We start from the raw sequence: 230,686 nt of genomic DNA, 5'->3' as shown, positions 1-230,686 counted from the left end.
CCCTTGAACGCCACGTCCATCAAGACACCGCATCCGCTGGTCGAAGCGATGATCGCCGCCGCGCAAACGCTGGGCGTGCCCGCCGTAGACGACTTCAACACGGGCGAACAGGAAGGCGTGGGCTACTACCAGCTGACCACGCGGCGCGGCAAGCGTTGCTCGACCGCCGTGGCCTATCTGCGGCCCGCACAGGACCGCCCCAATCTGCGCGTGGAAACCGATGCGCACGCGATGGCCATCCTGTTCGAGGGCGGCCGCGCCTGCGGCGTGCGCTATCGCCAGGGCGGACAGGTGCGGACCCTGCGCGCGCGCCGCGAAGTGGTGTTGTGCGCCGGCGCGCTGCAATCGCCGCAGCTGCTGCAATTGTCGGGCGTAGGGCCGGCCGCGCTGCTGCGCCAGTTCGGCATCCGCGTCGTGCGCGACCTGCCGGGCGTGGGCGAGAACCTGCAAGACCATCTTCAGATTCGCCTCATCTACGAAACCACCCGCCCCATCACCACCAACGACCAGCTGCGCACGCTGCACGGGCGCATGGGGATGGGTTTGCAGTGGCTGCTGCTTCGCAGCGGCCCGCTGGCCGTCGGCATCAACCAGGGCGGAATGTTCTGCCGGGTGGACCCCGCCAGTCGCACGCCTGACACGCAATACCACTTCGCCACGCTGTCCGCCGACATGGCCGGCGGCAAGGTGCACCCGTTTTCCGGCTGCACCTATTCGGTCTGCCAATTGCGGCCCTCGTCGCGCGGTCAGGTGCGGCTGCGCAGCGCCGACCCGTTCGAGCCGCCCTCGATGCAGCCGAACTACCTGTCCACCGAACTGGACCGGCGCATGGCGGTCGCGGCCGTCAAGCACGCGCGCCAACTGGCCGCCACCGAACCGCTGGCCGGCCTGATGAAGCGCGAGTTCCGGCCCGGCCCCGACGTGCACAGCGACGACGAGATCCTGCATTTCTGTCGCGAGTACGGCGCCACCATTTTCCATCCGTCGGGCACGGCCAAGATGGGGCCGCGCAGCGATCCGCTGGCGGTGGTGGACGAACGCCTGCGGGTACATGGCGTACAGGGCCTGCGCGTAGTGGACTGTTCCGTGATGCCCACGCTGGTCTCGGGCAACACCAACGCGCCCGTGGTGATGATGGCCGAACGCGCGGCCGATTTCATGCTGGAAGATTTCAAGCTGGCGCGGCGGCGGGCGGATCTGGTCGCCGCCTGACCCCGCAAACGACAAGGATGTGACCGACGTAGCTCAAGCCCGAACCGGCGCGCGGCGCCAGCAGAAGCGCCCCGCCTCCCACCAAAGGAGATTGCAATGTCCAAGCAAAACGAAGCCGCGGTACGCAAGGTCGTCACCGCATCGCTGATCGGCGCCACCATCGAGTGGTACGACTTCTTCCTGTACGGTGTCGTGGCGGGCATCGTGTTCAACAAGCTGTATTTCCCCACGGGCGACCCGCTCGTCTCCACCATGCTGGCCTACACCACCTTCGCGGTGGGCTTCGTGACCCGGCCGTTGGGCGGACTGATATTCGGCCACTTCGGCGACCGCATCGGCCGCAAGAGCATGCTGGTGATGACGCTGATGATCATGGGGGTGTCCACCTTCCTGATCGGCCTGGTGCCCACCTACGACAGCATCGGCCTCTGGGCGCCCGTCCTGTTGCTGCTGCTGCGCGTGTTCCAGGGCATCGGACTGGGCGGCGAATGGGGCGGCGCGGTGCTCATGGCGTACGAATACGCGCCACCCGGCAAGAAAGGCTTTTACGCATCCCTGCCGCAGATCGGCCTGGCGATCGGCCTGTGCCTGGCCTCGGGCACCGTGGCGTTGCTGTCCACCTTGCTGACCGATGAGCAGTTCATGGCCTGGGGCTGGCGCGTTGCCTTTCTGGCATCGGCCGCCATGGTGCTGGTGGGCATGTACATCCGCCTGAACATCAAGGAAACGCCGGAGTTCACGGCGGTCAAGGCCAACAACGCGGAAAGCCGCATCCCCTTTTTCGACATGCTGCGCCGCTATCCGGGCAACGTCTTCAAGGGCATGGGCGCGCGCTACATCGACGGCGTGTTCTTCAACGTGTTCGGCGTGTTCTCGATTTCCTACCTGACGCAAACCGTGCAGATCACGCGCACGGAAGCGCTGATCGGCGTGATGGCCGCCGCGCTGGTCATGTGCTTTTTCATCCCGTTCTTCGGACGCATGTCAGACCGCATCGGGCGCACCCGCGTGTACTTCTGGGGTTCGCTGATCACCGCGCTGGCGTCGTTCCCCGGCTTCTGGCTGATGCTCAACAGCCAGGGCAGCGTGATGCTGATCTGGCTGGCCATCATCATCCCGTTCGGCATCTTCTACGCCGCCGTGTATGGCCCTGAAGCCGCGCTGTTCTGCGAGCTGTTCGACGCCAAGGTCCGCTACACGGGGATCTCGTTCGTCTACCAGTTCTCGGGCATCTTCGCTTCGGGCATCACGCCCATCATCGCCACCGCGCTGCTCAAGACGGGCGGCGGACAGCCCTGGCTGATCTGCCTGTACGTGCTGTTCGCGGGCCTGGTGTCGGCGTGGTGCGCGTGGCTCATCGGACGCGGCAAGCCGGTGACCGAAGCCACCGGCCACGCCACACCGCCCTTGCCTGGCGCGGGGCTGCGCAAGGCGTGAGGGTGAGGCGGTGGTTTACCGGACAGAGGGGTTGGCGCCAGTCGCCGCCCCGTCCGTCATCGCCTGCGGCGGCTGCACGCCCGGCCAGCCGCCGCCCAGCGCCTTGAACAACGTCGCCAACGCAATCTGCCGCTGCGTGCTGACGTCGATATAGGTCAGCTGGTCCGTAAAGGCGCTGCGCTGCGCATCCAGATAGCGCAGGTGGCTGTCCACGCCGCCGCGATACCGCGCTTCCGACAACAGCATGGCTTGCCGGCTGGATTCCGCCAGCGCGCGGCGCGACGCCTCTTCGCGCTGCAAGGTCTCGGTGGCGGCCAAGGCGTCGGCCACTTCCCGGAACGCGCCCTGGATGGTCGCTTCGTACTTGGCCACGGCGATATCCTTGCGCACCGTCGCCAGATCCAGATTGGCCACGTTGCGCCCGCCCGAAAAGATCGGCAACGTGATCTGCGGCATGAACGACCATGCACGCTGGCCGCCGCCAAACAGATCGGACAGGTCCGCGCTGGACGAGCCGTACAGCCCGGTCAACGTGATGCTGGGAAAGAACGCCGCGCGCGCCGCGCCGATGCTGGCGTTGCGCGAACGCAGCTCATGTTCGGCGGCCAGGATGTCGGGCCGGCGTTCCAGCAGTTCCGACGGCGCACCCGCCGCGAGGTCCTGCAACAGCACGGGCGAGGCGGCCAGTTGCGCCGGCAGATACGGACGCAGATCGTCCACGCCCACGAGCAGCCCCAGCGCGTTGCCGGCCTGACGCACCTCGCGCGCCATGCGCTCGCGTTCGGCGCGTGCCTGCTCGGTCAGGCCCAGCGCCTCTTGATAGTCCAAGGCCGTCGCCGTGCCCGCCTGACGGCGCTTGACGATCAGGTTCAGCGAGGCCTCGCGGCTGGCCAGCGTCTGCTCGGTCACCTGCAAGCGGCGCATCGCACTGTCACGCGTCAGGTACGCCTGGATCACTTCCGCCACCAGGCTGATGCGGGTGGCGTGCGCGGTTTCCTCGGTGGCCAGATACGTTTGCAGCGCCGCGTCGGACAGGCTGCGCACGCGGCCGAACAGGTCCACCTCGAACGACGTCAGCCCGATGCCCGCCTGATAGCTGCTTTGCACGGCCGACTGGCCCGTGGTGTTCAGATCGCCGGGCACGCGCTGCCGGGTGCCCGAGCCTTGCGCATTGATGCCCGGCAAGCGGTCCGCGCGTTCGATGCGGTATTGCGCCCGGGCCGCTTCGATGTTCAGCACCGCCTGGCGCAGATCGCGGTTGTTGTCCAGCGACAGCGCCACCAGTTTGCGCAGCGCTTCGTCGGTGACGAAGCTTTGCCAGTCCAGCGTGGCGGCAGCCGATTGCGCCGCGTTGCCGCCTGCGCTGGCCGTGGCATCCGGGAACTGCGCCGGAATCGGCGCGTGCGGCCGTTGATAGACGGGCGCCATCGAGCAGCCTGCCAGCGCCGCCGTCAACAGCAGCGCGCCCAGGCTGCGGGGAAAAGCCATATGCATCATCACGATCACTCCTGGGTATTGCGCGCGGTGGCGGGCAAGGCGTCCGAGGCCGCTTCGCCGCGCTTCTTGGGCAGCAGCGACAACACCCAAACAAAGAAGATGGGCACGAAAATCACGCCCAGCAAGGTGGCGCTCAACATGCCGCCGATCACGCCCACGCCCAAGGCGCGCTGGCTGGCAGCGCCCGCGCCGCTGGCCAGCGCCAGGGGCACCACGCCCAGGATGAACGCCAGCGACGTCATCACGATGGGGCGAAAGCGCAGCTTGGCGGCCTGGATGGCGGCATCCGCCAGCGTATGGCCCTGCTCGCGCAGGCTCTTGGCGAATTCCACGATCAGGATCGCGTTCTTGGCGGCCAGGCCGATGATGGTGATGAGCCCCACCTTGAAGTACACGTCGTTGGACATGCCCAGCACCGTCACCGCCAACACCGAGCCCAGCGCGCCAATCGGCACGATCAGCATCACCGAGGCGGGAATGGCCCAGCTTTCATACAGCGCGACCATCAGCAGGAACACCACCAGGAACGCCAGCGCGAACAGCATCGGCGCCTGCGCCCCCGCGAATTTCTCCTGATAGGACAGGCCGGTCCATTCATAGCCGATGCCATTGGGCAGCTCGGACACGATCTTCTCGATGACGGCCATGGCCTCGCCCGTGCTGTGCCCGGGCATCGCGTCACCCGCGATCTTGAAGGCCGGGTAGCCGTTGTAGCGCGAGATCTGCACGGGGCCGTTTTCCCAATCGGTCTTGACGAAGGCGGACAGCGGCACCATGCCTCCGGACTTGTTCGGCACGTTCAGCATCAGGATGCTTTCGGGCGTCATGCGGTCGCGCACATCGGCCTGCACCACCACGCGTTGCAGGCGGCCGGCGTTGGCGAAGTCGTTGACCGTGGCCGAACCATACGCCGCCGAAATCGCCGTGCTGATCGTGTCAAAGCCCACGCCCAGCGCTTCGGCCTTCTGACGGTCGATGTCCAGGCGCAGCTGCGGTGCATCGGCCAAGCCTGCCATCATGGCGTAGGCGATCACCGGCGAACTGTTGGCCTTGGCCAGCAGTTGGTTGCGCGCCTCGGTCAGCGCCTCGCGGCCCAGGCCGCCCCGATCCTGCAAGCGCAGCGCGAAGCCGCCCGAATTGCCCAGGCCGTCGATCGGCGGCGGGTTCACCGCCATGATCGAACCGTCTTCGATCACCGCGAAGCGTTCGTTCACGCCCGCCGCGACATCGGCGGCGGCCTCGCCCTTGCCGCGCTCGGACCAGTCCTTGAGCGTGGGGAATGCGATGCCCGCGTTCTGGCCGGTGCCCGAAAAGCTGAAGCCCATCACGGTAAAGGCGTCGCCCATCGCGTCCAGCGACATCAGATGCTGCTCGACGTCCGCCACCACCTTGTCGGTGCGCGAGTGGGTGGCGCCCGGCGGCAACTGCACGTCCACGATGACATAACCCTGGTCTTCGGCCGGCACGAACGATGCCGGCACGCGCACATACAGCACGGCCAGCACCGCCACGATGGCCACGTAGATCACCATGTAGCGCCCGGTGCGCTTGACCAGCCGCGTGTTCAAGGCTTCGAAGCGGCCCGTCAGGCGGTTGAAGGCGCGGTTGAATCCACCGAAGAAGCCTTTCTTTTCATCGTGATGGCCCTTGGGGATGGGCTTGAGGAACGTGGCGCACAGGGCCGGCGTGAAGGTCAGCGCCAGGAAGCCCGAGAACAGGATCGACACCGCCAGCGACAGCGAGAACTGCTGATAGATCACGCCCACCGAACCGCTCATGAACGCCAGCGGCAGGAACACGGCGGACAGCACCAGCGTGATGCCGATGATGGCGCCCGACACCTGTTCCATCGCCTTGATCGTGGCCTCGCGCGGCGACAGGCCCTCTTCGGCCATGATGCGTTCGACGTTCTCGACCACCACGATGGCGTCGTCCACCAGGATGCCGATGGCCAGCACCATGCCGAACATCGTCATCATGTTGACCGAGAAGCCCAGCACCGACATGACGGCGAAGGTGCCCAGCAGGCAGACCGGCACGACGATCGTGGGAATCAGCGTGTAGCGGAAATTCTGCAAGAACAGGAACATCACCAGGAAGACCAGCACCATCGCTTCCAGCAGCGTGTGCACGACCTTGGTGATGGCCACGCTGACGAACTGCGACGTATCGAACGGCACCGAGAACGCTACGTCCTCGGGGAACGAGGCGGACAATTCCTGCAAGCGCGCCTTGACGGCCTTCACCGTTTCGATGGCGTTGGCGCCCGGCGCCAGCTGCACGGCCGCGCCCACGGATTTCTTGCCGTTCAGCCGGGTTTCGAAGTCGTAGCTCTGGCGTCCGATTTCCACGCGAGCCACGTCCGACAGATGCACGGACGAGCCATCGGCGTTCGCGCGCAGCACGATGTTGCCGAATTCCTCGGGCGAATCCAGCATGCCCTTGACGGCCAGCGTGGCCGTCAGCTCCTGTTCGGGCGAGCCCGGGCGGCTGCCGAAACTGCCGGCCGGCACCTGCACGTTCTGCGCCGCGATGGCCGCATTCACATCCGCTACCGACAAGCCCACGCCCAGCAGTTTCTGCGGATCGATCCACACGCGCATGGCGGCTTCGGCGCCGAAGAACTGCACCTTGCCCACGCCCTTGACGCGACGGATCTCGTTGTTGATGTGGCGCGCGGCGTAGTCGGACAGGCCCACCACGTCCTTGTGCGCGTCCTCGCCCTTGTACGTCAGCGCGTAAATCATCAGGAAGTTCGAGCTGGCCTGCTCCACCTGCAAGCCCTGCTGCGTGACCGCCGACGGCAGCCGCGCTTCGGCCTTCTTGATGCGGTTCTGCACGTCGACCTGCGCCAGGTCCGGGTCCATGCCCGGCTCGAACGTGACGGTGATTTCAGCGCTGCCGCTCGAACTGCTGGACGACTCGTAATACAGCATGTTCTTGGCGCCGTTCAGCTCTTCCTCGATCACGCTGGTGACCGAATCCACCAGTACCGAGGCCGATGCGCCGGGATAGGTGGCGGCGATGGTCACCTGCGGCGGCGCCACCACGGGAAACTGCGACACGGGCAGATTGGGAATCGCCAGCAGGCCCGCCAGCGAAATGAAGATGGCCACCACCCACGCGAAATTGGGGCGGCCAATGAAAAACTTGGACATGTTCTACCTTTGGTGAAACGCGCGGCGCATGGGCGGCGGTTTAGTTCGCGGCCGGGGCGTCGGCCGGGCCGGACGCCGCAACACGCGCAGCGTCAGCGGCAGGCGCCACGCTGACTTTCTGGCCGGGCACGGCGGCGGACACACCGCCCACGATGACGCGGTCGCCCGGCGTCAAGCCATCGACGATGTGCCAGTCGGACCCGCGCATCGTGCCGGTCTGCACGGCGCGCGATTGCACGACGTCGTCCTGGCCCACCAGCATCACCTGCGGCTTGCCGTCGGTGCTGCGCGTCACGGCGCGCTGCGGCACCAGGATGGCGTCCGGATCCACGCCCTGCTGCGTCTCTACGCGCACGTACATGCCGGGCAACAGCAGGACATCGGGGTTGGCGAATTCACCGCGCACCGACACCTGGCCGGTGCTGCGATCCACCGCGATATCCGAGAACAGCAGCTTGCCGCTGCGCTTTTCGCCGATGCCCTCGACGCTGATCGAGATGCTGGCGCCATCGCCCTGCCCCAGGCTGCCGTTTTGCACGGCCGCGCGCATGCGCAGCATGTCGGCCACGGGTTGGTTGAAGTCCACGTAGATAGGATCGAGCTGCTGGATCTTGGCCATGACGGTGGCTTCGTTCTGGCCGACCAGCGCGCCCTCGGTCACCTGCGCCCGACCGATGCGGCCCGAGATGGGCGCCTTGACCGTGGCGTAGTCCAGGTTCAGTTGCGCGGTCTCGACGTCGGCCTGCGCCGAACGGCGCGCGGCCTGGGCGCTCTTGAGCGTCGTGGTGGCCGTGTCGAAGTCCTGTTGGCTGACGGCTTCGATCTTCACCAGCGGCGTGTAGCGCTTGAGAATGGCTTGCGCATCGGACACGGCGGCGTCGGCCTTGGCCAGCTCGCCCTGCGCGCGCGACAAGGCGGCCTTGAACGGCGCGGGGTCAATGCGGAACAGCACGTCGCCCGCCTTGACGTCAGCGCCCTCTTCGAAATTGCGCGACAGGACGATGCCCGCCACACGGGCGCGCACTTCGGCAACGCGCACCGGCTCGACGCGCCCGGGCAAGGTGCTGGACAGCGGGTAGCGTTGCGGCTGCACCTCGACCACCTGCACCGGACGCGGCGCATCGGCCGCGGCCTGGCTTGGGGCCTTGTCGCCGCAGCCGGCAATGGCCAACGCCAAAGCCGAGACCAGGCCAATCAAGGGCAAGCGCCGCGTCATCTGATTCTTCATGTTCTTTACCTTGCGCCCCGCGGCACCGTTTTTTTTCCAAGGTGCGGATGCTACAGCAATGATTGATTTGAATCAATCTTGATTCATTTGATTATTAAACGATCATCAAAGCCAAATAAAAAGGTTTTGCTTGTCAAAATCGCAAAAGTTTGCACAAGCTGAATCTCGCATGCTCCAATACCCCGCTGAAGGGGGATCCAACACATGAATGAGGGGCAGGCAATGAATGACGAGGTGGGGCACGAACGCTTTTTGGTGGCGTTGGCATTGGCGATGGTGGACCAGCCGCGAGCCACCTTGCAGGAATTGGCCAAGGCCGTCGGCGTCAGCAAGGCGACGCTATACCGCTTCTGTCAGACGCGGGACCAACTGGTCCTGCGCCTGACCCAGCATTGCGCGCACATCATGAAAAAGGCGTTGGACGATTCGCACCTGGACACCGCCGCGCCGCACGAGGCGTTGCGCAACCTGATCAACCAGAACCTGGCGCACAAGGAACTGACGGCCTTCCTTGTGTACAACTGGAAGCCCGACAACGAACAGCAGCCCGACATCATGAGCAGTTGGTCGGGCTATCAGGAATCGTTGGATGCGTTCTTTCTGCGCGGGCAGCGCGAAGGCGCTTTCCGCGTGGATTTCTCAGCGGCGGCGCTGACGGAAATGTTCTTTGGCGTGCTGACCAGCATGGTGGACGCCGAACGACGCGGGCGCGTCGCGCGGCTGGGTCTTGCGTCCGTGGTCGAGCAGATGATGCTGCACGGCATCGCCAGCGAACCGGTGCGCGCCCCGGCTTGAGGCGCGCGGCCGCGTTCAGGCGACGGTGACGGGACGGCCGAAGAACGGATAGTTCGGGTCGTTGTAGCCGTGGCTGGAGGCGTGGCCCGGCGTGACCCAGCCGTCGACGATGGCTTCGTCTTCGGGCGTGATGGTTACGTCCAGCGCGGCGTAATAGTCTTCCATTTGCGCCAGCGTGCGCGGGCCGGCGATCACGCCGGTGATGATCGGGTTGGCCAGCACCCAGGCGGTGGCGAAATGGCCCGGCAGCACGCCTCGCGCGGCGCTGTGCTGCACCAGTTGCTGGGCGATCTGCAAGGACTCTTCGCGGAATTCCGTAGCCAGCATGCGGCGGTCGCCGCGTCCGGCGCGCGTGTCGGCCGCAGGCGCCTGCCCCGGCAGGTACTTGCCCGTCAGCACGCCGCGCGCGATGGGGCTGTACGGCACCACGCCCAGGCCGTAATGCTTGCAGGCCGGCAGGATTTCCACTTCGGGCCCGCGGTTGAGCATGTTGTAGTACGGCTGGCAGACCACCGGCTGGGGCACGCCCATTTTTTCGCACAGGCGCATGACTTCGGCGATGCGCCATCCCCGGAAGTTCGACAGCCCGAAGCTGCGCAGCTTGCCCGCGCGGATCAGGTCGCCCAGCGCCCACAGCGCTTCTTCCAGATTTTCTTCGTGATAGTCGCGATGCAGGTACAGGATGTCCATGAAATCCGTGCCCATGCGCGCCAGGCTTTGCTCGACGCCGCGCATCAGCCACTGGCGCGAGTAATGCGACTGGTTCGGCCCCTTGCCCACCACATTGCCGATCTTGCTGGCCAGCACCCAGTCATGGCGCTGGCCTTGCAGAAGCTTGCCTACGACTTCTTCCGAACGGCCTTCGTTGTAGACGTCGGCCGTATCGATGAAATTGACCCCATGGTCGCGCGCCGACGCCACGATGCGCGCGGCTTCGTCGTCGGGCGTCTGTTCGCCGAACATCATGGTGCCCAGGCATAGGGGCGAAACGCGCAGGTTGCTGGTTCCCAGACGGCGGTATTTCATGGGGCGATTCCTTTCTGATCGATGACGTTGGAGCGGCGCGAACCCGGCACCTGCGATTCGCGCGGCGTCCATCCTACACCTGCGTACCCTTGTCCGCATCCACGGCGGCCAGGATCTTGCCGAACAGCGCGTCGGCATGCGCCGAGTTGAGCCAGCGCACGATCACGACCATCTTGCGTTCCGGTTCCACCCACGTGAACGAACTGCCCGCGCCCACGCCGAAGAAGCTGGACGCCGGCACGCTGGGAAACACGCGGCCTTCGTGGTTCAGCCAGATCAGATAGCCGTAGTACGGCGCGATGGCGCAGGGCGTGCGCATGGCTTCGATCCATTCGCGCGACAGGATCTGCTTGCCGTTGGCCTGGCCGTTGTTGAGCAGCATCTGGCCGATCAGCGCCTGGTCGCGCGCGCTGATGGACATGCCGCCGCCCCAGTGCGAGCCGCCCGGCACGGACGGCATGCGCTGGCCGTCGATCTCGACCCAGGCGGTGTCGTAACCCACCCACTGCCAATCTTCGCTGGCGCCGATGGGGCGCGTGACGGCTTCGCGGAAGACCTCGGGCAAGGGTTTGCGGAACAGGTGCAGCAGCGCATACGACAGCTGGTTGATGCGCACGTCGTTGTATTCCCAATACGTGCCGGGACGTTGCAACGGACGGGCATCGCCCTTCTTGCCATCGGGCGGCACGCCGAAGGTCACGGCGCGGTAGCGGTCCGCCTGGTCCGACACGCCAAAGCGTTCGCCTTCCCATTCGCTGGTTTGTTGCAGCAGGTGGCGCCAGGTGATGTCGGCGTTCTGGCCTTCGTCGAAACCGATGCCCGGCACGCGCTTGCCGACGGGCTCGTCCACGTCGGGCAATAGGCCACGGTCATGCGCCACGCCTGCCAGGATCGCCAGATACAGCTTGGCGACGCTGAACGTCAGGTCGGCGCGCTCGGGCTCGCCCCAGGACGCCACCGTCTTGCCGTCCACCACCACCACGCCCGACACCGGGCCGCGGTCATGGATGGGACCCAGCAGCCGGTTCCACGGCGGCGGATCGTTCAGGTGCACGCCAAAGTTGCCCTTGACGCTGCGGTCCCAGGTGGATTCGTGTTCATTGGCGAACTGGATCGCCTGCTGCATAAGCGTGTTCATAACTTCCCTCGTTGTTGTCTCTTGCTTTGCGATTCATGCGCTGCGCGCCGATGCAGGGGCAGCGCTTGCGTGATGCGGGCGGCCCCTGCGTAGCGCTTGCTTGTTGCTTGCGCGCGCAGTGCATGGACCGCACCGTGCATCAGGCGGCCACGCCTTCCGGCGTGCGCGCCAGGAATTCCATCGCGGCTTGCACGCCGCCAGATTGGTGCGGCACGCCTGCAGCGGCCAGGCCCATCTCGACGCCGGCCAAGGTGCCGCACAACGTCAGGTCGTTGAAATGGCCCAGATGGCCGATGCGGAAAATGCGGTCGGTAAGCTTGCCCAGGCCTTGCCCCAGCGACATATCGAAGCGTTCAAGAATCACCTTGCGCAGCGCGTCGGCGCTATGGCCTTCCGGCATCATCACAGCAGTCAGCGCGGGGCTGTGGGCGGTCGGGTCCAGGCTCAACAATTCCAACCCCCAGCCGGCCACCGCCAGGCGGGTGGCGCGGGCGTGGCGCTCGTGGCGCGCGAACACGCGCGGCAGGCCCTCGGCCTGCAACATCGCCAGCGCTTCGTGCAGGCCATAGAGCAGATTGGTGGACGGCGTGTACGGAAAATATCCCTTGGCATTGGCGGTCAGCATTTCGCGCCAGTCCCAGTACGAACGCGGCAGCCGCGCGGCATCGGCGGCGGCCAGCGCGCGCGCGCTGACGGCGTTGAACGCCAGGCCGGGCGGCAGCATCAAGCCCTTTTGCGAACCGGCCACGGTCACGTCCACGCCCCATTCGTCATGGCGGTAATCAATGGAACCCAGCGAGGAAATCGTGTCCACCATCAGCAGCGCGGGATGCCCGGCGCGGTCAATCGCGGCGCGCACGGCGGCAATGTTGCTGGTGACGCCGGTGGAGGTTTCGTTATGCACCACGCACACGGCCTTGATGCCGTGCTGCGTATCTGCGGCCAGCCTTGCGCCGATCACCTCGGGATCTACGGGATGGCGCCAGTCGCTTTCGATGTAATCGATTTCCAGGCCCAGGCGGCCCGCCAGCTTCTTCCACAGGCTGGCGAAGTGGCCGGTTTCCACCATCAGCACGCGGTCGCCCGGCGACAAGGTGTTGACCAGCGCGGCTTCCCATGCGCCCGTACCGGAGGACGGAAAGATCACCACGGGCGATTGCGTCTGGAAGACTGCCTTGGCGCCTTCCAGCACCGCGCGGCCCAACTCGCCGAACTCGGGTCCACGATGGTCGATGGTGGGTTGATCGATGGCGCGCAAGACGCGGTCGGGCACGTTCGTCGGCCCCGGAATCTGCAAGAAGTGCCGGCCGGACAAATGGGAATTCAGGGAAAGCATGCGTAGCCCCAAAATGGAATTTTTTGTATACCAACGAGAGATGCGCGGCGATTCAAACGGCTTTTGACAGCGTCTCGGCCGAGCAGGTGGACTTGCGGCATGCGCCACTCTATCCCATTGTTTTTGCATCGATAACCTAGGGTATACACCCATGATTGAAGTCGTTGCGCGGGGTTTATAGTCTAAAAAAACACGGGGAAATGTTGGTATACCAATGAGCAGCAATCCTAGCCTGATGCCGGATTTGGCCGGGTCGGCGCGTGCCGACGCCGCCCTGCCCGACGCCCAGCCCGAGGCCGCCCGGCCAACGGCGGCGCGCGTCGGCGGCAACGGCCGCACGCTGCCCGCCGCTGTCGCCAGCGCGCTGCGCGAACGCATCATCCAGGGTGAATTCCCGCCCGGCTCCCGCCTGAACGAACGCACGCTGTGCGACCTGCTGGGCGTGTCCCGCACGCCGATGCGCGAGGCCTTCCGCGTGCTGGCCGCCGAAGGGCTGGTACAGATCGAACCGAACCGTGGCGCGCAGGTGGTGGCGCTGTCCGAGGCGAACATCCGCGAAGCCTTTGAAGTGATCGGCGGACTGGAAGCCATGTCGTGCCGGCTGGCGTGCGAACGCGCCACCGATCAGGAGATCGCCGAGATCCGCGCGCTGACCTACGAAATGATGGCCAGCCACGCGCGCCACGATCTGCCCACCTACTTTCGCACCAACCGCGACATACACGAACGCATCAGCCTGGCGTCGCACAACAGCCTGCTCAAGCAGCTGTACGACGCGCAGAACGCGCGCATCCAGAACCTGCGGTTCGTGTCGAACGAAAACCGCCAGAAATGGGATCTGGCCATGCGCGAACACATCGAGATGGCCGAAGCCCTGGACGCGCGCGACGCGGACCGGCTGGCCGGCATCATGCGGCAGCACTTGCAGCGCAAGTGCGAGGCCGCGTTAAAGAGCATCGCGCCCGACGCGGCCCGTCCGGCCGCGCAATCGTCCGACTCTGGTTGAGCCTGTCTCCCAGCGCAAAGACGATAACGATAAGACCAGGGTGGCGCGGCCCGGAGCGAGATGATGGATACGCAGTACATGTAGTGCCTTCCACAGGAGCCTTCACCATGGCTGATTGCCGCTTCACACCCGTCCGCTTCACACCCGTTTCACGCGCCCGTCGCAGCACCCCCGTCACCCCCTTGCGCGCTGCCCTTGCCGCCGCGCTGTTCGCGTGCGCCGGCCTGGCCGCCCAGCCCGCGCTGGCCGGCAAGAAGGACGACACCTTGCGCATGGCGTATGACCAGGCGCCCGAAAGCGTGGATCCGTACTTCAACAACGTGCGGATCGGCGTCATCATCGCCGCCAACGTCTGGGACACGCTGCTGTACCGCGACCCGGTCACCAACGAGTACAAGGGGCAACTGGCCAAGAGCTGGAAGCAGGTCGATGACAAGACGTTGGAATTCGAACTGCGCCAAGGCGTGAAATTCCATAACGGTGAAGAATTCGACGCCGATTCGGTCGTATACACGCTGAACTACGTGGCCGACCCCAAGAACAAGGCCGTCACGCAGCAGAACGTGTCGTGGATCGACAAAGTCGAAAAGATCGACAAGTACAAGGTGCGCCTGACCACCAAGGAGCCCTTCCCCGGCGCCAAGGAATACCTGTCCACCACCGTCGCCATCCATCCGGCCAAGTACTACCAGGAAGTCGGCCCCAAGGGCATGAACGCCAAGCCCGTGGGCTCGGGTCCGTACAAGGTGGTGGATTATCAGCCGGGCAAGTCGATCACGCTGGAACGCAACACCGACTACTTCAAGGACTCGCCCAAGGCGCAGCCGAAGATCGGCAAGGTCGTCATCCGCTTCATCCCGGATCGTCAGACTCAGATGGCCGAAGTGATATCGGGCGGCGAAGACCTCATCATGAGCGTGCCCAAGGACCAGGCCGAACAGCTTGGCCAGATGCCAAACCTGCAAATGGTCACCGGCAACACCATGCGCATCGTGTTCATGCAGATGAACATCCAGGACGGCACCCCCGCCCCGCAGCTGAAAGACGAGCGCGTGCGCAAGGCCATCATCCACGCCATCGACCGCGAATCCATGTTGAAGAACATCGTGGGCGAAGGCGGCGGGCTGATCAACACGATCTGCACGCCCTCGCAGGTAGGTTGCACGCAGGACGGCGCGCCCACCTACAAGTACGATCCGGCGCTGGCCAAGAAGCTGCTGGCTGACGCGGGCTACGCCAACGGTTTCGACATCGACATCGTGGCCTACCGCGAACGCAACCAGACCGAAGCCATCATCAACTACCTGCAAGCCGTGGGCATCCGAGCCAAGCTGAACTTCCTGCAATACGCCGCGATGCGCGACATGATCCGCGCCAACAAGGCGTCGCTGACGCATCAGACTTGGGGCTCGAACCTGGTCAACGACGTGTCGGCCTCTACGCCGGTGTACTTCGCCTTCGGCAACGACGACGTGACGCGCGACCCCAAGGTGCGCGATCTGCTCAACAAGGGCGACCACACCATCGACAGCGAGGCGCGCAAGGCCGCCTACAAGGAAGCGCTGGACCTGATCGCGCAAAAGGCCTATGCCGTGCCGCTGTGGACGCTGCCCGCCTACTACGTGGCCACCAAGGACGTGAACTTCAAGCCCTATTCGGACGAGCTGGTCCGCTTCTGGGACATGAGCTGGAAGTAAGTCGCCGGGGCAAGCCGGGCGGGCGCGGCGCCTGCCCGGTGCAGTGAAACGTTAGAGGAAGTCCTATGCTTTATTTCACGATCAGGCGGCTGGGCCTGGCGGCGCTGGTGGCGCTGACCGTATCGGTGCTGGCCTTCCTGCTGCTGCATCTGTCGGGCGACCCGGCGCTGGCGCTGGCTGGCGAAGGCGCGCGCCAGGCCGACATCGACATGATCCGCAAGACCTACGGGCTGGACCGGCCGCTGGTGGTGCAGTACGCCGATTGGCTGTGGCACATCATGCAGGGCGACTTCGGCACCTCGGTGTACTTCAAGACCGAAGCCGGGCCCTTGATCCTGTCCAAGCTCAAGACCACCCTGCTGCTGGGCATGGGCGCGCTGGGTTTCGCGCTGCTGGTGTCGATTCCGCTGGGCGTTTTGGCCGCCATTTACAAGGGCAGCGTGATCGACCGGGTGTGCCTGGCCATCGCCGTGCTGGGCCAGGCGCTGCCGAACTTCTTCTTCGCGCTGATCCTGATCATGCTGTTCTCGATTTCGCTGCGCATCCTGCCCGTGTCGGGCAGCGGCACCTGGCAGCATTTCGTGATGCCCGCCATCGCGCTGGGCTATTACGTGGCGCCGGCCTTCATGCGGCTGATCCGCGCCGGCATGATCGAAGTGCTGGGCGCCGACTACATCCGCACCGCGCGCGCCAAGGGCCTGCCGGCCCGCAAGATCATCTTCAAGCATGCGCTGCGCAACGCGATCGTGCCCGTGGTGGCGCTGGCCGCCGTGCAGCTGGGCTACCTGCTGGGCGGCTCGGTCGTCATCGAAACCATCTTCGCGCTGGACGGGCTGGGCTATCTGGCCTACCAGAGCATCACGTACAAGGACTACCCCGTCATGCAGCTGATCGTGCTGCTGCTGTCCGTGCTGTATGTGCTGCTGACGCTTGCTGCCGATATCGCCAACGCGTGGCTCGATCCGCGCATCCGGGTGTCCTGACATGACCACGCCTATCCTGACTCCTACGGTTCCCGGCGCGCCCGCCCCGGTCGAACTGACCGCCTCCACCTTGCGCTGGCGCAGGCTGCGCCGCAACAAGGCGCTGCTGGCCGGTGGCGGCATCCTGCTGATCATCGTGCTGATCGCGCTGCTGGCGCCGTGGATCTCTCCGCACGATCCCTACTTCCAGGACCTGGCCTACCGCACCGCGCCGCCCGTCTGGTACGCCAAGGGCACCTGGCTGCATCCGCTGGGCACCGACCAGCTGGGCCGCGATTACCTGTCGCGCCTGTTCTACGGCGCGCGCATCTCGCTGCTGATCGGCATCAGCGTGGCCTTGATTTCCGGGCTGATCGGCACCGCCATGGGCATGGCGGCCGGCTACTTCGGCGGCAAGGTCGACATGGCCGTGTCGTTCCTGATCACCACGCGGCTGTCGATGCCGGTGATCCTGGTGGCGCTGGCCACGGTGGCCATCGTCGGCGGGTCGCTGTGGGTGGTGATCCTGGTGCTGGGCCTGTTGAAGTGGGACCGCTACGCCGTCGTCATGCGCAGCGCCACGCAGCAGGTGCGGTCATTGGAATACGTGGCGGCGGCGCAGGCGGCCGGCGCGTCCACTTGGCGCATCGTCTGGGGCGAAGTGCTGCCTAACGTGGTGCCGCAGCTGATCGTCATCGCCACGCTGGAAGCCGCCAGCGCCATCTTGCTGGAGGCTTCGCTGTCGTTCCTGGGCCTGGGCGTGCAACCGCCCCTGCCGTCCTGGGGCCTGATGATCTCCGAGGCCAAGGCCTATATGTTCTTTTCATTCTGGCTGATCGCCATTCCGGGTTCGGTGCTGGCCCTGTTGATCTTCGCGATCAACCTGGCCGGCGACGGGCTGCATCAACTGCTGACGCCTGAAGAGAGGGCCTGACCATGGCCGACAAGGAAATTGTGCTGGACGTGCAAGGGCTGACGGTCGACATCGCCACGCCGCGCGGGCCGCTGCACGCGGTGCGCGACGTGTCGTTCCAGGTCAAGCGCGGCGAAACGCTGTGCCTGGTGGGCGAATCGGGCTGCGGCAAATCGATGACCTCACTGGCCATCATGGGGCTGCTGCCCAAGGCCGCCCGCCGCACGACGCGCCGGCTGGCGGTGCTGGGCGAAGACCTGTCCGCCGCGCGCGGCCGCCGCATCAATGCACTGCGCGGCAGCAAGATGGCGATGATCTTCCAGGAACCGATGACGGCGCTGAACCCCGCCTACGCCATCGGCGAGCAACTGACCGAACACTACATCCACCACCGCCACGCCAGCGCGCAGCAGGCGCGCGACCGCGCGGTGGAACTGCTGGAAAAGGTGGGCATCGCCTCGGCCGGCCAACGCCTGACGCAGTATCCCCATCAGTTGTCGGGCGGCCTGCGCCAGCGGGTGATGATCGCGATGGCGCTGATGTGCGGCCCTGAACTGCTGATCGCCGACGAACCCAGCACCGCGCTCGACGTCACCATCCAGGCGCAGATCCTGCGCCTGCTGGCCGACCTGCAAGCCGAGCTGGGTATCGCCATGGTGCTGATCACCCATGACCTGGGCGTCGTGGCTCGCATCGCGCAGCAGGTCGCGGTGATGTATGCCGGGCAGATCGTCGAGGAAGGTCCGGTCAAGGACATCTTCGCCACGCCGCGCCATCCCTATACACAGGGCTTGCTGGGCTGTATCCCCGTGCCCGGCCGTACCCCGCCCGGCGAATCGCTGGGCACGATCCCCGGCGTGGTGCCGTCGCTGGTGGGCGAGCTGCGCGGCTGCGCCTTCGCCGACCGCTGCCGCTACGCGCAACCGCAGTGCCGCGACACGGTGCCCGTGCATGGCCATCCGCCGCACCAGCAATGGCGCTGCATCCTCCAGGAAGAAGGAGTTCCGGCATGAGCGCGCTTCTGCAAGCCGATGCCGTCAGCCGGCAGTTTTCAATCCGCACGGGCATGTTCCGTCCGCGCAGCACGCTGCATGCGGTCAATGGCGTGGACCTGTCCGTGGAACGCGGCGCGGTGCTGGGCATCGTCGGCGAATCGGGCTGCGGCAAATCCACGCTGGCCCGCATGCTGCTGGGGCTGACGCCGCCCAGCGAAGGCGCCATCAGGTTGGACGGCCAGGACATCCGCCAGATGGACCGGCGCGCGCTGGCCCGCCGCGTGCAGCCGATCTTCCAGGATCCGTATTCGTCGTTGAACCCGCGCCGCTCGATTGCGTCCATCGTGTCGCTGCCGCTGGAGGTGCACGGCATCGCCAACCCGAAGATGCACAAGGCCATCGAGATGCTGGAGCGCGTGGGCCTGCCGCCCCGGCTGGCGCACAACACGCCCGGGCAATTGTCCGGCGGGCAACGCCAGCGCGTGGCCATCGCGCGCGCACTCGTCATGAACCCGGAAATCGTCATCTGCGACGAACCGACCTCGGCGCTGGACGTGTCCGTGCAGGCGCAGATCATGAACCTGCTGATGGAGCTGCGGCGCGAATTCAACCTGACGTATGTGTTCATCAGCCACAACCTGGCGGTGGTCGAACACATCGCTACGCACGTCGCGGTGATGTACCTGGGTCGCGTGGTGGAATCCGCGCCCACCGCCCAGCTGTTCCATGACCCGCGCCACCCGTACACGCAGGCCTTGCTGGCGTCGGTGCTGACGCCCGAACCCGGCCTGGGCATTCCCGACATGGGCCTGGGCCTGTCGTTTCCCGATCCGCTGAACCCGCCGCCCGGCTGCCCGTTTCATCCCCGTTGCCAACACGCGATGGCGCAATGCAAGACCGAACGGCCCGCGCTGACGCTGCGCGACGGGGCCGTGGTGGCCTGCCATCTGTATCCCGTCGCGTCACCCGCTTCTTCCTCAATTCCTTCGTCGCTTCCTTCATCGACCCCCTCTTCCATCGGAGCCCGGCCATGACCCGTGAGCAAGCCCTCGCCCAAGCGGAACAATGTTTTGATTCGGGCGCCTTCCGTGCGCTGCTGGCGCGCCGGCTGGCGCTGCCGACCGAAAGCCAGAACCCCGATCGCGCCGCCGTGCTGGCGGACTACCTGGAATCCGAGATGCGGCCGGCGTTCGAAGCGCTGGGCTTCACCTGCCGCACCCTGACACACCCCAAGGCCCTGGCGCCGTTCCTGTACGCCGAGCGCATCGAAGACCCGGCGCTGCCGACAGTGCTGGGCTACGGCCATGGCGACGTCATCCGAGGGCTGGAAAAGGAATGGAAAGACGGCCTGTCGCCCTGGGCGCTGACCGAAGCCGAAGGCCGTTGGTACGGGCGCGGCATCGCCGACAACAAGGGGCAGCACACGATCAACATGGAAGCGCTGCGGCTGGTGATCGAAACGCGCGGCAAGCTGGGATTCAATGCCAAGTACCTGATCGAGATGGGCGAAGAAACCGGTTCGATGGGGCTGCGTGAACTGTGCGCCGAACATCGCGACCTGATGTCGGCCGACCTGCTGATCGCCTCGGACGGCCCGCGCCTGGCGCCCAAGCGGCCCACCATCTTTCTAGGCGCTCGCGGCAGCTTGAACTTCGATCTGAGCATCGAGGCGCGCGCGGGCGGCCACCATTCGGGCAACTGGGGCGGGTTGATCTCCAACCCCGGCATCCAGCTGGCGCATGCGATTTCCAGCATCGTTTCGCCCACCGGCCAGATCCGCATACGGGAATGGGTGCCGGCTGAACTGCCCGCCGCCGTGCGCCGCGCGCTGGCCGACTGCCAGGTCGATGGCGGCGCGGACGGCCCTGAGATCGAACCGGAATGGGGCGAACCGGGCCTGTCGCCGGTCGAGCGCGTGTTTGGCTGGTGCTCGTTCGAAGTGCTGGCCTACACGACCGGCAATCCCGACACGCCGGTCAACGCCATTCCGCCGCGCGCCTGGGCGCGCTGCCAGTTGCGCTTCGTGGTGGGCGTGGACCCGGACGACCTGATCCCCGCGCTGCGCCGCCATCTGGACGAACACGGTTTTTCGATGGTCAAGATTGCGCTGACGCGCGAGTCGATGTTCCGCGCCACGCGCATCGACCCCGACGATGCGTGGGTGCAATGGGCGGTGGATTCGCTGGAGCGCACGTCGGGCCAGAAGACCGCGCTGCTGCCCAACCTGGGCGGTTCCCTGCCCAACGACATCTTCACGGACGTGCTGGGCCTGCGCACGATCTGGGTGCCGCACTCTTACCCCGGCTGCTCGCAGCACGCGCCCAACGAACACCTGCCGCCCGAGCTGCTGCGCCAGGCGCTGGGGCTGATGACGGGTCTGTACTGGGATCTGGGCGCGGGCGACACGCCGCCGATTTCGCGCTGAGGGTTGGAAGAGGCACAGACCCAGTCCCGGGCTGAGGCCGGGGCTGAGTCCCGGGCTGAGTCCCGTGCGGACGGGCCCTACTTCCCCGTGCGCAGAAAATCGATGAAGCGCCGCACCTTGGCGCTGACGTGGCGCGTATCGGGATACACCGCGTACACGGGTTGGCGCGGCAGCGCGTAAGACGGTAGTACGCGCTGCAACGCGCCGCGCGCCAAGGGTTCTTCAAGCAGCCAGTCGGGCAGCGCCGCCACGCCGCAGCCCGCCTCGGCAAACGCCAGCAAGGCCGAGGCCGTATCGGCCTGCGCCACGGGCGCCACGCGTAACGCGTGCTCGCGCCCCTTGCTGTCCGTCAGACGCCAATGATCGCTGCGGCCAGGCCGGTTCGCCAGCCACGGCAAGGCCGCCGACGCATCCAGCGAACGCGGCGTGCCATGTTCAGCCAGCAGCGCCGGGCTGGCCACCAGCAGCAATTTAAATTCACCGATGCGCGTGGCGCGATGGCTGGAATCGGCCAATGCGCCCACGCGGATCGCCACGTCCAGGCGCTCGCCGATCAGGTCCGCCTGCGCGGAGCTGGCTTGATAGGCCACCCGCAACGCGGGATGCAGACGCGCAAACGCCGCCAGCGCGGGCACGACGATGCGGTTGCCGTAGTCAACCGAGGCCGTCACCCGCAGGCTGCCGGACAAGGCCGTCTGGCCGGACCGCGCCTGATCGACCGCCGCATCGGCATCGTGCAGCAGGCGCGCGCAACTGGCATGAAAGCCCTCGCCCGCCGGCGTCAGCGCCAGCCGACGCGTGCTGCGCGTCAGCAACGCCACGCCCAGTTCCTGTTCCAACTGCTTGACGTTGAAGCTGACGACGGCCTTGGTCGTGCCCAAGCTGTCGGCCGCCGCCGTGAACGAGCCTGCGTCCACCACGGCAACGAACATCTGCAAGCGATTCAGGTTGATCATGGCGTGTTTGATTGTCAAAAAAACCCGAACAGTATATCCACCGTCCGACGGTATTTCCGCCGCGCCGACTTTCCTAGAATGACGCTCCTCTGTTGATCACACGACGCTGTACATGACCGATTTTTCTACCCTCAGCCTGCGCATGGCGCTTGACGCGCACACCCGGATCGAACAATGGATCGGCCAGCCCGATGCGCCCGAACCGCTGTTGGCTGCGCTGCTGGACGATTTTGCGCCCGCTTTCACCATGATCTCGGTCGACGGGCAGCGCTTGCCATCCGGGGCCTTGCCGGCCTTGTTCGCCGGTCTGCGCGGATCGCGCCCGGGCCTGAAAATCCAGATCGATGAGCTGGCCGTGCGCCACGCGGACGCCGCCTCGGCGCTGCTGACTTACTGCGAACGTCACGCCTGGCAAGGCGGCGCCACGCAGCGCCGCGCCAGTGCGTTGTTTACGGCCGGCGCGGACGGCCAGCCGCGTTGGGCGCATCTGCACGAGACCTGGGCCTGAGCGAACGGTGGTTTCGACGGCGCGAAAAAAAAGCCCCGGCTAAGGGGCTTGTCGTTCTGGCTGCCGGATGCCGTCCAATAGCAGTCCGGTAATGAATTCCGCCAACGCCTGCTGCTGCTGTGCATCCGGCAGCTGACGTGTGAAGCGTTCGATGATGCCCATCAGCGACTGCGCGAACCAGTCGGCGGAGATATCCGGACGGAACAGGCCTGCCGACTGCTCGGCGCGAACGTTGTCGGCGATCATCGCCACCAGTTCATCCTTGAGCGCTTCCGCCTCGGCCACCTGAAAAAATCCGATGCGCGTCAGGTTGGGATCTTCCTGCAGGATCGCCAGCAGGCCCAACACGCCGCCCTGTATGCGAATCGCCAGTTGAGCGCCGTGCAGGTCGGCGGGCAGCCGCGCTTCGGTGATGGCGCGGCGCAAGCGCTGCGCGAACATGCCGACCAGCTCGTCGTAAGCCGCTTGCTTGCTGGAAAAGTATTGGTAGAAGACAGGTTGGGTGACGCTGGCCCGGGCGACGATGTCGCTGATCCGGGTATGCTGGAATCCGCGTTCGGCGAATTCTGCCGCCGCGACTTGCAGTAGCTGTAAGCGGGTGCGTTCACCCTTGGTAAGACGCTTGTCTTGCGATAAAGATGGGGGTCGTGCCGTAATCATCGCGTGAAATTACACCCGTTTTTCCCTTTCCGCCAGTTCTGCCGGACCGAATTCACGACCTGATGACACACTCGTTACACGCCTGGCACACCAGTCACCCCTTGCATCGAATCCTGCGCGTCGCTTTGCTTGCGGCGCTGGTCGCCAGCGTCACCGGCTGCATTCCCTACCCCGTCTATAAGACGACGCAACCCGCCGCGCACGCGACGGTTCTGGACGCTCAATCCCAGCCGCTTGCCGATGCGCGAGTGGTGCTCATTTCCAGCGCGTTTCCCTATGGCAGAGAGCGATTCCGCGAGGAAGCCCCGACCGCGCCGGACGGCGTGGCGCGTTTCGATTCAAAGTCCGAATGGCAGGCTGAATCGATGATGCTGCACGGCGCCCAGATCTATTTCTGGAACTGGTGCGTCGAGAAGCCCGGTTATGAAACTTACGAAACACTGAACCGTGACGCCTCCGAATTTGACGCCAAGCTTGTGGTGAAACTGCCACGCGGCGACTCCCGCCCCTGCGACGCGCCTTGAAGTCACTTGAAATGGCCGTAGCGTTTGCAACATATTTTGCCGGGCGCGCAGCAGTAAAGTAATGGTGTCGCCGTGGATTCCTGCAACGCATCAGTGCAGCGGTTACGCGGCGGGACAGGAGCAAGATCATGAAACGGTTTACAGGCCGGGCGATTGTTGTGGCGTTGGCGCTTGCCGTCGCCAGCGCGCCGGCGATGGCTGGCGGACACGGCGGCGGCTGGGGTGGCGGTGGCTATCACGGCGGCTATTACGGCGGCAATAACTATCACCACCATGGTGGTGGCGGCAGCAGTTCGGCCGGATGGTGGGTCGGCGGTGCATTCGCGCTGGCGGCAGTCGGCCTGCTGTTGGCGGCGGACTCCGGCCCGGGCTATGTGCAAACCGGCGTCTACGCGTCGCCGGGCGTTGCCTACACCAGCCCGCCGATCTATGCCGCGCCGGTCTACGCCGCGCCCGTCTATACCGCGCCGCCGCTGTATGCGGAGCCCGTGGTTCCGTACACGCAGGCGGCGCCCGAGCCGCAGTACAAGCCGGTGGAGTACGCATCCGCGCCCAAGGTCAGCGCCGCACAGGCCGACGCCACGGCGCAATGCCAGCGTTGGGCCATGAACCAGAGCGGCTATGACCCGGCGACCATCACGCAATGGACCACGCAAGTCATGGTGGATACCTACAACCATTCGCTGGATTCGTGCATGAGCAGCCGAGGCTACCGCGCAAACTGACCCCGCTTTCCGGGTATTCCCGCTTGTCCTCCCGCGCCGGCCTGCACACACTGCATGCCGGCGCGTTGCATTGAAGCGCCGTCCACGCATGCGGCGAACACGCCGCGCAACCAGGGGAAGCCATGTTCAACTTCAAGCGGCTTGCGGGCCTTTGCGCATTCAGCGCGGCCTGCGCCGTCTCGATTTCCGCCCTCGCCCAGACCGAGGCCAAGTCGCAGGCGCTGACTATCGTGGTGCCTTACGGCGCGGGCGGCATCGTCGACAACACCGCGCGCGCGTTCGCGCAGAAGCTCGCCACGGAATTGGCGCGTCCCGTCGTCGTGGAAAACCGGGGTGGCGCGGGCGGGATGATCGGCATGAACGCTGTCGCGCGCGCACACGACGAGAACACGTTGGGCTTTACCGCCGTCAGCCCGGTGACGCTGTCGCCGCATGTCATGAAGACGCTGTACGACCCCTTGAAAGACCTGGCGCCGGTGGCGGCGGTCATGTATTCGCCGGTGTACCTGGTGGGCGGGCCGAAGTTCAGCGGCAAGGATTTCAAGGACATGGTGGACCAGGCGCGCGCCGATCCGGACGGGCTTTCGCTGGCGACGGCGGGCGTCGGGTCGCTGGGACATCTGATGCTGGAGCAGATCAACGGCCAGGCGAAAGTGCGCATTGCTCACGTACCCTACAAGGGCATGGCGCAGATGGTGCCCGATGCCTTGGGCGGACAGTTCACGCTGATGCTGGTCAACGCGTCCGCGCCCGTGAACACGCTGATCGACGAAGGCAAGCTGCGGCTGCTGGCCGTGGGTTCACCCAGCCGCCTGCCGGGCCGGCCCGATACCCCGACCTTTGCCGAGCTGGGCTACCCGATGGCGAACATGACGTCCACCTTCGGCTTTTTCGCGCCCGCCACGACCAGCGCGGAGTTTCGAAATCGCATGAACGCGGTGATCAACAAGGTGGCGGCCATGCCCGAGATCAGCAAGCCGCTGACCGACGCCCTGAACATCATGTCGCCGGGCAGCGTCGAGCAGTTCGCGGCGCAAGTGCAACGCGAATACCACGACAACGGCAAGATCGTGAAGGCCGCGAATATACGCAGCGAATAGGCGTCGTGGCGTGCGGTCAGGGGCGCACGGTTAGTGGCGTGCGGCTAGTGGCGCACGGCTAGTGGCGCACGGCTAGTGGCGCACGGCTAGTGGCGCACGGCTAGTGGCGCACGGCTAGTGGCGCACGGCCAGTGGCGTGCGGTCAACACCAGTCGCTCAAGGCCGCCATCCGCGCCAGGAACAGAACCCGCCGGCGGCCAGCAACAAGGTCGCCGGCAAGATCCACACGAAGCCGGAGGTCGTGTAGACGACCTGATCCACGGGATCGTAATAGCGGCCCAGTTCGTTGAAGTCCCACTTCCAATAGAACGCGTACCAGGCGTAGAAGAACAAGGCGGACAAGGCCAGACACGATGCGCCGACGATACGCAGGCACCAGCGCCTTAGCGGCGATGGCCCCGACGCGTGTTTGGCATCCACCCCGCTCGCCATCCGCCCACGCGGCGCGGCCAGCCGAAACAGCAGGCCCATCAGGGCCAGCAGCGCCAGCAGCAGCACGACGACGTTAATCAACATCTTGCGTCTCGATCCGCGCAAGGCAGGCCAGCGCTTCTTCCCATTGTTTTTCGCTGAACACACGCACGCCGGCACGGGTGAGCAATTCAGCCGTGACGCCCACGCCCGGTTGTCGTTGTCCGGCGAAATGCCCGTCGTACACATAGCCGCTGCCGCACGATGGACTGCCTTCCTTCAACACCGCGACGCGGATGCCGTGCCGCTGCGCCAAAGCCAGCGCCGCGTGGCCACCCTGCACCAATGGCTGCGTGACATCCAGCCCCGTGACGGCGATGACGCGGCCGTGGCCGGCCAGCACATCGGCGGCCCGACGGCCCGCTTCGATCTCGGCCGGCGGGCGCGGGACGGACATGCCGCCCGCGACTTCCGGACAGACCGGTATGACCCGGCCTTCGTCGCGCCAGCGCGCCAGCACCGGGTCAACCTGGGCCGCCCCGCGCCCGTCGTAGCGCACGGGGTTGCCCAACAGGCAAGAACTGATCAACACGTATTGCATGGCAACGCGCGAGGATAAGAACGACGGCCTGAAGGATCAGGACGCCGATTCGTCCGTCTTGCGCGACCGGCGAGCACGGCTGGCCGTCTTCGCGGGCGTTGCGTCGGCGGTCGAGCTGGCGTCGTCGTCGGCAGGCGATGCGGACTTGGCGGCAGACTTGGCGGTCGTCTTGGAGGCGGTCTTGGTTGCCGTCTTCGCCGCGGTCTTGGTGGCCGTCTTTGCAGCCGTCTTCGTTGCGGTCTTGGTCGCCGTCTTGGCCGGGGTCTTGGTTGCCGTCTTGGTTGCCGTCTTAGCGGCAGCCTTGGCCGGCTCCGGCGTGGCTGCGGCGCGTGCGGCGGACTCCGCAGCCGCGCGAGCCGATGCCCCTTCGAACGGGTCGCTCACTTTGGCGGGCGTCTTGCTGGCCGACTCGCGGCGCGACTCGGCGGGCGCTTCCACAAACGTCCATTCGGCAATGTCCACGGCCGGCAGCGGCTGACGCGCCTGGGGCAACGGCGTCGGCATGGGCGGCAGGCGCGACGGCTGCACGGGCTTGGACGCCTGGGCGCGGGCCAGCGCATCGGCGCGCATCGCCTCGACCTTGGCGGCTTCGACGGCGGCGACACGCGCCGCTTCCTCGGCCGCGGCGGTAGCGGCAGCAGCGGCTGCGGCGTCCTGCGCTGCGTTGGAAGGAGCGTCATCGCGCGCGTCGTTGGCGCTTTGCTGACGGGCGTCGTTGCGACCTTCGTTGCGACCTTCGTTACGCGCTTCGTTGCCGCCTTCGTTGCGAGCTTCGTTGCGCCCCTCGTTGCGCGCTCCGTGCCGGGAATTATTCCGCGAGCTGTTCCGCGAGCCGCTACGTGACTCATTGCGCGACTCATTGCGCGATCCGCCGCGCGTTTCGTCCCGAGCCGTGACAGGCGCGTGTTCGTCTGCCGACGATCCGGCCTCGGCCATGGCCGGTGCTTGCACCGACGAATCCGTGGCCGCCGATGCCTGGTCTGACGCGCCTTGCGCCGGCGCGGCGTCCACCACCTCGTTCACGCCCTGCTCGACCGGCAGGCTGTTGCCCCGGCCCGAGCGGCGACCGCCACGCGATTTGCGCGACGAGCGAGATTGCGTTTCTTCCTGAACCGTATCGGCCTGTGCATCCTCGGATTCCGCCGCGACCGCTTGACGCGGTTGCGCGGCGCGCGCGCCGTGGCCGCTGCCCGCGCGGTTCACGGCCGGTGCGGCGTCGTTGCTGTCCCGATACACATAGGTGCCGGATTTCTCTTCGCGGCCCACATCCAGAAACCCGCGCGATTGCGCTTCGTCCAGCAGGTTGCCGAACGCGCGAAAGCCGTAGTAGGACTCGTTGAAGTCGGGCTTGCGGCGCTTAAGCGCGTCTTTCAGCGCCGACGCCCAGATCTTGCCGCTGTCGCCGCGTTCGGCCATCAGCGCCTCGAACGTCTCGACAACCATGTCCACGGCCTGCGTCTTGCGGGCTTCCAGCTCTTCCTTGCGGCGGCTTTCCTCGTCCGGCGTGCGGCGCTGACCCGAGCCTGCATTGGCGCCGCCACGATTGTCGCGACGGGCGTCGGCCGTGCGCTGGATTTCACGGGCCAAATCGTCGTAGAAAATGAATTCGTCGCAGTTGGCGATCAACAGGTCGGACGTGGATTGCTTGACGCCCACGCCGATCACTTTCTTGTTGTTCTCGCGCAGCTTGGACACCAGCGGCGAAAAGTCGGAATCACCGCTGATGATCACGAAGGTATTGACGTGCGACTTGGTGTAGCAGAAGTCCAGCGCGTCCACGACCAGCCGGATGTCGGCCGAGTTCTTGCCCGATTGGCGCACGTGCGGAATTTCGATCAGTTCGAAGTTGGCCTCGTGCATCGGGGCCTTGAATTCCTTGTAGCGTTCCCAATCGCAATAGGCTTTCTTGACGACGATGCTGCCCTTGAGCAGCAGGCGCTCCAGCACGGGCCGGATGTCGAACTTCTGGTATTTGGTGTCACGCACACCCAGCGCCACGTTCTCGAAGTCGCAGAAAAGCGCCATGCTGACGTTTTCGTTGGGGGTAGTCATTTTCTTCTCCAAAGCCGCGGCGGCCACGTCCTTCGGGCCGCCAGATAGCGCTCATGATATACATATCCGGCTTCGCCTCCTTCGGACGGGCGCGATTTCTGTATCGCCCGGTGTCGGCCAGGGTCCATCGCCGCGTCATCCCAGACCCGGCCCGACCCAGTTTCAAGGGCATTGCTGCCCCGGCTCCAGCCCGACCCGGCCCCGTTTCCGACGCCCCCGGTCCAGACCTGACGCCCAGCCGTAAGCCGGCGCTTACCGGCCCTTTCCCCCCGCTTTCCGACGGATTGACTCGCCCGCCTGCTGGCTAGAATTCCCGACAATCCGGCATTCCGGCTCGGCGTGCCATACCCTTCGGGCAAGATCCATGAATCCGTCTACCCTCATCGGCGCCGCCGTCGGCCTGCTTACCCTAGTCATCGTCGTGGCGCTGTCCGCCACCGACGCCAGCATGTACCTGAACCTGCCCGGCCTGGCCATCGTGCTGGGCGGCACCTGCGCGGCGCTGTTCATCGCCTATCCGCTGCCGGAAGTACTACGCATCTTCAAGCTGGTGCGCACGGTGTTCCGCAATGACCAGCACGACCAGCAGCGCGACATCGAAGAACTGGTGTCGATGGCGCAGCTGTGGATGAACACGGACGTGCACAAGGTCGAGCAGGAACTCAAGAAGGTTTCGAACCCGTTCCTGCGCACGGGTGTGCAGCTGATCATCGACAACACCCCGGAAGACCAGATCATTGAAGTGCTGCAATGGCGCGTGGCGCGCTTGCGTGCCCGCGAACAGGCCGAAGCGCAGATGTTCCGCGTGATGGCCACGTTCGCGCCCGCCTTCGGCATGCTGGGCACGCTGGTCGCACTGATCAACCTGATGGCCGTGCTGGGCGACGGCAGCATGACGATGATCGGCCAGCACCTGGCCGTGGGCCTGATGACGACCTTCTACGGCATCCTGCTGGCCAACCTGATCTGCAAGCCGATCGCGCTCAAGCTCGAACGCCGCACCGCGCGCCGCGTCGAGTCCATGAACATGGTGCTGCAAGGCATTTCGATGATGTGCGAGAAGCGCGGCCCGGCCGTGGTGCGCGAAACGCTCAATTCCTTCGTGCTGCACGTCGAAGACGAAATCTATGACGGCGGCCAGGGCGCAGCCGGCTCCAAGGTCCCGGCCAAGCCCAAGACCGAAGGCCAGCTCAAGCCGGCCGCGCAGCCCGTGTCCATCACCCGTCCGGCACCCGCGCGTCAATGAGCCTGATTTCACCCTCCCTGGCGCAGCGGATCGAACAGGCCCGCCAGGCCCAACTGCGCGCGCAGAAAGCCGCGGACAACAGCGGCTGGCGGCCCAGCAAAAGCGACCGCAAGGACCGCTACGCCCGCTGGCACGTTGACGAAACGCCGGAGCAGGACGCCGAGAACTGGCTGTTGAGCTACCTGGATCTGATCACGCTGCTGCTGGCGATGCTGGTGGTGATGCTGGCCGTGTCGCGCCTGCACGGCCAGGCGACGCAAGCGTCCGACAAACCTATCGAGCTGGTCGGCACGCTGGCTGCCGCTGGTCTGCCCAAATACGACGGCGAATACTCCGAGTTCGACGCGGTGTCCATTCCCGCCAGCTGGGCCGAACCGCCCCCGCCTCCTGCCGTCGCCGAGGCCGCTGCCGTTGAAGACGGCGTGACGGTGGCCGAGGCCGCACCGCCTTTGAAGGCCCCGTCCAAGGAGTCCCTGGGCTTGGGCGATCTGGCCAAGTCGGTGGACGTGATCATCAATGAACAGTCGGTCAGCTTCCGCATCAGCAACGAGCTGCTGTTCCCGTCGGGCCAGGCCACGTTGAGCCCGTCCGGCCTGGACGTCATCAAGCGCCTGGCCGGCATCCTGAATAAAAACGCGTACCAGGTGTCGGTGGAAGGCCATAGCGACCCGGTGCCGATCCAGACGCGCCAGTTCGCCTCGAACTGGGAGCTGTCCAGCAGCCGCGCCACCAGCGTGCTGCGCGAGCTGGTGCACGACGGCGTCGCGCCCGAGCGCCTGCGCGCCGTGGGCTACGCCGAAACACGGCCCATCGAAACGAACGACACGCCGGCCGGCCGCGCCGCCAATCGCCGCGTCGAACTGATCATGGATATTGCGCCCAAGCAGGCGGCTGCCAAGGCGGCCCCGGCCACGTCTCCGGCTGCGTCGGCGAAAGCGCCGGCCAGCGCTTCGACGGTGGCTCCGGCCGCCGAGCCGCAGGCCCCGGCAGCGGCGGCTCCCAAGGCTAGTCAGCCCAAGCCGGCCGAGTCCGCCGCCAGCGCGCCGGCCTCGCACCCGACATCGACACCCGCGCGCTCCTGAGCGCGGTGTGGTCAGCACAAGAAACCGGCGCTTGCCGGTTTTTTTTATTCGCGCGCGGCACGATCGGAAGGCTGACAAAAGCATCCCTTCCGGGCTGGCGTGTCGCGGGCCGGCGGCGTTAAGCTCGCCTCAGCGGCCTTTGGCCAGACACAGGAAATGACATGTCCTATATGTTGCTCATCGTTGAACCCGTGGGCCAGCGCGCGCAGCGCACTCCCGATGAAGGCCGCGAAGCCTATGCGCAGATGGTGCGCTACGCGGAAGACCTGAAAAGCCGTGGCCTGCTCGTCAGCGCCGAATCCCTGAAGTCCGAATCCGAAAGCGTCCGGCTACAGGTGCGCAACGGCGAGCGTTCGTTGATGGATGGCCCCTACGCGGAAGCCAAGGAAATGATCGGCGGGTTTTTCCTGCTGACCTGCAACACCCGCGAAGAAGCATTGGCGCTGGCCGCCGAGTGCCCGGCAGCGCAATGGGCGACGGTCGAAGTGCGGGAGCTTGGGCCATGCTTCATGTAACGTCCCGGCACGCTCCCGGGCCGCCATCCAAAGGTTGCCAATTTGACTGCAATTTCCTAGAGTGCATGCACTTTCTGCCTCTGGACATCTGCATCATGCCTATGCTCACTGTCCGAAATATTTCAGAGGAAGTGCACCGCGCCCTGCGTCTGCGCGCCGTGCAACATGGCCGCAGCACCGAGGCCGAGGTGCGCGCCATTCTCGAAGAAGCCGTCAAGCCGGATGGTCGCGTCAAGCTGGGTTCCCTGCTTGCGCAGATCGGCCGCCAAGCCAAGATCACCGGCAAGGAAGCCGCCCTGTTCCACCAACGGGACACGTCTGCCGCCGCGCCACCGAGGTTTGAATGATTCTGCTGGACACAAACGTCATCTCCGAGCCGCTGCGCCAGACGCCGGCCGGCGCCGTCATTGAATGGATCGACAAGCAAGCGCTGGATACCTTGTTCCTGTCGGCCGTCACGGTGGCCGAATTGCGCTTCGGCGTCGCGTGCCTGCCGGCCGGCAAACGCCGCGACGCCTTGCAACAAAACCTGGAACAACAAGTTCTGGCGCTGTTTGCCGGGCGGGTGCTGGCCTTTGACGGTCCGGCAAGCCGCCACTACGGCGCGCTGATGTCGCGCGCGAGCCTCGGGCCGGGCAATCACCGCCACGGACGGGTACGTCGCGGCGACGGCCGCCGCGCACGGCATGAGCGTGGCAACCCGGGACGTGCAGCCCTTCGAAGCCCTGGGCGTGCCCGTCATCAACCCGTGGGGGCAATAGCGGGGATTTATTCAGTGTTTACCCTAGGATCGCAGTGATGTTGTCGATCTGAGCCGTGCGCGTTCGTCGTCCTGTACAAGCCGCTTGAAATCCCCGGAAATCCAGGCGGCGATGTCCCACCCCAAGGAGAGATTCCATGCGATTCATGATCCTCGTGCGCGCGACCCCCGACAGCGAAGCCGGCCTGATGCCCGACGACAGCCTGCTGGCCTCGATGTTGACCTACCACGAAGCGCTGGCCAAAGCCGGCGCGCTGCTCGACGCCAACGGCCTGCACCCCACGTCCAAGGGCTGGCGCGTGCAGTATGCGGACGGCCAGCGCAAGGTCATCGACGGCCCCTTCGCCGAAACCAAAGAGCTGATCGCCGGCTACACCCTGATTCAAGCGCGCTCGCGCGAGGAAGCCATGCAATGGGCGCTGCGCTTTCCGCAGCCCTTTCCCGGCCGGCCCTGCGAGATCGAAGTGCGCCAGCTGTTCGAACTGGACGAATTCGCGCCCAGCAAGGAAGTCGAGCGCTTTCGCGACCTGACCGGCGCCAGCCACTGATCCCCCGCACACCCTGGAGACCCCTCATGCACAAGCAGATCTTCGTCAATATCGCCATCGGCGACATGCAGAAATCGCAAGCCTTCTTCAAGCAGCTGGGCTTTACGTTCAACCCGCAATTCACCAACGACCAGGGCGCCTGCATGGTCATCAGCGATGACATCTACGCCATGCTGCTGACGCGCGAGTTCTTCCAGGGCTTCACCAGCAAGCCGCTGGTGGACGCCACCCAGGCGACCGAAGTGCTGATTTGCCTGTCCTGCGAAAGCCGCGCCGAGGTCGATGACCTGGTCGCGCGCGCCGTCGCCGCGGGCGGCACCGCGCCGCGTGAGCCGCAGGACCACGGTTTCATGTACGCGCATGGCTTCGAAGACCTGGACGGCCATATCTGGGAACTGGTGCACATGGCGCCCATGCAGGCCCAGCAGGCATGACGCAGGCGGCCACGCACCGCGCCATCGAGGCGGTCTGGCGGATCGAGGCCGCCAGCGTCATCGCCGGCGTCGCGCGGCTGGTGCGCGACGTCGGGCTGGCCGAGGAACTGGCGCAGGATGCGCTGGTGGCCGCCCTGGAACGCTGGCCCGACACCGGCGTGCCGGACAACCCCGGAGCCTGGCTGATGACCACCGCAAAGAACCGTGCCCGCGACCGCTTGCGCCTGAACGCGCTGCACACCCGCAAGCACGAACAGATCGGCCACGAACTGGAGGCGTTGCAGGCGGACGTCGAGCCCGATTTCGTCGATGCCCTGGACGCCGCTCGCCAGGACGACATCGGCGACGACCTGCTGCGCCTGGTGTTCACCGCCTGCCATCCCGTGCTGAGTACCGAGGCGCGCGTCGCATTGACCTTGCGGCTGCTGGGCGGGCTGTCCACGGTCGAGATCGCGCGCGCCTTCCTGGCGTCGGAATCGACCATTGCCCAACGCATCGTGCGCGCCAAGCGCAGCCTGACGGCGGCCAAGGTGCCGTTCGAGGTGCCGCGCGGGCAGGACCGCGCGGCACGGCTGGCGTCCGTGCTGGAAGTCATCTACCTGATCTTCAATGAAGGCTATTCGGCCACCTTGGGCGACGACTGGATGCGGCCAGCGCTTTGCGACGAAGCGCTGCGCCTGGGCCGCATCCTGGCCGAACTGACGCCCGACGATGCGGAAGTCCACGGCCTGGCGGCGCTGATGGAACTGCAAGCCTCTCGCCTGCATGCCCGCACGGATGCGGACGGCCGGCCAGTCCTGCTGATGGACCAGGACCGCGCGCGCTGGGACCCGCTGCTGATCCGGCGCGGGCTGGCCGCGCTGACGCGCGCCGCCGCGTTGGGCGGCGCGCCCGGTCCCTACGTCTTGCAGGCCGAACTGGCCGCCTGCCACGCGCGCGCGCCCACGCCGGACGCCACCGACTGGCCGCGCATCGTGGCTCTTTACGACGCGCTGCTGCAACGGATGCCGTCGCCCGTGGTCGCGTTGAACCGCGCGGTGGCCGTAGGCATGGCGTTCGGGCCGCAGGCGGCGCTGGATCTGGTTGACGCGCTGGCCGTCGAACCCGCCCTGGCCAACTACCACTGGCTGCCCAGCGTGCGGGGCGACCTGCTGGCCAAGCTGGGCCGCAACGGTGAGGCGCGGGAGCAATTCGAACGCGCGGCCGGCATGACGCGCAACGCTCGCGAACGCGATCTGCTGCTGGCGCGCGCCCAGGCGATGCAGGCGTAAGGGGGGGGGTGTGGGCGGCCGCGACCTTGGGACTAGCCGTGGCCTCGGGACCAGCCGTGGCCTCGGAACTCTCCGTGGCCTTGATGCTTGCCTTACCCGGCGCAAACGCAGACCGCCCCCGAATTCCCGCCGTGCTTAAATCCATCACATGGCATCCTCGCACGCCGCCTCATCCACCCAAGACACTTACGCCCTGACCGGTGTGCCGGAGGCGTTCGACCATCCCAATGACCGCGCGCAATTTCGCCGCGCGGCGCATCAACCCGGCATCGAGCTGTACCGCGCCCACATCGTCCGCCACGCCTTCGAACCGCACACGCACGAAGCCTATGGGCTGGGCGCCATCGAATCCGGCGTCGAGCGTTTCCGCTATCGCGGCGCGGATCATCTGGCGCCTTCGGGCTCCGTCGTGCTGATGAACCCGGATGAACTGCACACCGGCCGCGCCGAAACGGAAGGCGGCTGGCGCTACCGCATGGTCTACATCGACCCCGACGTGGTGGCGCGCGTGTCGGGCGAAGCCGGCTGGTGGTTCGACACCGCCGTGGGCCACGACACCGCCAGCGCGCAACGCGTCACGGCGCTGCTCGATACCTTGTGGCAGGCGCAAGAACCGCTGGCGTTCGACAGCGCGCTCTACACGCTGCTCGCTGAATTCCGTCGCCACGCCCAGGTGCCGCGCCAGGCAGCGCCCGAAGGCGCGCCCCGCTTCACGCCGGTCATCGACTACCTGCGGGCGAACCTGTCGCGCCGCCTCACGCTGGACGAACTGGCGGCGGTGGCGCAACTGAGCCCGTTCCATTTCCTGCGCCGCTTCCAGTCGCACTATCACGCCACGCCACAGCAGATGCTGATGGCGCTGCGGCTGTTCGAAGCCAAGCGCCTGCTGGCGGACGGCGTTGCGCCGGCGCAGGTGGCATTGGCGGCTGGCCTGACCGATCAGGCCCATCTGACGCGAGCGTTTTCGCGCCGTTATGGCGTCACCCCTGCCCGCTATCAGAAGCAAGTGCGCGGATAGCCGCTGCCCACACCGCAATCTGGTACAAGATTGCCCTGCCCGCGCTCGCTAGACTGCCCGCATCGATACGCAGGAGAGCAGGACATGTGGGCAGGAACCCTTTACGCGCTGGCCGCCGGCCTGATGTGGGGGCTGGTGTTCGTGGGGCCCTTGCTGCTGCCCGAATACCCGGCCGCGCTGCAATCGGTGGCGCGCTACCTGGCGTTTGGCCTGATCGCCCTGCCCCTGGCCTGGCTGGACCGCAATCGGCTGCGACAACTGCGCCGCGCCGACTGGATCGAGGCGCTGAAACTGGCCGCCATCGGCAACCTGCTGTACTACCTGTGCCTGGCCAGCGCCATCCAACGGGCGGGCGGTCCCGTGCCGACGATGATCATCGGCACGCTGCCGGTGGTGATCGCCGTCTGCGCCAATCTGCGCAACGCGCGCCGCGACGGCAAGCTGCCGTGGAAACGCCTGGCGCCGTCGCTTGCCTTGATCGCGCTGGGTATCGGCTGCGTCAACCAGGTAGAGCTGCAAGCACTGCGCCAGGACGCCGATGCGGATCTGTCGCGCTACGCGGTGGGCGCGCTGCTGGCGCTAGGTGCTGTCGCCTGCTGGACCTGGTATCCGCTGCGAAACGCCGACTGGCTGCGCGCCCATCCCGACCGCAGCCCCAGCACCTGGGCCACCGCGCAAGGCGTGGCGACCCTGCCGCTGGCGTTGGCCGGCTACGCGCTGCTATGGGCGGGCATGGCCGCTACCGGCAGCCGCTTCGACATGCCGCTGGGCCCCAATCCTGAACGATTCCTGGGCCTGATGATCGCCATCGGCCTGTTCGCGTCGTGGCTGGGCACGCTGTGCTGGAACGAAGCCAGCCAGCGCCTGCCCACCGCGCTGGCCGGCCAGCTCATCGTCTTTGAAACGCTGGCCGCACTGGCCTACGCCTTCATCCTGCGCGGCACGATGCCGCAGCCCTTGACCTTGGTGGGCATCGCCTGCCTGATGGTGGGCGTACTGCGCGCGGTGCGGGTCAAGCCGGTGCCGGTACTGGCTGCCGCGCGCGATGAGGATCAACCCAGCGCCAGCGCTGACCGCCGCGCGCGATGAGATGCAGCCCAGTGCCCGTCCTGACCGTTGCGCGCGATGAGAAGCAACCCGGAGCCCGCCCTGACTGCTGCGCGCGATGAACCTAGAACCCCTGCCGGCGCTGGCTACTGAGTGATCGCGCGCACCCGCCGCAACGCCGCGGCAATCACCAAACCGCCCAGTCCCGCCGCCAGCACGATGTAGGACGCCGCCCCCCAACCAAAGCGGTCGATCACGCCGCCCACCGTGACCGGTCCGATCACCTGCCCCAGGTTGCTGCCCTGCATGACCAGCCCGACCGATGCCGCGCTTAACGCAGGACGAGGCGCAACCAGCGGCGCGGTGCCGAGCAAGGTGGCGGGAATCAGGCCGCCCACCGCCGAGAACAATACGCACAACAGGAAGGTCGGCATGGCCGGCAGCACGGATCGGAAGATCAACAACGCCACCAGCCCCATCGTGACGCTGGCGCAGGCGATAAGCGTGGATCGCCGCCAGCCGCGCGCCAGCAGCACGCCCGCGCTCAGGTTGCCGATGATGTTGGCGGCGCTGGCGATGCCGCTGTACAGGCCCGCCTGGGCCAGCGTCAGGCCAAGTTGGTCCATCAGCAGCACCGGCAGGAAGGTGAACAGCGCGAAGAACATCAGGCTGTAGAGCGTGAATGACAGGGCCAGCAGCACCGGGCCTCTCGCGCCCAGCGTGTCGACCGTATCCTGCCGCATGCCACGCCAGGACAGGGGCGCCGGGTTGGTCGCTTGCCCGGCCGGCAGCAGCGCCGCCACGCTCACCAGCGACACGACCACCGCCGCGCCCGCGCACCACCAGACTGCCTGCCAACGGTCAAACGCCTGCGACGCCAGCATCGCGATGGCCATGCCGGTCGGCATGTAGCAGCTCCAGAGCGCAAAGGCGAAATCGCGCCCGGACGCGGACACCAGGCGCTGCAAGGCGGCGGGGCCGGCCACGGTAATCATCAGGAATCCAAGACCTTCGATCACGCGGGAAGCCAGCAACCATGCGTAGCCGGGCGCCATGGCGCCCAGCGCCGTGCCCAGCGCCGTCGCCAACAAGCCCAGCAGCAACATGCGGCGCGCGCCGAACCTCGCAATCACGCCGCCGGCGGCGATGCCTCCCAAGACGCCCAGGATGGAGAACACGGCGGTCAACGTGCCGATCGACGCCAGATCCAGCCCCATGTCCTGGCGCAACAAAGGAGCGGCGATGATGACCTTGCCCACCTGCAACGACGCCACCACGCCCGCGCCCACAATGGCCAGCACCCCGGCCCATCGGGTTTCACCCTGGTTCATGCCTGCCTCTTTGCTCATGCGAAGGCGCCAGCATGCCCGTCGCCGGCGATCTTGAGAAGGGATAATCTTTAGATGAAAATGATCGACAAAATAGATCAGTCGAATTGACCGATGCCGCCGAACGCCCCACTGAACCGCCCGACCGAATCCGCCCGATGATAGACGCCCTGACCCTGGACCAATTGCGCGTCTTTGCCGCCGTGGCGGACGCCGGCAGCTTCCGCGCGGCTGCCCGGCGCCTGTCCCGCGTGCAATCGGCGGTCAGCCACGCCATCGCCAATATGGAACTGCAATTGGGCGTGACGCTGTTTGACCGCGCCGGGCATCGCCCCGTCATGACGCCGCAAGGTCAGGCGCTGCTGGCCAATGCCCGCGACATCCTGCTGCGCGTGGACGCCATGCGAGCGCGCGCCCAAGGCATGGGCACGGGGGTGGAACTGGAACTCTCGCTGGTGGTGGACACCCTGTTTCCCATCGCCACGGTGGGCGCGGCATTGAAAACCATGCACGATCGATATCCCACGGTGGCGACGCGCGTGGCGGTCCTTCCACTGGGCGGCCCGATCGATGCGCTGCTGTCGGGCAGCCATACGCTGGGCATCATTGCCGGCGAACACTTCCGCCATCCTCGCATCGCGGTGCAGGCCTTGTCGTCAGTGCAGATGGTGGCCGTCGTCGGCGCCAGCCACCCGTTGGCGCGGCACGCGGCAAGCGCCGGCGCGCTGGGCGCACCCGAAATGGCCGACCATTTGCAGATCGTGCAGTCCGATCCGTCGGGTCTGAGCGAAGGACGGGATTTTTCGGTGCTGTCGCCGCAGACCTGCCGCGTCAGCGGTCAGGACACCAAGCACGCGTTGATCGTGGCGGGCCTGGGTTGGGGCCGGCTGCCGCTATGGCAGGTCGAACACGACCTGGCCGACGGCCGGCTGGTCCGCCTGCCCACGCGCAGCCTGGGACGCGGCAGCCAGGTAGCCACCGAGACGTACCTGGCGCACCGCATCGACATGCCGCTGGGCCCCGCCGCGCGCGCGTTCGCGGAGGCGGTGGGCGCCAGCGTCGAAGGGGCATCGCCCGGCTGATGGTGCGCGTGCGGCGTGCTGCGTGTTGCGTGTTGCGTGCAATAAAAGGATCAAGCCTTTGCTGGTCCCGGCCAGAGCAGGTCCGGCAGCTGGCTCAAGTCATCGATGACCGCGAACGCCCCTTCGTCCAGCAAACGCTGGCGCTGGTCAGGACCATTGTGGGACGCGCCCACGTAGCCCACCGCCCGCATGCGCGCGGCGCAAGCGGCGCGTACACCCGGCACGCTGTCCTCGACCACCACGCAATCGAGCACCGCCGCGCGCATCTGGCGGGCTGCGAACAGGAACACGTCCGGCGCGGGCTTGCCATGGGCCACCTGCGCCGTGCTGAACACGTTGGGTGCGAACGCGTCCCACAGGTCTACCAGCTTCAGCGCCGCTTCCAGCTTGGGCGGCGTACTGCTGGAAGCCACGCAAATGTCCACGCCGCGCGCGCGTAGCGCGGCCACTGTTTCATGCACATGCGGCAAGGCCCGCAATTCCTGGCGGAACGTATGCGCCAGACGTTCGGCATATTGCCGCGCAAAGTCATCGGGCAAGGCGCAGGCGTTTTCGGTTTGCAGCGTCTGCCACATGTCGGCGTCGGGTATGCCCGCGAAACGGTGCGCGGCCTGCTCGGGCGTGATCTCGATGCCATGTTCGGCCAAGGCATGCGATTGCGCGCGCGCGGCAATGATTTCGCTATCGATCAGGACGCCATCGCAATCGAATATCACGAGGCGGGGGGTGGATGGCTGCATATCGGCTCCAACAAGGTCGGCATCCATCATAGACCCCGGTCATGACGGCTTGCCCGCCGCAGGCGGCTGCGCATAGCTCACCCCCATGCCGGCCCGCACATCGTTCTGGATGCCATACGGCGCAATCGGATAGCGCAGGCCGTTGGCGGCCAGCGCCTTCATGCCTTCGATGGCGATGGGCAGATAGCGCGGCGGCAGCGCCATCAGCATTTCTTCATCGGGCACGCCGCCGTAGCGACGTTCGGCGAAACAGGGCAAGGACAGGCTCGGTTCGCCGGTCGCCAGCGCGCGGCCCCAGGAGTCCGCACAGGCCGTCTCGCCCACCACGCTCCAGTCAAAACGGCGGTAGTTTTTCCATTGCAAGCCGTTGATCAGAATGATCATTTGCCCCGGCGTGGCGTAGATCAGGCAGATGTCTGGCGGATCCAGGCGCGCCGACGCCAAAGGCGACACCACCAGACCCCGATACCTGCCCGCCGGCACACAGGACAGCGCCTCCTGGCGCGCCCGCGCATCGGCTTCGGTGGCGTGCCACACGCCCACGTAGTCCTTGCCGCTTTTCCATTGCTCGTCCTGCGGACCCAGGCCGATCACCGCGCGGCACTGCGCACCGACCAGATCATCGCCGGTGATGCCTACCGTCCACCCCAGGCGCGCCGCCATGCCGACGATCTGGTCGGTGGTGTGCGTGGCCTGCGGCCGCCGCAGGCCTTTGATGGCCGCCATGTCCGCTTCGTCTTCAAACAGCTTCATGCCGATAACGGTGGTCTTCAAGCGCAGCAGCTTGTTCAGCTCGTCGACCAATTGCGGCCAGTTCAGGGCCGCGTCTGGCCTTGTCTCTTCCATCGTTGTCTCTTCCATATCTGTCCTTCGGACTGTTGTGTATGTGTTGAGTATGCGCGGCGCATCGGATGTCTGAAACCCGCTAGCCAGCCGGCGCAACCCCGTCATCTTGCAAGGAACGCAGCATCGAAAACAAGGCCAGGACGGGCGCGCTGTCCGCCGCCTCCTCGGAGGCGGCCAGGGCGAACGAGCGGAACAGCGGCGTTGCCAGACGCAGCACGCGCAGGCCGCGTCGATTGTCGGGCAAGGTCAGCGCAGGCACCAGCGACACGCCCAGCCCTTCGCGCACCAGGGTGAACGCGCTGCTCCATTCCTGCACCGTGGCGCGCACGTCGGCGATGGCGATGCCGGCGTCCTGCGCCACGCTTTGCGCGTGCACGCTGCACCCGCCCGTGGCCAGCACAAAAGGTTGCGCGGCCAGTTCGGCCAGATCGATGGCATTGCCCGCGCGAGCCAGCGGATGCGCGGCGGGCAGCACCGCCATCCACTCGTCCTGCCCCAGCGGGCACACGTGCCGGTCGGGTGCGGGGTTCAGCACGACGCCCGCGTCCACGGCGCCCGCCGCCAGCAAGGCTTCGACTTCATCATCCGAGGCTTCCAGCGACACCACCTCGAACGCCGGGTGCAATTGCCGAAAGCGCCGCAGGACGGGCGGCAAGATGGTCGAGAACACCATGGGAAAACTGGCCAGCCGCAACGTGCTGCGCGCCACGCCGCGCGCGTCTTGAGCGATGGACTGGATCCGCCCCAAGGCGTCCAGCATGGTCCGCGCCTCGTCCGCCACGCGCAGGCCCAGGGCGGTGGGCAACGTCTGCCGGCGTTCGCGGGTGAACAGCGGCGCGCCCAGCATGTCTTCGAGATTGGCGATGGCCTGGCTGGCGCCGGACTGGGTCATGCCCACCTCGGCCGCCGCGTGCGTGATGTTGCCGGCGTCCGCCACGGCCAACATCAGCCGCCAGTGCATCAGATTCATCATGGCATCAGCCCTGCTTATTCCAGATTTTTGAAGAATTAATTTTACGCATGGCAGCCGTGGCCCCAAGCTTTTCTTTTCTGGCATGGATCAACCGTAGGACCCACCGATGAAGCTGTATTACGCCCCCGACACCTGCTCCCTGTCGCCGCACATCGTGCTGCGCGAACTGGGCCTGCCCTTCACGCTGGTGCGCGTGAACAATCAAACCAAGCGCTGCGAGGATGGCGGCGACTTCCTGGCGATCAACCCCAAGGGTTACGTCGCCGCGCTGCAACGGGACGATGGGCAGGTGCTGACCGAAGGGCCGGCCATCGTGCAGTATCTGGCCGACTTGAAACCCCAGGCCGGGCTGGCCCCGCCCAGCGGCACCTGGGACCGCAACCGCTTGCAGGAATGGCTGAACTTCATCAGCACCGAAATCCATGGCGGCTTCGGGCCGCTGTTCAATCGGGCCTTGCCTGCCGATGCGCGCACCTGGTGGCAGGCGCGGCTGGAAAAGCGGCTGGACTATCTGGCGGGTTCCCTGCAATCGCATCCGTTCCTGCTTGGCGAGCGCTTCGGCGTGGCCGACGCTTATCTATATACAGTGTTGCGCTGGTCGGGATTTTTTGACATAGACCTGGCTCGGTGGCCCTCGCTGGCGGACTACATGATGCGTATCGGCAGGCGACCCGCCGTCATGGCCGCGCTGGCCGCCGAAGGGCTGACGGTCGCGGCCTGACGGCGGCTATCGAAACGCGTCCACGCCACGCATCAGCGTCGTCGCCACGGTGGGTTGCCGCAGTTGCTCCAACCACCACTTCAGCGCCCGGCCTTCGTGGCCGCCGCGCCATGCCAGATACAGCACGTTAGGCTCGCGCGGCGTCTCGGTCGCCATTTCCAGCAATTCGCCGCGCGCCAGCAGCGAAGCCACGCGATGGCGCGGCACCCAGCCCACGCCCAGCCCGTCGCGCTGCGCCAGGATCTTGGCGCGCATGGTGGGCACGGCCAGCACGGCCTGCCCGCTTACCCGGCCGTAGCCCCGCGCCGCCGCCCCGCGCGAGGTGTCCGCCACCACGACCGCGCGATGCTGCTGGATCTGGTCCTGCGCCAACGGGGCTTTCTGTCTGGCCAGCGGATGGCGCGGCGCCACCGCGAACAGCCACTCCATCACCCCCAATTCAGCCCATTGCAGATTCGGCATCGCTTGCGGCTCGTTGGTCGCCCCGACGATCAGGTCGGCGCGCCCTTCGCGCAGCGCTTCCCAGGTTCCGCCCAGCACTTCGTGCGTCATGCGCAGGCTGACCCCGGAGGCCAGCCGGTCAAACGCCTGGATCAAGGGCGACATCAGTTCGAATTCCAGGATCTCGTCGCTGACGATGTGCAGCCGGTCTTCCCAGCCGCTGGCTACCTGCTTGACCCGCTGGGTCAGCCGCGACACGTCCAGCATCAGCCGGGCGGCTTCCTCGGCCAGCAATTGCCCGGCCGGGGTCAGTTGCAGCCGGTAGCGGCGGCGGTCGAACAGCAGCGCGTCGAATCGTTCTTCCAGTTGGCGCGCTGCATGCGACACCGAGGACGGGGCCTTGCCCAGCTTTGCCGCCGCGCGCGACAGGCTGCCGCTATCCCTGATGGCTTCCAATAGCGCCAGTTCATTGGCGGTCAACATGTGCAATTCCTTCGAACGTGTTCATCCGAAAGATCGTACGACAAAGCGGCTGCCCAGGCGCAACATGGCTACACCTTATCGAACGACTCCCAAGGAGATCACCATGAACCGTTTTGAACACAAGACCGTATTGGTCACCGGCGGCACCAGCGGCATCGGCCTGGCAGCAGCCCAGGCGTTCGCGGCCGAAGGCGCCCGCGTCATCGTCACCGGCCGCGACGAGGCCGCGCTGGAGGCGGCCCGGAGCGCGCTGGGCGGCAATGCGCTGGCGATCCGCAACGCGGCCGGCGCGCCGGGTGCGGCCGCCGAGCTGGCAGAGGCATTGAAGGCAGACGGTGTGCGCCTTGACGCGGTGTTCGTCAATGCCGGCATCGCCAAGTTCGCCACGCTTGAAGAGGCCACCGAAGATCTGTGGGACCAGACTTTCAACACGAATATCAAGGGCGTGTTCTTTCAGTTGCAGGCCCTCAGCCCCTTGTTGAATGCTGGCGCATCCATCGTGCTGAACGGGTCCATCAACGCACACATCGGCATGCCGGCCTCGTCCATCTACGCCGCCAGCAAGGCCGCGCTGATCTCGCTGGCCAAGACCTTGTCGGCGGAATTGCTGCCACGCGGCATCCGCGTCAACGTCGTCAGCCCCGGCCCGATTGCCACGCCCATCTACGGCAAGCTGGGCCTGGCCGCCGCCGACCTGGAAAAGACCGCCGCTGGCATCCAGGTGCAGATCCCGCTGGGCCGCTTCGGCACGCCGCAGGAGCTGGCCTCGACCGTGCTGCACCTGGCCGCGCCGGAGTCGGCGTTTATCGTGGGCACCGAGATCATCGTGGATGGCGGGATGAGCCAGCTTTGAACGACGGAGCGCGGCCGCTATCTGCCCTTGCCGGCCGCAGCGCCGATCGACCGCAGCGCGCGCTGGCAGATGCGGATGGTGGCCGGGTCGGGCGTGCCCGCCAGCCAGCGCGCGCAGACCTCGCGGACCCAGTCAGGGTGGTCTTTGCTGGCGTCATTGAGCCAGTTCGCCACGGAATCCTGCACATAGATTTCCGGGTCGGCGCGCAGCGGTTCCAGCAGCGGCAAGGCAATTGAAGGGTCGGCCTTGAGGGCGGCGATGTGCGTGCACCAGACCCCGCGCGGACGCAGGCATTCGCTGGCATAGCGGCGCACGCGCGGCGACGCGGCGCGGGTCCAGGGCAGCAATGCCTTCATCGATGCATCCAGGTCGGCGCTAAGGGCGGGCCGCAACGCCAGCCAGGCCCATTCGCGCACACCAAAGTGCGCGTCGTCGGCCAAGGGGCGTATCCGCGCCAGCCGCGCGCGGGGAGCCAGATCGGGCAAGCCGCCGATCATGAAACACGCCCAGCCGCGCACGGTATCCGACGCGTGCGTGGCCAGCCGCGATTCACAATCGGCCCCGAGAGCTTCACTTAACACCTGCGCCGCCACCGCCATGCGCTTGGAGATACCGGTGGCCGCGTGTGCGCGCATTTGCGCAATCGCCTCCGCGCCAGCCTCGGGCGCCACCGCCTGCATCAAGGCGGCGAAGTCTACCGCCAGGCATTCCGTCAGCGTGGTGGCGGGCGCGCCGGCATTCAGTTGCGCGAGGCGCTCGGGCTTGATGTCTTTCACGCCACGGCCCGTAGGCGAAGTCGGCGCGGCGCTGGGTGCCGCCCGCTTGGATTTGGCTGCGCTCATTTGGTCTCCTTGTCCACTGCCGCGCTGCCGGCGTCGGTGCCGTGCCACGCGCGCGTCAGCAGCGTGCTCAGTTGCGCCTTGTCTTGCGGGCTCAGGCCGCTAAACAAGGAGGCGATCCAGGACGTGTGTTCCTTGAACAGCGTTGCGGCTGTCGACCTGCCCTTGGCGGTCAACGTTACCGTGACCTTGCGCCGGTCTTCTTCGCCGGCTTGTCGAATCACGTAGCCGTCACGCTCCAACCCGTCCAGCAAGCCCGTGACCGTGGCGCGCGTCACGCCCGCGCGCTCGGCCAACTGATGGGGCGACAAGCCATTGTGCTTTTCATGCAGCAGGAACAACAGCACGAACTTGCCTTCCGACAACTGGCGCGGCGCAAGCCGGGCCGCGCAGTCGCGGTCGATGGCCGAGGCCAGCGACAGCAGTTGAAAGCACAAGCCGATGTCATCGGCCGAACGCAAGCCACGGCGCTCGGCTTCGTCGAGCAGCGCCCGGTGTTTGGGTTCCAGCATCGGATGCGTGGCGGGAGATGGCACGGGTGGGTTTCCTGAAGTACGTGAGCACGAAAGCGCATATCGTAAGGCGCCTAACTATTTCTTGGCAAATGACGCCGCCCCGCCTCCGATGCCCTATCATCCCCATCTTTCCCCTTCAAAGCCTCGCCCAGCATGACTGACACCACGCCGCCCTTCGACGTCCAGGCCTACATCGCGCAAAGCATGGAGGGCATGCAAGCCGCCACCAGCGCGCATTGCGCCACCTGGCATCTGGACGAAGCCGAGCGCTGGTCCGTGGACATGGACAACGAGAGCATCGTGTTCCAACTGCCCGGCGGCATCACGGCGACAGCGCCCGTGCAGATCGTGGGCACGTCCAACACGGCCGACGGCAGTTTTCTTTGGGGCTGGGACCACCCCTCCGTGCCGCAAGCGCTGTCGGAACATGCGCAACTGGCGCTGGCGTTCGGGCGTGCGCACGGGCTGCCCGCCTACACGCACCGCATGGTCCAGTGCGACGACGCGCAGGCCTGGGAGTTTGCCGCCGTGGCGATGCGGCTGGGGCAAGCCTGCGGTACGTATCGCGCGCAGGCGTCGGACACCGCGTACGTCTGGATGACGTTCGGCGAGATCCGACTGTCGGCGCAATCACGCACGCACGACGACGCGTGAACCGCCCATGACAGACCACCCGCTCCGTTCTCGCTTGCCTGGGCCGGCCGCGCCGGTGCTGGCCGCGCCTTTGCTGGGCGCACCGTTGCTGGCCGCTCTGCTACTGGCTGCACTGGCCAGCCCGGCCGACGCGGCCCCGCGCACGGTCTATGCCGGCACGTTGCAAGGCGCGGGCGACGTGGTGATGGAACTGGATAGCCAACCGGTCAATGGCGTGCTGACCGGCCGGTATTTTTATCCGAAGCATGGCGTGGACATTCCGCTGAACGGCACGCTTGACGCGCTGCGCGAACCAAAGACCTACCAGCAAAGCGTCGATAGCGGTCAGGACCCGGCGTCCGCCACCGCGCCGGCCGCCGCCATCTGGCAAGGCACGCTGGATGCCTCGGGCTATCACGGACGATGGGTCAACGCCGACAGCGGCAAGGCGCGCCCCTTCGCGCTTCGACGGATCGCCGACTACGACCCCGACGCGCTCGCGCCCGGCAGCGTACAGGCCGTCACGGACGCCATCAGCGGCGGCGTGGGCAGCGGCATCGACGACGCCGCGCTCATCTCGGACAAGACCGCCCCCTACGACTACCTGAAGCTGGCCGGCTACGCTGCGCCCGTCGGCGCGGACAGCGGTTCGGGCAGCGTGGCCTATCGGATGTGGCGCGATCCGCGCACCGGCTTTGGCTATCCGCGCCTGAGCCGCCACCCGGACCCGCAGGTGCTGGCGCGCGTCAACCGCTTGCTTGAGCAGCGCCATTGGCGCAAGAACCTCGCGGCGTTGGCATGCAAGGCCACGATCTACACCGATGGCAATCCGGCCGCTGGCTCGCTGGGCGGTTATGACGACGAAGCCATCGCCGTCGCCTGGCTGTCCCCGGCCCTGATGACAGTGACGGAATCCGGCAGCCTGTACTGTGGCGGCGCGCATCCCGACAATCATTTCGAGCCCTACACCTTCGACTTGCTGCGCGGCGACTACCTGGACTGGAACCGCATCTTTCCGGCGTATGTCGCCGGAGAAGATGGCTGGCCCAAGCCCGCACCCGCCCTGCTCGCCCTGATCGATCAGGCGCGCGCGCCACTCGCCCCCTCGCAGGCGAACACTGCCCAAGGTACGGACGTGGCGCAGCGCGACCCGGATGACACGGCGCTTGAATACTGCGGCGATGTCTGGCCGAGCTACCTGGCCTTGGGCACGCAGGCGCCGGGCGCCCTCAGCCTGTCGGTGTCCGGCATAGGCCACGCCATGGGCGTATGCCTGGGCACGCACGCCACCGTGCCCTTCAAGGACCTGACGCCGTATCTGACGCCTAACGGCAAGGCGTACCTGATTCCTCAATAGCGCGGCGTCGGCGCAACGTGTTGGACGGGCCGGCCGGGCGAAACCGGCGCACCGCACTTCGACCTGCCGCTGGGCAGCAAGGCGACGTATCGCCGTTGTGTGCCTCCGCCTGTCCGACAAGGCTTACGCGTCGACGCAGCCTGCCCCTGCCCGCCGAACGCGCCGCACGCATCGCTGCGCGCACCACCTGCCGCGTTACCGATACAGCACCGTCGGCAGCCATAGCCCGATGCCCGGGAACATATACAACAGGAAAATCGCCACCACCTGAATCCCCATGAACGGCATCATGCCCAGGAAGATCTGGTTCAGTGTCACGTGGGGCGGCGACACCCCTTTCAGATAGAAGGCCGACATGGCCACGGGTGGCGACAGGAACGCGGTTTGCAGGTTCAACGCGACCAGCAGGCCGAAGAACAGCGGGTCGATGCCGAACGCGTTCAGCAGCGGCACGAAGATGGGCATGAAGATCACGATGATCTCGGTCCACTCCAGCGGCCAGCCCAACAGAAAAATGATGGCCTGCGCCAGCAGCAGGAACTGGATCGGCGTCAGGCCCAGCGACAGGACCCATTCTTCGATGATGCGCTGGCCGCCCAGCAGCGCGAACGCGGCCGAGAAGATGGACGAGCCGACGAACAGCCAGCACACCATCGCGGTGGTCTTGGCCGTCAGGAAGACCGATTCGCGCAACACGGGCAGGTTCAGCCGACGGTACGCCAAGGCCAGCAACGCGCCGCCCATCGCGCCCATGGCGGCGGCTTCGCTGGGCGTGGCAAGACCGAAGGCGATCGAGCCCAGCACCGCCGCGATCATCACGGCCAAAGGGAAGAACGAGCCCATCAGCATCTTGAAGATTTCCAGCCGGGCCCACGTCAGCGCGGCGTAGAACACGACCAGCATCGCGGCGCAGATCGCGGCGAAAATCCAGAACCCGGCTGGCGCTGGCCGATCCGGCGTGGCGTCGGACGCCGACGCGGACGTCGCGGCGGCTTGCCCGTTGGACGCCGAACCAGGTGTAGCGGCGGCTTGCTGCCCGGCCCCCACAGCAGACGCACCCGCGACTTGCCCCCCAGTTCCCGCACCAGTCATCGCCCCCGCCTGCTCGCCCGACGCTATCTCGGCTCGCGGCGTGCCGGGCGGCTCGGCTAGCCCGCCCGCTGATGCATCGGTCATGGGCGGCTCGGCCAGCCCGCCCGCCGACGCGTCGGACATGGGCGGTTCGGCCAGCTCGTTGCCGGGGGGCTCGGCCAGCCCATCCGCGCCCGGCTCGCTCAGTCCGGAATCGAATCCCCCCGAGCCCAACTGCAATTCGGCGGGAATGTCGTATTCCACCGCCGGCCGCGTCACGCCGTGATGCACCACCGCCACCAGCAACAGCGTCAACACCAGCGGCGCCAGCACCGTGACCAGGTTGCGCAGCATGAAGCCCATCGGCACATCATGGTTGCGCCGGCCCTTGAACATGGCGGCCACCATGCCGGACAGCGCGCGCGTGTAGCCGGCGGCGGCCAAGGTCCTGGATTCGGGCGGCAGCGGCACGCCGCGTTCGCTGACGGGCAGCGGCGGCGCCATGTCGGGCCGCAACTTGGCCACGACGATCACATAGATCATGTACAGCACGGCCAGCATGATGCCGGGAAACAGCGCGCCCGCGTACAGCTGCACCACCGACACGCCGGTCGTCGCGCCGTACACGATCAGCATTACCGAGGGCGGCAGCAGGATGCCCAGGCAGCCGCCCGCCGTGATCGACCCGGCCGTCAGGCGCACGCTGTAGCCCGCCTTGAGCATGGCGGGCATGGCCAGCAAGCCCATCAGCGTCACCACCGCGCCGACGATGCCGGTGGCGGTGGCGAAGATCGCGCAGGTCGCCAGCGTGGCCACCGCCAGCGCGCCGGGCAATCGCGCCAGCGCCAGGTGCATGGACCTGAACAGCTTTTCGATGAGGTTGGCGCGTTCGACCAGATAACCCATGAACACGAACAGCGGAATCGAAATCAGCGAATCGTTGGTCATGGTGGCGTACGTCCGCTGCACCATCAGGTCCAGCGTCTGGCCCACCGAACGGCCGGCGTCCGCGCTTTGCATGTAATACGCCAGGAAGGTGAACAGCACGCCCATGCCCATCAGCGTGAACGCCGTCGGAAAGCCCAGCATGATCGCCACTACGATCAGCGCCAGCATCAGCAGCCCGATGTGCCCCGTGGTCAGCTCGCCCCACGGGGTCAGGAAAGCGATCATCAGCAGCACGATGGCGATACAGGACAAGCCGAACCACAAGGCCTTATGGATTTTCATCGCTGCGCCTCTCCGGGGGTGGTGACGTAGCGGTCCAATCGGGCGATGTCTTCGTCCTTCACATGCACCATCTGCTTGAGCTTGTCGACGTCCACTTCCTCGACGTCTTCTTCGCGCGCTGGCCACGCGCCGCGACGCAGGCACAGTATGCAGCGCAGCACCTCGGCCACGCCTTGCAGCAGCAACACCGCGCCCGCCACCGGGATGAACGCCTTGAAGGGATAGATGGGCGGCCCGTTGGCCATCAGCGACGAATGCTCGCCGATGGCGATGGAGTAGCTGGCGTAATACCAGCCCGCCCACACCAGCGCGATGGCGCCGGGAAAAAAGAACACCAGGTACAGGATCAGGTCCAGCCCGCCCTGCACGCGTGGCGGCAGAAAGCCGTACAGGATGTCGCCGCGCACGTGGCCGTTCTTGGCCAGCGTGTAGGCGCCCGCCATCATGAACAGGATGCCGTAATACATCATCTGCATGTCGAACGCCCACGCGCTGGGCTGGTTCAGCAGATACCGCGCCGCCACCTCCCAGCACACGTGCAGGGTCAGCACGACGATCAGCCAGGCGAAGGTCTTGCCGACAAAGGTGGAGACGCGGTCAATCAGGCGGATGAGACGAAGCATCGGCGGGCCTGCGCGGGGTCAGGCCGACTTGTTGCCGCGCGAGAAATAATGGTTGTAGGCCATCCGGTAATTGACCGAGGTGTCCCCGTGCCAACGCCCCACCCGCTCGGCAAACGCCCGCTGCGATTCCAGCACCTTCTTGAACAGCGGATTCTCGGCCGAGCGCTTGGCGATCATCTCGTCCCAGATTTTCAGCTGCTGCTGCAAGATGGCGTCGGGCGTCTTGTAGAACTTGACGTTGTGTTCCTTCTGCAGCTTGATGTAGTCCTGCGAATAACGGTTGGCCGCCTTCCACGACATATCCGCGCTGCTGGCTTGCGCGGCATAACTGAGCACGTGTTTCAGGTGCGGCGGCAGCGCATCGTACTTGGCCTTGTTGAACAGGATTTCAAACTGCTCGGCGCTTTGGTGAAAGCTTTGCAGCATGCAGATCTTGGACACGTCCTGAAAGCCCAGGGCCAGATCGGACGAGGCATTGTTGAATTCGGCGCCATCGAGCAGACCGCGATCCAGCGCCGGCACGATCTCACCGCCCGGCAAGGCGTTCACCGCCGCGCCCATCGCCGTGTACATGTCGATCGCCAGGCCCACCGTGCGGAACTTCACGCCTTTGACGTCTTCGATCTTCGTCACCGGGCGCTTGAACCAGCCAAAGGGCTGCGTCGGCATCGGGCCATACATCAGCGACACCACGTTCACGCCCATCGCCTTCTGGATTTCGGTCAGCAGTTCCTTGCCGCCGCCATATTCGTGCCAGGCCAGCAGCATGTTGGCGTCCATGCCGAACGACGGTCCCGAGCCCCATAGCGCCACGGCGGTGTTCTTGCCATACCAATAGGCCACCACGCCGTGGCCGCCGTCCAGCGTGCCGGCCGAGACGGCATCAAGCAGGTCGAACGCCTTGACCACCGCGCCCGCGGGCAACACTTCGATCTTCAACTGGCCGCCAGCCATGTCGTTGACCTTTTGCGCGTAGTCGCGCGCGAACTCGTGAAAGATGTCGTTGGCAGGCCAGGTGCTTTGGAACCTGAACGAGATGGGCGCGTTCTGCGCCCGTGCGACGGCGGGAAAACCCAGCGCGGCGGCCCCGGCGACGGCAGCGCCGGAAATGAACTTGCGGCGAGGCTTGGTGGTTTGTTGCATGGCTTCTTGTCTCCTTGGTGGACTACATGGGACCAGCTTGTAGTGACTGCACCTGCAAGGGACGCGGGGAAACGCCTGCTGCGAGCTTCCCGGTGTCGGGGCTACGACTGCGTTGCAACTTTGTGCTGATTAAACCTTCCTGACTAACAGCTGACAATCAACCCGTTGTCAGGAATTACCCTAGCCGAAAGGTGTAGGGCGGCACGCGCAAGGCGATAGCGCCGCCGCCCAAAATGCAAGACGGCGGCATGCCCCGGGTGCATGCCGCCGTCTTCCTCGCAAAATCAGCCCGGTCGGCGCACGGCGCGGACCTTGCCTGAATTGCCGCCGCCGCAGAAAAAGCGGTCGGCGCCGTCGGATTCCAGGCCCGAGACGCCCACGCCATCCGGCATCTCCAGCCGTTCCAGCACCTCGCCGGTGGCGGGTTCCAGACGCCGCAGTTCGCGCGCATCGTCCTCCCAGGTGCCGTGCCAGAGCTGGCCTTGCACCCAGGTCACGCCGGTCACGAAGCGGTTCGAATCGATCGTGCGCAGCACCTTGCCCGTCTCCGGGTCGACCTGATGGATCTTGCGTTGCTGGTATTGGCCGACCCATAGCGACCCGTCGGCCCAGGCCATGCCGGAGTCGTCGCCGCCGCCAGGCGCGGGGATGGTCGCCAGGATCTTGCCGCTGACCGGGTCCAGCTTCTGTATTTTTCCTTCCGCAATCTGATAGAGATGCTTGCCGTCGAACGCCGTGCCGGCGTTGGCGACCACATCCAGCGTGCGCCGCGTTTCGCCGCTTTCGGGGTCCAGCGCGATGAGCTTCTCGCCCAGCGCCACCCATACATGGCGTCCGTCATAGCTCACGCCATGCACGGCGTCGGCGCCCGGGAACGGGCCGTATTCGCGCAGGATCTGGGCTTGAGTTGGTTTCATGGCTATTTCCTTTGTGTCCCTGATAGGTAGGAAAACCCATGCTACTGGCCGGGCATGAGCGTGGGGAGTAACAAGCTTGTCGTGAATGCCGGCACGGCGGGCGTCATCCAGCGGCGCGCGCGGCCATGCCCCAAAGCGTGTGCCTTGCCCGATGCCGCCAAGGCGTCCAGCGCGCGCTGCACCGTGCGTTGGCTGGCCCCCAGCGCCAGCGCCAGGGCCGAACTGGACCACGCCTGACCATCGACCAGACAGGCCAGCACCGCCGCGTGATCGCGGTCGGCCACGTCAAGCGGGCGCGCCAAGACGACCATGGCAACGTCGGCATGGGGCCGCAGCGCAAAGCCGTCGGAGGTGGCTGTGACCGCCGCCAGCGGCTGCAACGCGGCGCGCAGCCGTCCGATTTCCACGCGCAGCCGCACCCGGTGCGAATCGTCCTGGAAGCCCGTGCGAAAAGCCCGGGCGATAAGGAATTCGCGCGTGACATCCTTGGGCCAGGCCTCGGCCAGCAGCCGCGCCAGGCTGAACAGCAGCGGACGGCTGGCGAGCGATACCGTTTGCGCGCCCTGGCGCACGACGTTGCGGCAGGCATCGACGATCAGCGCGGGGGACGTCAGCAGCGCCTCGACCTCGGCCAGCGTCAGATCGCGCGCGCCATCCGGCGTGACCTGCCGGGCGGCCACCGCATGCAGCGCTTGCATCGCATGATCGACCTCCGCCATCAAGGCGGGTATGCCGGACTGACGCGCGGCGTGTTCCGCACGGGCCAGCGTCTCGGCCGCCTCTTGCGCCCGCGCGCGCCGCAGCGCAATGCCGCCCGCGATCAGTTCATGCACGGCACGCGACGCGGCGGGCAGGTCCAGGGCGTCCACGTCGGCCAAGGCCAGGCTGGCTTCGTCCAGGCGGCCCAACAGCAACAAGCGCCGCGCCTGCAAATAGGCGGCATGGGCCGCGTTGATGGGGTCGCCTTGCGCGGCCAGGGTGGCGCGCGCGGCGGCCAGCGATTTTTCGGGCCAGGCCAGATCGCGCGACGCCAACGCCACTTCCGCCTCGGCCACCACGCAGCGGGCGCGCGCGACGGGATGCGCCGCGCCGAACGCGCGCGCCGCCTCGCGCAGCAGCGCGTTCGCCCGGGCAAAATCCCCCAGCTGCGCCATGGCGATGCCACGCAAAGCCAGCGCGGGCGCGTCGTCACGTAGCCCCACCTGGTTCAGCGCCGCCAGCGGGTCGCCGCTGGCCAAGGCACGCGCCGCGCCGGCGATCAGCACATCCATGGATAAATCGCGCACCTGAAAGCCCCTTGTAGCGGTCGTTGGAAAAGCGGTCGTGATGGGTGGCCATTGGCTGTGCACAAGCCGACGCGTTGACCATGCGGCGCTTCTTTTCGGCGTCCGTGAGCGGCATCCGCCTGTCGTCCCGGCAACCGTGTCTGTCGGCCCGGGGCCCCTTCCCGTCGGCCGCGCACCAATCTACCACCGCAGGCGCCAGGATTTGATGTGACCCTATTTACCAGTCCGTCGCCCTTGCCCCAGCCCTTAACCCGACCGCCAGCGTGTAAACTCCCCCCTTTTTGACTCTGGTGGTATGTTGCAAGCCCCACAGCGCACAGGTTTAAGCGGCCCGACGCTCATTCGCTTGCTGACTCGCCTGACGGATGTAGACGTTCCGGAATCCAGGCAATCGCTATCCGACCATTTGAGCCAGTGGCTCGGTTGGACGGATGCGATCGCACTGTCCGCGGCCCTGAACACGAGCCCGCCCGTGATCGCCCCCGGCGCGCGCATGTTCAGCAGCGCAGAAGAGCGTGAATGCGTGCGAGTGCGCACGACGCTGGCCGACGCCATCGCCAGCGATACGGCGGCGACGAGCGCCAAGCGCCTCGTGCCCGGACAGCCGCCGGCCAAGAAGCCTGCGGCCGTCGAGCAGGCCGAGGCCGATTACGCGAATTTTCGTCAGCGCTACCTGTCGTTGCAGCACACGATGGAGACCAGCGTAGGCAATTTGCGCAGCCGACTGCGCGGCATGGTCGCGGCCAAAAATGGCGAGATGACGCGACTGGCCGTGGTGGACGCCATCATGGACCGCGCGTTGCTGCCCAAGGAACGAGCGCTGCTCGGCGCGATCCCCAAGCTGCTCCAGGTGCATTTCGACCGTTTGAGGCTTGCTGAGGCCGCCGCGTTGGCGGCTGCTGAGGCGCCGGCGGAAGTGGCGGCGCAGGGCGATGGCGCGGCGACCGATGGCGACGCGAATGCAGGCACGGCGCCTGTAAGCGAAGCGCCCGTAAACCCGACGCCGACGCCCACAAGCACAGCGCCCATAAGCTCGGCGTCCGCTAACGCGGCGTCCGTTAGCCCGGCGCCCGCTAACACGGCGTCCGCAACAACCCCGCCTGCCGTTACCCCCGGCGCCTGGCTGGACGTGTTCCGCAAAGATATGCGCAGCGTCCTGCTCGCCGAATTGGATGTTCGACTACAACCGGTCGAAGGGCTGCTTGCCGCCCTTCGCGCCAGCTAACCAGGACACCATGTCCAAGACTCTGATCAATTTCGTTGTATTTGTGGCCGGCCTGGCCGTTGTGGGCTGGATTGGCGCGGGCTACGCGGGGTCGAACCCGCTGGCGCTGGCCGTGACGCTGCTGATCGGCGTCTGCTATCTGGCGGGCGCCTGGGAGCTGCTGCGTTATCAGCAGGCCACCAGCCGCCTGGCGCAAAGCACCGCAGCGCTGACGGAACCGCCCGCCAGCCTGGGTTCGTGGCTGGATCAGTTGCCCGCCAACCTGCGCAACGCCGTGCGGCTGCGGGTGGAAGGCGAACGCGTCGGTCTACCCGGCCCTGCCCTGGCGCCCTATCTGGTGGGCCTCTTGGTGTTGCTGGGGATGCTGGGCACTTTCCTGGGCATGGTGGTGACGCTGCGCGGCACCGGCATGGCGCTGGAAAGCGCGACTGACCTGGGCGCCATCCGCGCCTCGCTCGCCGCGCCGGTCAAGGGCCTGGGTTTTGCGTTCGGCACGTCGATCGCGGGCGTGGCCACCTCGGCCATGCTGGGTCTGCTGGCCGCATTGTGCCGCCGCGAACGCGTGCACGCCGCGCAGTTGCTGGATTCCAAGATCGCCACGACCCTGCGCGTGTATTCGCAAAGCTATCAGCGCGAAGAATCGTTCAAGCTGCTGCAACGCCAGGCAGAAGTCATGCAGCGCCAGGCGGAAGCCATGCCCACGCTGGTCGACCGCCTGCAAGCCATGATGCAGAACATGGAACAGCAGACGCGTTCCATCAACGAACGCCAGATGGCCAGCCAGGACGCGTTCCAGGGCAAGGCCGAAGCGGCCTACGCCCGCCTGGCCTCGGTGATGGAACAGTCCATGAAGGAAGGCGTGGCCGAAAGCGCGCGCTCGGCCGGCGTGGCCTTGCAGCCCGTGGTGCAGGCCACGATGGAGAGCCTGTCACGCGAAACCGCCTCTTTGCAGGACACCGTGGCCCAGGCCGTGCAGCAGCAACTGAGCAGCCTGACGTCGGGCTTCCAGGCGTCCACCGCCAATGTGGCCGACATCTGGAACCAGGCGCTGGCCGGCCAGCAACGCGCAAGCGAAACGCTGGCGCAAGACCTGCGCGCCTCGCTCGACCGCTTTGCCGAAACCTTTGAACAGCGCTCGGCCGCCCTGCTGGACGGCGTATCGACGCGGCTGGAAGCGTCGTCGGGCAATATGTCCGAAGCCTGGAGCTCGGCCTTGTCGCGCCAGGAGCGCGCCAGCGAAAAACTGGCGGGCGACAACCTGCAAGCGCTGACCGCCGCCGCCGCCAGCTTCGAACAGCATTCCGCCTCGCTGCTGCGCACCCTGAACGAGTCGCACGCGCTGCTGCAATCGGACCTGGCCTCGCGCGACCAGCAACGTCTGGCCGCCTGGACCGAAACGCTGGGCGCGATGGGCGCCACGCTACGCGAAGAGTGGCAACAGGCAGGCAGCGAAGCCGCCACGCGCCAGCAAGCCATCAGCGACACGCTGGCCCAGACCGTGCGCGACATCAACGCCCAGGCGGTCGCGCAGGCCGACGTGCTGCAAGCCGTGTCGGCCCGCATGGAAGCCGCCGCGAACCAGGTGTCGGACCGCTGGAACACGGCGCTGGACCGCCAGGGCGAAGTGGCCGAAAAGCTGGCCGCCAACAATCAGCAGGCCCTGACCACCGCCGCCGCCGCGTTCGAACAGCATTCCACCGCGCTGCTGCGCACGCTGGACCAGTCGCACGCCGATCTGCAAGCCGCCCTGGCCGCCAAGGATTCCGAACGCCTGGCCGCCTGGACCGGCACGCTGACCGCCATGGCCGCCACGCTGGGCGAAGAATGGAAGGCCGCAGGCGCGCACACCGTGGCCCGCCAACAGGAAATCAGCGACGCGCTGACCTTGACCGCGCTGGAAGTCACCGGCCAGACCGAAGCGCAGGCGCGCCTCTTGGAAAGCGTATCGACCCGCCTGGAAACCGCCGCCGGCAGCGTGACGCAGGCGTGGACCGATGCGCAGGCTCGCCAGCAACAGGTCAACGAGAAACTGGCCGCCGACAACCAGCAGGCCCTGACCACGGCCGCCGCCGCGTTCGAGCAGCAGGCGGCGCAGCTCTTGCGCACGCTGGACCAGTCGCACGCGGACTTGCAGGACGCGCTGGCCTCCAAGGACGAAGCGCGCCTGAGCGCCTGGACCGCCAAGCTGGCCGCCCTGGCCGACGCGCTCGGCCAGGAATGGGAATTGGCGGGCGCGCAAGCCGCCTCCCGCCAGCAGGAATTGACGCAAGCGCTGGAACGCTCCACGCACACGATCACCGCGCAGGCCGAGGCGCAAGCCGGCTTGCTCCAGACCGCCTCCACGCGCATGGAGACGGCGGCCAACCACGTCACGCAGGCCTGGACCGACGCGCAGGCGCGCCAGGAACAGGTCAGCCAGCAACTGGCCGACGGCAACCAGCAGGCGCTGGAGACAGCCGCCGCCGCCTTCGCGCAGCATTCCGAGTCGCTGCTGCAAACGCTGGATCAGTCGCACGCCAAGCTGCAAGCGTCGCTGGCCGCGCAGGATGACGAGCGCCTGGCCGCCTGGACCGGCAAGCTTGCCGCCGTGGCCGACACGCTGGCGCAGACCGCCAACGACATCACCGCGCAAACGCAGGCGCATGCCAGCGAGACCATCGCGGAAATCGGCCGCTTGGTGCAGGCCGCGTCGGAAGCGCCCAAGGCCGCCGCCGAAGTCATCGGCGAATTGCGCCAGAAGCTGTCCGACAGCATGGTGCGCGACAACGACATGCAGGAAGAGCGCAACCGCCTGCTGGGCACGCTGGACACCCTGCTCAACGCCGTCAACCACACCGCCGCCGAACAGCGCACGGCCGTGGACGCGCTGGTCGCCTCGTCGGCCGAGCTGCTGGAACGCGTGGGCGCGCAATTCACCGACCGCGTCGAAGCGGAAACCGGCAAGCTGACCGACGTGGCCGCGCACCTGACCACCAGCGCGGTCGAAGTGGCCAGCCTGGGCGAATCCTTCGGCACCGCCGTGCAGCTGTTTGGCGAGTCCAACGACAAGCTGGTCGCGCATCTGCAACGCATCGAAGCGGCGCTGGACAAGTCCATCGCGCGTGGCGACGAGCAGCTGTCCTACTACGTGGCGCAAGCACGCGAAGTGGTTGACCTGAGCCTGATGTCGCAAAAGCAGATCATCGAGAACCTGCAGCAACTGGCCGCGCAGCGCGCCGCCCCTGCCGAGCAGATCGCATGAGCGAGGACATCGACGGCGGCGTCGAACCGTCCGCTCCCGCCTGGGCCGTCTTCGGCGACCTGATGTCGGTGCTGCTGGGCGCGTTCGTGCTGATCCTGGTCAGCGTGATCGGCGTGCAGTTGCAGTTGTCGACGCGGCTGGAAGAAGAGGTCAAGCAGCGCCAGGAAGAAACCCAGCGGCGCGAGACGCTGGAACAGGCGCTGGCCGGGCCGCTGGCCGCTGGCCGCGTGACCCTGATCAACGGCCGCATCGGCATCAGCGGCAGCGTGCTGTTCGCGTTGAACTCCGATCAGTTGCAGCCCGAGGGCCGCGAGATCCTGAAGACGCTGATCGAACCGCTGGCCGCGTATTTGAAGACGCACGACGAGATCCTGATGGTCAGCGGCTACACCGACGACCAGCAGGTGCGCGAAGGCAACCGCCGCTTTGCGGACAACTGGGACTTGTCGGCGCAGCGCGCGCTGACCGTGACGCGCGCCCTGATCGACGAAGGCGTGCCGTCCGCCACCGTGTTCGCCGCGGCCTTCGGGTCCGAGCAGCCGGTGGCGTCCAACGCCGACGAAGAGGGCCGCGCGAAGAACCGGCGCGTTGAAATCACGCCCATCCCCAAGCCGTCCAACGATCCGGGCAAGCCGCGTGAACAGTGACGATATCGGGCGGGACGCGGCGGAGGCGGCGGACGTGTCGAACGCGCAGGACGTGTCGGGCGTGTCGGGCGAGCAGAATGCGTCCAACGTGCCCAACACGCCAATCGCCCCGCACGTGCAAGCCACGCTGGACGCCTGGCGCGACAGCGGGGCCGACCGCGTCGACCCGGTGCGCTTCTGTTTTCTCGTATCGCTAGCGCGCCGCAGCGCCGCCCTGCAAGGCCCTGCCCGCCAGCAACTGGACGACAAACTGAATACCCACGTGCGCGCCTACGCGCAATTGCTAGACGCGGCCGCACCACCGACGCCAGAAGACACAGCAACCAAAGCCCCGGCCCAGGATTCCCCCGGCGCGCTGGCCGAACTGCTGGACTACCTGGCGCATCCGGATGCATCGGACGGCGACGCCGCCTGGACCCGCGACGCGCTCGGCCTGCGCGCGGCCTACCCCGAAGTGCAGATGCTGGAATATTTCCGTGGCGTCTGGTCGCGCGTCAGCGCCGACCGTCAGGTGCGCCAGTCGCAGCAGCAGGTGCACAAGAACGCCGGCCCGCTCAATTCCAACCAACTGGTGCACCGCGCGCTCTCGCTGATGCGCGAGCTGTCGCCGGGCTATCTGCAACAGTTCCTGTCGTACACCGACGCGCTGATGTGGATGGAGCAGATCCACGCGGCCACCGCTCCCGCGCCCAAGGAAACCGCCCGCGCCGGCGCCGCCCGCAAGACGTCGCGCGCCAAGGCCCGGCAGGCGTAGCGCACCGCACGGCCGGGCGAGGCGACGGGTCAACCGCCCGGCCTGCCTATAATTGAGCACCTCGATCGTTCCCGTGCACCACGCCATTGCCCTGTTACGCATCGTCTGACTCCCTCTTGCTGACCCCGCTGGCCACCGCGCCGGCGCCATTTCCGCTTTGACGGCCTTGCCGTCGTGCCTCATGTCCACCTTGCCCATCCGCGTGCTGTCGGTCATTCCACCGATGACCCAGCTCAATACGCCCTACCCGTCCACCGCCTATCTGACCGGCTTCCTGCGCTCGCGCGGCGTGACCGCCCACCAGGAAGACCTGGCGCTTGCGCTGGTGCTGCGCCTGCTGTCGGCGGACGGACTGCGCGCCGTGGCCCAGCGCATCGATGCGCTGCCGCTTGAAAAACACACGCCGCCGATCCAGGCGTTCGTGGCGATGCAGGCGCGCTATCTGGCCACCATCGGGCCGACCATCGCGTTCCTGCAAGGCCGCGATTCCACGCTGGCGCATCGCATCGTGGGCCGCCACTTCCTGCCGGAAGGGCCGCGTTTCAGCACGCTGGATGTGTATATGGACGAAGACGGCGGCGATCCGCTGGGCTGGGCGTTCGGCGCATTGGGGCTGCAAGACCGCGCCAAGCATCTGGCCACGCTGTATCTGAACGATCTGGCCGACGTACTGCGCGACGCCGTGGATTCGCGCTTTGAATTCGTGCGCTACGCTGAATCGCTGGCCGGCAGCCAACCCACGTTCGACCCGCTGGCGAATGCCCTGGCCGGCGAGCCCACGCTGGTCGACGACACGCTGCGCGAACTGACCATCGACGCGCTGGCGCGCCACACCCCCACGATGGTGCTGCTGTCGGTGCCGTTTCCCGGCGCGGTGTACGCGGCGTTCCGCATTGCGCAGACCATCAAGGCGCAAGACCCCAACATCATCACCGTGCTGGGCGGCGGCTTCGTCAATACCGAGCTGCGCGAGCTGAAAGACCCGCGCGTGTTCGACTACTTCGATTTCGTCAGCCTGGACGCCGGCGAACGCCCGCTGCTGGCGCTGCTGGAACACGTACAAGGCAAGCGTTCGCGCCAGCGCCTGGTGCGTACGTTCCTGCGCGACAAGGACAGCGGCGCGGTGCAGTACGTGAACCTGGTGGAACCGGACGTGGCGTTCGCCGAAGTCGGCACACCCACCTGGGACGGCCTGCCGCTGGACCGCTACCTGTCGCTGCTGGACATGCTGAACCCCATGCACCGCCTCTGGAGCGACGGGCGCTGGAACAAGCTGACCGTGGCGCACGGCTGCTACTGGAAGAAATGCAGTTTCTGCGACGTCAGCCTGGACTACATCGGCCGCTATGAAGGCGCGTCGGCCACGGTGCTGGCCGACCGCATTGAAGCCATCGTGCGCGAAACCGGGCAGACCGGTTTCCATTTCGTCGACGAGGCCGCGCCGCCCAAGTCGCTCAAGGCGCTGGCCACCGAACTCATCGAGCGCAACGCGGGCATCTCGTGGTGGGGCAACATCCGCTTCGAGAAGACCTTCAGCCCGGAACTGTGCGAACTGCTGGCCGACAGCGGCTGCATCGCCGTGTCGGGCGGCCTGGAAGTCGCGTCGGACCGGCTGCTGAACCTGATGAAAAAAGGCGTGTCGGTGGATCAGGTGGCCCGCGTCACGCGCGCTTTTTCTGATGCCGGCATCCTGGTGCACGCCTACCTGATGTACGGCTTTCCCACGCAGACGGTGCAGGACACCGTGGACGCGCTGGAATACGTGCGCCAGCTGTTCGCCAACGATTGCATCCAGAGCGGCTTCTTTCACCGCTTTGCCTGTACGGTGCATTCGCCGGTCGGCAAGAACCCCGAGGAATATGGCGTCACGCTGCAACCGCTGCCGCCCGTCACCTTCGCCAAGAACGACATCGGTTTTCACGACCCCACCGGCGTCGATCACGACGCGCTGGGCCGCGCGCTGAAAAAAGCCATCTACAACTACATGCACGGCATCGGCCTGGACGAAGACGTGCGCACCTGGTTCCCGTTCAAGGTGCCCAAGACCACCGTGTCGAAGAACCGCATCGCGCGCGCCCTCAGCCAGCAGGGCTAGGGGCGATTTGCACGAAGGCCCCACTGCGCAGTACCATACGATCCATATACAAACCATATATGGATCATTCCTTCATGGGCCTCGTCAAAATCTCCGAGCAGATGCATGAGAATCTGCGCGTCGCCAGCGGCGCTCTCAGCCGCTCGATCAATTCCCAAGCCGAACACTGGATGCGCATCGGCATGCTGTCCGAGCTCTACCCCGAGCTGTGCCACGCCGACATCTGCCAACTGCTGATCCGCATCGAACAGGCAGAAGGCTTCACGATTGCAGCGCTGTCACGGCGCTTGCCGGACGCTGCCCAGGAGGTGGCGTAAATGGCGCGCAAGGTTTCCATCAAGTCCGCCGCCGACATCGAAATGGCCCGCAAGGCCGGTGCGATGGCGGCGGAAGTGCTGCACATGATCGGCGAACACGTGCGCCCCGGCGTCACCACCGACGAGCTTGACCGCATCTGCAACGAATACATCGTCAACGTGTTGAAGGCCATTCCGGCCAACGTCGGCTATCACGGCTTTCCGAAGACGATCTGCGCGTCGGTCAACCACGTGATCTGCCACGGCATCCCGTCGGCCAAGGTGCTCAAGAACGGCGACATCCTGAACATCGACGTGGCCGTCATCCACAACGGCTGGTTCGGCGACACCAGCCGCATGTACTACGTGGGCCAGCCCAGCCCGCTGGCGCGCCGCCTGGTCAACACCACCTACGAAGCCACGCGCGCCGGCATCATGGCCGTCAAACCCGGCGCCACGCTGGGCGATATCGGCCACGCCATCCAGACAGTCGCGCATCGCGAACACTTCAGCATCGTGCGCGAATACTGCGGACACGGCATCGGCCAGATCTATCACGATGAACCGCAGGTGCTGCATTACGGCCGCCCCGGCGAAGGGCTGGTGCTGCAACCGGGCATGATGTTCACCATCGAACCCATGATCAACGCGGGCAAGCCGACCACCAAGCAGCTGCCGGACGGCTGGACCGTGGTCACCAAGGACCGCTCGCTGTCGGCGCAATGGGAACACATGGTGGTCGTCACCGACACCGGCTACGAAGTGCTGACGCCCTGGCCGGACGGCTACGGCGACTACCCGCCCATCCCCTGATCGCCCCCGGTCCATCGCAAGGACCGGAGTGCAGGCCGCCAAGGGCACGATCATGATCGTGCCCTTGCCGTTTCCGGCCTGCCGATATTCCTTGCGATGCCAACCCTGCCCGCCGCCTTCCGTCGCCTGGCCGCCTCCAATCTGGCCGCCCAATTCTCCGAACAGATGGCCCTGGCCGCCGCGCCGCTGGTCGCCGTGCTGGCGCTGGGCGCATCCGCCGCCCAGACCGGCGCGTTGCAAGCCGCGCAGACCTTGCCGTTTCTGCTGCTGTCGCTGCCGGCTGGCGTGCTGGCCGACCGCATGTCGCGCAAGGCGCTGATGACGGGCGCCGAATGCGTGCGCGCCGCGAGCCTGCTGGCGGTGCTGGCGCTGTTCTGGATGGGCGCGCTGAACCTGTCCTGGCTGGCGGCGCTGGGATTCCTGGGCGCGGTCGGCACCGTGGCCTACAACGTATCGGCCCCTGCGCTGGTGCCGCGCCTGGTGCCCGCCAGCGACCTGGCCAGCGCCAACCGCTGGCTGGAACTGGCGCGCAGTTGCGCGTTTTCGGCGGGGCCGGCGGCGGGCGGCGCACTGGTCGGCTGGCTGGGCGCGCCCACCGCCTATGTGCTGGCGACCAGCCTGTCGCTGCTGGCGGCGGTATTGCTGTCGGGCTTGCCCACGGACGCGCCGCTGCGCGCGGCGACACGCCCTCGCCTGTTGGCGCAGTTGCGCGAAGGGGCGGCCTTCGTGGCGGCGCATGAGCTGCTGCGGCCGGTGCTGATCACCGCCGTGTTTTTCAACACCGCCTGGTTCGTGCTGCAAGCCGTGTACGTGGCCTACGCCATCGAAAGGCTGGGCCTGAGCGCCACGGGCGTCGGAATCACGCTGGGCGTGTATGGCGGCGGCATGCTGGCCGGCGCGTTGGCGGCGCCGTGGCTGGCGCGCAGATTGAGCTTCGGCGCGATGATCGCGGCCGGTCCGCTGGCCGCGCTCGTCGCCAGCGTGATCCTGCTGTCCACCTTGGCCTGGCCGTCCGGCGCGTGGGCCGCCGTGGGCTTCTTCCTGTTCGGCGCAGGCCCCATCCTGTGGACGATCACCACCACCACGCTACGCCAGGCGGTCACGCCCAATGCGTTGCTGGGCCGCGTATCGGCCGTACTGCTGACCGCCACCTTCGGTGCGCGCCCGATCGGCGCGCTGATCGGCGCGGGCCTGGCCGCCTACGTGGGGGTGGCGGCCTGCCTGTGGGTCAGTACGGCGGGCTTTCTATTGCAGTTCGTGGTGCTGTACACCTCGCCCGTGCCGCGCCTGCGCACTCAACCTGGCGCGGATGCGATGGACCCGGCGAGCGCCTGAGTCGCCAGAGCGGTGATTCGGCGACGCGCTTTTAGCGACGCCCGCGTACGTCGGCGGGCCGCTGTTGCGGTCAATCGCGGGCCTTTCTGTATCTGGCGGCGCGCCATGCCGGCCGCTAGACTACGCCCGTCCGCGACCCCATCTTCCCCTCGCATCATGCTGAAAATCTTAGGCAAAGCGTCGTCGATCAACGTACGCAAAGTGCTTTGGACCTGCGCCGAACTGGACCTGTCCTTCACCCGCGAAGACTGGGGCGCGGGTTTTCAGTCCACGAGCGAACCAAGCTTTCTGGCGCTGAACCCCAACGCGATGGTGCCCGTCATTCAGGATGGCAATTTCGTGCTGTGGGAGTCCAACAGCATCATCCGGTATCTGGCCGCGCAGTACGGCGACGCAGCGCTCTACCCCGCCGAACCGCGTGCGCGGGCACGCGTGGACCAATGGCTGGATTGGCAGGCCAGCGACCTGAACCGGTCCTGGAGCTACGCCTTCATGGCGCCGGCGCGGCAATCGCCCGCTCATCAGGACGCGGCCAGCATCGATGCATCGCGCCGCGCGTGGGACGGCTATATGGGCGTGCTGGAGCAGCAGTTGGCGCGCACCGGCGCGTATGTCGCGGGTGATGCGTTCACGTTGGCGGACATCGCCATCGGCCTGTCCGTCAACCGCTGGTTCGCCACGCCCTGCGCCAAGCCGGACATGCCGGCGGTGCAGGCTTACTACGACCGTCTGAATCAGCGCGAGGGTTATCGGCTGTATGGGCGCAATGGTACGGCTTGAGGGATCGGGCAGTTACCTTGGTCCGCTTTCAAGCAGCCATGACCGCTAGATATTCTGTGCCAGATAGCGTCCGGGCGTGACCCCAAACGTTCTTTTGAATAGTGCAATGAAGGCGCTGACGTTGTCGTAGCCCAGTTCAAGAGCGATTGTTGTCACCGATTTTCCGGCCGCCAATAACTCCAATGCACGCAGCAAGCGTGCCCGCTGTCTCCACGCGGTGAAGGTAAGTCCGGTTTCATCCACAAACTTGCGGCTCAGGGTGCGCGAAGTGATATGCGCCCAACACGCCCACTCTCCCAACGAGCGTTCATCAGCAGGCTGTTCGGTAAGCGCTATGGCGATACGTTGCAATCGACTATCCGCAGGCATGGGAAGCCAGAACGTGTCCGCCGTGGATTCTCCAATTTCATCCAGTATGACTTGAGCCAAACGCAGTTGGCTCGGTCTTAATACGCCCATTTCCCAGCCGCCCGCACGGAGTACCGCCTCACGTAGCAGCGGGCTCACTTCGACGACGCGCGGCTCTGCGGGAAGGCCAATACTGGATTGGGGTGAGACATATACACTCCATCCATTGAATGCGCCATGCGAGCGACCTTCATGCGTCACGGACGGTGGTATCCATACCCCACGTGAACATGGCACAACCCAAGTCCCCATGTGCGTACGCACACTCAGCAGACCAGACAACAAACCGAACAGCTGCCCGCTTGGGTGGTGATGCGGGCCAGAATCCCGGAATGTTTTTTCACCGCCGACAACGGCAATCAATGGCGGATTGCTGCCATCTACAAAGCGCGCCTGGTCCAACTTATCGATAAAAGTGCTTGATGACACGGATTGGCGTAAGTGAGCTATTTAATGGCAGAAGTAGTCTATCACCACCATCGTCATTGGCCATATGCTTCCTCCGAGATTCTTAAAGGTGAGCACAGCAATGTCCCGACAACTGACCGATATCGCCCAACTGGCGCAGATGTATGACCCGCCCTCGGAGAGGATTACCAAAGGGGTGCTACCGCATTTGATGCCATTCCATCGTCAGTACCTTGGTGTCGCAACTTTCTTCTGTGTGGCTACCGGAAGTGCCGACGGTCTGGATGCATCGCCGCGCGGGGGTCCTCCCGGCTTCGTACGTGTGCTCGATGACAAGCACATCGCGTTTGCTGATTGGCCGGGCAACAACCGCATTGCGTCGCTGACCAATCTTGTTGAGGACGACCGCATCGGGATGCTTTTTCTTTTCCCCGGGCTGGAGGTGTTCATGCGCATCAACGGCCACGCGGCCATCAACACCGACGAAGCATTGCTTGAGTCGTTGAAGGAAAAAGACAAGAGGCCAAAATGCGCAATTGTCGTCAAAATTGACGAAGTGCTCTTCCATTGCGGAAAGGCGATTAACCGAGCGCAGCTTTGGGCAGAATCGTCACGAATAGAACGAGACCAAGTCCCTACGCCAGGTCAGATTGTTGCGGCGATGACGGGCGCTGGAGCCGATGCGACGCAGCAGGTGGACGAGGGATATTACAAATCTGTCCGCAATGATCTGTATTAGCCTGCTGCATTGAGGTCAGGCAAAACAGGCTTGTCGGCTGCCGGTATGGCTTAGGCTGATGTGAACATTAGGGCTGAAAAGAACGCCGAGTTTCAAGCTTTGGTCATGGACTGGATGGCGTCAAATCTATAGCTCGTCAATCGAAATAATAGGCGGAACTATGTACAAGGTCGAAGCCCCTACGATGACCCTGGGCCGTTCGTTCGTGAAACCGGGCCAAAGCAGCGAAAACACTGCGTCTTTCGCTGCCGCGCTTGAAGACGCGCAGCGCGGTGTTGAGCGATTTCAGATCAAGAAGCCCACTCCGGCGTTGTCTGACGCTGAACAGGAACTCCACGATTTCCTGGCCATGAGCCCCGAAGAGCGCTTTTTTGAGCTGACCCTGCGGTCGCTTGGCATCTCGAAAGAAGAGTACGCCGCGATGAGCCCCGCAGAAAAAGAAGAAGTGGCTCGGCTTGTGCAACAGCGCATCGCAGAACAAGTTAAAGACAATGCCAATAATGGGCGCACCTCAATGTTTGAAGTCTAGTAAGCCGGGGCTTTTGCTGGAGGCGTGGGCTTCTAGCGTCGGTTGGCTGTAAGAGCTGCGGCGGGTGCGGGTTTCGACCAGAGGATGTTCTTGTGAATCTGGTGAAGGTCGCCAAAGAGAACTGGTCCCTTGGCAATGACGTTGAGCAATACGGTTGAGCGCCTGCTCTCCGAAGGTTGACCGTTCTGCGGCCCCGGACGTCGGGCGGGCGGGTGGCTACTGTTGGGAGGGGCTGGTGGCCGTGTCGCGCGGAAGCGGACCGCTCCAGCCGGCAGCTCACGGCCAGAAGCGGTCGTTTTCCCACATCCTACAGCGCGCATTTGTAGGAGTAAGGCTGAAACGCATGACCTCGATTTGGTGCACGCAGTGAGGCCAATTCTCACGACATACATGCGCTATCCTGTACTCCTTCGTGCTCAAGCGGGTCCCACAGATGAGATTGCGACGACTCCAGGCAACCGATGCTGACGTTATCCTGGCCCTAGAGGCTGACGCCGAGGTGATGCAGCACAGCACAGGTCTGATCCAACCGACGCCGGAACGACGAGGAGCGCTGCTCGCATATATCGCGGCAGACCACGGCGAACTAGGCCACTGGGCAGTCACCTCCGCTGGTAGTACAGCAGGATGGATAAGTCTCACGCCTCTGGCTGGCACCACACGCATACAGGTCGCGTACCGATTGGCACGTGCACACTGGGGCAAGGGCTTGGCGACCGACCCGCTCCGGCAGGCCTGCGACTACGCGAAAGGCGATTTGCTTCTAAAAGAGCTGGTCGCTGTCGTTTGGACTGCTAATTCCAGGTCGCAGCGGCTCCTTAAACGATCCGGATTCAACTTCGAGTGTGAGACACATCACTACGGCCGAGACGTGATGCTATACGTTCGTCCACTTTGAATGCGGGCCGTTATTCGAAGCTTGCGTGCTTGCCGGGCGAACTCGCAATACAGAAGCGGCGCTTGTCGAGTTGTGGCAAGAAGTGCCGTTTATTAACGTTCACTTCAATCTTCTACTGCGATTTAAAGCTGGAAGACTGAATGCGGGGGAAAGTTATGCGGATTCTAACGGCACCAAGCTCTGGGCATCCGGCCGTGGTGCTACGACAGCTGGAACGTTCTGACATCGACGAGTGGTACTCCTATCTGGCCTTGCCTGAGGTCTTCCAGCACACCAGTTGGAATCTGCGCTCGGTCGAAGACCTGACCCGTCTCTTTGACTTATTCGATTCTCAGTCCGATGATTCGGAGCGCCGGCTTGCAATCGTCGACAAGGTGCAAGATCGGCTAGTCGGGACTATCGGGTTCCATACCGTCTCAACTTCCAATAAAACTGCTGAGATTGCTTACGACGTCGCACCATCACATTGGGGAATGGGTATCGCGAGCGCGGTATGCCACGCAGTCACCGGTTGGGCCTTTTCCTCGTACGGTTTCGTCCGTGTACAAGGGACGGTCCTACACACCAACCAGCGGTCTCAGCGCGTGCTAGAGCGATGCCAATTTCGACGCGAAGGACTACTGCGGTCGTACCGAATGGTCCGAGGAAAGCCAGGGGACTTCGTGCTTTATTCGAAGCTGTCTACAGATTAGAAACGAGAATTCGGCGACCTGTTGGGGTGAGCAAGAGCAGTCATCGAGAGGTCGACTTTCCGCCAGAGGCGTCCTGCTAAAAACCCGGGTTAGGTTCTTTTTCGATATCTCGGTCTAAGAATTCCGCGATCATACGCGTCACTTCCAGCGGGCGCTCAAGGCTCGGCAAATGGGCAGCTCCCGCAACTAGGCTCGACTTGGCCCCGGGCACGTTCATCGCAAGGTATTGGCTTCGCTCCCGGATGCCTGGGAGGTCAGGTGACGACGCAGCACTGGCTGCCGAACTACATGACCGCGCTTACCATTTCTGCTTCATCGCCAATTCAGTGAATTTTCCAATTCGATGCGAGCCTCGCATCGTGTACGCGCAATAAATTCCGTCTTCGACAAGGCGGCCATCATGTTCCTGGTCCGAAGCGGCCAGCCGCGCGCATAATTCGCGCCCTGCCTTATGACCTGCATGACCTGCCCGCCCAAATACTCCTGATTGGGCGGTTTTTCTGGATGATCCATCCAGGCGATGGCGGTTTATCGCCTGGGTGATGCAGCCTAAGCTCGATTCTCCATCGATTCGTGAAGGAGAGTTCCCATGGCTGACCATTCCATCCAAGGCAAAGTCGTTCTCATCGCCGGCGGCGCCAAGAACCTCGGCGGCCTGATCGCTCGCGATCTGGCCGCGCAGGGCGCCAAAGCTGTCGCGATCCACTACAACAGCGCCACGTCCAAGGCCGACGCCGACGCGACGGTCGCCGCGGTTCAGGCCAATGGCGCGCAGGCCGTGGCACTGCAGGGCGACCTGACGTCAGCCGGTGCGGTCGAGAAGCTGTTCGCCGATGCCATCGCCGCTGTCGGCAAACCCGACATCGCCATCAACACCGTCGGCAAGGTGCTCAAGAAGCCGATGACCGAGGTCAGCGAAGCCGAGTACGACGAGATGACCGCGGTGAACTCCAAGACCGCTTTCTTCTTTCTCAAGGAAGCCGGCAAGAACCTTAACGACAATGGCAAGATCTGCACCGTGGTGACTTCGCTGCTGGGCGCCTTCACGCCGTTCTATGCCGCCTATGCCGGCACCAAGGCGCCCGTCGAACACTACACCCGCGCGGCGTCCAAGGAACTGGGCGCACGCGGTATCTCCGTGACCGCCGTGGGTCCCGGTCCGATGGACACACCCTTCTTCTACCCAGCCGAAGGGCCAGAGGCGGTGGCCTATCACAAGACAGCCGCTGCGCTCTCGCAGTCCAGCAAGACCGGGCTGACCGACATCGAGGATGTGGTGCCTTTCATTCGCCATCTGGTCAGCGACGGCTGGTGGATCACCGGGCAGACCATTCTCATCAACGGCGGCTACACCACCAAGTGAGGCCATCATGCGTACCGTGATCTTCATCGCGGCGGGATTGGTGCTGGCCGCGCTCCTGGTTCGACTGACACCCGCCGCGCATCGCGCCGTGTCCGCGGGCGTGTTCACGCTCGCCTGGATGGCCATCTCGGCGTGGAACCTGCGGACCGGCTTGTCGCACGGCTACAGCCTGGCCGAGGAATTGCCTATCCATGCGGCACTGTTCGGCATTCCGGCTGCGCTGGCCTGGGGTCTGTGGTGGTGGTCGCGTCCTTGAGGCCCCCCGCCGCTCGCCACGGGTCTGCCAGACGCAGCCATGGATGTGCTGCGTTTCTGGCGCGCGGCGCATCGCGTGCTGGGCCATTGACGCAGAGCTGGACAGGCGGATGGAGCCGGAATTGCGGCTATTCTTCTACTTGCTTTTCGCGCATCCGGAGAACCTGGACGACCAACGCTTCTCCGTGGACCTGTATCGGACCATCGACAGAACAATTGCATGGACAGATTCGACCAGTACCGCGTATTCGCCCAGGTGGCCGAGATGGGCAGCTTCATCAAGGCAGCTCATGCTTTGGAGTTGCCACGCGCTTCCGTGTCGGCGGCCATCCAGCAGTTGGAGACACAACTTGGGGCGCGCCTGCTACACCGGACGACGCGCCAGGTACGGCTGACGCCCGATGGGGAACAGTTGCTCGATCGCATACGCGCCCTGCTGACAGACGTCGAAGACATTGACCAATTATTCCAGGCCAGCCAGCGCCAAGTTTCCGGCCGACTGATCATTGATGCACCCAGCCGCATCGCCCGCCGCGTCATTGCTCCGGCGTTGCCTGGCCTGCTGCGTCGTCACCCCCGGCTTCAATTGACCCTGGGTTCGAGCGACCGCGCCATCGATCTGGTGCAGGTAGGGGTGGATTGCGCGGTGCGCATCGGCAGACTGCATGACAGCAGCCTCGTGGTGCGGCCGCTGGGCCTTATTGCCCTGATCAATTGCGCAAGCCCGGCCTATCTACGCGAGCATGGAGAGCCTAAGCAGCCCGCGGAACTGCCCGACGGACACTGGGCCGTGGGCTATGCGTCTCCCAAGACCGGACGAGAGCTGCCGTGGGAATATCTGCCTGGCGACGGCAGCGAGCAGATATTCGAGGTGCCGAGCCGCGTGGTCGTGAACAATGCAGAGAGCTACATCGCCTGCTGCCTTGCGGGGTTGGGACTGATTCAGATCCCGCGCTTCGACGTCCAGCACCTGCTGGACTCAGGCCAACTGGTGGAGGTCATGCCGACCTGCCGCGCGGCATCAATGCCGGTGTCCTTGCTTTACCCGCACCGCCGCCAGCGTTCGCGACGACTGGCCGCATTCCAAGAGTGGTTCGAGGCGTTGATGCAGCCGCATTTGGATATCCGGAACAATCGTATGCAGGGCCAACGCAAAGTGCTCGTAACTGACGCAGATGCGAGATGATCGTTCGTAGAACTCCTTATCCTCCGGATTGGTGTTCCTTTTGAGCGTACGGCCAAGTCAGGACGAACGGGGGATTAGCTACAGCGATCCGGCGCAACTTCGACCTTGGAAAGATCTGGAACGCGGGGTGCGAGGATGCACGCTTTGCATACGTGCCGAGCGGGGCTTCGTTCTGGAGGAGACTGCCGAGGAAGCCTTTACTGCTCCCCGCCGCTTGCTTATAGGAGGACTGCTATCGGCCAATTTCGGTCTTTCGATATCGCCAGCTACATTGTCGGTAATTTGGAGCCAGACATACCGGATCTGGCGCCAAAGCTATTCCTATAGCCTTCGCTATGTGAATTCACAGGGGAATCAGAGGTAGTCAGTCGACACCACTGCGAAGAAAATTGGGGATAATCGTCCTGTCGCAAAGAGCATTGGCACACAGTGGAGCAGATCATCCATTTTCAGCGCATGAGCATTTCCCGCGTCTCGGCTCAAAGTTTCCTGCATCCGTTAATTTCCACCTCACGCTAATGAACAAACTCAAATCCGAACGACACCATTGGTGGCCACGATGCGTTTCTCGTCACTGGGCCGCATCCGACGGGACCACCGGTTGGATTAAACCCGATGGTTCCGAGAAGCGCATTCCGCCGGATAAACTTGGCATGATTGGTAATGGACACCACATTAAACTTGGCCGCACAGCTCAACAATCGACGCAGTTCGACGAAAGCTTCGAGGATGAATTTGATACCGCCGATGGCAATTTTCCCGCCGTGATTACGTGGCTTGAGGGTCTTGAGCGAAGGCCAATTGCTGGAGACGACCTCAGACCAAGGTTTGTCCCGCAAGAGTCATCGGACGATCAGCTTCGCGCGCTGACGGATTGCGTCGTTTCGTTGGCTGTCCGTGGCCCGATGAACCGTGAAGCATCCGTCTCGTTGGCGGAACATTTCAGAGGCCCGCTTCAAAGTCCTGAGAGAAATGCAATTATAGGTCTCAATATGCGGCAGTCGCAGAGGTTGATCGCTGACAGCATCGGGTGCCGGGCAAAGTTTCTGGTGTTATTTTCTTCTGGTACGGAATTTATTTACGGAGATGGTTTTTTTCATAACATAAAGGCAGTCGTAAACGCACCTCTTGCGCCAAAAATATTAGCACCGATAACCCCACAAATGAGTGTGGCCATAAGTCGACCAACAATGTTCTGCACCGAACCGCGCCTCGTCACGCTTGTCTTAACAGGAGACGAAGTTGAGCGATGCAACCATGCTGTGCAGGTATATTCACGAGGGGCGTTGTTTTATAGAAACGACAGACCGATACTTGATTCGTCGTTTCAAAGCGGCGTTCACCGGGAATATTCGAGTCCCATCAATCCAATTGATGCACTGCTTAACGCATTGCTGGCGATATAGTCACGCAGAAATTGGTCAGTTCTGGAGGGTTCGGCAAACCAATAGTGCGTTCCGAACGACTGCTAGCTGGAAAATTCAAGGACCGCAACGGGTCGGAAACCGCCCGTCACCACCGGCTGCTCCCGGCCAGAAGCAGACATCCCCTTCCATACTGACCTCATGACGAAACTCATCCTTCGTTCCGAAGCGCCAGCAGACGTCGCGGCCATTCATGCCGTCACAGAGGCAGCATTCTTGGATGCACCTCATACGAGTCACAACGAACAATTTATTCTCGCCGCATTGCGCGAGGCCGGCGCGTTAACCGTCAGTCTGGTTGCCGAAATGGAGGGGTCTGTAGTCGGGAATGTCGCGGCTTCACCGGTTTCCATCTCCGACGGCACATCAGGATGGTTTGGCATTGGCCCTGTTTCTGTCATTCCCAAATTACAGGGCCGCGGGATTGGGTCTCAACTGATACGCAAGGCGCTAGCCAGGCTTTCCGATCTAGGCGCATCTGGCTGCGTCGTTCTTGGTGAGCCCTCCTACTACAAACGATTTGGCTTCATGAACGAAGCCACGCTGGTGTTGCCAGACGTACCTCCGGAATACTTCATGGCAATGTCGTTCGGGCAGCCCTTGCCGTCCGGAACGGTCACCTACCATCAGGCGTTCAGCATGGCCGAATGAGGACGCTTTAGGTCGCGTCCGGTCGGTCAGCTTCACGCCACGATTCCCAGCTCGCTTTTCTTAGCGATAACCAAAACGCGGCACGCCACTTGCTAACGACCCTGCATGCGCTGGGAGTGCAGAAAATGGCGATCAAACGGCTTTATGCCCTGGTTAAGCAAACGGTGATGAACTGGCTGGACGACTACGCCCCCAGCATGGGCGCCGCGATCGCGTTCTATACGGTTTTCTCACTGGCGCCACTTGTCATTATCGTGATCGGTATCGCTGGCTTCTTTTGGGGCCACGAAGCCGCGCAGGGACAGTTGTTCGAGCAAATCAGCGCCTTGGTCGGCGCAGAAGGCGGGAAGGCAGTCGAAAGTGTCGTGCTGGGCGCCCAAGAACCCGCGCAGGGCATTGCGGCGACGGTCATCAGCGTGGTGATGCTGGTCATCGGCTCGACGACGGTATTTTCGGAACTGCAAAGCGCGCTGGATCGCATTTGGAAGGTCAACGCCAAGAAGCAGTCTGGTATTTGGGCGCTGATCCGCGCACGTCTGCTCTCTTTTGGCCTGATCCTGACACTGGCATTTTTATTGATTGTCTCGCTGATCGTCAGCACGGTGCTGGCAGCATTGGGAAGTTGGCTGGGCGGCGGCGACCCGGGTTGGGGACTGCTGCTCCAAGCCGTCAACGAGGCAGTCACGGTGGGCATCCTTACCCTTCTTTTTGGGATGATCTACCGATTTATGCCCCAAGCCCCGGTCGCGTGGCGCGACGTTTGGGCAGGAGCGTTCGTCACCGCCGTTTTGTTCGAAATCGGAAAGTTCCTGATTGGCTTGTACATGGCCAAGGCTTCCATCGCCTCCTCGTACGCTGCGGCAGGATCGCTGGTGGTCGTGCTGATATGGGTTTATTTCGCCGCCCAGGTGTTTCTGCTGGGCGCAGAGTTCACCCGTGTATTTGCCGAAGCGCATGGCTCCCACACTGAACGCAGCCCGGCCTCGCCTGCTGCAAGCGATACATGAGCCTGGCGTACCAGATCGGAGTTTGAGGTCGCCGGCAAGAGCGTGGACGCTCGCAACCCTCACCCACCGGAGGACAGACACATGTACATCATCATGGGCGGCACAGGACATGTCGGGGCGGCCACCGCGCGCGCTTTGCTTGCGCGCGGTGCAGAGGTCACCATCCTTACCCGATCCGCGGCTCGCGCCGCGCACTGGCGCACGCTGGGCGCGGACATTGTCCAGGCTGATGTGGAAGACGTGGCGTCATTACGCGCCGCGTTCCGGCGTGGACGACGCGCTTTTCTACTGAATCCTCCCGCGGACATCCGCAGGGATACCGACGCCGTCGAAAGACACACTGTTGCGAACATATTGGCTGCGCTCGAGGGATCCGGACTTGAAAAAGTCGTTGCCGAATCGACGGCCGGCGCCCAACCGGGCAGCCACATTGGCGACTTGAACGTGCTGTGGGAACTGGAGGAAGGGCTACGGGCCCAGGCGCTGGCAGCGGCCGTGAACCGTGCTGCTTACTACATGAGCAACTGGGACGGGTTACTCGAAACGGTGCGCAACACCGGCGTGCTGCCCAGTCTTTTCCCGGCGAATCTTGCCATTCCGATGGTCGCGCCGAAAGATCTCGGCGAGGTCGCAGCTGACCGCTTGATGTCGGCTCTCGACGATCAGGGCGTCCGCTACGTGGAAGGCCCCAGGCGGTATACACCAAGCGACGTAGCGCGAGCGTTTGCGCAGGCCTTGGACCAGCCCGTCGAGGTCCACGTCGTACCGCGCGCAGAATGGCGGCAGGCGTTCGTCAGGCAGGGCTTCTCTGAAACCGCCGCGGCATCGTATGCCCGGATGACCGAGGTTAGCGTCGACGGCGGTTTTGATTTGTCGGACACGCCGCTGCGGGGATCGACCACGCTGGAGGCTTACGTTCGGAGTCTGGTCGTTCAAAACACGCTCTAGATATCGGCTGCATCGCGCAGCCGTACGCCGGAAAAGTTGGCCGCACTCAATGCATCAAACATCGCGCGGTCGCAGATGGGAGGTGCTCCCATGCGATCCTGGCGGAAGATATGGGCATCTGCCACAACATCCTGTTTGAACACCAAATTGGCTCCGCCGACAAGGCTATAAAGTTTGTCGTCCTCGCCAGTCTGATAATTGTGGTCGAGCTTGATGTTCACCCGAGAAGAGGCTTCATCCAGGGCATCGAGTCTGCGCAGCACATTGCCCAGGTAGTACTGCGGGCCGGAGCTGCCGTCAGCAAGGCTGAAGTCGCAGGCCACAAATGCAAACGCCTCGGCGTCCAACTGCTCAAACAGCTGCTTCAACGGCTCCGACACAATCCAAATGCCAGCGAGCTCTTCCAGATCGCGTGGCATTGCGCCCTTCTCCGGTACATGAACCAGGTGGGGACGCTCCGGATACTGATGTGGCGATCCGTCAGGACGCGAGACGACATTCATCCCCGGTTCGATCAGCTTCTCTTCGTTGGCGATTTCGATGCCGGCAATCCTGCCGTTTCCCAAGAAACTGGCGTCGATCAGGAAAAATTCGCCCTGATGAGAGGCGGCTTCGGCTGAAACTTCAATGGCGCTCGGTGCGGTCACGGTGGCTTCGATCATGGATGCGGGGGCCTGTCGGATGCAAACGGGGAGACGCGCAAACGCCCCCCAATCCGCTTTACTTCACTACGCCGCACACCAGACGGCCGCCTCCGCCGCCCAGCGGGGCCGGCGTGTCGCTGTAGTTGTCGCCGCCCACGTGCACCATCACCGCGTGCTTCTTCACGTCGGCCAGCTTCAGGTGCGGCGCCAGCACGGCTTTTTTGGCGGTGCCGTCGGCGTCCACCACGATGAAGGGCAGATCGCCCTGGTGACCGTCGGTCGCCATGGGACCCTTGTGCGCCTTGGTGCCCTTGGGATCCAGATGCCCGCCCGCCGCGCCGCCCGGGGCCATCTGGCCGTTGACCATGCCCGGCATGCACGAGTCTTTCTCGTGGACGTGGAAGCCATGTTCGCCCGGTGGCAGGCCTTTGAGATGGGGCGTGATCTGCAAACCGCCCTTGGTGTCCTTCAGGGAAATCGTGCCGGCGCTCTTGCCTAAGCCATCGGCCGTCAGGAACGACATCTTGACGTCTTCGGCCAGCGCGGCGCTGGAAGCGCCCGCCATCGTCAGGGCCGCGACCAGCATCGAGATTTTCTTCATGAAGTGCCTCCTGGAATCATGCACGCAAGGTGCGGATGCCCGGCCAGGGCAGACAGCGCCGCCTGGCCCGTGGCGCAGAAAACAATAGCACCGGGGCGGCGGCGTGCGCCAGCACTCTTCATTCCTGATACATGCGATCAGGCTTGTTAACGATTGACCAGCAGCACCAGCGCGTGCAGCCCAACGCCGATCAGGCCGCCCACCAGCGTGCCGTTGAAGCGGATGTATTGCAGGTCGCGCCCCACGCTCAGTTCCAGTTCGTCCACCAAATGGCGTTCGTCCCAGTTCTTGACCGTGCGCGAAATGTGTTCCGTCACGCCGATACGCAGCCGGCCGGTCAGCCGCCGCGCGCTGCCCAGCACGTGGTTGTTGATGGCCTCGCGCAAGCTTGGGTCTTCGCCCAGCTTGCGGCCCAGCGCCAGCAAGGCGCTTTCCAGATGCGCGGCCAGCGCCGAGCCCTCGTCCGACAGGTCGCGCCGCAACGCAGCATGGATGTCGTCCCACAGGCCCTGCACGTATTCCTGCACCTTGGGGTGATCGATGGCGCGCTGCTTCAGTTCCTCGACCTGGCTGGACAAGGCAGGATCGGTCTTCAAGCGTTCGATGTAGTCCAGCACCCACGCCTCGTAATCGCGGCGCACGGGGTGATCGGGTTCGGACAGCACGTCGCGCAGTTCGTCCATCAGCGCCATCGCCAGCCGGTCGGCCAGATTGTCGGCGATGCCGTCCACCGACTTGACCACGTCCACCGCGGCGATGATGCGCGGCCATTCCTTGCGCGCGAACTTCACCAGCAAGGTGGAGGCGCGCTCTTTGACTTCGTCCTGGCCCAGGTAGCCGCCCAGGCGCTCCATGGCGGCGTCCAGCAATTCCTGATGGCGACCGTCGCGCGTCAGGAGTCCCAGTACTTCGCCCACCGTACCCGCCGCATCCCAGCGGCGCAGGTTCTTCACGACGAATTCCTGGATCACGCCGCGCACCGCGTGATCGTCCAGCATGTCCAGCGTTTGCAGCGCGACGCGCCGCGCGCCGTCGCTGAGGGCCTGCGCCTGTTTGGGCCGCACCAGCCAGCGCGACAGCCGCGCCGCCGGATCGAAGACGCGCAGCTTCTCCATCAAGGTGTCCGGATCCAGGAAATGGTCGCGGACGAACACGGCCAGGTTGTCGCCGATGCGGTCTTTGTTGCTGGGGATGATGGCGGTGTGCGGGATGGGCAGGCCCATCGGGCGGCGAAACAGCGCCACCACGGCGAACCAATCTGCCAGCGCACCCACCGTGGCGGCTTCGCAAAACGCGCGCACCCACGCCCACGCGCCCTGCCCGCCCATCACGTGGCTGGTGATGAATCCACACACCATCGCCACCAGCAGCGCCAGCGCGGCGATCTTCATGCGCCGCAACTGCGTGCGGCGCAGGTCGGAAGCCAGCGCGGAATGTGGGGCTGACGAGGCGGCGGTCGAGGCGGCGGTCGAGGACGTTTCGGGCATGACGGTTCCGGCGTGGCGAGGCGTCAGCATACCAACTGCGCTACTCGCCCAGGAACTCCGACACGGCGTCCAGCCCCTCGATATGATCCGCCACCACCTTGGCGATAAACGCGATGGGCACCGACAGCAGCGTGCCCCAGATGCCCCATAACCAGGTGAACAGCAGCAGCACAATGAACACCGCCACCGAATTCATCTTGGCGATGCGGCCCGACATCCATGTCGTAACCAGCACGCCGATCAGCAAGGCGATGACGACCGAACTGCCCGCCACCTGAAGCGCCGGCCCGATTTCACCGAACTGCATCAGCGCCGCGATCCCGGTGCCCACCGCCGTCAGCAACGGCCCGAAATACGGAATGATGTGCAGCGCGCCCGCCACCACCGCCCAGGTCGCGGCGTTCTCCAGGCCCAGCATCCGGAACGCGCCCCACGACAGCACGCCCAGCGCCACGTTGGTGACCAGCATCATGGCCATGTACATGTGGATCGAACTGTTGATCTGGTCCAGCATGTGGACGCTGATCTTCTTCTGCGACAGGGTCTTGCCCGCCACCTTGACGAACTTGCGCTTGAAGGCGTTGCCCGACAGCAGCAGGAAGAAGACGAGGAACACGCTCATGATCGCCTGGCCCAGGAAGGCGGCCAGGCCCTTGGAGCCCCACAACAGGAATTCGCTGAGACCGGCGTCCGACTTGGCGACCACCACCTGGCGGCCGGACGGGGTGCCCCCAGTGTCCTGCAAGACGCTGGCCGCGCCCTTCAGGCGTTCCAGCAGCGAGCCGTGGCCGCTGGTCAGGCCGCCGACGGTACGGGAGATCTTGCGCGATATCTCGGGCAGCGCCTCGACGATGGAGCTGACCTGGCTTTGCGTGGCGTACACCAGGCCCGCCAGCCCGATGGCGATGATGGCCATCAGGAGCATGATGCCGATGGGTCGCGGCACGCGCACCCGCTCCATCAGCGCGACGGCCGGATCCAGCGCATACGCCACCACGATCGCCATCACCACGGGCACGATGAATTCCTGCGCCATCTTCAGCGAAAACAGCACGGCAAGCACGGTCAGCGTGGTCAGACAGGCGCCGCGCGCCCAGACGTGGGTGACATTGGGTCCGGACTCGGGGACGATGCCCACGTCCTGCACGGTGACTTTTTCATCCGAGGCGCGGTCATCCGGGCCGGATTTTTCCGCCGCGCGAGCTTGGGCCGCCTGCTCTTGGGCCTCTTGGGCCGACCGCTCTTGGGCCGACTGCTCTTGGGCCGACTGCTCCAGCGCCGCCTGCTCCTGAGCCGCCTGCGATGCCGAAATAGCCGGCACCGGCGTGTCTCCGGCCCCCCTGGGCACTTCGTTGTCCGACGTTATCTTCGCCGGCTTCGCGCTATCCATCCCGCCCCCGCTCTCCAATTTTGTTGAATGCGGTCAGCAAGTATCGTGCCCGACGTGTGCAGCCGGTTACGGGGTCAGCCCTTGACGGCCAGCAGACCCGCCTGCCCGTCGTGGCTGCGCTGCGCGCGCTCCAGGATGAATTCGATCAGCATCGAAATGGCGCGCGGGTGGTGCCGGTTGGGCATGTAGAGCATGTACATGCCGCGTCCGAAAATACTCAGCCGCCATTGCGGCAGCGCCGGCAGCAGCTCGCCGCGCGCGATGTCGTCATGGACCACGTAGTCCGGCACCACGCCTACGCCCAGGCCGGCGCGGATGGCGTCGCGCAGGAACGCGTAATTGCGGGAAATCACCGTGGGTTCCAGTACTACGTGCTGGCGCGGCTGCCCGCCGAAATAGGCCGACAGGCGCAATGGCCGGCCGATCACGGCGGCGCTGATGACGGGTAGCTGTGCCAGGTCTTCCGGCCGCTGCGGCAGGCCCTTGGCATCGGCATAAACCTTGGACGCGCACGCCACGTAGCGGACCTGGCCGAGCTCGCGCGCCACCAGATTCTGCGGCGGCTCGGACATGATGCGCACCGCGATATCGACCTCGTCGCGCAGCAGATCGTCCACGCTGTTCTCGAACAGCACGTCCAGCACGATGTCGGGATACGCCTGCTTGAACTCCAGCAACCACGGCGTCATCACGAACTGGCCGTAGCCGCTGGGCACGCTCAGGCGCACTTTGCCCTGCGGCGTTTTGCCCAGGGTGTCGACCGATTCGCGCGCCGCCACCAGCTCGTCCTGGATGCTGCGGCCATGCTGGTAGAGCTTGAGCCCGATCTCGGTGGCTTCGACATGGCGCGTCGTGCGCCGCACCAACTGCATGCCGACCGAGCGTTCCAGCTGATTCAGGTGGTAGCTGACATTGGCTCGCGTCATTTTGAGCCGGCGCGCGGCTTCGCTCAGATTGCCGGCATCCAGAATTTCGACCAGCAGGGTCAGGGATTTAGTGTCCATGGCGTCTCCTCCGACCGGATTGTCAAATTTTATTATCCGTGGTGTCAATTCCTGATGCCATTGTCAAGACATCTTTACTGGGAAAGAATAAAGCCCATAAGAGACAGGCCGTATCCGGCTTGCCAGGCGCCGCGACGGCGACGCCCAACAGGAGACAAGGACCCCATGACGGACAGCAGCACTGCCGGCGCCGCGCGCGCGCGCCGCGATCAGGACATTCTGGTCATCACCCTGGACCACCCTCCCGTAAACGCCTTGAGCGCCGACGTGCGCCGCGATCTGGCCGCCGCCATCGAAGCGGCCCAGGCCGACGCCGACGTGCGCGCCGTGCTGCTGGTGGGCGCGGGCAAGAATTTCATCGCGGGCGCCGACATTCGCGAATTCGGCAAACCGCCCAAGCCGCCCGCCCTGCCCGATGTGTGCAACCAGATCGAGGCCAGCACCAAGCCGGTGGTGGCCGCGCTGCACGGCGCGGCCCTGGGTGGCGGATTGGAAATCGCGCTGGCCGCGCACTACCGACTGGCGCTGGCTAGCGCCAAGCTGGGCCTGCCCGAAGTGAATCTGGGCCTCTTGCCCGGCGCGGGCGGCACGCAGCGCACGCCTCGGCTAATCGGCGCGGCCTCCGCGCTGGACCTGATGCTGACCGGCAAGCACCTGTCGGCCGAGGCTGCCTTGAAGGCGGGCCTGGTCGATACGTTGGCCGAGGGCGACGACCCCTTGGCCGCCGGCCTGGCCTACACCCGCCAACTGCTGGCGCAAGGCGCCGGCCCGCGCCGCAGCCGCGATGCCAGCGCCGCGCTGGCCGACAAGGCCGCCGCGTTAGCCGAAGCGGCAGCGGCGGGCGAGCGCGTCAGCCAGACGCTGAGGGGCCTGTACTCCCCCGCCAAGATCGTCGAAGCCGTGCGCGCCGCCATCGAACAACCGTTCGACGAGGGCCTGCGCACCGAACGCGCGCTGTTCCTGCAATGCCTGGACAGCCCGCAACGCGCCGGGCTGGTGCACGCATTTTTCGCCGAACGTGAAACCGCCAAGGTGCCGGAACTGAAAGAAGCCAAGCCGCGCCGCCTGGACAAGGTCGGCGTGGTGGGCGGCGGCACGATGGGCGCGGGCATTGCCGTTGCGATGCTGGACGCGGGCCTGCCGGTAGTGATGATCGAACAGGACGAGCCCGCCCTGGAACGTGGCCGCGCGCGCGTCGCGCAAGTCTATGAACGGCTGGTCAAGAATGGCCGCCTGAGCGCGCAGGACCGCGACGCCCGGCTGGCGCGACTGACCGGCGCCACCAGCTACGACGCGCTGGACGACGCCGACCTGATCGTCGAGGCCGTGTTCGAGGACATGGACGTCAAGCTGGGCGTGTTCGCGCAGCTGGACCGCGTGGCCAAGCCGGGCGCGGTGCTGGCCACGAACACGTCCTATCTGGATGTGAACCGCATTGCGTCCGCCACGCGCGGCCCGGCCGACGTGCTGGGCCTGCATTTCTTTTCGCCGGCCAACATCATGAAGCTGCTGGAAATCGTCGTCGGCGAACACACCGCCGCCGATACGGTGGCCACCGGTTTCGAACTGGCGCGGCGTCTGCGCAAGACGCCGGTGCGCGCGGGCGTGTGCGACGGCTTCATCGGCAACCGCATCCTGGCCGCGTACCGGCAGGCCGCCGACATGATGATGGAAGACGGCGCGTCGCCCTACGACATCGACGCCGCCGCGCGCGAATTCGGCTACCCGATGGGCCCCTATCAAATGGTGGACCTGGCGGGCGGCGACATCGGCTGGGCCACGCGCAAGCGCCGCGCGGCCACCCGCGACCCCGCCCTGCGCACCGTGCAGATTCCCGACCGCCTGTGCGAACGCGGCTGGTTCGGCCAGAAGACGGGCCGGGGCTTTTACCTGTATCCCGATGGCGCGCGCGTGGGCACACCGGACCCCGAAGTGCTGGCCATCATCGACGAAGAGCGCCGCCGCGCCGGCATCACGCCGCGCGCCTTCACGCACGAAGACATCCTGCGCCGCTACCTGGCCGCCATGATCAACGAAGCGGCCAACGTGCTGCATGAAGGCATCGCGCTGCGGCCGTCGGATGTGGATGTGGTGTTTCTGTCCGGCTACGGCTTTCCGCGCTATCGCGGCGGCCCGATGCATTACGCGGACAGCGTCGGCCTGGCCCAGGTGCTGGCCGATATCCGCGCCTTCGCGAAAGAAGACCCCGCCTTCTGGAAGCCGTCGCCGCTGCTCGTGCGCCTGGCCGAATCCGGCGGCACCTTCGCCAGCCTCAACCAAGCCGCCTGATCGCAAGCGCGCGATCCGCCCCTACCCGGGTTCGCCCCTGATTACTGACTGGAACTCTTATGCGTGAAGCCGTCATCGTTTCCACCGCCCGCACCCCCATCACCAAGGCGGGGCGCGGCGAATTCAACCAGATCGCCGGGCCGACGCTGGCTGCGCACGCGGTGCGCGCCGCCGTTGAACGCGCCGGCATCGACCCCGCGCTGATCGAAGACGCCTTCATCGGCTGCGGCTATCCCGAAGGCGCCACCGGCCGCAACATCGGCCGCCAAGCCGTCATCCGCGCCGGGCTGCCGGTCAGCGTGGGCGGGGCAACGGTCAACCGCTATTGCGCCTCGGGCCTGCAAGCGATTGCGTCGGCTGCCGGCCGCATCGTGCTGGACGGCGCGCCCGCCGTGATCGCGGGCGGCGTGGAACTGGTCTCGCAGATCCGCACGCGCGACGACGGCGTCAGCGGCATGGACCCGTGGATCCTGGCGAACAAGCCCGAGCTCTACCTGCCCATGATCGAAACCGCCGACATCGTCGCCGCGCGTTACGGCATCAGCCGCGAAGCGCAGGACCGCTTCGCAGCGCAAAGCCAGGCTCGCACCGAAGCCGCGCAGGCCGCCGGCCGCTACCGCGAGGAAATCATTCCCGTCACGACCACCATGTCCGTCACCGACCGCGCCACGGGCGTGACGAGCGAACGCGAAGTCACGGTGGACAAAGACACCTGCAATCGCCCCGGCACCACCTACGAAGCACTGGCGGGCCTTGCGCCCGTGCGCGGCGAAGGCCAGTTCGTCACGGCCGGCAACGCCTCGCAGCTGTCCGATGGCGCAGCCGCCTTGGTGCTGATGGAAGCGGGCGACGCGCAGCGCGCCGGCATCCGGCCGCTGGGCGCGTTCCGTGGTCTGGCTATCGCCGGCTGCGAGCCCGACGAAATGGGCATCGGCCCGGTCTACGCCGTGCCCAAGCTGCTGGCGCGCCACGGCCTGAAAGTCGATGACATCGACCTGTGGGAATTGAACGAGGCGTTTGCGTCGCAGGCTCTGTACTGCCAGGAAAAGCTGGGCATCCCCATGGACCGTCTGAACGTGGACGGCGGTTCGATTGCGCTGGGCCATCCGTTTGGCGTCACCGGCGCCCGGCTGGCCGGCCACGTGCTGATCGAAGGCCGCCGCCGTGGCGCACGGTACGCGGTCGTCACGATGTGCATCGGCGGCGGCATGGGCGCGGCCGGCCTGTTTGAAATTTACTGAGGACCGACATGGATCTGGAATTCACCCCCGAAGAAAACGCCTTCCGCGACGAGGTGCGCGCCTTCCTGGCGGCCAAGCTGCCGCGCCGCCTGTCGGACAAGGTCGGCCTGGGCAAGCTCCTGACGCGCGAGGACATGGTCCAGTGGCATGCCATCCTGAACGAGCAAGGCTGGCTGGCCACGCATTGGCCCGTGCAGTACGGCGGCACCGGCTGGAGCGCCACGCAGAAATACATCTTCGACAACGAATGCGCGCTGGCCGCCGCCCCGCGCATCGTGCCGTTTGGCCTGAGCATGCTGGGACCGGTGCTGATCAAGTACGGCAATGACGCGCAGCGCCAGCATTGGCTGCCGCGCATCCTGGACGGCAGCGACTGGTGGTGCCAGGGCTATTCCGAGCCAGGCGCGGGGTCCGACCTGGCCTCGGTCAAGACCACGGCGGTGCGCGACGGCGACAGCTACATCGTCAACGGGCAAAAGACCTGGACCACGCTGGGCCAGTACGCCAACATGATTTTCTGCCTGGTGCGCACCTCGCAGGAAGGCCGGCGCCAGGAAGGCATCAGCTTTCTGCTGATCGACATGAACAGCCCGGGCATCGAAGTGCGCCCCATCATCACGCTGGACGGCGAACACGAAGTCAACGAAGTGTTCTTTTCCGACGTGCGCGTGCCGGTCGAGAACCTGGTGGGCGAAGAGAACAAGGGCTGGACCTGCGCCAAGTACCTGCTGACCTATGAGCGCACCAACATTGCCGGCGTGGGCCAGTCCACCGCCGCGCTGGAACGCCTGAAGACGGTGGCCGCGCGGCAGAAAAAGAATGGCCGCCCGCTGGCCGAAGACCCCGACTTCGCAGCCCGGATGGCGCGCGTGGAAATCGAGCTGGCCAACATGCGCACCACCAACCTGCGCGTGGTGGCGGCCGTGGCGGGCGGCGGCGCGCCCGGTGCCGAGAGTTCGATGTTGAAGATACGCGGCACGCAGATCCGCCAGGAAATCACGGCGCTGAACCGCCGCGCGATGGGCCCGTATGCGCGCCCCTTCGTGCCCGAGGCGCTGCACGACGGCTACGACGCCGCGCCCATCGGCCCCGAGGGCGCCGACAGCGCCGCCGCGCAGTACTTCAACAACCGCAAGCTGTCGATCTTCGGCGGCTCCAATGAAATCCAGAAGAACATCATCTCGAAGATGATCCTTGGACTGTAAAGGCCGGCCATGAATTTTGAACACACCGAAGACCGGCGCATGCTGTCGGACATGCTGCGCCGCTTTGTCACCGAGCAGTACGACTTCGCCACCCGCGAGCGCAACGCGCAATCGTCCGAAGGCTACAGCGTGCAATTCTGGCGTCGCTACGCCGAACTGGGCGCGATCGGCGCGCTGTTCACCGAGGCCGATGGCGGCCTGGGCGGCGCGGGCTTCGATATCTCGGTCGTCTTTGAAGCGCTGGGACGCGGCCTGGTCGTTGAACCTTTCCTGGATGCCTTGATGGTGGGCAGCGCCATCGCGCAGGCCGGCACTCCCGCGCAGCGCGAAGCGCTCGATGGCCTGATCGCAGGCGCCATCACGGCCGCGCTGGCCCAGGCCGAACCGGACTCCGGCTACGAGCTGGAGCGGGTCACGACGCGTGCCGAACGCTCGGGCGATGGCTGGGTGCTCAACGGCACCAAGGCCGTCGTGGCGGCGGGCGAACACGCGGACCTGTTCCTGGTGTCGGCGCGCACCTCGGGCGCGGACGACGACGTGGACGGCATCAGCCTCTTCCTGGTCAGCGCCGGCACGCCCGGGCTGACGCTGCGCGGCTATGGCCTGATCGACGGCGGACGCGCCGCCGACCTCAGTCTGGCCAATGTAAAGCTTGCCCCCGAAGCGCTGCTGGGCGAAGCCGGCGCGGGCCATGCGCTGCTGGAACGGGCCGTGGGCCGCGGCATCCTGGCGCTGTGCGCCGAGGCCGTGGGCGCGATGGACTGCGCGCGCGACGCCACCCTGGAATACCTGCGCACCCGCCGCCAGTTCGGCACCCCCATCGGCAGCTTCCAGGCCTTGCAGCACCGCATGGCAGACGTGTTGCTGGAGATCGAACAGGCCCGCTCGGCGGTCATCAACGCGGCCGCCGCGCTGGACCACCCCGATCGCGCCACCCGCGAACGCGCGCTGTCCGCCGCCAAGTTCACCATCGGCCGCATCGGCACGCTGGTGGCCGAGGAAAGCATCCAGCTGCACGGCGGCATCGGCATGACCTGGGAATTGCCGCTGGCGCACTACGCCAAGCGCCTCGTCATGATCGACCACCAGCTGGGCGACGAAGACCATCACCTGCGCCGCTACATCGCGCTGGCGCAGGCCTGAACGGAGGCCGCCCGACATGACGCAGGCCCACGCCGTCCCGCCCCTGTCGCCGCCGTTCTCGGCGCCCTTTCCCGTGCGCAGCGCCGCCGACGTGCAGCGGCTGCAAGCGCGGCCGCTGGCCGAAACGCTGACGGTACAAAGCACCTACGAGATCTTCCGCAACTCGGCCGCTGCCTTTGGCGACAAGACGGCGCTGACGTTCCTGGCGACCGCCAACCCCGAGGACGAGGCCGTCCGCTGGAGCTACCGCGAACTGCTGGCCGGCATCCACCAGACGGCCAACCTGCTGCACGACCTGGGCGTGCGCGCCGACGACGCCGTCGCGGTGATGCTGCCCGGCTGCCTGGAATACCACCTGGCGCTATGGGGCGGCGAGGCGGCCGGCATCGTGCAGCCGCTGAACCCGATGCTAACCGAGGACAAGCTCGCCTCGCTGATGACCACGGCGCGCGCCAAGGTGCTGATCGCGTACGGCGCGGACGCCGAATGCGAAATGTGGACCAAAGCCCTGCGGCTGCGCGACCGCGTGCCCACGTTGCAGACGGTGCTGCGCGTGGCGCCTCACACCGAAGCGCTGTCGGCGCGCCCCGTGCTGCCCGACCACGCGCTGGATTTCAACGCCAACCGGTCCGCGCAACCGGCCGACCGCCTCGTCAGCGACCGCGTCATCCGCGCCACCGACGTGGCCGCGTATTTCCATACGGGCGGCACGACGGGCGCGCCCAAGCTGGCCGTCCATACCCACGCCAACCAGGTCTTCACCGCCTGGGCCGCCGTGCAGCTGCAAAACGCGGGGCCGGGTGACGTGGTCATCAACGGCTATCCGCTCTTTCACGTGGCCGGCGTGCTGCCCGCTTCGCTGGCGGCGTTGTCGGCCGGGGTCGAAACCGTCATCCCCACGCCCATGCTGCTGCGCAACCGCGACGTGCTGCGCAACTACTGGCGCCTGGTGGAAAAGCATCGCGCGACCTCGCTGCAAGGCGTGCCGACCATCCTGGCCGCCTTGGCCGACGTGCCGCTGGCGGGCGCGGATATCTCGTCGCTGCGTTATTGCCGCACCGGTGCCGCGCCCTTGCCCGCCGAGCTGGCCGCGCGCTTCAAGCGGCTGTTCGGCCTGCACGTGAACGAAAGCCTGGGCATGACCGAGATGGCCGGCATTTCGTCCATCTCGCCGCCGGGCATGGAGTTTCCCGTCAACTGCGTGGGCTTTCCGCTGCCGTATGTGCAGGTTCGCATCGTCGGGCTGGACGTGCCCTCTGGCCACGCCGCGCGCGACCTGCCGCCCGGCACGCCGGGCATGGTGCTGTTCAAGGCGCCCAACGTGATCCCGGGCTTTCTGGATCCGGAAGACACGGCGCGCGCGTTTACCGAAGACGGCTGGCTCATCAGCGGCGACGTGGGTTTTCTGGACACCGAGGGCCGGCTGCACCTGCAAGGCCGCGCCAAGGACCTCATCATCCGGGGCGGCCACAACATCGATCCCAAGACCATCGAAGACGCGCTGGCCACCCACCCGGCCGTGCATCTGTGCGCGGCGGTCGGCGCGCCCGACGCCTATGCGGGCGAGCTGCCCGTGGCGTTCGTCACGCTGATGGAAGGCGCCCGGGCGACCGAGGCCGAACTGGTGGACTACGCCGCCGCCCACGTGGACGAAGGCCCCGCGCGACCCAAGCGCGTCATCATCCTGGACGCCATGCCCATGACCAACGTGGGCAAGATCTACAAACCCGATTTGCGCCGCCTGGCCACCGCCGTCTCGGTACAGGCCCTGGTGGCGCGCACCCTGCAAGAGGCCGGCATGACGCAAGACAGCAAGATCCTGCGCGTGCTGGCCGATGCGCAGCCGGATGTCGTCGTCCAAGCCGACGCCGACGCGCCCGCGCCGCTGAAGGAGCAGCTGCGCGAGGCCCTGGCGCGATTGCCGGTCAAGGTCGTCCTGCGCGACTGAGCCCGGCCCGCGCCCCCGGCTACCCCCACCACAACAACACCGAAGGAGACAAACCCATGCTGAAGATGCCCCGCCGCCGCGCCTGCCTAGGCGCATTGCTGCTGGCCGCCGCCAGCGCCGCCGTGCCGCTGGCCGCCAGCGCTCAAAGCGCCTTTCCCACCAAGCCCATCACGCTGATCGTGCCGTTCCCGGCAGGCGGCTCCACCGACCGCCACCTGCGCATCGTGGCGCAGGACGCTTCTAAATACCTGGGGCAGCCCGTCATCGTGGAAAACCGCCCCGGCGCGGGCGGCACGCTGGGCACGGCCACCATGGCGCGCACCGCCAAACCCGACGGCTACACCATCAGCCTGTACACGCTGGCGATGCTGCGCATGCCCTACATGCAGAAAAGCAGCTGGGATCCCATCAACGATTTCAGTTTCATCATCGGCCTGTCGGGCTACACGTTCGGCTTCACCGTGCGCTCGGACTCGCCCTACAAGACGTTCAACGAGTACATCGAGGCGGCGCGCAAGGCGCCGGGCACCATCGACTACGGGTCCACGGGCATCGGCTCGTCGCCGCACCTGCTGATCGAAGAAATCGCCATCAACGCCAAGGTCAAGCTGAACCACGTGCCGTTCAAGGGCAACGCAGACATGCAGCAGGCGCTGCTGGGCGGCCACGTCATGGCGCAAAGCGACGCCACCGGCTGGGACCAGTTCGTGGACTCGGGCAAGATGCGCCTCTTGGTCACGTTCGGCGAAAAACGCACCACGCGCTGGCCCGACGTGCCCACCGCACAGGAGCTGGGCTACAAGGTCGTGTCCACCTCGCCGTATGGCCTGGCCGGCCCCAAAGGCATGGACCCGGCCGTCGTGAAGACGCTGCATGACGCGTTCAAGAAAGCGCTGTTCGATCCGGCCAGCATGGAAGTCATGAAGCAGTTGAACCAGGAACCGGCTTACCGTGACAGCGCGGACTACAAGGCGTGGGCGCAGGCGACCTATGTGAAAGAAAAGGGACTGATCGAATACCTGGGGCTGATGGCCAAGAACTGAGGGGCGCCAGGTCGGACAGGTAGGCAAATCGGGGCTGCATGCGCAGTTTGTATGCAAAAAATGTTTGTCTTTCCTGTCCGGCTTTTTGATAGACTGGCTGCCCGACGATTTTGCCCTCCCGGCCGCCCGCAGCCGCGCCCCCAATGACCCAGGAAGTTTCGCCAGACCCCAGCGCCGACGACATCGCCAAGGAAGTGGCCGCCGCCATCGTGGCGCACAAGCTTCCCCCCGGCACGCGGCTGCGCGAAGAGGCGCTGGCGCGGGTCTACAAGGTCAGCCGCACCAAGATCCGCGCGGCCTTGCTAATGCTGTCCAAAGACAAGCTCATCAACATCGTTCCCGACAAGGGCGCGTTCGTCAGCAAGCCCGATGCGAACGAGGCACGCGAGGTCTACGCCGTGCGCCGCATTCTGGAAGCCGCGCTGGCCAAGGAATTCGTGGCGCGCGCGACCGCCGCCGACTACCGCCGCATCGACGCCCACCTGGCCGAAGAGCGCGCCGCGCTTGAGGCTGGCGACGTGCAGAAGCGCAATCAGCTGCTGGGGCATTTCCATATCCTGCTGGCCGAAACCGTGGGCAATTCGGTGCTGACGGGCATGCTGCGGGAATTGTCCGCGCGCAGCGCCGTCATCACCGTGCTGTACCAAAGCTCGCACGACGCCAGTTGCTCGTCGCAAGAACACCACGCCTTCATCGAAGCCGCGCGCGCGGGCGACACTGACCGCGCCTGCGCGCTGATGGACGAACACCTGGAACACGTACAGACGGCGCTGAACTTCACCGACGGCGCTGCGGCCGGCAGCGATCTGGTCACGGCGCTGCTCAGTTGATCCGGGCCGGCCGGCCCGCGCGTTCAGCCCAGCAATTGCCCCATCCGCTGCTGCAACCACAACTCGGTCGCGCTTAACGTCGCCCCCTGCAACCACAAGGTGCGCACCGACAGCATCGGCAGCGACAGGCCCGTGCAGGGCACGCGCGTAAGCGTGCGCCGGAAGCTCTCGTATTCGGCGATGTTCAGCGGCAGGATCGCCCAGCCCAAGCCGTCCGCCGCCATGCCGGCGATGCTGTAGAAGCTGTCCGTGCGCCACACGGTGGGGCTCAACACAACCTCTTCCACGCCTTCCATCTGCATCACCAGTTGCCGGTAGCGCGCCAGATCGCTGCGCGTCACCTCGGCCAGCGCCGCAAGCGGATGGCCCGAGGCCACGAACACCGCCTGCGCCACATTGCCCAGATACCGGTGCGCGAACACGCTGCCCGGGTCGCCCCGGTCGAAATGAAACGCGATGCTGGCGCGGCCCTGCTGCACGTAGTCGGCCACTTCGGTCGCGGTGCCGTTCAGCTGCGTCAGTTCCAGCGCGGGAAAGCGCTCGGCCACTTCCCGCACCAGCGCCGCCAGCACCTGATAGGGCAATGCCTCGTCCAGCGCGATGGACAGCCGCGCGTCCTGGCCCGCCGCGAAGGACAGCGCGCGCTGATCCAGCCCGCCCGCCTGGCGCAGCACCTCGCGCGCTTCCTGCAACATCACTTCGCCGGCTGGCGTCAGCGTGGCGTAGCGGCGCGAGCGGTCGAACAATTCCACGCCCAAGTCCGCTTCCAAGAGGCCCACGGACGTGCTGATGGCGGACTGCGCCCGCCCCAGCGCGCGGGCGGCCGCCGAGAAAGACCCGGCGTCGGCCGCCGCGACGAAATGCCGAAGTTGGTCCAGCGTCCATTGCATGTCAGTCACCTTTTCATCCGCTTGCCGCGTCTAACATCAATTTTATTGATGGATTCTAACTTCTTATGGCCGATAACCAGATGGATAATGCGTGCCTTGCGCTGGGAAGCCGCAACAGCGGCGCTACGTCCCCAGCGTGGTTATCAAGGAGTTGAACTATGCAGCGGACTTACTCGAACGCTGTCGCCACGGCGAATCCGCGCCGTTGGCTGGTGTTGGGCATTGTGTCCATCGCCTTGTTGTTGATCGTGGTGGACATGACGGTGCTGTACACCGCCCTGCCCCGCCTCACGCACGAGCTGGGCGTGACCGCCTCGGAAAAATTGTGGATCGTGAACGCCTATGGCCTGGTTGTCTCGGGCCTGCTGCTGGGCATGGGCACGCTGGGCGACCGGCTGGGCCACAAGCGGCTTTTCATGATGGGCCTGGCCGTGTTCGGCGTGGCGTCGCTGGCCGCCGCGTATTCACCGGGAGCCGCCTCGCTGATCACCGCGCGCGTGCTGTTGGCCGTGGGCGCCGCCATGATGATGCCGGCCACGCTGTCCATCATCCGGCTGACGTTCGTCCATGAGCGCGAGCGCGCCGTGGCCATCGGCGTCTGGGCCTCGGTGGCCTCGGGCGGCGCGGCGCTGGGTCCCGTGGTAGGCGGCGTGCTGCTTGAGCATTTCTGGTGGGGGTCGGTGTTCCTCATCAACGTGCCGATCGTGCTGCTGGCGCTGCCGCTGGCCTGGCGCTTGATTCCGGCGAGCCGGCCCGCGACCGCGCGCCCCTGGGACCTGATCGGTTCGTTGCAAGTGATGGCAGGCCTGGTGCTCTGCGCCTACGCGCTCAAAGAGCTGGGCCGCGCGACCACGTCCTGGCTGCACGCGGGCCTGGCCTGCGTGGCCGGTGTCGCCATGCTGGCGGTGTTTGTGCGCCGCCAGCGCCGCCGCCCCTATCCGCTGATCGACTTCTCCATCTTCCGCAACGCCACGTTCAGCTCGGGCGTGGCCGCCGCGCTCTTTGCCGGCGCTGCGCTGCTGGGCCTGGAGCTGGTCTTCAGCCAGCGCTTGCAACTGGTGCTGGGCATGTCGCCCATCCAGGCCGCGCTGTTCATCCTGCCCTTGCCGCTGGCGGCCTTCGTGGCCGGCCCGGTGGCGGGATGGCTGCTGGCGCACGTGCCCGGCCCGCGCTTGATGTTCCTGTCGCTGGCGCTGTCGGCGGCCGGCATGGGCGCGTACCTGCTGTGCTATGACGGCGCGGTGCTGCCGCAACTGCTCAGTCTGGGCGTGCTGGGCCTGGGCATCGGCGCGACGATGACGGCGGCTTCCAGCTCCATCATGCAAAGCGCCACACCCGAGCGCGCGGGCATGGCGGCCTCGATTGAAGAGGTGTCCTACGAGCTGGGCGGCGTGCTGGGCGTGACCTTGATGGGATCGATCCTGTCGGGCGTCTATGCCAATACGCTGGACGTGCCGTCGACGCTGGCGGCCACGCCGGCGCTGCGCGACAGCCTGGACGAAGCCTTGATCGTGGCCGAGGGCCTGCCGGCCGACCTGGCCGACACGCTGACGCATCTGGCCAAGACCGCGTTCGACAGTGGCTACGCGGCGGTGATCGCCACAGCCACGGTCATGCTGGTGGCGACCGCCGCGTTCGTGTTGCTGAACCGCACGCGGCGCCACCCGGCCGCCGCGTGAGCCAGGCGGCGGGGGCTGCGTAGCCCCCGCTGCGCGTCAGCGGTTTCTGAAGGCGTGGTCCATGTCGGCGATCAGGTCTTCTTCATGTTCCAGCCCGATCGAAATGCGGATCAGCCCTTCGGATACGCCCGCCGCCTCGCGTTCGGCCGCCGGCACGCCCGAATGCGTGGTGGACGCCGGATGGCACACCAGCGATTCCGTGCCGCCCAGGCTGACCGCCGACTTGAACAGATGCAGCGCATTGATGAAGCGAAACGCCCGCTCGCGCCCGCCGTCCAGCACAAAGGCGAAGGTCGAACCCGGCCCCGTGCACTGGCGCTTGTAGACCTCTTGATAGGTTCGGTCCGAGATCATTTCCGGATGGAATAGCGTGACCTTCTCGTAGGGATTGCCGGCCAGCCACTGCGCCACCTTGGTCGCCGTGCGCGCCGCCTGCTTCATGCGCAGCACCACCGTTTCCATCGACCGCGTGATCATCCAGCACGAATGCGGATCCAGTTGCGAGCCAAAGGCGCTGCGGATGGCGCGCACCTTCTTGATCAGGTCCTTGCTGCCCGTCACGGCGCCCGCCACCAGATCGCTGTGCCCGCCCACGTACTTGGTCAGCGAATACACGCACAGGTCCACGCCATGCTCGACCGGCTTTTGGAAGATCGGCCCGAGCAGCGTGTTGTCGCACACCGACACCGGGCGATAGCCGTGGCGCGTCTCGAACGCGTCCAGCTCGTTCTTCATGCCTTCGAAGTCGATCAGCGCATTGGTGGGATTGGCCGGCGTTTCCACATAGAACACGCGCACCGGCCCCTTGGCCGCCGCCGCTTCCAGCGCCGCCCGCATGTGCTTGGGCGACAAGCCGTCCTGAATGGGATGCGAGCCGATACCCCACTCGGGAAAGATCTTGGCGATCAGCGTTTCGGTGCCGCCATACAGCGGCAGCGATTGCACCAGTTGGTCGCCCGGACGCAGGAATGCCATCAGCACGGCGCTGATCGCGGCCATGCCGCTGGCGGTCACGGCGGCCGCCTCGGAGCCATCGAGCAAGGCCAGCCGGTCTTCCACGATCTCCAGGTTGGGATGGTTGAACCGGCTATAGACCAGCCCGGCCGATTCGCCCTGCGGCAAGGGCTTGCGGCCCGACACCAGATCGAAGAATTCCGCGCCATCCTCGGCCGATCGGAAGGCGAAGGTAGAGGTCAGGAACACGGGCGGCTTGACCGCCCCTTCGGACAGGAAAGGATCGTAGCCATAGGACATCATCTGGGTTTCCGCATGCAGCGGACGGCCAAAAATGTCTTTCTTGTGATACGTCGAATACGTCATGGGGTGCCTCTTTCTACTGAGTTCCAGCCGACCGGGCAGGCGCGAATTCGCATGCTGCGACGATAGCGCCTGCCGCCTCGGGATGTCTTGCAGTATGGGCGCGGGCACCGCCAATAATCTTTCCATTTCAATCGCCGCACCGCGATAATGGGAAACTTTGTTTCCCATCCTGTCCCATTCATGAAAGAGACTGCCTTGTTACATCAACTTGACGCGATCGATTGGAAAATCATGAAAATCCTTCAAGAAGATGGCCGCCTGAGCAACGCCGAACTGGCCGAACGCGTATCGCTGTCGGCCTCGCCATGTTGGAAACGTCTGAAAAGGCTGGAAGCCTCGGGCATCATTCGCGGCTACCAGGCCATCCTGGACCGGCGCGCGCTGGGGATGGGGGTGGTCGCCTTCGTCAGCATCTCGCTGGAAAACCACACCGAAAAGCTATGCCACGCGTTCGAAGCCGCCATCGAGGCCATGCCCGAAGTGCTGGCCTGCCACAACACCACGGGGCAGCACGATTACCTGCTGCACATCGTGGCGCAGGACTTCGACGCCTATTCCGAATTCGTCCGCAACCGGTTGCGGACCCTGCCGGGCGTCAAAGAACTGCTCAGTACCTTGTCGATGCATGAAGTGAAGTCCTCGACCAAGCTCCACCTGTAGCGCCCGCCTATTCGGCCGCTTGCATCTGGCCCGGCACGACGCGGTTGCGGCCGTTGCGCTTGGCTTGGTAGAGGCCACGGTCGGCCACCTGGATCAGATCGGTGCAAGGCTGGTCCGGCACCGGAATGGCGGTCGCGGTGCCGATGCTGACGGTCAGCCAGGGGCCCGAGCCCGTATCCTTTTGCGGAATCTGCATAGCCTCGACGGCGCGGCGCAATTTTTCGGCCGCCAGCCGCGCGCTGCCAGCAGGCGAGCCCGGCAGCACCAGCGCAAACTCTTCGCCGCCGAAGCGCGCAGCCAGGTCGGTAGACCGGTCACAGCTGGCGAAGATGGTGTTGGCGACGCGCTTCAACGCCTCGTCGCCCGCGATGTGGCCATAGGTGTCGTTGTAGGCCTTGAAGTGGTCCACGTCGATCATCAGCATGCTGATCTCGCGTTGGTCACGGCGCGCGCGCTGCCATTCCGCGTTCAGGTATTCATCGAAATAGCGGCGGTTGCCCAGGCCGGTCAAACCGTCCGAATTGGTCAGCCGGCGCAATTCCATATTGCTCTCCAGAAGCTGCTGCTGGCTTTGGCGCAGCGCCTGGTAGGCTTCGTCGCGCTGCACCAGCGCCAGATACGAACGCGAGTGATAGCGGATGCGCGCCACCAGTTCGATGGAGTCCGGCAGCTTGACCAGGTAGTCGTTGGCGCCGGCCGAAAACGCGGCGCTCTTGATGGCCGGGTCTTCCTTGGTGGACAGCACAATGATGGGAATGTCGCGCGTCACCGGATGATTGCGGTATTCCTTGACCAGGCTCAGGCCGTCCACGCCGGGCAACACCAGATCCTGCAAGATGACCGTGGGCCGCGTCTGGATGGCCACCGTCAGCGCCTTGTAGGGGTCCGAGCAGTAGTGGAAATCGATGTTTCCTTCCGTAGCCAGGGCGCGCCGGATCGCTTCGCCGACCATCACCTGGTCGTCCACCAGCAGCACCATGGCCGCGTGCGCGTTCAGGTCCGCCGAAGCCGAGCCGTCTATGGGAGGATGCATAGTAAGTCCTTGATGTGGAACAAGATCGGGCGTTCAGGCCAGGGCCTGAATCAAGCGCGGCGCGATCTGGTCCAGGGGTTTTATTTCCACTGCGGCCTGCATGGCGGCCGCCGCCTTGGGCATGCCGTACACGGCACTGGTGGCTTGGTCTTGCGCGATGGTCAGGCAGCCGCGCTCGCGCATGGCCTTCAAGCCGCGCGCGCCGTCCTGGCCCATCCCGGTCAGCAGCACGCCAACCGCCGTGCCGCGCCAATGCTGCGCCACACTGTGAAAAAACACGTCGATGGAAGGCCGATACAGGCTTTCCTTGGGGTCTTCGGTATAGCGCAGCGTGCCGTCGGCCAGCAGATGCAGATGGTCGTCGGTGCCGGCCAGCAGGATCTGGCCAGGCAGCGGCCGTTCGCCTTCGTGCACCAGCCGCACGGGCAGCGGCACCTGATCGTTCAACCAGTCCGCCATGCCGGCCGCGAACGAGGCGTCCACGTGCTGCACCAGCACGATGCCGGCGGGAAAATCCAGCGGCAGGTCCTGTAGCAGCTGGGCCAGCGTGGCCGGGCCGCCCGCCGATGCGCCGATCACCAGCAGGCGCTGCGCATCGGCGCGCGCCGCGGACCGGGGCACCGGCGTCAGCGTGGGCCGGTTGCCGTAGCGTCCGATCAGCCAGCCGATGTTGCGGATCTTGCGCAAGAGGGGCGCGGCGGCGGTGCGCAGGTCGCCCCCGCCCACCACCGGCGTGTCCACCGCGTCCAGCGCGCCGTGGCCCATCGCGTCGAACACGCGCGCCGTATGGCGGGCCACGTCCACGGTCACGACCACGATGGCGCAGGGCGACTCGGCCATGATGCGGCGCGTGGCCTCCACGCCGTCCATGACGGGCATGATAAGGTCCATGAGGACGACATCCGGCCGGTCGCGCGCGCACTGCTCCACGGCCTGCGCGCCGTCCGACGCGACCCACGCCACTTCCAGTCCGGGTTCCAGCGCGATGGCGCGGCGCAGGGTCTCAACCGCCATCTGCATATCGTTGACGATGCCGATTCTCACGTCAGTGCCTTCCCGATCAAGTCCTCGACGGCGTCCAGCAGCGCGTCGTCGTGGAAGCTGCCCTTGGCCAGATAGTAGTCAGCGCCGGCATCCAGCCCGCGCCGCCTGTCTTCTTCGCGATCCTTGTACGACACCACCATCACCGGCAGGCCTTGCAGCTTGGCGTCGGCCTTGATGCGCGACACCAGTTCGATGCCGTCCATGCGCGGCATGTCCACGTCGGTGACGACCAGATCGAAATCCTCGCTGCGCAGCATGTTCCAACCATCCATGCCATCGACCGCCACGGCGACCTCGAAGCCGCGGTTCACCAGCAGCTTGCGTTCCAGCTCGCGCACGGTCAGCGAATCGTCCACCACCAGCACGCGCTTGCGGCGGCGCGCGGCGGCAACGGGTCCGCCGCCATCCACCCGCGCCAGCCGGCCGCCTTCGATCAGCTTCTGCACCGACAGCAGCATGTCTTCGACGTCCAGGATCAACAGCGGCGTGCCATCGTCCATCAACGCCCCCGCCATCACGTCCTGCACCTTGCCCAGGCGAGGATCCAGCGGCTGCACCACCAGCGTGCGCTCGCCCACGTAGCGGTCCACGGCGATGCCGTAGCACTTGTCATGATCGCCCACCACCACCACGGCCATTGACTCGGTCGCCGGCGCGGATTCGCCGCCGTGCAGGATCTGCCGCGCGGACACAAGCCCCACCTGCCGGTCCATGTAGCGAAAGTGCTGATGCCCTTCCAGCTGCTCGATCTCTTCCGAACGCACCTGCAAGGCGTGGCTGACGTAGGCCAGCGGAAACGCGTAGATGTTGCCCTGCACCTCGACCAGCAGGCTGCGCACCACCGACAGCGACAGCGGCATTTCCAGCACGAAGCGCGTGCCCTGCCCCGTCGTCTGGTGGATGCGCACCGCGCCGCGCAGTTGCCGCACCATCGTCTGCACCACGTCCAGCCCCACGCCGCGCCCCGAAATCTCGGTGACTTCGCCGCGCGTGCTGAAGCCGGACAGGAACAGGAATTCCAGCAGCTCGGCTTCGCTCAGGCGCGCAGCGGTCTCGGTCGTGGTGAGCTTGCGCTGGACCACTTCCACGCGCAGCCGGTCCAGCGAGATACCGGAGCCGTCATCGCTCAATTCAATCACCAGCATGCCGGCCGAATGGCGCGCCGACAGCCGGATCAGGCCTTCGGGCGGCTTGCCGGCGTCCATGCGATCCATCGGCATTTCAATGCCGTGGTCCACGGCATTGCGCATCAGGTGCATCAGCGGCGCGTCCAGCTTTTCCAGGATGTCGCGGTCCACCTGCGTGGTATCGCCATCGATTTCCAGGCGCACCTGCTTGCCCAGCGTGCGGCCCAGGTCACGCACCATGCGCGCCATGCCTCCCACGCCATCGGCGAAGGGCCGCATGCGGCACGTCAACGCGGTGTCATACAGGCGCTGCGCCAGATGGCTGATGCGCCAGCCGAATTCATCGACTTCATTGGTGCGCTGGATCAGTTCCTGCTGGCATTGATCGATGATGCGCTGGGCGTCGTCCAGCGCGGCCTGCACGCGGGGGTCCAGTTGCTGCCCTGCCAGAGCGTTGCGCACGCCATCCAGAGCGTGTCCCGCGCCTGCCTGCATGCGCCGCAGCCGCAACAGCGATGCGCCGAAAGGCCCGACCCAATGCGATTCGACCAGCGTTTCGCTGGACAGGCCCAGCAACTTGTTGAGCGTGTCGGCCGTGACGCGCAATACGCGTTCGCCTTCGGACACGCCCTGGTCCGAGCGGCGGCGCACCGGTTGCGCTTCCTGCGGCGATGAAGAGGACGACGGCGAGGACGCCGGCGCAGACGCGGCGGGCAAGCCCTGCGCCGACGCTGCGGGCATCGCCACAGCGGGCTCGTCGTCGACGGGCTTGATCGGCGGCAGGAAGTCCGACGGACGGGGCGCGCGCGGCGGCATGGGCGGCGCGGCGGGCGGCGCATTGGGCGCGCTGCTCAGGCGCACCACCAGCTCATCGATCTCGCTGCCAAGCTCCGCGCCGGGCGTCGCCACGCGCTGCAACAGGTCGGTGCCCAGGAGCAAGGCGTCGATGTCGTCCGCCTGCAAGCGCAAGCGCCCTTCCTGCGCGGCCACCAGGCAGTCTTCCATGGCATGCGCGATACGCACTGCGGGGTGCAGGTCGACGATGCGCGCGGCCCCCTTGAGCGAATGCGCGGCGCGCATGCAGGCTTCGAGCTGGGCGGCAGAGGTGGGATCGTGCTCCAGCGCCAGCAGGCCGTTGTTCAGCACCTGCACCTGCGTGCGGGTCTCCAGCTGGAACAGCTCAAGCAGGGAGGCGTCGCGCATTTCATCCGGGTTCACGCCAGACTCCGTTCCAAAGCCTGCATCAACTGGGTTTCATCCAGCACGCCCACGCTGCGACCGCCGCAGCGCTGCACTCCAATCGAATACTTCAGGCCGGCCCCCTGCACGGTAGCCGGCAGCGGCTCCAACCGGTCCAGGTCGGCCGAATGAATGCCTTCCACTTCATCCACCGGCAACACCACGGCGCGCCCCGCCGTCCCGAATATCAGCATCCGCGCGGCGCCCTGGCGTTCGCGGGCCTCGGCTGACGCCGGCCCCGTCTCCAGGCCCAGCAGGCGCGACAACGACACGCACACGGTCAAGGTGCCGCGCACATTCGTCACGCCCAGCACTGCCGGATCGCGGCGATGCGGCAAGGACAGGATGGGCCGCGTGGCGGCCACTTCGTCCAGCGCCCGAGTCGGCAAACCCAGCCATTCCCGGCCCAGCCGAAACACCAGCAGCGACGACATGCGAATGTTCTGCCGGGGCTGCTCGTTATCGGTGTCTAGAAAATCATGGTCCGACGCATCCATCTGCGGCGGCAGCCGGTCCAGGATGCGCTTGGCGGCGGCGGCGTAGACCGGGCAGTTGCGGCAATGCACATGGCCCGGCAATTGCTCGCAGCTTTTGTCGCCGCGGATGCCGATGCGGTTCCAGCAATCGTCGACGCCGGACAGCAGTGCGTTGAGCTCAGTCACGTCGCGCCTCCTGGCGTGCCGCGCGCGCTTGCAGGCGGCGCGCGCCTTCCATGTCTCCGGCCGAGGCGATCAGCGCGGCCAGGTGCAACAGCGCTTCCCGATGCGTCGGGTCCAGATACAGCGCCTTGCGATACGACGCCTGCGCCTGATGCGCGTCGCCCGCCGCGTCCTGCAACAGGCCCAGCAGATGCAGCGCGTTGGCGCTGACGCCATGGATATCGAGATGGGCGCGGCACTGCGCCAGCGCCTCCTGCACGCGCCCCCGGTCGGCCAAGGCGGCGATCTGGCGCAGCGCGTCATCGGCGCTGGCCGCGCCCTGCATCGGCGCAGCGTTTGCGCCGGTGGTCTGGCTGGCAACTGCCGTCAGCCCGGACGAAGCCGGCGCCGCCGCATGCGGCACGGGCAGACGCGCTGCGGGCGCCTGGGCCACGGGTCGCCGGGGCGGCGCCCAGGCATGCACGAGGGGCCGGGCGGGCGCAGGCGCATCGACCGGAGCCGGCATGGCTTGGGCCCGGAAGGCGAACGAGCGCGCCATCGGCACGGACGGCAAGCGCCGCGCGGTCAAGAGGCTGGTTTCGGCCGGCCCCACGAAGATCACGCCATCGGGCCGCGTATGGCGCCGCAGCACCTGCACGGCGCGTTCCTGCGTGGGTCCGTCGAAGTAGATCAACAGGTTGCGGCAGAACACGAAGTCATACGGCGCGGCGCTCGCCAGGAGATTGGCGTCGAACAGATTGCCCTGCTCAAAGCGCACGCGCTCGCGCACCTGGGCGGACAATTGATGGCCTTGCGACGTCTCGGCGAAATGACGGTCTCGATACGCCAGGTCCTCGCCGCGAAACGAGTTGCGGCCATACACGGCGCGCTGCGCGAACTGCACCATGCGTTCGCTGATGTCGACCGCGTCCACCTGGAACCGGTTGGCTGGCACGCCCGCGTCCAGCAAGGCCATCGCGATCGAATACGGCTCTTCTCCACTGGAGCACGGCACGCTCAACACGCGCAGCACGCGGTCGGCGGCCGCGCCCGCCGCGAACAGGCGTTCACGCGCAAGCGCCGCCATGGCCACCTGCGATTCGGGATAGCGGAAGAACCAGGTCTCGGGCACGATCACCGCTTCGATCAGCTGCTGCATTTCCGCCGGGACCGTATGCAGCCGCGTTAGGTAATCGTGTTCGTCGGCCACGCCCGCCGCGCTCATCCGATGGCGCACGGCGCGCTCAACGGCAGCCTGGCCGATCGAGCCGCTGTCCAATCCCATCTTGCGCTTGAGCAAGGCGCTGAAGGCGTCGACCAGCATCATGGCGTGACCTCGCGGTCGGCGGGGTACAGCAAGGCGCGCACGGACGGCGGCAGCAGCGCATCCACGCCCACGGCCTGCACCATGCCCTGCGCGTCACTCCGCACCGGGCCCAGGTAACGGGCGTTGCCGTTGTCCAGCGCAAAGGGCTGGAAGGCGGCGGGATCGTAATGCACGGTCTCGGTCGCCTGTTCCAGGATCAGCCCAAGCACGTGGCTGGCCGCCGCCGCTTGCGGCCGATAGCGCACCAGCGCCAGCCGGGTGCTCGTGACACGCGCCGCGTCACCCTGCCCCGCCAGCGCGCTCATGTCGATGACAGGCACCGCCGCACCGCGCCGCTCCAGCATGCCGGCCACCCAGTGCGGCGCGCCCGGCACCTGCTTGAACGCGCGCAAGCCCAACACCTCGATCACGTCCGCCGCGTCCAGCGCATAGCGGTCGCCGCCGATGCGAAACAGCAGATACAGCCGCCGCGCGGCCGTGCCCAAGGCGCTGGGCTGAGGCGATAGGGCAAGTTCCGCCATGGAGCGATCAGACCTTGAAGCGCGACACGCCGCTGCGCAGATCGTTGGCCACCAGGGTCAGCTCTTCGATGGCCAGGCTGGATTGACGCAGCGATTCCACCGTTTGCTGGGCGGCATCGCTCAGTTGCTGCAAAGCCTGGTTGATTTGCTCGGCGCCCGTCGCCTGCGCCTGCATGCCTTCGTTGACCATCTGCACGCGCGGCGCCAGCGTCTGCACCTGCTGGATGATCTGCGACAGCTGATCGCCCACCTGCTGCATGTCGGCCATGCCCCGGCGCACTTCTTCCGAGAACTTGTCCATGCCCATCACGCCCGCCGACACCGACGACTGGATCTCGCGGACCATCTGTTCGATGTCGTAGGTAGCCACGGCAGTCTGGTCGGCCAACCGGCGAATCTCGGTCGCGACGACCACGAAGCCACGGCCGTACTCGCCGGCCTTTTCCGCCTCGATCGCGGCGTTCAGGGACAACAGGTTGGTCTGGTCCGCCACTTTCGTGATTGTTGTGACCACCTGAGTGATGTTGCCGGCCTTCTCGTTCAGGATGGCCAGCTTGGCGTTGACCGATCCGGCCGCGCCCACGACGTTGCGCATCGTGTCTTCCATGCGCGCCAGGCCCACCTGGCCGCTGCCCGCCAGCGAGGCGGTCTGCTCGGCCGCGCTGGACACTTCGGTCATCGTGCGCACCAGCTCGCGCGAGGTGGCAGAGATTTCACGCGAGGTCGCGCCGATCTCGGTCGTGGTGGCCGCCACTTCGGACGCCGTAGCCTGCTGCTGCTTGGACGTGGCCGCGATCTCGGTCACCGAGGTGGCCACCTGCACGGCGGAACGCTGCGTCTTGCCGACCAACCCCTTCAGTTCATCCACCATGCCGTTAAAGCCGGTTTCGATGGCGTTGAACTCGTCCTTGCGCGCCAGCGCCAAGCGCCGCGTCAAGTCGCCGCCCCCCGTCAATTCCAGCGTCTTGACGATGTCGCGCATCGGGTTGGCGATGGCGCGCAGCAGCAGGAAACCGCACACCAGCGCCGCCGCAATCGCCATCCCCAGCGACACGAGCATGCCGACTTCCGCCGAATCCACCGCCTCGCCGATGCTGGTAGCCGCTTCGTCAGCCTGCTTCTTGTTTTCCGCCACCATCGTGGCCAGGATGTCGCGGCCCTTATAGAAAGCCGGCCGCAATTCATTCTTGACCCGCGTGCGCGCGGCAAGCGGATCGTTCGCGCCCGTCGTCGCCAGGATGTCCGCGCGGATGCGCTTGTATTCCTGCAAGTCCTTTTCAAACTCCACGAACATGCTGCGGTCGTCATCGCGCGCGATGGTGCGGCGATAGAAGTCGATGTTCTCTTCCAGCTGGCGATCGCTCTTGGGCAGCGTTTCCAGCGTGGCGCGGCGTTCCTGATCGTTATCGCTGTTGAACGCGTCCTGCATGATCACGAAGCCGGCGAACCAGGACGCGCGGATCGAGGTGCTGTAGTAGATGCCCGGCACGGCGTCCGTGTTGATCATCACCACTTCGTCTTCGATGTGCAGCAATCGCCGGTAATCGACTACCACCATCAACGCCATGATGGCCAGAATCACCATGAAGCTGGCCAGGATGCGCTGGCGTAGAGTCAGATTTTTCATGCAGGGAACCTTTGTGCGGGTGCACCACGACGACGCCGCCCCCCATTACTGGATGTGCGGAAATGCACTGATTATTGCAAAGGGAAAGGCACCCAGCCATGAAAAACTAGGGAATTCCCCTTCGAAAAGGGGTTTTCGTCAGAAAAAAGCAAAGTCTGCTTACAAAACTTGTCTTTTAGCGGGTGGGTGCGTACGGCGATTACGTCAGTCGGCAGCCCGCCAGAGCGCCGCCGGCTGATGGGCCGAAACCCAGTCGCTGGCCGCGTCATACGCGTGCGCCAGGCGCAGCACGTCCAGGTCGGCCTGCGGCGGACCGATGAGCTGCATGCCCATTGGCAGCCCGTCCGGATTGAAGCCCACCGGCACGCTGATCACCGGACAACCGGCCAGGGTCCACGGTGTGACCGTCTCCATCCAGCGGTGATAGGTGTCCATGGAGCGCCCGGCGATCTCTTTGGGCCAGTCCAGCGCGGCATCAAAGGGAAACACCTGCGCCGACGGCACGGCCAGGAAATCGACGTCCTCGAACATGCGCAGCACGGTCTGGTACCAGGCGCTGCGTTCTTGCGTGGCTTGATAGACATCCAGCCCCGTCATCCCGTCCAGGCCCTCGACTTCCCAGATCAGCGCGGGCTTGACCAGCTTGCGCGTGGCCGGGTCCTGGACCAGCGCGCGGAACTGGCCGCCCACCATCAGGTGGCGGTGAGTCAGCCACATGCGCCACAGGCGGTCGCCAGCAAACGGCACGTCGTAGTCGATGACGTCGCAGCCCACGGTATCGAGCGTGGCCAGCCCTTGCGCGCACACGTCCAGAATGCCTGGCTCCATGGGCAGATAGCCCTTCCAGTCACTCAACCAGCCGACGCGCTTGCCGCGCATATCGGCGTCCAGCGCCTGGCTGAATTGCGCCGGGTCGTCGCGCAGCGACAAGGGCGAGCGCTTGTCGTGCCCGGCCATGACCGACATCAGCAGCGCTACGTCGCGCGGCGTGCGGCCCATGGGGCCTTCGTAGGACAGCTGCTTGAGAAACACTTCGGGCGACGGGCCGAACGGCACGCGCCCCGCCGACGGCCGCATGCCGTAGACGTTGCAGAACGCGGCCGGGTTGCGCAGCGACCCGCCGAAGTCGCTGCCGTCGGCCACGGGCAGCATGCGCGCCGCCAGCGCCGCCGCCGCGCCCCCGCTGCTGCCGCCCGCCGTGCGCTGCGGGTTATAGGGATTACCCGTCGTGCCGTAGACCGGGTTGTACGTGTGCGAGCCCAGCCCGAATTCCGGCACATTGGTGCGGCCGATGAAGATCGCGCCGGCAGCGCGCATGCGTTCGACGATGATCGAATCGTGCGGCGTGACCTGGTCCTTGTAGACCAGCGAGCCCATCGACGTGACCATGCCGCGCACGGCGGTCAGGTCCTTGGGCGCCTGCGGCATGCCGTGCATCCAGCCCAGCCATTGGCCGGCCTCCAGCTGCGCGTCGCGCTCGGCGGCTTCGCGCAGCAGCGCATCCGCGTCGCGACGGGCGACGATGGCGTTGATCTTGGGATTGACGTGGTCGATATGCGCCAGATAGGCGCGCATGACCTCGACACAGGACAGTTCGCGCCGCCGGATCGCATCGGACAGGGCATGCGCCGGCATGGCGACGATGGGGTTCAGCGCGGTGGCGTCGGCAGGCGTGGCGAGGGGCATGCGTGTCTCCTGGTTATTGTCATCGGCGCGGACGGCACGCCCGGCCAAAAGCGACATACTACGCAAACCCGGCGATCCGCGCCGCCCCAAATCAGCCCACCCGCCACCAGCTCGGCAGCAAGCCGCGCACCTTGGCGCGCCGATAGCGGTCGTCAATCAGGTGCACGGTGCCCACGTCGTTCTCGGTCCGGATCACCCGGCCCGCCGCCTGCACCACCTTCTGCATGCCGGGATACAGATAGGTGTAGTCGTAGCCGTTTTCCTCGCCGTAGCGCAGGTCCATGGCGCGCTTCATGTTTTCGTTCACCGGGTTCACCTGCGGCAGGCCCAGCGTGGCGATGAACGCGCCGATCAGGCGCTTGCCGGGGAGGTCCACGCCTTCCGAGAACGCGCCGCCCAGCACGGCAAACCCCACGCCCTGGCCGGTTTCGGTGAAGCGCGCCAGAAAGGCCGCCCGGCCCGCCTCGTCCATGCCCGGCGTCTGCAACCAGATCGGCACGCCTGGATGGCGGACACGCATCAGGTCCGACACCTGCCGCAGATAATCGAAGCTGCTTAGAAACCCCAGATAGTTGCCGGGCCGTTCGGCGTACTGCGTGGCGATCAGGTCGACGATGGGCGCCAGCGAACGCTCGCGGTCGCGGTAGCGCGTGGATACGTTGCCCACCACCCGCACAGCCAGCTGCTCGGCCTGGAACGGCGCGGCCACGTCGATCCACGGGGTGCCCGCCGGCAGCCCCAGCGTGTCGCGATAGAACTGCTGCGGGCTCAAGGTGCCCGAGAACAGCACGGTGGCGTGCGCCGCCGCATAGCGCGCGGCCAGATATGGCGCGGGAATCACGTTGCGCACGCACAGCACCGAAGGCCGCGTCTTGGCGCTGGCGACACCCACGTCCGACAGCGTCACATCGAACAGCGCGTGCGAGCCGAACTGTTCGGCCAGCCGCATGAATTGCAGCGCCTGGAAATAGAACGTCAACACCGGATCGTCCTGCGGCAGCGGCGCATCCGCCATGTATTCCATGATCGCGCTCACCGCTTTCTGCACGGCCGCCAGCACGCCCGCCGCCACGGCGTCATACGCCTGATAACGTTCCGCCTGCTTTTTGTTCAGCGCATTCCATGACCGCTGCAAACCGTCCAAGGGCTTCTTCAAAGCCTTCGGCGCGGCGTATCGGGCGGCGGACAGCGACGCCTGATCCAGCTCGCCCGTGTACATGCGGCGCGCCCGGTCAACGAGGTTGTGTGCCTCGTCCACCAGCACCGCCACCTTCCATTGGTAGGCCTGCGTCATGGCGTACAGCATGGCCGACGAGTCGTAGTAGTAGTTGTAGTCGCCCACCACCACGTCGCTCCAGCGGATCAGCTCTTGCGACAGGTAATACGGGCAGATGTTGTGTTCGCGCGCCACGGCGCGCACGGTGGGCGCGTCCAGCCGCTGGTGCTTGACCGCCGCTTCGCGCGCCTGCGGCAAGCGGTCGTAAAAGCCCTGCGCCAAGGGGCAGGAGTCGCCTTGGCAGGCCAGGTCCGGATGCTCGCAGGTTTTGTCGCGCGCTTGCAGATCCAGCACGCGCAGGCCGGGCGCGGCGGGCTGCGCATTGACGGTGTCCAGCGCTTCGACCGCCAACGCCCTGCCCGAACCCTTGGCGGCCAGAAAGAACACCTTGTCCAGGCCCGTCCCCGGGCTGGCCTTGAGCAGCGGGAAGATCGTGCCCAGCGTCTTGCCGATGCCGGTAGGCGCCTGCGCCATCAGACAGCGGCCATCGCGCGCCGTGCGATACACGGCTACCGCCAGATCGCGTTGCCCCGCGCGAAATTCGCCATGCGGAAACGCCAGCGCTTCCAGCGCGGCATCGCGCGCTTGCCGATGCGCGAGTTCGGTCTTGGACCAGGCCAGGAAACGCGTGCACTGTTCCTCGAAGAACACCCGCAGCGCGTCGGCCTCGTGCGTTTCGGTCAGCACCGTTTCTTCTTCGGTGACCACGTTGAAATACACCAGCGCCACGCGCACCTGGGCAAGACCACGCGCTTGGCAGAGCAGATGGCCGTAGATGCGCGCCTGCGCCCAATGCACCACCCGATGATTCTCGCGCACGCTGTCCAGCTGGCCGCGATACGTCTTGATCTCTTCAAGCTGGTTGGCGATGGGGTCATAGCCATCGGCACGGCCGCGCACCAACAGCCCTTCGTACTGGCCCGACAAGGACACTTCGGTTTCGTAAGCCGGCCCGCGCCGGCCGGTCACGACCGAGTGCCCGGCCATCCCCTCCAGCCCGCTGGGCGCGGGCGTGAAGCGCAGGTCCAGGTCGCCCGCCCGCGCCGTGAATTCGCACAGCGCGCGCACCGCCACGGCGTATCTCATGCCGCGCCCTCCTGCCAGCTGACGTGGCAAACGCGCACCGGCATGCCGTGCGACACGCAGTATTGCAACCATCGGATCTGGTTGTCTTGCAGCTTGTCGCCCGGCCCCTTGACCTCGATCAGCTCGTAGCGGCGTTCGGACGGCCAGAAACGGATCAGGTCCGGCAAGCCCGAACGATTGGTCTTCACATCACGCAGCAGGCGCGTGAAGACGAGCTTCAGGTGCGCGGGCGGCAGGCAGTCCAGCGCCTGCGTCAGCAGCGTTTCCGACAAGGATCCCCAGAACACGAACGGCGATTGCAGGCCGGCCTTGTCGGCGTAGCGCTGCAAGATCAGGTCGCGATACGCGGGCGTGTCCAGCTGCACCAGGCAGTCAGCGAACAGCGCCTGGCGGCGGTCGTGGAAATCCGGCGCGTCCAGATCGGCCGGGCCGCGCTGGAAAGGATGGAAGAACGCGCCCGGCAAGGGCGCGAACACGGCGGGCCAGCACAAGAGGCCGAACAGGGAATTGAGCAGCGCGTTCTCGACATAGTGCACGGGCGCGTCGTCTTGATGCAGGTAGTCGCGCGTGACGTACTCGACAGACGCCGGCGTGGCCGGCCGTTGCAGCGTCAGATCGGTGCGCGGCACAACAGGCGTCGGCGCGCGTTCGGGCCGGCCCTGCCCCAGCGCGCGATACAGGCGCGGCAACATGCGCGCCACCCGCTGGCTTTCCTCTTCGCTTTCGGGCGCGCCTTGCGCGTGCAGCGCCAAGGCCAGGGCTTCGTCATGACGCGCCATGCGTTCATGGACGCGGATGCGGCGATGCCGCGCGCCCGGGTAGGCGCAATGTTCGTAGGCCGCTTGCGCCGCCGCCCAGTCCTGCGCGCGCTCGCACGCCTGCCCGATGCGCAGCAGGACCTTGGCGCGGCGCTTTTCCAGCCACGCGTTCTGGCTGACGCAACCGGCCACCGCCGCCAGGATCGTGTCGGTGGCCGCGCCCTCGTCCAGCGCCGTCCGGCACGCGTGCAACAAGCGATACGCGTCCACGTCCGCCCGCGTCTGGAACGCGCGCGACGACGCGTCGAAGGGCACGGTTTCGTACTGGAACACGCCCAGGTCGGCCAGCACGAATTCCGACCAGTCCTGATGCAGATTGCCGAAGAACATCAGCCGGAAGCGTTCGCAAAGATCGCCAACCATGACGCGCCAGACGGCCTCTTGCGCGCCGGGATTCCATTCGGAATAGGGCCGTGGGGTGTCATGCGTGGCGCGCAGCGCGTCCAGCAGTTGCGACTTGCGCGTGGTGGGTTTGATGAGGGATTCGGCGCGCGCAGCGCTTGGCGCCTCGCTACCGGCGCCCCCGACCGCCCCTGAAAAAAGCCGGCAAAGCTCCGGCTTGGTATGCAGGGCAAACAATTCGTCCAGCGTCATCGGCGCGTGCGCATCCAGCCAACCCAGCGCCACGAGCGGCGCGGCGGCGGCCTCGGTGCCCTCGATTTCCTCGTAGACCAGCCGGCTGGCGCGAAACCACGGCCCACGGCGCATCAGCATGCGCACCATCAGCGCCTGCGAGGCCTGCGGCAAGGCGGGAAAATCCGTCAGGAAACGGCGTTCGTCGGCATCCAGCAGATCGGCGTAACGGTCGCTAACCCACGCCAGGGCGCGCTGGAAATTGTGCAGATAGTAGTAGCGGTGCGGGGGAAACATCGGCTGGGCCGGATAGCTGGGGTTTTATCCAGTAATCATAGCAGGCGGCCCAGCCCCGTAAGGGGCTATTTTGCGCCTTGCGTTCAATCCTGCACGTGTCGCGCGATGGTCAGGCCTTCTTCGGGATCGGGCGCGACAAAGTACGCGGTGATGGCGTCGTACTGCGCGTCGGTGGTGCTGAAGGGGTGCGTGCCGGACGCATTGCGGGCACGCAGGCGTGCCTTGCAGAGCGCGTCGGACGCCTCCAGGTAATGCAGGCAGTGCAGGCAGCCGGCCCGCTGCGCCAGCTCCAGCAGCCATTGCCGCGCGGCTGGGGTGTTGGCCGGAAAGTCCAGCACCACCGAGACGCCCGCCTGCACCAGCGCCGCCACATGGCCGCCCATGGCCTCGCGCAGCCGGCCGGCGCAACGCGCGTAATCCGCGATGTCCTGGATCTGGCCGGGATACAGCGCGGCCAGCCACGCGTCTTCGCTGATGCGCAGCGTGCCGGGTTGCGCGGCCAGCGAGGCGGCCAACGTGGACTTGCCCGCGGCGATCTTGCCGCACAGAAAATGCAAGGTGGCGGGCGAGGAAGACAAGGATGAAGACGTCATGCAGGGCTCTCCTGGAAAGCGTGTGCCTGGCGAGCCAACAAAAAACCCGCCGAGGCGGGTTTGTGTCGCGATGAACCGATGCGCGCTACCCCACCTTGGTGACAAGGCGGGAAATAATCACGGAGTAAGGGGTCAGGGGCAGGCGCACGGACAAGAGGTTGCGCTTGGTGCGCTTCCTTGTCAATGGCCGCCCCTGGGCGTACCGGCTTAACGCGCCGGTTGCGCCGCCGCGCCCACGTCCTTGCGGACCTTGGCCACGTCGGCCGCGCTGACCGCCGTCCCCTTGTTGCCCCAGCTCGACCGCACGAAGCTCACCACGTCGGCGACTTCCTTGTCCGTCATGCGCCAGTCAAAGCCGGGCATGGCGTAGGCGGTCGGCGCTGCCGTCGTGCCCGGCATCTGCGCGCCTTTCAGCACGATGTGGATCAGCGACGTCGGGTCCGCCGAGTTCACCGTCGAACTGAGCGCCAACTGCGGGAACGTTTCCGTGTAGCCCTTGCCGGTGCTGCGATGGCAGGCCGCGCAGTTGTTCAGGAAGGCCATGGCGCCGTCGCCCTTGTCCTTGCCGGTACGCAGCGCTTGCGCCACGGTCTCGTCATAGGCCAAAGGCTTGGTGGCATCCTTGTTCACCGGCGGCAGGCTCTTCAGGTACACCGCGATGGCGTTCAGGTCGTCATCGGACAAATGCTGCGTGCTGTCCTCGACCACCTGCGCCATGCCGCCGAAGGCCGCCGAATGGCCGTTGCGTCCCGACTTCAGGAAGACGGCGATGTCTTCCTTGGTCCAGCCGCCCAGGCCATCCACCATATCGCCGCGCAGGTTCTTGGCCAGCCAGCCTTCCACCACGCCGCCCGACAGGAAGGCCGAGCCGTCCGCGTCGCTCAACGCCTTTTCCTGCAAGGCAAAGCCGCGCGGGGTATGGCAGGTGCTGCAATGCCCCAGCCCTTCGACCAGGTATTGGCCACGCAGCAGCGCGGCGCGGTCTGCGCCCTTCAGGTCGCTGGCGGCCGGGCCGTTCACGACGTCCGGCGCGAACATCCAGCGCCACACGGTCAGCGGCCAGCGCATCGACATCGGCCACGAAATATCCGTGTCCTTGTTCTGCTGCTTGACCGGTTCGACCCCGTGCATGAAGTACGCGTACAGCGCCTTCACATCGTCGGGCGTGACCTTGGCGTAAGCCGTGTACGGCATGGCCGGATACAGCGAATGCCCGTCCTTGGCCTTGCCATGGCGCACGGCCTGGTCGAAGTCCTCGTACGTGTAGTTGCCGATGCCGGTGTCTTTGTCGGGCGTGATGTTGGTCGAATAGATCGTGCCCAGCGGCGACTCGATGCCCAGGCCGCCGGCAAAGGGCTTGCCGCCCCTGGCCGTGTGGCAGGCGATACAGTCGCCGGCGCGCGACAGGTATTCGCCCTGCTTGATCATCTGCGCGTCGGTCGAGGCCGGCGTGCCGTCGGCCGCGAAGGCGGCGCTGGCGACCAGGGCCGAGAAGGCCGCAACAATGGTTTGCTTGAACATTGTTCCGTCTCCTTAAGCCTGGACCAGCGGGCCGGGGTTCTTCAGGTACTGATCGCGGATCGCCTGCGCGGCCCAATAGGCCAAGGCGCCCACCAGCCCGGTCGGGTTGTAACCCATGTTCTGCGGGAACACGCAGGCGCCCATCACGAACACGTTCGGCACATCCCAGCTTTGCAGGTACTTGTTGACCACGCTTTCCTTGGGGTTCGAGCCCATGATCGCGCCACCCGTGTTGTGCGTGCTTTGATACACGCGGGTGTCGTAGTGGGCGCCCTTCTTGCGCACCGCCACGAAGTGCTTTTCGGGGTTCATGGCCTTGGCGACGGTCTCCATGCGCTTGCCCATGTAGCCCAGCATGTCGAATTCGTTGTCGTGCCAGTCGAACGTCATGCGCAACAGCGGCTGACCGTAGGCGTCCTTGTAGGTCGGGTCCAGCGACAGGTAGGCGTCGCGGTAGGACATGACCGACCCGGAAATGCCGATCGTCATGAAGCGTTGGTACGCATCCTGCACGCCGGCCTTCCAGGCCGTGCCCCACGACGGCGTGCCCGGCGTGGTCGGCGTCTGCTTGATGGGACGGCCGCCGTAGCGCACGTGGCGGATGCTGGCGCCGCCCACGAAACCCAGCGGGCCGTGATCGAATTGGTCGCCGTTCAGATCGTCCATGCCCACGCCGCCCGCGCCCGTGCCCACGAAGGGGTTCAGTTGCGTGCCCTTGGGCAGCAGCACGTTGACCGCGCCGTTCATCTGGTAGGCGTAGTTCTTGCCCACCACACCTTCGTTCGTCTTGGGGTCATACGGCTTGCCGATGCCCGAGAGCAGCAGCAGGCGCACGTTGTGCATCTGGTAGGCCGACAGGATCACCAGGTCGGCCGGCTGGTCGACTTCATTGCCCTGGGCGTCGATATACGTGACGCCGATGGCCTTCTTGCCGGTCGAATCCAGGTTGACCTTGATGACCTGCGAATGCGTGCGCAGCTCGAAGTTCGGCTTTTTCAGCAGCACCGGCAGGATCGTCGTCTGCGGCGATGCCTTGGAATACATGTAGCAGCCGTAGTTTTCGCAGAAGCCGCAAAAATTACAGGGGCCCAGGCGCACGCCATACGGGTTCGTATACGGGCCGGACGCGTTGGCGGCGGGCGCGGGATACGGGTTGAAGCCCACTTCGCGCGCGGCCTTCTCGAACAACTGCGCGCCGTAAGTGGTGGTCAGCGGCGGCAGCGGGAATTCCTTGCTGCGCTTGCCTTCCAGCGGGTTGCCGCCTTCAACGATCTTGCCGTTCAGGTTGCCGGCCTTGCCCGACGTGCCGCATACGTATTCGAACTTGGAGAAGTACGGTTCCAGTTCGTCGTAGGTCACGCCGAAGTCCTGGATGGTCATGCCTTCCGGAATGAATTTCTTGCCGTAGCGCGTCTCGTAGCGCGTGCGCAGTTCCAGCTCTTCGGGCAGCACGCGGTAGTGCATGCCGTTCCAGTGAAAGCCCGCGCCGCCCACGCCCGTGCCCAGCAGGAACGAACCGTTCTGCCGATACGGCACGGCCACGTCGTCCACGCCATGGCGGATCGTCACGGTTTCCTTGGACAGGTCCTGGAACAGCTTGCCGCGCACCGAGTAGGCCAGCTCATCGATCACCTTGGGGTATTCGGCGTCCTTCGGCGTGTCCTGCATGGCGCCGCGTTCCAGCGCCAACACTTGCAGGCCGGCCTCGGTCAGCTCCTGGCCCAGGATTGCGCCCGTCCAGCCGAACCCGACCAGCACTGCGTCGACTTTGTCTTTTTTGATTGCCATGATTAACCCTTCTCCCCAGAGATCGACACGGGGCCATAGGGGTACTTGACGTTGGGCTGATCGGCCCAGTCCATATAGTCGGCGCGCGCGCCGGGAAAGCCCACCATCTTCCAGCCCACCATGTTCTTGTTGCCGCCGTAGATCGGATCGGCAAAGAAACCTTCTTTGGTGTTGGCCAGCAGGAAGCTGAAGAATGTCGTGGCGGGAACGGTCTCGAACTTGATCTTGCCGCCTTGCAGGTCCTTCAGGATCTGCTCTTGCAGGGGCTTGTCCAGTTCGGCGTACACCTTGCCGTGCGTCTTGACGCACCAGTCGTTGCAGGCCTGGATGCCGTGGCGATAGACCTCGCGCGGATTCTGGCTCAACTGATAACCCAGTTCAGGCGCCTGGTCCGTATGGAACGGGCCTTGCATGTACCAGAGCTTGCCGTGGCCGAACGGCGTTTCCATTTGACGGTCGATGAACTCGGGCACACCCGCTTCGATCGCGCCCGGACCATATTGGTCGGCGGGGATCAGATGATCCACCGAGGCAACGATGAAGTCCCATTCGGGCTTGGTGAAATAGGTGGGCTCGTAGGGCTTGGCGGGCGCGGCGGTCTTGCTGTCCGCAGCGTTGGTACAGCCGGTGGTCAGTGCACCAACCGCCAATGTCGACGCTGGCACGATCGCCAACGCCTGAAGAAACCGACGACGCGGCTTTGCATCATCTGTCATAGACATCTCCGTGAATATTCCAAGTTGTCCTAGCGCGCAACCGAACATGAACCCTGGAAACACGAACTGCCGAGCTAGTGACAACACGCTCTGTACTTACTGAAAAAGCTGAACCATCTCTTCATTAGGGACACAAGAGAAGGTGTTGCATTATGCGCCCATTCACGCATCTGATCCGCTCATCTGACCAGATCAGATCAAAATTCTTGACATGGAAAAGTCTTTTGCTTTAAGGACAATGTAAGAAGCCCGCAAAAGCGGGCTTTTCTGACAGTTGGGTGAATGAATTCTGTATATTTCGCGCTTGGAACACCACGGATGGCAGGCATGAACGACAAGACGAAGATCTGGAAAAGTTCGACGACCACACGCAGCTGGAGTTCCACGTCGGACCTCACTCCCGAACAACGCGCGAACATCGAAGAGCTGCTGGACGGCAAGCTGGACTCGGTCACCGTTCAGGAAAAATGGAGCTACTCCGGCGTTGAAAACGGCGAAGCCTTCAAGGTCGATATCGACAACGGCGCAGTCACGATCAACGGCCGCCATTACGACAGCCTGGACGACGTGCCTCGCGCCGGACGCGAACGCATCGAAGCACTGCGCGACGGCGAAGGAATGAAAGGCTTGTGGGACATGCTCAAAAACGCCGGCGTGTCGATGCAGGATTCGGCCGGCGTATCGGATGCGCGCAGCGGCAAACCTGCGTTCACGATTGAAACCGACGAGGGCGGACGTGAGGCCGTGGCGGCCTCGCCTGCCCGGTCGGGCAAGCCGGTGATAACGGCCGCGCCGGAACGCCTGAATGCCGACCCCGCCGTCTCCCCCGGCGCGGTGCCCAAGAGCGGCGGTCTGCGCCGCTCGCTGCTGATCGGCATCGCCGTGGGCCTGGCGCTATGGGTGGCGCGGGAGTTGAACCTGTTCTGACGCGAGCGGGTATGCCCGCCAGCGGCTACCCGGCAGGCGCTGCCTGTATTTCCAGCGCGTAATAACTCGCCTCGCCCTGCTGGCCACGCGTCAGCACGGCGCGCACCTGCACGCTGATCGGGCTCGCGTCCTGACTACGCAGCCGGGCGGTGAATGCGGCGCTGGCCCGACCACTGCGCATTTTTCGCAGACGCGCGCCACCATCGGCAAACATCGTCAGCAACCCGTCTCCAAGCAAGTCGGTTTTCGAGCAACCCAGCATGTCCGCCAGCGCCGCATTGGCCGATTCGCAGCGCAGGTTCGCATCCAGCAGCGCCATGCCGTGCGAGGCCAGTTCAATGACCGCCTCGAACCGCGCCTGCTGGTCCCGTAGCGATTCCTCGGCCAGCTTGCGCGCGGTGTTGTCCATGCTGATGCCGACCACCTTGACCATGCGCGCATCGAAATCGCGCACGGGCGTGGCGCGGGAAGAAATCCAGCGCAGCGTGCCGTCCGGCTGAATCAAGCGGAAATCGAATTCGTGCGGCTTGCCGGTGCGCAGCGAGTCTTCGTAGATGGCTTGCATCATGGGCACGTCGTCGACATGCACATGCTTCCAGAAGCTCTCGTTGCTGACGATGCGCCAGCCGTACACCGCTTCGACGTTGGACGAGTAGGTCACGGCGTCCGTGATCAGGTTCCATTCCCACGTCACGATGCGCGCCCCCTCCTGCGCCAGCTTCATGCGCGCTTCGCTTTCCATCATGTCGGCGATGTAGCGGCGGCGCATGTCCGTCATGGGAATCTCGACCACGCTTGTCGCTTGCGCCGCTGCTTGCCGCGCGTCTTCGCCATAGCGCAGCCAGATCCAGTTCACGTCCAGGAACGCGGCCAGCCGGCGCAGCTTCGGGTAGTCGATCTCGCCGCCTTTCGTCCATTTGTGCACCGCCGGGCGCGACACATCGAGCGCGCTCGCCACGGTCTGTAACGAGAGCTGCTTGTGTTCAAGCAGCTCTTTCAAGCGGAATGCAAAGCTGTCTTCGATCATGGCGTGGGTACGGCAACGACAGGACCGGGCCTTACGTTTCACCCCCGTAACAATTGACAGGGGGTGCTTGTCGCCCGGCGCGATATTGCCTACAGTTTTTGTTAATTATTAGTTGACGTTAACTAGCAGTTAACAAAATACAAGAAGACGAGCGGAACAACAAGCCGGCGCGTTGACGCCATCCGCCAGCAGCCCCACCCCGGTTCGCAAAACAACACCGTGCGCGACGACGCATCGGAGGAGACCAACGTGAAAAAATCCGCGCCGCGCCGCGACGGGTTCCTGACCCTATGCACGCTCGCCGCCGTGCTGGCCACCGTCATCGCCATGGTGCGCTGGCCGGAACTGGCCGCCACCACCGCAACCCAATTGTTCGAATGGTCCACGCGTTCGTTCGGCGCGCTGATCCAGGTGTTCGTCTTCGGCTGCGTCATCGCCTGTATCGGGCTGGCGTTCAGCAAATACGGGCACGTGCGGCTGGGCGATGGCAAACCGGAATACGGCACGCTGTCCTGGGTCTTCATGTTCATCTGCGCCGGCATGGGCTCGTCCACCCTCTACTGGGGGGTGATGGAATGGGCCTACTACTACGACTCGCCGGGCTTGAACATCCCCGTCGGCTCGCGGGACGCACTGGAACACAGCATCAGCTATTCGTTCTTTCACTGGGGCTTGAGCGCCTGGGCCGTCTATGCGCTGCCGTCCCTGGCAATGGCCTATCACTTCCACGTGCGTAAAAACAAAGGGCTGAATCTGGCATCGATCATCGAAGCCATCACCGGCATGCGCGCCAGCGGCCCGGTCGGCCGGGCGGTGGACCTGATCTTCCTGTTGACCATGTTCGGCGCGCTGACGGTCTCCATCGCGCTCACGGCATCGACGTTCACGCGCGGCCTGTCCAGCCTGATCGGCACGCCCGACACCTTCACCATGCAGGTCATCGTCATCGTCGGCGTGTCGGTGCTGTTCTCGGCCAGCGCCTACATCGGCATCGACAGCGGCATGAAGCGCCTGAGCCACATGGTCTGTTGGGGCGCGTTGCTGCTGGCGGCCGTCGTGTTCGTGGTCGGCCCCACGCTTTTCCTGGGCAACAACATCGTCAACGGCCTGGGCCTCATGCTGCAAAACTACGTCCGCATGAGCCTCTTTACCGACCCCGCGGGCGATGGCGCATTCACCCGGGGCTGGACGGTGTTCTATTGGCTGTGGTGGGTGTCCTACTCGCCGGGCGTGGCCATGTTCGTGGCCCGCGTCTCCAAGGGCCGCAAGATCAAGGACGTCATCTATGCGCTGCTGCTGGGCGGCAGCGTCGGATGCTGGTTCTTCTTCGGCGTGCTGGAAAGCTATGCCATGCACCAATTCCTGTCGGGCAACATCGACGTGCCCCGCATCCTGAAAGAACAAGGCGGCGAAACCGCCGTGGAAATGCTGTTGAGCGCGCTGCCGGCTGGCCAGTTGTTCCTGGCCATGTACCTGGCGACCATGCTGGTATTCCTTGCCGCACACGTCGACGCGGTGGCCTACGCCGTGGCCGCCACCACAACCCGCAATCTGGCCGAAGGGCAAGACCCGTCGCCCACCAGCCGCGTCTTCTGGTGCGTGGCGCTGACGCTGGTGCCGCTGGCCATGCTGTTTACCCGCGCGTCGCTGGAAACCATGAAGACGGCCGTGGTGCTGACCGCCATCCCGTTCCTGTTCATCCTGGCCATCAAGCTGTTCGGCCTCGCCCGTTGGCTGTTGCAGGATTTCGGCCCCGTGCCCGCGCACCTGATTGAATCGGGCGCGCCGCCGCAGCCTGGTTCCATCGCCGCGCAGCCGTTGGAAAGGCCGCAGGAACAGCCGGCCAACGGCTAATAACGCCGCCCCCATCACCACGCATCAACGCTTAAACATAAAAAAATCATCAGGGAGAAGACCATGAATGACCTCAAGCTGCCCGCCGATTTCTGCGCCGACGACGAAAACGCCTGGACCCTGCCAGCCGCGTACTACACCCGGCAATCGGTGTTCGACTTCGAGAAGGAACAGGTTTTCGCCAGGCAATGGCTCTGCGTGGCCCACCGCAGCGAGCTGGCCGAACCCAATGATTACGTCACGCGCGACATCATCGGCGAAAGCATCGTCGTGCTGCGCGACCGCGAAGGCGTGCTGCGCGCGTTCTACAACGTCTGCCCGCATCGCGGCCATCAACTGCTGCAAGGCAGCGGGCGCGCCAAGAACGTCATCACCTGTCCGTACCACGCCTGGACATTCAAGCTGGACGGCGAACTGGCCTACGCGCGCAACTGCGACAACGTGCCCAACTTCGACAAAAACAGCGCCACGCTGGTCCCCATCCAGGCCGTGGAATACGGCGGCTTCGTCTTCATCAACATGGACCCGGACGCCGCGCCCATCCAAGACCAGCTTCCCGGCCTTGAAGCCCGCTTGCGCGCCGCCTGTCCGGTGATCGACCAACTGCACCTGGGCGCCCGCTTCGTCACGCAGACTCCCGCCAACTGGAAACTGATCGTCGACAACTACCTTGAGTGCTACCACTGCGGGCCGGTGCACCCCAGCTTCGCCGACTCGGTCCAGGTCGAGCACTACACCCATACGATGCACGGCAACTGGACGCTACAGATGGGGCTGGCGCGCTCGTCGGAAAAATCCTTCAAGGTAGACGCCTCGGTGAAAGACCCCAGCTTCGCCGGCTTCTGGGCCTGGCCGTGCACGATGTTCAACGTGCCGCCCGGCCCGGACTTCATGACCGTCATCTATGAATTCCCGGCCAGCGCCGACGTCACGCTCCAGCACTACGACATCTACTTCCTGAACAAGGAACTGACCGAAGACCAACAAAAGCTGGTCGAGTGGTACCGCGACGTGTTCCGCCCCGAAGACCTGCGTCTGGTCGAGAGCGTGCAAAAGGGAATGCGCTCGCGCGGGTATCGCGGACAGGGCCGCATCATGGTTGATCGCCAGCGCAGCGGCATCAGCGAACACGGCATCGTCCACTTTCACCGCAAGGTGGCCCAGGCCTACGAGGGCGAGCGGCCCGCCAGCACGCCCGCCTTGCCCGCCCGAAGCGCCGTCTTGGCATGAACCTTGTCCGCATCACGCAGAGCGTCGCGGCGCAACAAAAAGTGAGCAGCATGGGCCACCCTACCCTGACCCTGCGGGTCGCGCGCATCGAACGCGTGACCCCGTTGATCAAGCGCTTCACGTTGAGCGCGCTGGACGGCGGCGCGTTGCCGCCCTTCACGGGCGGCAGCCACATCATCGTGCAGATGCGCGACGGCACGCGGCAGGTCAACAATGCCTATTCGTTGATGAACTCGCCTCGCGCGCCGGGCTGCTACCAGATTGGCGTGCGGCGCCAGGAGCCCTCCAAAGGGGGCTCGGCCTTTCTGCATGACAAGGTGGCCGAGGGCGACACGCTGACCGTCGCGCCTCCGAACAACCTGTTCGCGCTGGATGCGTCGGCCAACCACCACGTGTTGATCGCGGGCGGCATCGGCATTACGCCCTTCCTGTCACAGCTGCACGAACTGCACGATCAAAGTGGTTCCTATGAACTGCACTATGCCTTTCGCTCGGCGACACATGGCGCTTTTTGCGATGAGTTGGCCGCAGCCTGCGGGGACAGGGTCCGCTTCTACATTGACGACCAGGGCCAGAAACTGGACGTGCCCGCCTTGCTGCGCGCCATGGCCCCCGGCTCGCACGCCTACGTTTGCGGCCCCGCCACGCTGATCGACGCCGTGCGCAGCGCCGCCCAGGACGTCGGCCTGCCGCCATCGCGGCTGCACGTAGAGCAGTTTGCCGCCGCCGCGCCAACGGGTGACGCCTACACCGTCGTGCTGGCGAAATCCGGCAAGACCGTACACGTGGCCAGCGGCGAATCCATCCTCAACGCCATCGAGCGCGACAGCGCCGTGCCTGTCCCCTGCCTGTGCCGCGAAGGCGTGTGCGGCACTTGCGAAACCCGCATCCTGGAAGGCGAAGCCACGCACTTCGATCAGTACCTGAGCGCCCAGGAAAAGGAAGCGCAAAAAACCCTGTTGATCTGCGTCTCGCGCGCGAAAGGCCACACGCTCGTGCTCGACCTGTAACCCTGCGACCGGCCAGCGACACACGCAGCCGGCATCCACCACCGGAGCTTTGCGATGAAACGGATAGCCAGCCTTGGGCTGCTGGCGGGCACCCTGCTGCCTTGCGCCTCCCCGGCAGAAACCAGCGTCACCCTGTACGGCGTCATCAGCACCGCCGTACGCTACACGTCGAACATCGACGGCGACCACGGCAGCCTTGCACAGCTCGTGTCCAGCGGCATCGGCGGCAGCCGTTGGGGCTTGAAGGGCACGGAAGACCTGGGCGGCGGCAACCAGACCGTCTTCGTGCTGGAAAGCGGCTTTGACACCAATGATGGAACCGGCACCTACGGCGCGCTGTTCGGCCGTCAAGCCTACGTAGGGCTGGCGGGCGACTGGGGCAGCCTGACCTTCGGCCGCCAATACAACGCCCTGAACAACATCGGCTGGGCCTACAACCCGCTGGACCAAAGCTGGGGCAACTTCTATTCAGACCCGCTATATACCGGTGGCGACGTATTCTTCCAGGACTATCGGCTGAACAACAGCATCATCTACAGCCGCAGCGCAGGGCCCTTCTCCGTGCAGCTTGACTACGGCTTCGGCCAACAGACAAACAGCCTGGCGCGCGGCTCCGCGTTTGGCGGCGGCCTGATGTTTCAAGAGGGCGCGCTGTCAGCGGGCGTCGCCTACGACCAGCAGCGTGCGATACAGGGCGACAACACGCTGCACAATTATTTCCTCGGCGCGTCCTACCTCATGGGCAAGACCACCGCCTATCTCGGCCACATGGGCCGACGCGAAACGACAGGCGATGCGCGCTACGCCATCTATTTCGTCGGCCTGGGATACCAGGCCACGCCCGCCCTGCACCTGTCCGCCGCCTACTATCGCTACCAGCAGCGCGGCAAGGTGACCACGCAATACCAGGCCGTGCCGATCGCGCTGGGCAGCGGCAACGGCGACGTCGTCTCGGCCGTCGCGGACCACGCGCTGTCCAAACGCACCAACGTATTTTTCGAGATCGACGCCACGCGCGCCCGAGGCGGCGCGGTGGGACGGGAAACCGAATACTGGGCCGGGCAGCCCGCCTTGGGGGTAGACGGCACGACGCGTATTGGCGTGATGACGGGGATGCGGCACGTTTTTTGAACGAGAAGCGCTCCGTCGCCAGCGCGCCCTTTCCGGTCCCGCCCCCCGCGCCCTCCAGTACAATCCCGCGTTTGGCGACGTTGTGATCGCCCACCCTCTGGACCGAAGCATGTTGCGACTGACCGAAATCAAGCTGCCGTTGAACCACACGCCCGAGGAATTGCCCGCCGCGATTCTTAAAAAACTGGGTATTCCGGCCAGCGACCTGCACGGCTTCACGATCTTCTTGCGCAGCTACGATGCGCGCAAAAAGCACAATATCCTGCTGACCTACACGCTGGATATCGACGTCGAAAACGAAGCCGCGCTGCTGGCGCGCTTCCACGACGACCGCCATGTGAAGCCCACCCCCGACACCGAATACAAGTTCGTCGCGCAAGCGCCGGCCAACCTGGCCAAGCGCCCCATCGTGATCGGCACCGGCCCCTGTGGCCTGTTCGCCGGCCTGGTGCTGGCGCAGATGGGGTTCAAGCCCATCATCCTGGAACGCGGCAAGGCGGTGCGGGAACGCACCAAAGACACCTGGGGCCTGTGGCGCAAGCGCATCCTGAATCCGGAGTCGAACGTGCAGTTTGGCGAAGGCGGCGCAGGCACCTTCTCGGACGGCAAGCTGTACAGCCAGATCAAGGATCCCAAGCACTATGGCGAAAAGGTCCTGAAGGAATTCGTGCTGGCTGGCGCGCCCGAGGAAATCCTGTACGTCAGCAAGCCGCACATCGGTACGTTCCGGCTGGTGGGCATGGTGGAAGTCATGCGCGACACCATCACCAAGCTGGGCGGCGAAGTGCGCTTTTCCAGCAAGGTGGAAACGCTGCAACGCGAAAACGGCCGGGTGACGGGCGTGACGCTGGCCAGCGGCGAGCATATCGAAGCCGATCACGTGGTGCTGGCCATCGGCCACAGCGCGCGCGATACCTTCCAGATGCTGCACGAGCAAGGCGTCTTCATGGAAGCCAAGCCGTTTTCGATCGGCTTCCGTATCGAACACCCGCAATCGCTGATCGACCGGGCCCGCTTCGGCCCGAACGCCGGCCACCCGATTCTGGGCGCGGCCGACTACAAGCTGGTGCATCACGCCAGCAACGGCCGGTCGGTGTACAGCTTCTGTATGTGCCCGGGCGGCACGGTGGTGGCGGCCACCTCGGAGCCGAACCGCGTGGTCACCAACGGCATGAGCCAGTACTCGCGCAACGAACGCAACGCCAACGCCGGAATCGTCGTGGGAATTTCGCCCGAAGAGGACTACCCGGAACACGTGCTCGCCGGCGTGGACTTCCAGCGCAAATGGGAATCGCAAGCCTATGTGCTGGGTGGCGAAACCTACAGCGCGCCCGGTCAGTTGGTGGGCGACTTCATTGCGGGCAAGGCATCGACCGAATTCGGTTCCGTCCTGCCGTCCTACACGCCGGGCGTGCATCTGACCGACCTGGCCACCGCGCTGCCCGATTTCGCCATCACGGCGATCCGCGAAGCGCTGCCCGCGTTCGACAAGACCATCAAGGGCTTCGGCATGCACGACGCCGTGCTGACCGGCGTGGAAACGCGAACCTCGTCGCCCGTGCGCATCAAGCGCGACAACGAGACCTTGCAAAGCATCAACACCCAGGGTTTGTTCCCGGCCGGCGAAGGCGCAGGCTATGCGGGTGGCATCCTGTCGGCCGGCGTGGACGGCATCAAGATCGCCGAGGCGGTGGCCTTGAGCATCATGGCGCGGCAGGGCTGACGCGTCGGTCAACGCCCCCCTGGCGGTACATCGACCGCCTGCTAAGAAACAGCAATTTGTCCTTGCGGGTTGATTGGAGAAATCAATCAACCCACCCCTCTTGAAACCTGGAAACCCGCTGCCACATTTTCGCTAAGGCGAGGCAACGCAGCTCCAGGTTTCCCCGTGCCGCGTTGCCCGACGCCGTCTGACGCAGACCTAATCGGGAGACGAACATGGCAACGTATCCATTTTTCGATAGCGGCATCAGTTCCGCGCTGGACACCCTGGCACAGCTGGACAAAATACTGCGCGGCCCCACCGGGCCCTCCGCCCTGCGCTCCTCCGCGGGCGGCAATTTCCCGCCCGTCAACGTAGGCACTTGCGCCGACTCGATCGAGGTCGTGGCGTTCGTGCCGGGCGTGGACCCCGAGGCGTTGCAGGTCACCATGGAAAAAGGCCTGCTTTCGATCTCGGGAGAACGGCGCCAGGAAGAACCGACGGGCCAAACCACGGTCTACGCACGCGAACGCGCGCACGGCCGCTTCAGCCGCGTGGTCGAACTGCCCAGCGACGCCGACCCGGAAAAAATCCAGGCGCGCTACACCGACGGATGCCTGTGCATTTCGATCGGCAAACGCGAATCGGCCAAGCCGCGCCAGATCACCATCCAATGAACGCACGCTGACGACATAGGAGGACCATCATGCAAGAACGGAACCAACTGGCCGCCACTCGCGGCGCCGACTCGTTGGCCCCGGTGACGAACGAGGCCAACCGCCCCGCCACCCTGCCCGCCGTGGACATCTACGAAAACGCGACCGGCATCACCTTGCTGGCCGACCTGCCGGGGGTGTCCAAGGAACGGCTGTCGATCAAGGTGCAGTCCAACGAACTGCTGATCGAAGGCGAAGCGGCCGTGCAGGTGCCCGCCGAGGTGCGCCTGGTGCACAACGAGTTGCGCGAACCGCTGTTCCGGCGCAGCTTCACCTTGGGCCACGACCTGGACAAGGACAACATCACCGCCAACCTCAAGCACGGCGTGCTGACGCTGCAAATTCCCCGGCAGCGCGAAGCGCAGCCTCGCAAGATCTCGGTGACTGTGACTTGATCCTGACGTGATCGTGATGCGCCCGGCGTATGCCGGGCGCGTGTATTTGGAGGCCTTATGGAGCACTCCGTCATCACGCAATACCGAGGCTACGTCCTGAGCGTGCGCGCCGTGCCGCTACGGGCGCTGGAGAACCCCGGTTCGCTGCCGGCCGGTTTCATTTCACTGGTGCAGGTGCTGCGGTCGGCCGATGTGCTGGTCGACTGGTGCATGCCTTGTCCGCACACGCCTTGGGAGACGCCCGCGCAGGCGCTACGCGAAGGCACGCAGTATCTGCAACGGTTGATCAACACCGGCGCAATCGGAACGGACATTCCGCTGCTGCAATAGCGTCCCGCTGGCCCCGGCGCGAACGGGTTGCAGGGTCATCAGGCGTTGACGGGGGGATAGCGGGCCGCTGCGGCTGCCTGCATACTCCCCCCTATTCCCCTGATGAAGACGGAGCAGATCGACATGGCCCTGCACTACCTGGAAGACTTGACCCCCGGACAACGCTTCATCGGCGCCGCCCGCGCGCGCGTCACCCGTGAACGCATCAAGGCGTTCGCCGCTGAATTCGACCCCCAGCCTTTTCATCTGGATGAAACCGCCGCCAGCGAGACCCTCTTCAAAGGGCTGGCCGCCAGCGGCTGGCACACCGCCGCGCTGACGATGCAATTGCTGGTCGCCAGCGAGTTCCAACCGGCCGGCGGAATCATCGGCGCGGGAGTCGAGGAAATGCGCTGGCCACTGCCGGTCCGTCCCGACGACGAACTGCGGATTGAAAGCGAGGTGCTGGAAGTCCGGCCCTCGAAGACGCGGCCCGAACAAGGACTGGTAAAGGCGCGCACGACGACGCTGAATCAGAACGATCAGGTGGTCCAGATCTTCGTCAGCAATCTGGTGGTGCAGTGCCGGCCACGGTAGCGGGGGTGCAAGGCGCGGCGACGTGACTGGGTAGGCCGCGCATCGTGGACGGCCACACGCAGCGCGCATACAGGCTTGCCCAGCCCCCCGCATCTGCCGGAACGCGCCCTAGCGCTGCACAGCGGGAAAACCGTGGCCCCTTCCCGCCCACACCGCGATCAACGTCAGCAGCAGCAACACCACCAGCGCCGGCGAGAACGCCCACACCCCCGCGCGCTCCAGCAATACGCCGCCGATGATGCCGCCGCCCGCAATCGCCAGGTTCCACGCCGTGACGAGCATCGATTGCGCCACATCGGCGGCGTCTCCCGCCGCCTTTGCCAGCGCGGTCTGGAACAACGTCGGCGCGCCGCCGAACGCAAAGCCCCAGGCGCAGGTGGCCACAAGCACCACGGCCGGCATGTCGCCTGCCACACCCAGCGCCAGCGCCGCCATGCCAAACAGGATCGTGCTGCCTAACGTCAACACGCGCAGGTGCCGGTCGATCAACACGCCGACAACCCAGATACCCAGCACGGACGACACGCCGAATACCAACAGCACCAGATCGGTCCTGGCGTCCATGCCGGCCGCCGCCAGGAACGGGGCGATGTAGGTGTAGAGAATGTTGTGGGCCAGCACATAGGCCAGCACCACGACAAGCACCGGCCGCACGCCGGCTATCGTCAGCACGTCCGGCAGCGAGCGCCGCGTGCCCGCCGGCTGCCCCGCAAAGTCCGGCACCTTGGCACGCACCCACACCATCAAGGCCAGCGCCAGCACGCTCATGATGCCGAAGCACATCCGCCATCCGACCACGTTACCCAGGTAGGTGCCGACCGGCACGCCCAGCGACAACGCCAATGGCGCGCCCACCATTGCCACAGCAATAGCCCGGCCCTTCAGGTGATCCGGCACCATGCGCGCGGCATAGCCTGCCAGCAACGCCCAGAGCAGCCCCGCCGACACGCCCGCCAGAAAACGCGCTACCAGCGTCAAGAGATAGCTGCCGGAGAGCGTCGTGACGGTATTGGCCACGGCAAAGCCCGCGATGGCGGCCAACAGCAGCGGGCGGCGGCGCGCGCCCTGCGTCGCGGTGGTCAGCGGGATCGCGGCCACCAGCGAGCCGATGGCGTAGACCGTGACCAGTTGCCCGGCCATCGCGCCGGAGACATCCAGGCCGGCGCCGATCTGCGGCAACAGGCCGGCAGGCAACGCTTCCGTCAGGATCGTGATGAAGCCGCCCATCGCCAGCGCCAGCAACGCGGCTAACGGAAAGCGGTCGGACGGCGCGGCCGCGGCGGGTATGGAGGTTGAGCAAGCTGTCATGGCAATCTCTTTGGGGGCTGGCTGTCTGGCTCGACGACCCTGCCCCGCATAGGTGGAAGACGAGATGCGATGGTGAGCGCGTCCACCATTCAAGACAAGAATGCTAATGTTCCGATCATCTCGGACAAAAATTCTTAAATGGGCGCGACGGTGGAATCTCTGAATGGCATTTCTTTCTTTGTCCAGGCAGCCAGCGCACGCAGCTTTTCCCAGGCGGGACGCGTGTTGGGCGTGTCGTCATCGACCGTAGGCAAGAGCGTGTCTCGCCTGGAGGAACGCCTGGGCGTGCGCCTGTTTCACCGCAGCACGCGCAGCCTTACGCTGACGGCCGAAGGCGCTCTGTTCCTGGAACGCTGCCGGCGGATACTTTGCGAGGTCGAGGCGGCCGAACTTGAACTCTCGCAAACGCAGCAAGCCCCGCGCGGACGCCTGCGCATCAGCCTGCCGGTAGTCGGCATGCTGGTCACGCCAGCGCTGGCCGCCTTCATGCATCGCTACCCCGCCATCGAGCTGGACGTGGATTTCTCTGACCGAGTGGTGGACGTGATCGAGGAGGGATTCGACGTGGTGATGCGCGCGGCGGAACCCACCGACTCACGCCTCATGTCACGTCCGATGGGCCACTACCGCCAGATCGTGGTCGCCGCTCCCGCCTACCTGGCCAAGCGCGGCACGCCCCGCGTTCCCGCCGACCTCACGGGACACGCGTGCCTGCAATACCGGTTGCCCACCACGGGCAAGCTTCAGCCGTGGCCGTTGAAGCGGTCCGAAGGGGACGCGGAATACACGCTGCCGAACTCCATGGTGTGCAACACCGCGATCAGCCTGATGGATATCGCCATCTCGGGCTTAGGCATCGCCTGCCTGCCCGACTTCATGGCCAGGCCCGCCATCGAACGCGGCGAGTTGGTGTCGGTACTGGAGGAACATGTTCAGCATCAGGGCACGTTCCGGCTGCTATGGCCGTCCAGCAAGCATCTGGCGCCGAAGCTGCGCGTGTTCATCGACTTCATGGTCGAGGCGGTGTTTGAGGAGAAGGGATTGGGACGACGGCTTGGACCTTGATCGACACCCGCTTATGGCGGCATCCCGCCCAGAGTTCGGGCTGCTTGCTCAAGGCCGCTCAGAATGGTGTCGAGCACATGATTGGAAAAGCCGTCCGGCAATTCCGCTTGCACTTGCGCCATGGCGCTTGGGGTCCGGGCAAGAATCTCGTCAATGACGGGTTCCGCGGTCAAGGCATAGCCGACCTTCTGCGCGGTGCTGTTGAAATGCCTGCGCTGGATGCCCTGGACCTCGTAATGCCGGTTCTTGCCGAGCAATGCCATCGCCAGCTTGATTTCGTACGGTGACCATTGGTTGGCGCGCTCGCCCAACACTGGATAGGCAGACATCACGTCGTAGAGCGGGGTCAACTGGAAGCGCCCGCGCGGCAAGAGTTGAATGCTGAAATTCTTGGCATGCCCGTCGGGCGCGCGCAGCAACCAGAACAGTATCTGCGCCGCCATCATCGTGTGCATGTCGGCCTGGGCGTTCACTGATTGCCGCAGCGTTCCGAACAGGGCCTTGAGTCCTGGACCGCCCTCGTTCTCGTATTTGCGCAATGGCGAGCAGCCCTCGACCTGGCAAAAGTCTTCCTGGGGCAGGCGCATAAGCCACTGACCGTTGGGAGCGACGCGCCTGTCAAAACGCTCGACCACCAGCACACGCTGCCGACCAAATGTGGCGATGCGGGCATCCGCCACGGGCAAACCATAGGCCTTCAACAATCGCAAGCACAGCCATTCGTTGTCGACGGAGGTACTGAAATCCGCTTGCCGTCCGCCCATCAGACCGAGCGGAAGCTTGAAGATGTGGCTGGTCGGCGTGGCGCCGCGCGGTGCGAGCCATTGCCCTTCCCACCACAGAAAAGCCGTCTTCTCCTGCGCGCCGGCCAGCGAGATGCGAAAGTCTGCGTCCGGGTCGCGGCCTGCCACAAGCGCCGCCGGGGAAACCGTTTCGATAAGGTGCCGCTCAACGTCCTCTTCGGACAAGGGAACGCCCTCGATACGGTCAAACCCTATTGGTTCTTCGTCCTCGCCGAGGATCTGGACCGCGCCCACGCAATCGCGCCCGATAGCCGTCAGCAAGTCGAACGGCTGGGTCGAACCGGTTCTGAATCGTTCGGCCACGCGGCGGCGGATCGCATCGCTGTCGGGAAGCAGATTGTCGAAGTAATTGGCGACCTTGGCGCCTTTTACCGGCAGATTCTGCAAATTGAACGGGAGCGACAAAGACAGCGGCCGGCCTATATTTGCGGCGACCCAGTCAGAGTCGTACTGAAGCTCCATCTCGCCACGAGCCGGAATTGTCCATCGGCCCACGCGTATACCGTTGGCCCAGATGGATAAGGTGCGGCGGTGCGATTTGCGGCCCATGTCACCAATCCTCAGACGTGGGGGCTGATACCGCGACGCTGCCCCGCATCCCGACAACCAATTCCAGACCCAGCGCCGAACACCACGTAATAAGTTGCTCCACGCTCAGTTCATGGGGGTGGAGTTCTAAATGAGAGACGCGGGATTGGCTCAAGCCGATGCGAATAGCCAGTGCTGATTGCGTCAGCCCCTGCGCTTTGCGCGCGGCTTGAAGCACTGAGCCAAGTTGACCGGGGGTGAGCAGCGGATGGGATGTCGCGTGCACGATGAATACCTGTAAATCAGATAAAAGCAAAATATCTGAATTACAGGTATTCGTCAATTATCTGAATTACAGCTATTTTCTACGCTTGCGGATGAGAGGTCGACGTGACCAGCGCACGCGCTCAATCATCGAATTCGCCTACCACGGTGACGTTCATTCATTGGCTTCTCCCCCCCATCGCGGTCGGATCGTCAGTACCCGGATGGCGAGCCAGTTCGATGAAGGCCCGCACGTAGTCAATCGCGGTGTCCGCCTCGCGCGCCCCAAGAAAAATCTGCTTGGCGATGCCGCGTGCTCCCAGCCGCACCGGCACCACATCCATCCGCGCCGCGTATTCCTCAACCAGCCAGCGCGGCAGCGCGGCCACACCGCGTCCGCTGGCCACCATCTGCACCATGATGTCGGTGGTTTCGATGGCTTTATGGCGCTTGGGCGTGACACCGGCAGGCAGCAGGAATTGGTTGTAGATGTCCAGGCGCTCGATATCCACGGGGTAGCTGATCAACACTTCCTGGTTCAGTTGCTGCGGCTTCACGTAGGCAGCCGTTGCCAGCGGATGGCCCTTGGGCACGACCAGCACCTGCTCGTAGTCGAACACGGGCTCGAACGTCAGGCCTGGCTTGAACAGCGGGTCGGGCGTAACCAGCAGGTCGATCTCGTAGCCAAATAGCGCGCCAATCCCGCCGAACTGAAACTTCTGCTTGACGTCCACATCCACGTCGGGCCAGGTCGCCAGATACGGCGACACCACCTTAAGCAGCCACTGATAGCAAGGGTGGCACTCCATGCCGATGCGCAGCGCGCCGCGTTCGCCCTGCGCGAACTGCCCCAGCCTTTCTTCGGCCAGATCCAGTTGCGGCAGCACGCGGTTGGCCACCGCCAGCAAGTATTGGCCGGCCTGCGTCAAGCGCAGGCTTCGACCTTCGCGCAGCCAGACGTCGGTGCCCAACTGCTGCTCCAGCTTCTTCATGCTGTGGCTCAGGGCCGACTGGGTCAGGTTCAGCACGCCTGCGGCGGCCGTCAACGACCCTTGCCTTTCGACCTGCTGGACGATGCTGAGATGGATGCGCTCAAGCATTCAGATGATTCCTGCTCATGGATTAGTGAAATAAAACCATTTTACTTCATCGTTCCCCTCCTCTAGCATGCGGTTCCAGCTTGATGCTGCAACTGCACAAAACCAGATGCGGCGCCGGGTAGATCCATTCATGTGAAGCAAAGATGACACGTCCACTCCGTCTAGTCGCAGTTTCCGGCGGACTGCAACGCCCCTCCAAGTCAGCGGCCCTGGCAGAGCACCTGCTGGACCTGATCGCCGACGATGTCCCGTGCGAACAGCACCTGGTCGAACTGGGCCAGCTTGCCCCGCAACTTGCTGGCGCCGTCTGGCGCTCGCAATTGCCCGACACGGTGGAGCGCGAGCTTTGCGCGGTCGAACAAGCCGACATCCTGGTGGTGACAACCCCGGTTTACCGAGGCTCGTACACGGGGCTGTTCAAGCATTTCTTCGACTTCATTCATCAGGACGCCTTGGTCGACACGCCCGTCTTGTTGGCGGCCACCGGCGGCAGCGAACGCCATGCCCTGATGATCGACCACCAGTTGCGGCCGCTGTTCAGCTTCTTCCAGGCACGCACCCTGCCACTGGGCGTCTACGCAACCGACAAGGACTTTGACGGCTACCGCGTGCAAGACATGGCCCTGCTCGAACGGGCCAACCTGGCAGTCCAGCGCGCATTGCCCTTCATCGATTTGATGCGCCGTCCCAGCACCGCCGCCGCAAAAGAAGCGGTCGCGGCCTGACGCAAAGCCAATTCAACCGCCGCCCGCCGCGGCGATAGCGTCCGTCGCCAAGCGGTTGCCGGACTCCGTATTCCTTTCGCCAAAATCAGCACACTTCAGCCCCATGACCAACGCGTTCACATTCAACATCAAGAGCATTCCTTTTGATGAAAATTATCAGCCCTCCGACAGCACGCGCATCACGACCAACTTTGCCAACCTGGCCCGGGGAACGAGTCGCCAGGAGAATCTGCGCAACACGTTGAAGATGATCGACCGGCGCTTCAATAATCTGGCGCATTGGGATAACCCCAAGGGGGATCGCTATACGGTCGAACTGGAAATCATCTCCGTTGAAATGAACATCGCCGCCAACGGCGGCAGTGATTCGTTTCCGCTGATCGAAATCTTGAAGACCCATATCGTTGACCGTCATAACAACGAGCGCATCGAAGGGATCGTCGGGAATAACTTCTCTTCGTACGTGCGCGACTACGACTTCAGCGTGCTTTTGCCCGAGCACAACAACGACAAATCCACCTTCAGCTCGCCTGACGATTTCGGCGATCTGCACGGCAAGCTGTTCAAGCACTTTGTCAATTCCAGCGCTTACAAAGAGTGGTTCAGCAAGCCGCCTGTCATCTGCATCAGCGCGTCCAGCAGCAAGACCTACCTGCGCACTGAAAATCAGCACCCCATCCTGGGCGTTGAATATCAGCAAAACGAATTCTCGCCGACGGACCAGTACTTCGAAAAAATGGGCTTGCAGGTCCGTTACTTCATGCCCCCGGGCAGCGCCGCGCCGTTGGCCTTTTACTTTCAGGGCGACCTGCTTGGGCATTACACGAACCTTGAGCTGATCAGCATCATCAGCACGATGGAAACGTTCCAGAAAATCTACCGCCCCGAGATCTACAACGCCAATTCCGCTGCGGGCAAGGTCTATCAGCCGAGCCTTAAGAACCAGGATTACTCGTTGACGCAGATTGTCTATGACCGCGAAGAGCGCAGCCAGCTCGCCGTGAAGCAGGGAAAGTTCACGGAAGAACACTTCATCAAGCCCTACAAGCACGTGCTGGAAAGCTGGGCCGCCAACTACGCGCACTAATCACTTAAAAAAACACGAGACCCTCTGATCATGAAAAAACTACTGCCCACCTCCACCGCCGGCAGCCTGCCCAAGCCTTCGTGGCTGGCACAGCCTGAAAAACTCTGGTCGCCTTGGAAACTGCAAGACGAAGAGCTGGTCGAGGGCAAGCAAGACGCCCTTCGTCTGGCGCTGCAAGAACAACAGCACGCGGGCATTGATATCGTCAGCGACGGCGAGCAAACCCGTCAGCACTTTGTCACGACGTTCATCGAACATCTCGACGGCGTTGATTTCGAAAAGCGCGAAACCGTTCGCATCCGTGATCGCTACGATGCAAGCGTGCCGACCGTCGTGGGCGCCGTCAGCCGTCAAAAGCCGGTGTTCGTTGAAGACGCCAAGTTCCTGCGCCAGCAGACCAAGCAACCCATCAAATGGGCGCTGCCGGGCCCCATGACGATGATCGATACGCTGTATGACGCTCACTACAAGAGCCGGGAAAAACTGGCCTGGGAATTCGCCAAGATCCTCAACCAGGAAGCCCGCGAATTGGAAGCCGCTGGCGTGGACATCATTCAATTCGACGAACCGGCGTTCAACGTGTTCTTCGACGAGGTCAACGACTGGGGCATCGCCACGCTGGAACGGGCGATTGAAGGCCTTAAATGCGAAACCGCCGTGCATATCTGCTATGGCTATGGCATCAAGGCCAACACCGACTGGAAGAAGACGCTGGGTTCCGAGTGGCGCCAGTATGAGGAATCCTTCCCCAAGCTTCAAAAATCCAATATCGACATCATTTCGCTGGAATGCCACAACTCTCACGTTCCGATCGATCTGATCGAACTGATTCGTGGCAAGAAGGTGATGGTGGGCGCCATTGACGTGGCCAGCGATAAGGTTGAAACGCCTGAAGAAGTCGCCAACACGCTGCGCACGGCGCTGAAGTTTGTGGATGCCGACAAGCTGTATCCGTGCACGAACTGCGGCATGGCGCCGTTGTCGCGGGCTATTGCGAAGGGCAAGCTGCTCGCTTTGAGCGAAGGTGCAGAAATCGTTCGCAAGGAACTGTTGGGCTGATGCCCAAGAAGCCAGACCGCATTTTGCGCAGTCTGGCTTCTTATTTTTTTACTGTTCCTTCAGCCCCAACGACTTCATCAATGGGGCAAACAATGTCTTCTCGTCCTGGACACGCGCGGCGTAGTCGGCCACGCTCAACGGTAGCGCCTCGGCGCCGGCGTCCAGGAACCGCGCCCGGATCTCAGGCCGTGCCAGCACCTTGTTGATTTCGCCGTTCATGCGATTGACCACGTCATCGCGGGTGCCGGCGGCGGCATACACGCCGAACAGGCTGTCCGCGAACACACCGTCAATGCCGGCCTCGGTAAAGGTTCGTATGTCGGGCGCCACGGCAGCCCGTTGCCGGCTCGCCACCGCCAACACCTTCAGCTTGCCCGCCTGCACCATGGGAAAGACCGTGGCCGGCCCAAACGCAAAGTCGATCTGGCCCGCGGCCAGGTCTTGTATCGCCGGCGCCACGCCGCGATATGGCGCATGGGTGGCCTGCATGCCGGTAGCCTGCTTGAGCAGCTCGCCAGCCAGATGCGGCGTCGTGCCGTTGCCGGCCGAACCGTAGTTGAGCGGATTGGGCTGCTTGCGCGCGTATTCAACGAACGCTTCAAGCGTATCGACGCCAAGCGAGGACCGCACGAACAGGAACAACTGGCTGTTGGCCAACAAGGCGACCGGCCGCAGGTCGCGCTGCGGATCGAACGGCATGCTGGTGAACATCAGCGGGTTGACCGATTCGGTCGTCGATGGATTGAGCAAGAAGGTGTGGTTGTCTCCGCCATTGCGCACCACCTCGGCGCCCGCCACGTTGCCGCCCGCGCCGCCCCGATTCTCAACGATAACGGTCTGCTTCAAGGCCTCGGCCAAATGCGGCTGCACCGTGCGCGCCAGCACGTCAACCAGCCCGCCAGGGGCCAGCCCCACGACCAGGCGCACCGGCTTGGTGGGCCAGGCCTGGGGCGGCGTTTGCGCCTGGCTGCCCGCCGTCCAACCAGTCAGCGCCAACATCATCAAGGCCAGGCAACGTCTACGCAGCAGCATGCGATTCTCCTATGGGGCGCCACCGCGCGATCCTGCGTACGGTGCGTCAGGTGCCACACCCCGGTGAACCGCCTTGATGCCTGATCGTGGCGGCAGCCCTAAAGCTGCCGCTTATTCTTCACAAAAGTTTAAGCATAAAGAATCCCGGATAACCCTAGTTTTGCTCATTGGGTGTGTCAGCCGTATAGACCGCGAGATCGCTGGCCGGTGTCAGCTTTATCCTTGTTGATGATTCAGGTTGCAATTACAATCGTTGCAAATGCAATCGTAAGCCACGATGCCAACTCGTGCAGATGGCCAATCAACAGAAGGTCAACTATGAATTCTGAACGCCTTCGCCCGTCCGCATTCACGCCGCAAACCCGGTTGGCAGCGTTTGCGTGCCTTGAAAAACTGGCAGGGGAAGATATGGAGCGAGCTTGCTTTGCCGCTTCCCCCTACCGAGCTATTCAGGCCATCTCCCAGGGCTTGGCACAAGACGATGCGACGAATGGCAAGGTTTGGATCGTGAGGGCATCCACAGACCCCCAGACACATCCCGCAGACGATGTAGACATGGACGTGGGCAACATCAGCGCGTGGCCACTATGGTTTCGGGATGGGCCTGGGCGCTTCGAAATGCCATTGTTGTATTTGCTGCGCTCCGAATCTGTCGCTGGGGTGCGCGCAGCGGTATACGAAGCGACCGACCGTGGCATCCTGTGCAACGATGCCGAGCTAACCTCGTCACGGTGGCCCAAAAACGTGCAGCCTGCCGTTCCGCTTTGGCTTGCCAGCAGCTTGAACGGTACCCCCTACGATCCCGCATCAGGACTGGAGGCGCTCGCTATCCTACGCGCTGCCATGCAGGTCATGTATGTAGACGACAAGCCGGGGTTCTTCTATATGACCCTGCACGATAACAACGGCAAAGTACCCGCGTCGGCGCAAACCGAAGTACATGATGCGTACAAGGGTATGTATCGGCTTATCGCTGCGCCTGAGTCCAGTACCCCGGCAGTCCGACTGCTAGGAGCCGGCCAAGCATTGGGAAATGTGGTCGAGGCGGCCAGACTTCTGCGAGAAGACTGGAACATCACCGGTGAGGTCTGGAGTTGCCCAAGCTACACCCGCCTGGCGCGCGAAGGCCACGAGGCCGAACACTGGAACATGCTCCATCCGCTGTCGAAGAAAAAGACATCGCATATTCAGATGTGCCTTGGTTCAGGGCAATCGCCTGTTCTGGCCGTCACCGGATATGGGCAGCACATTGCCGATCAGATCGGCGGCTTCGTTTCCGCCCGCTTTGTTGCATTGGGGGCCGACTCCCATCGGGAAACGACTGGATCTCCCAGCGTGCAATGGATTGTGGCTGCCGCACTCAAAGTGCTTGGGGATGAGGGCATCTTGCCGATGCGACAAGCGCAAGAAGCATTGAAGCGATATGCGCTGGCCTGAAACCGAGCCGCGCAATCTCGCTTGCGCAAGCGTCAGTCACCCCGAGCGCGCGCCGCAGCAGAGGCTTGATCCAGCGCCGCGGCAAACTTGCTTTGCTCGTCGATGCTGAACTGGCTCAGAAAAACCTCGGCAACGGTTCCTTCGTAAACCTTCCACATCTTCTTTCGAAGCGCGCGCCCTTCCTTCGTAATGGTTGCGTACGCGGCGCGGCCGTCTTCGGCTGAACGCGCACGCTTGACCAGTCCCTCTTGCTCCAACCGGTCCACCAAGCGCGTGAGGTTGTAGCGTTCGATCGCTAGTGCGTCGGCCAGTTCGTGCATCCGTCGTGTGCCCCCGGATCCGCTTTCCAGCCCCCAAAGGACGTCGTACCAAGCATAGGTGGGCAGTTTGGCCGCTGCCAGGCGGCTCTCCACCTCGCGGATCATCAAACGATGGGCGCGCACAAACGAGAACCAGAGATCCGATTCGCCCTTCGTCATAACAAACTCCTTTCGTATTTTGGTTGCATTTGCAATTCTAACTGACTTAGAATTGCGAGCGATACGATTGCATATGCAATTCATAAATCGAACTTACATGACTGCTCCACGCCTGCCCGTCTGGCCGAGCGCAGCCCTGCTTCAACACCTTTTTTCCTGGAGGCCCGCCATGAATCCCCCCCTCGCACTGGTCGACGTTGACCCGTTAGAAACCCGAGAGTGGCTGGAAGCGCTGGAGGCTGTCACGACGGTAGAAGGCCGTTCGCGCGCCCACTACCTGATCGACCAGCTCACCGACTTCGACGCCTCCCGCCATGGCGATCTGCACGGGCGCGTCACGACCCCCTACATCAATACCATCGACAAAGACCGGCAGCCCGCCTATCCCGGCGACATCGATATCGAGCAACGCCTGAATGCTTATATCCGCTGGAATGCGATGGTAATGGTGTTACGCGCCGGCAAGCACTCCAACGTCGGCGGACACATCGCCACCTACCAGTCGGCGGCGGTGCTCTATGACGTGGGCTTCAATCACTTCTTCCGGGGCCGCACCGAGACATTCGGCGGCGATATGGTCTACATCCAGGGCCATTCCGCGCCGGGCATTTACGGGCGCGCATACCTGGAAGGACGCATCACCGAAGCGCAACTGGACAACTTCCGCCGGGAGGCCGGACGCGATGGCCTGTCCTCCTATCCTCACCCTCGACTGATGCCAGATTTCTGGCAGTTCCCCACGGTATCCATGGGGCTGGGTCCATTGACTGCCGCCTATCAGGCCCGGTTCATGCGATATCTCGAATACCGGGGATTGCTGGAGCATCAGGGCCGCAAGGTGTGGGCCTTCCTCGGTGATGGAGAAATGGACCAGCCCGAATCGCTGGCCGCCATCTCGGTCGCCGGGCGCGAACGCCTCGACAATCTGATCTTTATCGTCAACTGCAATCTGCAACGCCTGGACGGCCCGGTGCGGGGCAACAGCAAGATCGTGCAGGAACTCGAAGGCACCTTCCGGGCCGCGGGCTGGAACGTCATCAAGGTGCTGTGGGGCAGCGGCTGGGACGACCTGCTCAAGCGCGATACCAGTGGGCTGCTGCGTCAACGCATGATGGAATGCGTTGACGGGGAATATCAGACCTTCAAGTCGCAAAACGGCGCCTATGTGCGCGAACACTTCTTCGGCAAGTATCCAGAGTTACTGGAGTTGGTGGCGCACCTGTCGGACGACGAGATTTGGGCGCTGACACGTGGCGGCCATGACCCCGAGAAGGTGTATGCCGCCTATGCACAAGCCGTCAGTACAGAAGGCCGGCCTACTGTCGTTTTGGTAAAAACAGTCAAGGGCTTCGGCATGGGCGAGGCTGGCGAAGGCCAGAACATCAACCACCAGTTGAAGAAGATGAGCGCGGATGCGGTGCGTGCATTTCGCGATCGCTTTTCGTTGCCGGTGCCCGACGACCAACTCGAAGAAATGCCTTACATGAAACCCGCGCCCGACAGCGAGGAATCACGTTACTTCGCACAGCGCCGGGCCACACTGGGCGGCTATGTTCCGTCGCGTTCCCGTCAAGTCGCTCCGCTGACAGTGCCGCCGCTCAGTGCCTTCGCCACGCAACTGAAAGACAGCGGCGAGCGCGGCGTCTCGACCACCATGTCCTTCGTTCGCATCCTGACTACGCTGCTCAAAGACCCCAACCTGGGCAAGCTGGTCATCCCCATCGTGCCGGACGAATCGCGCACTTTTGGCATGGAAGGTCTGTTCCGCCAGATCGGTATCCACTCGTACATGGGCCAGCTCTATACCCCACAAGATGCGGGTCAGTTGAGCTACTACAAAGAGGCCAAGGACGGTCAAATCCTGCAAGAGGGAATCAACGAATCGGGTGCGATCTGCTCATGGATCGCGGCAGGGACAGCCTATAGCAATCATGGCCTGCCAACCATCCCGTTCTACATCTTCTACTCCATGTTCGGTCTGCAACGCGTCGGCGATCTGGCGTGGGCCGCAAGCGATGCACGCACGCGCGGCTTCCTGCTGGGGGCTACGTCTGGCCGCACCACACTCATGGGGGAAGGCTTGCAGCACGATGACGGACACAGCCATGTGCTCTCGTCGGTCATCCCCAACTGCGTCTCGTATGACCCGACCTTTGCTTACGAACTGGCAGTCATCATCCAGGACGGCTTGCGCCGCATGTACGCGGAACAGGAAGATATTTACTACTACATCACGCTGCTCAACGAGAACTACCCGAATCCAGCCCTGCCGGAAGGAAGCGAAGCCGGCATCCTCAAGGGACTCTATCTGCTGCGCGATAGCCAGAAACAAGATGCCGTGTCGAAACAAGACAGCAAGCCGCATGTGCAACTGATGGGCAGCGGCTCTATCCTGCGCGAAGTCATCGCCGCCAGTGAACTGCTGGAGCAGGATTTTGGCATTTCCAGCGACGTGTGGAGCGCCACCAGCCTGACCGAGCTACGTCGCGATGGGATGGCCGCAGAGCGTTGGAACATGCTTCATTCCGAAGAGGAGCCGCGCCTTCCGTATATCCAGCAATGCTTGCAAAATCGAGCAGGTCCCGTCGTCGTGGCAACCGATTACATGAAGATTATCGGCGATCAGATTCGCCCCTTCATTAACGATCGACGATTCATCAGCCTCGGTACGGATGGCTTCGGGCGGTCAGATACTCGCGAATCATTGCGCGAATTTTTCGAAGTCGATCGACACTTCGTCGCTCTCGCAGCGATCAAAGTGCTGGCCGATGAGGGCCATCTTCCTCGTACCAAAATCCGGGAAGCGATCCTCCGGTACAACATCGATCCGGAAAAAATTGACCCTGTCACTATCTAGACGCATACACAACGGCTGACCTTCCCCGCAAATTGGACAGTTCAAAACTGGAAAGTGGCTGCCTCTTTTGGTTGCACTGACCACTTTTGAACGACCTCACACGGGATCCGACGTGCGAGTGCAGCATATCGGCCACCAACCGGGCTCGACTAATAACTCGCCCTCCGAACCACACAATCGACTGTTCTGCTGGCAATGAAAAGGGCGCCGAAGCGCCCTTTTCAACTACCTCATCTGACAGAGGGGATCATTCCCACTCAATCGTCGCCGGCGGCTTGCTCGACACGTCATAAACCACGCGATTGATCCCGCGCACTTCATTGATGATCCGCGAAGAAACCCGCGCCAGCAGCGGATGCGGCAGCGGCGCCCAATCGGCAGTCATGAAGTCGAACGTCTGCACCGCGCGCAAGGCCACGACGTATTCATACGTGCGCCCGTCGCCCATCACACCCACCGACTTCACCGGCAGGAAAACCGCAAACGCTTGGGACGTCAGCTCGTACCAAGTCAAGCCGCTGGCTTCATCCTTGGTATTGCGCAGCTCTTCAATGAAGATCGCATCCGCGCGGCGCAACAGTTCAGCATATTCATGCTTCACTTCGCCCAGAATCCGTACACCCAGACCCGGACCCGGGAACGGGTGGCGATACACCATCTGCGGCGGCAGGCCCAGCGCCACGCCCAGTTCGCGGACTTCGTCCTTGAACAGTTCGCGCAGCGGTTCCAACAGTTGCAGGTTCAGCGTGTCCGGCAGGCCGCCCACGTTGTGGTGCGACTTGATGGACGTGGCCTTGCCCGTCTTGGCGCCAGCGGATTCGATGACGTCGGGGTAGATCGTGCCCTGGGCCAGCCACTTGGCGCTTTGCTGCTTGCCGGCTTGTTCCTGGAACACTTCGACGAATTCGCGACCGATGATCTTGCGCTTGGCTTCCGGGTCGGCGACGCCGGACAGCTTGCCCATGAATTGCGCGGTGGCGTCGACGTGAATGATCTTCACGCCCATGTTTTCGGCAAAGGTCTGCATGACCTGCTTGCCTTCGTCCAGGCGCAACAGGCCATGGTCGACGAACACGCAAGTGAGCTGGTCGCCGATGGCCTTGTGGATCAGTGCGGCGGCAACGGAGGAGTCCACGCCACCCGACAGGCCCAGAATGACTTCGTCGGTACCGACCTGCTCGCGGATGCGGGCGACGGCTTCTTCGACGTAGTCGGGCATGTTCCAGTCGCCCTGGCATTCGCAGATCTCGTTTACGAAGCGGGCCAGCATGGCCTTGCCTTGAACGGTGTGCGTGACTTCGGGGTGGAACTGAACGGCGTAGAAACGGCGCTCTTCGTCGGCCATGCCGGCGATGGGGCAAGACGGCGTCGAGGCCATCAGCTTGAAGCCGGGGGGCAGCTCGGTGACCTTGTCGCCGTGACTCATCCAGACCTTCAACATGCCATGGCCTTCGGGCGTGGTGAAGTCGGCGATGCCTTCAAGCAGCTTGGTGTGGCCGTGGGCGCGCACTTCGGCGTAGCCGAATTCGCGGTGGTCCGAGAAGCTGACCACGCCGCCCAGTTGCTGCGCCATGGACTGCATGCCGTAGCAGATGCCCAGCACCGGCACGCCCAGTTCGAACACGGCGTGCGGCACGCGCATCGAGCCTTCTTCGTAGGCGGAGGCGTGGCTGCCGGACAGGATGATGCCCTTCAAGCCTTGCGCCATCTGGTCGCGCACGAACGCGTCGTCGACGTCGCCGGGATGCACTTCGGAATAGACGCCGGCCTCGCGGACGCGACGGGCGATCAGTTGGGTGACTTGCGAACCGTAGTCAAGAATGAGGATGCGCTGGTGCATTGAGCTCTACCGATTAAATAAAACCGCACCGGCAGAACCGCGGATTGTTGATGCGATTCTGCCGGTGCGTGATGCATGACATTGTAGTTGACTGTACGGATCAGTCAGCGCGGTAGTTAGGCGCTTCCTTGGTGATCTGCACGTCGTGTACGTGGGACTCGCGCACGCCGGCGGAGGTGATCTCCACGAATTCGGCCTTGGTGCGCATGTCGTCAATGGTGGCGGCGCCGCAGTAGCCCATCGAGGCGCGAATGCCGCCGACCAGTTGGTAAATGATGGCCAGCACGCTGCCCTTGTAGGGGACGCGGCCTTCGATGCCTTCCGGCACAAGCTTGTCGGCGTTGTTGGACGGGTCCTGGAAGTAGCGGTCGGCCGAGCCGTCCGTCATCGCGCCCAGGCTGCCCATGCCGCGATACGACTTGTACGAGCGGCCTTGGAACAACACGACTTCGCCCGGGGCTTCTTCCGTGCCGGCGAACATGCCGCCCATCATGCACGAGAACGCGCCGGCGGCCAGCGCCTTGGCGACGTCGCCCGAGTAGCGGATGCCGCCGTCGGCGATCAGCGGAACGCCCGTGCCTTCCAGCGCCTTGGCGACTTCGGAAATGGCATGGATCTGCGGCACGCCCACGCCGGCCACGATACGCGTGGTGCAGATCGAACCGGGGCCGATACCGACCTTGACGCCGTCGGCGCCGTGTTCGACCAGCGCGCGCGCGGCGGCGGCGGTGGCGATGTTGCCGCCGATGACTTCAACCTTGGGGTAGTTCTGCTTGACCCAGCGCACGCCTTCCAGCACGCCCTTGGAATGGCCGTGCGCGGTGTCGACGATCAGGACGTCGACGCCAGCGGCAACCAGCTTTTCCACGCGTTCTTCGGTGCCCGCGCCCACGCCCACGGCCGCGCCAACGCGCAACTGGCCTTGGCCGTCTTTGCTGGCCATCGGGTGTTCGGTGTTCTTGACGATGTCCTTGACGGTGGCCAGGCCACGCAGCTCAAAGCCGTCGTTTACGATCAGCACGCGTTCCAGACGGTGCTTGTGCATCAGGGCTTGCGCTTCGTCCAGCGTCGCGCCTTCCTTCATGGTCACCAGGCGTTCCTGCGGCGTCATGATGTTGCGCAGGGGCTGGTCCAGGTTTTCTTCGAAGCGCAGATCGCGATTGGTCACGATGCCAACCAGCTTGCGGCCTTCGACGACCGGCAGGCCCGAAATGCCATGCTGGCGCTGCAACGCAATGGCGTCGCGCACTTTCATCTGGGGGGTGACGGTGACCGGATCGATCACGATGCCGAATTCGTGGCGCTTCACACGAGCCACTTCACGGGCTTGGGCATCGGCGGACAAATTCTTGTGAATGATCCCGATGCCACCTTCTTGAGCCATGGCGATAGCCAGGCGCGATTCGGTGACGGTGTCCATGGCGGCGGACACGAGCGGAATATTCAGGCTGATATTGCGGGTCAGGCGGGTGGCCAGGGAGGTGTCGCGCGGCAACACCTCGGAATACGCAGGCACCAACAACACATCGTCGAAGGTGAGCGCTTTTTGAACGAGACGCATGGGTAACTCCGGGCGCAAAGCAAGATTATACGCCGCCCGCAAGTTTTTTCTAGGTGTCTACCCTAGGTTTGTTCAGGGTTTTTTACACAGGGCAGCGCAGCCAGGCCGGCGCGTCTGGCGCCGGGAATCGAAGCCCGGTTTATAGCCCCGCATCACCAAAGCCACAAGTATTTTCACCCGGATGATATTGACAAACTATTTTTACCCGGATCATAATTACGCTGCGTTTCGCCCCGTGTTTTTTCATACGCGACTCCCCTGCCTGGCTACCGGACCCCCACGCCATGACCACCACCGCTTCCCCCTTGGTCTCCATCACCACCTACACCGCCTTCGCGGGCCACCGCATCCTTGCCACCGGCGCGCTCGCCGACGTGGCGCTGGCGGTCAAGCACGCCAGCGGCGAGGACGCCGCATTGCTCGTCTATCAGGACGGGACGGGCATCCAGACCGATCTGAATCTGGCCGGCACCGACGCGCAGATCGTCGCGCGCCATCGCCCGGCCGCCGACGCAAGCCCTGCCGGAACGCCACAACCGACGCAAGCAGAGCACGGCGCGTCGGCGCCACGCGGACGCGGCCGGCCCAAGCTGGGGGTGGTGGCGCGAGAAGTGACGCTGCTGCCCCGGCACTGGGATTGGCTGGCCGAGCAGCCGGGCGGCGCGTCGGTCGCGCTGCGCAAGCTGGTCGAACAGGCGCGTCGCAGCAACGATGCGCGGGACCAGCAGCGCCAGCGGCAGGAAGCCGCCTATCGATTCATGACCAGCATGGCGGGCGACTTGCCGGGCTTCGAGGAAGCCACGCGCGCGCTGTATGCGAACGACGCCGAACAGTTCGCGCATTGCGTTGCCGCATGGCCTGAGGATGTGCGCACGTATGCCACGCGCCTGGCCTGGGACGATGCGCCCGCCGACCTTGCACAAACCTCCGCGCAACCCTGACCTGAACCGCGTGCGTGACAAGACGCCAGGTTTCGGTACGATTCGCTTTTATCCCCCCCGCATCGGAACTCAGGCATGCCACAACTTGTATTGCTGCTGTTGGGAGTGCCCTATCTGCGCAAGCGCTGGAAGGGCCTGTTCGCGGCGGGACTGTTTTTTCTGGTCGCGGGCGTCTTCATCTTCATCGACGCGCTGGACGGGGTGCTGTACTTTCCGCTGAACGCCTTCGCCGCGCTCTTCATCATCGAGGGCCTTGCCACGCTGATGATCGCCTCCAGCGGCGTAGGCGGGCAGCGCGTGCTGCGCTATGTGAAAGGCCTGTTCGTCCTGTTGGCGGGCAGCCTGATCCTGGCGGGCCACCATCACGGGCACTTTGCCTTGTCGATGATCTTTGGCGCGCTGTTCCTGCTCGACGGACTGCTGCAATGCCTGGCGGCGTATGTGGTCCGTTATGAACGCTGGCGCTACGCCTTCGCTGGCGGCATCGTGGAAATCCTGCTGGCCATCTTCTTTTTTCAGCCCTATCCCACGCACTACGTCGGCACCGTACCGTATTGCGTGGGCCTGTTTCTGGGCATCGCAGGCATGAAGCTGCTGTGGCTGGCGCGCCGCGTGAAGCGGCTGGCGTCGAATCCGGCGTTTGCGTCCAATCCGTCGCCGGACTTCCTGCCGTCCGAGCCTGCCCCCGCCTCGCCTTCCACGCCTGGCCCGCAGCGTCCCACTGTTTGGGACGGCCCGCCCGCCGACTCGGAACGCGCGTTGACGGTCCATGTGTGGACGCCGTCCGGCTCGGCCAAGGCGCAGACCCGCAACTACCCCTTGGTGGACCGCTACATCGCCGCCGTGGACGTCAACGGCGTGATCTCCACCGGGCACGCCGCGCTCGAATCGCCCGAAGGCATCTACATCAGCCTGTACCCGCGCGACGAAATCGACCGGTCGCCCGATGAATTCGGCAGCCTCTTGCGCGCCACCGCCGAAAACGATATCCCGGGCGTCTATCAACCCGACTACGCCACGGAATCCAAGGCCTGGTGCCCCTCGACCATCCGCGTGCGGTTTCGCAACTACGACGCACGGAAGCTGGCCGACTTCTGGCAGGAGTACCGGCAGGACAGCACCTACAACTTGACCCACCGCAATTGTTCAAGCTCGGTCGCGCGGGCGCTCGACGCCGCCCTGGACGGGGTGGTCGGACGGCTGCATGGCAGCGAGGCCGGCTGGCGCGTTTTTCTGCGCTTGCTGTTGACGCCGGAACTCTGGGTCGCTTCGCAGATACGCAAACGCGCGCTGACGATGGCCTGGACGCCCGGGCTGACGCTGGACTATGCCCGCGCCATGAGCATGCTGGCCGACCCCCGGCCGTTTGGCTGGTGGAAGATGTCGCAGGCGGCGCTGCGCCAGATTTCCCAGCTGCGCGCCCGCTGGCGCGATCAGGACCGCAACGCCGCCGCGCAGCGTCCGCCCGCGCAAGGCTGACGCCAGCAGCGCGGGGCACGCCAAACGCCCGCGCGCGCATTGCGCTTTAATGGACGCGTGATCTCAACCCTAGGTGCATCATGTCCCACTCCAAGAATTTCCTGCTGTACGACGGAGACTGCCCGTTCTGCTCGAACTACGTGCGGATGCTGCAATTGCAGAAAGCGGTGGGCCCGATCGACCTGCTGAACATGCGCGACCATCCCGACATGGCCGTTGCCTACAAGGCGCAAGGCTATGACCTGAACCAGGGCATGCTGCTGCACCTGGACGGGCAAGACTACTGGGGCGCCGACTGCATCAACCGGCTGGCGCTGATCAGCACCGGCAATGATCTGTTCAACAGCGTGAACGCCGCCGTGTTCCGCAACCCCTGCCTGTCCACCGCGCTGTACCCCTTCATGCGCACGGGCCGCAGCCTGGCCTTGACGCTGTTGGGCAAACGCAAGATGCAGTTGTAGTCACTCAGCCGATCCGCGACGCCACCAGACAACAAGCCGCGCGCCTACCCGAACTACGGCGCGCGGCGCCCAAGCCCATCCACATCCACCACCCGTTGCAGGAACGCGTCCAGCGCCGGGTTGTCGTGCTGGGCGTGCCAGGCCAGATACATATCCGCGTACAGATTGCGCTGCCCGATCGGCCGGAATTCCACGCCATCGAACCGAAGCTCGCGCGCGGAATCGGGCACGATGCCCACCCCCAGGCCCGCCCGCACCAAGGCCAGCAACGTATGGGTCTGCCCTGCCCGCTGCACATAATCAGGCTGCACGTCGGCCAGGCCGAACGCCCCCACGATGCGGTCATAGAAATACTTGCCTTCGCGCGGTGAATACAGCACGAAGGGCTGGCCTTGCAGCAGGCGCAGCGGCACGGTTTCGTGTTCGCACAAGGGCGACCCCACCGGCAGCGCCAGCACCAGCGGCTCGCGCTCGACGAGGCGCGATTCGATGCCCGCCTGCTGCGGCACGCTGCGCGCCAGGATGGCGTCCAGCTCGCGCGCCACCAGCAGCCGGGCAAGATCCGTACTGACCGTTTCGCGCAGCTGGATCTCGACGCCGGCAAGCAGTTTGCGGGCCTGCATGATCATTGATGGCATCAAACGGTACGAGGCCACGGCGGTAAAGCCCAGCGTGATGTGCCCCGCATCGCCGCCCGAGGTGCGCCGCGCGGTGGCGGCGGCTCGCGCCGAGAACTCCAGCAGGTGGCGCGCATCGCGCAGGAAGCGCCGGCCCGCGGCACTGAGCAGCACCTGCCGGCTATTGCGTTCAAACAGCGTCACGCCCAGGTCCTGCTCCAGCAACTGAATCTGGCGGGACAGCGGCGGCTGCGTCATGCATAGCCGTTCGGCGGCACGGCCGAAGTGCAATTCTTCGGCCACCGCAATGAAACACTCCAACTGACGAAATTCCATCGATTCAATCCTTGAATTGATCAATGCTATTTATAGCTCGAACGGCTATCCATCGACAGCCGTTTCTATACTCGCAAAAAATGGCAGCCACGGCGGCCAGAGGACCCAAAGGAGCATCACCGCAGCACGGATTCATTTCGCGGCGCAAGCCGTTTCCCACCCCAAAAAAGAGAAAAGACATGGAGACACCCCCCATCGCCCGCCCCCGCGTCCGGCTCATTGCCGCGGCGTTGGCCCTGGCCGCCACCGCCGCCTTGCCGTTCAGCGCCCAGGCTGCCGGGTATCCGGAGCGTTCGATCAACCTGATCGTGCCTTTTTCGCCAGGCGGCGGCACCGACATCTCGGCGCGGCTGTTGGCGGCGGCGCTGGGCGACAAGCTGGCCGCATCGGTGGTGGTGGACAACCGCCCCGGCGCGGGCGGCCAGATCGCCGCTGACCTGGTGGCGCGCTCGCCCGCCGACGGCTACACGCTGCTGTTCGCCAATTCCGGCATGCTGGCGATCAACCCGTGGATCTACAAGCTGCATTCCGACCCGGCCACTGCGTTCACGCCCGTGTCGCTCTTTTCGGACCTGCCCTTCGTGCTGGTCGTGCCGACCACCCTGCCCGCCAAGAACGTGGCCGACCTGGTCAAGCTGGCGCGCGCCGAACCGGGTAAGCACACGTTCGCCAGTTCCGGCACGGGCGGCGCGCCGCACCTGTCGGGCGAGATCTTCCAGCAGGCCACCGGCGTCGATCTGATGCACGTGCCCTACAAGGGCGGCGGCCCCGCCATGACCGACCTGATGGCCGGCCGCGTGGACATGCTGTTCGCCTCGGTGCTGGAAACCATGCCTTACGTCACTGGCGGCAAGCTGCGCGCGCTGGCCGTTACCGGCGCGACGCGTTCGCCCGCCATGCCCGACGTGCCCACCATCGATGAAGCCGGCGTGCAGAATGCACAGTCGGGCTCATGGACCGCCGTGCTGGCGCCGGCCGGCACGCCGCCCGCCGTGATCGAAAAGCTGTCGCAAGCCATCCGCGACGTTGCCTCCGACCCGGCCATGAAGACCAAGCTGGAATCGCAAGGTGCGGTGGCGCATGGCTCGACCCCGCAGCAGTTGCAGGAGCTGGCCGCCAGCGAACGCGCGCGCTATGGGCAGATCATCAAGACGCGCAATATCCAGACCAATTGATAACGGGCCGGCCCGGTTTCCGGGCCGCGTCCCAATCCGCATTGCCAAGAAGCCCCTTCCACAAGCCTTTCCCGATAAGCCGTATCCATGACAGATTCCCTGCCTTCCTCCGCCCCGCACCTGTTGATGGTCGGCCCCTTGCTGCCGGATCTGGTCGCCGATCTTGAATCGCGCTACCGCGTGCATCGCCTCTGGGAAGCCGCCGATGCCGACGCCTTGCTGCGCGAGCACGGCCCGCACATACGCGGCATCGCCACCAGTGGACGCTTTGGCGCGACGGCCGAGCTGATCAACGCGCTGCCCGCGCTGGAAGGCATATTCAGTTTTGGCGTGGGTTACGACACCATCGACCTGGCGGCCGCCCGCGCACGCGGGGTCGTCGTCACGAACACGCCCGGCGTGCTGGACGCCTGCGTGGCCGACACGGCGCTTGCCTTGATGCTGGCCGCCCCGCGCCGCATCGCCCAGGCAGACCGCTTCGTGCGCGCCGGCCGCTGGCCCAGCGAGAACTTCCCGCTGGGCACAAGAATGTCCGGCAAACGCTGCGGCATCGTCGGGCTGGGCAACATCGGCTTGCAGATCGCACGCCGCGCCGCCGCCTTCGATATGGAGATCCTCTACACCAACCGCAAGCCGCGCGCCGATGCCCCCGAGGGCTACCGCTATTGCCCCGACATCGAAACCCTGGCCGCCGAGTGCGACTTCCTGGTGCTGGCCGTGCCGGGCGGCGACGCCACGCGCCACATGGTGAATGCCAAGGTGCTGAACGCGCTGGGCCCCACCGGCTGGCTCATCAATATTGCGCGCGGCACGGTCGTGGACGAAGCCGCGCTCGTCAGCGCGCTAGAAGACAAGCGCATCGCGGGCGCGGGGCTGGACGTGTTCGAGCACGAACCGGCCACGTCCGCCGCGTTCAATGCGATGGATAACGTGGTGCTGCTGCCCCACATCGCCAGCGGCACGCACGAAACCCGCCGCGCCATGGCCGACCTGATGGTGGCCAATCTGGACGGCTGGTTCCGCGATGAAAAAGTGTTGACCCAGGTGGTCTGACCGGCTGCGGTCAGCGGCCGGTCACGCGACGCGAGTCCGCTATTCGCTGACCCATTTCAAGTCTGGCGACGGCTGGCCTTCCTGTTGAAAATACAGCAGGGCCGCCTTCGCCATGTCGCGGTCAACGCATTGGTACTGTTGGTAGCTGCCCGCCTGCCCGCCCACCACTACGTCCTGGTCGTGGTCTTCCGAGCGTGTCGGGTCGATCAGCGTATAGATGCGCGCGTCGTCATCGAGCGTGATGGACACCACAAACGCGCCGTCTCCGCCGCCACCTATCGCCATGACGGTTTCGTCTTCCGTCACGAAGGCAATCGAGCTGAACTGCGCGCCGTCCAGCTGGTCCAGCGCGGCCAGCGCCTCGGCGTTGCTCGGGTCGGCGCGTTCGCTCACCGCGACGCGTTCGTCCACCCGGCGCTCTTCAATCAGTTTTTTTATTTTCACAGCGTTCCAGCCCCCTTGCTAGTAAGCGCGTGGCCTCCGCATGGGCCACGCGTCGATCCGATGCTCCGCAATGACGGAGCGCGAAAAGAAACAGTCTACCGGCATCGGCGGATCGCGGCGCGGGCCAGATCAGAACTTGACCGAACAGCGGATGCCCGAAGGGATGACGTTGCCCTCGTTCGGCACGCGCAACAGCACGGTGAACGTACCGCTTGCGGCATCCATCACACGGTCGATGCGCCAGACCTTGCCTTGCAGCGGCTTGTCGCTGATCGCGGCATTGACCGAAATCTGCGCATTGGCGTCCGCCTTGATCTGGCCGTACAGGCCCTCGGGCACGACCACCTTCACCAGCAAGGGGTTGATCTGCGCCAGCTTGACGATCTTGTTGTCATTGACGCGATCCCCCGGGCCGGCGTAGCGTTCGGCGACCACGCCATCGAATGGGCTCTTGATGCTGCGCTCGGCCAGGATGGCTTGTTGCAAGGCCACTTGAAGCTGAGCCTGCCGGCTGCGCGAAGTCATTTCGTCGTAATCGCCGGCGGGCAGCAGTTGCCGCTTGAACAGGTCGGCATTGCGATCGACGACGCGGCCCAGGTAGGCGGCTTCGGCGCGGCGCAGGCCCAGCGTGGCTTCGTCGACGTTGCTATTCAGTTCGGCCACGACCTGGCCCTTCTTGACCACGTCGCCGCGCTGCACCAGCACATTACTCAGCACCCCCGCCGAGGCACTGCCCAGTTCCGACACCTGGAACGGCTCGATCAGGCAGGCCATCGGTGACTGCAAGCTGTCGCCCTGCGTGGATAGCGCGGGTTCGGACAGCACCGGCAAACGCGCGTCGGGCGGCAAGCCCTGCGCGGCGGCGACGCCGCTCAAGAGCAGGCCGCAACAGAGAATCGGGGCGCACAAGGCGCGAGGAATACGTAGGCGTCGTGTCATGGGTTCTGCAAGTTCAATCCCCTTGCCCGGAAAAGGACAGGGAGTTTTCAAGTTCTTCGTCCGCGGCCACCATGTGGCGGCGCTCGCGGGCCAGTTTCTTTTCCGTGCGCGCCTGGGCGTAGCGCAGCCACGCGGCCGCCAACCGATGGCCGCCCATCCCGCGCAACAGCCGCGCGGGCCATGCCCAGGCAGGGCCGGTAACGCTATCCAGCACCGCGTCTTCCCAGGACAGGATGGCTTCGACGTGGCCGGGGTCGCCCTGGCGGGCGCAGCGGCCTTCCAGCTGTCGGTCGATGCGCGCCGATTCGTGGCGCTCGGTCAGGATGACGTGCAGGCCGCCCGCCTCGCGCGCGGCGTCGGACAGCGGAATATCCGTGCCCCGCCCGGCCATGTTGGTGGCGATCATGATGCTGCCGATCTGCCCCGCCTGCGCGATCATGTCGGCCTCGTCCGCGTCCTGCTTGGCGTTGAGCACCACGGCGGGCAAGCCGGCCTCGATCAACACCTGGGCCACCTGCTCCGAGGCCGCCACCGAGCGCGTACCGATCAGCACCGGCACGCCTTGCGCATGCAGGACGCGCGCGCGGTCGCGCACCGCCGCCCATTTTTCTTCCAGGCTGGCGTACACCGCGTCGGGCGCGTAGCGTCGGCGCGAGGCGCGATGCGTGGGAATGCGCACGACCGGCAGGTCATACACCCGCCCCAGCTCCGCGCGGATTTCCGCCGCCGTGCCGGTCATGCCCGACAGCAGCAGATAGTGCTTGAAGAAGCGCTGATAGCTGATGCTCTTGAGCGTGGCGCGCGGCTCGCTCAACGCCAGCCCTTCCTTGAATTCCAGCATCTGGTGCAGGCCCTGCCCCCAGGACCGGTCGGGCATCACGCGCCCGGTGAATTCATCCACCACCATGATCTTCTCGTCGCGGATGATGTATTGCTCGTCCAGCCGGTACAGGTGCAATACCGTCAAGGCACTGAGCACCAGCTCTTCCCCGCGAAACGGAATGCTCCATGGCGCGGGCAATGTGGCGCAGGCGGCGCGCAGATGCTCGCGGCCCAGTTCGGTCAGCGTCACCCGGCGTTCGCCGCGCAGCAGGCGGTAGTGCGACGGGTCCATCGCGCCGGCAAGCAACATGGCCTGGCGCGTCACCTCGGCCGTGTCGTCTTCCTGCACGCCCGAAATGATGAGCGGCGTGCGCGCCTCGTCCACCAGCACGCTGTCGGCTTCGTCCACGATCGCAAAGCACAGGCCGCGCAGGTACAGCTGCGCCAGCCGTCCCTGTTCGCCCCGCAGCCGTTCCAGCCGCAACGCATCTTCATCCTTGCCGCCTTCCAGCACGATCAGGTCGCGCAGGTAATCGAACACCAGCGTCTTGTTCGAGCAATACACCACGTCGGCCTGGTACGCCTTGCGCCGCGTGGGGATGTCCATCTCCATGCTGACCCAGGCCACCGTCAGGCCCAGCGCCTCGTAGATGGGCGACATGATCTGCGCGTCGCGCTCGACAAGGTAATCGTTGGTGGTGATGACATGCACCGGCAGTCCGGCCATGGCCACCGTGGCGGCGGGCAGTGTGGCGGTCAGCGTCTTGCCTTCGCCCGTGTTCATCTCGGCGACCATGCCTTGCAGCATGGCCCAGCCGCCCATCAACTGCACATCGAAATGCGCCTTGCCCACGGTCAGCCGCGCCGCCTGCCGGATCAAGGCAAACGCGCGCGCGGCGCTCGCGGCGGTGATGCCGTGGCAGCGCAACTCGTAGGCGATCTCGTCCGCGCGCTGGCGCACGCTGGCAAGATCCAGCTCGCCTAACTTTTCGGTTTCGCGATGCACCCTGGCCACAATGCGGCGGGTGCGCGACAGCGGCTGGCGGCGCTTGCGGCCCAGCCAGCGCAGCGCGCCCGTGCCCCAGGCTTCCAGCTTGTTCGGATGCCGCTCGCTTTCCTTTTCAGGATAGAGCGGGTCCGGGTTCAGGGCGGCGAAGGCGTGCATATCAGGGCGCTCGCCTCATAGCTGGAACTGGCGCAGCACCATCTGCCGCACCGCGTCGTAGGCTTGCAGCGCCAGCGGCCGGGGTTGGTGCGCGAACTTCACATAGACGCGCGCGCCCAGATACGCGCGCGGCGCATCGTCGGGCAGGCGCAGGTCCATCACGAACAGGTTTTCCGACGACTTGGCCTGCCCTTCACGCGACTTGCGCGGGTCCACGCCGATGCTGCCCCCGCCTTGCAAACTGAGCGCAAGGCTGGGCAATTCATCGGTGGCGGCGGGCACTTCCCGCGCAATCTGCGCGCCGAACTCCTGCGCGCTATCCTGCACCAAGCGCACGCGCACGTCCTTGAGCGAACGATGGATACGTTCCAGGCTCGACTGGGGCACCACCACGCGCACGGTCTCGGCGTCCGTCAGCACATAGCCCAGCAGCTCGCCGCGCTGCACGTAGCGGCCGGTCATGTCCTCGGCCTGCGCCGACACGAAGCGGCCGGCGTGCGGGCTGCGCACCTGCTGCCCCTGCACCTGCTCGGCGATGGCGCGGCGCTCGGTCTGCAAGCTGGTCCATTGGTGCCGCATGATGGCCGCCTGCACCTGGTTCTGCGCGTAGGCCTGCACATAGCGCGCCTGGTATTCGTCGACCTGCGCGGCCAGCATCGCGTCGCGGCGGATCAGCTCGTCGTTTTCCAAAGCCATCAGCGGCGCGCCTTGCCCCACGGGCGCATCGTCCGCCGCCTGCCGCGCGCGCACGAAACCCGCCACCGGCGCGCGGACCTGCGCGCTGGGCGGCACCCACACCACGCCCTCGGTGTCGGTGGACGACGGCATCGGCAGCGCCCCCACCAGCCCGATCAGCCCGGCGATACAAAGCGCGCTGATCGCGTAGGAACGCAGGCGATGCGCCTGGATCTGCGGGTCGGCATAGAACTGCCGGCCCAGCCGCCACAGCGGCATCACGATCGTGTTGAACAGCGCCCACATCGCCAGCAGGACGCCAAAGAAGAAAAATTGCCCGGCCATGATGAAGATGGCCAGGAACATGATGAACATGCGGTAGCAGAAGGACAGCAGCGCGTAGCCCACGAACCAGGCGCGTTCGCCGGGCGTGGCGCGCGGGGCCTCTGCACCGCGCAGTCCCAGCACGTAGCGCTTGAACAGGTAGCCCAGATAGCCGTTGGCGCGCTGGCCCAGGTTGGGAATCTCGATGCCGTCGGACAGCACGTAATAACCGTCATAACGCAGCAGCGGGTTGCCGTTCATGAACAGCGTCGATACGCCGCACAGGATGATGACGGTATAGGCCAGCGAGCGGCCCAGCCCCGGCTCCAGCTGCGTCCACGCGATCATCGCCACCGCCGCCAGGAACAGTTCCACCAGGATGCCCGCGCCGCCCACCAGCATCCGCCAGCGCTTGTCCGCAAAGGCCGAGGCGGCGGACGCATCGACGTAGGGGATGGGCACCAGCAGCAGGAACATCAGGCCGATCTCGTGCACCTCGCCGCCGCGCGCCTTGACCGCGCAGGCGTGGCCCAATTCGTGGATCGCCTTGACCACCGGGTACACCAACGCCATGGCCAGCACGTTGCCCGACGAGAACACCTGATCCCAGATGTTGTGGGTGAGCGCCTGCCAATGCATCGCGCCCAGCGCCGCCCCGGCCGCCACGACCACGAGCCACAGCAGGCCGCCCACCCAGGTGAACAGCCAGCGATACCAGGGCAAGGCGCGCGTCAGCCAGCGGTCCGGGTCCAACAGCGGCAGCTTCAGCGCGCTGGGGTTGCCGATGTACTGCTTGATCTTCTGCATGCGCTGACGCTTGCGCCGTTCGACCAGATCGCGTACGTCGGGCGCGCGGTCGGTCGTCAGCACGTCGGCGCGGTGCAGCTGCGCCATCAGCCGGATGACCTCGTCCTGCGGCATGGCGTCATCGTCCAGCTGGCCGCAGGCGATCTCCCAGATCTCCTGCACCGTGCGCCGCCCGTCCATCAGGCTGATGAGCAGATTGGCTTCGGGCGTGTAGCGATGGAATTCGCCGTTGCTCTGGTCCTGCATCACATACCAGACCTCGCCGCGATACACGTGGCGATGGATATGGATGTGCGAACGCAGCCGAGGGCGCAGCGTGCTGACCCGGTGCCAGGAATTGCTATAGAGCGCGGTACCAGACATCTTCTCGTCAGCCGAACCAGGCCCACCACTTCAGGCGGAGCCAATCAAAAAACCCGTGCGTCCAGATCCAGGCATAGCGGCGCTGGTCGATATCGATCCGGCCCACGCCTTCCATGCCGGGACGCAGCGCCTGCGCCGCCGCCGGTTCCAGGCTGGCCTCCAGGCGGAACACGGTCTTGCCTTCCTGCACCTGCGCCAGGGGCACGATGCGTGTGACGGTGAACGGAATCTGCCGGTCGGGCATCGCGGCCAGCGCCACCCTGCCGGTCTGCCCCACCGCCACGTCGTCGATCAAGCGGTCTTCCACATCCAGCCACAGCCGATAGCCGTCCGGCGGCGACAGCTTGAACAGCTCCTGCCCGCGCTTGACCGCCTCGCCCAGCTGCTGGCTCAGGTCGCCGCTGACGATCACGCCGTCAAATGGGGCGCGCAAGGTCGAGCGCTGGACCTGTTCCCGATAGAACTGGATCTGCGCCATCGCCTGGCGCGCCTGCGCCTGTGCGATGGCGGACGCCGCGCTGTCACCCCGCGCCGAGGCTTCTTCGGCCTGACGGCGGTACTGCACTTCCAGGTTGCCGGCGCGCAGCAATTCCAATTCGGTCTCGCGCGTGTCCAGCGCCGCCAGCGCGTCGCCCTGCTTCACGACGTCGCCCGCCCGCCGCGACGCATCGCTGATATAGCCATCGAAGGGCGCGGCCAGCACGCGCTGGACCACGCCCTGCACCGTGGCTGTCGCGCTGATGCGGTACGGGCCGTGCGCGAAAACGGCGAACGCCACCGCCGCCACCAGCGCAAGGGCCGCCAGCTTGCGGCCGATGTGGCGCGGCCCCAGCAGGTGGCCCGCTTCGCGCAGCAGCGCATCGCGCCCCTTGCGCCACAAGGGGCGTTCCTGCTGCAAGCGCTGATACAGCACGCGGCCCGCCAGCAGCACCACGCTTTGGCATAGTTCGATGCTGGCCTTGTCGAACGGCAGGTCGTCGGGGCGCTCGAACACCAGCGCGCCGCGCGCCTCGTTGTCGGGCGCGACCGGCACTGTCAATACGTTGCGGTTGCCGAATTCGCGCGCAAGCTTCTGGTGCGCGCGCAGCTGGATGGTGCGGCCCTCGTCCTGCGGCACGCAAAGCGTGGTGTTCTGGTCGATGGCTTCGTCCATGGCCTCGGCCACGCTGCGCACCAGATTCATGTTCTGCACCAGCCGGCTGCTGTGCGACAAGGCATACACCTTGCTGCGGCCATCCTGCCGGAAGCCGATACTGACCCGGTCGCATTCCAGCCGCGTCGCCAGGTCGGTCACCAAGGTCAGCGCCACGTCCTTGAACTGCCCTTCCTTGAGCGAGCGCGCCACGCAATTGATCACGACCATCAGGCGTTCGACCGTTTGCGCGCTATCGGTTTCCTGCTGCTGGAGCAGCCAGAGTTCCAGCACGCCCGCGCCCCAGCGCAGCGCCTGCACCAGTGGCTCGGGGGCCTGCATGACGGTTTCAAACGCGGCCACACCATGGATGAGGCCGTTCTGCACCAGCGGATACGCCACCACCAGGCCAGCGGCATCGGCCGACACGGCCACTTCGCGGCCCTGCAAGGCCTCGTCCACCGCCCCATAGAAGGCCGCGCCGGCGCGGCTGCCCACGGGGTATTGCGACACGGCCTCGAACGGGCCGGTGTCCGGCTCGCCCAGGATCAGCGCGGCATGGCGCACGCCCGACAGCTGGCCGGCCTGCAAGGCCAGCCAGGCGTCCAGGAAGGACTGGCGATCGGTGGCGGACGACAGCGCCGACCACCATGCCAGATCCGCGCGCTTGACCTGCGCGGGCACGACTGCATCATTCATCCTTGCTTTCACGCTCCGTCAGCACCGGTTGCCGTACGCTCAGTCCGCGCTTGCGGCTGACCTTCGGTTCCCAGGTATTGGTCTTTGAATTGAACACGACCGTCGCGTTGCCCGACTTGCCCAGCGCACCGCTCAAGCCCAGGATGCCCACGCCCGCCGCCATGGCCACTTGCTCGGCCAAGGCGTTCCCCGGATCGGCGGACGCGCTGCCATCGACGGCCGGGTCGGCTTCAGTCAGCGCCGCCGTCTTCGGCGCGACAAGCGCCGGTTGGTCGGACGACGCACCTTCTTGCGGAGCGGCATCCGGGTCCGCTTGCCGCTCGGGCTTGGGCTCGGGCTGCTTGCCCGGCGCAGGCTGTGCGCCGGACGGATAGCCCTGGCCCGAGCCTTGCGCAGTTTGATCGGTGCGCAGGAACACCTCGCCCCGCGCGCCCGCCGAAGCATAGTCGGAAAGTCCGCCGTCGTGGCGCGCGATTGCGATGTCCGGCTGCGCCGGTCCCATGCTGACCCGGTGCGCTTGCTCTTCCTGCCCGGCCGTGACCGATGCGCCCGCACTCCAGCGCGTCATCAGCGGCATATAGGCCGGACGCGGCCAGGCGCCAAAGTCCCCGTTCCAGGAATACAGATCTTCCAGCGTGCGGGTGATCAGGTCGGGCGTGTTGCCGCCCATGCCGAAGCGGGTCAGGTTCACCACGCGGCCGCTCTCCGGTTCGATATAGATGGCGGCAAAGTCGCCCACAATCACATCCTTGGAGAAGTTGCCGCGGAAGTTGTCCGCGCCCAGGCCGCCCAGCATGTAGTTGCCGGCCGTGCCTGCCAGCAGGATGTCGTTGCCGCCGAACGCGATGTCCACGGTTTCGATCAGGCTCAGGCGGTCGTTGACCATCGCCACGCGGCCGCTGTCGCCGAACATCACGTTGCTGCCCGCGCCGCTTTCCAACTGGTCCGCGCCCATGCCGCCGATCATCACGCCTTCGCCATTGTTGTAGAGACTGTCCGAACCGCCCACCGAAGCGTAGGTGGATTCAAACAGCGCGATACGGCCAGCGGCGGTGAACACCGCCCGTGCGCCGTCGCCGGCGATCAGGTTGAAGCCGCCCGCGCCCTCGGCGCGGATGACGTCATCGCCCATGCCGCCAAACAAGGCGTTGCGGCCCGCGCCCACCGTAATGGTGTTCGTGCCGCCCGCAGGCAGGTTGATGGTTTCCAGGCTTTGCAAGCCCGAACCCGCCAGATAGCGCACGCCCGCGCCCGGCGCCGCCGCGTCGATGAAATCGCCGCGTTGACGCAGGAAGTTGACCGGTTCCACCGTCACGATGCGGCCGTAGTTGGCGAACACGATGTTGTTGCCGTCTCCTGCCGTGATCGTGTTGCCGCCCGCCACGAGCCCGTCCGCTGACGCGCCCACCGCCAGGGCGGCCGCCTGCTCGGGCGTCAGCACCAGCGTCAGCGCCGCCAGCGATTGCCCGTCGGCCGCCGCCGCCGCGCTCATGTCCATGGGCACATCCAGGCTGATGTTCATGCCGGCGTTGCCGAACACGATGTTGTTGCCCTGGCCCGCATGGATGATGTTGCTGCCGCCGCCACCGGCGATCAGGTCGTTGCCCGATCCGCCCAGGATCAGGTCGTTGCCCGCGCCGCCGTACAGGATGACGCCCTGCGTGGTGGTGCGCGCGTCCAGCACGTTGTTGCCTGCGGCGCCGAAGTGCAGCGCCTGCCCCGCCACCCGTTGGCCGGGTTGCGCGGTGTAGTAGGCGTCGTCCTGGCTGGTCGAACCGAACAGCAGCACCGGACGGTCCGTGCCGCCCACCGTGGCGCCCTCGGCCACCAGCAGGTTGTTGCCACCGCCGCCCTGAACCAGCGTGACGGTGCCGACCGTGGCGTGCCGCACCGTGTAGGTGTCGTCGCCCTGGCCCAGCATCGTGTTCACCGATTGCACGCCGTGGAACACAATGCCCCGGTCGAACACGTGCGTGCCCGCCGCGCTCGTCTGCGACACCGTGCCGCCCGCGCCGCCCAGGCCCGGCGTCATGCCCAGCCCGGTGATGCGGCCAAAGTCGGCCGCTTGCGCGTTGTCGTAAACGCGACCCAGGCCGCCCAGGTTGTCGACCTGACCCTGCATGCCGCTCTGGCCCGCGCTCGTGCCGTCGTTGAAGAGCCGGATGCGGTCGTTGACCGGCGCGGTGGACGCCACGCCGTCCTGGCGCGCGCCCAGCACGCCGTCGGTCTCGCCCGGCAGGCCCACGCCCGCATGCAGCGTGCCGTCGTAATCGGGGCGGTCCAGCGTATCGCCTTCGATCAGCAGCGTGCCCTGGATGCCGGACACATCGTGCGGCTGGTCGCCGTGGTTGGCATAGCTGATCCCGGTGACCGGATCTACGCTGACCACCGGTTGGTCGCTGGCGCGCGGGTCGCGCACCTTGCCTGCGTCATTGGCGGGGCCGGCATAGGCCGGGTCCGCCACGCGCACCAGGATCGGCGGCAGCGCCACGTCTTGCAGACCGGGCAAGGTCGTAAAGAGCGAGGCCGACAGATACAGGTCCCGGCCCGCCAGGCTCAACGGCGGCAAGCCCACGCCCGCGCCGTCTTCGACCTTGACCAGCACCTGCTGCATGGCGCCCCAGGCTTGCGCGCCGACGCCATTCGCGTCGAACGTCAGCACCACGCTTTGATGCCAGGTCAGCCCGCCATCGGTAGACAGCAACAGCCCGCGCCCTTGCAGGCTCTGCATGGCGGCCGCCATCGAATCGGTGGCGGCAAGGCCCACGCCCTGCGTCAACGAACCATACAGGGCCGAGGCCACCATGGCGCTACTGAGCGACACATACGCCTGGCCCGAGGCCGGGCGCGGCAGCACGTTCAGGTCCAGATTGATCGCCAGCGACAGCGTGTTGCCGCCGTTCGCGTCCAACTGCCCCGGTTGCGCGGCGATGCTGACCGGTTGCGCGCCATCGAGCACGTCGCGCGAACCGCCGCGACCGGTCACGATGGTGTTGCCGGCCACGTCGCCCGACAGATCGAAGGTGTCGCTGTCGCGTCCGCCGATCAGCGTCGTGATGACGTTGCTGCGCGTGGACAGCACGTAGATGTGGTCATTGCCCTCGCGCGCATCCAGATTGACGCGCTGAATGTTCTGGTAGCTGGTGTTCAGCCCGGCGCCCCGGATGCCTTCCTGCGTCAGCACGAAGGCGTCGTCGTCTTCCGAGCCCAGCACCGTGTACGTGTTCAGGCCTGCTCCGCCATCGATCGACACGGGGCCGTTGACGACATAACCGCCGCCTTCGGCTGGCGCCTGCTTGAACGCGTAGACCATGAATTCGTCGTCGCGCTTGCCGCCGAACAGCGCCAGCGGCGCGGCGTTGCTGTAGATGCGGAAGACGTTGCTGCTGTTTTCCGCGCCGTAGAGGGTCAGGCCGTAGCTGTTGCCGCGCGACAGATAGCCTTGCGTGGTCTGCACGGTATCGATGGCATCGCCCGCGCCCACGTTGGGGAACTGGCGGTCCAGCGCGTACAACTGGCCGACCTGGTATTCGTTGTGCTTGGACGCATCGCTGCCCAGGCCGCCGTCGATGACCACATAGGTGCTGGTGTCGTCGATATAGAAGCGGTTAGCCCCGTCCACCGCATTCAGGCGCAGTCCGCCCGTCATGCTGCGGTCGTAGTTCACGCGCTGCACTTCGCTGGCGTAGCCCGCGCCTTGCGGCGTGATCTTAGCCACGAAGTGTTCGCGCACCAGGAAGGTCTCGTCCTGCGTGGTGCCGTTGATCGTCAGCTGGTTCAGCTCCGACAGGTTTTCCAGGCCGTTGTCGTCGGAATCGTGCACGTTGATGACGATGGACGTCAGCGCCTGGGCCAGGTTCACGATGATGCGATCCGCGCCCCGGCCGCCGTCGACGTCGACGCGATCCGTCACGCCGGCCGCGCCCTGCTGGCTGGTCAGCGTAGGCAGCTGGTCCAGCACGATCAGGTCGTCGCCGTCGTTGCCGTGCAGCGAAACGCCGCCGGCCAGCGCGCGCGCCGACAGGTAGATGATGTCGTCGCCCGCACCCGCCAGCACGGTCGCGCCGCTGCCCAGCAGGATGCGTGCCATCCAGATCTTGTCGTTGCCCGCGCCGGCGTCCACGGACAGACGGCCCAGGAAGTCGGAATCGGACAGCGTGATCAGGTCAGCGCCCAGGCCCGTGGTGATCGCGGTCGTGCCCACCACGACTACGGTATCCGTCAGCAAAGTGTTGTCGCCGTCGCCCGCCGCGATGGCGAGCGAACCGCCCACCGCGCTATCCAGCAGGCTGATCTCGTCCGCGCCCGTGCCCGTGGCGATGACGGTGTCGCCGTCGATGGACACCGTGTCGATCAGGATCAGGTTCGCGCCGTCTCCGGCGTCGATGGTCAACGAGCCGGCCAGATCGGAATCGACCAGACCGATCTGATCCGCGCCCGAGCCAGTCGTAATGGCGGTGTCGCGTCCCACGGTCACGGTATCGAGCACGACGACGTTTTCTCCGTCGCCTGCGTTCACCGTCAGCATGCCGGCAAGGCCGCTATCCACCAGGGCGATCAGGTCATCGCCCTGGCCGCTGGAAACGGAAGTGTCGCCGCCGACCGTCACGGTTTGCAGCAGCACGCCGTTGTCGCCGTCACCGGCAATGATGGTCAACGCGCCGGTCAGATCGCTGTCGGTCAAGCCGATCACGTCATTGCCCGAGCCCGTTGTGATCGACGTGTCGTCGCCCACGGTTACGGTATCGAGCAAGACGCTGTTGTCGCCGTTCCCGGCCGCCACCGTCAATGAGCCGGTCAAGCCGCTCTGGCGCAGCGTGATTCCGTCATCGCCCGCGCCCGTCGTGATCGACGTTGCGCCGGTGACCGTCACGGTATCCAGCAGCACGGCGTTGTCGCGATCGCCCGCGTCCACCGTCAGCGCGCCCATCAAGCCGCTGTCCAGCAGCATGATGACGTCCTGGCCGGAGCCCGCGGTGATGCGGGTAGCGCCGCCCACCGTCAGGGTGTCCAGCAACAAGGTGTTGTCGCCAGCGCCCGCCGCAATCGTCAGCGCGCCGGTCAGGCCGCTGTCCACCAAGGTGATCTGATCGGCATCCGCACCGGTCGTGGTCGACACATCGCCGCCCACGGTCACCGTGTCCACCAGCACGACGTTAGCGCCGTCACCACCGAACACCATCACCGAACCGGTCACGTCCGTGTCCTGCAACGTGATCTGATCCGCATCCGCGCCGGTCGTGATCGACACATCGCCGCCCACGGTCACCGTATCCAGCAGCACGACGTTAGCGCCGTCGCCACCGAACACCGTCACTGAACCGGTCACGTCCGTGTCCTGCAACGTGATCTGATCCGCATCCGCGCCGGTCGTGATCGACACATCGCCGCCCACGGTTACGGTATCCACCAGCACGACGTTAGCGCCGTCGCCGCCGAACACCATCACTGAACCGGTCACGTCCGTGTCCAGCAACGTGATCTGATCCGCATCCACGCCGCTCGTGATCGACACATCACCGCCCACGGTCACCGTATCCACCAGCACGACGTTAGCGCCGTCGCCGCCGAACACCGTCACCGAACCGGTCACGTCCGTACCCTGCAACGTGATCTGATCCGCATCCGCGCCGGTTGTGATCGACACATCGCCGCCCACCGTCACCGACTCCACCAGCACGACGTTGCCGCCGTCGCCGGCATCTACCGTCAGCGCGCCGGTAATGCCACTTCTCTGCACCGTCACGGCGTCAGCGCCTGCGCCCATCAGCACGGTCACCGCGCCGCGCACCGTGGTGTCGGCGAACGTCACCGAGTCGTCGCCGCCCAGGGTCCGCACCATGCTCTGCTGCTGATTGATCAGCAGCGCATTGACCTGCACAGTGTCCTGACCCGAGCCGCCCGTCACGTCCAGCAGGTCGCCCTGCGTCAACGCGCCGTTGCCGTCCAGCGCACCACCGACCTCGGCACTGGCGCCGAAGCTGATGGTGTTGTCGCCGCTGTCGCTGCCGTACACGTAGACCTCGGGCGCCAACAGGCGGCCGTTCACGTCCACGACGGACGCCTTGCCATAGCCGGCTGCGCCACGGTCGTCGCGGTCCACGCGCAGGTTCATGCGCTGGCCCGCCTGGACCAGACCGCCCGCCTGCAAACCGCTGCGGCCCGCGACCGACAGGTTGTTGCCCGCCAACAGGCTCAAGACGCCTGCCGCGCTGATGACGGCATCGGGCGCGATGACGATGTCGCCCGACGTGCCCGCCTGCGCGCCTTCATGACGCGCCACCAGCCAGGCGTTGCGCACCTGAATCTGGCCCACATTGAACGACAGCGCCTGCGATACGCCTTGCGCATCGGTCGCCGCGCCGGCTTGCACCAGCGCCACGTCGCCCACCGCTTGCACATTGATGGTCGATTGCGCGCCCACCGCCGCCACGATCAGCGCGTCGTTGACCGCCGCGCCGGCCGTATCGGGCAGCGCATAGCCGCCCACCGAGCCGCCCGCCACGAAGTACAGGCTGCCGCCCGTCACCACCGCGTCGCCGCGCGTGGCCGACAGGCCCGGCTGCGCCGTCTTGTCGTTGACGATGCTGGCCTCGCTGCTCAGATGGACCTCGTCGCGTGAGCGCGACTCCACCCTTGCCAGCACCAGATCGTGCGCGCCCAGCTGGCTGATCGACACCGAACCCAGCGCGGACGCCACCAGATAGCCCGACATATCGGTCAGCAGCGGCGCACCCAGCGCGCCCACGCTGCCCGACAGCGTTTCCAGCCACACGTTGCGGGCGGTGATTGCGGCCTGGTTTGAGGCCGTGCCGTTCAGGATGGCGTCCAGCGCATAGATGCGCACATCGCCGCGCGCACCGCCGGCATCGACCACGTCGATCCCGCCCAGGCGCAGGCCGTGCATGGCGTACAGGTTGACGCCCTGCGTCGCCGAGGCGCGCAGCGTGGCCTGCGTATCGCTGGCCGAGATGCTGACCAGCAGCGGCGCGCCTTCCTGCGACACGTCCGCCCCCAGCTGACCCACCGACTGCCCGGCGATCAGCACCACTTCCCGGACATAACCCAGCCCCGCCAGCTCGGCGGCGCTCAGGTCCGACAACACGACGTTGGCGTACTGGCGCTGGCCGTCGGACGTGGCGTTCAGGATTGACAAGCCCGCCTTCAAGGTCACGCTGCCCGCCGATACCACCTGACCCACGCGCAGGTTGGCGTCGGTCTGGTACGAAGACCCGCCCGCCGCCGTGCCCTTGGTGTTGGCCAGGACCAGGTTCAGGTCCTGCGCACCCGACTGCGATACGCGCGCCACGCCGCCCGCTTCCACATACAGCGCGTGGCCGGCCGACAGGCTCAATTGCAGATGACGGCTGGCGTCGTACTGGTAGATGCCATCGGCATCGCGGGTGCTGCCCACGATGTCCTGATGCGCCACCAGGCTGACCTGCCCGGCGCTTTCCAGCGTGCCTGCATCGGTGCCGATGATGGAGCCGCCCTGCGCGCTGACCGTGATGGTGATGCCATCCTTGGCGTGGATATCGCCCAGGCGGATGCTGCCCTTGGGCGAATCCAGCCCGACGGTGGTGTCGCTGTAGGCGGACACCACGCCATTGACCGCCTGCACTGCCAGCGAGCGCGTGAGCTTGAGCGTCAGGTAGCGCGGGTCGCGCATGTCGCCCACCAGCATGCCGCTGGACAATGCCTGCGGGCTGGCGCCGTCTTGCGCCATGTAGGGCACGTTGACCGGCTTCCAGACCGGATCGAGGAAGCCGCTGCCGATATCCACCACCTGCACGCCGTTGGCGCGCGCGGCGGCAAGATTCGCCTGCCACTGGCCGATCTCGCCCGCCGATGCGCCTTCCAGCAGCTTGCTGTTGTAGATGAACACCTCGCGGCTGTTCTCGTACAGGCCGAAGCGGTCTGCGAACAGGAACTGCACCGCGCTGTTGGCGGACAAGGTCGTGCCCAGCTTGAGCGACGCGTCGTTCGAATACACCGGCTCGAAGCGCTGCCACAGGCTCGTATCGGTGAAGTCCACGCTGGCGCGGTCCAGCGGCGTGGTGCCGGCCGGGCCGATGTAGCGATACAGCGTGTGATACACGCCCGCCAGGTTGACGGCGTTCGCCCGCGACAGGATGGCCTTGTCGGCCTCCGGCAGCGAGTCGAACACGTTGGCGCGCTCGTCGTCCGACAGGCCCGCCAGGTTAGGCAGTTGCAGCGTGTAGTCGCCCAGCTCCGCGCCGATCGAACCCTGGCCCGAGGTGCGCAGCACGATGCCACCGCCCGCCTTGATGTTCAGGAACCGGTCCACGGGCGGCGCGCCATCGGCGTCGCTGTCCACGTCGAAGACCTGTTCGTTGATGGCCGCAGACACCGGATACAGCAGGTTGTTCTCGATGTTGCGCAACGTGGCCGTCGAGAAGTAGAAGAAGTAACCCGCGTTGTAGGTCTGACCGTACAGCGCAATGTCGGCCGCCGTCTGCGCGGGCGCATCGGCGCGCTGCGTGTAGGTGCGCGTGTATGCCTGCACACCCGCCCCGTTCAGGCTGGACGCATCGAACGCCAGCGTGATCGCCTCGCCCATGTTGGGGTACAGCGCCAACAGGCCGTCGTTCTGCCCGGCCCCGGTCTGGTACAGCATCGCGTCAGCCAGCGTGGCCGCCAGACGGATCGTGCCGTCCGCGCCCACGATGGCGTAGTACGCGGTGTCGGCGCGGACATTGCCCACTGACTGACGGAAATAGATCTCGTCGCCCGTGCGCAGCGCGCGCAGCTGACCCGTGCCGTCGTCCACGATATTCATGTTGGCCAGCTTGAAGCTGCCCGCCCCTACCGAGGTCAACGCCGAGCTGGCCGCGCCTGCCGCAGACTCCAGGCGGTCGCGCCAGTAGTTGTGGTATTCGGCGGTCTGCGCCAGTTCCTTGTCCACCACGTAGTCGTAGACGATCTGGTTGCGCGTGGACTTGACCAGGTTCAACGCCGCCGTGATATCCAGCGCCGCCGGCAGGTAGTTGGCGTCGAAGCCCTGGTTCTTCAACTGTTCGTGCAGCGCCTGCATCGACGCGTTCAGGCCCGCCGTCGAACCGGCCGCCTGCGTCTGGAACAGATGCGTGGACACGGTGAACATGCCGCGGATATCGGCCGCCGCAAAGCCGCGCAGCAGCTCGCCGGTGATGCCCGCGTCCGTGAACAGCGCCTTGGCCAGCTCGCGCCCTTCGGCCGTCTGGTTCAGCAGTTCGATCTGCTGATGCAGCACCGCCTGTTCCTTCGAGGCGAACAGCTGGACCGTATTGTTCGCGCCGACCAGCACGTAGTAGGCCACGTTGGTTTGCAGGCTGGAAGTCTTGCCGATCTGCACGCGCACATCGTTCAGATAGACGCGGTCGTAGTTCTGCAAGGCCCGGTAGCCCGTGACCTGGCCGCTCGCGTCCGTCACCGGCACGATGTTCATGTCGGTCAAGGTAATGACGTTGTCGGCCGACACGGTAGCGCCGCTGGCGGCGGCGTCCAACAGCTTGACCGTCACCGCGCCCGGCGTGCTGCCGGCCACCCCGAATATCTTCGCGATGGTCACGGCGTCGCCGCCATTGAAGGCGCCATCCACGCTCTCGGACAGCGTCACGACGCGGCCGTTGACGCTCTGGATGTAATAGATGGCGGTCTGCGTGGAATTGGCGAAGCTCAGTTCCACGCGCTGGCCCTGCACCAGCCGGTCGGTGCCCGGCAGGGTCAGCGTGGCCACGCCGAATTGCGTCAGCGACTGCTGCGCAAAACCGTTGTCCACGAGGCGGATGCCGGCGTTCACGGTCATGCCCTGCAAGACCGGCGTGTAGCTGCCCGACGTAGCCGTATCATGCACGTTGGTGTTCTGGTAGACGTTCAGGTCTTCCAGCTGGCCCTTCTGCGCATACACCTTGCCCGAGAACGTGATGCGGCCGGTCAGCCACGCGCTGTCCGGGCTGGAGGCGGTCAAGGGGTCGCCGTTGGCGTCCACGATGGTCAGGATGCGCAGCGTGCCGTTGTCATAGACGCCCAGGTCATGGCCTTGCAAGCTGCCGTTCTGGTTCGTCATGTACAGCTCAAGCCCGGCCAGCGAAATCGATTGGCCGCTTTGCAGCAGCGCCTTGATGCTGTTGGCCAGCTGCGTACGCGCCACGTCGCTCATGTTGGACTTGGTCAGATCCCAACCGAAGCCATTGCCCATGTCGACGAATTCGGCATAGCCCGCGCCTGCCGTTTCCGTATAGCTGTAGAACGGCAGCAGGTTGCTGCCGAACCAGCCCCAGTTGTTGTTCGGGGTGTCCGAGGTCAGCACGCCCTGCTTGAGCGCCACCGCGCCAAAGCCACGCTGGATCGTGTAGGCCACCGCCACCGAACCGGTGCCGTTGCCCAGGCCGGTCAGGCCGTAGGTCAGCTGCGACGGCAGGCCCGCCGCCGACACGATGTTCACGCCATCGCGCACATAGAAATTCTTCAAGGACACGGCAGCGCCCGAGAAGCTGAAAGCGATCTGGTTCTGAGAGTCGTACAGGCTGGTCGCGGGCGAGCCATCGGCCTGCACCAGCTTGAGCGACGTGATCCGGCGGGTATGGCTCACCCCGTCGATCGTGAACGTGATCTCGCTGCCGATCAGGCCGTTGGCCGTGTTGTTCATCCAGTCGTTGTACTGCTGGACGGAATTGACCGACGGCATCTGCCAGCCCAGCGTGTTACCGGCCAGCTGGAGCTGGTTGCTGGTCACGGTGCGCTCGATGACCGACCACGTCGTACCCGGCGTGGTCGCCGTCAGGTTGGCGTACAGCGAACCCGCGCCCGTGTTGATCTGGCCTTGCGGATGGTCCAGGTTGTACTGCGTGATGGCCGCGATGACATCGGCAGAGATATCCCGATCGGTCGCGCCCAGCACGGGCGCGGCCGTGCCGCTGCCAGGAACCACGGGGCGCGGCGTATTGGCCGAACCGCTCAGGTCTTCGCCGCCCAAGGTGCCGGACGCATTGCCCAGCACGATGTTCAGGTTGTGATGGCCGCTGCTGTCAACCGCGCTCAGGTCGCCCACATAGGGCGACTTCAGCGTGATGAGGACCGTGTCGAACATCGCCGAGCCCCACCATTGGCCGGTCGGGACGATCTGATCCACGGTCAGCTGCTGTCCATCGACCAGGATGTACGTGTACGAGCGCAGGCCGGCCAGCGCGCGCTGATACAGGTCGCCGCTTGCCTGCCCCGACTTGGCCGCCAAGGCGTTCAGCTGCGCGTTGCTCAGTTGCAGGCGCAAGGTGCTGGAGCCCTGCTGCACCGTCAGTGCGCCGGACGGCAAGGTGAACGAGATCGGCAGATTGGCGTTGGCCTGATCCGTTGCGCCTGCCAGCGCGTAGGACGGGCCGTACAGCACGCCCTGGCTGCCGGCCGTGTACCCCAGCGCGGCCAGCGACACCGGGCCGGCGTTCGCCGTCGGATTGGCCGGGTCGTAGACCGTGAACGTGAAGCGGTAGACATCATTCACGCCACTGCCGGACACCAGGCCCAGATAGCCCAGGATTTCCGTGCGGGCGTTGCCGTTCAGGCTGTTGTTGTAGGCCAGGCGCACCAGATGCTGACCATCCACCGCCGCCTTCAGCGCGGCCGCGTACTGGCTGGCCGTCAGCGTCAGCGCCAGGTATTGGCCGCCTTCGGACTGCGTGCTCAGGTAGGTGCCCACGCCGCCCAGCGTGATCGTCGCGGTCTGCAAGGCGCGCACGCCCGACCAGTAGCTGTTGTACTGCGCCAGTTGCGCATTCAGATCCGCCAGGATCTTCGCCGTGACCGTCGGATAGGCCTTCTCCGTCGCCGTGCGGGTGTCGGCCAGTTCGCCGTCCAGCAGCGAACCGCCATTGAGCGTGATGTTCACGCTGCCCAATTCGGCGTAGACGGAAGCCTGCGGATTCGTCCAGTTGACCGGCTTGACCAGCGTCAGGTCGGCGTTCAGCACGTTCTGCGACAGATAGATGCTCTTGTCCGCGCCCACCGGGCCGCCCGCCAGGCCCGCCTGGGCCGCGAAGCCCTGGCGCGCATGGATGGTCAGCGCCTTGGACGCCGTACCGATGGCGCCGTAACCGGCGTTCAGTTCGATACGGTTGCCCGACACGACGGTGTCGGTGCTGGCGGTGGACGCGTGCGCGAAGATGCCGTTGAGCGCTTCGATGTACACCGTGCCGGCCGACGAATTCACCTTCTGCAAGGTGGCCCACGAACTGGCGCCGCCCTCCGAGAAGTAATTCAAGCGGATATCGTTGCGGGCCTCGGCGCGCGTGTAGCCGGTCGAACCCATCAGGTTGAGCTTGATGGCCCCGCCCAGCGCGATGGCCTCGACGTTGAGCGCCGCGTTGGCGCCGCTGGGCATCTGCCCGTTCGGATCGCGCGCCATGATGCCAACGTCGCCCTGCATCGTGATCGACGTCGGCGAAGACGCCGACACGGCTTCCAGATGCACCGTCTTGCCGTTGCCCACGATCAGGTTGCCCGCCAGCGTCAGGTCGCCATTGCTGCGGATGTAGATCGCGTTGGCGGCGTTGCTGGACCCCATGAAGCTGAGGGTGATCTCTTGCGAGGCCGGCATGTAGAAGGTGAACAGCTCTTGCTGCTTCTTCTCGACCACCTGCGTCAGCGTCGTGGTCTTGGTGCGCAGCCAGCCGCCGCCACTGGTGTGCGGGCCGTCGTTGCGCACAATGACGCCGGTATTGAATTTACGGTAGGCCACGCTGAACACGGACGTGTCCAGCGCGGTGCCGCCCGTGGTCTCCAGGCGGTAGTGCTTGCCGTCCGGGCCCACGATGCTGCCGCTGGTGTCTTCCACCAGCTTCTGCGTGCCGCTGCCTTCGATGGTGGTGGGCAGCAGCGCATCGTTCAGCTTGCCGCTGGCGATCAGTTGCTGCTTGAGCGCATCCGGCACCGAATTGACGCCGTCATAGGCGACCACGGTGGATACGAGCACCGGGCGCGGGGTCTCGAAGACCGTCACGGGGCCGGACTTGCTGGTGTTCTTGTCCGTCAGCCAGCCCAAGGGGTCGAAGTCGCCGAACAGGTTGAACTGCTTGGTCGTGTAGACGGTAGTGGTGGTTTCGCCGGAGCTCCAGCCCATCACCCAGACCATCATCTGGCCGGCCTGGGGCTTGTAGCTCAAGGTCAGCGTCTGGCCATCCTGCAAGGTGCCGGCCGCGCTGCTCGCGCCCGCCGTGCTTTGCTGCCCATTGCCGCTGTCATACACCCAGATCCAGCTCAAGGCGGTCGGGTCGGACGAATTAGGCGTGACCTGCACGAACTTGTTCCACACGGTGTGCACGACGTTGTTCGTGCCTTGCAGCTCGTACAGGTCCTTCTGGCCGCGCGCCGTGTCGATGATCTCGATGCGGCCCCGGCGATACGTGCTGACGTCGATGTCGCCCGTGACCAGCGCATAGGTCGTCTGGTTGTCGATGTGCACGGACGCATAGCCGTTGGCCACGATCAGGTTGCCATTGCCCACCGAGACGATCTGGCCGGTCAGCGAAATGCTGCCGCCCGCCAGACGGATCGGATCGAGAATGATCGTCTGCGTGGCGTAGTCGAAGCGGCCGGTAATCGCGCCGTAGCGGTTCAACGAACCGTCCGCGCTGAACGACACGCCGCTGATGGCGTAGCCGTTGCCGTCTTGCAGCGACTTGTCCTGATCGCCCCGGAACGAGCTGTCGATCTTGATGTAGGCGTCGGTCAGGCCGCTCTGGATCTTGCCGTCGATATTCAGCGTCAGCGCCGAAATGCTGACCGCGCCCAGCGCAAAGATGCGCGAATCGCGCGCCGCCGTGTTGTTCTTGAGCACCTCGCTGAACGAATCCAGCTTGGTGTAGCCCCAGCGCAGCAGCACGTTCTGCATCGTGTCGCTGATGCCGGTGCTGGTGCTGCCGCTCTTCAAGGCATTGACGACGCTGGCCCAACTGTCGTTGAGCAGCGTCGGATTGGTGCCCGAGTTGAACCAGCCTTCGCTTTGCAGGCTGAAATTGCCCTTGGCCACGATGTCCAGGCTGACCGCCTGGATCGTGCCGGACACGTTGATGCTGCCCAGCGTATTGATGACCGACACCTTGCCCAGCGGGTTGACCACCGCGCCCAAGAGGCCCAGGTCCACCGGGGCTGAGGCGATCATCTTCGCCAAGGAATCGTCAGTGCCTTCGTTCAGCGCGCCGCCGAAGGGGTCGACCGCCCAGGTGTTCTTGATCTGGCTGATGTTGACTTCGGCCGTGTCCGAGCCAGTCGCGCCCTTGACCGACACGTCATTGATATACAGGTGGCCGGTCTTGAAGACCTTCAATTGCCCATCCGAACCGGGCCGGATGATGGTGCCGTCCAGCACCACGGCGTCGTACACGTTCATCAGCATCGGCGAGTCGTTGACGATGTTGATCTGCGTGTTGGCGCGCGCGTCGATGCCGTTGCGGTTCACGCCCGCCACGTCCGTCGCGCTGACGTACACCGAGCCGCCCGAGGCGTACATATCGGGAATTTCGACGTAGAAGGTCGAGAAAGAATCCAGATAGCGCACCTGGCCATCGACCACCGTGGCCATCTGGATGCTTTGCAACTGACGCTGCAAGGCGGCGATGTTGGCCTGGTAGCGCGCCACGGCCTGCGGGTCGGACGCGTGTTCGGACTGCATCTTGGTCAGCGTGCGGATCTGCTCGCTGATCACGTTCTGCTGGCTAGCGTAGCGCAGCGTGGGCCGGCCCACGTCCACGGTCTTGAGCACGAAGTACAGGCTGCCCACCTGCGCGGCGGCCGTCGTCCCGAAGTCCGACCCAAGCGCCTCGTCCTTCTGCGCCTGCGTGGCGTTGTCCAGGCGCAGCCAGTAGCTGTTGCCGTAGTTTTCCTTGGCCAGATCCAGGTCGCGGCTGTCCAGGCTGTTGTAGCGGTAGTAGTTGTTGCCGTCCTTGACGATCATGCCGGTCGTGACGTTGACCTTGATGTCGCTGGCGGTGAACGCCGTCAGCTCGTAGTTCACGTCGATGTTGACCGTGCCCGCCGCGCCGTCCGTGCTGGTCTTGCCCGCGCCCAGCAGCTTTTCCAGGATGGCCTTGACCACGGCCGAGTTCGAATCGAACTTCACCGCCCCGCCCGCCGCCTGCGCGGCCAGGCCCGACAGGCCCAGCTCCTTGAGCAGCTCGGCCGGAATCACGAACAGGTTGGCCGCGTTGTTCACGCCCGCGATGATGCGCGTGGCCGCGCCCGTCGCGACCTTGCTGGAACTGCTATCCACCACGCCGTCAGCCAGATCCGCCGTGGGATTCAGGTTCAGGCCGATCACCTGGACCGTGCCATTGACCTTGGCCTGGTCCAGCGTGGACGGATTGGTTTCCAGGCGCACGTTGCGCTGCGCCTTGAGCAGCGAGCCGGCCGACGAGATGCCGTCGATCAGCACCGTGTTGATCTGGCGCGCCTTCGCGCCGCTGTCCACATCCGGAATCTGCGCAATGCCCACCAGCGTGAACGACACGTTGTCGTTGGCCAGCAGATACCCGGTAGAGAGCGGATCGGACGCCTTGCCGCTGCCGGCCAGCGCCAGGATGCTGTCGGCCTCGATCGACGAATTGTCAATCTCGATGGCGTTGCGCACCGTCAGGTCGTTATTGCTGTCCGAACGGCTGAAGCTGGACACCGACACGACCAGCAGGTCGCTGATGGTCGTCGTCACGCCGCGCGTGTTCGCCGCCATGACAACGTCGCCAAAGGCGTTGCGCAGGAACGCGCCGTCCACCTTGACCTTGGACAAGGCGCCATCGGTGCTCAGATGGTTGGTCGACAGCGTGACCGAGACGCCGGACACGCCGGTGATCTTGTTGCGCTGCGTGTAGATGATGTCGTTGGTCGTGACCAGGTCCAGCATGCCGGGCGTGCCGTAGTCGCCACGCGCCTGCACCACCGTCATGCCCGGCGTGGCCAGCGTGTCGCCGGCCTGGCGCGCGCCGGTGATGGTGATCGTCGATTCGGGCTTGATCGTCACCGAATGCTTGCTGACGTCCGCGCCCGCCAGCTTGACGGAATAGCCGCTCAAGGTAGACGTGCCGCGCACCGTGTTGTTGCTGCGCAGGTCCAGCTTGTTGCCCGAGACCTGTGCGCCGCCGCTGATGTCGATGGCCGACTTGCCGGCCACCTGCACATCGATCTTGCCCTGGCGGCCTGCCACCAGCGCGATCGTGCCGGCGTCCATCTTGACGTCCACCGCCTGCACCTGCGAGGCGGAGATACTGAGCAGCGTGCCGTCCACGCGGGCGTTGTTGCCGATCTGCACCCGCGCATCCAGCGCGGTCGTCAGCGTGGCGGTGTCGATCGACACCGTCACCCCGCCCACTTCCAGCGAGCGCGCCTCGGCCAGCAGGCCGGCTTCGCCGTTGCGTTCCGTCGTCGCGCCCACCGTGACGCCGACGATGGCGCCCTGCAAGGTGGCGTTGTCCACCGAGGCCTTGAGCGAACCGCCCAGGCGCGTCTCGGCGCTCATCACGCCCACGCCGATCACGCCGCCGGTGATCGCCTTGGAATACGCGCGCCCGTAATACGTGCCCTGCGCGTTGACGTTGACCATGCCGGGCGTCACGCCCAGGCCGGGGGTGGTGACCGACACGCCCGTCAGCACCGCACCGTTGCGTGCCTCGGCCAGCGTCGTTGCGCCGATGTCCACCAGCGCCTTATTGACGTTGACCGCCAGCCCCGTCGTCGCGGCCACGCCGGCCGTCTGCGTCTGGCTGAAATCCACGCTGACCAGCGCGCTCAGGTCCACCATCGGAGCGGCGACCGTTGCGCCGTCCACCGTTGCCGTCGTGGTGTCGCGCGAGATGTTCTCGGCAATGCCCACGCCCACCGCCACGCCCACCATGCCGACCGCCACGCTGACCTGCGTCAGGTCGATCTGCGCGGCGATGCGGGTGTCGGCCTTGATATCGACCTTGCCCAGCGCGCCCACCTTGCCCGCGCCCGAGACGCGGGCGCTGACGTTGTTGCGCGTGGTGTTCGTGACCCGCACGCCCGCGCCCGAGGCCGCGATACCGCCGCCCACCGCGACCGACGCGGTCACCGCGTCCAGTCCCTTGAAGTCGGTCTGTTGCAGCGCCAGCACCGAGACCGCGTCATACGCGCCCACGTTCTTGCCGCTGGCGTTGGCGACGTAGGCGCTGACCTGGTTCTCGGCCACGCTGTCCACCAGCGTCACGGCCAGGGCCAGGTTCAGCCCGAAGTTGCCAGGCACCGGCAGCGACGCCGCCACCGCCACGCCATAAGCGCCGGATTTGAGGATGGTGCTGGTATCTTGCGCGCGCACCATCACCGAGCCGGACTGGCCCGTCATGCCGGCCGTCACGTCCGAATTCTGGATATAGGCCGACGTCGTCGTGCCGAACCGGTTGGTGACTTGCACGCCGGAGCCGGCGGCCGAACCGCCCGCTCCTGCCACCGCCACGCTGCCGGCGAAGTTGACGCTGGTCAGCGTCTCGGTGGACGTGGCCAGCACGTCCACATTGCCCTTGGCAACAATGATGGTGCTGTTCTCGATATACGCCAGCGCGCGGTTGGCGCGGCTGACGCCGTCGCCCGAATACGCGCCGAACGTATTGTTGGCAATCGACACGCCGATGCTGGCCGCCAGGCCCGCGCCGGTCGCACTGACCGACACCGCGCCCGTCACCGCCGAAATCGTGGACGTGTTGTCCGCCTTCACGGACACGCCCGTGCCCGCCGTGATGGTCGAACCCGACAGATAAGCGCCCACATCGTTGGCGACGATCTGCGTGCCTTCCGCGCCCGAACCGGACACGGACACGCCCGAGAAGCCGGCCGCCACCGAGGCTGCGACCGACAGGCCGTCCAGCGTGGCGGTTTCCTTGGCCGACACGGCCACGGCGTCCGACACGTTCAGCGTGGACGCGGTCACATAGGATTGCACGCTGGTCGCCGCAACGTTGCGCGCCACCGACGCGCCCACGGCCAGCGAACCGCCCGCCATCGCGAAGGCCAGTGATGCGCCGATGGCCTTGGCCTGGAGCGTCGTCGTGTCCTCTGCGCCGACCGACACGCGCGTCATCTGCGCGCCCGTGCCGACGTTCAAGGTCGAATTGGTCACCGCCGCTTCGACCGCGCCCAGCGCCTGGTTGCTGGCCAGCGCCACGCCCACCGACAGGGCCAGGCCCTGCGAGGTGCCCGACAGGCTCGCGCCCGCCGCCGTGGCTTTCAGCGTGGCGGTGTTCGTCGCCTTCACACTCAGGCTGTCCGCGCCGCGCACGTTGGGGTCGATCTGGGTCAGGCCATCGACCTGCGCGCGCGTCACGGCGCGCGTGGTGTTCGATGCGTTCGACCCGGCCGCCGCCAGCGCCACGCCGTTGTAGGCGATGCCGACCGCGCCCGCCACCACCACGGTTTCCAGCGTCTGGCTGGTGTCGGCGGTGACGTTGATCGCGCCCAGATTCGAGACCTGCGTGTTGCTCAGGGTGCCGCGCGCGCCCGCGTCCTGCGTCAAGCTGTTCTCGGCCAGCGATGCGCCGATGGCGAGCGACCCGCCTGCCACGGTAAAGGCCACGCTGGCGACCACCACGGTCGCCTTGATCGTGCCGCGCATGTCGGCATCCACGGTCAGCGCGTTGGCGCCATTGCCGCTGATGCGCGAGCCATTCATCAATGCCGTGGCCGACGAGCCGATGACGTTGCGCGCATCCGCGCCGCCGCCTGCCAGCGACACGCCGCCCAGCCCCACGCCCACCGCAATCGAGGCCGCGACCGACACCGTCTGGATGCTGGCCTGGCTGTCCGCCTTGACGGTGATCGCGCCGGCGTTGACGAAGTTGACCCCGTCAACCTTGGCCTGCGCCGTGTTGGCCACTTCGTTCTGCGCCAGCGACGCCGCGACCGACAGGGACGCGGTTGCGCCCAGCGACACCGCCACCGTGATCGCCACGGCGGCAATCGTGCTGTCGATGCGCGCCACGTCCGTCGCCAGGACCGACACGCTGGCCGCGCGCCACGCGTGCGCCTGGTTCACGTCCGTGATGCGGGCGGTGATGCCCGTCTTGATCTTGTTGACGGCCCGCGCGCCTGCGCCGGCCCCCGACACCGCCAGGCTGGCGCCATCGACGATGGGCGGCGCATACGCTACCGACACCGCGACCGCGCCCGCCACCACGACGGCGTCGATGCTTTGTTGTTCGTCGACGCTGCCGTCGGCCTTGAACGTAGCGTTGCTGGCGTTCACACGCACCGCGCCCGCCGTCACCGTGCTGCCGTCGATGGACGCCACGATCTCATTGACCGGACGGCCCGCGCCCAGCGCCACCACCTGGCCGGCGCTGTTCACGTCATAGCCGATGACGTTCTCGGCCATGGCCACGCCCACCGACGCCGAGGCCGCCGCATAGTGGCTGACCGACACCGATGCCGACATGCCCAGCACCACCGCGTTGATCTGCGACAGGCCCAGCGCCAGCACGTCCAACGCGCCCAGCGCACCGGCCGTACCCGACGTGTCGATGACGGCGTCCGACACCCCTGCCTGCACGCTGGCCGATATGACGTTGCGCGCCAGCGCACCGCCGCCGCCGATGGCGGCATTGGCGCTGTCGCCCACCGACACCGCGACGGACGCGCCCAGCACCACCGACGTGATGTCGGCGCGCTGCGTGGCGCTGACCGTCAGCGCCGCGCCATTCGTTTCCACGCTGCCGCCCTGGATATGGGCATGCACCGTGTTGAAGACCTTGTTGACTGCCACGCTCGTGCCCACCGCGATGGCCACGCCCGCGCTGCCGGCCTGCACGCTGACCGCCCCGCCGATGGCGATGGCGGTGATCGATGCGCGGTCGCTGGCGGATACCGTCACGCCCGAGGCCGTGCCCAGCGCCGCGCCGCGCGTGCGCAGGACGGAGTTGTCCACCAGCGCCTTGACCACGGTGCTGATGTCGCTGATCGCGACCGACACGCCCACGGACGCGCCCGCGCCCACGCCGCCTGCCGACACGGCCACGGCCAGCGCGCCCGCCACCGCCACGATGCTGCCGGTGTTCTCGGCGTTCACGCGCACGCCGCCTTCAAGCAGGGAGCCCGTCTTCGTGTCCACGTTGCGCAGCGTCGCTTCGACCGAGCCGCCGATAGTGTTGCCGCTGCCCGCGCCTGCGCCAGCCCCGGCAAAGCCCTGCCCCACCGCCACCGCCGCCGCCACGCCGATCGATGCCGACACGATGCGCGAGTCATTGATGGCGTCCACCGCCACGCCATGGGCCGAGGCGATCTGGGTACGCAGGCCGGCGTCACTGTCGGACGAGCCATCGATGCTTGCCCGCGTCTGGTTCCTGACCGTGTTGTCGGTGGCCGACACGCCGGCCGCGATGCCCGCGCCGCTGCCCGGCGACACCGCCACGCCGAGGCCGCCCGCCACGGCCAGCACATAACCGTCGTCGCGCGCCTGCACGGCCACGCCCGGCGCGCCGCCCGAGGACAGGGCCTCGACCAGACGCGCATTGCGGATGCCGGCTTCGTTCTTGCTGTTGACGCGGTTGACGGATACGGCTCCGCCCACCGACACCGCCACGGTGCCGACGGCCACGCTGCCGGCTACCGTCACGTTGTGGATCTGACCGGTGAACAGCGACGCCACCTGAACGTGCGCGCCGCGCACCGCGCCCTGCGTGTCGCGGATCTGGGCGGATACCGAATGCTCGCGGGCATTGCCCGCGGGCGCGCCGCCCAGATAGTTGTAAGAGAGGCTGGCGCCCACCGCCACGCCCGCGCCTTGCGAGCCCAGGCCCAGCGCGATCGCGCCGGCCAGGCTGTTGATGGTGGAGGCGTCGGTGGCTTGCACCACGATGTCGCCGTCCGCGACCACGTCCTGACCACTGACCGTGTCGCCGATCTCGGCCTTGATCGAATTGGCGATCCAGTTCAGCACCGCCGATCCGCCAAAGCCCACATTGGCGCCGCTGCCGCCCGCCGCGACCGCGCCGCTGACCGCCATCGCGGAGATCTGCGCGTTCAGGCCGGGTGACAGGTCATCGGGCTTGGCAAACGTAGCCAGCACGACGATATCGCCCGCCGCCGACAGGGACGAGCGCACCGCGCCCGCGTACACCGTGTCGAAGATCTGGTTGACGGCAAACGCCATGCCGGCAGCCACGCGGCCGCCCACCGACACCGACACGTTGCCGGCCAGCGCCGCGATGCTGGCCATGTCGCGCGCGGCGATGCGGATATCGCCCGTCGTCGCGGTGACGGAAGCATCACGGATCTGCGCATGCACCGTGTTCTGGATCGTATTGACGGCGACCGAGCCGCTGACCGCCACGCCCGCGCCGCCCGCCAGACCGACGGACACGTTGTAGATGCTGGCGCGCTCATCGGCGCGCACCTGCACGGATTCTGCCGTGACCGTCGCCGAGGCAATCGCAGCGCGCACGTTGTTGCGCATGTCCGCCACGCCCACCGAGGCGCCGATGGCTGCCGACGCGCCCTGCGTCAGCGAAATGCCCAATGCGCCCGTGGCCGTCACGATGCGGCTGGCGTCCTGCGCCGATACCGACACCGCGCCCTTGTCCGCCAGCACCTGCGTGCCGGCCGTCGCGCCTGTGTTGTCGATGATGGCGGTCACGTCCGCCCGCGAGATGTTCACGCCAATCGCGCCCGCGCCGCCCAGGGACTTGCCCCCCGCGCCCGCCACGGTGATGCTCAACATGCTGTTGGACAAGGCATGGCCCTGCGTCAACGCGCCGATATCCAATGCGATCAGGCCGCCCGAGGTGATGCGGTCCACGGCTTTTTGCAGGCTGACGCCGCCCGTGCCGCTCATCGCGCCCAGTTGCATCGCGATGCCGTCGCGCGCGTTGTCCAGCGAGCTGGCCAGTTGATAGCGGAACGCGCCGCCCTGCGAGGCGTTGATGACGTAATAGCGCTGGCCATCGATCAGCCCGTCTATCGTCGTGCCCTGGCTGCGGTAGATCACCACGTCGCCCGTGGCCAGACCCGCATCGGTGGCGAAGCTGAAACTGTTTTCGCCCGCCGCCTGCGCCTTGGCGCTGCTGGCGGATAAGGTGGCGTCCGTCGGCGTGCCTTGCATGATGCTGGTGTTCTGTGTGCCGTCGCTGCCGGTGCTGGTCGAGCTCTGCGAGGTCTGGCGCTGCAACTGCACCTGCGTGAACGCGATCATCGCGTCGGGATTGACGGCGATGGGCCGGTTCTGGGCGTCCAGCGCCTTGTTGCCGGCCGCGTCGGTCAGGAAATACTCGTAGCGCTTGGTGCCGGTGTTGAACTCGGCCACATAGCCCAGCGCGGCCAGCGTGACGGCCGCGCCGTTGACGCTCTTGAATCGCAAGGTCGTGCTGTCCACGACCTCCACTTCATAGACGTTGTCGTTCGCCAGGCCGGTCAGCACGCCATGATCGGCCACGCTGACCACGACCTTGTCGCCGGTGGCCAGGCCGTGCGCCTTGGGCAGGGTCAGGCTGCCGTCCGCGTTCAAGACCGCGCCGGCCGGATTGTTCACGCTGAAGCGCTGCAACGCGCCGCCGACGGACGCGCCGCTCAGGTCGATCAGATTGCCCTGGCCGTCGCGCAGCTGGAACGAGGTCTGGTCGGCGCTGAGGTTGACGACGTAATACGCCACGCCCACCTTCAACACGTCCTTGCCCTGGGCCAGGATGCGATTGGCCAGCACGTCTTCGATCTGGCCATTGCTGCCGACCGAGCCGCTGTACACGATGGCCGCGCCTTCCTGCACGCCGGCGAACGGTGCGTTCAGCGTCAGCGTGTTGGTGGCGGGGTTCAGCGTCACGCCCGCATCCACGCCGTGGAAGGGTTGCAGGTTGACGCTGGTGGAATTCTGCATGCGCACGTGGGCAAAGCCCACCGCGCCCAGGTTGGTCACGCTGCCGAACTGCAAGGCCTTGCCGCGCAAGGCGTCTTCCTGCGTGTCCGCCAGCTGGATGATGGCCTGGCCATTGGGAGCCTCGCGGCGGATCACGTAGTACACGCGATCGTTGCGCAGGCTGGAGCCGTCGGCCAGCTTGATGTTGGCCGCGCCCGCGCTCAGGTAGACGCCGTCGCCGGTCTGCCATCCCGAGAACTCGCCGCCCGCGCCGCCCGCCTGTGTCGGCATGCCGGCGTTGCCGCTGTCGTCCTGCGTGCCGTTGATGACGGCGGCCGCTTCGCCCGTGAAGGTCAGCGTGCTACCGCCCTGGTCCACGTGGATGTCGTTGCCGCCGACCGACAGCTGATCGCCGCCGCCCAGTTGTGCATTGCTGCCCGCCGCCATCGGGTCCACCAGGCCGGCGAACACATTGACGTTGCCGGCTACCGCATGCACATCGCTGCGCAGGATGGCCGCCGTGATCTTTGGATTGGGGGTCGCGCCGGCATTGTCGGCCACGCCCACCGTCGTCACCGCCGCGCCGGAATCGGCCAGCGTGGTGTTGGAAAATCCCAGCAGGTTGCGGTCAAAGGCGGTGTTGCCGCCCATGATGTTGACCGCCACGGCCAGGCCCACCGCTGCGCCTTGAGTCGCGATGGAACCCGCGACCGTGATGGCGTACAGCGCGGACGCGTCCGAAGCGTTCACGCGCACGGCGTCGCCGGTAAAGCCGGTCTGGCTGCCCGCCTTGATGGTGCTGTCGCTGATGCGCGCTTCGGTCGCGCCGCGCATCATGTTGACGTTGACCGCGCCGGCCAATGCAAAGTTCTTCGACAAGGCGCCTGCCGCGCCCACCGACACCAGCAAGGGTGACGAATGCGCCGACACGTCTACCTTGCCGCCGACGTCCACGTCGGCATATTCAATCAAGGCGCTGGCGCGCGAACTGACTTCGTTGACGCTGACCGACGCGCCGACGGCCACCGAGCCGCCCGCCGCCACCGCCACGCCGCCCGTCACGGCGACGAGCGTATTGTTTTCGGTTGCCGTCACCGTCAGCGCCGTGGCCTTGATGTTGCTGCGCGCCGCCACAGCGCCGTTGGCGTCGTAGCGCGGCAGCACATAGGCGGCCACCGCCGAGCTGACCCGGTTGACCTGGATGGAGCCCGCGCCCGCGAACTTCGCGTCGCCCATGCCCACGCCCACGCCGACCGCGCCGCCGCCCAGCGCCGACCTGTCTTCGGCACTGATGCTCACCGCGCCCTGGCCGCGCGTATCAACGGTCGAGCCCTGGATGCCGGCCATGACGGCGTTGCCGATTTCGTTGTAACTGACGGCGATGCCCACGCCCGCCTTCTTGCCCGCGCCGGCCGCACCGGTGATGGCCACCAGCGTCGTCTTGTCCAGCGCTTGCAGCTTCATGTCATGGCTGCCGCTGGCCGCGCCGTCATACGTGACCTTGCTGTTGATCAGATAGCTTTCGATGCGGTTGGACACCACGTTGACCGACACCGAGCCGCCCACGCCCGCGCCATCGCGCGCCGTGCCCAGCGCGCCGGCAAAGCCCACCACCACCTGGGTCGATTCCGCGGACACGTCGATGCTGCCGGTGTACAGCAGCTCCGTCACTTGGCGGATGCCCGCTTCAGCATTGCTGGTGCTGACGTTGACGGCAATCGCCGCGCCCACGCCCGCCTTGCCGTCCGAACTGGCGACCGCACCGGCCACCGTGGCCAGCACGCTCAGGTCACGCGCCTGCAAGGTGATGTCGCGCGCCGACACCTTGGCCGCGTTGCTCAACACCGCGATGTTGGCGTAGTCCGCCACGCCCACGGCGGCCGAGCCGGCCACCGCGACGCCCTTCTGTCCTTTCGCGCCGGCCATGCCGGCGGCAATCGTGACCGCCACGCCCGTGCGCCGGGCCGCCAGGGCCAGGTTCGCCGTGACGGCCAATTCGCCCACCGCCACCACCTCGGCGCGCGCCTCGCCGCCCAGCATGTTCATGCTGTAAGCGCCCGCGATGCCCACGTTCGACTTGGCGCTGTCGGACTGCGCCAGCGCGGCCGACCCGGACAGGGCCAGCGCGTGCGTGTCGTTCAAGGCGGTGATCGAAGCGTCGCCGCCGATCTTGATGACCATGCCCGCCGCGTTGACGTAGGCCTGGGCAAAGTCGCTGACCATGTTGACGGCCACCGCGCCCGAAATCGCCACGCCCGTCTTGGACGGTTGGCTGCTGCTGCTGGACGCACCGCCGCCAGGGGCCGCGCCGGCGTCCTGCGTCAGTTGCTTGACCTGGCCGCTGGCGGCCTCCAGCGTCGAACCCAGATCCGCGCCGGGCAGCGGCGCGGGGTTCGCTACCCCAGGCGCGGCCTGCCCCTGGCTGCCGGGCAACTTCGTGTTCATGATGTCGGTGCCGCTGCCAGCACCGCCAGCACCGCCGCCGCCAGCGCCTGCACCCGTGCCGCTGCCCGCACCCGCCGTCGGGCTGGACACGCGCGAGCCGGCCACGGCGAAGTTGCCGACAAAGCCCTTGTTCTCCGCCCGCACCGACAGCGACGACGCCGTGAACGCGCCTGCCGGTAAGCCGGTGGGCGCGCCATCGGACACGCGCAAGGTGTCGCCGATCAAGGCCTGCGTCCAGCGGTTGACGTCATTGATGGACACGCTCATGCCCACGCCCACCGCCTGCGAACTGGCGGCCGCGCCTGCGATCGTGCCCACCCAGGTGGCGTCGGTCGCTGCAATCGCGGCAGCGCCCGAGGCTTCGACGGTAGCGCCGCGTCCTACCTGCGCCAAGGTGGTGGCGCTGGTCGAATTGACCAGCACCACGCCATTGACCGCCAGCGTCTTGGCCTGGCCGCCCGATGCGCCCAGCGTGACCGAGACCAATTCGTTGTCGGCGTTGACCGTCAGCTTGCCGGTGTTGATCACGGCCGTGTCGCTCACCACCGCACGCGTGTCGTGCTTGGCCGCGTTCACGTACACCGACACGCCTATCGCCGAGCCCTCTTTCGAGCTGCTGCCGTAGTCAAAGCCCTGATATTTGGGCGTGAGAAAGCCCTTGACCCGGTCCTTGCCGTAGCTCATGCGGCTTTCGCCGTCCTTGCGCGGGTCGGCCTTTTGCAGATCCTTCGCACCGCCAATCGACAGCGACGGCAGGATGATGTTGCCCACCAAGTTCAGGCGTTGCGACGAATTCTCGGCATCCACCGTCAGGTCGCCCGCCGCGCCGCCAGACAGGCGCGTGTCGATCTTGCCAGCCACGTTGGCCAGGGTCTGCGTGTCCTGCACCAGCACGGTGAACGCGCCGGACAAGGCCAGCTTCTTGCTCTTGGCGTTGGCGCTGGCCCAGCTGCTGAAGCTGGACGAAATGCCGCCCGTGCTGGTCAGCGTGGCTTGCAGGTTGTTCAGGAAACTGGCGGCGGCAGCGCCGGCCACCGTCATCTTGGCCTTGGTGCCGTCGGCCGCGTTCCACTTGGCGTCGATGCCATCGAACGGCGCATACAGATTGACCAGCCACAGCTTGTTGGGGTCGATCTGGTTCAGCGTGCTGGCGGTGACCGCCACGTCGCCGCCCTTGGTGGTGACGCTGGCCAGCTTGCTGACCGCGGCCTGCGTGTTGACGTTGTCGATGCCGATGATCACCGCCGCCGCCGCGCCGAAGTCGGAGCCGTCCGGCCCCGCCGCGCGTTCCGGCTGGTTGGTGGTCAGGCTGTTCTTCTTGTTCAGGAACGCCTGCTTGTCGGCAATTGCCTGATCGTCCACCCCGCTCATGACCGTCAGCTTGGTGTTGTACTGCGTCACGGCGTTGACGGTCACGTCGCCGCCTGCGGTCGTGACCGTCGCGGCATTGACGCCATTGCCGATGCGGGCCGTCGTCGTGATGTTGCTCATCGACATGCCCAGCGCCGCGCCCACCTGGAATTCCGTGGACGGTTTGTCGATTTCCTTCTGGATGTCCTCGTCGTACTTGGCGCGGTCGGCGAAATCCTTTTCCTGCTTGATCTCTTTGACCTTGTCGCCGAACTTTCCGCCCCGGCTCTCGGACACCAGCGCGCTGAAGAAGCTCTTGACGTACTGCGTGCCGGTGCCCAGGCCGCTCAGTGCGCCGCCCACGACCGGCGTGACCGTCTTGGAGATGGCGGCGCTCTTGGCCTCGGTTTGCACCGAGGACAGGTAGTCGCTGCCGGTGGCGGCGCGTCCGCCCAGAATGGTCTTGACCGCGATGGCGCTGCCCGTGTCCAGCGCCTTGGCCTGGACCGTGACCTTGCCCGAGTCGCGCGTCACGACTGTGCCATCCATGAACGCTTCGGTCTTGAGCTGGTTGTAGGCGAAGCCCACGGCCACGCCCACCTTGGCTACGCTGGCCTTGTACCGGCCCGTCTCTTTGGACGGGTCGATCTTGCCGTCCGCCGTCTTCACGGGCTGCGTGTCGTCGCTTTCGGCAAGGGCGCCCAGCGCCGAGATCGAGATGGTGCTCTTGTGGTTGGTGATGGCCTGGACCGTCACGTCGCCGCCCACGCCGCTGGCCGTGCCGGTGTTGGGATCGACGGTAAAGCGCAGCCCCGTTTCCAGGCGCGCCGACGCGCCCACATGCACGGTGGATTCACTGATCACCACCGCCACGCCCACGCCGATCACGGCCGGCACCGCGCCCAGTTGCCCCGGCAACAGGGCAATCGACATGTCGTTCGTGACTTCGGACTTGATGGTGATGCCCTTGGCGGCGATCACCGTGCCCTGCACGTCGATGCGCGAATAATTTTGCAGCACGCCGACCGCGATGCTGGCCACCTTGGACACCAGCGGACTGAGCTTGACCGTGGCCGACGAGGTGGACGTGATCGTCACGTCGCTGTTGGACACCAGCCGCGCCTGCGTGCCGACGTTGATGGACGACGTGTAGGTGATGCCGGCCCAGGACGCCATGGCGGTGGCGCCATCCAGGAACTTCATCAAGGCATCGAAAGCGGAATTGACGCCGCCCGCCAGGGTGCCCAGCACGCCGCTCTGGTTGGCGCCGTTCTTGATCAGCGGGTCCAGGTCGTAGTCTTTGCTGTCGATCTTGGTCGTCAGGCTGACGCCCGATCCGGCCGCATCCTTGGCCCACAAGGTGGCGTTGTTGATGGTGATGCCGGTTTCCAGCTCGTAGATCTGCGCAAAGCCGCTGCGCCACGGGCGGTAACGTTGCGCCGCCAGTTCCACCGCGCCCGCCGCCAGCACGATGTTCGCGCCCGAAGTCGCGCCCACCGTGATCTTCTGGCCTTCGAGCCGCAGGGTGTGGCCCGCGTCCAGCGTGATGTTGGTGTTCACCGAGAACGACTCGCCACGGATGATGACGTTGCGGCCGCTCAACGTCAGCGCCTGATCGACGCTGCCATTGCCGATGTCCAGCACATAATCCAGCTTGTCCGTGTTCGCGCCCAGCGTCACGCCTTCGATGGCGCCGAATGCCGAGATCAGGCTCGACAGCGCCGACCCCGTGCCCGGCCCCATCACCATCAGGCTGTTGTCCTTGCCCGTGTTGGATGCCAGCGACACGGTAACTTTGCCGGCCGAGGTATCGGCCGGCTGCGTCACCACAAACGAAACGTTGCTGGTGTTGCCCTTGAGCGTGTCGTAACCGCCGCTGGTCGCCAGCGTGACGGCCTGCGTCCACGTGGACGCGTCCAGCGTGGTCGCGCCCGTCGAGTTGGTGGCGATGACGATGGCGTCGCCGAACGTATTGGCGCCGTAGTTCACCGCCGCCGTGACGACGCCGGCATTGACGTAATGCACGTTGGCGTTGCTCAACACCGCGCCCACGCTGGTGTTGACCACCAGGTGATTGCTGGCCAGCGGCTGCGTGACGATGTTGTTGCCCGCGCCGGTGTTCAGCGTGTCCTGTCCGTAGTTGACGACGAAGGTGTTGTCGCCGCCGCCCGAGCGGATGGTGGAATTGGCGCCGGCCAGTACGAACTGGGTCTGATGGCCGATTGCCAGCGCCGCGCCCGTCAGCACGCCGGCGCTGGTGGAACTGCTTTGCGCCTGGTTCGCCGCGATCAAGCCCAGCTTGTAGGCGGCATCCGACACGCTGACGGTGGAGGTGGACACCGTGCCGTCGGCGTTCAGCGCGGCCTGCATGCCCGGCGCCAACGTGAACACGCCCGACAGGCCGGCCGCGATGGCGTCCTGGCTGTAGGCCACCTGCAAGCGCCCTTGGGCGTCCAGGCTGGCCGTCAGCGCGTACAGATAGTCCCACGGCGTGGTGGTGTCGGTGGCCGCGATCAGCTTGCCCGCGTTCGGGCCGCTGACGGCGACGCGCAGCGGCTCGCCGGCCGCGTTGACCAGGATGCTTTGCCCGATGGCGTCCAGCAGCTCGGCGATGGTGCGCACACCTTCCAGCCCGACATCGACGCGCGCGTTGGCCTGGTTGGGGAACAGGAACGCCAGCGCCGGGCCCTCGGCCGGCGTGTAGCCGGTGGTCAGGTCGGACAGGTAGGTCTGCGTGGTGACGCCGGTAAAGGCGGTGGTGTCGACGGTGTTGGCGGTCCCGCCGCCCTGCACCACGAAGCGGAAGTCATTCACGTTGGTGAATGCGCTGTTGACCGTGACGCCGCCCGTGCTGATGGCAAGCTGGCTGTTGCTCAGCGTGACGTTCTTGCCGCCCGTGGACAGCTCGATGGTGTTGGTCCCGGCGGATCCGATCACCTGCGTCGCGTAGGCGTTGCTGACGATGAAATAGTTCGACAGCCCGGCCTGGCCGTCCAGCACGGCGGTGCCCGCGAAGCGCGAGGTATCGATCCAGTTGCCGTATTCGCCGCTGACGATGCGGGCGCTGGTGATGCCGGTGTAGGTGGACGCGGTGGCCTGTGTCTCGTCGGCGGCGCGCTTGATCCAGCTGATGCCGCCGTTCTGTTCGAACGACACATAGCCCAGCCCGCCGCTGGCGGTCATCTGCGCCTGGTAGCCCGCGCCGTCGATGCCGGTCAGGCCATCGGCGGCCACGACCAGTTCGGTGGTGGCGTTCGCGCCCGTGCCGCCCGTGATCGCATAGCGGCCGCCCAGCAGCATGACCTGATGGCGCGTGTTGGCGCCGGAGCCGGACTTGATCACGCCGCCCGCCATCAGGCCGCTGACCAGCACCGTATTGCCGCTGAACGCCGAAGCGTCGATCAACGTGGAACCCAGTCCGCCGTTCAGGCGCGCGTCGCTGAAGACGCCGTGCAAGGTGTTGGCCAGCACCGGATTGGCCTGGCCTGCCGCCAGCGGCGTGCCGTCGGTCTGGTAGGTGGCCGCCAGCGCGGTATCGCTCAACGTGAAATTCCACTGGCCGTTTTCGTCCAGCGTATTGCTCAGGGAGCCGGCTTGCGCCCACAGCTCGTTCGATCCCTGATAACCCGTGTAGGTGTTGTGGCCCAGACCGCCCTTCAGGACGTTGGCGCCCGCGCTGCCGATCAGGTTCAGATCGCCGCGATAATTCGTGCCGTCCAGCGTGACGAGCGTGCTGGCGTGATTCGCCGAGCCCACGGCCGCCGCCGGGTCGATGGTGCGATAGTCCTGCAAGGTCACGGCGTTCACGCCGCGCAAGGTCACCGTCGCAACGGCGCCTGCGCCCACGGGCGTGTTCGTCAGCGTGGCCGAGGTCTTGTCGCCCGTCAGCGTGGCGTCGCTGTCCACGCCCGCGATGTATTCGGTGGTGCCGCCCGTGGCCAGGTTGCCGATCACCAGATCGTTGCCGCCGCCCCCGCTGATGCGGTTCTGGCCACGGCTGTTGGCCACGGTAATGATGTTGTCGCCCAGGCTGCCGACGATGTCGTTGCCATAGGTGCCGCCCGCGCCGATGACGTTGCTGATGTTCAGCACGCCTGCCATGCCGCTGGCGTTGTACAGGCCGGTGTTGCCGTCCTGGAAGTTCAGGTTGACGGTGACGTTGTCTTCATAGCCCGTGTAGTCCAGCGTGGTCTTGCCGGCCACGCCGAAGAACATCTGCACGTCCAGATTGCTGACCAGGGCGGTCGCGCCGTTCAGGGTGTTGACCGTGCCGTCCGCTGCCACGCCCGCGCCTAGGTAGACGGAAATGCCGCCGCTGGTCTGCACGCGCGCCGTGACGTCCGCGCCATATTGGGACAGGTCCAGCGTGTTGCCGCTTTGGCCGGCCTGTTGGGTCAGCGTGAAGCCGATGGCCCCGCCCGCGACGATGTAGGTGTTGCCGCCGCCGCTGCCGCTGATGATGTCTTGCGAGTGGTTGATCGTGACGGTGGTGTCGCCCACGACCGTGATCTTGTTGCCGCCCTGCGTAGAACCCTTGACGCCGCTGATCGCTCGCACATAACCGAATCCGGTGGGCGGCGGCGGCGGAACTTCTTCGCCATTGGCGTCCGCAGAAGGGCCGGACAGATCGACCGTGATGCCGGTGGCGTAGCCGCTGTAATCCAGCAAGGTCTTGCCGTCCAGCGCGGTGCCGATCAGGTTGAAGGTCTTGCCGCCGATCTTCAGGCTTTGCGTGCCGTCGGCCGACTTGAAGACGACGTTCACCGTGTGCTGCGTCCACACATTGGCGGCGTCCACCGTCGCGTAGCGGATCTGGTAGGCGTCATCGTTGCTGATGATGGCGGTGACGTTGCCCTTGATGGCCGAGAAGTCCAGCGTGTTGTTGCTGTTCTCGTCGTCCTCGTTGCGCACCCAGACACCGTTCTCCAGCTTCATGCCCTGACGCACTTCGATCGTGGTCACGGCGGCGGTCGAATTGTTGTCGAAGACGAAGGTGTTGTTGCTGCCGTAGCCGATCAGGTGGTCATTGGTGGCCACGCCCTGCAAGGTCGATCCACCCGTTTGCAGGCCGGTGGCGCTGGCCATCACGCCATTCCAGCTGGCGACCGTGACCGAGTTCGTGTCGATCACGCCCTTGCGATAGTCCAGCACCCAGTCGCCGCCCAGCGCGGCGCTGCCGACCGTGTGCGTGGCGGCGGCCACGTCCGCGCGCGTGATGGCGGACAGGCTGTCCACGAAGGCGATGCCGCCCTTGCCGGCGGCGACGTTGCAGCCGTAGAGCAGGATGTCGCCATCTTCCGACAGCGCATCGCCCCAGGCGCGCAACTGTTCCTTGTACGTGTCGAGCTGGCTGGAACCCAGCGTGGCCGTGCCCAGCGACAGCGCGCCGGCGCTGCCGTGGCTCATGATCTGCACGGCGGCCAGGTCCTTGTGCTGACCCAGGATCTGCGTGATCTGGTCCACGCCGTCATAGCGGCCGTCCAGCACGATGATCTCGGTGTCGTGCGCGCGCAGCACCTGCACCTGCGGGCCTTCGCCCGTGGGCTTGACCAGGCCATCCAGGCCTTCTGTCTTGCCGCTGATCAGGCCGTACAGGCCCTGGACGATCTCTTGCGCGTTATCGACGGCGGGGTCCACGAAGATGATCTGGCGCACCGGCGTCTGTTCCGACTGCGTGGTGTAGCCGGGGATGTTCGCCGCCAGCGCCGACGGCTTGGCCGCGTTCGCTTCCTGGCCGGGCAGCCATGCCTTGGCGTCGCCCTGTCGCGTGGCGTTGGCCTTGGCGTACTGATCCAGCGTCATCATGTCGCTGTGCTGCGCCACGGCCTTGAAGGCGGCGCGCTCGACCAGGTACGGATGCGTGCCGGGCGCGGCGGGCTTCTTGCCCTGATGCGCGCCAGCGGCCGGATCGGCGGGCGCGACGACAGGCGCCTGATCGCTGGTGGGCGGTGGCGGCGGCACGAGCAGGTCGGCCGACATGAGATAACGGCGCTCCAGCGCCTCGAAGAGGGGCCGCCTGCGGAACAAGGATTGCTGCACCTCGCGGGAGGAACGGCCGGTCCACAGTTTGCGCGCCAGTTTCTTCATGCTCATATCGTCGCTCGACATTTGTTATGGCGGGCGCGGGAAACGCCCTGAGTTTTTAACTTCTCTACACGCGCGGCGGATCGCCGCGCACTACATGATCTGCTGGCTGATCGCCGCAATATCGGCGGCGTTCAACGTGCCCGCCGCCTGCTTGAGCTTCAGCCCGTCAAGCACGAAGTTGTAGCCAGCCTCGGCCTGCTGGCGCTTGGCGTTGTACAGATTGCGCGAGGCGTCCAGCACGCTGACGATGTCGTTCAGCCCCGCCGTGAAGCCCTCTTCCTTGAGCTTGAGCGCCAGTTCGAACGACTGCACCGAGCTGTTCAGCGCGCGGATACGGTCCACGCCGATCACGATGTTCTGGAACGACGAAAACACCTGGCGCTGCACCTTGCGGCGCGTCAGGCTCAGGTCGGACGAGGCGGCGCTCAGGCGGCTGGCGGCGGCATGGCTCATGCCATACGTGTAGCCACCCTGGAAGATCGGCACCGACAGGTTCACGGTCACGCGGGTGTCGGCCACGGTGCTGCCGCCGCCGAACAGGCTGCCGCCGGTTTCGTTGCGGCCGGTGGAGGCGCGCAGGTTCAGGCTGGGGTAGTAGCCGGCCTTTTGCACCGCCACTTCCTTTTCCGCCACCGCCACGCCGGCCGAGGCCGCGCGGATCGACCAGTTCTGGTCCAGCGCGGTGCGCAGCCAGGCTTGCGCGTCGTTGGGCGCGGGCAAGGTCATCGGCAGGTCCTTGCGCACGGGGCGCAGCTTGAGGTTGCCGTAGCCGATGATTTCCTGAACGGCCTGCTGCTTGTCCAGGTAGTCGTTCTGCGCCAGCAGCGTATTGGCGTCCTGAATGTCCAGGCGCGCCTGCACTTCGCTCAGGCCCACGCGGGTTTCCTGGCCGCTGTGATAACGCGCCTGCACCAGTTCCATCTGCTTGCGGGTGGTGCGGCGTTCGGCCTCGGTCAGCTCGACCTGGTCCTGCGCGGCCAGCACGCTCAGATAAGCGGTGGCGGTGCGCAGCATCAGATCCTGCTGCGCGTAGGCGTAGCTGGCCACTTCCTTGCGTTCGGCGTCCTGCGACTGGCGCCACTTGTGATACGCGCCCAGCTCGAAGATGGGCTGGTTCAGCGTCAGCGCCCAACCGTTTTCCGCCCAGTTGGCGCGGCCGGTCTGATAGACCGCGTTTTCGCTTTCGACCACGTTCTGCTTGACGCGGCTGCGGTTCACTTCGCCGCTGACGCTGGGCAACAGGCCCGCGCGCGCCGAGGTCACGCCATAACCGACCGCCTGCAATTCTTGATACGCACCCTGCAATTGCGGGTCGTTCTTTAGCGCCATCATGTAAACCTGATCCAGCGTCATCGGCTCGGTCTGGTCGGGCAGCTGGGCGCTGTTATAGGCCGGGTTGTCTTGCGGCAGGTACGACACGGGCGCGGGCAGGACGGTGTTTTCGTCAAAGCGCGGCGCGGGCGACGGCGCCACCGTGTCCATCTGCGCGCTGGGCGTGGCTTTGCCGAACGCCGAATCCTGCTGCGGCGTGCGTTGCCCCATCTGGAGCGTGCCGCCTTCGGTCTGCACGCCAGGGGCGGCGTCCGCGCGTGCGGCGTCCGTGCTTGCGGTGTTCGTGCTGGATGCCGGCGCGGCTTGCGCCTTCGTGTCGGATGCGCCACCGCGTGCGGCGCAGCCGGCGATGCCCATCGCGGTCAGGACGGCCAGCGCGATCGCGCCCTTGCGCGCATGCGCGGGACGCAGAAGAAACTTGTCGTTGTCAGTCATAGTAGACAGTCAGGAACTCGTGTCCGTCCCGCGCGGCGCCGGCAGCCAGGCTGTACAGGCTGCGCGGTTCGTCGGGCAATAGAAAACCCAGGACCTCGCTTTCGGCCAGCGCCATGCTGGCGGCCAAACGCAAAAGGTCGGGAATGAAGGCTCGCAAAGGCAGGTCCGCCCCGCGAAAGGTGACCGTGAAGGAATCGCGCCGGGTATCGGCCTCGTCCACTTCCAGAAACATGAAGCCGGCGGGATCGGCTTGCTCGCAGGCCTGGGCGATGATGCGCTCGGCCACCTGGCGTAACACGGGGTTGGCCAGCAGCGCCAGACGCGGCGCCAGATGGGCGTCGAACGCGGCGCGGTCCGCCAGATAACGCATGCGATAGGCGGTGATGGCGGCTTCGCGCTGCGTGGCCGGATGCCACTTGTAGCCGCAGCCCAGGGGCAGCACGCCGTGCTGGCGCAGCGCCTCGGGCGTGGGCATGAATTCCAGGTAGATGCGGTACGTGCCCGCCCCGTCATCCGGCTCGTAGGCGAAGAACATGGCGCGGGCGTGCTCCATGTCCTGAAGCACGCGCATCCACAGCGGCTGCGGAATCGCCAGCGCCTGCGACAGCGTGGCGACGTCCAACTGATGCCAGTGTTCGCGCTGCACGCCCAGCATGAAGCGATTGCCGACCAGGCCCGCCGCCGAGAACTTCATCGACCATTCCACGCCGTCGATCTGCTTGCCGCTGAAAACGGACAGCAGCCGGTCGGCCCACACGCGCGCGTCGCCACGCAGCGTGTGCAGCGGAATCTGGATGTCGGACTCGGCCGCCGCCGCGCCCAAGGCGTCGGCAAGCGCCGGCGTCAGCGTCGCGGTCAGCATGGGCTGGAGGCCGCGACGGCGTCAGGCAAGCGCCGCGTCGCTGGGCGCGGCGTCGGTGGAAGACGCCACGTCTTTTTGCTGCTGCGCCTTGATGCGGCGCTGCTCGTCCAGCTGCATCGCCAGGCGCTGGATGTTGCCCAGCGAGGCGCGGTGCAGTTCGATCAGGCGCAGGATGCCCGCGCGCTGGAGCTCGACCACGCGGGCGTCGTCGATGCCGGCGAACTTCTGCTCGTCCACGACCCAGAAGCCGCTCAGGTAACGGTCGCCGTCGGCTTGCGAGATCGTGATGGTCTTGGCCGACAACAGGCCCAGCTCGTTCAAGCGCTTGGCCATGTTCTTGGTCAGTTCCATTTCGCCCTGGAACACGCGCAGAAATTCCATCATCTGCGTGAGGTAGCCGGTTTCCTTGCCGTCTTCGAACAACGCCACGCCGTCGGCGTTGTTCACGCCCGGATAGGATTCGTCGATGCACACGGCCAGGCGGTCGGCTTCGGACGTCGTGCCCAGCACGAAGGGATAACGGCGGGCGAAGGCCGGCACGTAGGTGTCGGCTTTCCACGTGCCCTGCTCGGTCACGAACAGGTTCGACTTGTCTTCCAGGCCCAGCAGCACGGCCACATGGAAATTGCCGGTTTCGTCGCCCACGAACACGATCGGGTAATGGCGGCCGGCGTCGGCGAATTCGCTGGCGGCAATCGGCAGCGCATTGGTGTCCTGCGCGAATGCGTAATGATCCGGCTGAATCTGGATTTTGGTTTCTTGGTGCGCGGCGCGATCCAGCGCCACGGCGCGTTCATAAAACATAGTCGCTGACATTATTTAATTCTCCTTACCTGATTTTTGTTACTTATTCGATGCCGGGCCCGCTTGCCCACTTGCTGCGCCAACCCCGTACTGGGACGGCGCTCCATCCGCCATAGGGATGACAACCGCAAGAATTAGACGTGTTTTGTAAGGCTTCGTCCAGAGCGAAAATTGGGCATTTTCCCTATGAAGAAAAGGATTTTTATACCCCTCGCCTCATTAATGGCGTTAAAAATCGGAATATTGCAGATTTATGCAGGACGGCCGACCATTCGCAGCCGCGCAAACTTATGCGAAATGCGTCGTCGGCAACGGCATTGGCTCGGCACAATAGCGCTACTCATCCATCGATACATCGGTCTTTAGTCGTAGAACGCCGACAAGGCTCGAAACATCGATTCGAAGGTGGCGCGCGCAGCAGGCCCTTGTTTTGGGCGAACTGCGCCCATCGTCATGCCAGAATGTCGCCCATGAAATTGACCATCACCGCCGCAATCCTGCTTATGGCCGCCCTGGCGTCCATCGCCTATCGGCTGACCCACCGCAGCCCTGACGACACCGGCACCCGCCTGCGCAGCGACATTATTTCCGGCGCATTGATGTATGCGTTTTTCGCCCCCGCCATTGGCGGCATCGCGGTGACGCTGGTTCTGAGCATTCTTTCCCAGGATCCCAAAAACCTGATCACCATGATCTTCGGCCTGCCCTGGTTCTATCTTTTTGGGGCAATCCCGGCGCTGCTGTGCGGCGTCGTGGCCGGCGCGCTGCGGCCGTTGCGCTCATCATGGTGGGCGATGGCGCGCATTGCGCTGATCGGCGCTTTTTTTGGAATGGGTTTTTTCCTGCCGTTCACCAGCCGCGACGCGGCGTTGAGCGATGCGGCATTCCCGTTTTTCGTGGGCGGCCTGCCCGGTATGTTGAGCGCGTTTCTATGCGCCTATTGGTTTTATGGCAAACCCGGCACGCCACGTGTGAAGGGCACCACCTGGGCGCAAACGGCATGACTTAACGCGACGCGCCCCGAGGGCATTCAATGCCGACGGGGCGCGTGGGTTTATTGCTTATCAGCGCGCATGGCGTGTGGCGCTTATGACGTCACATTATCCGCGGTCTTCTTCCTTTTCCTTCTGTTCCGCCGCCGCAACGTCTTCCAGTTTCACGGTTTGCGTACAGCCATTGGCGGCCGCGCACTGCCCCGGCTGCTGCGAGCTTTTCACGCATTCGGCAAACGCCAGCGCCGCATCCACCGTGGCGAAGTGGTACGAATGGCCGTCCGCGAAGGCGACCTTGCCTTCTACTGAGCAGTCCATGACGCCTCCTTGCGAATGTTCTCGTCCCCATAGCCGAAAGGCCAGCGACGCTTGTTCGGTTCGGGTGTCGGCTTCTCGTTATTCATGATGGACTCCTATATTCGAATATCGAAATCCTATCGTTGGAGTCGTAACTACCATGTAAGGGTTCGCAAACAAGCCCTTCACCTGTTGCGTTCCGGAAGCATGTCATCAGTGGGTAATAAACAATTGTGAAGTCGCCGCCGGTTATTGAGCCGGAACATTGTTATCGCCGCACAATGATTGCGCACGAATTCTCTGGACCTTTTGTCCTGTGGGAGAACCTCCATGTGCGACTGTGCAAAATGCCTGAGCGCTTCAGCGCTGGTCACCCCTCGCCGCCGCCTGCTGTTGGGCGCGGCGACACTTGCCGCTTTCGGCGCGACTGGCTGGCTGCCAACAGCCAACGCCGAAGTCCCGTCAAACGATATCGGCGGCGAGGAAGCGTTGAAGCGACTGATGGCGGGCAACGCCCGCTATGCGGCCAACAAACCCAATATGCGGGACTTTTCAGCGGGCCGGGCGGCCCTCGTCAAAACACAAAAGCCGATTGCCGCGATACTCAGTTGCTCTGATTCGCGGGTGGCGCCCGAGTTGGCGTTTGACCAGAATCCGGGGGACGTCTTCCTGGTGCGCGTGGCGGGAAACTTCGTCAATGACGACGGCTTGGCCAGCTTTGAATACGCCGCCAAGTTCCTGAACGTGCCGTTGATTCTGGTCCTGGGCCACAACAACTGCGGCGCGGTCGATGCCACGGTGAAGGTTCTGAAAGAGCAGGCCGAGCTGCCCGGCCACCTGCCCGAACTGGTCAACGCCATCAAGCCCGCCGTCGAACGCGCCAGCAAGGGCGAGCCCAAGAACCTGCTGGCCGCCGCCATCGCTGAAAACGTCCGGCTGGCCGTGCAGCGATTGCAGACGGCGCAGCCGATATTGCGCGGCATGGTCGAGCAAAAGAAGTTAATGGTGGCAGGCGGTGTGTACGACCTGGCCAGCGGCAAGGTCAAGCTGGTTTGATGACGCAGCACTGAAACGGTTTGCGCGGTCGCGGCCTGGCCAGCATCAGGCCGCGACCGGATCGTCGGCAAACCCCTCCGCTTAGGGCTTGGCTGCCAGCGGATGTTCAAAGAAAAAGCGCAGCATCTCCTGCGTGGCGTCCGGGCCGCTCGCGTCCGTGTACGAACCCTTGGGCGAACCGCCCGCCCAGGCATGGCCCGCGCCATGCACTTCCCAATATTCCGCGACCACTTCGCCCGCCGCATTCGTGTAGACGCGCCGGGTGCTGTCGCGGCCCCGCTTGTCGCTGGCCTTGCGTTCGCTTTGCACGCGCGCATCGGTTCCCGCGCTGGCCGCGACCACGGCATCGGCATTGGCCGGGTGCACGGTGCTGTCGCGATCCCCGTGAAAAACAATGGTCGGGGCGGACCCTTGAGCCGACGCCCCCGTCTTCACGCCCATGCCTTTCATGGCGGACAAGGCGGATGGCAGGTCCGACGCCGCCCCGGCCGCAAGGCCCGAGTGCACGCCCGCCGCCGCATACAGACGCGGATAGGCGTTGGCCAGGATGGCCGCCATCGCGCCGCCTGCCGACAGGCCGGCCACATAGACGCGCCGCGTGTCGATGCCATGTTCCGCGATGACGTGGCGCGTCATGTCCGCCAATATCGATGGCTCGCCCCGGCCCGCCTGCTGGTGGTTGTGCTTGAACCAGTTCCAGCATTTTTGCGGGTTGGTGTCGCGCGGCTGGATCGGATACAGCACATAGAAGCCTTGTTCACGGGCGGCCTCGTTCATCGCCGTGCCCGCCGCGAAATCATCGGCGTCCTGCGTGCAGCCGTGCAGCATCACCACCAGCGGGCGCGCCTGTCCGTTGGCGCCGGGCGGCACGTACAGCTTGTAGGCGCGCTGGCCCGAAGCATTGCGAAAGGTGCCGCTAGTGAAGAAATCGCCCGGCGTCGGCGTAGTGCCGCGCGGGGTGTCCATGGTGGGCTTGGGTGCGGGCGAGCCGTCTTGATCGACCGCCGGCGTCGGTGTCGCGCTGCGCGGCGCCGCATCGGGCACCTCGCGCGCTTCGACGTCGATCACGTCGGCCTCGTCATAACGCGGCGCGGCCGAGGCTGTCGTTGGCGATACGCCCATCAAGGCGGCTTGAATGGCGGCGGTGGCGGCGGCCAGGTTGCCGGAACGGGTGAGCCGGGTGGCCTGGCTCATCAACTGCTGGAATTCTGGATGCATGGATTGACCTTTTAAGCGGCGATAACAAGTCAGCGGATGCGCTGACGCAGGGCAGCCTTGACGGCCGGGCTGGCATGCAAGGCCCCAAGCACCGTCACGGATTCGATCGTGGCAAGCGCCAACTCGGGCGACACGTCGGCCGCGATGGTCGCCAGGCCCAGGATCCGAATCTGCAAGGTTTGGCCCGCGGCCTGTACGGCCAGCAGATCGTCGACCGTGTAGTGCTGGATGCCCAGCACCAGGGTCTTGCGGCTGACCGCCTGCCGCACCGCGTCGCCATGGGCGGCAAGCTGGTTGCGGATGGCGGTGCGGATCAGGTCGGTCCGGTTGGCGTAGAAGCCTTCTTGAACCAGAAGATCGATCTGGCCCAGGTCGACATAACCGAGGTTGATCGTGATCTTTTCGTCCGAGGGCTTGGGAGCGGAAGCGAGGGTAGGAGCGCGTGGAGGCATGGTCGAAATCATAAAACCATCCAAGTGGATGGCTTATGGATGTTTCAACTTGATAGACCTTGGGAATTGGCCCGGAGAGATGCCGATCTGTCCCCTAAGTCATTGAAATAACTCGGGGTTATGAAAAAGCATAAGGAAATGCCCTATTAGGGAATTTGCTTATGCCTTTTAACTATTTGCGAAGCGCATACTTGCCGGGCAAGAATTCGCTCTGAGCATAAAGCAACACAGATGGAACTTCGCCAACTCGGGGCCTTCGCGGCCGTCATGTCTACAGGCAGCGTCACCGCTGCCGGGCGTCTGCTCGGGCGCTCGCAGCCGGCCATCAGTCGCCTGCTGCAAGAGTTGGAAGCCGAAATCGGCTATGCCCTGTTCAGCCGCAGCGGGCCGCGCGTGACACCCACCGAACAGGGCTTTCTGCTTTATGACGACGTCGAACGCGCGCTGGCCAGCTTGCAGCAGATCCGCAGCCGCGCCGAGGAAATCGCGCGCGGTCAGGCCAAGCCGTTGCTGCTGGCCGCCACGTCCGCGCTGGCCGCCGGGCTCCTGCCCGACGCGCTCAAGCGCATCGAATCCCAGACCGGCGCGGCCCGCATCCAGGTGCGCAGCGCCTCGCCCGAACGCGTGGTGCACGCGGTGCTGACCGGCGCGGCCCAATTGGGCGCGACCAGCCTGCCGCTGGAACATCGCGGCCTGACCGTGCACTGGATCGCGCAAGCGCCGTGCGTGGTGGCGCTGCGCGAAGACGATCCGCTGGCCGCGCACACTGTTGTACCCGTGACCCAGCTAGCTGGCCGCCGCCTTATCACCATGGCCAACCCCTATCGCCTGCGCCGCAGGCTGGACGCCGCGTTGGCGCCCGAGGGCAATGCGCCCGGCACCATCGAAACCAATTCGTCCGTCAACGCCCTGGCCGCCGTGCGCGCCGGCCTGGGCGTGTCGGTGCTGGAACCGATCACCGCTTACGGCGTCCCCATGCCGGGCGTGGCGATCCGTCCCATCGACCTGGACATCCCTTTTTTCTTCGGGGTCATCACCCCGCAGTCGCAACCGTTGACCCCCGCCTGCCAGGCCATGGCCGACGCGCTGGCCGAGGCCGCCGCCGCCCTGCTCCCTGGCTTCGTCCTGCACGATGCCTGCGAACACGCGGCGCTGTTGCAGTCGGTCTACGGTGACGACGCCCCTGTATTGGAAACTCCCCCGCTATGAATCTGCCCGTCGCCACCCCGCCGCAAGGCCTGGATGCGCTTGAAGCGCGTCTGCGGCAAGACCTGTCCTGGCTGGAAATTCCCGCCAAGAATTGGGTCGCGCCCCGTCTGGTCGATGGCCAGCAGGTGCTGGACGTCGTCGTCATCGGCGGCGGCATGGCCGGCTTGGCCGCCGCCGCATCCTTGACGCACCTGGGCATCACCGCGCCCATCTTCGATCAGGCCCCCGCTGGCTATGAAGGCCCCTGGGCCACCACCGCGCGCATGGAAACGCTGCGCTCGCCCAAGCAGCTGACCGGCCCCGCGCTGGGTTTGCCGGCGCTGACCTTCCGCGCCTGGTTCGAAGCGCAGTTCGGCGCCGCCGAATGGGAAGCGCTGGATAAGATTCCGCGCCTGCAATGGATGGATTACCTGCGCTGGTATCGCCGCGTGCTGAACCTGGACGTGCGCAACGAACACCGCGTGCTGTCGGTGCAACCGCGCGCCGACCGCCTGGTGCAGCTGGACATCGAATCGCCCACCGGACGCAGCACCGTGCTGGCGCGCCGCGTCGTCCTGGCCACCGGCCGCGATGGCCTGGGCGGCGCCCACGTGCCTGAGTTTGCAAAAGCCCTGCCGCGCGACCGCTGGGCGCATTCGTCCGACGTCATGGACTACGCCACGCTGGCCGGCAAGCGGGTCGGCGTCGTCGGCGCGGGCGCGTCCGCCATGGACAGCGCCGCGACCGCGCTGGAAGCCGGCGCCGCCAGCGTCGACCTGCTGATCCGCCGCAACGACATCCCGCGCGTGAACAAGGGCAAGGGCGCGGGCAACCCCGGCCTGACCCACGGCCACCTGACGCTGCCCGACGAATGGAAGTGGAAGATCCGCCACTACATCAACGCCGCGCAAGTGCCGCCCCCGCGCGGCAGCACCTTGCGCGTGTCGCGCTTTCCGAACGCCCGCTTCAACCTGGGTTGTGGCGTGCAGGCGCTGGCGATGGTCGGCGACGAGATCCACGTCACCACGCCCAAGGGCATTTTCGTCTTGGACTTCCTGATCTTTTCCACGGGCTTTCGCATCGACTGGACCGTGCGGCCGGAATTCGCGCCGCTGGCGCCTCACGTGCGCAACTGGGGCGACAGGTTTACCCCGCCCTCAGGCGAAGAAGACCAGGAACTGCACGACTCGCCCGACCTGGGCCCCGTCTTCGAATTGCAGGAAAAAGTGCCCGGCGCCTGCCCCGGCCTGGACCGAGTGCACTGCTTTTCGTACCCGGCCGCGCTGACCCAAGGCACGATTTCCGGCGACATCCCCGCCATCAGCGAAGGCGCCAAGCGCCTGGCGCAAGGCATCGCCGGCCTGTTCTACCGCGAAGACGTGGAAACGTATTACGCGAACATGGAAGCGTTTTCGGAACCGGAAGTGTTTGGCGATGAGTGGACCCCCGCCCCGCCGCCCGCCCCCGTCGTCGCCCCGGCCTCGCAAGCGGAGACCGCGCAATGACCGGTTGGTTGATACGCCGTGTGGCGCAAGCCGCGGTGGTGGTGTTCCTGATGACGCTGATCGTCTTCGTGGGCCTGCATGCCATTGGCAACCCCGTGGACATTCTTATTGGCCAGGATGTGGACCAGGTCGATCGCGCCCGCATCATCGCGGAGCTCGGCCTGGACAAGCCGCTCTGGCAGCAATACCTGGGCTTCCTGAACGGCGCGTTGCACGGCAATCTGGGCAACAGCTTCGTCTACAACATTCCCGCGATTGAACTGGTGATCCAGCGCCTGCCCGCCACGCTGGAACTGGCGATCAGCGCATTGATGCTGGCCGTCCTCGTCGGCCTGCCGCTGGGCCTCATCGCCGGCCTTTACCCCGACAGCCGTTTTTCCAAGATGATCATGGCCGGCAGCATCGTCGGGTTTTCATTGCCCACCTTCTGGGTGGCGCTGATGCTCATCATGACGTTCAGCGTGTCGCTGGGCTGGCTGCCCGCCAGCGGCCGGGGGCAGACGGTGGAGTTCCTGGGCTTTCAGTGGTCGTGGCTGACGGCCGACGGCTGGCGCCACCTGATCCTGCCGGCGCTGAACCTGTCGCTGTTCAAGATCTCGCTGGTGATCCGCCTGACGCGCGCCGGCGTGCGCGACGTGATCCCGCTGGACTTCGTGAAATTCGCCCGCGCCAAAGGCCTGTCGCCGTTTCGCGTGGTCTGTGTGCACGTGCTGCGCAACACGATGATCCCGCTGGTGACCGTGCTGGGCCTGGAGCTGGGCTCGACCATCGCGTTCGCCGTCATCACCGAGAGCATCTTCTCGTGGCCCGGCGCCGGCAAGCTGATCCTGGACAGCCTGAACGCCCTGGACCGCCCCGTCATCGTCGCCTACCTGATCGTCGTCGTGTGCCTGTTCGTGACGCTGAACCTGATCGTCGACATTCTTTATAAAGTGCTGGACCCCCGGGTACGGCTGGAGGGCTCGGCATGAGCACCGCTTCGACTTCCCAAGCGCCCGCTCTGCGCCGCGAATCGCCCTGGCGCCGCAACCTGACCGAATTCATGTCGTCCAAGACGGCGGTGTTCGGGCTGGTCATCGCCACCCTGCTGATCCTGGCCGCCATCTTCGCGCCCTGGATCTCGCCGCAGAACCCGTATGACCTGTTGCAGATCGACGTGCTGGATTCGCGCATGCCGCCCGGGTCCATGAACGGGTTGGACACCTTCCACTACTGGCTGGGCACCGACGGCCAGGGCCGCGACCTGCTGTCCGGCATTCTGTACGGTCTGCGCATCAGCCTGATGGTGGGCGTGGGCTCGGCCGTCATCGCCGGCATCGTCGGCACGCTGCTGGGCCTGCTGGCCGCCTACGCGGGCGGCAAGGTCGACGCCTTCATCATGCGTCTGGTCGACCTGATCCTGTCTTTCCCGTCCATCCTGGTCGCCATGATGATCCTGGCCTACCTGGGCAAGGGCGTGGGCAACGTGGTGTTGACGCTGGTGATTCTGGAATGGGCGTACTACGCCCGCACCGCGCGCGGTCAGGCGCTGGTCGAACGCCGCCGCGAATACGTCGAAGCCGCGCGCTGCCTGGACATACCCAACTGGCGCATCATGTTGAAGCACATCCTGCCCAACTGCCTGCCGCCGCTGATCGTGATCGGCACCTTGCAGATCGCGCGCGCCATCACGCTGGAGGCCACCTTGAGTTTCCTGGGCCTGGGCGTGCCGGTCACCGAACCGTCGCTGGGCCTGCTGATTTCCAATGGCTTCCAATACATGCTGTCCGGTGAATACTGGATCAGCTTCTACCCCGGCATCGCGCTGCTCATCACCATCGTCGCCATCAATCTGGTGGGCGACCGCCTGCGCGACGTGCTGAACCCGAGGACTCACAAATGACCGACCGCACCGCCACCGGCGCGCCGGCCACGCTTGAAGTGCGCAACCTGCGCACGCACTTTCACACCCGCGCGGGCGTGTTGCCCGCCGTGGACGACGTGTCGTTCACCTTGGAGCGCGGCAAGATCCTGGGCCTGGTCGGAGAATCCGGCTCGGGCAAATCCGTGACCGGCTTTTCCATCATGGGCCTGGTCGACGCGCCGGGCCGCATCGTGGGCGGCGAAGTGCTGTTTCAAGGCCGCGACCTGACCAAGCTGTCGCCGCGCGATCTGCGCAAGTTGCAAGGCAACCGCATCGCCATGATCTTTCAAGATCCGATGATGACGCTGAACCCGGTCCTGCGCGTAGACGTGCAGATGATCGAGACCGTGCGCGCGCACAACAAGATGAGCAAGGCGCAAGCCCGCATCCTGGCGCGCGACACGCTGGGCATGATGGGGATACCCAGCCCGGAAGAACGTTTGCTTGCCTACCCGCACCAGTTGTCGGGCGGCATGCGCCAGCGCGTGGCCATTGCGATTGCCATGCTGCATCGCCCTGACCTCATCATTGCCGACGAACCCACGACCGCGCTGGACGTCACCATCCAGGCGCAAATCCTGTCCGAAGTGCAGAAGCTGGCGCAGCAGCACGGCACCAGCCTCATCTGGATCACGCACGATCTGTCCGTGGTGGCCGGCCTTGCCGACGACGTGGCCGTCATGTATGCCGGGCGCATCGTCGAACACGGCAAGGTCGACGACGTGCTGGACCGCCCGCAGCACCCCTACACCGTCGGCCTGATCGACAGCCTGCCCAGCAACAACCAGCGGGGCCAGCGCCTGCGCCAGATTCCCGGCATGACGCCCAACCTGCTGCACCTGCCCGCAGGCTGCGCGTTTTCCGCCCGCTGCTCGCGCGCGACCGCCGCCTGTGGCCAGCAACCCGGCATCACACAAGCCTTGCCCGAACACGACGTGCGCTGTTTCCATCCGACCATCCAGATCCACAACGAGGTGACGGCATGACTGTATCCGCCGCCCCCACCCCGCTCATTGACCTGGCGCAAGTCAGCAAGCGTTTTGGCGAACGCCACGTCGGCCCCGCCGGCCGCGCCATGCAGAAGCTGGGCCTGTCCAAGCCACCCGCCATCACGCGCGCCGTCGATCACGTGGACCTGATCGTGAACCCCGGCGAAGTGGTCGGCCTGGTCGGAGAATCCGGCTGCGGCAAATCCACGCTGGGCCGCATCGCGGCCGGCCTGTTGACGCCGTCGGGCGGTGAAGTGCGCGTGAACGGCGTGCGCCGCCAGGACATGACGTCCACCGCCGCCCACGCCGCGCGCCTGTCCGTGCAGATGATTTTCCAGGACCCCTACGCCAGCCTCAACCCGCGCCTGCGCGTGGACGAGATCGTCGGCGAAGCGGCCCGCATCCACGGCCTGGTGGACAACGCTGGCTTTGACGACTACGTCAGCGCGCAGTTGGAACGCGCCGGACTGGACCCCGCGCTGCGCCAACGCTATCCGCACCAATTCAGCGGCGGCCAACGCCAGCGCATCGGCATCGCCCGCGCGCTGGCCGTGCAGCCGTCGATGCTGGTCTGCGACGAAGCCGTCGCCGCGCTGGACGTGTCGATCCAGGCGCAGATCCTGAACCTGTTCATGGACCTGCGCGAAGAGCTGAACCTGACGTACCTGTTCATCAGCCATGACCTGGGCGTGGTGGAACACCTGTCCGACCGCGTCGTCATCATGTACCTGGGCCGCGTCGTGGAAACGGCCACCGTGGAAGAAGTGTTCCAGCGCCCCAACCACCCGTACACGCAAGCGCTGCTGGCGGAAATTCCCAGCCTGAAGTCGCGCCACAAGATCTTTACCGCGATCAAGGGCGAGATTCCCAGCCCGCTGAACCCGCCCGGCGGCTGCCATTTTCATCCGCGATGTCCGCATGCGATGCCGCGCTGCAAGACCGAGGTTCCCACGTTGAAGGGAATCGCCATCAACCATTTAAGCGCCTGTCATCTGAACGACATGGCCTGAACCAGATCGGCGGCGTTGTCGCTACACACAACGCCGCCTTCGGAACACTTACCCCTCGTTCCCTCCCTACCAAGGACCCCGAACATGAAACGCCTGATTCTTTCCACCCTGACCGCCGCCATCCTGGGCGCCTCTGCCGCCGCGTCCGCCGACAACCTGTCGATCGGTTTCGCCGACCCGCTGTCCTCGCTGGACCCGCAGCTGAACAACCACGCCGGCGACCGCTCGGTGGCCCTGCACTTCTGGGACCTGCTGATCGAGAACAAGTGGAACAAGTTGCAGCCCGGCCTGGCCGTCAGCTGGAAGCCGCTGGATCCGACCACCTGGGAATTCAAGCTGCGTGAAGGCGTCAAGTGGCAAGACGGTACGCCGTTCACCGCCGACGACCTGATCTATTCCTACACCCGCGCGCGCGCCGTGCCGGGCAGCGTCGCCACCTACGCCGGCTACCTGCGCACCATCGACACGATGACCGCCAAGGACCCGCTGACCCTCATCGTCAAGACCAAGGCCCCCAACCCCGACCTGCCGCTGAACCTGGCGTCGGTGCACGTCGTCAGCAAGCACGTCGGTGAAAAGTCCACCACCGAAGACTACAACTCGGGCAAAGCCATGGTCGGCACCGGCCCCTACAAGTTCGTGTCCTACACGCCGGGCGACCGCGTCATCATGGAACGCAACGACGGCTACTGGGGCGACAAGGCCACCTGGGACAAGGTCAACTACCGCTACATCAACAACGCCGCCTCGCGCACCGCCGCCCTGCTGGCCGGCGACGTGGACGTGATCGACAAGGTGTCGGTGTCCGACCTGGCCAAGCTGCAAAAGGCCCCGAACATCTCGGTGTACCCGTACGACGGCCTGCGCGTCATGATCCTGCAACCCAGCTTCAACCCCGCGCCCAACCAGTACATCACCGACAACAGCGGCAAGCCGCTGGACAAGAACCCGCTCTTGGACCTGCGCGTGCGTCAGGCGCTGAACCTGGCGATCAACCGCAAGGCGATTTCCGACCGCATCCTGCAAGGCGCGGCCACCGAAGCCAACCAGTGGATGCCCAAGGGCACCTTCGGCTACAACCCCGACGTCAAGGACATCCCCAACGACGTCGCGCAAGCCAAGAAGCTTTTGGCCGAAGCCGGTTTCCCCGACGGCTTCAAGCTGACCATGCACGTGCCCAACGACCGCTACCCGCAAGGCCCGGAGACCGCCCAGGCGGTTGCGCAGTTCTGGACCCGCGTCGGCGTCAAGACCCAGGTGGAAGTCGTGCCATGGGCCGTGTACTCGGGCCGCGCCAACAAGAACGAATTCGCCGTCAGCATGCTGGCGTGGGGCAACGGCACGGGTGAAGCCAGCTACGCGCTGGTCAACATCCTGGCCACCGTCGACGCCAAGAAGGGCCTGGGCGCGTCCAACTGGGGCCATTACACCAACCCCAAGGTTGACGCCGCGCTGGAGCAATCCACCTCGGAATTCGACGTGGCCAAGCGTGAAGCCATCCTGCGCGACTCGGTCAAGCTGGTGTCGGACGACGTCGGCATCATCCCGCTGTTCCACTACAAGAACATCTGGGCCACCAAGAAGGGCCTGAAGGTTACGCCGATGACCAGCGACCGCACGGCCGCCATGATGGTCACCAAAGAACCGGCGGCCGCTGCCGCGGCTGCTGCGGCGGGTAAGTAAGCCATGGTGCCGACCCTAACCATCACTCCCGCGGACGCCCTGATCGACGTGCCGCGTCAGATCCGGGTCGAGCACGTTGCGCCGGGCCAGACGGTGGAACTCACCGCGCTAACCCGCCGCAACGGCGTGCTCTGGCAAGCGCAGGCCGCGTTCAAGGCCGACGAGGACGGCGTCGTCGACCTGACGCGCGACGCGCCCGTCTCCGGCGACTACACCGGCCTGTCGCCCATGGGCCTGATCTGGTCGCAGTCCCCCGTGGACTCGCCCAGCCGCGAACACTTCAACCACCCGGTGACCGACGCCCTGGTCACCGACGTGGTCGCCCGCGTGGAAGGCGCGCAAGCGCAAGCCACGTTCACGCAGCGGCTGGCGCTGGACGGCGTTACGCGCCACGAAGTCCGCGAAGAAGGCCTGGTCGGCACCCTGTACCTGCCGGCCGGCAGCAAGCCCGGTTCGCACCCCGCCGTCATGATCCTGAACGGCTCGGGCGGCGGCATCAACGAACCGCGCGCGGCGCTGTATGCCTCGCGCGGGTACGCCGCCTTTGCGCTGGCGTACTTCAAGGCGCCGGGCTTGTCGGACTACATCTCGAACACCCCGCTGGAGTATTTCCAGACCGGCCTGCGCTGGTTGCGGGCCAAGGTTCAGCCGAAGAATGACTTCGTCGCCATCAGCGGCCAGTCGCGCGGCGGCGAACTGGTGCTGCTGTTGGGCGCGACCTTCCCCAAGGAAGTGTCCGCCGTCGTCGCCTACGTACCCGGCGCTGTCGTGCACAGCGGCCAGAACGCGTGCGACCCCAAGATCGGCCGCGAAGGCCCCACGTGGTTGCTGGGCGGCAAGCCCATCCCCCACGTCTGGGAAAACAATCGCACCGCAACGTGGGCCCCGTTCGACGAAGGCCCGTCGCCGCATCGGCATGAGAAAGCCATCCTGACCGCGCTGCAAGATCCCGACGCCGTCGCCCGCGCCCGCATTCGCGTGGAAGACATCGAAGGCCCCGTCATGCTGCTGTCCGGCACCGACGACGGCTCGTGGCCGTCGAGCCTGTACTCGAAGATGGTGCAGGACAAGCTGGCCGAAGTGAAACACCCGTACCCGGTACAGTGGCTGGACTACGAGAACGGCGGCCACTCGATCCTGTTCCCCTACGTGCCCACCACCCAGCTCGTCTACGCCCACCCCGTGTCGGGCAAGATCAGCACCAGCGGCGGCAACCCCAAGGACAACGCGCGCGCCGACCAGGAATCGTGGGAAGGCGTGAAGAAGTTTTTGGACGCGGCGGTCAAGGCGCGTGCGGCAGCGGCCGCCGCAACCTCGACAAGCCACACCGGCAACGCCGGCTGATCAGACACCAAGGAGAACATCCCCATGGCACAACAACCCATCGTCTATGACGCCGCCAATGATCTGGTCGACAAGCTCGTCGGCCTGACCCCCGGCAGCAAAACGTTTGAAGTCCGCCACCAACGCGAAAAAGTCGCCGCCGCCACGCAAGGCAGCTACGACGCGCTGTTCGACCCCGCCCTGCCCGGCCTGACGCTGGCCGAACGCCTGCTGGTCGCGCTGTACGCCACCCGCATCAGCCCGTCGCCGCTGTTGGCCTCGCACTACCGCGCCCGCCTGACGGAAACGGATGCCGCGCCCGCCGACATTGCCGTCGCAGAATCCGGCAAGCCGGAAGACGCCGCCAACCCGCGTCTGGCCGCGATGCTGGAATTCACGCGCAAGCTGATCGAGAACCCCGTCGAAGGCGACGAAGCCGCACTGAAGACCCTGCCCGCAGCAGGCGTCTCCACCCCGGCCGTCGTCACGCTGTCGCAACTGGTCGCCTTCCTGTCGTACCAGACGCGCCTGGTCGCGGGCCTGGCCGCCTTGAACGCCGCCGAAGGCCAGACGGTACGCTTGGACGCCGCCGAAGCCGGCGCCGCCGCCGCCAAACCCGGTACCACGGCCCCCGGTGCTGTTCTCAAGGCGCATGGCTTCACCAACGAAGTGCTGGAATGGAAAGCCTGGCTGGACGTCGTCAACGTCGACACCGCCACCCCGGAACAAATCGCCGTCCTGGAAGAAAGCCACCCCAAGGCCAAGGTCTCGGACTACTACCTGTTCCTGGTCCACCAACCGGAAATCCTGCGCCAACGCTCGGCCGCCTTCAACGCCATCATGTACGCGCCGGGCGGCTTGTCGCGTGCGGAACGCGAGCTGGGCTCGACCTTCGTGTCCCGCGTGAACGGCTGCGTGTACTGCGCATCGGTCCATGCGCAACGCTTTGAACAACTGGCCAAGCGCAATGACGTGATCGCGCAGGTGTTCGAAGACCCGGCCACCGCAGGCACGACGGCGCGCGAACAGGCGATTGGCAAGTTCTCGATTCAGATCACCGAAGCGCAAGCCAACGTGAACGCGAACAGCGTGCAGGAATTGAAGGACGTGGGCTTGAGCGAAGGCGAGATCCTGGATCTGCTGCACTCGGATGCGATCTTTGCCTGGGCGAATCGCCTGATGCTGAATCTGGGCGAGCCGGTGTTTCCTTCCGCTGTTTGAGGTTCACCCCCTACCCGCTTACGCGGGCCACCTCGAAGGGGCGACACGAGCGGACCGGTAAAACCGGCTCCGCTGTGTCCCGGCTGGTGGAGAGCTGCGCAGGACGGCGCACCGGCTCCATTTGCCGATTTCGTTAAACTGACGCTTTCCGCGCCTCTACGCGCCCCGCCACCAGCGGGGCGCTTTGCCTTTCCCCATGTCAGAAAAAACCCACGACATCCGCCCCGGCCAGTCGATCGAACTCCTCAAAGCCCTGCACATCCTGACCCGCGACGGCAAGATGAACCAGGACAGCCGCCGTAAATTGAAGCAGGTCTATCACCTGTTCCAGTTCATCGAGCCATTGCTGAAAGACGTCCAGCAGGAACGCGGCGCGGTGACGCTTGCGGATCATGGGGCTGGGAAGTCTTACCTCGGGTTCATTCTGTATGACTTGTTCTTTAAGGAACAGAAGGATGCCGTGGGGAATGGGTCCCATATTTATGGGATCGAGACGCGTGAGGAGTTGGTGAAGTCGTCAGAGGAACTGGCGAAGCGGCTGGGGTTTGAAGGGATGTCGTTTTTGAATCTGTCGGTGGCGGAGTCGATTACGTCGGATCGGTTGCCGGCGACGATTGATGTGGTGACTGCGCTGCATGCTTGTAATACGGCCACCGATGATGCGATTCACTTTGCGCTGGAGAAGAAGGCAAAGTACATCGTGGTCGTGCCTTGCTGCCAGGCTGAAGTGGCTTCGGTGTTACGGAAGAATAAGGGGAAGGCGCTGGCTGATCCCTTGGCGGAGATTTGGCGGCATCCGTTGCATACGCGGGAGTTTGGGAGCCAGATTACTAATGTGCTGCGGTGCTTGCAGCTTGAGGCGCATGGGTATCAGGTTAGTGTGACGGAGCTGGTGGGGTGGGAGCATTCTATGAAGAATGAACTGATCATCGCGCAGTTTAAGGATTTGCCGACGCGGAAGCCTGCGGAGAGGTTGACGGAGATGTTGGAGAGGATTGGGTTGCAGGAGTTGAAGGATCGGTTTTTTGTGCCGGTGCCTGCATAAAAATGACGAAGGGCTCTGCGGAGCCCTTTGTGCTTTTTGGTCGTTGTTTGGGGCGAGACAAAAACGTCACTCGCATCGTTGCGGCTTCCATAGCGTTCCGCCGTATACTCGCCCTGCGGTCACACCAATGACCGTCCGGTTTGACAGCTGGAAATGACAAAAGGCGGACTGCCGCTGCAATAGCGGCATTTTTACGTCCGTAGGCCGACGCACGTCCCTGCTATGGGCGGGCCTTGGCTGGGGCACGCTCGCGTGCGCCGGTTTCTTTTGTCACCGGTCTGTCAACCCGGCCTTGCGCCCGCCCACCCCGATTGACAGCGGGGAGCGGGTCTAACGACAAAAGAGGCTGCTATGGATGATCACCCCTTTACTTATGACCGCTGGGCTGCGCCGGATGATCCGGAGTTTGCTGTTGTGCGGGTAAGTGATTTGAGGAAGATGGAGCGCGCTTGCCAGGGGATTTGGGCGATTGCGAGGATTGTGGGGAATAGTTTGAATGAGCCAGGAGCTACGGGTGCACCGCCATTCAGCGCGGACGTAATGGCGACTTTGATGGGCGGAGTGGAAGGCCTATGCCATCCCTTTTCCGATCTGGTGACAGACTTAATCGGTGAAGCCAGATCTAATGAAATGCGATCTGAAGATTGAGCACGACCCATCCAAAAACCACCTACAGCTAGATCGCTGTGATCGGGTGAGGACACGCGAAACCGAAACTACGACATAGCAGTTGGTCATCTACACTATTCTGCGAAGTGTTTACAACACAAACGCAGAGTGAACGAATCCACATAAACTTTGCAACCGTTTCGATCATTATGAAAAAAACGACAGAAATTTTAGAGACCATTAGCAGAGAATTAAGTGAGAACGAAAGAGATTGGTACTCAGGAAACCAGAGATCCCTAAAATACTACGTTCGAGATATTCATCATGATTTGAGCAAATGGATAGCAAAAAAAGAGCGTGAAAGAGATCAGGAGAAGTATGAACTAACATGGACACTGGGCTTAATCGGCGTCATTGGAATTATATTGGCAATCACTCGATCAGCCAGCAGTGATTGGGAGTGGGCTCGCGAAAACACTCTAGCATTTCGAATATGCGCCGTAGTTCTGTGCACATTGTTCGTCGGCATCACGCTAGAGCGTTCAGCCGTAGTACGGTCGCTTTGGAGCTTCACGATTACGAAATTCTTGATCTCCATCATAGTTTCTGGGTTGGTTTTGTATGCTCGCGGAAAAGCGGGTGGACATATAAACGAAATATTTCACGTCGACGCCTCAGCATTCCCCATCACCCTGATCTTCACAACCGCAATTCTTGTTCTTAAATTTCTGGTCCCCTTCGTACTGGTTGTAGCGATATTTCTACTATCGGTCCATATATTCACCGGTGCACATTGGTGTTGGACACGATATAACGAAAAAAATTACCAGGAATTTCCATTATATTCTTTACTTACCGCATTCGTATCAGCCGTAATTCTCTATTATGGCTGGGGTTGGTCAACTAATCAGCTATCAGACTCACGAGTACCCGATAAAGTATATTTGATGGCATATGCACTAGACTTCAGCCACAAGAACGAATGTGCCAATGTTCCACCAAACCGACCGATCGTATTTCTTGGAAACGACCAAAGGTCAGTATTAGTCGCGCCTCACAAATTGGAAAATTTCGACTTTTCAAGATTTTTCGAGGCATCAGCCGTCGTTCCGACCAATTTCATTCGAGTGCATTGCGACTACAAATCTGCTCCTCGCCATGATGGTCTGCCCTTAGGCTAAAAAATGATCCCCCCACCCGATGGCACCATTTGGGCAATCTCAATAAAATCCAAGTGACTTACGTTTCGTCGCCGCGCAGTATGTGGAGTGTGTTCCTGACTATCAGCTAATATTCGGGGGCTCACCCATCCCTGAACTGAAAATAATAAAAGGCAACTCCGTTCGAACCAACAGGCGGCCGATGGCCACCTACCGATCGTAATGTGCGGGGAGCTGCCAAGACTGGGGTTTATCCAAGAAGATCCCAGAACAACGCGGATTCTGTATCTTCTGGGTCCGGCTCTTGCAAAGATCGGATAGGTCGACTGAAGGCAATTCGCACTTTCGCCCTGCCCGATGCCGTCAAGGGTTCCAGCCGCGCTACGCCAGACCTTGTTAACGCATCAACGAACGAACGCCAATGATCACTATCTGCATGTTGAATCCATAAGAGTCGATCATCATCTGCGCTAAGGTCTTCCCGAGATAGCACTACCGGAGTATCGGGGCGCCGCGCGAGGCGGTCTAGGAAGTAGGAAGCAGATTCACGATATTGCTGATTAATGGTGCGAACTGTCCGCGAAACCAGTCCTAAGTTTTCGAAGAGTTCCCGCACTCTCGTCTTGCTATCCTCAAATTGATTACCAATATGCACACTCATCACCTTCGCTGATTCAACCCCTTTTAGGCAACGACGTGCGCATTCGTTGGATCGTGCCTCGAGGTAGCCCACGTCAGAATGCGAAAGATCTACCCGTATATGCTGCGCATCAGGCAAGACAAGGCGAGAAATAGCACTCCGGCTAACGTCTAGAGAGGTCCATCCATGCCCGGCAAGCTCTAGCGCCTCAATCTGCAATCCAGAGGCTTGAGCGGTTGGTGGAATCCCTTTCCGCTGCGATAGCATTGCCGACCACAAAGACCCCAAGTTCGATGAAAGCACTGCCGAATCCTGATCGGCCGGAATACTGAACGAAATTTTCTCACTTAAAATCGCAGTCGCTCCGTCTTTTTTTTCCAATAGCCACTCGAAAGCGGCTGCATTCACCTTGGTCGCTCCCAGCAACGCTAGCAGCGATTTTTCATTAATAATCCCTGACACCCGCCTCTGGAGCGCCACCGACAGAAAGCAGTCGAACAACACCTCGTGTGAGAAGCCGAAACTACTCCCCCCAGCCGAATCAGACGTAGCCCCTAACCCGCAGAGAGAAGATAGTCGCCGCGTAAGACCCGGACGAGCAGCTTCGAGCGACGACGTGCCAACAACGGACTCTGCACAAGAAACCAATTCGGATTGATCGATCTCCCTGTTCTTAGATGTCTGCATTAACTCCGCGATTTCTGAAAAAAGTTCGCGCAATTCGTCCGTTGTCAAAAGTTCGCCAATGTTCGGGTCTTTCAACTTCAATGCTTCACGGGTGAGATACTGTGCCACAACAATATCGTACACGGATGGGAGCGAGTTGCTAGCCACCCCTTCATTCTTGAGCCATGCAGCAAACGCCTTCGCGAAGAAGGGCACGCTCAGTACTGACCATTCTCGCTCCTTTATTGCACAAAGCGTGTTCTCTTGCACACCCATGGCAACTAGGAATTGCTTCGCGGAAGACCGAGACCAAGGCTGCAATTCCACTAATGTGTGATCAACGTTAAGGTCGGTCGCTAGTGCAAGCGAACGTCTGTATTGAGTCAGATAATAGGAGGACCGCGCAGAAGCTGCCAAGACCCCTCTCCCGCCGAGCTCTCGAAACCAAGGCTCTAGAGACCCCAGTGCATTTTCGTAACCGCTGCTGCCAAGCAACTCATCGAACCCATCTACAAGCAAGACAAGCAATCCATTTCGGCAAAGGGCTTTAGCACTATGACTGGACAAGAGTTTTGTAATATTTAGCGCGCTATTGACTGCGTCCTCAAGGCTCGACAAAGTTCGTCCCGAGGATGATACAAAAAGATATAACGGCAGAGGGGACCCAGGATCGGATTCAATCTTTCTTGCGCGTTCTACTGCCGCAGAAACCATCAAATCTGTCTTGCCTAAACCAGCTTGCCCAATAATAAAAAATACTGAAGTTGACGGCTTCATTCTTTGACAAGAATCGTCAATCCGCGCCACCAGATCAAACTCCTTCTCACCACCTTCACGAGAGAGAGGATCCTTTTTCTCCTTAATCAGAGTGGGGCCGCGAGTCGCGTCCCATTTTGGAAATCCGAGCCGCGAAGATTCCTCTTCTGCACGCTCATGAGTGAAGTTATCCAATCCTATCGCAATCCGCCTTGCAAGAAGCTCCCAGTTTGAAACGTGCTTCAGGAAATCCGAGTAACCACGCCATGGGCTACTACTGTCCATCCTCCACTCTCATCGATTGTCGGGACCAATTCGGAAGCTATCCAGTCGAGACTGATTATTCTCGCTCGTCGACTTTACCCAAGGGACAAACAATGTCCCAATATCCTCGTCGTCACCGAAGAAGTAGCTCGGTTTAGAGTAGTCCTCAGTATATGCGCCGATATCAGCGAGAACGTCTCGAACGAGCCGACCAAGATCCGTTTGATTGCCGGCAACACTACTTACATAATTTTTTAAGAATTTTGCAATTGCCTCTGATGATTTCTCAGTGAAGACATCTCCGTCCGACGCAATGTAATTTATCCCTTCAGCGGAAGCATGCGAATATACATTAATAGCAGACTCATTGGGCGCCCACAGCCAAAATGGTGAAATCTCAAAGGACGAACGGTCTCGTGGCTTCTGAAGAAAGAGGCGGTCTTGGCGTATATCAATTCTAGTTCCCGACAAATACTGTCGGAGTAAATTTTCCAGTTGTAAAGTTAGCCCACCAATTGCATCGCGTAACGATTGCAGTTGGCCCAGATCATTCGGTAAAGGTTGCCCATGAGAAAGGCGATCGCGCAGGATTTTAAATGAGCCGTAACGAGGCGCTTTGAATCTATCAATAGCACTGACAGCAGCATCGCTCCAATTTATTATTAATTCGTTGATCCAATTAGAAGTATCGGCTGTGGAATTCCCACCTCGCCGCACTACTGCCAACATCGTTCCGAAGCCTGGAACCTGAGAGACACGAAGAGGCGAACATTGGGGGCGTCGGCTGGATGCAATCGAGAGCGTATAAATTAGACGAAGGTGGAAATCTACCAGAGCAATTGACTCTCGGACGTCTACGGGAGCAGATGAAGATATCCCCTTAAATTGAGAGAGCGTGGGAGCAAGCAGGTCGAGAGTTTCAAAATCTTCCATTTAAAATTATCTCCTTCATTTTCTCTCAAATTTTTCGATAACCATCTTAAGCATGAATAAAAATTCACCGCGACGGCATTTACGCTTCAATTTGTATATTGAATAGAATTCATTATGCGAAATGCCACCTCAATATCGGCATATAACGCTCACTGTCTGATTATAAAAATCTAAAGCAAGTCCGCACTTCCGTGCCAGCCCCCCGTCTTCAATAAATTCTTCAGAAAGTCAGGCCCGTTCCAAATATTTATTCCGTTATCGTGGAATCTTCAACACCGCTTTTTTCACGAAAATACTGCCCTCTGAGACCATATCCGCAACGCCAAGCGTCGCGAGTGCAGAGTTAGCAGGGGTGAAGGGATTGAACTCAGGCTGGGATAGCGAGAACCAATAATGAATTTTCTCGCCAGTTTGCTCCGGGAATCTTGGGAAATGGGTGCGAACTTGACGGTCGTGCAAACGCCAAGGTTGAGAACATCTCCTGCCGCGATAGTGATACGGAATATCGACATCTTGTCCTGAGGTTGCAGGATAGAAACCCTTCATCGGAAACGCATATGTGTGCGCTACCCCGAGTCCCGACCGATGATGCGAATTTTTCTGTCCCGTGCTTGGGCTGCAATTGCGGTATGGTGCCCGCCGAGCTTGGCAAAGCTGATGCACACACAAACCGCAAATGACAACTTGGCTTCACGAATCGATGCGGATCGCGTTGCCCTGAAACAATATTTCGGGTGCTAGAGTCAGCTAAGGATTCCAAATGTTACCTTAGTTACTAGCATTGATCCATGGCAAATATCAACCGTAGGCCACGCGGCCATATATAAGTCGTTACCGACCTACGGCCCGCCGCTCGTTTCTCGAGGCGGATGTCCATATGCGAGTGTTCAATACCCGCCGAGCTTTCCTCTCACTTCCCCCCCACCAGCCCCCACCTCCCCGCAATCCCCCCGCCGCCGCCTTCATCCTCTCCACCACCCCCTCCAATCTCCCCACGCCCAACCTCTCCGCCATCGCGGTCACCGTAATCGCCCCCAGCGCCACCCCTCCTTCCGTCAACACCGGCACCGCCACCGCACTAGTCCCCGGCATCAACCCCATCGCCGCATACGCAATCCCCTCCCTCCGCGCCACCTCCACCCGCCCAATCACATCCTCCACGCACTCCCCCATCACCTCCAACCTGGCCGCATTCCCTCTTACCAACTCCACACTCTCCCCCACCCCCAAACTCGCCAACAACGCCACCCCCGACACGCCCACCCCCAGCGGCCGTCTCACCCCCACCTCAATCGACAGCACCTGTATCGGATGCCTTCCCGTCCTTCTACCAATACAGATCGAATCGTGCCCATGTCGAATACTCAAAAACACCGTATCCCCCACCTGCTCGGCCAGCTCGCTCATATAAGGATCCCCCAAGGTCAGCAGCGGAAAGCGCCGAGTCCTGGCCAATCCCAGCAAACTGATCTCCTGCCCAATCAAATACCGCCGCGTCTCCACATCCTGCTCAACCGCGCCCTCTTGCACCAATGTCTTCAGCAAACGATGCACGGTCGGTCGATTCAATCCAGACATGCGCTCCAGATCTACCAATCGCACACCCCGCTCTTGTCCGCAGGCGATCAGCCGCAATAGCGCCAACGCCCGACGAACCGTCTGCGCACCCGCCGCGCTTTTATCTTCTGCCTCGCTCACGCTGCCTCCGGTTTGATAACGGACTTTGGCGTCTGCTGAATCCCACGCTTAGTAACGATGGCGCCCAGCGAGGCATAGTTCGGCCCACCAATGCGGCAGATAGGTCGCAGCAACGCCGTATCGATCTTGCCGTCTTGCAGCAGCCCATCCCGAATATGAAACATCACCACCTCACCCACGAAGAACTCCGCGCCGGTATCACCAAACGGGGTGACGCTATGAAAGCGGCATTCCAAACTGATGGGCGCGGCGGCCAAACGGGGGGTGGCGATTACCGCACCGGGCAGCACGCTTAAACCCAGCACGTCGACTTCGCTGATTTCCGGTGGGTGTTCCTGGGCGCTGTCGTGCAGGGGATCCAGCAGGGTTTCATCGCCGACGTTAACGACGAAGTGGCCATTGGCCAGGATGTTTTGCGCCGTGTCTTTGCGCACTCCCGCCTTGCGGCCGATGTTGACGCCGATCATGGGCGGTTTATTCGAGACGAAGGTGTAGCAGCTGAACGGCGCCAGGTTGACGCCGCCGTGGGCGTTGACGCTGCTGATCCAGGCGATGGGTCGGGGGACGACGATGCCGCTCATCAGGCGGTAGGTTTGTTCGGGGTTCAGGTCGCTGGCGGGAAAGTGCATGGGGGTCAGGCTCCGTAGTCCGGATGTTGAACATTCAACAATGAATAAAACCGCGCGCGCAATAAGCGCCTACGCTAATTCTCCGGCGAAATCCGCCCATCCCAAAAGCCGCACGCCATACAACCTTCCAAAAGAGTCCAACATCCGGAACTTTTATGGAAATTCGCGTTGTTCCGCAGCCAGGAAATTTCTAGAGTGTCGTCAAACACAACAAACACATCGTGATGACACGACCAGGAGACAAACCATGCATCGCAACGCCCTTCGCGCCTGCGCCACGGTGGCGCTGACCGTTCTGACTTCCATGGCGCACGCCGCGTGGCCCGAGAAGCCGGTGAAGATCGTCGTGCCCTACCCGCCTGGCGGCAATGTGGATGTGGCGGCGCGGCTGATTGCGCCGGGTTTGCAAGCGGCGTTTGGGCAGCCCTTCATCGTTGAAAACAAGCCGGGCGCGGGCGGGATGATTGCCGGCGAGCAGGTGGCGCGGTCCGAGCCGGATGGCTACACCTTGTTCATGGCGGCGAACGGGCCTCTGTTGTTCTCGCCGCTGATTTTCAAGCGGGATGCGTACAAGTGGGATCGGGACTTTGCGCCGATCAGTTCGGTGTCGTACACGCCGCTGGTGTTGCAGGTCAAGCCCAGCTTGCCGGCCAAGACGCTGGCCGAGTTGCTTGAGCTGGCTAAGAAAGAGCCCGGCAAGCTGAACATGGCTTCCCCCGGCGCGGGAACGACGAATCATCTGGTCAGCGAGCTGTTGCAGTCATTGACGGGCGCGCGTTGGACGACGGCGCAGTACAAGGGCAACGCGCCGGCCACGACCGATCTGCTGGGTGGACAGGTGGATTTCAATTTCGATCAGATCTCGGTGGCGCTGCCCTATGTGAAGGAAGGCCGCTTGCGTGCGTTGGCGGTGACGACGCCCAAACGCGTGCCGTCGATGCCCGACGTGCCGACGTTTGCGGAAGCGGGTGTGCAGGGCATGGAGGCGGCCACGTTTACCGGGCTGCTGGCTCCCAAGGGCACGCCGCCCGATGTGCAGAAGCGCTTGAGCGAGGCGCTGACCAAGATCTTTGCGCAGCCCACGATCATTCAACGCTTTGATGAGCTGGGCGCCGAGGCGCGCGGCAGTACGCCCGAGGAATTCACGCGCTATCTGGCGGCCGAGGATGCGCGCTGGACGCCGATCATCAAGCGCGCGGGCATCACGGCGAATTGATGCCATCGATGCGACCCGGTTCGGCCAAGGCAAAGACAAAAGGCAAGGCGGCCCGATGCAGGTCCATCGCCCTCAACGCCAGCAAGTCCGCTGACTAAGCGCCCGCAACAAAACAAACGCATCGCGGCCCCCGCCGCGACGCCTCTCCCCTCTTCCCCCGACACGGAACCCGCCATGAGCAGACGCAGCATCTACGCCGAAGGCTTCAGCCATAAGAACCCCATTCCGGCCGCGTGCCGGATCGGATCCATGCTGTATTCGGGCAGCATCCAGGGCACCGACCCCGCGACGGGCGCGTACGGCGCGTCGCTGGAGCGTCAGTGCGAGCTGATGTTCGACCACGTGCGCCGCATCGTCGAAGCGGGCGGCGGCTCGCTGGATCACATCGCCAAGATGACGGTCTGGATGCGTGACCGCAGCCAGCGCGCGGCGCTGAACGCCGTGTGGCTGCAAGCGTTTCCGGATGCGCAGAACCGTCCGGCGCGCCACACGATGCAGGCCGATCTGGATGGCGACAAGCTGATCGAATGCGATTTTGTGGCCGTGATCGACGGTGCAAGCGAGTAAGGGAGCGAAGACGATGACGCAATACCAAGCCTTCAACCCCCATCCGTCCGCCCCGGCCACGCGCCTGCCGCCGCTTGCCTGCGACAGCCAGTTTCATGTGTTCGGTCCCGCCGACCGCTACCCCGTGCGCGCCGGCGCCGCCTACGAGATGCCCAGCGCCACCATCGAGACCGCGCTGGCCCTGCACCGCCTGCTTGGCATCGAGCGCGGCGTGATCGTGCAGGCCACGACCTACGGCGCGGACCACCAGGTGGTGCTGGACGGCCTGGCCGCCGCTGGCCCCTCGTATCGCGGATGCGCCAATGCGGTGGTGCTGGCCGAGCGCGACGATGCCTATATCCAGAAGCTGCACGATGCCGGCGTGCGTGGCGCGCGTTTCACGCGTCAGGGCCTGGGCATCAGCATGGAGCCGGCCGTGTTTGATCGGGCCATCGGCCGTATTCGTGAGCTGGGTTGGTATGCGAAGTTTCAGCCGGAACCGGACGGCATGATGGCGCAGGCATCGCAGTTCGAGCGGCTGGACATCCCGGTGCTGCTGGATCACATGGGCCGCGCCGACCCGCAACAAGGCGCGTCCGATCCGACTCGCCGCTTGCTGGAATCGTTGCTGGCGCGCGGCAATTTTTGGGTGATGTTGTCCTTGACCGAGAAGATTTCCCGCAACGGCCCTCCCTGGGACGACGTGACGCCGCTGGCTCAAGCGCTGATCGCCGCCAACCCGGATCGCGTCGTCTGGGGCAGTGACTGGCCGCATCCGGTGTCCGTCAAGCCCACGCCCGATGAGGGTCAGCTCGTGGACCAGTTGGCGCGCTACGCCGGGGATGCCGCGACGCTTAAGAAGATTCTGGTCGACAACCCCGCCCACCTGTTTGGATTCGAGAAATGAAACTGCTGAGTTTTACGTATCAAGGCCGCGCGCATTTTGGTGCGCTGCGTGGTCAGGAAGATATCGTGGCGCTGGACGGTCATGGTCACAACAGCCTGCGTGCGGCGTTGGAAGCCGACGCGCTGCCGGCGCTGGCCAAGCTGGCGCAGACCCTGCCGACCACGCATCGCCTGAAGGACGTCCGGCTGTTGCCGCCCATCCCCGTCCCGGAAAAAATCATCTGCGTTGGCGTGAACTACGGCAATCGCAACGAGGAATACAAAGACGGCAGCGCGCCGCCCGCGTACCCCAGCGTGTTCCCGCGCTTTCCGGACTCGTTCGTGGGCCATGGCGAACCGCTGCTGCGCCCGCCCGAGTCCGAGCAGCTCGATTACGAAGGCGAGATCGCAATTGTGATCGGCAAGGCCGGACGCCGCATTTCGGCGGAAGACGCCTGGAGCCACGTCGCGGGCCTGACCTGCCTGAACGAAGGCACGGTGCGCGATTGGCTCAAGCACGGCAAGTTCAACGTGACGCAAGGCAAAAACTTTGACGCCAGCGGGTCGATGGGGCCGTGGATGGTGACGGCCGACGAGTTCGACCCCGCAGCCCCGTTGACAGTGACCACGCGCGTCAACGGCGAACTGCGCCAGCAGGACGCCACCGACAACCTGATGTTCCCGTTCGCGGAACTGATCCGCTACATCTCAGTCTGGACCACGCTCAAACCCGGTGACGTGATTTCGACGGGCACGCCCATCGGCGCAGGCGTGCGCTTTACGCCGCCGCGCTTTTTGAAGCCCGGCGATGTGGTCGAAGTGGAAGTGGGCGGCATCGGCATTCTGTCCAACCCGGTGGCCGACGAGGCCGTCGCATCCGCACAAGGAAACGCCCATGCTTAACCAAGACGATCGCGCCCGCGCGGCAAGCCTATTGTTGGAAGCCGAGCGCAGCGGCGTACCCACCACGCAGTTGGACGAGGCGTTTCCCGGTATCGAGATTGCCGACGCCTATGCCATCCAGCAACTGAACATCGACCAGAAGATTGCCGAGGGCGCCAAGCTGCGCGGCCACAAGATCGGGCTGACGTCCAAAGCCATGCAAAGCACGGTCGGCATCGACGAGCCGGACTATGGGCATCTGCTGGACACGATGTTCTTTCAAGACGGGCAGACGATACCCACCGACAAGCTGATCGTGCCGCGCGTCGAAGTGGAGCTGGCCTTTGTGCTGGGCAAGCCCTTGCGCGGGCCTGACGTGAGCCTGTTCGATGTGCTGGATGCGACCGACTACGTCGTGCCCGCGCTGGAACTGATCGACGGGCGCAGCAAGTATCCGCGCCGCATCGTGGACAACATCGCCGACAACGCGGCCTGCGCCGGCATCGTGCTGGGCGGCCGGCCGGTGCGGCCGCTGGATATCGATCTGCGCTGGGTCGGCGCGCTGCTGTTGAAGAATGGCGTCATCGAAGAGTCCGGCGTGTCGGCGGCGGTGCTGGGCCATCCTGCGCTGGGCATCGCGTGGCTGGCCAACAAGCTGGCGCTGCACGACACCGGGCTGGAAGCCGGCCACATTGTGCTGGCCGGCTCGTTCACGCGCACGGTGGCGGTCAAGCGCGGCGATACGCTGCATGCCGATTACGGCAAGCTGGGCAGCATTTCAGTGCACTTCTCTTAAAGGACGCGCGCATGGAACTTCCGATCAATACGTTCAAGCGCGCGCTGCGTGCGCAGCGTCACCAGACCGGCTTGTGGGTCACGCTGGGCCATCCAAACAGCACTGAATTGGTGGCCGCAAGCGGATTTGACTGGCTGCTGCTGGATACCGAGCACACGCCCGTCGTGCTGCCGACCGTGATGGCGCAGTTGCAGGCGGCCAGCGCTCACCGCAGCCACCCGGTCGTGCGGCCTTCGTGGAACGACAAGGTGCAGATCAAGCAGTATCTGGACATCGGCGCGCAGACGCTGCTGCTGCCCTATGTGCAGAATGCGGCCGAGGCGCAAAGCGCAGTGGCCGGCATGCGATACGCGCCGCGTGGCGTGCGCGGCGTCAGCGGGACGATGCGCGCGACGCACTATGGCCGCGTGCCCGACTACATGCGCCGATGCGAAGAGGAACTTTGCCTGCTGGTGCAAGCGGAAACCGGCGAGGCGCTTGAGAACCTGGACGCGATCATTGCCGTCGATGGTGTCGATGGCGTGTTCATCGGCCCGGCGGATCTGGCCGCCAGCCTGGGGTATCCGGGCGAGCCGCAGCATCCGAAGGTGGTCGCCGAAGTGGAAAGCGCCATCCGTCGTGTGCGCGCGGCCGGCAAGGCGCCGGGCGTGCTGACCACCGATGAAACGCTGGCGCGTCGATACATGGACGCTGGCAGCATGTTCACGGCTGTCGGGGTCGATGCCGCGATTCTTGTTCGGTATTGCGATCAGTTGGCGGCACGATTCGCGGGAACGTGATGGCGGACCGCGAGGCCGCGGATCTCGGTTGACGATGGCATTCCCCGGCCATCGACACCGCCTATCCGCCTACACTGGCGGGCATGCGTAAATCGTCAGACCCTTTCGCCCCGCCTCGCAAGGCGCGCGTCGCTCGCTCCAATTCCCTGTCCTGGTTGCTGGAGCCGATGGAGCGCGACGCCAACTACCAACTCCGCAAGATGTTCGGCTGCGATGCGGCGTATCTGGACGGCCTGCTGTATCTCGTCGTCGCCGATCGAGACGCGCCCTGGAATGGGGTCATGGTCTGCACGTCGCAGGAACATCACGCCGCGTTGATGGCGGACGTGCCAGGGCTGTTGGTCCATCCGACCTTGGGCAAATGGCTGTACCTGCCGCAGACCGACGAAGCGTTCGAATCGCAGGCGTCGACGCTGGTGTCGATGGCTTTGGCGCGCGACGCGCGCATGGGCGTGACGCCCAAGCCGAAGGCGTCGCGCCGCAAGTCCTGGCGGACCGCCGACTGAGCGATTCCTGCGCTGAAACGCTGATCGGGCCAGAGTTGACCCGACCGCGCTAAATGTGGCCCGACCTAAGCGCTTGATAACACGACAGATATTTTCATTCTGGCCAGATCTGGTTCGATTTCTCGATAAAACCCGCCAAGGAAATCACGCAGCGGGCCGAGAATCCTCCACCCCCACCCCACAATGCCGGCACACCCGAGCCTCGCTCAAAATCCGGCCTTCACATTCCGGACACTCCCTATACGCAGGCGCCACATTCTCCTGGGCGCGGGGCGAGTGGTCCGGGAGGGCTAGCAGGAATGCACCAGCCAGCGGTGGGCTGATGAGGCAGGCAAGGATCGTCCAGCCGATGCCGCGCCGCCCTCGGCCGGCCGCCATGACGCCGACCACGATGGCCAGGACGATCCAAAGAAGAATAAGCAGGAACATAGCGCGATGTTAAACCGCCACCCTGCCCCGGTTTTTTTAAGAACTGGAAACAACAACGCTGCTTTAACGGGGCCAACAAGAGTAATCTGCTGCCAGGGAGACATCCCGATGTAAGTGGCCAGAAGTCTTTCAGGAACCTTGCAGCGCCTCGTCCGCGAACTCGTCTGCAAACGATAAAAGGAAGCGCATATGAACACGATCTCTTCAAATTGGCGCAGGACCACCCTGGCGGCAGTGACGTTGGGGGTGGCAAGCGTGCTGTTTGCGGGTTGCACGACGAATGGTCCAAAGGACACAGCGTCGGCCGCTGAAAAGCGACAGGAATTGGACTCGGCCGCCAACGCCACACTGACTCAGCTTTACGCCGCGTCCCCGCAATCCAAGCAATTGGTGGAACGCGCGCGTGGGGTGCTGGTGTTTCCGGCTGTCCTGAGCGCCAGCTTCATCGTCGGCGCCCAGCATGGATCCGGCGTGTTGCGCGTCAGCGGGAAGGACTCGGGCTACTACAGCATTACCGGCGGCTCGATCGGCTTTCAGGCGGGCGCGCAGTCCAAGGCCATGGTGCTGCTATTCATGACGGATGATGCGCTGGCCAAGTTCCGCGCCAGCAGCGGCTGGACGATCGGGGCGGATGCCACCGTGGCGGTCGCCAACGTGGGCGCCACCGGCAATATCGATTCCAACACCGTTCAACAGCCCATCGTGGGCTTTGTCTTGAACAATGGCGGTTTGATGGCGGGTGTGTCCGTCGACGGCAACAAGATTTCGCCGCTGGTGCTGTAAGGGCGCTTCAGTTGCAGGGGCATCATGTCGCGGCAGCCCACACATTGATTCAGGCTGCCGCGCCCCGTCGAAGGTAAATCGATGAAGAAACTAGGCCGGGTGGGACGCTACGTTCCACCCGGCCTTATTCATGTCACGACAGCATCGGAGCCATGTCCGGGTCGCCTTTCTTCATGGCATGGCGATAGGCGTCGCGCGCGCCGATGCGTTGCAGGTACGCCAGGATGTGGGGGTACGGCGACAAGTCGTAGGGGAAAAACAGGCGCATCGTCGTGAGCGAGAACACGGCGATGATGTCGGCGGCGGTCAGGGTGTCGCCTGCCAAATAATCCGTCTTGCTCAATTGCTTATCGACTAGAGCCAGCGCCTGCTGACGCCGCGCATCGGAAAACTGCGCGATGGGTTTGTCGGCGGGGACCTCGGCGCGCGCCACCACCATGCAGCGCATCAGCGCGGGTTGCAGCGAGCCGTTGGCGAAATGGAACCAATACAGATAATCGGCATAGGCCGCGTCGGATGGGTCCACAACCAGGCGGCCTTCGCCGTAGCGGCTCAGGATGTATTGCACGATGGCGCCTGATTCAGCCAGCACGATGTCGCCATCGCTGATGATCGGGGCGGTGCCCAGCGGATGCAGTGCCTTGTACTCGGGCGGCGCGAGCCGCGTGTTCGGGTCGCGGTCATACACCTTCAATTCATAGGGGATGGCCAATTCCTCGCACAACCATACGATGCGTTCGGACTGCGATTTACCCAGGTGATGCACGGTCAGCATGGAATTCCTTTTTAAACGGGATGGACTGCGCCACTCTACGCCCGTTTACTTCCCGAGGCAGCCCCGTCCGCTGGCGTCTGACCGCATTAACGGATGGATACATAACCCCGCGACTCGGACATTTCCAATTGCAATCAGCATGCTAATTTAAGCGCCCGTGGCCGCCCTCGTCCGGGGCGGCCGGCCATTGCCGAATAACTAAACACTGATGACCATGCATAAGACGCCTGCTCGCGACAACTCTTGCGCCACCCGCAAATCACGCCTTTCCCGGATTATTCCCCTGGCATTCGGGCTTGCCCTGGTCTCGGCGTCGCCGATGATCGCGGCGCAGGGCGACAGCGTCCGTGCCCATTCTCCGGTGCAGCAGAATAATGCGGCGAATACGGCGCCCGCACGGCAACCGGGTGCGGCGGGATTGGCGCCGGTGAGCAAGACCGAAATCCGCAATCAGGCGGCCTATGAACGCCTGTTGAACAACAGCGGCGTGACCTTGCAGTGGTTGTGGTCGGCGCAGCGCGGCAAGCTGAATGCCACCGACGAAAATGACGTCGTGCGTATCGATGGCACGCAGGCCAACTTTGAAGGCACCTTGAAGATCAAGGGTGAAGTCGTGTCGATCGACGCCGATCGCTTCACGTTTCGCGGCACGATCATGATTCTGGACGCGCCGGACAAGGGCCGCCGTTGCGAACGCACGGGCGATTATGAGTTCCGCGCAACCGGCAAGCGCAAATACTGGCGTTTGCAGCAGATGGAGGCGTGCGGCGGCCTGACGGATTACGTGGACATCTATTATTGATTCACGCGCGCGGGCGGGCCGCGGAGCGACCACGAATAACCGGGAGATTCACATGATCGACGAACACGACAAGCAGCATCTGGCGCGTTGCGTGGCGCTGGCCAGACAGGCCCTGGAATCCGGCGACCAACCCTTTGGGTCGGTGCTGGTGTCGGCCAACGGCGAGGTGCTGTTTGAAGACCATAACCACGTCTCGGGCGGCGATCACACGCAGCATCCGGAATTCGAGATTGCCCGCTGGGCCGCCAATCATGTGCCGATGGCAGAGCGCGCCGCATGCACGGTGTATACCTCGGGCGAACATTGCCCCATGTGTTCCGCCGCGCATGGCTGGGTGGGGCTGGGGCGCATCGTCTACGCCAGCTCGTCCAAGCAATACCGGCAGTGGATGCAGGAATGGGGCGTCGCGCCGTCGCGCGTGAAGCCGCTGTCGATCCAGGAAGTCATCGACGGCGTGCAAGTCGATGGCCCGGTGGACGAATTCGCCGAGCAGGTCAAACAGCTGCATCAGGAAAAGCTGCGGCGCCAGTCGTAGACGCCGCAAGCCGCCACACAACATCAACAAGGAATCCTGCATGCCGTCGAACAGCGTCAAATGGATAGTCAGCATCGTCTCGGGCCTGCTGATCGGCAAGGTCAGCTACGGCGTGCTGCTGCCGCTATTGATGGCCGCCTCGCCAGAGGCCAACGCCGGCGATTCCGACACCATGATGATTGTCGGCACCGGCATCTGGTTGCTGATCACTATCGTGGCGGCCGTGCTGCTGGCTCGCATACCGAACTTGAAGCGGATGATCGGCTGGGGCTGCGTGGTGCTGGGCGTGGCGCTGATGGTGACCATCCCTGCCACGCTGCTGACCATGGACCTGGGTACGCACGGCGACGTGGCCTCCAACGCGCAAGCCGCGAACGACGCCAAGACCGCACTGTTCTTCTGGATGCTGATCTTTGGCCTGCCCTACCTGGGCGGCGGCGCGGCGCTGACGATTCTGGGCACCGTGCTGGTCCGCAAGAACCCCGCATCCAGCGTGCCGGACGCGCCCCGGCCTTAACCCGCTCGCGGGATACGCTCCGTCCTTAACCGGCACGCCGGCCGCGCCACGTCCTTAACCAGCACGCCGGCCGCGCCACGTCCTTAACCAGCACGCCGGCCGCGCCCATCCTTAACCTGCGTACCGACGCGCTCCCTCCTTAACTAAACGGCCAAGCTGCCGTTGTTAAACAGGTGCGGCCCCAAACTGCGTCATGCGCGCTGCGCTGCCGGCCTGGGTTCGCGTCCCTGCAACCCACCTGCTGTAGCGAATGACTGCCTCTTCCGACACGATCGACACCCTGATTGCGCGCCGCGCACAACTGCGGCAATGGCTCCACGCCGGCCAGTATGACGAACTGGATGCCCTGCTGGACGCGGCCGCGCTGCGCTGGCTGGACAGTGATGGCGAGACGTACGGGTACCGCTGGATGTTGGACGAGATCAACGATCCACGCGGATCCGCCGCCGACAATCTGGCCCGGCTGCAAGCCTGGCGCCACGCACGGCCCGCTTCCTATCATGCGCATCTTGCCTACGGCAATCAGTGGGAACACATCGCCGGCGCCATTCGTGGCAGCAATACCGCCGACGTGGTTGACGACAGCCAATGGGCCGGCGCGATGATGGCGCGCGACCATGCCGTGGCGGCGTTTCTGCACGCGATGGCCCTGCACGAGCGCCCCGTCGTGGCCGTGCAGCGCACGATGCGCGTCTGCGCCTATCTGGGCGAGCCCGACTGGTTGGCCGCGCTGATGCACGGCGCCACGCAGGTTTCCCACGACGACCTTCGCGCCAGCTGGTCGCCGCCCGTCTGGGAACAAGGGATGCAGCGCCTGACCGAATACAGCGATATGGGACTGGCCGAATTGCCTGACGCCCTGCCGCCCGGCCTGCCCGCGCGCCTGGTGGACGACAAGGGCGACGAGGAAGATTCCAAGACCTATTGGCTGCGCACCTCGCTGGCGCTGCGGCCGAACGATGTCGGCCTGCTGACCAGCTACCTGTACTTTCTGTACCCGCGCTGGGGCGGCAGCCACGCACGGATGCAGGCCTTCATCGACGGCCCGATCTGCGCGGGCTTGAGCGAATCGCAGCGCGACGAGTTGCGGTTCTACAAGGAATTCGATTACCTGGGCTATGTCGCCTTCTATCCCGAGGCCGACGATGACGAAGGCAACGCGGCGTTCCGCGACGCCTATGAACAGTGGCTGACGCTGGATATTTCGGCCGAACGACAGGCCATGGCGCTCTGCCACTACGCCAACTTCGAAACGACGCGCGCGCGCCATGTAGATGAAGACGGCGAGGTGCATTGGGACGCCGCCCTGCTCGAACACGCCTACTCGCTGTTGGCGCGGGCCGTCGCGTTGGCGCCCGCCGATACGGACCTGACGGACGAGGCTTATCCCGGCGTCCTGTTCACGTTGCAAGCGTGCTTGTGGTTCAAGGGCATGCCGGATACGCAAGGCTTGTTGCGACAGATCCTGCTGCGCGGCGCGCGCTGGGGCGACGACGTGCAAGCCGTGTTGCTCGCGGCGGCGGGCAGCCAATTCGGGCTGTTTGGCCTCGACGAAAACGAGCTGGACACCGGCGCGCTGCTGGAGCAAGGCTTTGCGCCGGACCATTCGGACAGCGACTTCAACCTGGCGCAGCTGGGCCGCAACCTGTGGGGCGACGTCTCGCCGCAAGCCGCGCTCTTTCTGTGGCAGGAAGGCGCGCAGCGCCAGCGCGCGGACGCGATGATGTCCTTGAGCGAACTGTATGCGGGCAAGATCGATCCCGGATACGCCCATATCGACGCCGACACCGCGCGCGACTGGCTGACCCGCGCGGCCCGGGCGGGCGACCTCATCGCCCGCAACAACCTGGCGTACGCCGCCATCGACGACGGTGGCGACATTGCGCCGCACGACTACCAGACCTACCGCGCCTGGCTGGAAAACAATTGGCAGGTGGCGGAACAGGGCTCGCGCATGCGGGCGATGGCCGCGCGCAACCTGAGCTGGCTGATGCTGATGCACAGCGGCTCGGACGCAGACCAGCGCGCCGCGCTGGACAACGTGTTGCCCTGGCTGTGGGACCAGGAGCATGACGGCGACCGCGAAACGGCCGCGCGCAGCTACGCCATCGCCTTTCTGGAAGGCCGGGGTTGCGAGCCCAACGCGTATCTGGCGCGGGTATGGATCGCGCGCGCCCGCGCACTGTCCCCGGGTGACGACTACCTGCAACAGCTTGACGCGCAGATCAATGACGACAGCGGCTGGTTTGGCGGATGGCGACTGCGCCGCCGGATGGAACAGGACCGCGCCCGCGTGGACACGCGTGCGCGCGAGCTGACCTTTGGCGGCGGCGAATCCGATCAGGCGTAGGCACAGGCGGCGACGCCTATTTGCAGTTTGATACGTTTGATCACCGGGCCGGGGGGGCCGCTGCGGGGCGTAACAGTACAATTACCGCCACTTCTCGCTACCCATCCGGCCTGTCGCCCCTTCCCCATGTCCAGTCTCATCGTCCACGGTGGCACGCCCCTGCGCGGCCGCGTCATCCCCTCGGCCAACAAGAACGCGGTGCTGCCCATCCTGTGCGCCACCCTGCTGACCGACCAGCCGCTGACGCTGCACGGCGTGCCGGATATCACCGACGTGCGCAAGATTCTCGATATCTTCCGCACGCTGGGCAGCGAAGTGACGCTGGACGAGTCCACCCGCACGCTGGCGCTGCATCACCGCGTCACCACCTTCGATGCGGCCGTGCACCGGCTGCCCGAAGAGATGCGTTCGTCGATCATGCTGGTGCCGCCGCTGCTGGCGCGCTTTGGGGTGGCGCGGCTGGAAGACAACGTCAAGGGTTGCACGCTGGGCGTGCGCGAGATCGATCCGCACGTGGACATCTTCCGCTCGTTCGGCGGGCAGGTGGAACGCGCCAGCGGCTCGCTGCTCGTGCGCAGCAGCGGCCCGCTCAAGGCCACGCACCATTGGCTGGATTACGCGTCGGTCACCACCACCGAGAACTTCGTGCTGTGCGCGGCCGCCGCGCAGGGCGAATCCACGTTGACCAACGCCGCCTCTGAACCGCACGTGCAGGAATTCTGCCGCTTCATGGCGATGATGGGCGCCGATATCGACGGCATCGGCACCTCGCGCCTGACCGTGCGCGGCGGCGTGCCGCTGGGCGGTGGCGAGTTCACGTTCGAAGAAGACTTCCACGAAATCACGACCTTCCTGGCGCTGGGCGCGATCACGGGCGGCGACGTCGTGGTGCGCAACCGCACGCCGGGCAACTTCCCGCTGATCGACCGCACGTTCGCCAAGTTCGGCGTGCAGATCGAACACAAGGACGGCTGGTCGCGCGCGCTGCGCTCGGGGCCGCTGAAGGTGCAGACGCCCTTCACCAGCAACGTGCTGACCAAGGTCGAGGCCGCGCCCTGGCCGTACTTTCCGGTGGACCTGCTGCCCATTTTCATTGCGCTGGGCGTGTGCGCCGAAGGCAACGCGATGTTCTGGAACAAGGTCTACGACGGCGCGCTGGGCTGGACGGGCGAGCTGTCCAAATTCGGCGCGCACGTGTTTTCGTCGGACCCGCACCGTGTCGTGACGTTTGGCGGCATGCCGCTGACGCCCGCCGTGGTTGAAAGCCCCTACATCATCCGCGTGGCGATTGCGTTGTTCATGGTCGCCAGCAGCATCAAGGGGCGCTCGGAAATCCGCAACGCCACCCCGATCCGCCGCGCGCATCCGCAGTTCGTGGAAAACCTGCGCAGCCTGGGCGTGCAGGTCGAGTGGGCTAGCGAGGAATAGCGCCGGGTGTACCGGCCGCGCGGTTCAGGAATTCCAGCACGGCCAGGTACGACCCCTCATTGCCCGCCGCGTTGGCGGCCGGTGTACCGCCCGCGTCCAGCAGCAAGCCCGACATCGCATGCGGCTTGCTGATCAGCGTGGCCGGCAGATACGGGTAATGCACGTGATGCCCCGCCCCCATGCAGACGTGGTGAAAGGTCGGCAGGCCGTGCGACTGGCGCTGCCGCATCACGATTTCCGAATAGGCAGTGCTGGGCCAGAAGCCGTCGTCCGACGCGCTGATGAGCATGACGGGGCCGGGGTAGTTCTCGACCGGAATGCGGGCGCGTTCGAAAGCAGCCGCATCGCGCGTCGCGCTCAGGAAGGCGTGGGTCTGCCGATAAGGCGGCTCGGATGCGTAGGCGGCCTCCCAATCAGCGTGGGCGTTGTCTTGCCAAAGATGCGGCAAGGGCTGGCCTGCCTTGGTCCAGACCTGCGCATCGCGGCCGGTGCCGGGCGAACCCGCGCTGACCACGCCGTGCATGACGGGCGACGGCACATAGGCGGCCACCGCGCTGACCAGCTCGGGATAGTGCGAGGCCACCAGCAACGACGTTTCACCGCCCCGGCTGATGCCCGACAGCGCCACGAAGCCATCGCGCGGCGCCAGTTCGGCATGCGCCCAACGCAGCGCGTGTTCAAAATATTCCAGCGGCATGTCGTTCAGGTACTTGGGCCGACCGTCATAGTTGAAGATGGCCAGCGCCAGGCATTGGAAGCCGCGCGCGGCGAACAGCGCGGCGCGGGGCGCGTTGACGCCACCCGATGAGCCGTTCATGTAGATGACGAGCGGGTGCGGACCGGGGCCGGCCGGCGTATATAGTTCGCCGGAAATCGTCATGCCGCCTACTTGCTCGCGCACCGACCGATGCGTGACGCCCTCTTCCAGAAATTCCTGCACCAGCCGCGCCGACGCGCTATGCACGCCATCGGTGGCCTCGATCTGGATCAGCAGCGGCTCGGTGCGGTCAGGCGGGAACACGACGCGGCTCATGTCTTCGCACACCATCGACCACACGATGCCCATGGCCGAGGGTTCTGCGTAGCTGCCCGAGACGGGGCTGTCGCGGCCCAGGTCCAGGCTGCCGTCGTGGCCAGCCACGAAGACGGCCTGCGATCGCCACGGCGCGCCGCACATCTGCATGCTGGCGGTGACGGTGATGGTCGCATAGGGTGCGAAGCCGTCGATGCGGATGTCACGCGCAACGTCGATCAATGCGAATTCAGGGGTAACGGTAATGCGGGCTTGTTCGGTCACGGTGCGTCCTTACGCTTTCAGATCGGTCTTGGGCACGCCGTTGGCCTTGATGACCTGCGCCCACATGGCGGACTCGTCCGCAATCACCTTGTCCAGATCGGCTGACGAGGTGAACTCCACCGCCACGCCCTGATCGGCGAATTGCTGGATCAGGCCGGGGTCGCGCGTGCCTTCGCGCACGGCGTTCTCAAGCACCTTGACCACATCGGCCGGCATGGCGGCGGGGCCGGAAATCATCATGCGCGTGTAGAGCTCGAAGTCATCGACGCCCGCCTCTTTCATGGTGGGCACATCGGGCAGGCTGGACAGGCGCTTGTCGGCGGTGACGGCCAGCACCTGCAACTTGCCCGACTTGATGTTGGCCAGGGCCGAGGTGGGAAAGTCGAACGTGCTCTGCACCGTGCCGGCCATCAGGTCCAGCAACGCCGGGCCGCTGCCCTTGTACGGCACGTCCTGAAACTGCGTGCCGGTCTTGGATTGGAAATGCAGCAGCGCCAGATGGTTGATGACGCCCCGCCCGGCATGGGCGCAAGTCAGGTCGCCGGGTTTTTTCTTGGCCAGGGCGATGAATTCCTGCACGTTCTTGACGCCCAGCGACGGGTTGACGATCAACAACATGGGCGACTTGCCCATGGAACCCAGCTGCTTGAAATCGGACTGCTGGTAGGGCAAGTTGTTGTACAGCAAGGGGTTCAGGATCATGCCGTTGGTGCCGGCAAAGCCCAGCGTGTAGCCGTCCGGTTCGGCGCGCGCCACCGCAACCGTGGCGATGATCGCCTGCCCGCCGGGCCGGTTTTCCACGACCACGTTCTGCTTCAAGGTCTTGCCCATGCGCTCGGCCAAGGCGCGGGCCGCAATGTCCGTCAGGCCGCCCGGGGCGAAACCCACCAGCAGGCGCACGGGACGCGTGGGGAACGTGCTTTGCGCCCAGGCGGGGCGAGAGGTCAAGGACATCAGGGGCAGCGCGGCAAGCGCGCCCAGGGCATGGCGGCGGGTCACATTCATACGGCTCTCCAGCGGGGCAAGGGACTGAGGCGGCGGCAAGGCAGGCGGTCGCCACGCGCATTGGGACAAGGCGTCGTGGCGGGTCGCAAAAAAGGGGAAAGACGTACAGGCCGCGCGCTGAACAGCGGCGGTCACAATGCCGGTATCTTGTATGCAATCCGCAATGACCGCTATTTAGGGATATCCCCAAAAGAAAAATGCCGGCATCGCTGCCGGCATTCTTGCCTTGCCTGTCTTGGCGCTGATTCAGCGCGCGCTACTTGAACCCGGCAGCGGGATCGTCACTGCCATAGGTGCTGGTCCCGTAAGACGTATCCACCTCGATCTTCACCTTGCTGGCGTCCACCTTGGCTTCGTCGCTCTTGTAGTGCATCACCAGGCCGGGGAATGCCATCACGGCCACCACCATCGCCAATTGGATGACGATGAACGGGATCGAGCCGCGATAGATCTGGCCGGTGGTGACCGGTTCGATCATCCTGCCCGTGACCTTGTCCTTGTACCTGTCCTTGGGCGCCACCGATCTCAAGTAGAACAGCGCGAAGCCGAACGGCGGATGCATGAACGAGGTCTGCATGTTCACCGCCAGCAGGACGCCGAACCAGATCAGGTCGATACCCAGCTTGTCGGCCACGGGCCCCAGCAGCGGCACGATGATGAAGGCCAGTTCGAAGAAGTCCAGGAAGAAGGCCAGCACGAAGGTCAGCACGCTGACGGCAATCAGGAAGCCCAGCTCGCCGCCCGGCAGGCTGATCAGCAAGTGCTCCACCCACAGGTCGCCGTTGACACCCCGGAAGGTCAGGCCGAACACCGTGGAGCCCACCAGGATGAACACCACGAAGGTGGACAGCTTGGTGGTGGTGTCCATCGCCTGCTTCATCAGGTTCAGCGTCAGGCGGCCACGGATCAAGGCCATGACGATGGCGCCGACCGCGCCCATTGCCCCGCCTTC

180 protein-coding genes and 2 pseudogenes (2 of these 182 only partly in view) are annotated in these 230,686 nt (G+C 64.9%); 106 read left to right on the top strand and 76 right to left on the bottom strand.

Going from position 1 to position 230,686, the window contains the following annotated elements:
• Both API01S_RS04055 and API01S_RS04050 read left to right on the top strand, forming a co-directional pair.
• A protein-coding gene (locus API01S_RS04055) for a GMC family oxidoreductase (protein ID WP_061303272.1) crosses the window boundary here: on the top strand, positions 1-1,212 show its 3' portion. 426 nt of this gene lie to the left of the window's left edge; only the last 1,212 of its 1,638 coding nucleotides appear in the window; the start codon falls outside the window, past its left edge; its stop codon occupies positions 1,210-1,212.
• A gap of 96 nt (positions 1,213-1,308) precedes the next feature.
• Positions 1,309-2,649, top strand: a complete 1,341-nt coding sequence (locus API01S_RS04050) for an MFS transporter (protein ID WP_006219835.1) — start codon at positions 1,309-1,311, stop codon at positions 2,647-2,649.
• A 15-nt stretch (positions 2,650-2,664) separates the two neighbouring features.
• Here API01S_RS04050 and API01S_RS04045 read toward each other — a convergent pair whose 3' ends face one another.
• From API01S_RS04045 to API01S_RS04035, 3 genes are read right to left on the bottom strand one after another with little or no spacing between them, the layout of a single operon-like run.
• Complete coding sequence (locus tag API01S_RS04045) at positions 2,665-4,146, bottom strand: efflux transporter outer membrane subunit (protein ID WP_061303270.1); 1,482 nt, start codon at positions 4,144-4,146, stop codon at positions 2,665-2,667.
• A gap of 5 nt (positions 4,147-4,151) precedes the next feature.
• Entirely contained in the window at positions 4,152-7,304 is a 3,153-nt protein-coding gene (locus tag API01S_RS04040) for an efflux RND transporter permease subunit (RefSeq protein WP_061303267.1), read from the bottom strand.
• 40 nt (positions 7,305-7,344) lie between these two features.
• Positions 7,345-8,532, bottom strand: coding sequence for an efflux RND transporter periplasmic adaptor subunit (locus API01S_RS04035; RefSeq protein ID WP_061303265.1), 1,188 nt, complete (start codon positions 8,530-8,532; stop codon positions 7,345-7,347).
• A 222-nt stretch (positions 8,533-8,754) separates the two neighbouring features.
• Here API01S_RS04035 and API01S_RS04030 point away from each other — a divergent pair, with 222 nt between their 5' ends.
• Positions 8,755-9,327, top strand: a complete 573-nt coding sequence (locus tag API01S_RS04030; RefSeq protein WP_039883274.1) for a TetR/AcrR family transcriptional regulator — start codon at positions 8,755-8,757, stop codon at positions 9,325-9,327.
• A 15-nt stretch (positions 9,328-9,342) separates the two neighbouring features.
• Here API01S_RS04030 and API01S_RS04025 read toward each other — a convergent pair whose 3' ends face one another.
• The 3 genes from API01S_RS04025 to API01S_RS04015 all read right to left on the bottom strand — a co-directional run bounded on the left by API01S_RS04025 (position 9,343) and on the right by API01S_RS04015 (position 12,827).
• Entirely contained in the window at positions 9,343-10,353 is a 1,011-nt protein-coding gene (locus tag API01S_RS04025) for an aldo/keto reductase (protein ID WP_061303263.1), read from the bottom strand.
• A gap of 73 nt (positions 10,354-10,426) precedes the next feature.
• A complete protein-coding gene (locus tag API01S_RS04020; RefSeq protein WP_061303262.1) occupies positions 10,427-11,491 on the bottom strand; it encodes a serine hydrolase domain-containing protein in 1,065 nt (354 codons plus the stop codon).
• Positions 11,492-11,630: 139 nt separating this feature from the next.
• Complete coding sequence (locus tag API01S_RS04015; RefSeq protein ID WP_061303259.1) at positions 11,631-12,827, bottom strand: pyridoxal-phosphate-dependent aminotransferase family protein; 1,197 nt, start codon at positions 12,825-12,827, stop codon at positions 11,631-11,633.
• A 214-nt stretch (positions 12,828-13,041) separates the two neighbouring features.
• Between API01S_RS04015 and API01S_RS04010 the strand changes: the two genes are divergently transcribed.
• The 7 genes from API01S_RS04010 (at position 13,042) to API01S_RS03980 (ending at position 20,825) form a co-directional block, all read left to right on the top strand.
• Positions 13,042-13,833, top strand: a complete 792-nt coding sequence (locus tag API01S_RS04010) for a GntR family transcriptional regulator (RefSeq protein WP_082306125.1) — start codon at positions 13,042-13,044, stop codon at positions 13,831-13,833.
• A gap of 107 nt (positions 13,834-13,940) precedes the next feature.
• The gene (locus API01S_RS04005; RefSeq protein ID WP_050730356.1) at positions 13,941-15,530 is read left to right on the top strand and encodes an ABC transporter substrate-binding protein; all 1,590 of its coding nucleotides are present in this window, start codon (positions 13,941-13,943) and stop codon (positions 15,528-15,530) included.
• A 65-nt stretch (positions 15,531-15,595) separates the two neighbouring features.
• Positions 15,596-16,513, top strand: a complete 918-nt coding sequence (locus API01S_RS04000) for an ABC transporter permease (protein WP_006219846.1) — start codon at positions 15,596-15,598, stop codon at positions 16,511-16,513.
• A gap of 1 nt (position 16,514) precedes the next feature.
• The gene (locus tag API01S_RS03995; RefSeq protein WP_084802354.1) at positions 16,515-17,426 is read left to right on the top strand and encodes an ABC transporter permease; all 912 of its coding nucleotides are present in this window, start codon (positions 16,515-16,517) and stop codon (positions 17,424-17,426) included.
• A gap of 2 nt (positions 17,427-17,428) precedes the next feature.
• Positions 17,429-18,418, top strand: coding sequence for an ABC transporter ATP-binding protein (locus tag API01S_RS03990; RefSeq protein ID WP_006219848.1), 990 nt, complete (start codon positions 17,429-17,431; stop codon positions 18,416-18,418).
• Positions 18,415-19,434 (top strand): ABC transporter ATP-binding protein, encoded by a 1,020-nt coding sequence (locus API01S_RS03985; RefSeq protein ID WP_006219849.1) that lies wholly within the window; start codon positions 18,415-18,417, stop codon positions 19,432-19,434. Before API01S_RS03990 ends, API01S_RS03985 begins: the two co-directional genes overlap by 4 nt.
• Positions 19,431-20,825 (top strand): M20 family metallopeptidase, encoded by a 1,395-nt coding sequence (locus API01S_RS03980; RefSeq protein WP_061303257.1) that lies wholly within the window; start codon positions 19,431-19,433, stop codon positions 20,823-20,825. The genes API01S_RS03985 and API01S_RS03980 overlap by 4 nt, the downstream gene beginning before the upstream one ends.
• A gap of 77 nt (positions 20,826-20,902) precedes the next feature.
• Here API01S_RS03980 and API01S_RS03975 read toward each other — a convergent pair whose 3' ends face one another.
• Positions 20,903-21,781 carry a LysR family transcriptional regulator gene (locus API01S_RS03975; RefSeq protein ID WP_061303254.1) on the bottom strand — a complete coding sequence of 293 codons (879 nt, stop codon included), beginning with the start codon at positions 21,779-21,781 and terminating at the stop codon, positions 20,903-20,905.
• A 112-nt stretch (positions 21,782-21,893) separates the two neighbouring features.
• Here API01S_RS03975 and API01S_RS03970 point away from each other — a divergent pair, with 112 nt between their 5' ends.
• Entirely contained in the window at positions 21,894-22,289 is a 396-nt protein-coding gene (locus API01S_RS03970) for a hypothetical protein (protein WP_006219852.1), read from the top strand.
• 39 nt (positions 22,290-22,328) lie between these two features.
• Here API01S_RS03970 and API01S_RS03965 read toward each other — a convergent pair whose 3' ends face one another.
• The gene (locus API01S_RS03965) at positions 22,329-22,949 is read right to left on the bottom strand and encodes a TetR/AcrR family transcriptional regulator (RefSeq protein ID WP_006219853.1); all 621 of its coding nucleotides are present in this window, start codon (positions 22,947-22,949) and stop codon (positions 22,329-22,331) included.
• Positions 22,950-23,050: 101 nt separating this feature from the next.
• On the opposite strand from API01S_RS03965, the gene API01S_RS03960 reads away from it, so the two are divergent.
• The 3 genes from API01S_RS03960 (at position 23,051) to API01S_RS03950 (ending at position 25,298) form a co-directional block, all read left to right on the top strand.
• Entirely contained in the window at positions 23,051-23,473 is a 423-nt protein-coding gene (locus tag API01S_RS03960) for a carboxypeptidase regulatory-like domain-containing protein (protein WP_254598498.1), read from the top strand.
• Positions 23,474-23,601: 128 nt separating this feature from the next.
• On the top strand, positions 23,602-24,198 hold the full coding sequence (locus API01S_RS03955) for a hypothetical protein (protein WP_061303248.1): 597 nt from the start codon (positions 23,602-23,604) through the stop codon (positions 24,196-24,198).
• Positions 24,199-24,320: 122 nt separating this feature from the next.
• Positions 24,321-25,298 carry a Bug family tripartite tricarboxylate transporter substrate binding protein gene (locus API01S_RS03950; RefSeq protein ID WP_061303246.1) on the top strand — a complete coding sequence of 326 codons (978 nt, stop codon included), beginning with the start codon at positions 24,321-24,323 and terminating at the stop codon, positions 25,296-25,298.
• 156 nt (positions 25,299-25,454) lie between these two features.
• Here the strand turns inward: API01S_RS03950 and API01S_RS03945 are convergent, their stop codons facing one another.
• The 3 genes from API01S_RS03945 to API01S_RS03935 are packed head-to-tail and all read right to left on the bottom strand — an operon-like array spanning position 25,455 to position 28,362.
• Positions 25,455-25,814, bottom strand: a complete 360-nt coding sequence (locus API01S_RS03945; protein ID WP_061303244.1) for a hypothetical protein — start codon at positions 25,812-25,814, stop codon at positions 25,455-25,457.
• On the bottom strand, positions 25,804-26,310 hold the full coding sequence (locus API01S_RS03940; RefSeq protein ID WP_061303242.1) for a 2-thiouracil desulfurase family protein: 507 nt from the start codon (positions 26,308-26,310) through the stop codon (positions 25,804-25,806). The genes API01S_RS03945 and API01S_RS03940 overlap by 11 nt, the downstream gene beginning before the upstream one ends.
• A 36-nt stretch (positions 26,311-26,346) precedes the next feature.
• The gene (locus API01S_RS03935) at positions 26,347-28,362 is read right to left on the bottom strand and encodes an NYN domain-containing protein (protein WP_061303240.1); all 2,016 of its coding nucleotides are present in this window, start codon (positions 28,360-28,362) and stop codon (positions 26,347-26,349) included.
• Positions 28,363-28,726: 364 nt separating this feature from the next.
• Here API01S_RS03935 and API01S_RS03930 point away from each other — a divergent pair, with 364 nt between their 5' ends.
• The 10 genes and pseudogenes from API01S_RS03930 (at position 28,727) to API01S_RS03885 (ending at position 36,325) form a co-directional block, all read left to right on the top strand.
• Positions 28,727-29,608, top strand: coding sequence for a motility protein A (locus API01S_RS03930; protein WP_006219860.1), 882 nt, complete (start codon positions 28,727-28,729; stop codon positions 29,606-29,608).
• Positions 29,605-30,690, top strand: a complete 1,086-nt coding sequence (locus API01S_RS03925; RefSeq protein ID WP_006219861.1) for an OmpA/MotB family protein — start codon at positions 29,605-29,607, stop codon at positions 30,688-30,690. Before API01S_RS03930 ends, API01S_RS03925 begins: the two co-directional genes overlap by 4 nt.
• 161 nt (positions 30,691-30,851) lie before the next feature.
• Entirely contained in the window at positions 30,852-31,205 is a 354-nt protein-coding gene (locus API01S_RS03920; protein ID WP_006219862.1) for a YciI family protein, read from the top strand.
• 95 nt (positions 31,206-31,300) lie between these two features.
• Positions 31,301-31,552 (top strand): FitA-like ribbon-helix-helix domain-containing protein, encoded by a 252-nt coding sequence (locus API01S_RS03915; RefSeq protein WP_156487058.1) that lies wholly within the window; start codon positions 31,301-31,303, stop codon positions 31,550-31,552.
• Positions 31,549-31,966, top strand: a pseudogene (locus tag API01S_RS03910) (PIN domain-containing protein). Before API01S_RS03915 ends, API01S_RS03910 begins: the two are co-directional and overlap by 4 nt.
• A 136-nt stretch (positions 31,967-32,102) precedes the next feature.
• Positions 32,103-32,513 (top strand): YciI family protein, encoded by a 411-nt coding sequence (locus tag API01S_RS03905; protein ID WP_006219866.1) that lies wholly within the window; start codon positions 32,103-32,105, stop codon positions 32,511-32,513.
• Between the two features lie 26 nt (positions 32,514-32,539).
• Positions 32,540-32,947 carry a VOC family protein gene (locus API01S_RS03900; protein ID WP_050730372.1) on the top strand — a complete coding sequence of 136 codons (408 nt, stop codon included), beginning with the start codon at positions 32,540-32,542 and terminating at the stop codon, positions 32,945-32,947.
• Positions 32,944-34,218, top strand: coding sequence for an RNA polymerase sigma factor (locus API01S_RS03895; RefSeq protein WP_061303236.1), 1,275 nt, complete (start codon positions 32,944-32,946; stop codon positions 34,216-34,218). Before API01S_RS03900 ends, API01S_RS03895 begins: the two co-directional genes overlap by 4 nt.
• 148 nt (positions 34,219-34,366) lie before the next feature.
• Entirely contained in the window at positions 34,367-35,236 is an 870-nt protein-coding gene (locus API01S_RS03890; protein ID WP_061303234.1) for an AraC family transcriptional regulator, read from the top strand.
• A gap of 84 nt (positions 35,237-35,320) precedes the next feature.
• Positions 35,321-36,325, top strand: a complete 1,005-nt coding sequence (locus tag API01S_RS03885) for a DMT family transporter (protein ID WP_061303232.1) — start codon at positions 35,321-35,323, stop codon at positions 36,323-36,325.
• Between the two features lie 104 nt (positions 36,326-36,429).
• Here API01S_RS03885 and API01S_RS03880 read toward each other — a convergent pair whose 3' ends face one another.
• Complete coding sequence (locus tag API01S_RS03880; protein ID WP_061303231.1) at positions 36,430-37,632, bottom strand: MFS transporter; 1,203 nt, start codon at positions 37,630-37,632, stop codon at positions 36,430-36,432.
• Positions 37,633-37,769: 137 nt separating this feature from the next.
• On the opposite strand from API01S_RS03880, the gene API01S_RS03875 reads away from it, so the two are divergent.
• Complete coding sequence (locus API01S_RS03875) at positions 37,770-38,693, top strand: LysR family transcriptional regulator (protein WP_061303864.1); 924 nt, start codon at positions 37,770-37,772, stop codon at positions 38,691-38,693.
• A 50-nt stretch (positions 38,694-38,743) separates the two neighbouring features.
• On the opposite strand, the gene API01S_RS03870 is transcribed toward API01S_RS03875, so the two are convergent.
• The 3 genes from API01S_RS03870 to API01S_RS03860 all read right to left on the bottom strand — a co-directional run bounded on the left by API01S_RS03870 (position 38,744) and on the right by API01S_RS03860 (position 41,252).
• Entirely contained in the window at positions 38,744-39,433 is a 690-nt protein-coding gene (locus tag API01S_RS03870) for an HAD family hydrolase (RefSeq protein WP_061303229.1), read from the bottom strand.
• A 39-nt stretch (positions 39,434-39,472) separates the two neighbouring features.
• On the bottom strand, positions 39,473-40,279 hold the full coding sequence (locus API01S_RS03865) for a DUF169 domain-containing protein (RefSeq protein WP_061303227.1): 807 nt from the start codon (positions 40,277-40,279) through the stop codon (positions 39,473-39,475).
• Positions 40,280-40,358: 79 nt separating this feature from the next.
• Entirely contained in the window at positions 40,359-41,252 is an 894-nt protein-coding gene (locus API01S_RS03860) for a LysR family transcriptional regulator (protein WP_061303225.1), read from the bottom strand.
• Positions 41,253-41,358: 106 nt separating this feature from the next.
• On the opposite strand from API01S_RS03860, the gene gstA reads away from it, so the two are divergent.
• Entirely contained in the window at positions 41,359-41,973 is a 615-nt protein-coding gene (gstA, locus tag API01S_RS03855) for a glutathione transferase GstA (protein WP_061303223.1), read from the top strand.
• Between the two features lie 6 nt (positions 41,974-41,979).
• Here gstA and API01S_RS03850 read toward each other — a convergent pair whose 3' ends face one another.
• Positions 41,980-42,897 (bottom strand): LysR substrate-binding domain-containing protein, encoded by a 918-nt coding sequence (locus tag API01S_RS03850; RefSeq protein ID WP_061303221.1) that lies wholly within the window; start codon positions 42,895-42,897, stop codon positions 41,980-41,982.
• 103 nt (positions 42,898-43,000) lie between these two features.
• Between API01S_RS03850 and API01S_RS03845 the strand changes: the two genes are divergently transcribed.
• The gene (locus API01S_RS03845; protein WP_061303220.1) at positions 43,001-43,750 is read left to right on the top strand and encodes an SDR family oxidoreductase; all 750 of its coding nucleotides are present in this window, start codon (positions 43,001-43,003) and stop codon (positions 43,748-43,750) included.
• Between the two features lie 17 nt (positions 43,751-43,767).
• Here the strand turns inward: API01S_RS03845 and API01S_RS03840 are convergent, their stop codons facing one another.
• Positions 43,768-44,592: a hypothetical protein gene (locus API01S_RS03840; RefSeq protein WP_061303218.1), complete on the bottom strand. Its 825-nt coding sequence runs from the start codon at positions 44,590-44,592 to the stop codon at positions 43,768-43,770.
• Entirely contained in the window at positions 44,589-45,101 is a 513-nt protein-coding gene (locus API01S_RS03835) for a MarR family winged helix-turn-helix transcriptional regulator (protein WP_061303215.1), read from the bottom strand. Before API01S_RS03835 ends, API01S_RS03840 begins: the two co-directional genes overlap by 4 nt.
• Before the next feature lie 156 nt (positions 45,102-45,257).
• Here API01S_RS03835 and API01S_RS03830 point away from each other — a divergent pair, with 156 nt between their 5' ends.
• Together API01S_RS03830 and API01S_RS03825 are read left to right on the top strand one after the other, a co-directional pair.
• Positions 45,258-45,758, top strand: coding sequence for a DUF6882 domain-containing protein (locus API01S_RS03830; RefSeq protein WP_061303214.1), 501 nt, complete (start codon positions 45,258-45,260; stop codon positions 45,756-45,758).
• Positions 45,759-45,765: 7 nt separating this feature from the next.
• Complete coding sequence (locus API01S_RS03825; RefSeq protein WP_084802353.1) at positions 45,766-47,094, top strand: hypothetical protein; 1,329 nt, start codon at positions 45,766-45,768, stop codon at positions 47,092-47,094.
• A gap of 195 nt (positions 47,095-47,289) precedes the next feature.
• Here the strand turns inward: API01S_RS03825 and API01S_RS03820 are convergent, their stop codons facing one another.
• The 5 genes from API01S_RS03820 to API01S_RS03800 all read right to left on the bottom strand — a co-directional run bounded on the left by API01S_RS03820 (position 47,290) and on the right by API01S_RS03800 (position 53,349).
• Complete coding sequence (locus API01S_RS03820) at positions 47,290-49,395, bottom strand: TRAP transporter large permease subunit (protein ID WP_061303212.1); 2,106 nt, start codon at positions 49,393-49,395, stop codon at positions 47,290-47,292.
• On the bottom strand, positions 49,392-50,018 hold the full coding sequence (locus API01S_RS03815; protein ID WP_006219885.1) for a TRAP transporter small permease subunit: 627 nt from the start codon (positions 50,016-50,018) through the stop codon (positions 49,392-49,394). Before API01S_RS03815 ends, API01S_RS03820 begins: the two co-directional genes overlap by 4 nt.
• A gap of 18 nt (positions 50,019-50,036) precedes the next feature.
• On the bottom strand, positions 50,037-51,161 hold the full coding sequence (locus API01S_RS03810; RefSeq protein WP_006219886.1) for a TRAP transporter substrate-binding protein: 1,125 nt from the start codon (positions 51,159-51,161) through the stop codon (positions 50,037-50,039).
• Positions 51,162-51,445: 284 nt separating this feature from the next.
• Entirely contained in the window at positions 51,446-52,078 is a 633-nt protein-coding gene (locus API01S_RS03805; protein WP_050730387.1) for a Vgb family protein, read from the bottom strand.
• Positions 52,079-52,119: 41 nt separating this feature from the next.
• Positions 52,120-53,349: a hypothetical protein gene (locus API01S_RS03800; protein ID WP_061303210.1), complete on the bottom strand. Its 1,230-nt coding sequence runs from the start codon at positions 53,347-53,349 to the stop codon at positions 52,120-52,122.
• 310 nt (positions 53,350-53,659) lie between these two features.
• On the opposite strand from API01S_RS03800, the gene API01S_RS03795 reads away from it, so the two are divergent.
• From API01S_RS03795 to API01S_RS03755, 9 genes are all read left to right on the top strand, one after another.
• Positions 53,660-54,589: a DUF3348 domain-containing protein gene (locus tag API01S_RS03795; RefSeq protein WP_061303208.1), complete on the top strand. Its 930-nt coding sequence runs from the start codon at positions 53,660-53,662 to the stop codon at positions 54,587-54,589.
• Between the two features lie 10 nt (positions 54,590-54,599).
• Complete coding sequence (locus tag API01S_RS03790; protein ID WP_061303857.1) at positions 54,600-57,830, top strand: DUF802 domain-containing protein; 3,231 nt, start codon at positions 54,600-54,602, stop codon at positions 57,828-57,830.
• Positions 57,827-58,477, top strand: coding sequence for an OmpA family protein (locus API01S_RS03785; RefSeq protein ID WP_006219892.1), 651 nt, complete (start codon positions 57,827-57,829; stop codon positions 58,475-58,477). The genes API01S_RS03790 and API01S_RS03785 overlap by 4 nt, the downstream gene beginning before the upstream one ends.
• On the top strand, positions 58,467-59,231 hold the full coding sequence (locus tag API01S_RS03780) for a DUF2894 domain-containing protein (protein WP_084802352.1): 765 nt from the start codon (positions 58,467-58,469) through the stop codon (positions 59,229-59,231). Before API01S_RS03785 ends, API01S_RS03780 begins: the two co-directional genes overlap by 11 nt.
• A gap of 181 nt (positions 59,232-59,412) precedes the next feature.
• Positions 59,413-61,326, top strand: a complete 1,914-nt coding sequence (locus tag API01S_RS03775; RefSeq protein WP_061303206.1) for a B12-binding domain-containing radical SAM protein — start codon at positions 59,413-59,415, stop codon at positions 61,324-61,326.
• A 74-nt stretch (positions 61,327-61,400) separates the two neighbouring features.
• Positions 61,401-61,643, top strand: coding sequence for a ParD-like family protein (locus API01S_RS03770; RefSeq protein WP_039884226.1), 243 nt, complete (start codon positions 61,401-61,403; stop codon positions 61,641-61,643).
• Positions 61,644-62,435 carry a type I methionyl aminopeptidase gene (gene map / locus API01S_RS03765; RefSeq protein WP_050730391.1) on the top strand — a complete coding sequence of 264 codons (792 nt, stop codon included), beginning with the start codon at positions 61,644-61,646 and terminating at the stop codon, positions 62,433-62,435.
• A 96-nt stretch (positions 62,436-62,531) separates the two neighbouring features.
• Positions 62,532-63,770: an MFS transporter gene (locus tag API01S_RS03760; RefSeq protein WP_061303204.1), complete on the top strand. Its 1,239-nt coding sequence runs from the start codon at positions 62,532-62,534 to the stop codon at positions 63,768-63,770.
• 156 nt (positions 63,771-63,926) lie between these two features.
• Positions 63,927-64,550 carry a glutathione S-transferase family protein gene (locus tag API01S_RS03755; RefSeq protein WP_061303201.1) on the top strand — a complete coding sequence of 208 codons (624 nt, stop codon included), beginning with the start codon at positions 63,927-63,929 and terminating at the stop codon, positions 64,548-64,550.
• Positions 64,551-64,595: 45 nt separating this feature from the next.
• Here API01S_RS03755 and API01S_RS29480 read toward each other — a convergent pair whose 3' ends face one another.
• Positions 64,596-65,387: an AraC family transcriptional regulator gene (locus tag API01S_RS29480; protein ID WP_254598500.1), complete on the bottom strand. Its 792-nt coding sequence runs from the start codon at positions 65,385-65,387 to the stop codon at positions 64,596-64,598.
• Positions 65,388-65,487: 100 nt separating this feature from the next.
• Here API01S_RS29480 and API01S_RS03750 point away from each other — a divergent pair, with 100 nt between their 5' ends.
• The 12 genes and pseudogenes from API01S_RS03750 (at position 65,488) to API01S_RS03715 (ending at position 75,058) form a co-directional block, all read left to right on the top strand.
• On the top strand, positions 65,488-66,105 hold the full coding sequence (locus API01S_RS03750) for an MSMEG_1061 family FMN-dependent PPOX-type flavoprotein (protein ID WP_061303199.1): 618 nt from the start codon (positions 65,488-65,490) through the stop codon (positions 66,103-66,105).
• 160 nt (positions 66,106-66,265) lie between these two features.
• Positions 66,266-66,634, top strand: coding sequence for a hypothetical protein (locus tag API01S_RS03745; protein ID WP_061303197.1), 369 nt, complete (start codon positions 66,266-66,268; stop codon positions 66,632-66,634).
• A 433-nt stretch (positions 66,635-67,067) separates the two neighbouring features.
• Complete coding sequence (locus API01S_RS28700) at positions 67,068-67,532, top strand: GNAT family N-acetyltransferase (protein WP_084802377.1); 465 nt, start codon at positions 67,068-67,070, stop codon at positions 67,530-67,532.
• Positions 67,533-67,687: 155 nt separating this feature from the next.
• Positions 67,688-68,224: a GNAT family N-acetyltransferase gene (locus API01S_RS28695; protein ID WP_084802376.1), complete on the top strand. Its 537-nt coding sequence runs from the start codon at positions 67,688-67,690 to the stop codon at positions 68,222-68,224.
• Positions 68,225-68,475: 251 nt separating this feature from the next.
• Positions 68,476-68,598 (top strand): annotated as a pseudogene (locus API01S_RS29690) (OsmC family protein); the annotation flags it as partial.
• Positions 68,599-68,813: 215 nt separating this feature from the next.
• Entirely contained in the window at positions 68,814-69,587 is a 774-nt protein-coding gene (locus API01S_RS03740) for an SDR family oxidoreductase (protein ID WP_006219903.1), read from the top strand.
• Between the two features lie 7 nt (positions 69,588-69,594).
• The gene (locus API01S_RS03735; RefSeq protein WP_006219904.1) at positions 69,595-69,843 is read left to right on the top strand and encodes a hypothetical protein; all 249 of its coding nucleotides are present in this window, start codon (positions 69,595-69,597) and stop codon (positions 69,841-69,843) included.
• A gap of 219 nt (positions 69,844-70,062) precedes the next feature.
• A complete protein-coding gene (locus tag API01S_RS03730; RefSeq protein ID WP_061303195.1) occupies positions 70,063-71,028 on the top strand; it encodes a LysR family transcriptional regulator in 966 nt (321 codons plus the stop codon).
• Between the two features lie 518 nt (positions 71,029-71,546).
• Positions 71,547-72,434, top strand: coding sequence for a hypothetical protein (locus API01S_RS29135; RefSeq protein ID WP_156487057.1), 888 nt, complete (start codon positions 71,547-71,549; stop codon positions 72,432-72,434).
• 159 nt (positions 72,435-72,593) lie between these two features.
• Entirely contained in the window at positions 72,594-73,103 is a 510-nt protein-coding gene (locus tag API01S_RS03725) for a GNAT family N-acetyltransferase (protein ID WP_061303193.1), read from the top strand.
• Between the two features lie 89 nt (positions 73,104-73,192).
• Entirely contained in the window at positions 73,193-74,110 is a 918-nt protein-coding gene (locus API01S_RS03720) for a YihY/virulence factor BrkB family protein (protein WP_254598503.1), read from the top strand.
• An 81-nt stretch (positions 74,111-74,191) separates the two neighbouring features.
• Positions 74,192-75,058 carry an NmrA family NAD(P)-binding protein gene (locus API01S_RS03715; RefSeq protein WP_061303190.1) on the top strand — a complete coding sequence of 289 codons (867 nt, stop codon included), beginning with the start codon at positions 74,192-74,194 and terminating at the stop codon, positions 75,056-75,058.
• Here API01S_RS03715 and API01S_RS03710 read toward each other — a convergent pair.
• The 5 genes from API01S_RS03710 to API01S_RS03690 all read right to left on the bottom strand — a co-directional run bounded on the left by API01S_RS03710 (position 75,055) and on the right by API01S_RS03690 (position 80,184).
• Complete coding sequence (locus API01S_RS03710; protein ID WP_061303188.1) at positions 75,055-75,720, bottom strand: imm11 family protein; 666 nt, start codon at positions 75,718-75,720, stop codon at positions 75,055-75,057. The two genes, API01S_RS03715 and API01S_RS03710, sit on opposite strands and share 4 nt — an antisense overlap.
• A 58-nt stretch (positions 75,721-75,778) precedes the next feature.
• Positions 75,779-76,303: a superoxide dismutase family protein gene (sodC, locus tag API01S_RS03705; RefSeq protein WP_006219911.1), complete on the bottom strand. Its 525-nt coding sequence runs from the start codon at positions 76,301-76,303 to the stop codon at positions 75,779-75,781.
• A 146-nt stretch (positions 76,304-76,449) separates the two neighbouring features.
• The gene (locus tag API01S_RS03700; protein WP_085947728.1) at positions 76,450-77,694 is read right to left on the bottom strand and encodes a DUF445 domain-containing protein; all 1,245 of its coding nucleotides are present in this window, start codon (positions 77,692-77,694) and stop codon (positions 76,450-76,452) included.
• A gap of 136 nt (positions 77,695-77,830) precedes the next feature.
• Positions 77,831-79,111, bottom strand: coding sequence for an AI-2E family transporter (locus API01S_RS03695; protein WP_254598504.1), 1,281 nt, complete (start codon positions 79,109-79,111; stop codon positions 77,831-77,833).
• 143 nt (positions 79,112-79,254) lie between these two features.
• Positions 79,255-80,184, bottom strand: coding sequence for a LysR family transcriptional regulator (locus API01S_RS03690; protein WP_061303184.1), 930 nt, complete (start codon positions 80,182-80,184; stop codon positions 79,255-79,257).
• A gap of 165 nt (positions 80,185-80,349) precedes the next feature.
• On the opposite strand from API01S_RS03690, the gene API01S_RS03685 reads away from it, so the two are divergent.
• From API01S_RS03685 to API01S_RS03655, 7 genes are all read left to right on the top strand, one after another.
• Positions 80,350-82,473 (top strand): 3-hydroxyacyl-CoA dehydrogenase NAD-binding domain-containing protein, encoded by a 2,124-nt coding sequence (locus API01S_RS03685; protein WP_061303182.1) that lies wholly within the window; start codon positions 80,350-80,352, stop codon positions 82,471-82,473.
• A gap of 59 nt (positions 82,474-82,532) precedes the next feature.
• Complete coding sequence (locus tag API01S_RS03680) at positions 82,533-83,714, top strand: acetyl-CoA C-acyltransferase (protein WP_061303180.1); 1,182 nt, start codon at positions 82,533-82,535, stop codon at positions 83,712-83,714.
• 8 nt (positions 83,715-83,722) lie between these two features.
• Positions 83,723-84,919 (top strand): acyl-CoA dehydrogenase family protein, encoded by a 1,197-nt coding sequence (locus API01S_RS03675; protein ID WP_061303178.1) that lies wholly within the window; start codon positions 83,723-83,725, stop codon positions 84,917-84,919.
• A 9-nt stretch (positions 84,920-84,928) separates the two neighbouring features.
• Entirely contained in the window at positions 84,929-86,062 is a 1,134-nt protein-coding gene (locus tag API01S_RS03670) for an acyl-CoA dehydrogenase family protein (protein ID WP_061303176.1), read from the top strand.
• A 16-nt stretch (positions 86,063-86,078) separates the two neighbouring features.
• Positions 86,079-88,010 (top strand): acyl-CoA synthetase, encoded by a 1,932-nt coding sequence (locus tag API01S_RS03665; RefSeq protein ID WP_061303174.1) that lies wholly within the window; start codon positions 86,079-86,081, stop codon positions 88,008-88,010.
• A gap of 56 nt (positions 88,011-88,066) precedes the next feature.
• The gene (locus API01S_RS03660) at positions 88,067-89,053 is read left to right on the top strand and encodes a tripartite tricarboxylate transporter substrate binding protein (RefSeq protein WP_061303172.1); all 987 of its coding nucleotides are present in this window, start codon (positions 88,067-88,069) and stop codon (positions 89,051-89,053) included.
• Between the two features lie 143 nt (positions 89,054-89,196).
• Positions 89,197-89,883, top strand: coding sequence for a GntR family transcriptional regulator (locus API01S_RS03655; protein WP_039884231.1), 687 nt, complete (start codon positions 89,197-89,199; stop codon positions 89,881-89,883).
• Positions 89,884-89,906: 23 nt separating this feature from the next.
• On the opposite strand, the gene API01S_RS03650 is transcribed toward API01S_RS03655, so the two are convergent.
• Positions 89,907-90,773 (bottom strand): LysR family transcriptional regulator, encoded by an 867-nt coding sequence (locus API01S_RS03650; RefSeq protein WP_061303170.1) that lies wholly within the window; start codon positions 90,771-90,773, stop codon positions 89,907-89,909.
• Positions 90,774-90,931: 158 nt separating this feature from the next.
• Here API01S_RS03650 and API01S_RS03645 point away from each other — a divergent pair, with 158 nt between their 5' ends.
• A complete protein-coding gene (locus tag API01S_RS03645; protein WP_061303168.1) occupies positions 90,932-92,452 on the top strand; it encodes an MFS transporter in 1,521 nt (506 codons plus the stop codon).
• Positions 92,453-92,488: 36 nt separating this feature from the next.
• Here API01S_RS03645 and API01S_RS03640 read toward each other — a convergent pair whose 3' ends face one another.
• On the bottom strand, positions 92,489-93,772 hold the full coding sequence (locus API01S_RS03640; RefSeq protein ID WP_061303166.1) for a cystathionine gamma-synthase family protein: 1,284 nt from the start codon (positions 93,770-93,772) through the stop codon (positions 92,489-92,491).
• Positions 93,773-93,952: 180 nt separating this feature from the next.
• Between API01S_RS03640 and API01S_RS03635 the strand changes: the two genes are divergently transcribed.
• A complete protein-coding gene (locus API01S_RS03635; RefSeq protein ID WP_006219927.1) occupies positions 93,953-94,432 on the top strand; it encodes an Lrp/AsnC family transcriptional regulator in 480 nt (159 codons plus the stop codon).
• 7 nt (positions 94,433-94,439) lie between these two features.
• Here the strand turns inward: API01S_RS03635 and API01S_RS03630 are convergent, their stop codons facing one another.
• The 14 genes from API01S_RS03630 to API01S_RS03565 all read right to left on the bottom strand — a co-directional run bounded on the left by API01S_RS03630 (position 94,440) and on the right by API01S_RS03565 (position 113,342).
• Positions 94,440-95,465 (bottom strand): response regulator, encoded by a 1,026-nt coding sequence (locus tag API01S_RS03630; RefSeq protein ID WP_006219928.1) that lies wholly within the window; start codon positions 95,463-95,465, stop codon positions 94,440-94,442.
• Between the two features lie 33 nt (positions 95,466-95,498).
• Positions 95,499-96,509 carry a chemotaxis response regulator protein-glutamate methylesterase gene (cheB, locus tag API01S_RS03625; protein ID WP_006219929.1) on the bottom strand — a complete coding sequence of 337 codons (1,011 nt, stop codon included), beginning with the start codon at positions 96,507-96,509 and terminating at the stop codon, positions 95,499-95,501.
• Positions 96,506-98,854, bottom strand: coding sequence for a hybrid sensor histidine kinase/response regulator (locus API01S_RS03620; protein WP_061303164.1), 2,349 nt, complete (start codon positions 98,852-98,854; stop codon positions 96,506-96,508). The genes cheB and API01S_RS03620 overlap by 4 nt, the downstream gene beginning before the upstream one ends.
• Positions 98,851-99,537, bottom strand: a complete 687-nt coding sequence (locus tag API01S_RS03615; protein WP_061303162.1) for a chemotaxis protein CheW — start codon at positions 99,535-99,537, stop codon at positions 98,851-98,853. Before API01S_RS03615 ends, API01S_RS03620 begins: the two co-directional genes overlap by 4 nt.
• Entirely contained in the window at positions 99,530-100,840 is a 1,311-nt protein-coding gene (locus API01S_RS03610; RefSeq protein WP_084802350.1) for a CheR family methyltransferase, read from the bottom strand. Before API01S_RS03610 ends, API01S_RS03615 begins: the two co-directional genes overlap by 8 nt.
• The gene (locus API01S_RS03605) at positions 100,837-101,361 is read right to left on the bottom strand and encodes a chemotaxis protein CheW (protein WP_061303160.1); all 525 of its coding nucleotides are present in this window, start codon (positions 101,359-101,361) and stop codon (positions 100,837-100,839) included. Before API01S_RS03605 ends, API01S_RS03610 begins: the two co-directional genes overlap by 4 nt.
• Positions 101,362-101,368: 7 nt before the next feature.
• Entirely contained in the window at positions 101,369-102,988 is a 1,620-nt protein-coding gene (locus tag API01S_RS03600; RefSeq protein WP_061303158.1) for a methyl-accepting chemotaxis protein, read from the bottom strand.
• Positions 102,989-103,192: 204 nt separating this feature from the next.
• Complete coding sequence (locus tag API01S_RS03595; RefSeq protein WP_061303156.1) at positions 103,193-104,674, bottom strand: amidase; 1,482 nt, start codon at positions 104,672-104,674, stop codon at positions 103,193-103,195.
• Between the two features lie 91 nt (positions 104,675-104,765).
• Positions 104,766-107,036 carry an ATP-dependent DNA helicase gene (locus API01S_RS03590; RefSeq protein ID WP_061303154.1) on the bottom strand — a complete coding sequence of 757 codons (2,271 nt, stop codon included), beginning with the start codon at positions 107,034-107,036 and terminating at the stop codon, positions 104,766-104,768.
• Entirely contained in the window at positions 107,033-108,724 is a 1,692-nt protein-coding gene (locus API01S_RS03585) for a VRR-NUC domain-containing protein (RefSeq protein ID WP_061303152.1), read from the bottom strand. Before API01S_RS03585 ends, API01S_RS03590 begins: the two co-directional genes overlap by 4 nt.
• A gap of 83 nt (positions 108,725-108,807) precedes the next feature.
• Positions 108,808-109,317 carry an AAA family ATPase gene (locus API01S_RS03580; protein WP_061303150.1) on the bottom strand — a complete coding sequence of 170 codons (510 nt, stop codon included), beginning with the start codon at positions 109,315-109,317 and terminating at the stop codon, positions 108,808-108,810.
• A gap of 207 nt (positions 109,318-109,524) precedes the next feature.
• Entirely contained in the window at positions 109,525-110,838 is a 1,314-nt protein-coding gene (locus API01S_RS03575; protein WP_006219940.1) for a c-type cytochrome, read from the bottom strand.
• A 12-nt stretch (positions 110,839-110,850) separates the two neighbouring features.
• Positions 110,851-112,626 carry a GMC family oxidoreductase gene (locus API01S_RS03570; RefSeq protein WP_006219941.1) on the bottom strand — a complete coding sequence of 592 codons (1,776 nt, stop codon included), beginning with the start codon at positions 112,624-112,626 and terminating at the stop codon, positions 110,851-110,853.
• A 2-nt stretch (positions 112,627-112,628) separates the two neighbouring features.
• Positions 112,629-113,342: a gluconate 2-dehydrogenase subunit 3 family protein gene (locus tag API01S_RS03565; protein WP_050730419.1), complete on the bottom strand. Its 714-nt coding sequence runs from the start codon at positions 113,340-113,342 to the stop codon at positions 112,629-112,631.
• Between the two features lie 327 nt (positions 113,343-113,669).
• Here API01S_RS03565 and API01S_RS03560 point away from each other — a divergent pair, with 327 nt between their 5' ends.
• Complete coding sequence (locus API01S_RS03560; RefSeq protein ID WP_061303850.1) at positions 113,670-114,269, top strand: hypothetical protein; 600 nt, start codon at positions 113,670-113,672, stop codon at positions 114,267-114,269.
• Positions 114,270-114,294: 25 nt separating this feature from the next.
• Here the strand turns inward: API01S_RS03560 and API01S_RS03555 are convergent, their stop codons facing one another.
• Positions 114,295-115,296, bottom strand: a complete 1,002-nt coding sequence (locus tag API01S_RS03555; protein ID WP_061303148.1) for a PAS domain-containing protein — start codon at positions 115,294-115,296, stop codon at positions 114,295-114,297.
• 249 nt (positions 115,297-115,545) lie between these two features.
• Between API01S_RS03555 and API01S_RS03550 the strand changes: the two genes are divergently transcribed.
• The 9 genes from API01S_RS03550 to API01S_RS03510 all read left to right on the top strand — a co-directional run bounded on the left by API01S_RS03550 (position 115,546) and on the right by API01S_RS03510 (position 124,240).
• Positions 115,546-117,150 (top strand): BCCT family transporter, encoded by a 1,605-nt coding sequence (locus tag API01S_RS03550; protein ID WP_156487056.1) that lies wholly within the window; start codon positions 115,546-115,548, stop codon positions 117,148-117,150.
• 63 nt (positions 117,151-117,213) lie between these two features.
• Positions 117,214-118,380, top strand: coding sequence for an aromatic ring-hydroxylating oxygenase subunit alpha (locus API01S_RS03545; RefSeq protein WP_061303143.1), 1,167 nt, complete (start codon positions 117,214-117,216; stop codon positions 118,378-118,380).
• A gap of 50 nt (positions 118,381-118,430) precedes the next feature.
• A complete protein-coding gene (locus API01S_RS03540) occupies positions 118,431-119,390 on the top strand; it encodes a PDR/VanB family oxidoreductase (RefSeq protein WP_061303848.1) in 960 nt (319 codons plus the stop codon).
• A 54-nt stretch (positions 119,391-119,444) separates the two neighbouring features.
• Positions 119,445-120,521 (top strand): porin, encoded by a 1,077-nt coding sequence (locus tag API01S_RS03535; protein ID WP_061303141.1) that lies wholly within the window; start codon positions 119,445-119,447, stop codon positions 120,519-120,521.
• 109 nt (positions 120,522-120,630) lie between these two features.
• Positions 120,631-122,244 carry an NAD(P)/FAD-dependent oxidoreductase gene (locus tag API01S_RS03530; protein ID WP_006219954.1) on the top strand — a complete coding sequence of 538 codons (1,614 nt, stop codon included), beginning with the start codon at positions 120,631-120,633 and terminating at the stop codon, positions 122,242-122,244.
• Between the two features lie 215 nt (positions 122,245-122,459).
• The gene (locus API01S_RS03525) at positions 122,460-122,900 is read left to right on the top strand and encodes an Hsp20/alpha crystallin family protein (RefSeq protein WP_061303139.1); all 441 of its coding nucleotides are present in this window, start codon (positions 122,460-122,462) and stop codon (positions 122,898-122,900) included.
• 29 nt (positions 122,901-122,929) lie between these two features.
• On the top strand, positions 122,930-123,334 hold the full coding sequence (locus API01S_RS03520) for an Hsp20/alpha crystallin family protein (RefSeq protein WP_006219956.1): 405 nt from the start codon (positions 122,930-122,932) through the stop codon (positions 123,332-123,334).
• Positions 123,335-123,391: 57 nt separating this feature from the next.
• On the top strand, positions 123,392-123,664 hold the full coding sequence (locus API01S_RS03515; protein ID WP_006219957.1) for a hypothetical protein: 273 nt from the start codon (positions 123,392-123,394) through the stop codon (positions 123,662-123,664).
• Between the two features lie 123 nt (positions 123,665-123,787).
• On the top strand, positions 123,788-124,240 hold the full coding sequence (locus API01S_RS03510) for a MaoC family dehydratase (RefSeq protein ID WP_061303844.1): 453 nt from the start codon (positions 123,788-123,790) through the stop codon (positions 124,238-124,240).
• Positions 124,241-124,348: 108 nt separating this feature from the next.
• Here the strand turns inward: API01S_RS03510 and API01S_RS03505 are convergent, their stop codons facing one another.
• The gene (locus API01S_RS03505; RefSeq protein ID WP_061303137.1) at positions 124,349-125,548 is read right to left on the bottom strand and encodes an MFS transporter; all 1,200 of its coding nucleotides are present in this window, start codon (positions 125,546-125,548) and stop codon (positions 124,349-124,351) included.
• A gap of 150 nt (positions 125,549-125,698) precedes the next feature.
• On the opposite strand from API01S_RS03505, the gene API01S_RS03500 reads away from it, so the two are divergent.
• On the top strand, positions 125,699-126,613 hold the full coding sequence (locus API01S_RS03500) for a LysR family transcriptional regulator (protein WP_061303842.1): 915 nt from the start codon (positions 125,699-125,701) through the stop codon (positions 126,611-126,613).
• A gap of 11 nt (positions 126,614-126,624) precedes the next feature.
• Here the strand turns inward: API01S_RS03500 and API01S_RS03495 are convergent, their stop codons facing one another.
• From API01S_RS03495 to API01S_RS03490, 3 genes are all read right to left on the bottom strand, one after another.
• Complete coding sequence (locus tag API01S_RS03495) at positions 126,625-127,965, bottom strand: type II toxin-antitoxin system HipA family toxin (RefSeq protein WP_061303135.1); 1,341 nt, start codon at positions 127,963-127,965, stop codon at positions 126,625-126,627.
• Position 127,966: 1 nt separating this feature from the next.
• Positions 127,967-128,230 (bottom strand): helix-turn-helix domain-containing protein, encoded by a 264-nt coding sequence (locus API01S_RS28690; protein WP_156487079.1) that lies wholly within the window; start codon positions 128,228-128,230, stop codon positions 127,967-127,969.
• A 157-nt stretch (positions 128,231-128,387) separates the two neighbouring features.
• Positions 128,388-129,308, bottom strand: coding sequence for a LysR family transcriptional regulator (locus tag API01S_RS03490; RefSeq protein WP_061303133.1), 921 nt, complete (start codon positions 129,306-129,308; stop codon positions 128,388-128,390).
• A gap of 143 nt (positions 129,309-129,451) precedes the next feature.
• On the opposite strand from API01S_RS03490, the gene msuE reads away from it, so the two are divergent.
• The 3 genes from msuE to API01S_RS03475 all read left to right on the top strand — a co-directional run bounded on the left by msuE (position 129,452) and on the right by API01S_RS03475 (position 132,179).
• A complete protein-coding gene (msuE, locus tag API01S_RS03485; protein ID WP_061303131.1) occupies positions 129,452-130,033 on the top strand; it encodes an FMN reductase in 582 nt (193 codons plus the stop codon).
• Positions 130,034-130,136: 103 nt separating this feature from the next.
• A complete protein-coding gene (locus API01S_RS03480; RefSeq protein ID WP_061303129.1) occupies positions 130,137-131,120 on the top strand; it encodes a DUF1852 domain-containing protein in 984 nt (327 codons plus the stop codon).
• A gap of 30 nt (positions 131,121-131,150) precedes the next feature.
• On the top strand, positions 131,151-132,179 hold the full coding sequence (locus tag API01S_RS03475) for a methionine synthase (RefSeq protein ID WP_061303127.1): 1,029 nt from the start codon (positions 131,151-131,153) through the stop codon (positions 132,177-132,179).
• A 48-nt stretch (positions 132,180-132,227) separates the two neighbouring features.
• On the opposite strand, the gene API01S_RS03470 is transcribed toward API01S_RS03475, so the two are convergent.
• The gene (locus API01S_RS03470) at positions 132,228-133,211 is read right to left on the bottom strand and encodes a Bug family tripartite tricarboxylate transporter substrate binding protein (protein ID WP_061303125.1); all 984 of its coding nucleotides are present in this window, start codon (positions 133,209-133,211) and stop codon (positions 132,228-132,230) included.
• A 318-nt stretch (positions 133,212-133,529) separates the two neighbouring features.
• On the opposite strand from API01S_RS03470, the gene API01S_RS03465 reads away from it, so the two are divergent.
• The gene (locus API01S_RS03465) at positions 133,530-134,648 is read left to right on the top strand and encodes a transketolase-like TK C-terminal-containing protein (RefSeq protein ID WP_156487055.1); all 1,119 of its coding nucleotides are present in this window, start codon (positions 133,530-133,532) and stop codon (positions 134,646-134,648) included.
• 32 nt (positions 134,649-134,680) lie between these two features.
• Here the strand turns inward: API01S_RS03465 and API01S_RS03460 are convergent, their stop codons facing one another.
• Positions 134,681-135,127 (bottom strand): MarR family winged helix-turn-helix transcriptional regulator, encoded by a 447-nt coding sequence (locus API01S_RS03460; RefSeq protein ID WP_050730433.1) that lies wholly within the window; start codon positions 135,125-135,127, stop codon positions 134,681-134,683.
• Between the two features lie 169 nt (positions 135,128-135,296).
• Between API01S_RS03460 and aceE the strand changes: the two genes are divergently transcribed.
• A complete protein-coding gene (aceE, locus tag API01S_RS03455) occupies positions 135,297-137,984 on the top strand; it encodes a pyruvate dehydrogenase (acetyl-transferring), homodimeric type (protein ID WP_061303121.1) in 2,688 nt (895 codons plus the stop codon).
• Between the two features lie 247 nt (positions 137,985-138,231).
• On the opposite strand, the gene guaA is transcribed toward aceE, so the two are convergent.
• Together guaA and guaB are read right to left on the bottom strand one after the other, a co-directional pair.
• Complete coding sequence (guaA, locus tag API01S_RS03450; RefSeq protein ID WP_006219971.1) at positions 138,232-139,824, bottom strand: glutamine-hydrolyzing GMP synthase; 1,593 nt, start codon at positions 139,822-139,824, stop codon at positions 138,232-138,234.
• A 100-nt stretch (positions 139,825-139,924) separates the two neighbouring features.
• Positions 139,925-141,385, bottom strand: coding sequence for an IMP dehydrogenase (guaB, locus tag API01S_RS03445; protein ID WP_006219972.1), 1,461 nt, complete (start codon positions 141,383-141,385; stop codon positions 139,925-139,927).
• A gap of 284 nt (positions 141,386-141,669) precedes the next feature.
• Here guaB and API01S_RS03440 point away from each other — a divergent pair, with 284 nt between their 5' ends.
• From API01S_RS03440 to API01S_RS03430, 3 genes are all read left to right on the top strand, one after another.
• On the top strand, positions 141,670-142,326 hold the full coding sequence (locus API01S_RS03440; protein ID WP_006219973.1) for a DUF2239 family protein: 657 nt from the start codon (positions 141,670-141,672) through the stop codon (positions 142,324-142,326).
• Positions 142,327-142,401: 75 nt separating this feature from the next.
• Positions 142,402-143,805, top strand: coding sequence for an HdeD family acid-resistance protein (locus API01S_RS03435; protein WP_006219974.1), 1,404 nt, complete (start codon positions 142,402-142,404; stop codon positions 143,803-143,805).
• An 80-nt stretch (positions 143,806-143,885) separates the two neighbouring features.
• Positions 143,886-144,266, top strand: a complete 381-nt coding sequence (locus API01S_RS03430; protein WP_006219975.1) for a DCC1-like thiol-disulfide oxidoreductase family protein — start codon at positions 143,886-143,888, stop codon at positions 144,264-144,266.
• A 53-nt stretch (positions 144,267-144,319) separates the two neighbouring features.
• Here API01S_RS03430 and API01S_RS03425 read toward each other — a convergent pair whose 3' ends face one another.
• Positions 144,320-145,219: a LysR family transcriptional regulator gene (locus API01S_RS03425; RefSeq protein ID WP_006219976.1), complete on the bottom strand. Its 900-nt coding sequence runs from the start codon at positions 145,217-145,219 to the stop codon at positions 144,320-144,322.
• A gap of 179 nt (positions 145,220-145,398) precedes the next feature.
• Here API01S_RS03425 and API01S_RS03420 point away from each other — a divergent pair, with 179 nt between their 5' ends.
• The gene (locus tag API01S_RS03420; protein WP_061303119.1) at positions 145,399-146,394 is read left to right on the top strand and encodes a Bug family tripartite tricarboxylate transporter substrate binding protein; all 996 of its coding nucleotides are present in this window, start codon (positions 145,399-145,401) and stop codon (positions 146,392-146,394) included.
• 87 nt (positions 146,395-146,481) lie between these two features.
• Positions 146,482-147,447 (top strand): 2-hydroxyacid dehydrogenase, encoded by a 966-nt coding sequence (locus tag API01S_RS03415; protein ID WP_061303117.1) that lies wholly within the window; start codon positions 146,482-146,484, stop codon positions 147,445-147,447.
• 39 nt (positions 147,448-147,486) lie between these two features.
• On the opposite strand, the gene API01S_RS03410 is transcribed toward API01S_RS03415, so the two are convergent.
• The 9 genes from API01S_RS03410 to API01S_RS03370 form a co-directional block, all read right to left on the bottom strand.
• Positions 147,487-147,891, bottom strand: a complete 405-nt coding sequence (locus API01S_RS03410) for an Imm1 family immunity protein (RefSeq protein WP_050730439.1) — start codon at positions 147,889-147,891, stop codon at positions 147,487-147,489.
• A gap of 129 nt (positions 147,892-148,020) precedes the next feature.
• The gene (locus API01S_RS03405; protein WP_061303115.1) at positions 148,021-148,830 is read right to left on the bottom strand and encodes an efflux RND transporter periplasmic adaptor subunit; all 810 of its coding nucleotides are present in this window, start codon (positions 148,828-148,830) and stop codon (positions 148,021-148,023) included.
• 13 nt (positions 148,831-148,843) lie between these two features.
• Positions 148,844-150,817 carry a preprotein translocase subunit SecA gene (locus API01S_RS03400; protein ID WP_061303113.1) on the bottom strand — a complete coding sequence of 658 codons (1,974 nt, stop codon included), beginning with the start codon at positions 150,815-150,817 and terminating at the stop codon, positions 148,844-148,846.
• Positions 150,818-150,832: 15 nt separating this feature from the next.
• Positions 150,833-152,986, bottom strand: coding sequence for an efflux RND transporter periplasmic adaptor subunit (locus tag API01S_RS03395; protein ID WP_006219982.1), 2,154 nt, complete (start codon positions 152,984-152,986; stop codon positions 150,833-150,835).
• A 7-nt stretch (positions 152,987-152,993) separates the two neighbouring features.
• Complete coding sequence (locus API01S_RS03390; RefSeq protein ID WP_061303110.1) at positions 152,994-154,817, bottom strand: HlyD family efflux transporter periplasmic adaptor subunit; 1,824 nt, start codon at positions 154,815-154,817, stop codon at positions 152,994-152,996.
• A complete protein-coding gene (locus tag API01S_RS03385) occupies positions 154,810-187,539 on the bottom strand; it encodes a DUF4347 domain-containing protein (protein WP_167351691.1) in 32,730 nt (10,909 codons plus the stop codon). Before API01S_RS03385 ends, API01S_RS03390 begins: the two co-directional genes overlap by 8 nt.
• 84 nt (positions 187,540-187,623) lie before the next feature.
• A complete protein-coding gene (locus tag API01S_RS03380) occupies positions 187,624-189,300 on the bottom strand; it encodes a TolC family outer membrane protein (protein ID WP_061303106.1) in 1,677 nt (558 codons plus the stop codon).
• Entirely contained in the window at positions 189,293-190,162 is an 870-nt protein-coding gene (locus API01S_RS03375; RefSeq protein ID WP_061303104.1) for a hypothetical protein, read from the bottom strand. Before API01S_RS03375 ends, API01S_RS03380 begins: the two co-directional genes overlap by 8 nt.
• A 21-nt stretch (positions 190,163-190,183) precedes the next feature.
• Positions 190,184-190,978: a SapC family protein gene (locus API01S_RS03370; RefSeq protein WP_006219988.1), complete on the bottom strand. Its 795-nt coding sequence runs from the start codon at positions 190,976-190,978 to the stop codon at positions 190,184-190,186.
• 128 nt (positions 190,979-191,106) lie between these two features.
• Between API01S_RS03370 and API01S_RS29130 the strand changes: the two genes are divergently transcribed.
• Positions 191,107-191,970: a hypothetical protein gene (locus tag API01S_RS29130; protein ID WP_156487054.1), complete on the top strand. Its 864-nt coding sequence runs from the start codon at positions 191,107-191,109 to the stop codon at positions 191,968-191,970.
• Positions 191,971-192,066: 96 nt separating this feature from the next.
• Here the strand turns inward: API01S_RS29130 and API01S_RS03360 are convergent, their stop codons facing one another.
• A complete protein-coding gene (locus tag API01S_RS03360) occupies positions 192,067-192,276 on the bottom strand; it encodes a hypothetical protein (protein WP_006219990.1) in 210 nt (69 codons plus the stop codon).
• A 309-nt stretch (positions 192,277-192,585) separates the two neighbouring features.
• On the opposite strand from API01S_RS03360, the gene API01S_RS03355 reads away from it, so the two are divergent.
• Positions 192,586-193,311 (top strand): carbonic anhydrase, encoded by a 726-nt coding sequence (locus API01S_RS03355; RefSeq protein ID WP_061303102.1) that lies wholly within the window; start codon positions 192,586-192,588, stop codon positions 193,309-193,311.
• Between the two features lie 81 nt (positions 193,312-193,392).
• On the opposite strand, the gene API01S_RS03350 is transcribed toward API01S_RS03355, so the two are convergent.
• Positions 193,393-194,529 carry an extracellular catalytic domain type 1 short-chain-length polyhydroxyalkanoate depolymerase gene (locus API01S_RS03350; RefSeq protein ID WP_061303099.1) on the bottom strand — a complete coding sequence of 379 codons (1,137 nt, stop codon included), beginning with the start codon at positions 194,527-194,529 and terminating at the stop codon, positions 193,393-193,395.
• A gap of 29 nt (positions 194,530-194,558) precedes the next feature.
• Entirely contained in the window at positions 194,559-194,981 is a 423-nt protein-coding gene (locus API01S_RS03345; protein ID WP_039884243.1) for a CopG family transcriptional regulator, read from the bottom strand.
• A gap of 231 nt (positions 194,982-195,212) precedes the next feature.
• Here API01S_RS03345 and API01S_RS03340 point away from each other — a divergent pair, with 231 nt between their 5' ends.
• From API01S_RS03340 to API01S_RS29125, 11 genes are all read left to right on the top strand, one after another.
• A complete protein-coding gene (locus API01S_RS03340; RefSeq protein ID WP_061303098.1) occupies positions 195,213-196,190 on the top strand; it encodes a LysR family transcriptional regulator in 978 nt (325 codons plus the stop codon).
• The gene (locus API01S_RS03335; RefSeq protein ID WP_061303096.1) at positions 196,187-197,674 is read left to right on the top strand and encodes a flavin-containing monooxygenase; all 1,488 of its coding nucleotides are present in this window, start codon (positions 196,187-196,189) and stop codon (positions 197,672-197,674) included. The genes API01S_RS03340 and API01S_RS03335 overlap by 4 nt, the downstream gene beginning before the upstream one ends.
• Positions 197,671-198,645 (top strand): ABC transporter permease, encoded by a 975-nt coding sequence (locus tag API01S_RS03330; protein WP_061303094.1) that lies wholly within the window; start codon positions 197,671-197,673, stop codon positions 198,643-198,645. Before API01S_RS03335 ends, API01S_RS03330 begins: the two co-directional genes overlap by 4 nt.
• Positions 198,642-199,556, top strand: a complete 915-nt coding sequence (locus API01S_RS03325; protein ID WP_006219999.1) for an ABC transporter permease — start codon at positions 198,642-198,644, stop codon at positions 199,554-199,556. Before API01S_RS03330 ends, API01S_RS03325 begins: the two co-directional genes overlap by 4 nt.
• A complete protein-coding gene (locus tag API01S_RS03320) occupies positions 199,553-200,563 on the top strand; it encodes an ABC transporter ATP-binding protein (RefSeq protein WP_061303093.1) in 1,011 nt (336 codons plus the stop codon). The genes API01S_RS03325 and API01S_RS03320 overlap by 4 nt, the downstream gene beginning before the upstream one ends.
• Positions 200,560-201,576: an ABC transporter ATP-binding protein gene (locus API01S_RS03315; RefSeq protein ID WP_006220002.1), complete on the top strand. Its 1,017-nt coding sequence runs from the start codon at positions 200,560-200,562 to the stop codon at positions 201,574-201,576. Before API01S_RS03320 ends, API01S_RS03315 begins: the two co-directional genes overlap by 4 nt.
• Before the next feature lie 84 nt (positions 201,577-201,660).
• Complete coding sequence (locus API01S_RS03310) at positions 201,661-203,259, top strand: ABC transporter substrate-binding protein (protein ID WP_061303091.1); 1,599 nt, start codon at positions 201,661-201,663, stop codon at positions 203,257-203,259.
• A gap of 3 nt (positions 203,260-203,262) precedes the next feature.
• Positions 203,263-204,603: an acyl-CoA thioesterase/bile acid-CoA:amino acid N-acyltransferase family protein gene (locus tag API01S_RS03305; protein ID WP_061303089.1), complete on the top strand. Its 1,341-nt coding sequence runs from the start codon at positions 203,263-203,265 to the stop codon at positions 204,601-204,603.
• A 24-nt stretch (positions 204,604-204,627) separates the two neighbouring features.
• Positions 204,628-205,803, top strand: coding sequence for a CMD domain protein (locus tag API01S_RS28685; protein ID WP_084802347.1), 1,176 nt, complete (start codon positions 204,628-204,630; stop codon positions 205,801-205,803).
• Between the two features lie 196 nt (positions 205,804-205,999).
• Positions 206,000-206,848 carry a class I SAM-dependent methyltransferase gene (locus tag API01S_RS03295; RefSeq protein WP_061303087.1) on the top strand — a complete coding sequence of 283 codons (849 nt, stop codon included), beginning with the start codon at positions 206,000-206,002 and terminating at the stop codon, positions 206,846-206,848.
• Positions 206,849-207,199: 351 nt separating this feature from the next.
• Positions 207,200-207,496: a hypothetical protein gene (locus API01S_RS29125; protein ID WP_156487053.1), complete on the top strand. Its 297-nt coding sequence runs from the start codon at positions 207,200-207,202 to the stop codon at positions 207,494-207,496.
• A gap of 1,371 nt (positions 207,497-208,867) precedes the next feature.
• On the opposite strand, the gene API01S_RS29120 is transcribed toward API01S_RS29125, so the two are convergent.
• The 5 genes from API01S_RS29120 to API01S_RS03280 form a co-directional block, all read right to left on the bottom strand.
• Entirely contained in the window at positions 208,868-210,964 is a 2,097-nt protein-coding gene (locus API01S_RS29120) for an NACHT domain-containing protein (protein ID WP_156487052.1), read from the bottom strand.
• Between the two features lie 9 nt (positions 210,965-210,973).
• Positions 210,974-211,876 carry a hypothetical protein gene (locus tag API01S_RS29115; protein WP_156487051.1) on the bottom strand — a complete coding sequence of 301 codons (903 nt, stop codon included), beginning with the start codon at positions 211,874-211,876 and terminating at the stop codon, positions 210,974-210,976.
• A gap of 255 nt (positions 211,877-212,131) precedes the next feature.
• Positions 212,132-212,422: a hypothetical protein gene (locus tag API01S_RS29110; protein WP_156487050.1), complete on the bottom strand. Its 291-nt coding sequence runs from the start codon at positions 212,420-212,422 to the stop codon at positions 212,132-212,134.
• A gap of 285 nt (positions 212,423-212,707) precedes the next feature.
• Positions 212,708-213,574, bottom strand: a complete 867-nt coding sequence (locus API01S_RS03285) for an IclR family transcriptional regulator (RefSeq protein WP_084802346.1) — start codon at positions 213,572-213,574, stop codon at positions 212,708-212,710.
• Entirely contained in the window at positions 213,571-214,203 is a 633-nt protein-coding gene (locus tag API01S_RS03280) for a flavin reductase family protein (protein WP_061303083.1), read from the bottom strand. Before API01S_RS03280 ends, API01S_RS03285 begins: the two co-directional genes overlap by 4 nt.
• Positions 214,204-214,450: 247 nt before the next feature.
• Here API01S_RS03280 and API01S_RS03275 point away from each other — a divergent pair, with 247 nt between their 5' ends.
• The 8 genes from API01S_RS03275 (at position 214,451) to API01S_RS03235 (ending at position 221,025) form a co-directional block, all read left to right on the top strand.
• Positions 214,451-215,419 (top strand): Bug family tripartite tricarboxylate transporter substrate binding protein, encoded by a 969-nt coding sequence (locus tag API01S_RS03275; protein ID WP_061303081.1) that lies wholly within the window; start codon positions 214,451-214,453, stop codon positions 215,417-215,419.
• Positions 215,420-215,593: 174 nt separating this feature from the next.
• The gene (locus API01S_RS03270) at positions 215,594-215,986 is read left to right on the top strand and encodes a RidA family protein (protein ID WP_050730205.1); all 393 of its coding nucleotides are present in this window, start codon (positions 215,594-215,596) and stop codon (positions 215,984-215,986) included.
• 13 nt (positions 215,987-215,999) lie between these two features.
• Entirely contained in the window at positions 216,000-216,872 is an 873-nt protein-coding gene (locus tag API01S_RS03265; RefSeq protein WP_050730204.1) for an amidohydrolase family protein, read from the top strand.
• On the top strand, positions 216,869-217,753 hold the full coding sequence (locus API01S_RS03260; protein WP_061303078.1) for a fumarylacetoacetate hydrolase family protein: 885 nt from the start codon (positions 216,869-216,871) through the stop codon (positions 217,751-217,753). The genes API01S_RS03265 and API01S_RS03260 overlap by 4 nt, the downstream gene beginning before the upstream one ends.
• Entirely contained in the window at positions 217,746-218,528 is a 783-nt protein-coding gene (hpaH, locus tag API01S_RS03255) for a 2-oxo-hept-4-ene-1,7-dioate hydratase (protein WP_050730202.1), read from the top strand. Before API01S_RS03260 ends, hpaH begins: the two co-directional genes overlap by 8 nt.
• Before the next feature lie 11 nt (positions 218,529-218,539).
• A complete protein-coding gene (locus API01S_RS03250; RefSeq protein WP_061303077.1) occupies positions 218,540-219,307 on the top strand; it encodes an HpcH/HpaI aldolase family protein in 768 nt (255 codons plus the stop codon).
• A gap of 83 nt (positions 219,308-219,390) precedes the next feature.
• Complete coding sequence (locus tag API01S_RS03245) at positions 219,391-219,813, top strand: hypothetical protein (RefSeq protein ID WP_061303075.1); 423 nt, start codon at positions 219,391-219,393, stop codon at positions 219,811-219,813.
• A 618-nt stretch (positions 219,814-220,431) separates the two neighbouring features.
• A complete protein-coding gene (locus API01S_RS03235; RefSeq protein ID WP_061303072.1) occupies positions 220,432-221,025 on the top strand; it encodes a BPSL1445 family SYLF domain-containing lipoprotein in 594 nt (197 codons plus the stop codon).
• 133 nt (positions 221,026-221,158) lie between these two features.
• On the opposite strand, the gene API01S_RS03230 is transcribed toward API01S_RS03235, so the two are convergent.
• Complete coding sequence (locus API01S_RS03230; protein WP_050730198.1) at positions 221,159-221,800, bottom strand: glutathione S-transferase family protein; 642 nt, start codon at positions 221,798-221,800, stop codon at positions 221,159-221,161.
• 427 nt (positions 221,801-222,227) lie between these two features.
• On the opposite strand from API01S_RS03230, the gene API01S_RS29470 reads away from it, so the two are divergent.
• The 5 genes from API01S_RS29470 to API01S_RS03205 all read left to right on the top strand — a co-directional run bounded on the left by API01S_RS29470 (position 222,228) and on the right by API01S_RS03205 (position 227,432).
• Positions 222,228-222,602 carry a hypothetical protein gene (locus API01S_RS29470; RefSeq protein ID WP_232294696.1) on the top strand — a complete coding sequence of 125 codons (375 nt, stop codon included), beginning with the start codon at positions 222,228-222,230 and terminating at the stop codon, positions 222,600-222,602.
• Between the two features lie 52 nt (positions 222,603-222,654).
• Complete coding sequence (locus API01S_RS03220) at positions 222,655-223,137, top strand: nucleoside deaminase (RefSeq protein ID WP_050730197.1); 483 nt, start codon at positions 222,655-222,657, stop codon at positions 223,135-223,137.
• Between the two features lie 40 nt (positions 223,138-223,177).
• Positions 223,178-223,654, top strand: coding sequence for a hypothetical protein (locus API01S_RS03215; RefSeq protein ID WP_061303070.1), 477 nt, complete (start codon positions 223,178-223,180; stop codon positions 223,652-223,654).
• A 250-nt stretch (positions 223,655-223,904) separates the two neighbouring features.
• On the top strand, positions 223,905-226,004 hold the full coding sequence (locus API01S_RS03210) for a DUF4034 domain-containing protein (protein WP_061303068.1): 2,100 nt from the start codon (positions 223,905-223,907) through the stop codon (positions 226,002-226,004).
• Positions 226,005-226,130: 126 nt separating this feature from the next.
• Complete coding sequence (locus API01S_RS03205) at positions 226,131-227,432, top strand: UDP-N-acetylglucosamine 1-carboxyvinyltransferase (protein ID WP_061303066.1); 1,302 nt, start codon at positions 226,131-226,133, stop codon at positions 227,430-227,432.
• On the opposite strand, the gene API01S_RS03200 is transcribed toward API01S_RS03205, so the two are convergent.
• The 3 genes from API01S_RS03200 to API01S_RS03190 all read right to left on the bottom strand — a co-directional run.
• The gene (locus tag API01S_RS03200; RefSeq protein WP_061303064.1) at positions 227,419-228,729 is read right to left on the bottom strand and encodes an acyl-CoA thioester hydrolase/BAAT C-terminal domain-containing protein; all 1,311 of its coding nucleotides are present in this window, start codon (positions 228,727-228,729) and stop codon (positions 227,419-227,421) included. The genes API01S_RS03205 and API01S_RS03200 overlap by 14 nt on opposite strands.
• A gap of 9 nt (positions 228,730-228,738) precedes the next feature.
• Positions 228,739-229,734 (bottom strand): Bug family tripartite tricarboxylate transporter substrate binding protein, encoded by a 996-nt coding sequence (locus API01S_RS03195; RefSeq protein ID WP_006220033.1) that lies wholly within the window; start codon positions 229,732-229,734, stop codon positions 228,739-228,741.
• A gap of 256 nt (positions 229,735-229,990) precedes the next feature.
• Positions 229,991-230,686 carry the end of a TRAP transporter large permease gene (locus tag API01S_RS03190; RefSeq protein ID WP_050730192.1) on the bottom strand. The gene runs 966 nt beyond the window's last position, so the window shows 696 of its 1,662 coding nt (coding positions 967-1,662); its start codon lies off the right edge, out of view; it ends in the stop codon at positions 229,991-229,993.

The sequence above is a fragment of the Achromobacter piechaudii NBRC 102461 genome (assembly GCF_001571245.1).
GTDB lineage: Bacteria > Pseudomonadota > Gammaproteobacteria > Burkholderiales > Burkholderiaceae_B > Achromobacter > Achromobacter piechaudii.
Note: the sequence above shows the minus strand (reverse complement) of the source record. Positions and strands in the feature narration are given on the sequence as shown.

What these genes read in the sequence shown, in the direction of transcription:
- API01S_RS03640 (WP_061303166.1), bottom strand. Translation starts at nt 93,772, where the DNA reads ATGACGTATTCGACGTATCACAAGAAAGACATTTTTGGCCGTCCGCTG.
- API01S_RS03940 (WP_061303242.1), bottom strand. Translation starts at nt 26,310, where the DNA reads ATGCAATACGTGTTGATCAGTTCTTGCCTGTTGGGCAACCCCGTGCGC.
- API01S_RS03755 (WP_061303201.1), top strand. Translation starts at nt 63,927, where the DNA reads ATGCTGAAAATCTTAGGCAAAGCGTCGTCGATCAACGTACGCAAAGTG.
- API01S_RS03835 (WP_061303215.1), bottom strand. Translation starts at nt 45,101, where the DNA reads ATGCTGGAACCCAAACACCGGGCGCTGCTCGACGAAGCCGAGCGCCGT.
- API01S_RS03195 (WP_006220033.1), bottom strand. Translation starts at nt 229,734, where the DNA reads ATGAATGTGACCCGCCGCCATGCCCTGGGCGCGCTTGCCGCGCTGCCC.
- API01S_RS03675 (WP_061303178.1), top strand. Translation starts at nt 83,723, where the DNA reads ATGGATCTGGAATTCACCCCCGAAGAAAACGCCTTCCGCGACGAGGTG.
- API01S_RS03970 (WP_006219852.1), top strand. Translation starts at nt 21,894, where the DNA reads ATGACCGATTTTTCTACCCTCAGCCTGCGCATGGCGCTTGACGCGCAC.
- API01S_RS03210 (WP_061303068.1), top strand. Translation starts at nt 223,905, where the DNA reads ATGACTGCCTCTTCCGACACGATCGACACCCTGATTGCGCGCCGCGCA.
- API01S_RS03480 (WP_061303129.1), top strand. Translation starts at nt 130,137, where the DNA reads ATGACCAACGCGTTCACATTCAACATCAAGAGCATTCCTTTTGATGAA.
- API01S_RS03685 (WP_061303182.1), top strand. Translation starts at nt 80,350, where the DNA reads ATGACGGACAGCAGCACTGCCGGCGCCGCGCGCGCGCGCCGCGATCAG.
- API01S_RS03530 (WP_006219954.1), top strand. Translation starts at nt 120,631, where the DNA reads ATGTTGCGACTGACCGAAATCAAGCTGCCGTTGAACCACACGCCCGAG.
- API01S_RS03515 (WP_006219957.1), top strand. Translation starts at nt 123,392, where the DNA reads ATGGAGCACTCCGTCATCACGCAATACCGAGGCTACGTCCTGAGCGTG.
- API01S_RS03805 (WP_050730387.1), bottom strand. Translation starts at nt 52,078, where the DNA reads ATGAAACCAACTCAAGCCCAGATCCTGCGCGAATACGGCCCGTTCCCG.
- sodC (WP_006219911.1), bottom strand. Translation starts at nt 76,303, where the DNA reads ATGAAGAAAATCTCGATGCTGGTCGCGGCCCTGACGATGGCGGGCGCT.
- API01S_RS03810 (WP_006219886.1), bottom strand. Translation starts at nt 51,161, where the DNA reads ATGCAACAAACCACCAAGCCTCGCCGCAAGTTCATTTCCGGCGCTGCC.
- API01S_RS03355 (WP_061303102.1), top strand. Translation starts at nt 192,586, where the DNA reads ATGTGCGACTGTGCAAAATGCCTGAGCGCTTCAGCGCTGGTCACCCCT.
- API01S_RS03470 (WP_061303125.1), bottom strand. Translation starts at nt 133,211, where the DNA reads ATGCTGCTGCGTAGACGTTGCCTGGCCTTGATGATGTTGGCGCTGACT.
- API01S_RS03430 (WP_006219975.1), top strand. Translation starts at nt 143,886, where the DNA reads ATGTCCCACTCCAAGAATTTCCTGCTGTACGACGGAGACTGCCCGTTC.
- API01S_RS03370 (WP_006219988.1), bottom strand. Translation starts at nt 190,978, where the DNA reads ATGTCAGCGACTATGTTTTATGAACGCGCCGTGGCGCTGGATCGCGCC.
- API01S_RS03770 (WP_039884226.1), top strand. Translation starts at nt 61,401, where the DNA reads ATGGGCCTCGTCAAAATCTCCGAGCAGATGCATGAGAATCTGCGCGTC.
- hpaH (WP_050730202.1), top strand. Translation starts at nt 217,746, where the DNA reads ATGCTTAACCAAGACGATCGCGCCCGCGCGGCAAGCCTATTGTTGGAA.
- API01S_RS04035 (WP_061303265.1), bottom strand. Translation starts at nt 8,532, where the DNA reads ATGAAGAATCAGATGACGCGGCGCTTGCCCTTGATTGGCCTGGTCTCG.
- API01S_RS03840 (WP_061303218.1), bottom strand. Translation starts at nt 44,592, where the DNA reads ATGAGCGCAGCCAAATCCAAGCGGGCGGCACCCAGCGCCGCGCCGACT.
- API01S_RS03395 (WP_006219982.1), bottom strand. Translation starts at nt 152,986, where the DNA reads ATGTCTGGTACCGCGCTCTATAGCAATTCCTGGCACCGGGTCAGCACG.
- API01S_RS03820 (WP_061303212.1), bottom strand. Translation starts at nt 49,395, where the DNA reads ATGAAAATCCATAAGGCCTTGTGGTTCGGCTTGTCCTGTATCGCCATC.
- API01S_RS03260 (WP_061303078.1), top strand. Translation starts at nt 216,869, where the DNA reads ATGAAACTGCTGAGTTTTACGTATCAAGGCCGCGCGCATTTTGGTGCG.
- API01S_RS03875 (WP_061303864.1), top strand. Translation starts at nt 37,770, where the DNA reads ATGATAGACGCCCTGACCCTGGACCAATTGCGCGTCTTTGCCGCCGTG.
- API01S_RS03795 (WP_061303208.1), top strand. Translation starts at nt 53,660, where the DNA reads ATGTTGCAAGCCCCACAGCGCACAGGTTTAAGCGGCCCGACGCTCATT.
- API01S_RS03325 (WP_006219999.1), top strand. Translation starts at nt 198,642, where the DNA reads ATGAGCACCGCTTCGACTTCCCAAGCGCCCGCTCTGCGCCGCGAATCG.
- API01S_RS04020 (WP_061303262.1), bottom strand. Translation starts at nt 11,491, where the DNA reads ATGAACACGCTTATGCAGCAGGCGATCCAGTTCGCCAATGAACACGAA.
- API01S_RS03680 (WP_061303180.1), top strand. Translation starts at nt 82,533, where the DNA reads ATGCGTGAAGCCGTCATCGTTTCCACCGCCCGCACCCCCATCACCAAG.
- API01S_RS03265 (WP_050730204.1), top strand. Translation starts at nt 216,000, where the DNA reads ATGACGCAATACCAAGCCTTCAACCCCCATCCGTCCGCCCCGGCCACG.
- API01S_RS03660 (WP_061303172.1), top strand. Translation starts at nt 88,067, where the DNA reads ATGCTGAAGATGCCCCGCCGCCGCGCCTGCCTAGGCGCATTGCTGCTG.
- API01S_RS03570 (WP_006219941.1), bottom strand. Translation starts at nt 112,626, where the DNA reads ATGGCAATCAAAAAAGACAAAGTCGACGCAGTGCTGGTCGGGTTCGGC.
- API01S_RS03750 (WP_061303199.1), top strand. Translation starts at nt 65,488, where the DNA reads ATGTCCCGACAACTGACCGATATCGCCCAACTGGCGCAGATGTATGAC.
- API01S_RS29120 (WP_156487052.1), bottom strand. Translation starts at nt 210,964, where the DNA reads ATGGACAGTAGTAGCCCATGGCGTGGTTACTCGGATTTCCTGAAGCAC.
- API01S_RS04040 (WP_061303267.1), bottom strand. Translation starts at nt 7,304, where the DNA reads ATGTCCAAGTTTTTCATTGGCCGCCCCAATTTCGCGTGGGTGGTGGCC.
- API01S_RS03655 (WP_039884231.1), top strand. Translation starts at nt 89,197, where the DNA reads ATGACCCAGGAAGTTTCGCCAGACCCCAGCGCCGACGACATCGCCAAG.
- API01S_RS03745 (WP_061303197.1), top strand. Translation starts at nt 66,266, where the DNA reads ATGTACAAGGTCGAAGCCCCTACGATGACCCTGGGCCGTTCGTTCGTG.
- API01S_RS03425 (WP_006219976.1), bottom strand. Translation starts at nt 145,219, where the DNA reads ATGGAATTTCGTCAGTTGGAGTGTTTCATTGCGGTGGCCGAAGAATTG.
- API01S_RS03760 (WP_061303204.1), top strand. Translation starts at nt 62,532, where the DNA reads ATGCCAACCCTGCCCGCCGCCTTCCGTCGCCTGGCCGCCTCCAATCTG.
- API01S_RS03380 (WP_061303106.1), bottom strand. Translation starts at nt 189,300, where the DNA reads ATGACTGACAACGACAAGTTTCTTCTGCGTCCCGCGCATGCGCGCAAG.
- API01S_RS04000 (WP_006219846.1), top strand. Translation starts at nt 15,596, where the DNA reads ATGCTTTATTTCACGATCAGGCGGCTGGGCCTGGCGGCGCTGGTGGCG.
- API01S_RS03710 (WP_061303188.1), bottom strand. Translation starts at nt 75,720, where the DNA reads ATGATCGAAGCCACCGTGACCGCACCGAGCGCCATTGAAGTTTCAGCC.
- API01S_RS03630 (WP_006219928.1), bottom strand. Translation starts at nt 95,465, where the DNA reads ATGCATCCTCCCATAGACGGCTCGGCTTCGGCGGACCTGAACGCGCAC.
- API01S_RS03295 (WP_061303087.1), top strand. Translation starts at nt 206,000, where the DNA reads ATGTCAGAAAAAACCCACGACATCCGCCCCGGCCAGTCGATCGAACTC.
- API01S_RS03925 (WP_006219861.1), top strand. Translation starts at nt 29,605, where the DNA reads ATGAGCCTGATTTCACCCTCCCTGGCGCAGCGGATCGAACAGGCCCGC.
- API01S_RS03335 (WP_061303096.1), top strand. Translation starts at nt 196,187, where the DNA reads ATGAATCTGCCCGTCGCCACCCCGCCGCAAGGCCTGGATGCGCTTGAA.
- API01S_RS03235 (WP_061303072.1), top strand. Translation starts at nt 220,432, where the DNA reads ATGAACACGATCTCTTCAAATTGGCGCAGGACCACCCTGGCGGCAGTG.
- msuE (WP_061303131.1), top strand. Translation starts at nt 129,452, where the DNA reads ATGACACGTCCACTCCGTCTAGTCGCAGTTTCCGGCGGACTGCAACGC.
- API01S_RS03845 (WP_061303220.1), top strand. Translation starts at nt 43,001, where the DNA reads ATGAACCGTTTTGAACACAAGACCGTATTGGTCACCGGCGGCACCAGC.
- API01S_RS03605 (WP_061303160.1), bottom strand. Translation starts at nt 101,361, where the DNA reads ATGGCGGAACTTGCCCTATCGCCTCAGCCCAGCGCCTTGGGCACGGCC.
- API01S_RS04005 (WP_050730356.1), top strand. Translation starts at nt 13,941, where the DNA reads ATGGCTGATTGCCGCTTCACACCCGTCCGCTTCACACCCGTTTCACGC.
- API01S_RS03595 (WP_061303156.1), bottom strand. Translation starts at nt 104,674, where the DNA reads ATGCCCCTCGCCACGCCTGCCGACGCCACCGCGCTGAACCCCATCGTC.
- API01S_RS04010 (WP_082306125.1), top strand. Translation starts at nt 13,042, where the DNA reads ATGAGCAGCAATCCTAGCCTGATGCCGGATTTGGCCGGGTCGGCGCGT.
- API01S_RS04030 (WP_039883274.1), top strand. Translation starts at nt 8,755, where the DNA reads ATGAATGACGAGGTGGGGCACGAACGCTTTTTGGTGGCGTTGGCATTG.
- API01S_RS03955 (WP_061303248.1), top strand. Translation starts at nt 23,602, where the DNA reads ATGAAACGGTTTACAGGCCGGGCGATTGTTGTGGCGTTGGCGCTTGCC.
- API01S_RS03775 (WP_061303206.1), top strand. Translation starts at nt 59,413, where the DNA reads ATGTCCACCTTGCCCATCCGCGTGCTGTCGGTCATTCCACCGATGACC.
- aceE (WP_061303121.1), top strand. Translation starts at nt 135,297, where the DNA reads ATGAATCCCCCCCTCGCACTGGTCGACGTTGACCCGTTAGAAACCCGA.
- API01S_RS03220 (WP_050730197.1), top strand. Translation starts at nt 222,655, where the DNA reads ATGATCGACGAACACGACAAGCAGCATCTGGCGCGTTGCGTGGCGCTG.
- API01S_RS03635 (WP_006219927.1), top strand. Translation starts at nt 93,953, where the DNA reads ATGAAAGAGACTGCCTTGTTACATCAACTTGACGCGATCGATTGGAAA.
- API01S_RS03965 (WP_006219853.1), bottom strand. Translation starts at nt 22,949, where the DNA reads ATGATTACGGCACGACCCCCATCTTTATCGCAAGACAAGCGTCTTACC.
- API01S_RS03555 (WP_061303148.1), bottom strand. Translation starts at nt 115,296, where the DNA reads ATGATCGAAGACAGCTTTGCATTCCGCTTGAAAGAGCTGCTTGAACAC.
- API01S_RS03420 (WP_061303119.1), top strand. Translation starts at nt 145,399, where the DNA reads ATGGAGACACCCCCCATCGCCCGCCCCCGCGTCCGGCTCATTGCCGCG.
- API01S_RS03280 (WP_061303083.1), bottom strand. Translation starts at nt 214,203, where the DNA reads ATGCACTTTCCCGCCAGCGACCTGAACCCCGAACAAACCTACCGCCTG.
- API01S_RS03505 (WP_061303137.1), bottom strand. Translation starts at nt 125,548, where the DNA reads ATGACAGCTTGCTCAACCTCCATACCCGCCGCGGCCGCGCCGTCCGAC.
- API01S_RS03690 (WP_061303184.1), bottom strand. Translation starts at nt 80,184, where the DNA reads ATGGACACTAAATCCCTGACCCTGCTGGTCGAAATTCTGGATGCCGGC.
- API01S_RS03730 (WP_061303195.1), top strand. Translation starts at nt 70,063, where the DNA reads ATGGACAGATTCGACCAGTACCGCGTATTCGCCCAGGTGGCCGAGATG.
- API01S_RS03215 (WP_061303070.1), top strand. Translation starts at nt 223,178, where the DNA reads ATGCCGTCGAACAGCGTCAAATGGATAGTCAGCATCGTCTCGGGCCTG.
- API01S_RS03700 (WP_085947728.1), bottom strand. Translation starts at nt 77,694, where the DNA reads ATGAAGATCGCCGCGCTGGCGCTGCTGGTGGCGATGGTGTGTGGATTC.
- API01S_RS03870 (WP_061303229.1), bottom strand. Translation starts at nt 39,433, where the DNA reads ATGCAGCCATCCACCCCCCGCCTCGTGATATTCGATTGCGATGGCGTC.
- API01S_RS03205 (WP_061303066.1), top strand. Translation starts at nt 226,131, where the DNA reads ATGTCCAGTCTCATCGTCCACGGTGGCACGCCCCTGCGCGGCCGCGTC.
- API01S_RS03800 (WP_061303210.1), bottom strand. Translation starts at nt 53,349, where the DNA reads ATGGATGTGCTGATCGCCGGCGCGGCGCGTGCCTTGGCCAGCGGCGAC.
- API01S_RS03725 (WP_061303193.1), top strand. Translation starts at nt 72,594, where the DNA reads ATGACGAAACTCATCCTTCGTTCCGAAGCGCCAGCAGACGTCGCGGCC.
- API01S_RS03310 (WP_061303091.1), top strand. Translation starts at nt 201,661, where the DNA reads ATGAAACGCCTGATTCTTTCCACCCTGACCGCCGCCATCCTGGGCGCC.
- API01S_RS03400 (WP_061303113.1), bottom strand. Translation starts at nt 150,817, where the DNA reads ATGCACGCCTTCGCCGCCCTGAACCCGGACCCGCTCTATCCTGAAAAG.
- API01S_RS03385 (WP_167351691.1), bottom strand. Translation starts at nt 187,539, where the DNA reads ATGAGCATGAAGAAACTGGCGCGCAAACTGTGGACCGGCCGTTCCTCC.
- API01S_RS03900 (WP_050730372.1), top strand. Translation starts at nt 32,540, where the DNA reads ATGCACAAGCAGATCTTCGTCAATATCGCCATCGGCGACATGCAGAAA.
- API01S_RS03920 (WP_006219862.1), top strand. Translation starts at nt 30,852, where the DNA reads ATGTCCTATATGTTGCTCATCGTTGAACCCGTGGGCCAGCGCGCGCAG.
- API01S_RS03245 (WP_061303075.1), top strand. Translation starts at nt 219,391, where the DNA reads ATGCGTAAATCGTCAGACCCTTTCGCCCCGCCTCGCAAGGCGCGCGTC.
- guaA (WP_006219971.1), bottom strand. Translation starts at nt 139,824, where the DNA reads ATGCACCAGCGCATCCTCATTCTTGACTACGGTTCGCAAGTCACCCAA.
- API01S_RS03790 (WP_061303857.1), top strand. Translation starts at nt 54,600, where the DNA reads ATGTCCAAGACTCTGATCAATTTCGTTGTATTTGTGGCCGGCCTGGCC.
- API01S_RS04015 (WP_061303259.1), bottom strand. Translation starts at nt 12,827, where the DNA reads ATGCTTTCCCTGAATTCCCATTTGTCCGGCCGGCACTTCTTGCAGATT.
- API01S_RS03580 (WP_061303150.1), bottom strand. Translation starts at nt 109,317, where the DNA reads ATGACGTCTTCATCCTTGTCTTCCTCGCCCGCCACCTTGCATTTTCTG.
- API01S_RS03390 (WP_061303110.1), bottom strand. Translation starts at nt 154,817, where the DNA reads ATGAATGATGCAGTCGTGCCCGCGCAGGTCAAGCGCGCGGATCTGGCA.
- API01S_RS03475 (WP_061303127.1), top strand. Translation starts at nt 131,151, where the DNA reads ATGAAAAAACTACTGCCCACCTCCACCGCCGGCAGCCTGCCCAAGCCT.
- API01S_RS03525 (WP_061303139.1), top strand. Translation starts at nt 122,460, where the DNA reads ATGGCAACGTATCCATTTTTCGATAGCGGCATCAGTTCCGCGCTGGAC.
- API01S_RS03415 (WP_061303117.1), top strand. Translation starts at nt 146,482, where the DNA reads ATGACAGATTCCCTGCCTTCCTCCGCCCCGCACCTGTTGATGGTCGGC.
- API01S_RS03860 (WP_061303225.1), bottom strand. Translation starts at nt 41,252, where the DNA reads ATGATGAATCTGATGCACTGGCGGCTGATGTTGGCCGTGGCGGACGCC.
- API01S_RS03465 (WP_156487055.1), top strand. Translation starts at nt 133,530, where the DNA reads ATGAATTCTGAACGCCTTCGCCCGTCCGCATTCACGCCGCAAACCCGG.
- API01S_RS03950 (WP_061303246.1), top strand. Translation starts at nt 24,321, where the DNA reads ATGTTCAACTTCAAGCGGCTTGCGGGCCTTTGCGCATTCAGCGCGGCC.
- gstA (WP_061303223.1), top strand. Translation starts at nt 41,359, where the DNA reads ATGAAGCTGTATTACGCCCCCGACACCTGCTCCCTGTCGCCGCACATC.
- API01S_RS03565 (WP_050730419.1), bottom strand. Translation starts at nt 113,342, where the DNA reads ATGACAGATGATGCAAAGCCGCGTCGTCGGTTTCTTCAGGCGTTGGCG.
- API01S_RS03350 (WP_061303099.1), bottom strand. Translation starts at nt 194,529, where the DNA reads ATGCATCCAGAATTCCAGCAGTTGATGAGCCAGGCCACCCGGCTCACC.
- API01S_RS03735 (WP_006219904.1), top strand. Translation starts at nt 69,595, where the DNA reads ATGCGTACCGTGATCTTCATCGCGGCGGGATTGGTGCTGGCCGCGCTC.
- API01S_RS28695 (WP_084802376.1), top strand. Translation starts at nt 67,688, where the DNA reads ATGCGGATTCTAACGGCACCAAGCTCTGGGCATCCGGCCGTGGTGCTA.
- API01S_RS03650 (WP_061303170.1), bottom strand. Translation starts at nt 90,773, where the DNA reads ATGCAATGGACGCTGGACCAACTTCGGCATTTCGTCGCGGCGGCCGAC.
- API01S_RS29115 (WP_156487051.1), bottom strand. Translation starts at nt 211,876, where the DNA reads ATGGAAGATTTTGAAACTCTCGACCTGCTTGCTCCCACGCTCTCTCAA.
- API01S_RS03865 (WP_061303227.1), bottom strand. Translation starts at nt 40,279, where the DNA reads ATGGAAGAGACAAGGCCAGACGCGGCCCTGAACTGGCCGCAATTGGTC.
- API01S_RS03985 (WP_006219849.1), top strand. Translation starts at nt 18,415, where the DNA reads ATGAGCGCGCTTCTGCAAGCCGATGCCGTCAGCCGGCAGTTTTCAATC.
- API01S_RS29135 (WP_156487057.1), top strand. Translation starts at nt 71,547, where the DNA reads ATGAACAAACTCAAATCCGAACGACACCATTGGTGGCCACGATGCGTT.
- API01S_RS03540 (WP_061303848.1), top strand. Translation starts at nt 118,431, where the DNA reads ATGGGCCACCCTACCCTGACCCTGCGGGTCGCGCGCATCGAACGCGTG.
- API01S_RS03830 (WP_061303214.1), top strand. Translation starts at nt 45,258, where the DNA reads ATGACTGACACCACGCCGCCCTTCGACGTCCAGGCCTACATCGCGCAA.
- API01S_RS03490 (WP_061303133.1), bottom strand. Translation starts at nt 129,308, where the DNA reads ATGCTTGAGCGCATCCATCTCAGCATCGTCCAGCAGGTCGAAAGGCAA.
- API01S_RS03995 (WP_084802354.1), top strand. Translation starts at nt 16,515, where the DNA reads ATGACCACGCCTATCCTGACTCCTACGGTTCCCGGCGCGCCCGCCCCG.
- API01S_RS03850 (WP_061303221.1), bottom strand. Translation starts at nt 42,897, where the DNA reads ATGTTGACCGCCAATGAACTGGCGCTATTGGAAGCCATCAGGGATAGC.
- API01S_RS03990 (WP_006219848.1), top strand. Translation starts at nt 17,429, where the DNA reads ATGGCCGACAAGGAAATTGTGCTGGACGTGCAAGGGCTGACGGTCGAC.
- guaB (WP_006219972.1), bottom strand. Translation starts at nt 141,385, where the DNA reads ATGCGTCTCGTTCAAAAAGCGCTCACCTTCGACGATGTGTTGTTGGTG.
- API01S_RS03270 (WP_050730205.1), top strand. Translation starts at nt 215,594, where the DNA reads ATGAGCAGACGCAGCATCTACGCCGAAGGCTTCAGCCATAAGAACCCC.
- API01S_RS03375 (WP_061303104.1), bottom strand. Translation starts at nt 190,162, where the DNA reads ATGCTGACCGCGACGCTGACGCCGGCGCTTGCCGACGCCTTGGGCGCG.
- API01S_RS03520 (WP_006219956.1), top strand. Translation starts at nt 122,930, where the DNA reads ATGCAAGAACGGAACCAACTGGCCGCCACTCGCGGCGCCGACTCGTTG.
- API01S_RS03330 (WP_061303094.1), top strand. Translation starts at nt 197,671, where the DNA reads ATGACCGGTTGGTTGATACGCCGTGTGGCGCAAGCCGCGGTGGTGGTG.
- API01S_RS29125 (WP_156487053.1), top strand. Translation starts at nt 207,200, where the DNA reads ATGGATGATCACCCCTTTACTTATGACCGCTGGGCTGCGCCGGATGAT.
- API01S_RS03930 (WP_006219860.1), top strand. Translation starts at nt 28,727, where the DNA reads ATGAATCCGTCTACCCTCATCGGCGCCGCCGTCGGCCTGCTTACCCTA.
- API01S_RS03665 (WP_061303174.1), top strand. Translation starts at nt 86,079, where the DNA reads ATGACGCAGGCCCACGCCGTCCCGCCCCTGTCGCCGCCGTTCTCGGCG.
- API01S_RS03320 (WP_061303093.1), top strand. Translation starts at nt 199,553, where the DNA reads ATGACCGACCGCACCGCCACCGGCGCGCCGGCCACGCTTGAAGTGCGC.
- API01S_RS03975 (WP_061303254.1), bottom strand. Translation starts at nt 21,781, where the DNA reads ATGATCAACCTGAATCGCTTGCAGATGTTCGTTGCCGTGGTGGACGCA.
- map (WP_050730391.1), top strand. Translation starts at nt 61,644, where the DNA reads ATGGCGCGCAAGGTTTCCATCAAGTCCGCCGCCGACATCGAAATGGCC.
- API01S_RS03250 (WP_061303077.1), top strand. Translation starts at nt 218,540, where the DNA reads ATGGAACTTCCGATCAATACGTTCAAGCGCGCGCTGCGTGCGCAGCGT.
- API01S_RS03275 (WP_061303081.1), top strand. Translation starts at nt 214,451, where the DNA reads ATGCATCGCAACGCCCTTCGCGCCTGCGCCACGGTGGCGCTGACCGTT.
- API01S_RS03935 (WP_061303240.1), bottom strand. Translation starts at nt 28,362, where the DNA reads ATGACTACCCCCAACGAAAACGTCAGCATGGCGCTTTTCTGCGACTTC.
- API01S_RS03495 (WP_061303135.1), bottom strand. Translation starts at nt 127,965, where the DNA reads ATGGGCCGCAAATCGCACCGCCGCACCTTATCCATCTGGGCCAACGGT.
- API01S_RS03585 (WP_061303152.1), bottom strand. Translation starts at nt 108,724, where the DNA reads ATGTTTCCCCCGCACCGCTACTACTATCTGCACAATTTCCAGCGCGCC.
- API01S_RS03945 (WP_061303244.1), bottom strand. Translation starts at nt 25,814, where the DNA reads ATGTTGATTAACGTCGTCGTGCTGCTGCTGGCGCTGCTGGCCCTGATG.
- API01S_RS28700 (WP_084802377.1), top strand. Translation starts at nt 67,068, where the DNA reads ATGAGATTGCGACGACTCCAGGCAACCGATGCTGACGTTATCCTGGCC.
- API01S_RS03345 (WP_039884243.1), bottom strand. Translation starts at nt 194,981, where the DNA reads ATGCCTCCACGCGCTCCTACCCTCGCTTCCGCTCCCAAGCCCTCGGAC.
- API01S_RS03670 (WP_061303176.1), top strand. Translation starts at nt 84,929, where the DNA reads ATGAATTTTGAACACACCGAAGACCGGCGCATGCTGTCGGACATGCTG.
- API01S_RS03885 (WP_061303232.1), top strand. Translation starts at nt 35,321, where the DNA reads ATGTGGGCAGGAACCCTTTACGCGCTGGCCGCCGGCCTGATGTGGGGG.
- API01S_RS03895 (WP_061303236.1), top strand. Translation starts at nt 32,944, where the DNA reads ATGACGCAGGCGGCCACGCACCGCGCCATCGAGGCGGTCTGGCGGATC.
- API01S_RS03460 (WP_050730433.1), bottom strand. Translation starts at nt 135,127, where the DNA reads ATGACGAAGGGCGAATCGGATCTCTGGTTCTCGTTTGTGCGCGCCCAT.
- API01S_RS03440 (WP_006219973.1), top strand. Translation starts at nt 141,670, where the DNA reads ATGACCACCACCGCTTCCCCCTTGGTCTCCATCACCACCTACACCGCC.
- API01S_RS03915 (WP_156487058.1), top strand. Translation starts at nt 31,301, where the DNA reads ATGCCTATGCTCACTGTCCGAAATATTTCAGAGGAAGTGCACCGCGCC.
- API01S_RS03740 (WP_006219903.1), top strand. Translation starts at nt 68,814, where the DNA reads ATGGCTGACCATTCCATCCAAGGCAAAGTCGTTCTCATCGCCGGCGGC.
- API01S_RS03645 (WP_061303168.1), top strand. Translation starts at nt 90,932, where the DNA reads ATGCAGCGGACTTACTCGAACGCTGTCGCCACGGCGAATCCGCGCCGT.
- API01S_RS03785 (WP_006219892.1), top strand. Translation starts at nt 57,827, where the DNA reads ATGAGCGAGGACATCGACGGCGGCGTCGAACCGTCCGCTCCCGCCTGG.
- API01S_RS03560 (WP_061303850.1), top strand. Translation starts at nt 113,670, where the DNA reads ATGAACGACAAGACGAAGATCTGGAAAAGTTCGACGACCACACGCAGC.
- API01S_RS03610 (WP_084802350.1), bottom strand. Translation starts at nt 100,840, where the DNA reads ATGATGCTGGTCGACGCCTTCAGCGCCTTGCTCAAGCGCAAGATGGGA.
- API01S_RS03340 (WP_061303098.1), top strand. Translation starts at nt 195,213, where the DNA reads ATGGAACTTCGCCAACTCGGGGCCTTCGCGGCCGTCATGTCTACAGGC.
- API01S_RS03305 (WP_061303089.1), top strand. Translation starts at nt 203,263, where the DNA reads ATGGTGCCGACCCTAACCATCACTCCCGCGGACGCCCTGATCGACGTG.
- API01S_RS03590 (WP_061303154.1), bottom strand. Translation starts at nt 107,036, where the DNA reads ATGAGATACGCCGTGGCGGTGCGCGCGCTGTGCGAATTCACGGCGCGG.
- API01S_RS03360 (WP_006219990.1), bottom strand. Translation starts at nt 192,276, where the DNA reads ATGGACTGCTCAGTAGAAGGCAAGGTCGCCTTCGCGGACGGCCATTCG.
- API01S_RS29110 (WP_156487050.1), bottom strand. Translation starts at nt 212,422, where the DNA reads ATGAAGGGTTTCTATCCTGCAACCTCAGGACAAGATGTCGATATTCCG.
- API01S_RS03890 (WP_061303234.1), top strand. Translation starts at nt 34,367, where the DNA reads ATGGCATCCTCGCACGCCGCCTCATCCACCCAAGACACTTACGCCCTG.
- API01S_RS03600 (WP_061303158.1), bottom strand. Translation starts at nt 102,988, where the DNA reads ATGAAAAATCTGACTCTACGCCAGCGCATCCTGGCCAGCTTCATGGTG.
- API01S_RS03575 (WP_006219940.1), bottom strand. Translation starts at nt 110,838, where the DNA reads ATGTTCAAGCAAACCATTGTTGCGGCCTTCTCGGCCCTGGTCGCCAGC.
- API01S_RS04050 (WP_006219835.1), top strand. Translation starts at nt 1,309, where the DNA reads ATGTCCAAGCAAAACGAAGCCGCGGTACGCAAGGTCGTCACCGCATCG.
- API01S_RS03905 (WP_006219866.1), top strand. Translation starts at nt 32,103, where the DNA reads ATGCGATTCATGATCCTCGTGCGCGCGACCCCCGACAGCGAAGCCGGC.
- API01S_RS03405 (WP_061303115.1), bottom strand. Translation starts at nt 148,830, where the DNA reads ATGACACGACGCCTACGTATTCCTCGCGCCTTGTGCGCCCCGATTCTC.
- API01S_RS03825 (WP_084802353.1), top strand. Translation starts at nt 45,766, where the DNA reads ATGACAGACCACCCGCTCCGTTCTCGCTTGCCTGGGCCGGCCGCGCCG.
- API01S_RS28685 (WP_084802347.1), top strand. Translation starts at nt 204,628, where the DNA reads ATGGCACAACAACCCATCGTCTATGACGCCGCCAATGATCTGGTCGAC.
- API01S_RS03815 (WP_006219885.1), bottom strand. Translation starts at nt 50,018, where the DNA reads ATGCTTCGTCTCATCCGCCTGATTGACCGCGTCTCCACCTTTGTCGGC.
- API01S_RS03715 (WP_061303190.1), top strand. Translation starts at nt 74,192, where the DNA reads ATGTACATCATCATGGGCGGCACAGGACATGTCGGGGCGGCCACCGCG.
- API01S_RS04025 (WP_061303263.1), bottom strand. Translation starts at nt 10,353, where the DNA reads ATGAAATACCGCCGTCTGGGAACCAGCAACCTGCGCGTTTCGCCCCTA.
- API01S_RS03535 (WP_061303141.1), top strand. Translation starts at nt 119,445, where the DNA reads ATGAAACGGATAGCCAGCCTTGGGCTGCTGGCGGGCACCCTGCTGCCT.
- API01S_RS03545 (WP_061303143.1), top strand. Translation starts at nt 117,214, where the DNA reads ATGAATGACCTCAAGCTGCCCGCCGATTTCTGCGCCGACGACGAAAAC.
- API01S_RS03315 (WP_006220002.1), top strand. Translation starts at nt 200,560, where the DNA reads ATGACTGTATCCGCCGCCCCCACCCCGCTCATTGACCTGGCGCAAGTC.
- API01S_RS03980 (WP_061303257.1), top strand. Translation starts at nt 19,431, where the DNA reads ATGACCCGTGAGCAAGCCCTCGCCCAAGCGGAACAATGTTTTGATTCG.
- API01S_RS04045 (WP_061303270.1), bottom strand. Translation starts at nt 4,146, where the DNA reads ATGATGCATATGGCTTTTCCCCGCAGCCTGGGCGCGCTGCTGTTGACG.
- API01S_RS03435 (WP_006219974.1), top strand. Translation starts at nt 142,402, where the DNA reads ATGCCACAACTTGTATTGCTGCTGTTGGGAGTGCCCTATCTGCGCAAG.
- API01S_RS03510 (WP_061303844.1), top strand. Translation starts at nt 123,788, where the DNA reads ATGGCCCTGCACTACCTGGAAGACTTGACCCCCGGACAACGCTTCATC.
- API01S_RS03880 (WP_061303231.1), bottom strand. Translation starts at nt 37,632, where the DNA reads ATGAGCAAAGAGGCAGGCATGAACCAGGGTGAAACCCGATGGGCCGGG.
- API01S_RS03230 (WP_050730198.1), bottom strand. Translation starts at nt 221,800, where the DNA reads ATGCTGACCGTGCATCACCTGGGTAAATCGCAGTCCGAACGCATCGTA.